The following is a 224,831-nucleotide window of genomic DNA, read 5'->3' on the forward strand; positions in this document are numbered from 1 at the left end:
AAGTTGACGTCGTCGCGCGTGGGGTAGTCGTCGCGCATGTGGGCGCCGCGCGACTCCTTGCGGTTGATCGCCGACACGACCACGACCTCGGCGAGGTCGAGCAGGAAGCCGAGCTCGACCGCCTCGAGCAGGTCGGTGTTGAAGCGGCGGCCGCGGTCGTGGATGCGCACGTTCGGGTAGCGGGAGCGGAGCTGCGCGATGTCGGCAAGTGCCGTCTGCAGCGTCTCCTCGGTGCGGAACACCTGGGCGTTCCGGTCCATCGTCTCCTGCAGCGCCTTGCGGATCTCGGCGACCGACTCGGTGCCCGTGCCCTCGCGCAGCTGCGCGAGCATCTTCACGACGCCGTCCGCGGCATCCGCCGGCAGGTCGACGAAGTCGGCCATCTTCGCGTACGCGACGGCGTTGTTGCCGGCGCGCTTGCCGAAGACGTTGATGTCGAGCAGCGAGTTCGTGCCGAGGCGGTTCGCGCCGTGCACCGAGACGCACGCGCACTCGCCGGCGGCGTAGAGGCCCGGGATGACGGTCTCGTTGTCGGCGAGCACCTCGGCGTCGTTGTTCGTCGGGATGCCGCCCATCGCGTAGTGCGCGGTCGGGTAGACGGGCACGCGCTCGACGACCGGGTCGACGCCGAGGTACGTGCGGGCGAACTCGGTGATGTCGGGCAGCTTCGTCTCGAGCACCTCGGCGCCCAGGTGGGTGCAGTCGAGGTAGACGTAGTCCTTGTTCGGGCCCGCGCCGCGGCCGTCGAGCACCTCCTGCACCATCGACCGGGCGACGATGTCGCGCGGCGCGAGGTCCTTGATCGTCGGCGCGTAGCGCTCCATGAAGCGCTCGCCCGAGGCGTTGCGGAGGATCGCGCCCTCGCCGCGCGCACCCTCGGTGAGGAGGATGCCGAGGCCCGCGAGGCCCGTCGGGTGGAACTGGTAGAACTCCATGTCTTCGAGCGGCAGGCCCTTGCGCCAGATGATGCCGACGCCGTCGCCCGTGAGAGTGTGGGCGTTCGAGGTGGTCTTGTAGATCTTGCCGAAGCCGCCGGTCGCGAAGACGACCGCCTTGCCCTGGAAGACGTGGATCTCGCCCGTCGCGAGCTCGTAGGCGACGACGCCCGCGACGCGCTTGCCCTGGGGCGTCTCGGTCATGATGAGGTCGAGCGCGTAGAACTCGTTGAAGAACTCGACGCCGTGCTTGACGCAGTTCTGGTAGAGCGTCTGCAGGATCATGTGGCCGGTGCGGTCGGCGGCGTAGCACGCGCGGCGCACGGGCGCCTTGCCGTGGTCGCGCGTGTGCCCGCCGAAGCGGCGCTGGTCGATCTTGCCGTCCGGCGTGCGGTTGAACGGCAGGCCCATGTTCTCGAGGTCGTAGACCGCGTCGATGGCCTCGCGCGTCAGGATCTCTGCCGAGTCCTGGTCGGTGAGGTAGTCACCGCCCTTGACGGTGTCGTACGTGTGCCACTCGTTGCTGTCCTCCTCGACGTTCGCGAGCGCGGCGGCCATGCCGCCCTGCGCCGCGCCCGTGTGGGAGCGGGTCGGGTAGAGCTTCGTGATGACGGCGGTCGACGCCTTCGGGGCGGCTTCGATCGCGGCGCGCATGCCCGCGCCGCCGCCGCCGATGATGAGCACGTCGTGCTGGTGGTAGTGGATGCCGTCGGTGACGGAACTCGTCTCAGCCATGTACCTGGGGATCTCCGGATCTCGTGCTTAGAGGTCTGCGCAGAACGACGGCAGCAGCGAGGGGTCTGCGGTCGGCGGGCAGGGGTTGAACGTGAACGTGATGAGCGTGCCGAGCAGGATGAGGATCACTGCGGCGATCGCGATCGCGCCGAGCGCGATCTGGCGGATGCGCGGCTTGTGCACGTAGTCGTTCACGATCGTGCGCATGCCGTTGGAGCCGTGCAGGATCGCGAGCCAGAGCATCGTGACGTCCCACCACTGCCAGAACGGGTCGGCGAGCTTGCCGCCCACGAAGCCGAAGTCGATGGCGTGGATGCCGCCCGGCGTCCAGATGAGGTTGTAGGCGAGGTGGCCGAAGATGAGCACGACCAGCACGACGCCGGAGGCGCGCATGAAGATCCAGCCGGCCTTCTCGAGGCTCGGGCCGCGCTTCGAGCGCGCGGGGTAGGCGTAGTTCGGGTTCTCGATCGTGGCGGTCATCAGTGGCCACCCTCCATCGGCGAGAAGACGTTGACGAGGTGGTTCGGCACGAAGTACGCCATGAGCACGACGACGAGCCCCATGACGATCCAGAACAGCGGGCGCTGGTTGCGCGTCGCCCACGGCCACACGTCGACCAGGATGACGCGCAGGCCGTTGAGGGCGTGGAGCACCACGGCGCCCACGAGCACGGTCTCGCCGAGCCCCATGATGGGGTTCTTGTAGGTGGCCATGACGGCGTTGTACGCCTCGGGGCTCACGCGGATGAGTGCCGTGTCGAGCACGTGCACCAGCAGGAAGAAGTAGATCGCCACACCGGTGATGCGGTGCAGCACCCACGACCACATGCCCTCGTTGCCGCGATACAGCGTGCCGCTGAACGAGGTCTTCTTGGGCGTGGGGTCGGGGAGGGTGAGGCTGCTCGATGTCTCAGACACGCGCGTTCCCTCCAAGGATTGACCGGGCTAGTGCATCCATCCTATGCCCGCGGGGGACGCTGCTCCGGTTCGACCGCCAACCGGGCTCCGCGGCGCGCACGCTCTCGGCGAACCGGGGCGGGCCCCGCGCGGCCTACGCGTCGACGAGGCCGTCGGCGCCGCGCAGCGCGCGTCGGGCTGCGGCTCCGTAGTGGCCCTGCAGCTGCTCGCACACCGCCGCCCACGACCGGCCGAGCACGCGCCGTCGACCGGCCTCGCCCATCCTCGAGCGCATCGCGGCGTCGCTCGCGAGCGCCTCGACGGCGCTGCGGAGCTCGGATGCGTCGTCGGGCTCGAAGAGGAAGCCCGTCGTGCCGTGGTCCACGAGGTCGATCGGGCCGCCCGCGCGCGGTGCGACGACCGGCAGGCCGCTCGCGGCGGCCTCCTGCAGGGTCTGCCCGAACGTCTCCTCCGCGCCCGTGTGGACGAACGCATCCATCGCCGCGTACGCGGCGCGCAGCGGCGCGCCCTGCAGCTGGCCGAGGAACACCGGCGAGAGCGGGGTGAGCTGCCGCCGGGTGTCGGCCATGCCCGGCCCGTCGCCGACGATGACGAGCCGGATGCCTCCGAGGCCCTCGAGCGCGCGCAGGCGGTCGAGCCCCTTCTCCGGGGCGACGCGGCCGACGTAGCCGACGATCGTCTCGCCGCCGGGCGCGAGCCGGCGGCGCAGGCTCGCCGCCGCGGGCCCCAGTCGGTTGTCGGGGTGGAATCCCGCGAGGTCGACGCCCCGCGCCCAGTGGTGGACGCGCTTGACGCCCGCGGCCTCGAGGTCGGCGATCGCCGCGCTCGAGGGGGCGAGCGTGCGGTCGGCGCCGTTGTGGATGAGGCGGATGACGTGCCACGCGAAGGCGGCGCCCGCGCCGAGCCGGTTGCGGCGCGCGAACCCCGCGACGTCGGTCTGGTAGATCGCGACGCTCGGCAGGCCGATGCGGGCTGCCTCGGCGATCGCCTGGCCGCCGAGCATGAAGGGGCTCGCGGCGTGCAGCACGTCGGGCTGGAAGCGCGCGAGCAGCGCCGCGACCTGCGGGCTCGGGAGCCCGACGGGGAACTCCCGGTACGCGACCGAGGGCACCTCGTGCACCGGCACGCCGCGGTAGTGGAGCGGCGCGCCGCAGCGCGGCGCGATGACGATCGCCTCGCGGCCGGTGTCGACGAGGTGGTCGAGGACCCGGCACACCGACGTCGTCACGCCGTTGACGGTGGGGAGGAAGCTCTCCGTCACGATGGCCACCCGCTCGATGCGCACGAGGCCAACGGTAGGGCGGATGCGTGGCGGCGTCACGAGGGCTCGGTGAACGGTGGGTGAAATGCTCGCCCGGCGCGGAGCGGCCTAGAGTCGTCGGCATGCCCGCCCTCGACGACTTCTGCAGCATCATCCCCGCCGGCGGCGTCGGTTCGCGGCTGTGGCCGCTCTCCCGCGCGGACGCCCCCAAGTTCCTGCACGACCTCACCGGCAGCGGCAAGACGCTCCTGCGCGCGACCTTCGACCGGCTGCAGCCGCTTGCGGGCCCCGGCCGCACGATCGTCGTGACCGGGCGCGCGCACCGCGCGGCGGTGGAGGCGCAGATCCCCGAGCTCGACGACGCGAGCATCGTGCTCGAGGCCGAGCCGCGCGACTCGACCGTCGCGATCGCGCTCGCCGCGGCGATCCTGCGCAAGCGCGAGCCCGACGTCATCGTCGGCTCGTTCGCCGCCGACCACGTCATCGACGACGAGCGCTCGTTCCGGCGCGCGGTCGCCGAGGGCGTCGCGGCGGCCCGATCGGGCCGGATCGCGACGATCGGCATCACGCCGACGGAGCCGGCGATCGGCTTCGGCTACATCCGCACGAACGGACCGGCCGAGATCGAGGGAGCCCCGAGCGCCGCGATCGTGCGCGAGTTCGTCGAGAAGCCCTCCGCCGAGCGCGCGCGGCGCTACGTCGAGAGCGGCGAGTACCTCTGGAACGCCGGCATGTTCATCGCGCGCGCCGACGTGCTGCTCGAGGAGCTCGCGCGCGAGGAGCCCGAGCTCGCTGCGCACATCGACGAGCTCGCCGAGGTGTGGGACGAGCCGGCGAAGCGCGGCCCCGCGGTCGATCGGCTGTGGCCGCAGCTCAAGAAGATCGCGATCGACTACTCGGTCGCCGAACCGGCCGCCGAGCGCGGCACCATGGTCGTCATCCCCGGCCACTTCGACTGGGACGACGTCGGCGACTTCTCCGCCGTCGCGAAGCTCCACAACGGCGGCCGCCGCGGCCGGCTCGCGATCCTCGGCACCGCCGGCACCGTGCTCGCCGACTCGGCGAGCGGCATCGTCGTGTCGCAGTCGAACCGCATCGTGTCGGTCGTCGGCATCAAGGACGTCGTGGTCGTCGACACCCCCGACGCGCTGCTCGTCACGACGACGGCGAACGCGCAGCGCGTGAAGAAGGTCGTCGACGCCGTGCGACTCTCGGGCAACACCGACGTGCTCTGAGCCGCCGCGGCGTCGTTCGCGCTCGACCGGGGCGGGGGCGCCCGATCGGGGCCGGCGCGCCCGGCCCGCTCGGGCGCATCCGCCCCGCTCGGCCTCGGCGAGCGAGCGCGCGCGACCGCGCGGCACCGAGCCGACCGCGCGCCGGTTACGATGGCGCCGACCCGCTCGAAGGAGACACCGTGGCCCGCTCGCTCGCCATCCCCGCGCTCGCCGCCCTGCTGCTGCTCGCCGGCTGCGCCGCACCGCCGCCCGCCGAGACCGAGGGGCCGGGCGCCTCTGGCGACGCGGAGCAGTCGCTCGAGTGCGCGCAGATGGTCACGAACTCCGGCGGCCTCAACGACCGCTCCTTCAACGAGACGAGCTGGGCGGGCATGGAGCGCGCCGAGGCCGAGCTCGGCGTCGAGGCCAACGTGCTCGTCTCGACGACCGAGAGCGACCTCGCGCCCAACGTGCAGGCGGCGGTCGAGACCGGCTGCGGCTTCGTGCTCACCGTCGGCTTCGAGCTCGCGGCCGCGACCGCCGAGCAGGCCGAGACCAATCCCGACGTGCAGTTCGCGATCGTCGACGAGATCGTCGAGGCGCCCAACGTGCGCTCGATCGTCTTCGACACCGCGCAGGCCGCGTTCCTCGCGGGCTACGCCGCCGCCTCGGTGAGCGAGACGGGCACCGTCGCGACCTTCGGCGGCGGCAACCAGCCGCCTGTCACGCTCTTCATGGACGGCTTCGCGGCCGGCATCGACGCCTACAACGAGGCGAAGGGCACCCAGGTGCAGCTGCTCGGCTGGGACCCCGAGGCGCAGGACGGCACCTTCACGGGCGACTTCGAGAACGTCGCGAACGGCCGTTCGCTCTCGGAGGCCTTCATCGCGCAGGGCGCGGACGTCATCCTGCCCGTGGCTGGCCAGGTCGGCGAGGGCGCGCTCACCGCATCCATCGACGCGGGCGGCGCGGCGCTCGTCATCTGGGTCGACAACGACGGCTTCGAGACGCTGCCGGAGGAGTACCGCGGCATCCTGCTCACGAGCATCATGAAGAACACCGAGGATGCGGTGGTCACCGCGGTCGGGGACGCCGCCGACGGCACGATCTCCGACGAGCCCATCATCGGCACGCTCGAGAACGGCGGCGTCGACATCGCCCCGTTCCACGACCTCGACGCGCGCGTGAGCGACGAGACGAAGGCCGAGCTCGAGGCGCTCCGCGAGCAGATCATCGCTGGCGAGATCGTCGTCGAGTCGCCCTCGAGCCCCTGACGCACCCTCAGGGTTTGCAACGATTGCGTTTCGGTGGCCCGCGGCGGCGGTTGTGGGCGTCGTCGCGGCCCTATGCTCGACCATCATGCGCTCCGCCGCGTCGCGGCGAGCATCCTTTGCACTGGAGGATCCCTTGAAGTTCACCCGTTCCGCCGCGCGCGGCGGCGCCATCGCCCTCGGCGCGGCGCTCCTGCTCGCCGGCTGCGCCGCAGCACCTGACGCCCCGTCGAGCACGACGGACGCGTCGGCCGACCCCGCCGCCACCACCGACATCCAGCCCTGCATCATCTCGGACGCGGGCGGCTTCGACGACCGCTCCTTCAACCAGCTCGGCGCCGAGGGCCTCCGCGCCGCGTCGGAGACGATCGGCGTCGAGCCGATCGAGGTCGAGTCGCAGTCGGACGCCGACTACGCCGCCAACCTCACGAGCGTCATCGACGAGGGCTGCAACATGATCGTGTCGGTCGGCTTCGCGCTCTCCGAGGCGACCGCCGCGGCCGCCGAGGCGAACCCCGACCTCAGCTTCACGATCATCGACGACAACGCGATCGACCTGCCGAACGTCAAGCCGATCATCTACGACACGGCGCAGGCGGCGTTCCTCGCCGGCTACGCGGCCGCGTCGTACTCGGAGTCGGGCGTCGTCGCCACGTGGGGCGGCATGCAGTTCCCGACCGTGACGATCTTCATGGACGGCTTCGCGGCCGGCGTGGAGTACTACAACGAGCAGAAGGGCGAGGACGTCCAGGTGCTCGGCTGGGACGTCGAGGCGCAGACCGGCTCGTTCACGGGTGGCTTCGAGGCCGGCCCGACGGCGCAGCAGATGGCCGACACCTTCATCCAGCAGGGCGCCGACGTGCTCCTGCCGGTCGGTGGCCCGATCTTCCTCTCGGCCGCCGAGGCGATCCGCGACGCGGGCGCCGACTCGGGCATCGCGATGATCGGCGTCGACGCCGACCTCTACGAGACCTCGCCCGACTACGCCGACCTCTTCCTGACGTCGATCATGAAGGGCATGTCGGAGGGCGTCCAGTCGGTGGTCGAGGAGGCCGCCGCGGGCAACTTCAGCAACGAGCCGTACGTCGGCACGCTCGAGAACGAGGGCGTGAGCATCGCTCCGTTCCACGACTTCGAGGGCTCGGTCGACCCCGAGCTGCAGGCAGAGCTCGACGAGATCGAGGCGGCGATCATCGCCGGCGAGATCGAGGTCGGCTCGCCCTCGAGCCCGGAGTAACCAGGTACAGCGCGCGTGGGGGTCGGCGCAAGCCGGCCCCCACGCGCGTGCGCGGCCCCGCGGACCGCGCGCCCCCGATACATTCATCAGTCGTCGCCGTCGTCGTCGAAGGAAGGCACATGACCGTCGAGCCAACTCCCCTCGGGGCACCCACCCTCGAGCTGCGCGGCATCACCAAGCGCTTCGGCGCGCTGACCGCGAACGACCACATCGACCTCGAGGTCCGGGCTGGCGAGATCCACTGCCTGCTCGGCGAGAACGGCGCCGGCAAGTCGACGCTCATGAACGTCCTCTACGGCCTCTACCGCGCCGAGGAGGGCGAGATCCTGCTCGACGGCGAGCCGCAGTCGTTCGCCGGCCCCGGCGACGCGATGCGCGCCGGCATCGGCATGGTGCACCAGCACTTCATGCTCATCCCCGTCTTCACCGTCGCCGAGAACGTGCTGCTCGGCCACGAGCGCGAGCTCGGCGGGCTGAGCGGCGCGCGCCAGAAGGTGCGCGAGATCTCGCAGCGCTTCGGCTTCCACGTCGACCCCGACGCGCGCATCGAGGACCTCCCCGTCGGCGTGCAGCAGCGGGTCGAGATCATCAAGGCGCTCTCGCAGGACGCGAAGGTGCTCGTGTTCGACGAGCCGACCGCCGTGCTGACGCCCCAGGAGACCGACGAGCTCATGGCGATCATGCAGCAGCTGCGCGACGAGGGCACCGCGATCGTCTTCATCACCCACAAGCTGCGCGAGGTGCGCGCGATCGCCGACCGCATCACCGTCATCCGGCTCGGCAAGGTCGTCGGCCAGGCGAGCCCCGAGTCGTCGACGACCGAGCTCGCGTCGATGATGGTCGGCCGCGCCGTCGAGCTGACGGTGCAGAAGAACCCGCCGGTGCTCACCGACAACGCGCTCGTCGTGTCGAACCTGACGGTGCTGGATGCGCTGGGCCAGAAGGTCGTCAACGACGTCTCGTTCACGGTGCGCGGCGGCGAGGTGCTCTGCATCGCCGGCGTCCAGGGCAACGGCCAGACCGAGCTCACCGAGGCCATCCTCGGCCTCCAGCACCGCGTGACCGGCTCGATCGACCTCAACGGCAACGAGCTCATCGGCGACTCCGTGCGCGAGGTGCTCGACGCGGGCGTCGGCTTCGTGCCCGAGGACCGCAAGGTCGACGGGCTCGTCGGCGACTTCTCGATCGCCGAGAACCTCATGCTCGACCGCTACAGCGGCGCTCCGTTCGTGCGCGCCGGCACCGTCGACCGCGAGGAGCGCGACCGCTTCGCGGCCGAGAAGCTCGAGTCCTTCGACATCCGCGCGCAGGGCATCGAGACGCCCGTCGGCACGCTCTCGGGCGGCAACCAGCAGAAGGTCGTGCTCGCGCGCGAGCTCGGCCGGCCGCTCGCCCTCTTCGTCGCCTCGCAGCCCACGCGCGGCCTCGACGTCGGCTCGATCGAGTTCGTGCACAGCCAGATCATCGCGACCCGCGACGCGGGCATCCCCGTCATCGTCGTCTCGACCGAGCTCGACGAGGTCGTCGGCCTCGCCGACCGCATCGCGGTCATGTACCGCGGCGGCATCGTCGGCATCGTGCCGGCCGACACGAGCCGCGACACGCTCGGCCTCATGATGGCCGGCGAGCGCGTCGCCGGCGCCCCGACCCCCGAGCCCTCGAAGGGAGCCGCAGCGTGAACGAGACGCCGCGCGACGCCGACGACCCGATCGAGCCCCACGCCCCGCAGCGACCGGGCGGCTCGCCCGACTCCGGCGCGGCCCCCACGGCCGTCCACGCGCCGGCCGAGGCGGAGGTGCAGGTCGCGGCACCCGTCGCCCCGACCGACGACCGCACCGCCGACGTCGACGACCCGTGGGGGAGCGCCTTCCGTCGCATCATGGGCGGCAACCTCGTGATGGCGGTGCTCGCGATCCTCACCTCGCTCGTCGTCGGCGGCATCCTCATCGCCGCGACCGACGAGCGCGTGCAGGAGACGGCGGGCTACTTCTTCGCCCGTCCCGGCGACATGCTCTCGGCGGTCTGGACCGCGGTCTCGGGCGCCTACCTCGCCCTCTTCCAGGGCGCGGTGCTCAACTTCGCTGCTGCCGACCGCGGCTTCATCTACCTCATCAAGCCGCTCACCGACACGCTGAACTTCGCGACCCCGCTCATCGCGGCGGGCCTCGGCGTCGCGCTCGCGTTCCGGGTCGGCCTGTTCAACATCGGCGGCCGCGGGCAGATGCTGTGGGCCGCCGCGGCCTCCGCGTGGGTCGGCTTCGCCTTCCAGATGCCGCCGATCCTGCACGTCATCGTCGCGATCCTCGTCGGCATCGCCGCCGGCGCGATCTGGGCGGGCATCGCCGGCGCGCTCAAGGCGTACACGGGCGCGCACGAGGTGATCTCGACGATCATGCTCAACTTCGTCGCGTTCTGGTTCATCACCTGGATGCTGCGGACGCCCGGCCTGCTGCAGAACCCCGGCGGCAACAACCCCATCTCGCCGCCCATGCCCGAGACGGCCATCCTGCCGTCGATCTTCGGCCCGCCGTTCGTGCTGCACTGGGGCTTCCTGCTCTCGGTGCTCGCGGTGATCGTCTGCGCGTGGCTCATCAACCGGTCGAACCTGGGCTTCCAGTTCCGCGCGGTCGGCTACAACGCATCCGCCGCCCTCAACGCCGGCATGAACGTCAAGCGCCTCACGGTCTACGCGATGCTCCTCTCGGGCGCCTTCATGGGCCTCGCGGGCGCGCAGCAGGTGACGGGCGCCGTCACGACCGGCTTCACCGCCGGCATCGACGCGGGCATCGGCTTCGACGCCATCACGGTCGCGCTGCTCGGCGGCTCGACGCCGTGGGGCACCTTCTTCGCCGGCCTGCTCTTCGGCGCCTTCAAGGCGGGCGGCTTCCGCATGCAGGCCGCCGAGGGCGTGCCCGTCGACATCATCCTCGTCGTCCAGTCCTTCATCGTGCTGTTCATCGCCGCGCCGCCGCTCGTGCGCGCGATGTTCGGCCTGCCGCAGCCCGGCAGGAAGTCGCGCCGCCAGCGCCGCGACGAGGCCGCGCTCGCCGCGATGACCCAGCAGAAGGGAGCGCAGTCGTGACGACGCAGCAGCCCACCGCCGCGCAGCCGCACGCCGAGACGATCGAGCTCGAGCGCGCGGTCGTCAAGCACTGGAAGGCACCGGTCTCGTACGCGGTGCTCACGCTCGTCGCGCTCGTGCTGTTCGTCGTCGCCGCGCGCGACGGCTCGACGACGCTGCGGCTCGCCTCCGTCGGCGACTTCGTCGCCCTCCCGGATGCGGTGCTCCCGGTGCGCGCGACCGGCATCGTCGTCGTCGTGCTCCTCGCCGCGCTCACGGCGGTCTCGACCTGGCTCGTCGCGACGGTGCGGAAGCAGGGCTTCTGGCTGCCGCTCGCGTTCGGCGTGCTCTTCGTCGTCGCGTTCCTCGTCTGGGCCGGCGCCGACAAGATGATCCCGATCCCCGGCCTGCTGTTCGCGACCGTGGGCCTCTCGGTGCCGCTCATCTTCGGCGCGATGGGCGGCGTCATCTCCGAGCGCGCGGGTGTCGTGAACATCGCGATCGAGGCGCAGCTGCTCTCCGGCGCGTTCAGCGGCGCGGTGATCGCCTCGTCGACCGGCAGCGCCGTGCTCGGCATCCTCGGCGCGATGCTCGCGGGCGTGCTCGTCTCGATGGTGCTCGCGGTCTTCGCGATCCGCTACTTCGTCGAGCAGGTCATCGTCGGTGTCGTCCTCAACGTGCTCGTCGTGGGCCTGACGAACTTCCTCTACTCCTCGGTGCTCACCGCGAACCCCGCGCTCAACTCGCCCGACCGGCTCCCGCGCATCCCCATCCCCGGCATCGAGACGATCCCGATCATCGGCCCGGCGCTGTTCGAGCACACGGTCATCGTCTACGCGATGTTCATCATCGTGCCGGTCATCGCGTGGGGCCTGTTCAAGACCACGTGGGGCCTGCGGCTGCGCGCGATCGGCGAGCACCCGCTCGCCGCCGACACCGTCGGCATCAAGGTCAACCGGCTGCGCTTCTGGAACGTCGCGCTCGCCGGCGCCGTCGCGGGCCTCGGCGGCGCCTACTTCACGCTCGACACGACCGGCGCCTTCAACCGCGAGATGACGGCGGGCCTCGGCTACATCGCGCTCGCGGCCGTCATCTTCGGCCAGTGGCACCCGCTCAAGGCGACGGCGGCGGCGCTGCTGTTCGGCTTCGCCTCGGCGCTGCAGCAGACGCTCGGCGCGATCGGCTCGCCGGTGCCGAGCGAGTTCATGCTCATGCTCCCGTACGTCATCACGCTGCTCGCGGTCGCCGGCTTCATCGGCCAGTCGCGAGCGCCGGCGGCGAGCGGCAAGCCCTACATCAAGCAGTAGGCGGCCATGGCTGAGATCGACTGGCAAGCGCTGCACGACGCGGCGGTCGCGGCGACGGAGCGGGCCTACGTGCCCTACTCGAGGTTCCCGGTGGGCGCCGCGGCGCTCGTCGACGACGGCCGCATCGTCGCGGGCGCGAACATCGAGAACGCCGCCTACGGCGTCACGCTGTGCGCCGAGTGCTCGCTCGTGAGCGCGATGGTCATGGGCGGCGGCGGGCGCATCGTCGCGTTCGCGTGCGTCAATGGTGCGGGCGAGCGGCTCATGCCGTGCGGCCGCTGCCGCCAGCTGCTCTTCGAGCACGCGGCGCCGGGCATGCTGCTCGACACCGTGAGCGGCATCCGCACGATGGCCGAGGTGCTGCCGGATGCGTTCGGCCCGGCACAGCTCGACGAGTACGCAGGGCACGAGGAGAGGGAGCACCGTGGCTGAGGCCTTCGACGCCGTCGACATCATCCGCACGAAGCGCGACGGGGGAGCGCTCTCGACCGCGCAGATCGACTGGCTCATCGACGCCTACACGCGCGGCTACGTCGACGACCCGCAGATGGCGGCGCTCACGATGGCGATCCTGCTCAACGGCATGGAGCGCCGCGAGATCCACGACCTCACGACCGCGATGATCGCCTCCGGCGAGCGCATGGACTTCTCGGCGCTCGACAAGCCGACGGTCGACAAGCACTCCACGGGCGGCGTCGGCGACAAGATCACGCTCCCGCTAATGCCGCTCGTCGCGGCGTTCGGCGTCGCGGTGCCGCAGCTGTCGGGCCGCGGCCTCGGGCACACGGGCGGCACGCTCGACAAGCTCGAGTCGATCCCCGGCTGGCGCGCCGACCTGTCGAACGACGAGATGCTCGATCAGCTCCGCACCGTCGGCGGCGTGATCTGCGCGGCCGGCTCGGGCCTCGCGCCCGCCGACAAGCGGCTCTACGCGCTCCGCGACACCACCGGCACCGTCGAGGCCATCCCGCTCATCGCATCCTCGATCATGTCGAAGAAGATCGCCGAGGGCACGGGCGCACTCGTGCTCGACGTGAAGTTCGGCTCCGGCGCGTTCATGCAGGAGTTCGAGCGCGCGAGGGAGCTCGCCGAGACGATGGTCGCGCTCGGCCGCGACGCGGGCGTCGAGACGCGCGCGCTGCTGACGACGATGGACGTGCCGCTCGGCCGCGCGATCGGCAACGCGAACGAGGTGCGCGAGTCGGTCGAGGTGCTCGCGGGCGGCGGGCCCGCCGACGTCGTCGAGCTCACGGTCGCGCTCGCGCGCGAGATGCTGGATGCGGTGGGGCAGCCCGACGCGGACGTCGAGGCCGCGCTCGCCGACGGCCGCGCGATGGACGTCTGGCGCCGCTTCGTGCTCGCGCAGGACGGCGACCCCGACGCGCCGCTCCCGGTCGCGAACGAGACGCACACGGTCGTCGCCGAGCGCGACGGCGTGCTCGCGCGGCAGGAGGCGCTGCCGTTCGGCATCGCCGCGTGGCGGCTCGGCGCGGGCCGCGCCCGCGCGAGCGACCCGGTCGTGCACGCCGCCGGCATCGACCTGCACGTCAAGCCGGGCGACGCGGTGCGCGCGGGCGACCCGCTCTGGACCATCTCCGCCGACGACGAGAGCCGCATCCCGCGTGCGCTCGAGGCGCTCGAGGGGGCGTGGGAGCTCGCGGCGCCCGGCACGGTCGTCGAGGTGCCCCCGATCGTGCGCGAGCGCATCGCCTGACGCGCGCTGCCGGGTCGCGGGTCTTGCGCAGCGTGGCGCGGGCGGCGAGACTGGCGCCGAGGCGGTACCCAGCCGTCGTCCAGGCCGCGCGCCGCGCGCCCTGCTTGGCTCGACGCATCCGCACCAGTCAGCCACCCCTGAGGAGCCAGCCGTGACCGATCCCCAGCTCAACCGCCCGAGCAGCGCGTACGTCGGCGACACCACGCAGCCCGCGGGCAGCACCTACGGCGCGTCGGAGCCGAAGACGCTCAGCGTCGTCGCGCTCGTGCTCGGGCTCGCCTCGATCTTCATCGGCGGCTCGATCCTCGTGCCGATCGCGGGCATCATCGTCGGCGTCATGGCCCGCAAGCGCGAGCCCGCGGGCCGCACGATGGCGCTGTGGGGCATCTGGCTGAGCGTCGCGATGCTCGTGCTGTGGGCGCTGCTGTGGATCGTCGCGGGCGGGCTCATCCTCGCGGCGATCGGGCTCGCCGCGTCGGGCGCCTGACGCTGCTGCGAGCGCCGATCGCGGCGGCATGCCGCGGCGCGGTCCCGGCCGATACGATCGAGGCTCAATGCACCCCGATGACGGAGGCGGAATGAGCCGGTACGAGGTCGACGGCGTCGACATCCAGACGCTGCCCAAGGTCAGCCTGCACGACCACCTCGACGGAGGGCTCCGGCCGCAGACGGTGCTCGAGCTCGCCGACGAGATCGGGCTCGAGCTGCCGGCGTCCGACGCGGACGCGCTCGGCGCGTGGTTCGCCGCGCAGTCGAACTCCGGCTCGCTGCCGGAGTACCTGAAGACCTTCGACATCACGACCGCGGTCATGCAGACCGAGCACGGGCTGCACCGGGTCGCGAAGGAGTTCGTGCTCGACCTCGCCGAGGACGGCGTCGTCTACGGCGAGATCCGCTGGGCACCCGAGCAGCACCTGCAGCGCGGACTCTCGCTCGACCAGGCGGTCGAGGCGGTGCAGGCCGGCATCGAGGAGGCGATCGACCTCGTCGAGTCGCACGGCCGCGGCATCCGCGTCGGCCAGCTCATCAGCGCGATGCGGCACCTCGACCGCGCCGACGAGATCGCCGAGCTCGCGCTGCGGCACCGCGACAAGGGCGCGGTCGGCTTCGACATCGCCGGTCCCGAGGCGGGCTTCCCGCCGTCGCGGCTCGCCTCGGCGTTCGACCGGCTCGCGAGGGCGCACTTCCCGGCGACCGTGCACGCGGGCGAGGGCGACGGCCTCGCGAGCATCGAGGATGCGCTCTTCGCCGGTCGCGCGCTGCGGCTGGGGCACGGCACGCGCATCGCGGAGGACATCGAGATCGAGCAGGAGCGTGACGACGCGATCGTCGTGCGCCTCGGCGAGCTCGCCGAGTGGGTGAAGGACCGGCAGATCCCCCTCGAGCTGAGCCCGAGCTCCAACCTGCAGACCGGCACGATCGCGCAGTGGGGCGACTCGCTCGAGGACCACCCGATCGACCTGCTGCTGCAGCTCGGCTTCGCGGTCACCGTCAACCCCGACAACCGCCTGCAGTCCGGCACGACGCTCACGCGCGAGCTGGGGCTCCTGGTCGAGGCGTTCGAGTGGGACCTCGACGACCTCGAGGAGGTCACGCAGAACGCGGTCGCCGGCGCCTTCTGCTCGCTCGAGGAGCGGGAGGAGCTCGCGGACGAGATCGCCGACGGCTTCGACGACCTCCGATGACGCTGCCGCTCGACGAGGCGACGTTCGCGCCCGGGGTGCACGCCGCCGACTGGCGCGCCGCCGTGCGCGCCGCAGGGGTCGACCTCGTGACCGCGCGCGCGGTCGGCCGCGCGTACGTCGAGGAGCTCGTGCAGCAGATCGAGCAGGCCGGGCCCTACTGCGTCGTCGCACCCGGCGTCGCCGTGCCGCACGCGCGGCCGAGCGCGGTCGTGCGCCGTGACGCGCTCGCGATCGTCGTGCTCGACGAGCCCGTCGCCTTCGGCCACCCGCACCACGACCCCGTGCGGGTCGTCATCGGGATGGCCGCGACGAGCCCGAAGGGCCACTTGCGGATGCTCGCGGAGCTCGCGAACGCGCTCGACGGCGAGGGTGTCGCCGATGCCATCGCGGCCGCCTCGACGCGCGACGACGCGATCGCGGCGCTGCGCCGGTAGGGAACCCCGGCCCGGGACGGGCCGGGGCGCTGGCGTCGCGCCGAAGACCCGAAGGGGTCTCCGGCTTCAGCTCTCGTGCGCCAGCAGCGGCCGCACCGCCTCGGCGATCGCCGCGACGCGCTCGCGCGCCGCGCGCACGCGAGCGGCCGGCGGCCCGTCGGTCGACGTCGCGTCGATGTAGACCTTGAGCTTCGGCTCGGTGCCGCTCGGCCGCACCATGACGCGCGAGCCGTCGTCGAGCGTGAAGCGCAGGATGTCGCCGATCTCGCCGTGCTCGGGCAGCGCGAGGTCGTCGGCGGCGACGACCGCCGCGCCCGCGAGCTCGGTCGGCGGCGCCTGCCGCAGCGCCCCCATGAGGGCGGGGATGCGCGCGAGGTCGGTGACGCGCACGCTCACCTGGCCCGACTCGAACGCGCCGAACTCGGCGGCGAGCGCGAGCAGCTCCTCGGCGAGCGACGAGCCGCGCTCGTGCAGCTCGCTCGCGAGCGTGAGGATGCGCACGAGCGCCGAGATGCCGTCCTTGTCGCGCACGGTGCCCGGGTTCACGAGGTAGCCGAGCGCCTCCTCGTAGCCGTAGACGAGGCCAGGCACGCGCGAGACCCACTTGAAGCCCGTGAGCGTCTGCACGAACTCGAGCCCGTGCGCCTCGGCGATGACGCCGAGGCCGGGGGAGGAGACGATCGAGGCGGCGAGCACGCCGTGCCCGCGCGCCGCGCGCGCGGCGTCCCAGCCGAGCAGCAGGCCGACCTCGTTGCCCGTGAGCATCCGCCAGCCGGCCGGCGCCGACGCATCCGGCACCGCGACCGCGAGCCGGTCGGCGTCGGGGTCGTTCGCGAGGATGAGCTCGGCGCCCTCCGCCGTGGCGAGCGCCATCGCGAGGTCGAGCGCGCCCGGCTCCTCCGGGTTCGGGAAGTCGACGGTCGGGAACGCGCCGTCGGGCTCGGCCTGCTCGGGCACGACCGTCACCGGCGGGAAGCCCGCGGCGTCGAGCACGGCGCGCACCGTCTCGAGGCCGACGCCGTGCAGCGGCGTGTACACGACGCGCGGGCCGCCGGCGCCCGGCATGCCCTGGTCGGGCTGGCCGATCGCAGCGGTCGCCGCGACGTACGACTCCCAGACGCCCTCGCCCGCGACCTCCGGCTCGCCGCGCGGGTACTCGGTCACGGGCACGGCGGCCGCCTCGACGATGCGGGCGGCGATCTCGGCGTCGGCGGGCGGCACGATCTGGCTGCCCTCGTCGGCGCCGCCGAGGTACACCTTGTAGCCGTTGTCGGCGGGCGGGTTGTGGCTCGCGGTCACCATGACGCCCGCGCTCGCGCCGAGGTGGCGCACGGCGAAGGCGGTGACGGGGGTCGGCAGCAGCCGCGGCAGCAGGATCGCCCGCACGCCAGCGCCAGCGAAGACCTCGGCGGCGTCCCGCGCGAAGCGCTCCGAGCCGCGCCGCCCGTCCCAGCCGATCACGACCGAGGGGTAGGGCTCCCGGTCGACGAGGTAGCGCGCGAGCCCCGCGGAGGCCTGCTGCACGACGACGGTGTTCATGCGGTTCGGCCCCGGGGCGATGCGGCCCCGCAGCCCCGCCGTGCCGAACTGCAGGCGGCCGCGGAACGCATCCGTCACCTCGGCCATCGCGGCCTCGTCGCCCGCCTCGGCGGCCGCGATCGTCGCCTCGAGCTCCGCGCGGGTCTCGGGGTCGGGGTCGGCCGCGGCCCAGGCGCGGGCGGCGTCGAGGCTCATGCTCGGGCGCCGATCGCGGCGACGACGTCGGCGAGCAGGCGCGAGATGCGGCCCTCGGCCTCGCGGCCGGCCTCGATGACCTCCTCGTGCGAGAGGGGCGTGGTCTGGATGCCCGCGGCGAGGTTCGTGATGAGGCTCAGGCCGAGCACCTCCATGCCCGCCTCGCGCGCGGCGATCGCCTCGAGCGCCGTCGACATGCCGCAGATGTGGCCGCCGATCGCCTTCGCCATCTGCACCTCGGCGGGCGTCTCGTAGTGAGGCCCGCGGAACTGCACGTAGACGCCCTCGTCGAGGCTGCCGTCGACCTCGCGCGCGATGTCGCGCAGCCGCGGCGAGTAGAGGTCGGTGAGGTCGACGAACGTCGCGCCCTCGAGCGGCGAGTCGGCGGTGAGGTTGATGTGGTCGCTGATGAGCACGGGCTGGCCGGGCGTCCAGTGCGGCTTGATGCCGCCCGCGCCGTTCGTGAGCACCATGACGGATGCGCCTGCCGCGGCCGCGGTGCGGACGGAGTGGACGACGCGGCGCACCCCGTGGCCCTCGTAGTAGTGGGTGCGGGCGCCGATGACGAGCGCGCGGCGACCGTCGTCGGTCAGCACCGAGCGGATGGTGCCGACGTGGCCCTCGAGCGCGGGCTTCGAGAAGCCCGTCACCTCGGTCGCGGCGATCTCGTGGGTCGTCTCGCCGATGAGGTCGGCGGCGCGCGCCCAGCCGGAGCCGAGCGTGAGGGCGATGTCGTGCGACTCGACGCCGGTGATGCGGCGGATGTCGTCGGCGGCCTGGCGCGCGACCTCGCGCGGGTCTGCGGGGGCATCGAGGGGGTGCGTCATGGCGCCCACTCTAAGGGCGCTGCGCCCGTAGGCTGGGTCACCATGGCCATCGGCGCGACCGTCCACACCTTCGAGGTGCAGCTCTCCGACGTCGACCGCGGCGTCTACGAGGAGCTCTCGCTCAAGGTCGCGCAGCACCCCTCCGAGACCGCGGCGTTCATGGTGACGCGCGTGCTCGCGCTGTGCCTCGAGCACGAGGAGGGCATCGCCTTCGGCGACGGGCTCTCGGGCGGCGACGAGCCCGCGGTGCTCGTGCGCGACCGCACGGGCGCGCTCGTCGCGTGGATCGAGATCGGCGCGCCCGAGGCCGAGCGCGTGCACCGCGGCAGCATGGCGGCGGATCGCTGCGCCGTCTACACGCACCGCGAGCCCGAGAGGGTCGCCGCGCGCTGGGCAGGGAAGCGCATCCACCGAGCCGAGGACGTGCGGCTCGTCTCGTTCGACCCCGGATTCGTCGACGCGGTCGCCGACGCCGTCGCGCGCCGCACGTCGATGACCGTCTCGGTGACCGAGGGTGTGCTGTACGCCGAGGTCAACGGCCGCGCGCTGTCGACGGCGATCCACGAGCGCCCGGCGGGCTGACGCGCGCTCAGCTCCATCGCGCGGATGCGGGATGATGGAGCACGTGAGTGCATTCGAGCGCAAGCAGCGCGTGGTGATCATCGGCGGCGGACCGGGCGGCTACGAGGCGGCGCTCGCGGGAGCCCAGCTCGGCGCGGAGGTGACGCTCATCGAGCGCGCCGGCGTGGGCGGCAGCGCCGTGCTCACCGACGTCGTGCCCTCCAAGACCCTCATCGCCTCCGCCGAGTCGGCCGCCGCGATCGAGCAGGCCGACGAGCTCGGCGTGCAGCTCTTCGCGCGCGGCGACCGCGACCGGCCGCTGCGCCCCGAGGTCGCGGTCAACTTCACGAAGCTCAACAAGCGCATCCGCCGGCTCGCGAACCGGCAGTCCGACGACATGCGGCAGACGCTCGAGAGCCTGGGCGTGCAGGTCGTCGAGGGCTACGGCCGCTTCACGAGCCCGACGACGGTGGCCGTCTCGACCGGCGGCGCGAACGCGAAGGACTTCGACTCGTTCGAGCTCGACACCGCGGTCGTCTCGGTCGGCGCGCGCCCGCGCGTGCTGCCGAGCGCGCAGCCCGACGGCGAGCGCATCCTCACCTGGACGCAGCTCTACGACCTCGAGGAGATGCCCTCGCACCTGATCGTGGTCGGCTCGGGCGTCACGGGCGCCGAGTTCGCCTCCGCCTACCGGCTGCTCGGCTCGGAGGTCACGCTCGTCTCGAGCCGCGAGCGCGTGCTGCCGGGCGAGGACACCGACGCGGCCGACGTGATCGAGGAGGTGTTCCGCCGCGGCGGGATGCACGTGCTCAACAAGCAGCGCGCGACGAGCGTCGTGCGCGACGGCGACGAGGTCGTCGTGACGCTCTCCGACGGCCGCGAGATCCGCGGGAGCCACTGCCTCATGGCGGTCGGCGCGGTGCCGAACACCGAGGGGATCGGCCTCGACGCCGCTGGCGTGCAGACCACCGACTCGGGCCACATCCGCGTCAACCGCGTCGCGCGCACCTCGGTGCCGCACATCTACGCCGCCGGCGACTGCACCGCGTTCTTCCCGCTCGCATCCGTCGCCTCGGTGCAGGGGCGCACGGCGATCTTCCACGCGCTCGGCGACGAGGTGCGCCCGATCACGCTCCGCAACGTCGCCTCCAACATCTTCACCTACCCCGAGATCGCGACGGTCGGCTGGCAGCAGGCGTCGATCGACGCCGGCGAGCGCGAGGCGCGCATCGTGAAGCTGCCGCTGCGGCACAACCCGCGCGCGAAGATGCAGGGAGTGCAGGACGGCTTCGTCAAGCTCATCGCGGGCACCGACCTCGGCACGATCGTGGGCGGCGTGGTCGTCGCACCACGCGCATCCGAGCTCATCCTGCCGCTCTCGCTCGCGATCGAGCAGCGCCTGACGGTCGACCAGTTCGCGCGCGCGTGGGCCGTCTACCCGTCGCTCTCGGGCTCGATCACCGACGTGGCCCGCTCGATGCACGTCGCGCAGGAGCAGCTCGAGCCCTGAGCCGAGCGCGCCGCCGGTCGCGGCGGGCGGCTCAGGCCTCGTCGGGCGTGATCGAGACGAGGCGGTGGCCCGACGGCACCGTCGCGCCCACCGGTGCGTCGACCGCCGTGACGACCCCGTCGACGGGGGAGGAGAGCGGCTGCTCCATCTTCATCGCCTCGAGCACGACGAGCAGGTCGCCCGCGACGACGCGGTCGCCCTCGGCGACGGCCGCCTTCACGACCGTCGCCTGCATGGGCGAGACGATCGTGCCGGAGCCCACGCCGCCCGCGAGCGCCGTGCGCATCCGCCGCGGAGCGGGCCCCTTGGCGTCCTTCGTGTCGGAGAACAGGCGCTTCGGCATCGACACCGCGATGCGCTTGCCGTCGGCCTCGACCACGACCGTGCGCCGCGGCTCGGGGCCCCCGAGCTCGGAGGGCTCGCCGCCCCACGCGGGGATGTCGTTCTCGAACTCCGACTCGATCCACGACGTGTAGATCGAGAAGGGCGCGTCGCCCTCGGGCGCGAACGCCGGGTGGTCGACGATGCGGCGGTGGAAGGGCAGCACGGTCGGGAGCCCCTCGACCTCGAACTCGGCGAGGGCGCGGCGCGCGCGGGCGAGGGCCTCGGCGCGGTCGCGGCCGGTGACGATGAGCTTCGCGAGCATCGAGTCGAAGTTGCCGCCGATGACGTCGCCGGCGACGACGCCGGAGTCGACGCGGATGCCGGGGCCGCTCGGGGCGCGGAACACGCGCACCGGGCCGGGCTGGGGGATGAAGCCGCTGCCCGCGTCCTCGCCGTTGATGCGGAACTCGATCGAGTGGCCGCGCACCTCGGGGTCGTCGTAGCCGAGCGCCTCGCCCTCGGCGATGCGGAACTGCTCGCGCACGAGGTCGATGCCGGTGACCTCCTCCGAGACCGGGTGCTCGACTTGCAGGCGCGTGTTGACCTCGAGGAACGAGATCGTGCCGTCGGCGCCGATGAGGAACTCGCACGTGCCCGCTCCGACGTAGCCGGCGGCGCGCAGGATCGCCTTCGACGCGCGGCGCAGCTCGGCGTCCTGCTCGGCGGTGATGAAGGGTGCGGGCGCCTCCTCGACGAGCTTCTGGTGGCGGCGCTGCAGCGAGCAGTCGCGCGTCGAGACGACGACGACGTCGCCGTGCGCGTCGGCGAGGCACTGCGTCTCGACGTGGCGCGGCTTGTCGAGGTACTTCTCGACGAAGCACTCGCCGCGGCCGAACGCCGCGACCGCCTCGCGGGTCGCGGAGTCGAACTGCTCCTCGACCTCCTCGCGCGTGCGGGCGACCTTGAGGCCGCGGCCGCCGCCGCCGAAGGCGGCCTTGATCGCGACCGGCAGCCCGTGCTCGTGGACGAACTCGAGCACCTCGGCCGCGCCCGCGACGGGGTTGATCGTGCCAGGCGCGAGCGGCGCGCCGACCGACTCGGCGATGTGCCGGGCCGAGACCTTGTCGCCGAGCTGCTCGATCGCGTCGGGGCTCGGGCCGATCCAGATGAGGCCCGCGTCGATGACGGCGCGCGCGAAGTCGGCGTTCTCGGCCAGGAAGCCGTAGCCCGGGTGCACGGCGTCGGCGCCCGAGCGGCGCGCGACCGAGAGCAGCTTGTCGATCACGAGGTAGCTCTCGGCGCTCGTCGAGCCGTGCAACGCGAAGGCCTCGTCGGCGAGCTGCGCGTGCTGCGCGTCGCGGTCGGGCTCGGCGTAGACGGCGACCGAGCCGATGCCGGCGTCGCGCGCCGCCCGGATGATGCGGACGGCGATCTCGCCGCGATTGGCGATGAGGACCTTGGTGATGCGGCGCATGGTTCTAGAGCCTAGGCGGCAGGACATGGCGGATGCGTGCGCACGCCACACAGGAATGCCCGGTTCGGTTGCGGATTCCCACAGTCGAGGCCGCGCAGCGCCCTGTGCGGGGCGGCCCGGCGCGCCTAGCATGGACGCGTGGACCCCGTCGTGCTGGCGCTCGTGGCCGAGTGGTGGTGGATCGCCCCCGCCGGCGCGGGAGCGGGCGCCCTCGGCGTCATCGGCGCGCGACGCGGCCGCCCGGCCGGGCGGCGGCTCGAGCTCGACGCCGCGATGCACGACGTGCGGCAGGCGACGGATGCCGTGACGCGATCGCGCGCGGACCTCAAGGTCGCGCGCGCCGAGCTGCTGCGGACGCAGGCCGAGCAGTCCGCCGGCCGCGTGGGCCTCGGCGCGGTGCTCGAGTCGAAGCGCCGCGTGCAGGCGGCGGAGCGCGCGGTCAAGGTCGCGGCCGCCGACCTCAAGGCCCGGCGCGCGTCGGTGCAGGCGGCGCGCGCGACCCTGCCCGCGAGCCGCGCCCCGCTCGAGGCGATGCCGCTCGCGCGGCTGCGCGACGAGCACGACCGCCTCACAGCGCGTTGGATCGCCTACGAGACCGACGCGGCGAAGGCCATCGACTACCCGGCGATGAGCGACGCGTCGAGCCCCGCGCTGCAGGAGTTCCTGCGCGAGCAGCGGCTCGCGCTCGAGCTGCGCCCCGCGAGCCTCGACACCCGCATGGCGCCCGCCGACTTCGCCGCCTACCGCGACGCCGTGCGGCGCGCGACCCACGCGTTCGACGCCGCCGAGCACGACGCGCGCCGCGGCGCGGGGGAGCGGGCGCCGAGTGCGTCGACGACCACCGACTGGAGCGCGCTCGCCCAGGAGCTGCTCGAGACCGCGCAAGGCGCGATCGCCCGCTCCGCCGAGGCGTGGCAGCGCGACCGGAGGCGCCGCCCCGGCATCTGAGGACCGCGCTTGTGAGTGAGTGCTCACTCATCTACGCTGGGCGCCGTGCCCCCGCCCCGCTTGAGCGCCGACGACCGGCGCGCGCAGATCCTCGACGCCGTGACGCCGGCCGTGCTCGAGCACGGCGCCGCGGTCACCTCGCGCCAGCTCGCCGACGCGGCGGGCGTCGCGGAGGGCACGCTCTTCAAGGCGTTCGGCGACAAGGAGTCGCTGCTCGCCGCGCTCGTCGAGCGCCACATGACCGACGCCGAGCCCGATCTCGAGCTGCGCGCCGAGTCGGTCGCCGAGCTCGTCGCGGCGCTCGTGCCGGTGCTCGTCGAGCGGATGCGGTTCATGTACGGGCTCGTGCTGGCGCTCGGTCCCATCGCCCAGCGCGTCGTCGCCGAGCGGCGTGACGACTTCGAGCGCTCGAAGCGCTGCATCGCCGCGCGCTTCGAGCCCTTCGAGCGGGAGCTGCGCGTCTCGCCGATCGTCGCGGCCGACGTCCTGCGCACGCTCGCGTGGGCCGCCGCCGCGAGCTGGGGCGACGACGAGCCCGTGTCATCGGTCGACGACATCATGCAGGTGCTCCTGCACGGCATCGTCGCCGCCCCCGGTGACGAGCCCCGTGCCGGTGCCGACCCCGAGCGCCGACCCGACGCATCCGCCCTCGAGCCCGTGGAGGCCTGACCCATGCTGTGGAAGCTCATCGTCCGCTACGTGCGGCCGTCGATGCTGTCGCTCCTGCTCGTCGTGCTGTTCCAGTTCGCGCAGTCGGTGCTCACGCTCATGCTGCCGACGATCAACGCCGACATCATCGACGAGGGCGTGCTGCGCGGTGACACCGGCACCGTCTGGCGGCTCGGCGTGCTCATGCTCGCGCTGAGCCTCGGGCAGGTGGCCGCGAACGTGCTCGCCATCCTCTTCGGCGCGCGCCTCGCGATGCGCGCCGGCCGCGACCTGCGCGCCGACCTCTTCGGCAAGGTCGGCGACTTCAGCGAGCAGGACGTGCAGCGCTTCGGCGCCGCGAGCCTCATCACCCGCAACACGAACGACGTGCAGCAGGTGCAGATGCTCATCCTCATGTCGTGCACGATGCTGCTCTCGGCGCCGATGATGGCGATCGGCGGCGTCATCATGGCGATCCGCGCGGATGCGACCCTCTCGTGGCTCATCGCGGTCTCGGTGCCGCTCATGCTCGTCGTGCTCGGCTTCCTCGTCTCTCGCCTCGTGCCGATCTTCCGGCAGCTGCAGGAGCGCATCGACCGCATCAACAAGGTGCTGCGCGAGCAGCTCACGGGCATCCGCGTCATCCGCGCCTTCGTGCAGGAGCGGCGCGAGAAGGCGCGCTTCGCCGTCGCGAACGACGACGTCACCGACGCGATGATCCGCACGGGCAACCTCTTCGTGCTGATGTTCCCGGTCATCATGCTCATCGTCGAGGTCTCGAGCGTCGCGGTCATCTGGTTCGGCGCCGGACTCGTCGATCAGGGCGAGCTCGAGATCGGCACGATGATGGCCTTCCTGCAGTACCTCATGCAGATCCTCATGGGCGTGCTCATGGCCACCTTCATGACGATCATGATCCCGAGAGCGGCGGTCTCCGCCCGCCGCATCGGCGAGGTGCTCGAGACCGAGCCGACGATCGCGCGCGTCGTCGACGGCCGCGAGCAGGCCTCGCCCGGCACGGTCGAGCTGCGCGACGTCGTCTTCCGCTACCCGGGCGCCGAGCACCCCGTCATCGACGGCGTGAGCCTGCGCGCCGAGCCCGGCGAGACGCTCGCGATCATCGGCGCGACCGGCTCGGGCAAGACGACGCTCGTGAACCTCATCCGGCGGCTCTTCGACGCGACGGCCGGCGCGGTGCTCGTCGGCGGCGTCGACGTGCGCGAGCTCGACGCCGAGGCGCTCTGGCGCGGCATCGCGCTCGTGCCGCAGCGCCCCTACCTCTTCGCCGGCACGGTCGCCTCGAACCTCCGCTACGGCAACGAGGACGCGACCGACGAGCAGCTGTGGCGAGCGCTCGAGATCGCGCAAGCGGCGGGCTTCGTGCAGCAGATGCCCAAGCAGCTCGATTCGCGCATCGCGCAAGGCGGCACCAACGTCTCGGGCGGCCAGCGCCAGCGGCTCTCGATCGCCCGCGCCCTCGTCGCCGAGCCCGCCGTGCTCGTCTTCGACGACTCGTTCTCGGCGCTCGACCTCACGACGGATGCGCGCCTGCGGTCGGCGCTGCGGGACGCGGTGGGCGAGACCACCCAGATCGTCGTCGCCCAGCGGGTCTCGACGATCGTCGACGCCGACCGGATCGTCGTGCTCGAGCGCGGCCGGGTCGTGGGCTCGGGCACGCACGAGGAGCTGCTCGCGGGCAACGACACGTACCGCGAGATCGTCGAGTCGCAGATGGCAGTGGAGGCCTGAGATGGCACGCGTGAAGAAGGAGCGACCGGCGAAGCCGGAGCCCGAGCTCACCGAGGAGGAGCGGCTCGAGGCCGAGCAGGCTGAGGCCGCGCGCATCGGCGCGGGTGACTGGGAGCCGCCGCCCGGCAAGGCGAAGTCGTTCGGCGCCTCGGCGCTGCGCCTGCTGCGCCTCATGCACCCCTACCGCTGGCTGCTCGCGCTCGTGTTCGCGCTCGGCTCGATCGGCGTCGTGCTCGTGGTGCTCGGCCCGCGCATCCTCGGCGAGGCGACGAACGTCATCGTGCAGGGGCTCGTGCAGCGGCAGATGCCGCCCGGCGCGACGCAGGCGCAGGTCGTCGAGGGGCTCCGCGCCGGCGGCCAGGACGACTTCGCCAACATGATCGAGCGCATGCCCGACCTCGTGCCCGGCGCGGGCATCGACTTCGAGCGGCTCGGCGGCATCCTGCTCGTCGTGCTCGCCGTCTACCTCGCCGGAAGCCTCTTCCAGTGGCTGCAGGGCTTCGTCGTCAACCGGGTCGTGCAGCGCACGGTGCAGGGGCTGCGGCGCGACGTCGAGGAGAAGGTGCACCGTCTCCCGCTCGCGTACTACGACCGCACGCAGCGCGGCGAGCTCCTCTCGCGCGTGACGAACGACCTCGACAACGTCTCGCAGACCGTCTCGCAGACGATGTCGCAGATCGTCACGGGGCTGCTGAGCGTCGTCGGCGTGCTCGTCATGATGCTGACGATCAACGTGTGGCTCGCGCTCATCGCGCTCATCGCGGTGCCGCTCACGGGCATCATCCTCGGCGCCGTGATGGGTCCGGCGCAGGGCCTGTTCAAGGAGCAGTGGCGCCGCACGGGCCGCATGAACGCGATCGTCGAGGAGGCCTTCACCGGCCACGCGCTCGTCAAGGTCTTCGGTCGCGAGCAGGCCGTGCGGGCACGCTTCAAGGAGGAGAACGACGGCGTCTTCGACGCGGCGTTCAAGGCGCAGTTCATCTCCGGGCTCGTCTTCCCGCTCATGACCTTCGTCGGCAACATCGGCTACGTGCTCGTCGCGGTCGCGGGCGGGCTCTTCGTCGCGGCAGGCCAGATCCTCGTCGGCGACGTGCAGGCCTTCATCCAGTACTCGCAGCAGTTCTCGCAGAACCTCGGCCAGATCGGCCAGACCGTCACGATGGTGCAGTCGGGCGTCGCGAGCGCCGAGCGCGTCTTCGAGCTGCTCGACGCCGAGGAGGAGGAGCCCGACGAGGGCGGCGCGACGCCCGCCCCCGGCTCGGGCCGCGTCTCGTTCGAGCGCGTGCGCTTCTCGTACTCGCCCGACAAGCCGCTCATCGACGACCTCTCGCTCGAGGTCGAGCCGGGCCAGACGGTCGCGATCGTCGGCCCGACCGGAGCGGGCAAGACGACCCTCGTCAACTTGCTCATGCGCTTCTACGAGGTCGACGGCGGCCGCATCCTGCTCGACGGCGTCGACACGCGCACGATGACGAGGGATGCGCTCCGCTCGCAGACGGGGATGGTGCTGCAGGACACGTGGCTCTTCGGCGGCACGATCCGCGACAACATCGCCTACGGTCGACCGGACGCGACGGAGGAGCAGATCCTCGCGGCCGCGCGCGCGACGTACGTCGACCGCTTCGTGCACGCGCTGCCCGAGGGCTACGACACCGTCATCGACGAGGACGCGACCAACCTCTCGGCGGGCGAGAAGCAGCTCGTCACGATCGCGCGCGCGTTCCTCGCGCAGCCGAGCGTGCTCATCCTCGACGAGGCCACGTCGTCGGTCGACACGCGCACCGAGCTGCTGCTGCAGCACGCGATGGCGGCGCTCCGCACCGATCGCACGTCGTTCGTCATCGCGCACCGGCTCTCGACCATCCGCGACGCCGACCTCATCCTCGTGATGGAGCAGGGCTCGATCGTCGAGCAGGGCACGCACGACGAGCTCGTCGCGGCGCGCGGCGCGTACTGGCGGCTGCTCAACGCGCAGTTCGAGCAAGCGGCGATCGATCTCGAGGCGGATGCCGGGCTCGCCGAGACGGGCGCGGTGCCGACCCAGCAGTCGACGTAGCCGGTCACGGCTGCAGCGCGCGCCAGGCCTCGAAGTCGTGGATCGCCACGCCCGCGAAGCGAGCATCGCCCGCGAGGCTCCCGGTCACGGCGGCGAGCTCGCGCTCGAGCACGGTGCGGCCGTCGTCGGCGAACGTCTGCCCCGCGCTCGGCTCCGGGTCGCCGACGGGACCCGTCTCGACGCCCACCCGGTAGGGCTTGCGGGCGCCGGCGATCGCACGCCGCGCGGCCGCGCTCGACGCGAGGATGTCGGCCGCGCGGTCGCGGTAGGCCATGAGCGTCACGGCGTCGGCGCGCGCGACGATGTCGCCGAACTGGCGCGGATGCGCTTCGGCGAGCCACGGCGAGAGGTCGACCTCGACCGGCAGGTCGGTGCGCGCCGCGACGTCCCGCACGGTGCGCGCGAGGCCGTCGAGCAGCTCGCGCTCGCGCCCGGCCCAATCGCGGCGGGTCCACGGCTCGACGTCGAGGTGCACGCCCTGGAAGAGGAACGCCGCGGTCGCCCGCTGCATCCACGTCACCGCGTCGGCGCCCGTGGTCCACGAGGGGTCGCCGCCGAGGGCCGAGACGCGCACGCCCGCGCCGCGCAGCGCCGCGACCTGGTCGTGCGTCGCGGGCGTCGGCCCGCCCCACGGCACGCTCACGAACGCCTCGGTCACGCGCTGCTGCACCGCGAGCGCCGCGACCGCGGCCGGGTCCGGCGGCGCGGCCTCGTGCATCCACACCCACATCGCTCGATCCACCACGCTCGTCCCTCCTCGATGCCGGATCCGCGACGCTAGGCGCTCAGCCTGCGAGATCGCAGAGTGCGGTCCGCGGATGCTCGCCGGCTCAGGCGGTGAGCGTCGGCCACGCGACGCCGAGCTCGCGCGCGAGGCGCCGGAGCGCCGGGATGCTCATGCCCACGACCGTCGACGGGTCGCCGTCGATGCGGTCGATGAACGCGGCCCCGCGGCCGTCGATCGTGAACGCGCCCGCGACCTCGAGCGGCTCGCCGGTCGCGACGTAGGCGTCGATCTCCGCCTCGTCGATGTCGCTGGCGAAGTCGATGCGCGTCGCCGTCGCCGTGCCCGTCGATCCGATCACCTCGCCGAAGCGCACGCGCAGCAGCCAGTGCCCCGAGTGCAGGGTCGCCGAGCGGCCGCGCTGCGCGAGCCAGCGCTCGCGCGCGCGCTCGGGGGTGTGCGGCTTGCCGAGCATCGCGCCGTCGAGCTTGAGCGAGGAGTCGCCGCCCAGCACGAGCCCGTCGAAGTCGTCGAGCGGATCCTCGTCGAGCAGCGCCTCGGCCTTCGCGCGGGCGAGCACGAGCACGTAGCGCTCGGGCGCGAGCGGCCCGTGATCGGCCTCGTGCGCCGCGATGAGCAGCTCCTCGTCGAGGTCGGTCGGGCGCACGATCGGCTCGATGCCCGCTTGGCGCAGGAGGGCGAGCCGGGCGGGGGAGGCGGAGGCGAGGATGAGCTGCACGGCTCGATCCTCGCATCGGCGGCTCGGCGGCCGCTGACGCCGCGGTGGCGGCTGCGCGCCGGCTCGCATAGCGTCGAGCCATGGAGCAGAGCCGACCCACGAAGCTGTCCATCATCGGCGCGGGCGGCGTGGGCGTCGCGATCGCCTACGCGGCGCTCATCCGCGGCTCGGCCGACGTCGTCGCGCTCCACGACGTCGCGTCGGCGAAGGTCGAGGCGGAGGTGCTCGACCTCGCCCACGCCATGCCGTTCCTCGCCGCGAAGCGCATCGAGGGCGGCACCGACCTCGGCGTCATCGCGGCCAGCGACGTGGTCGTCATCACCGCGGGTGCCAAGCAGCGCGCCGGCGAGCCGCGGCTCGCGCTCGCCGCCCGCAACGCCGACATCGTGCGCGCGCTCGTGCCGGGCATCCGCGAGCACGCGCCCGACGCCATCCTGCTCATCGTGACGAACCCGTGCGACGTGCTCACCGTCGTCGCCCAGCGCGAGAGCGGCCTCGACAGCGCGCGGGTGCTCTCGTCGGGGACGGTCCTCGACACGTCGCGGCTGCGCTGGCGCCTGTCGGAGCTCGTCGGGGTGCACCCGCGCAGCGTGCACGCGCTCATCGTCGGCGAGCACGGCGACAGCGAGTTCCCGCTCTGGTCGCGCGCGAAGATCGGCCCGGTGCTCGTGCGCGAGTGGCGCGAGGACGGCGAGCTGCGCTTCCCGCGAGCGGAGCTCGACCGCATCGCCGACGAGGTCATGCACGCCGCCTACCGCATCATCGAGGGCAAGGGCGCGACCTCGAGCGCGATCGGCGTCTCGACCGCCCGCATCGTCGAGGCCATCCTGCGCGACGAGCGGGCGGTGCTGCCCGTCTCGAGCGTGCTGCGGGGGGAGCTCGGGCTTCGCGATGTCGCGCTCTCGCTGCCGTCGGTGCTCGGCCGCGGCGGGGTCGAGCGCGTGCTCGAGGTGCCGATGGAGGATGCGGAGCGCGCGGCGCTCGAGCGCAGCGCCGAGGCGATCGCGAGCACGCTGCGCTCGCTCGACTGAGCCGTCCTGCCGCGAGGATGCGGGAGGATGGAGCCATGCCGCAGGACATCGCAGAGGGCCGGATCGTCGAGCTGACGATCGACAACGTCGCGCACGGAGGCCGATTCGTCGGCCGCCACCGCATCGACTCCGATGAGCGCGGGCGGGTCGTGTTCGTGCCCGACACGATGCCCGGTGAGACGGTGCGCGCGCAGGTCGTCGAGGTGAAGAAGTCGTTCGCGACCGCGGTGGCGCTCGAGGTCGTGTCGGCGTCGCCCGACCGCGTCCCGCACGTGTGGGACGAGGCATCCATCGACCGCGCTCCGCTCGAGCGGGCCGGCGGCGCCGAGTTCGGCCACATCGCGCTCCCGCGGCAGCGCGAGCTCAAGCAGCGCGTCATCGAGGACGCGCTCGAGCGCACCGGCGGCATGACGCGCGAAGTGCCGGTCGCGGCGGCGCCCGGCGACGACGAGCGCGGCGGCCTCGGCTGGCGCACGCGCGTGCGGCTCCACGTCGACGACCGCGGCCGCCAGGGCCCGTTCGCGCCCCGCAGCCACGAGGTCGTGCCGGTGGCCGACCTGCCGCTCGCGACCGAGGGCATCCGCCTCTCGGCCCAGCTCGACCAGCGACTGCCGGGCGTCACCGCCGTCGACTACGTGCAGCACGGCGACGAGGTCGACGTCATCGCGATGGAGGGCGCGCCCGAGCGAGGCCGCACCGACACGATCGTCGAGACGGTCGGCGGGCGCGAGTTCGAGCTCGACCGCTCGGGCTTCTGGCAGGTGCACCGCGAGGCGCCCGGCGTGCTGACGGATGCGGTGCGTCGCGCGATCGACGCCGACGCGGTCGACGCGGCGGGCTGGTCGCTCGACCTCTACGGCGGCGTCGGGCTGTTCGCGGCGACGATCGCCGAGGTGCTGGGCGAGCGGACGCGCGTCACGAGCGTCGAGGCCGACGAGGTCGCGACCGACCACGCGAGCGAGAACCTCGCGGAGTGGCTCGGCGCGAGTGCCGAGACGGGCCGCGTCGACCGCTGGCTGCGCGAGCTCGCGAAGCGCGCGAGCAAGGCGGAGCGCGAGCGGCTCTCGCGCGGCGTCGTCGTGCTCGACCCGCCGCGCGCGGGCGCGGGCCGCGAGGTCGTCGAGCAGCTCGTCGCGCTCGAGCCGGCGCAGATCGTCTACGTCGCGTGCGACCCGGTCGCGCTCGCGCGCGATGCGAAGCTGCTCGCCGAGCGCGGCTGGAGCCTCGACTCGCTCGAGGCGTTCGACCTGTTCCCGCACACCCACCACGTCGAGGCGGTGGCGTCCTTCCGCCGCTGAGCGATTCCCGACGCCCGGGCGGGCGTCGGCGTCCTTCCGCCGGTAGCCCCATCGCCGAGTGCCGACACTCTGCGATTCGCGGGCCGGGGAACAGCAGAGTGCCGACACTCTGCGCCGCCGGGCGCAGTAGCATCCGGCATGGCCTTCGACGACGTCCTCGCGAGCCGCTTCGAGCGCGCGAACCTGCTCTACCTCGAGCTCCTCGACGGGCTCTCGCCCGAGCAGCTCGGCTCACGCCTCCCGGGGCTCCCGTCGAGCACGATCGCGGGGCAGCTCTGGTGCGTGCTCGGCGCTCGCGAGAGCTACCCGCGCGCCGCCCGAGCCGGCTCGTGGCAGGGCTTCGGCGGCCCGCTCGAGGAGTGGGAGATGACGGATGCGCCGACGGTGCGCGCGGCCTTCGAGCAGACCGCCGCCGACGTCGCGGCCTGGCTCGGCGAGCTGCGCTCCGATGACGACCTGCGCTTCGCGCTCGCGCTGCTCGAGCACGAGACGCAGCACCACGGGCAGCTCATCCGCTACCTCTACGGGCTCGGCATCCCGCGGCCCGAGTCGTGGCAGCGGCAGTACGCGCTCGACCACGACGACGCGTAGTCAGCCGCCCTTCGCGACGCCGCCCGCTGCGCGCGCCACGACGTGCGCGACGCCGGGGATCGCCGTCGCGCGCCACATCGCGCGCTGCGCCTCGAGCTCGATGCGCGAATGCGGGGCGAAGGCGCCGGCCAGCCGCCGGCCGCGCGCCTGCTCGCGCTCGAGGACCGGTCGCCACTCGCGCTCGAAGGCGGCGAGCCCGCGCGAGACGTCCGTGGCGTGCCGCGCGAACGCAAGCTCCTCCGCGAGCCGCTCGGCGCCCGCGATCGCCATCGAGGCGCCCTGGCCGGCGAGCAGCGAGACGGCGCCCGCCGCGTCGCCGAGCAGCACGATGCGGCCCCGCACCCACGGCTCGACGACCGTCTGCGCGACCCGGTCGAGGTAGGGCTCGGTCGCGCTGCGCACGGCGCGCCGGCCGAGCACGCCCATGTCGACGACGGCCGCGCGCGCGTCGCGCTCGGCCACGCCGCGCAGCACCGCGAAGCCGGTCACGCCCGTCGTGCCGAGCGGCGCGACGACGAGCTGCCGGTCGAGCTCGACCTGCATCGCGACGCGGCCGCCGAGGTCGGCCGCGAGCTCGGGGTCGTCGCCCGTCCACGCGGCGGCGATGAGGTCGCCCACCGGCCGCACGAAGCGCTCGTGCGGCCCCCACGCGAGCTGCCGCACGCGCGAGCGGACGCCGTCCGCGCCGACGAGCACGTCGCCCTCGAGCCGCTCGCCACTCGAGAGCAGCGCGCTCACGCGACCGCCCTCGTCGTGCACCGTCTCGATCTGCGCGCCCCAGCGCATCCGCACGCCGTCGGGGAGCGCGGCGAGGAGGGCCTCGATGATCTGCGGCCGCAGGATGGTCAGGTAGCGGCCGCCCGCCGCCTGCTCGACGACGGAGATCGGCAGCCGCGAGCGCACGCGCCCCGTGGCGTCGACCGCGCGCACCTCGGGGTAGGACTCGGCGCGCTCGCGCAGCGCCGGCAGCACGCCGAGGCGATCGGCGGCGTCGAAGCCGAGGCCGAAGAAGTCGATGAGGTAGCCGGCGCGGCGCGGCGCGGGAGCCCGCTCGAGCACGTCGACGCTCCAGCCGTCGAGCGCGAGCCGGCCCGCGAGGGCGAGCCCGGCGACGCCGGCTCCGGAGACGATCGCGTGCATCTGCAGACGGTACCGCCTGGAGCGGTGAGCGGGCTCAGCGCAGCAGGTCGAGCAGCGCCCGCTCGCGCGAGCCCTTCAGCCCCATCGTCGCGCCCTGCTCGAAGCGCGCGAAGACCTCCGGGTCGATGTAGCTCGACTTCGCGACCGAGGGTGTGTTGCCGAGCGCCTCCGAGACGGCCTTGATCGCCTCCCGGATGGCCCGGTCGCGCGCGGTCTTCGTGGCGACGTCGCGCGCCTGCGCGAGCGACTCGGCCGCGACGAGGGTGCCGTGCAGGGTGCGGAAGTCCTTCGCCGTGAACTCCCCGCCGGTCGCCTCCCGCACCGCCGCGTTGAGGTCGGCGTCGCGCAGCGCGTGCGCGCCCTCGTCGTCGCGCCACGCGAGCAGCCGCGAGCGGCCCGAGCGCCGCGTCAGCAGCTCCTCGACGCAGCGCGCGAGCGCCGGGTCCTCGATCGTCACGTCGAAGCGCTGGCCGGACTTCGCGGGGAAGCGCAGCCGCACCGCGTCGCCCGTCACCTTCGCGTGCCGGCACAGCAGGGTCATGAGCCCGCGCGTGCCGCGCTCCTCGGCGTACGCGTCGCCGCCCGCGCGGATCGCGACGGCGTCGAGCATGCGGAGCGCCGCCGCGAGCACGCGCTCGCGCGGCAGGCCCTCGAGCGCAAGGTCGCGCGTGACCCGGCGTCGCATCGCGGGCAGCGACTCGGCGAGGTCGAGCGCCCGCTCGTGCTTGACCCGGTCGCGGCGCTCGCGCCACTCGGGGTGGTAGCGGTACTGCGTGCGGCCCGCGTCGTCGACGCCGATCGCCTGGATGTGCGCGCGGGGGTCGGCGGCGATCCACACGTCGGTCCAGGCCGGCGGCACGGCGAGCGACTCCGCCCGCTCGCGGTCCTCCGCCGAGACCCTCCGGCCGTTGTCGTGCACGTACGCCCAGCCGCGCCCCGATCGACGGCGCCGGATGCCCGCATCCGTGCCGGGCTTCGCCCTGCGCAGCCTCGCCATAGCGGGATGCTAGCGACGCGCAACCTGGGAATCCGCCCGCTGCCCGGGACGCACGCGGGGCGCGACGCTACGATGGCCGGTCGGATGCCGGGCGAGTGCCGCGGCGGATCGGCCCACGATGACAGCACCCACGACGCCCCGGCGCCACGACCTGCAGGGTCTGCGCGCGCTCGCGTCGCTGCTCGTGGCGACCTCGCACATCTGGTTCGGCAACGTCTCGGGCGGCGTCGACGTCTTCTTCGCGATCGGCGGCTTCCTGCTCGCGTCGAGCCTCATCGGCGAGATCGAGCGCAGCGGCCGGGTCGGCATCATCGCGGCGCTCTGGCGGCAGGCGAAGCGGCTCTTCCCGATGGCGGGCATCGTGCTCGTCGTGGCGGGCTCGATCGCGCTCGTCGCCTCGGGGCCGCTGCTGCTCAACCGCGTCGCGCACGACATCTCGGCGGCGGCGACGTACCGCATGAACGAGCGGCTCGCGTCGACGGCGACCGACTACCTCGGCGCGGGCCTCGCGAAGTCCGAGCTCCAGCACTTCTGGGCCATGAGCGTGCAGGGGCAGTGGACGGCGCTGTGCATCGTGCTCATCGGGCTCCTCGCCTTCGCGCTCGGCGACGGCGCTGCCCGGCGGGCGCGCTCGATCGCAGGCGCCCTGCTCGGCGTCGCCGCCGTCGCGTCGTTCGCCTACGCCAACCAGCAGATCGCGATCGATCCCGTGCCCGCCTACTACGACACGCTCGCCAGGTCCTGGGAGCTCGCGCTCGGCGGGTTCGCGGCCCTCGTGCTCACGCGCATCCCCCTCGCGCCCCTCGCGCGCGCGATCATGGCCGTCGTCGGCATCGCCCTCGTGCTCACCGCAGGCATGCTGCCGCAGCACTTCGCGCAGCCCGGTGCGGTGACGCTGTGGCCCGTGACCGGCGCGCTGCTCGTGCTGCTCGCCGGACACGGCGCGGACTCGGGGCCCGTGGGCCGCCTGCTCTCCTGGCGGCCGCTCGTATGGCTCGGCGGCATCTCCTACGGGCTCTACCTCTGGCACTGGCCGGTGCTGAAGGGGCTCGTCGCGCTCGACCCGGCGCAGGGCGACGGCGTCGGGCTCCTGCCGGGCGCCCTCGTGCTCGTGCTCTCGATCGCGCTCGCGTGGGGCTCGACGAGGCTCATCGCGCTCGCGAGCCGGCCGCGTCCGCGCGAGTCGCGATCGGTGCCGCGGCTCGTGCCGCTGCTGCCGGCGGTCGCGACCGCGGCGGCCGTGGCGATCGCGATCGCGCCGGGCATCCAGGAGCGGGCGATCGCGGCCCAGGCGGCTGCGGCGCCCCAGCCCGAGTCGCCCGCGCAGCTGCAGGAGTGGGTCGCGCAATCGGTGTCGAAGCCGACGGCACCGATGCGCGGGGCCGTCTCGGGGGAGGCGGGCCAGTCGTCGGAGTGGCTCGTCGACGAGTGCTCGACGGTCGACGAGCTCGAGCTCGACGCGTGCCGGTACCCCGCGCCGCCCGCGACGCACGGCCGGGAGGCGTGGCTCGTCGGCGACTCGCAAGCGGTCGCGCTCGCGCCCGGCGTGCGCGCGGCCCTCGCGGGCCACGCCGACGTGCAGCTGCTCGGCCGCGAGATGTGCCCGTTCTCGAGCGCGCCGGTCGTCGCGCGCGAGCTCGGCGACGAGGCCGCTGCGTGCAAGGCGCACATCGCGCTCGTGCTCGAGCTCGCCGCGGAGCGCAGGCCCGACCTCGTCGTGATCACCTACGGCGCGTGGTGGGTGGGCGACGGCTACCGCCACCTCGGCGTCGACGTCGGGCGGCGGCTCGCCGAGGGAACGCTCGACCTCATGCGGCAGCTCGACGCGCTCGGCGTGCGCTCCGTGTGGCTCGACAGCGCGCCGCCGTTCGCCGAGATGCAGGAGTGCCTCGACGCGGTCGCGACCGACGACGACCTCACGACGTGCATCGCGCCCCTCGGCGACGAGGAGCTGCGGCGCCACGAGCGCATGGTCGAGACGATCGCGGCCGGCGGCGGCGACCTCGTCGACACGCTCGGCTGGTACTGCGACGTCGAGCGCCTCGCGTGCCCGCTCATCGCGGGCGGCGTCTACACGTGGGCCGACCCGCACCACATCAGCGCGCCCGGCGCGGTGCAGCGCGTCGCGCTGCTCGAGGATGCGCTGCTGCCGCGCGTGCGCGCGACGCAGGAGGGAGCGACCGGGCTGCCCGAGTCGACGGTGCCGGGCAGCGCCTCGGGCGGCTGAGCGCCCGTCAGTCCTGCTGCCAGCGCCGGCCGTCGGGGAGCCGGGACTTCGACTGCCACTCGCTCTCGCGGTCGAGCACCCGCCGGTGCTTCGTCTCGGCCCACTCCGCCGCCATCCCGGTGAGCGCCGCCTCGACGGCGGCCTGCTCCTCGGGCGTCGGCGAGCCCGCGACGACGACCATGACCGGCTCGGATGCGTCGTTCACAGCGGGATGTTCCCGTGCTTCTTCTCGGGCCGGTGCACGCGCTTCGTGCGCAGCGCGCGGAAGGCGCGCGTCACCATGACGCGGGTCTCGGCGGGCTCGATGATGCCGTCGAGCTCACCGCGCTCGGCTGCGAGGAACGGCGAGGCCACGTTGTAGGTGTACTCGCTCGCGAGCCGCGACCGCACCTCCGCCACGTCGTGCCCGTCGGCCTCCGCCTGCTTGATCTCGTTGCGGTAGAGGATGTTGACGGCGCCCTGCCCTCCCATCACCGCGATCTCGGCCGAGGGCCACGCGATGTTGACGTCGGCGCCGAGCTGCTTCGACCCCATGACGATGTACGCGCCGCCGTACGCCTTGCGCGTGATGACCGTCACCATCGGCACGGTCGCCTCGGCGTAGGCGTAGAGCAGCTTCGCGCCACGGCGGATGACGCCCGACCACTCCTGGTCGGTGCCGGGCAGGTAGCCGGGCACGTCGACGACCGTGAGGATCGGGATGGAGAACGAGTCGCAGAAGCGCACGAAGCGCGCAGCCTTCTCGCCCGCCTCGATGTTGAGGGTGCCGGCCATCTGGTTCGGCTGGTTCGCGATCACGCCGATCGTGCGGCCCTCGAGCCGACCGAAGCCGATGACGATGTTGGGCGCGTAGAGCGGCTGCACCTCGAGGAACTCGCGGTCGTCCATGATCGTCTCGATGATCCCGAGCACGTCGTAGGGCTGGTTCGGGGAGTCGGGGATGATCGTGTCGAGGCGGCGGTCGGTGTCGTTGACGACCCGCTCGGCGGTGTGGTCGTAGGCGGGCACCTCCGACTGGTTGTTGTCGGGCAGGTAGGCGAGCAGCGCGCGCACGTAGTCGAGGGCGTCGTCCTCGTCGGCGGCGAGGTAGTGGCTCACGCCCGAGACGGTGTTGTGGGTGCGGCCGCCGCCGAGCTCCTCGAAGCCGACCTCCTCGCCCGTGACGGTCTTGATGACGTCGGGGCCTGTGACGAACATGTGGCTCGACTTGTCGACCATGACGACGAAGTCGGTGAGCGCGGGGGAGTAGACGGCGCCGCCGGCCGCAGGGCCCATCACGATCGAGATCTGCGGGATGACTCCGGATGCGGCGGTGTTGCGCTTGAAGATCTCGCCGTACTTGCCGAGGGCGACGACGCCCTCCTGGATGCGCGCGCCGCCCGAGTCGAGCATGCCGACGATCGGGACGCCCACCTTCATCGCGTAGTCCTGGATCTTGATGATCTTCTCGCCAGCGACCTCGCCGAGCGAGCCGCCGAAGGTCGTGAAGTCCTGCGAGTAGACCGCGACCCGGCGGCCGTGGACGGTGCCGATGCCGGTCACGACGGCATCGCCGTAGGGCCGGTTGCCGTCCATCCCGAACGCGGTCGTGCGGTGGCGCACGTAGGCGTCGAACTCGACGAACGAGCCCGGGTCGACGAACTGCTCGATGCGCTCGCGCGCGGTCTTCTTGCCCTTCGCGCCCTGGCGCTCCTTGGCCCTGGCCTCCTTGTCGACCACCGCCTCGCCGTGGCGGCGGCGGAGATCCTCGATCCGCGCGGCGGTCGTCGTGAGGTCGTTCGAAGCCGGCGTCTCGTGGGTCACGGATGCCACTCTAGACGGGCGCGCATGCCAGGCCTTTGTGGACTCCCACAGCGCGCCGGCGCACTTCGGTGGCGATCGTCTCCATGCGGAGCCGCTCGGCCGCATAGGCTGGGACCATGCTCTTCCCCGGTGCAGCGCGGGCCGCGAGCGTGATCGAGCTCGGCACGGTCGGCTCGACGTTCGACGCGGTCGACGAGCGCGCCGAGCACCTCACGACGTGGGCGACGCTCGACCAGCGCGCCGGCCGCGGTCGGCTCGGACGCGAGTGGGTCTCGCCGGCAGGCAAGTGCCTCGCCGCGACCGTGCTCGTGCGCACGAAGCGCCTGCGCGAGCAGCAGATCGGGTGGCTGCCGCTCGCGGCCGGCCTCGCGCTCGCCGACGCGCTCGACACGCTCGTCGCCGACCGCGCGTCGATCAAGTGGCCGAACGACGTGCTCATCGAGGGGCGCAAGGTCGCTGGCATCCTGTGCGAGCGGCGGCGGACGGGCGTCGCGGTCGGCTTCGGCGTCAACCTCACGCTCTCGCGCGATGAGCTGCCCACCGAGCACGCGACGTCGCTGACCCTCGAGGGAGCCGAGGGGACCGCGCCGGTGCTCGCCGACGCCGTCCTGTGCCACGTGCTGCGCTCGCTCGACGGCCTGCTGCCGGCGCTCGGCACCGAGCGGCTGCGCGTCGCGATCGCGGCGGAGCTCGCGACGATCGGCCGCGACGTGCGCGTGGCGCTGCCCTCCGGCGAGCTGCGCGGGCGCGCCGTGGGCCTCGGCGCGGACGGCGAGCTGCAGGTCGACACCGGCGACGGGATCGTCGACGTGCGGGCAGGCGACGTCGTGCACGTGCGGTGATGGGGGAGAATCGTCGCGTGCAAGCCGGCGACGAGCGAGTGATCGCGCGCATGCGACCGCATGGTCGCGTGCTCGTCGTGCCCGTGCTCGTGCTGTGGGCGTGCGTCGGGCTCTCGACCCTGCTCGTCGACCGCGTCGACTGGCCGCTCTGGAACGTCGCGGTGCTCACCGTCGCGGGCATCGTGGTCGCGCTGCTCACGATCGTGCCGACGCTCGCCTGGCTCTCGCGCGGCTTCGTGTTCACGACCGAGCGCGTCATCATCCGCAGCGGCTTCGGCGGCACGCGCCGCGAGACGATGCTCTCGCGCGTGCACGACGTGACCGTGCGGCGGCGCGGGCTGCAGGCGCTCTTCGGCGCCGGCGACGTGCTGCTCTCGACCGGGGGCGACCGCGCGGTCGTGCTCGCCGACGTGCCGAGCGCATCGCTCGTGCAGCGCACGCTGTCGGAGCTGCTGGGTGCGCGGGGCTTCGCGGAGCCCGACCGGGTCGACGCGGCGTGACCCGCCGCTGACGAGATGACGAGGAGCTCCATGAAGATCGCCGTGATCGGCTGCGGCTACCTGGGCGCGGTGCACGCCGCCGCGATGGCCTCGCTCGGCTTCGACACCGTGGGCGTCGACGTCGACGCGTCGAAGGTCGAGCGGCTCGGGCGCGGCGAGCCGCCGTTCTTCGAGCCGGGGCTCCCCGAGCTGCTGCGCGCGGGTGTCGGGGCCGGTCGCCTCCGCTTCACGACCGACGTCGCAGAGGCCGCCGGGAGCGACGTCGTCTTCATCGCCGTCGGCACGCCGCAGCTGCCCGGCTCCGACGCCGCCGACCTCGCCTTCGTCGACGCGGCGATCGCGTCGCTCGAGCCGCACCTCGGCGCCGGCATGCTCGTGGTCGGCAAGTCGACCGTGCCGGTCGGCACCGCGGCGCGGCTCGCCGAGGTCGTGCGGCCGACGGGGGCGCGCCTCGCCTGGAATCCCGAGTTCCTGCGCGAGGGCTTCGCCGTGCAGGACACGCTCGCGCCGGACCGGCTCGTCTACGGCGTCGAGCCGGGCGACGACGCGGCGGTCGAGCGCCTCGACGCGGTGTACGCCTCGGTGCTCGAGCGCGGCACCGAGCGGCTCGTGCTCGACTTCGCGACGGCCGAGCTCGTGAAGGTGAGCGCGAACGCGTTCCTCGCCACCAAGATCTCGTTCATCAACGCCATGGCCGAGCTCGCCGAGACGGTCGGCGCCGACGTGACGCTGCTCGCAGACGCGATCGGCCTCGACGCGCGCATCGGCCGACGCTTCCTCAACGCGGGCCTCGGTTTCGGCGGCGGCTGCCTGCCGAAGGACATCCGCGCGTTCCAGGCTCGCGCGAGCGAGCTCGGGCACGCCGACACGCTCGCGTTCCTCGGCGAGGTCGACCGCATCAACCTGCGCCGCCGCGACCGCATGGCAGCGCTCATCGAGCGCGAGCTCGACGCCGTCGGCGGCGACCGCGTCGCGATGCTCGGGCTCGCGTTCAAGCCCGACAGCGACGACGTCCGCGATTCTCCCGCGCTCGACGTCTGCCGCCACCTGCAGCGCGCGGGCCGATCCGTCATCGGCTTCGACCCGCAGGCGCGCGAGACCGCCGGCCGCGTCCTGCCCTCGCTCGAGATCGCCGGCTCCGTCGCCGACGCGGTGCGGGGCGCCGACGTGCTCGCGCTCGGCACCGAGTGGAGAGACTTCCGCGAGCTCGACCCCGTCGAGGTCGCCCAGTGGACCCAAGCGCGCGTCGTCGTCGACGGGCGCAACACGCTCGACGCCGCCCGGTGGTCCGCCGCCGGCTTCCGCGTCGTCGGGCTCGGCAAGCCGGAGGTGCAGCCAGCATGATCGTGGGCGTGGTGGGCGGCGGGCAGCTGGCCCGCATGATGATCCCGGCGGCGGTGGAGCTCGGCATCGAGCTGCGCGTGCTCGCCGAGGCCGATGGCATGTCGGCCGCGCTCGCGGCGAGCGCGGTCGGCGACTACCGCGACGCCGAGATCGTGCTCGCCTTCGCGGAGGGCGTCGACGTCGTGACGTTCGACCACGAGCACGTGCCGCAGGACGTGCTGCGCGCGCTCGTCGACGCGGGGCATCGCGTGCACCCCGGGCCCGACGCGCTGCGCTTCGCGCAGGACAAGCGCGCCATGCGCGAGCGCATGGCCGAGCTCGGCGCGCCGCAGCCCGACTGGGCCCCCGTCGACTCCCGCGCCGACCTCGAGCGCTTCCTCGCCGACCACGGTGGCGTCGGCGTCGTGAAGACCGCGACGGGCGGCTACGACGGCAAGGGCGTGCGCGTCGTGCGCGCCGCGGCCGAGGCCGACGACTGGCTCGACGGAGCGGCGGCGGGCGGCCCCCGGCTGCTCGTCGAGGAGCTCGTGCCCTTCTCGCGCGAGCTCGCGCAGCTCGTCGCGCGCCGTCCCTCGGGCGAGACGCTCGTGTGGCCGCTCGTGCAGACCGTGCAGCGCGACTCCATCTGCGCCGAGGTGCTCGCTCCCGCCCGGCACGCCGAGCGCATCCAGCCGCTCGTCGACGACATCGCGCGCGGCATCGCCGACGGGCTCGGCGTCACGGGCGTGCTCGCGGTCGAGCTGTTCGAGACGAGCGACGGGCGCGTGCTCGTCAACGAGCTCGCGATGCGGCCCCACAACTCGGGCCACTGGACGATCGACGGCTCGATCACGAGCCAGTTCGAGCAGCACCTCCGCGCGGTGCTCGACCTGCCGCTCGGCTCGACCGCCCTGCTCGCGCCCGCGAGCGTCATGATCAACGTCATCGGGGGGCCCGCGTCGGGCTCGATGACCGACCGCTACCGCACGGCGCTCCACGCGCATCCGGACGTCAAGGTGCACTCCTACGCGAAGGCGACGAGGCCGGGCCGCAAGGTCGGCCACGTCACCGCGATCGGCGACGACCTCGACGAGGTCGCCTACCGGGCGCGCGCGGCCGCCGCGCACTTCGACGCCTGAGGCTCGGCATCAAACGGGTCTCCGGCGGCGGATGCGTCGGGGCGGCGAGGCGATAGGCCGTCCATGGCGAGCGTGCGTACCCTGGAGCCCATGCGTTCGCAGGTCAGCATCATCATGGGATCGGACTCCGACTGGCGGGTCATGGAGGCGGCGAAGGCCGTGCTCGACGAGCTCGGCGTCCCCTCCGAGGTGGATGTCGTCTCGGCGCACCGCACGCCCGACAAGATGGTCGAGTTCGCGCGCGGCGCCGCGGACCGCGGCGTGCGCGTCATCATCGCGGGCGCGGGCGGCGCGGCGCACCTGCCCGGCATGGTCGCGTCGATGACGCGCTTGCCCGTCATCGGCGTGCCGGTGCCGCTCGAGCGGCTCGACGGCCTCGACAGCCTGCTCTCGATCGTGCAGATGCCCGCCGGCATCCCCGTCGCGACCGTCTCGATCGGCGGCGCCCGCAACGCGGGCATCCTCGCCGCGCGCATCCTCGGCACCACCGACGCCGCGCTCGCCGAGCGCCTCGACGCCTTCGCCGACGACCTCGAGCGACAGGTGGGCGAGAAGGCCGCGGCCCTCCGCGGCCGCGTGGACGCGAGCGCATGACGCTGCTGCAGGCAGCCACCTCGATCCGCGACCCCGACGCGCGTCGCCCGGAGGTCATGGAGCGGCGCGGCTGGTGGCTCGTGCTGCTCGGCTTCGTGCTCCCCGGCAGCGCCCAGGTGCTCGCCGGCAACCGGCGCCTCGGCCGCATCGGGATCGTCGCGACGCTCGCGCTCGTCGCCCTGCTCGCGCTCGGCGCGATCCTGTGGTTCGCGTGGCGCTCGGCGCTCCTGACGCTCATCGGCAACTCGATCGGCCTGCTCGTCGTCGAGGCGCTGCTCATCGCATATGCGGTGCTCTGGCTCGTGCTCGGCTTCGACACGCTGCGACTCGCCCGGCTCCGCAAGGTGCACGGGGGAGCGCGAGCCGCGATCGCGGCCGTCGCGGTGCTCGCGACCGTCGCGCCCGCTGCGCTCGCGGGCTACGGCGCGAGCGTCGTCGACGCGACGCGCGGCCTCGTCGGGACCGTGTTCGACTTCGCGCGCCCGAGCGTCGCGCCCATCGACGGCCGCTACACCTTCCTGCTGCTCGGCGGCGACGCGGGCGACGATCGCGTCGGGCTGCGCGCCGACTCGATGACCGTCGTGACGGTCAACGCGGAGACGGGTGCGGCGGCGATGATCGGCGTGCCTCGCAACCTGCGCAACGTGCCCTTCTCGGAAGGCTCGCCGATGTGGGGACCGTGGCCGGACGGCTTCGACTGCACCTCGAGCGACTGCTTGCTCAACGGCACGTACACCTACGGGGAGGCGCACCCGGAGCTCTACCCTGACGCCGCCGCACAGGGTTCGAGCCCCGGCATCGAGGCGACGCGCGACGCGGTCGAGGGTGTCACGGGGCTCGAGCTGCAGTTCTTCGTGCTCGTCGACATGCACGGCTTCGAGGATCTCGTCGACGCCCTCGGCGGGCTGCGGCTCGACGTGACCGAGCGCGTGCCGATCGCGATCGAGGGCGAGCCGGTGCGCGACTGGATCGAGGTCGGCGAGCAGACGCTCGACGGCCACGACACGCTCTGGTACGCGCGCAGCCGTGCGGGGTCGAGCGACTACGCGCGGATGGAGCGGCAGCGGCAGGTCCAGGAGGCGCTCATCCGGGAGTTCACGCCGCAGACGCTCCTGACGAAGTACACCGAGCTCGCGGGCGCAGGGCGCGACATGGTGCAGTCCGACATCCCGCAGGCGATGATCGGCTCGCTGTCGGAGCTCGCGCTCAAGACGCGGGACCTGCCGATCACGAACCTCGAGCTCGTGCCGCCGCAGGTGAACACCGGAGACCCGGACTTCGAGGCGATCCACGCGATGGTGCGGGATGCCCTCGCGCAAGCGGACGCCGTCGTACCGGCGACGGAGGGTCCGGTCGGCTCGACCGAGCCGTAGCGCCGTGCCGACGCGCTAGAGCTCGGCGTGCAGTCGCCACACCTCTCGGGCAGCGGCGGCCCACGTGAAGGCGTTCGCCCTGTCCTGCGCCGCGAGGCGGAGACGCGCGCGCTCATCGTCGTCCTCCAGGAGCGCGCCGAGGGCCGCTGCGAGCCCCGCCGCGCCGCCCGCCGCCGCGACGCTCGCGCCGCCGGAGATCTCGCTGAGCGAGCGCGAGGCGGGATGCACGGTCGGGGTGCCGAGCGCCGCGGCGTCGAGGAGGGTGAGCCCGAGGGCGTCCTGCTCCGCGACATGCAGGTGAGCGAGAGCGCGGCGATGCGCGATCGCGAGCCGCGCGTCGTCGAGCTCGCCGACCATCACGAGGCGACCTGCAGGGATGCCGGCCTCGACAGCGAGCCCGGCCAGCCGCGTCTCGCCCCACTCCACCGGTCCCGCGACGACGACCCGGACATCCGGCATCGCATCGCTCGCGACCGTCTCGACCAAGCGGAGCGCGTCGCCCCGTGAGCCGGGGCTCGTGATCGCGAGCACGTACTCGTCGGGCAGCGACAGCCGCGCGCGCGGCTCGACGCGCGCGGCGGCCTCCAGGAGCGATGCCGACGGCGCGGGGTGCACGACGCGGACGCGCTCGCCGACGTCGTGCAGCAGCGCGAGGTCCTCCGCGACGGCGGTCGTCGGAACGACGATGCCGTCGGCGAGCTGCAGGGCCCGCCGCAGCGCGCGCTCGAACCACTGCTGCTTGCGCTTCGAGCGATCGGAGAACGACTGCAGGCCGTGGACGGTGACGGTCACCTGATCGCCGCGGTCCGGGTCGCGGCGCAGCGGCGCCATGAGGCTCGTCGCGTGCACGAGGCCGCGCACCGGGATCGTCGTGAACGAGTGGAGCCACGCCTCGCGCAGCTCGCGGGAGGGCACGGCGGTGCGGCGCAGCTCGGCGAGCCCGGGCAGCCGCGCCTCCACGCGAGCGGCGCGTGCGTCGCTGAGCTTCGCGGCGATCGCCGCGACGTCCATGCCCTCCGGCGCCGTCTCGATCAGCGCTGCGGTCATCGCGCTCGAGTAGCGCCCGACGACCGTGGGCGAGCGCTCCCCGACCTCGTCGAGCACGACGGTCAGCCTGTCGGCCATGGGAACGCCCTCCTCGCTCAGCGCTGCTCCAGTCGGTGCGCTCGAACGCCCGAGTCTACCGACCGGGGCGGACCGCTCAGCGGGTGCCGAAGTCGAGCACGTAGTACCAGGAGCCGTTCGAGCCGTGGTCGACGCCGATGCCGATGTGCGTGAAGCTCGCGCGCAAGATGTTGTTGCGGTGCCCCTCGGAGGCCATCCAGGCACTCATGATGCGCGCCGCATCGGGGGCGGCACCGCCCGTGCGCCCGACGTTCTCGCCCCAGCCGCGGAGCGCGCACGCGCGTGCCTCGGCGGTGAGCGAGGGGTTGTGCGCGGATCCGGCGAGGCCGCCGCTCGCCATCGCGCCCGCCCAGCCCGTCGCCATCGTCGCGAGGCACCCGTCGGTCGCGAGCGGGCGGGCGCCGACGGCGGCGCGCTCCTCGTTGATGCGCCTCAGCAGCTCGGTCGCGGTCTCGCCGAGCGCCGAGCACGGCACGAGCGCCGCTGCGGGCTCGGAGATGGTGTCGGACCCGCCGAGCACGAGCGTCGAGCTCACTCCGAGCCGGCGGAACTCGGCCGCGACGTCGCCGCTCGGGGCGCATCGAGCGGGGGTGAGGTACATGGGTGCGCCGAGCGCGCCGGCGAGCACCGCGCCGGAGAGCCCGTCGGTGAACACCTCGCCGCTCGCGAGCAGCGCACGACCGCTCGTCGTGGTGCTCGTGAAGCGCTGGTTGATCTTCACCGCCACGTCGTACCGGTCGACGCCACCGATCCGGTCGACCGCGCGGCCGGTCGTGCCGAGCCAGTCCTGCACGGCGGGGGCCACCGACGCCGGGCCGCCCGCGATCGTGAGGTGCGACACGCCGCCGAGCCGCTCGGTGAGCATCCCCTCGAAGGCGGTGCCGACGCCCTGCGTGAGGACGAGCCCATGGCCGTGGCGCGCCGCCACGCTCGCCGCCGAGAGCGCATCGGCGAAGCCGTCCCCGCTCACGACCCAGATGCGCGACGGCGACGTGCCCTTCGACTGCTGGCGCTGGAGGAGCGCCATCGAGACCGTGACGCGGTCAGGGCCCGCGATGCGCGTGACCCGCGGCGCGAGCCCGCGCGCCTGCTCCTCGACCGCCGGCGTCAGGGTCGCGGGGCCTCCCACGATCACGATCTCGGTCGGTGCGAGTCGCCGGATCTCGTCCGCGATCGGCTGCGGGATCCCCTCGGCGTCGCTCAGCAGCAGGCGCGCTCCTTCGGCGGCGGCGACGGGGGCGGCGGCGAGCGCGTCGGAGAAGACGCGGCCGGAAGCGAGGAAGACCGTCGACGAGCCGGAGCGGTCAGCTCGCGAGATCGCGGCGCTCGTCTCCCAGCGGTCGCTGCCGGCGATGCGCTGGGTCGCCGCCTCGGCGGGGGCGGCGCCGGCGACGGTGGTCAAGCCGACCAGCGTCGCGGCAGCGAGCAGGAGGGCAAGCAGTCGGCTTCGCAAGAGATGGGCTCCTTCGTGACAGGGGGCGGCGAACACGGTATCTGACTTGTACCCCAAGCGGAACCCCTTGTCGGCGATCGGTACGATGGCCGAGTCCAGCCCGCCGGCTCATCGAGCCTCGGACGGGCATTCGTCGGTGGGGTGCGGAGGTCCTGTGGTCGGGATGCGCCTGGCGCTCGAGCGGACGGCTCGCGCGGCGAAGGATCGTGCCGCTGCCGTGCTGCGCGACAGGTGGGCGGCCGGTCGCTTCCGCGCATCGACCGTCGTCGGCGAGCCGGGCGACGACGGGCTGCCGGTCGTCATGTGCGCGTGGAAGCGCATCGACCGCCTCGGCGAGGTGCTCGCGGGGCTCGACGCGCAGCAGGGGAGCCCCCCGCTCGACCTCGGCATCTGGAACAACCGCCGCGGCGACCACGACCGGCTGCTCGAGGCGGTCCGGTCCATCGAGCGGCGTGGCGCGCTGCGATCCGTGACGGTCGTCCGCTCCGGCTTCAACGTCGGGTCGATCGGTCGCTTCTACCTCGCGCGTCGGCTCTGGCTGAGCGGGAGGCGCGGGCCCTTCGCCGTCATCGACGACGACCAGCGCCTGCCGCAAGACTTCTTCGCGGTCGCGGCGAGCAGCTACCGGCCGGGCACCGCGGCCGGCGTGTGGGCGTTCCGGGTCGGCGAGGAGTACTGGGAGCGGCGCCGCGCGGAGCCCGGCGACCGCGTCGACCACTTGGGCCCCGGCGGCATGATCGCCGATCTCGCGCTCGTGTCGGACCGCGCGTTCTTCGACGAGCTGCCGCTCGAGCACTGGCACCTCGACGACGTGTGGATGTCGCACTACGCGCCGGCGCACGGGATCGAGCTCGTCCGCCTCCCGACCGACGTGGAGTTCGTCGACGACGACCACAACATCTACCTCGGGCTCGCGGAGCAGAAGGTCGCCTTCCATCGCTGGCTGCGGGAGCGCTGAGCTACCAGAGCCCCAGTGCCAGCGCGAGCCGCAGCAGCCGCTGCTCGCGGGGGTGACGCCGCAGCTGCGGGGCGAGCGCGCATAGCCGCGCCCGCGACCGTCGATCTGCGCGGTCGAAGAGCGGCGCCGCTCGCTCGAGCATCGGCCGGTGCGCCGCGTCGGCGACCTGCAGCGCGACCCTCGCGACCGCCGCGCACTGGCGCCGGTAGGCGCCGGAGCGCAGCTTCGCGACCCGAGTCGCGGCATGGCGCAGCCCCGTGTTGGCGCCTGTCGCATTCGCGCCGTGCTGGCGATAGTCGAGCGTCGGCTCGGGATCGATGTGCCAGCGCCTCCCCGAGGCGCGGAGGATCGCGTACACGAGCCAGTCGTGCGGCACGCGGGAGTCGTCGTCGACGAGCGAGAGCGAGCGGCGCACCTCGCGCGCAGCGTCGGCCCGCAGCACGAACGTGCACCCCGGCCCGCCCGACTCCAGCAGGAAGTCGAGCCGCCGCTGCGGCTGCGCCTTGTCGACGAGCTCGGTGCGGACGGGTGCGTCGGAGGGACCCCAGAACGCCGTGACGTTCGACGAGACGCCGTCCACCCCGAGGCGCTCGAGCTGTGCGAGCTGGCGCTCGAGCTTGTCGAGGTGCCAGCGGTCGTCCTGATCCGCGAACGCGACGGCGTCCGCGCCGTCGACATCCGCCTCGCGCAGGAGGCGCAGGAAGTTCGCCTGCGGCGTGCCGAAGCGACCGGGCGGCAGCACGGTCACGCGATCGTCGGCGCTCGCGCGATGCAGGAGCTCGGGAGTGGCATCGGTGGAGGCGTCGTCGGACGCGATCACGCGCACCCTGACGCCGCGCTGCGCGAGGATGGAGTCGAGCTGCTCCTCGAGGTACGCGGCGCCCTCGTGGGTCGCGAGCAGCACCGCCACCGTCGGCATCCGAACCGCGTCGCTCACCCGCACCCCTCTCGAGCCCGACCTCCGAGGCTACCGGCCGACCGAGTCTGCGGCGTCCCGCGACTCCCGTGGTGGGCCGCATACACTGATCGCTGTCGAGCTCTCGGCCAATCGGAAGGCGGACTTCGGAACCATGCGCGGCATCATCCTCGCCGGCGGCAGCGGCACCCGGCTGTGGCCCATCACCAAGGGCATCTCGAAGCAGCTGATGCCGATCTATGACAAGCCGATGGTGTACTACCCGCTGTCGACGCTCATGATGGCCGGCATCCGCGAGGTGCTCGTGATCACGACGCCCGAGTACGACACGCAGTTCAGGGCCCTGCTGGGCGACGGCTCCGAGCTCGGCATGCGCATCGAGTACGCCGTGCAGCCTTCGCCCGACGGCCTCGCGCAGGCCTTCATCATCGGCGAGGAGTTCATCGGCGACGAGTCGGTCGCGCTCGTGCTGGGCGACAACATCTTCCACGGCACCGGGCTCGGCTCGAGCCTGCGGGCGCACACCGACATCGAGGGCGGCGTCATCTTCGCGTACCAGGTCGCAGACCCGACCGCGTACGGCGTCGTCGAGTTCGATGACGAGATGCGCGCGATCTCCATCGAGGAGAAGCCCGCCGAGCCCCGCAGCGCCTACGCCGTGCCCGGCCTCTACTTCTACGACAACGCCGTCGTCGAGATCGCCAAGACGATCGAGCCCTCGGCGCGCGGAGAGCTCGAGATCTCGACCGTGAACGAGCGCTACCTCGAGCGGGGGGCGCTCCACGTGCAGGTGCTCGACCGCGGCGTCGCGTGGCTCGACACCGGCACCTTCGAGTCGATGATGCAGGCGAGCGAGTACGTGCGCGTCATCGAGGATCGCCAGGGCTTCAAGATCGGCTGCATCGAGGAGATCGCCTGGCGTGCCGGATGGATCGACGACCAGCAGCTCGCGACCCTCGCGGCGCCGCTGGTGAAGAGCGGCTACGGCACCTACCTCGAGCGGCTGCTGGCGGATGAGCGCCGCTGAGGCGCGCTCCTCGAGCCTGGGGGACCGGGCGCGGGGCAGCGGGGACGTCGCGGTGATCGTGCGGACGAAGGACCGTCCGCTCCTGCTCGCGCGCGCGCTCGCGAGCATCGACGGGCAGTCGCTCCGACCGCGGCAGCTCGTCGTCGTGAACGACGGCGGCGAGCCGACCGCCGTCGAGGCGGCGCTCGACGCCGTCCGCACGACCGTGGCCGACGAGGTCGTCGTCGTGCACCACGACGCGCCGGTCGGACGGCCGCGCGGCATGAACGTGGGAGTGCGCGCCTCGAGCGCGAGCGCGTTCGTCTTCCACGACGACGACGACTCCTGGGCGCCGGCCTTCCTCGAGACGTCGCTCGCGCACCTCGACGGGAACCAGGCGGATGCCGCGGTCGCGACGCGCACGGCGGTCGTGTTCGAGCGCGTTGAGGGTGAGCGGATCGTCGAGCTCGCGCGCGAGGTCTATCAGGCCGACACCGCGTCGGTCACGCTCACCGAGACGCTCTACCGCAACGCCACCCCGCCGATCTGCCTCGTCTACCGGCGCAGCGCCTACGACGAGGTGGGCGGCTACGACGACGCGCTCACCGCGCTCGCCGACTGGGAGTTCTTGCTCCGGGTGCTCCGGATCGCGACCGTCGGCTTCGTCGACGGCGAACCGCTCGCGTTCTGGCACCACCGCAGGGACGACCTCTCCGCGACCGGCAACAGCGCGTACGCCGACGCCGGCGCACACGCCGCGTTCAACGCCGGCATCCGCGACGGCTACCTCCGACGCACGATGGCCGAGGTCGACGACCTCGGCGCGGCGCTCTTCGTCGCGGACGGGTTCCGTCGCATCGACGAGAAGGCCGACGCCGCGCGCGCGGAGGCGTCGCGCGTCGCCCAGTCGCGCGACGAGGCGCAGCGCGAGCACCTCGAGGCCGTGCACGCGGCCCTCGTGCACGAGCTCGTCGCGATCCACGCCTCCGTCGGCCGCCTCCAGGACGAGGTCGCCGAGCTCCGGCGACTGGCTTCGCGCAGCGCTGGCGCTCGGCTGCGGGAGGCGGGCGCGAGCCTGGGCGGACGCGTGCGCCGTCGACGCGCCACTCCGCCGTCGCCCTGAGCGCTCCGTTCGCTACCCTTGAGGGTCGACCTGCCGCCACTCTCCCTGCGAGGCTCCCGCATGCGCTCCGTGCTCTTCTATCTCGTCTACGACAAGGCGGGCTCCGTCGGCGAGTTCATCCCGCACCACTTGCGGGCAGTGCGCGACCACTTCGAGCACATCTTCGTCGTCTCGAACTCGCCGCTCGATGCTGAGGGTCGGCGCGTCCTCGAAGAGGTGGCGGACACCGTGTGGGAGCGCGAGAACGTCGGCTTCGACGTGCTGGCCTACCGCGACGCGATGCGCGAGTTCGGCTGGGACCGGCTCGCCGACTACGACGAGCTCACGCTCATGAACTACACGTTCTACGGGCCCGTCGGCTCGTACGCGCCCATGCTCGAGCGCATGGCGGCGACGGAGTGCGACTTCTGGGGCGTCACCGATCACGGGCCGGCCGTCAGCAGCCTCGCCGTGAGCGGCACCCTTCGCCGCCATTTGCAGACGCACTGGATCGCGGTGCGGCGGCGCATGCACCAGAGCCCCGAGTGGCGCGCCTACTGGGAGGGCATGCCGCCCATCGAGTCGTACGAGGACTCGATCGGCCACCACGAGGGCCGCTTCACCCATCACTTCGAGTCGAAGGGCTTCGTCTCGGCGGTCGCCTTCCCGGAGGCCGACTACCCCGTCGCGCACCCGATCTTCGACATGGTGACCGAGCTGCTCGACGACGGCCTGCCGATCGTGAAGCGCCGGCTGTTCTTCCACGACCCGCTCTACCACGACGAGCGCGCGATCCGCGCGGGCCGCGTCATCGAGCGGATGCGTCGGGCCGGCTACCCGATGCGGCTCGTGTGGGCGGACCAGGCCCGCACGGCGCAGCCGCGCGCGCTCCACGCGAACCTCGCGATGCTCGACATCCACCCGGACGTCGACCTCGGCGGCGCGGACGTGACCGGGCTCCGCGTCGGGGTGCTCGCGCACGTGTTCTACGTCGAGCTGCTCGACGAGCTGCTCGACCGCGCCGACACCATCCCCGGCGGCTACCGGCTCATCGCGACCACGACCGACGAGGCGAAGCGCTCGAGCATCCTCGCGCGGCTCGCCGAGCGCGGCCGCACCGGCGACGACGTGCGCGTGCTCGAGTCGAACCGCGGCCGCGACATCTCGGCGTTCCTGCTCGGCTGCCGCGACGTGCTGCTCGGGGACGAGTTCGACGTGGTCGTCAAGCTCCACTCGAAGCGCAGCCCACAGGACGGCTACACGAAGGGCACGTCGTTCAAGGAACACCTGCTCACGAACCTGCTCGGCGCCCCCGGCTACACCGCGAACGTGCTCCGGGGCTTCGCCGAGGACGACACGCTCGGCATGGTCTTCCCGCCGATGATCCACTCGGGGTACCCGACCATGGGCAACGGCTGGTTCTCGAACCGGGCGCCGGCGCAGCGGCTCGCGACGCGCCTCGGCATCGACGTGCCGTTCGACGACCTCAGCCCGCTCGCGCCCTACGGCTCGATGTTCATCGCGCGGCCCGAGGCGCTCCGTCCGCTGCTCGACGCCGACTTCGACTGGGACGACTTCCCGACCGAGGGCGGCTACTCGGACGGCAGCCTCACCCATGTCATCGAGCGCCTCTTCGGCTACTCCGCGATCAGCCGCGGCTTCCAGGTGCGCACGGTCATGGGCACGAGGCAAGCGGCGCAGTCGCACGCGATGCTCGAGTACAAGCTCGACTCCGTCGTCGCGGGGATCCCAGGGCTCCCCGAGGAGCAGGTCGCGCGCGTGCAGGCGAACAGCGGCATCGACGTCGTGGCAGCGATGAAGCTCTCGCTGCTCGGGCGCAGCCCGCGGATCGCGAAGGCGCTCGTGCCCGCCTACGCCGCGATGCGCGGCGGATACCGCAGCGTGCGCCGCATCCTGAGGCGGCGGTAGTGGCGAGACGCACCGCCGTCACGCTCGCGGAGGCCTTCGACCCGCGGGCGAACAGCATCGGCTTCCTGCGGTGGCTCATGGCGTTCCTCGTCATCTTCAGCCACGCCGGTCCGCTCGGCGGGTTCTACGGCGGTCAGGACCTCGGAGTGCAGATCTCGACCGAGCAGTCGATCGGGGGCGTCGCGGTCGCCGGGTTCTTCTTCTTCTCCGGCTTCCTCATCACCCAGTCGCGGATGGGCCGGTCGTCGATCTTCCGCTACTTCTGGCGACGCGCGCTGCGCATCATGCCCGCCTTCTGGCTCGCGCTCCTCACGACCGCGTTCGTGATCGCCCCTATCGCGTGGTGGCATGAGCACGGCACGATCGACGGATACTTCACGGCGCCCCGCGAGTCGCCATGGACCTACTTCCTCAACAACATGTGGCTCGAGCTGGGGCAGCGCAACATCGCTGAGATGGGCAGCAGCCTGCCGCTCGCCTCGCACGGCGGCTACGACTGGAACGGCTCGGCGTGGACGCTGCTCTACGAGTTCCGCGCCTACATCCTGGTCGGCGTCATGGGCCTGCTCGGCATCCTCGCGTACCGCTGGCTCACGACGGCGGTCGCCGCCGCGATCATCGTGCTCAACGCGATGCAGTGGATGGGCGCCGGCGGCGTGTTCAACGCCTGGCGCTGGTTCGACGACCCCTACATGCTGATGTTCTTCGCCCCCTTCGCGTTCGGCATGCTCTTCGCCGTCTGGAAGGACCGCATCCCGATCGACGACCGCCTCGCGATCGCCGCGGCGCTCGCGGCCGGCGCCACGTACGCGTTCGGCGGCTGGAACATCTGGGGCACCTACGCCTTCGCCTACGTGCTCATGTGGTTCGCCGTGCGAGCGACGCCGCTGCAGACCTGGGAGAAGCCGGGCGACTTCTCGTACGGGGTCTACATCTTCGCCTGGCCGATCATGCAGCTCGGCGCCTTCCTGGGCCTCCACCACGCCGGCTGGCTCGTCTACCACGTCGTGATCGTCGTCGCCGTGCACATCGCGGCGTTCGCGTCATGGCACCTCATCGAGAAGCCTGCGATGAGCCTCAAGAACTGGACGCCGCGGTGGCTCGAGCGGCTCTACGCCCGCGCGATCACGCCCGCGTGGGAGCGGCTCATGGGACGCGTCGTCGATCCGCGCTTCTCGTCCACGCCGCGCGCCGCCCGGATGCTCGCCCGCGAGGAGGCGGGCGCGTGACCGCCGTCGGTCCCGAGAGCCTGCGCGAGACGCCCGAGTCGAAGCCGTCGTGGCGGCGCAGCCACCGCTGGCGGCTGGTGCCGTTCGCGCTGCTCATCGTCGCCGTCATCGCCGCGACGATCGCCGGGCTCGTCTGGCGGAGCCAGCAGAACCCGCTCGGCGAGGGCGTCATCCAGCCGACCGCCGAACCGGCCGCCCCGCTCGATGCCGCCGCGTGCGCCCCGGCGTTCGACGGGCCGGCGGATGACCCGTGGGCCGACGACCCGGCTGCCGCGCGAGCCGCGTGGGACGCGCAGGCCGAGGGCCTGGGCGGCTACTTCGTCGAGGGCGACGACGGCCACGTGCTGCTCGGCGAGCCGCACTGGTCGAACCTCTCGCAAGCCGTCGGGCGCGAGCAGCTGACCCCCGCCCACGTCGAGGCGTGGGACGGCTACCTCTCGAACATGCGGGCCGACCTCGAGGCGCAGGGCAGGGAGCTGTTCGTCATGGTCGCGCCGGCGAAGTGGGAGATCGTGCCAGAGGCGCTGCCGGACGGTCTCGAGGAGCTGCGCGGCCCCGGGCACTTCGAGCAGCTGCAGCGCGAGCTGCCCCACGTGCCGTGGGTCGACGCGCGCGCCGCGCTCGCGGAGGCGCAGCGGGAGACGCCGCTGTACTCCCGGCTCAACAGCCACTGGTCGGACTACGGCGCATCCGTCGCCTTCGGTCAGCTCGCCGAGTGCCTCGGAGCGACCGACCCGGCGCTCGCGACGATGCCGCCGCTGCCGATCGACGGCGCGACGATGGCGCCCGACCGGAACGAGTTCACCGTCGCGGGACTGACGCGCGAGCCCGGTCTCGACTGGGCGGTGCCGAGCTGGACCGAGCCTGCCGCGCCGATGACGATCGTCGCGCCCGACGGAACCGAGCGCATCGAGGATGCTCGCACCGCGCTGCTCATGTCGGATCTGCCGGCGAGCACCTCGACGCCCGCGGCTCCTGTCGACCGCCACGTCCTGCTCGTGCGCGACTCGACGGGCGATCAGCTCGCACCCATGCTGCAATCGCAGTTCCAGCGGACGACCCAGATCCGGGCCTCGCTCGAGGAGCCGTCCGGGATGCCCGACGTGCCCGCGGAGGCGGCCAGCGCCGACGCCGACATCGTCGTGCTGCTCCTCGCGCAGCGCTATCTGCAGATCGTGCCGGGGGTCGAGCGTCCGTGAGGCGAGCCCGCCCGATGGTACGCTTCCCTCTGCCCGAGCGGCGGATGCGCCCGACGGGAGACGGAGGACGATGAGCAGGCTCGAGCGGACGCAGCGGCGTGCGGAGCGCACGACGACCCTCAACCTCCTCCGCAACCTGACGCTGCGGGAGATCCGCGCGCAGTACAAGCGCACGGCGCTCGGCCGCGTGTGGTCGCTCATCAACCCGCTCGCACAGATCGCGGTCTACTCGATCGTCTTCGGCCTGCTCATCCAGATCCCGGTCGCGCCCGGCTCCAACTCGGGACTCGAGCTCTTCCCGATCTGGATCGGCGTCGGCGTCATCGCGTGGGGCTACATCAGCGGCGCGATCTCCGCCGGCATGGGCAGCATGCTCGCGAACGCGGGCCTGCTGACGAAGGTCTACTTCCCGCGCTCGGTGCTGCCGGTCTCGGCGGTCCTCTCGAGCACGTTCACCTTCGGCACCGAGCTCCTCGTGCTGCTCGCGATCATGGTGCTCGTCGGCGGGCCGATGGTGCTGCTCTACGCGCCCCTCCTCGTGCCGCTGCTCGCGCTCACGCTCGCATTCGTCATGGGCATCGCGATGCTGCTGAGCGTCGCGAGCATCTACTTCCGCGACATCCAGCACCTCTGGTCGATCTTCAGCCAGATGTGGATGTACGCGTCGGGTGTCATGTTCTCGGTCGAGCTCGTGCGCGGAGCCGAGGAGCGACTCGCGAGCCAGTACGGCCTCGACCTGCCGCTCGTCACGCTCTTCCAGCTCAACCCCGCCGAGCGCTTCCTCGAGGCGTACCGGAACATCCTGTACGACTTCGCCGTCCCGAGCTGGGACATCTGGCTCACGCTGCTGTGCTGGTCGGTCGGGTCGCTCATCGTCGGCAAGCTCGTCTTCGACCGGCTCGCCCGCAACATCGTGGAGGAGATCTGATGGTCACCGCCGTCGATGTGCAGCACGTCTCGAAGTCGTTCCGCGTCTACCGGGACCGCAACCAGTCGCTCAAGGCGACCCTGCTGAGTGGCCGCCGAGCGGCGTTCGACCGCTTCCAGGCGCTCGACGACGTCTCGCTCGAAGTCCCCGAGGGCTCGACCTTCGGCTTGCTCGGCCGCAACGGCTCGGGCAAGTCGACGCTCCTCAAGTGCATGGCGCGCATCCTGAATCCCGACTCCGGCTCGATCACGACCCGCGGTCGCCTCGCGGCGATGCTCGAGGTCGGCTCGGGATTCCACCCAGAGCTGTCGGGGCGCGAGAACGTCTACCTCAACGGCTCGATCCTGGGCATGTCGCGCGCCGAGATCGACCGCAAGTTCGACCAGATCGTCGACTTCTCCGGCGTCGAGCGCTTCATCGACCAGCCCGTCAAGAACTACTCCTCCGGCATGTACGTCCGGCTCGGCTTCGCGGTCTCCATCCACGTCGAGCCCGACGTGCTCCTCGTCGACGAGGTCCTCGCCGTCGGAGACATGGAGTTCCAGGAGAAGTGCATGGAGAAGTTCGCCCAGTTCCGGCGCGAGGGGCGGACGGTCGTGGTCGTGAGCCACGGCATCGAGCAGATGCGCACCTTCTGCGACCACGCTGCGTGGCTCGACGGCGGCGTCGTGCAAGCGGTCGGCGCCGCGTCGTCGATCGTCGACCAGTACGCGGATGCAGGGCACGCGGTCACGGCGGGACCCGGCGGCGGCGTCCGGTTCGGCTCGGGGGAGGTGCGCTTCACGAAGCTGAGCCTCGTCGACGAGCACGGCGCGGACGCGACGAGCGTGCGCGCGGGCGCACCCGCGACGGTGCGCCTCTGGTACGAGGCCTCCGAGCGCATCGAGCGGCCGGTCTTCGGGGCGACGTTCCACACCGTGGACGGCGTGCACCTCTGGGGCCTGCACGGTCGCGACAGCGGCTACGTGCCCGAGGCGATCGAGGCCGGCACGGGCACCGTGGACGTGCGGGTGGAGCACCTGCCGCTCGCGCCCGGCGGCTACACCATCTCGGCGACAGTCCAGGATCAGAGCTGCACGCACGTCTTCGACTCGCTGCAGCGCGCCGGCAGGTTCACCGTCCTCGGCGGCGACTACCTCACGTCGGGCGGGATCCTCGCGCTCGACGCGAGCGTCGGAGGCCTGCGCGAGCACTGAGCGGCGCGCCCCCGCTATTGCTCGGCATCCGCCCTGGGGTACGATCGACCGACATCAACTCTCAACGATTGGTTGAAGCATGCGCCGGTGGCGGAGCAAGGTAGCGGTCGCGTCCGCGATAGCGCTGGTCGCGGGACTGCTCGTGGCGACGCCCGCGGTGCAGCACGCGCCGGCGGCAGAGGCCGCGGTCGCCTCCGACTTCGACCCCGGGATGATCGTCTCCGACGACGCGTTCTTCGACGGGGACGCGATGACCGCTGCGCAGGTGCAGTCGTTCCTCGACTCGAAGCACCCCGGGTGCCTCGCCGGCTACACCTGCCTCCCGGGCTACGCGCAAGCGACGCCGTCGATGCCCGCCGACGCGTACTGCTCGGCACTGCCCGGCCGCTCGTCGGAGTCGGCCGCGAGCATCATCGCCCGGGTGGGTGCGGCGTGCGACATCTCGCAGCGCTTCCTCATCGTGCTGCTCGAGAAGGAGCAGTCGCTCGTCACCCACCGCTCGCCGGCGACGAGCCGCTACGAGAAGGCGACCGGCTTCGGCTGCCCCGACACCGCACCGTGCGACGCGAGCGTCGGCGGCTTCTTCTACCAGATCTACTACGGCGCGCGGCAGTTCCAGCGCTACGCAGCGCACCCGAACAACTACAACCACCGCGCGGGCGTCGTCAACAACGTGCTCTACCACCCCAACGCCGCGTGCGGCTCGAGCCCCGTGCTCATCCGCAACGTCGCGACCGCGGGGCTCTACAACTACACGCCGTACCAGCCGAACGCCGCGGCGTTGCGCAACCTCTACGGCACTGGCGACGCGTGCTCCGCCTACGGCAACCGCAACACCTGGCGCATCTGGACCGACTGGTTCGGCGACCCGCGCGGCGCGAGCGACGGCATCCTCGCGCGGACGGCCGCGAACCCGAACGTGTGGCTGCTCTCGGGTGGTGACCGGTTCCTGATCCGCACCGAGCAGATGCTGGGCGAGTACTCGGCGCTCGGTCCGGTGAAGATCGTCGAGCCGGCGATCATCGACTCGAAGCGCCAGGGGCCCGACGTCGATCGCATCCTCCGCACCGAGGACGGCCGCATGTGGTTCAACGACGGCGGCACGCTGCACCACTGGCAGAGCTGCGGCGATCTCGCGAGCTTCGGCTACGGATGCGGGTCGTTCGTGAGCCTGCCGACGTCTCGGCTGTCGGCGTTCGCGATGGGCGCGCCCATGAGCGTCGTCGTGCGCACCGACGACGGCCACCACGTGCTCGTCCAGCAGGCGACGCGCCGGGAGGTCGCCGACCTCAGCGTGCTCGCGCTCTTCGCGCTGCCGACCACCGCGCTCCCGATGCGCACGACGTCGATCGCCCACCTGCCGATCGGCGAGCCGGTGCTCGGCTCCGGGGCCCTCGTCACCGACCCGCAGCGCTCGGTGCTGCTGGCCGCGACCGACGCCGGCGTGTACTCGATGCCGCGCGCGTTCGTGCGCGCGCCGATCGGCACGGGCGCCGTCGGGTTCTACGCCGAGTCGATCGCACGCATCGCGCCGCGCGGCGAGCTGCCTGCGCGCTTCCGCGACGGCTCGAAGTCGCTCGTCCTGACCGACCGCGGCGTGCTCGAGGTCGACGCGATGCACTACGGCGGCACGAGCGCCTTCACGGCGCTCGCCTCGCGCTCGTCGGTCGGCCTGCCGAGCGCCGGCCGGGAGCTCGCGCCGCACGTCGTGCGCGAGGACGGGCAGGCCCAGGCGTACCTCGTAAGCCACGGCTTCCGGCAGCCGATCGCCGACAGCGCCATCCCGCAGCTGCCCGCGCTCTACGGCGTCTCGAGCACTGTGCACCGCGTGCTGAGCGACGGCACGCGCGGCGTCCCCGAGCACTGGCGCCCCGCCTCCGGCACGCCCGTGCGCGCCGCCGACGCGCGCGAGGTCTACATCGTCGACGGCGACCGGCTGCTGCACCTGCGAGACTGGGCGTACGTGGCCCAGCTCGGCCTGCCACGCTCCGAGACCGTCACGTCGTCGAACCGCATCCTGAGCTTCCCGAACCGCACGGGCGCGATCGCGTCGCCTGCGCTGCGCTGCGGCTCGACGTCCATGCTCGGCATCGACGGCGTGCTGCACCCGATCGCGGACGCGGCGACCATCGCGGCCTACGGCATGCCCGTGGCCGACGCGACGGCCGCGCTCTGCGGCACGCTGCGCACGAGCACCGCGCCCGCGACCCGCTTCGTGCAGGGTCCCGACCGCGCGATCTACTACGTCGACGGCGGCACCCGCCGGCACGTGCCCGACATGGACACGCTCGCGGCGCTCGGCGGCGTCCGTGCCGGCTGGCGCAGCGCGTCGGCCTCGGCGCTCGTGCTGCTGCCGCTCGGGCAGCCGATGCGGCCGGCGATCGCTTCGGGCACGCTCATCCAGGGCAGCGGACCGGAGGTCTACGTCGTCGACGGCGACCGTCTCCTGCACCTCTCGTCCTTCGACATCTCGCGCGACCTCGGGCTCGGCACGAGCGTGCGGCGCGTGGAGCCCGCGGTGCTCGACTCGTTCAGGAGCCGCAGCGACCGCCTCGCGACCGTCGCCATCACGTGCGGCGGGCGCGCCTCGATCGCGATCGACGGCAGGCTCCACCCGTTCGCCTCCGACGCCGTGCGTCGCGCCTACGGTCTCGCGCCCGTGACGCTCTCGGAGGCGCTCTGCGCCGAGCTCCAGGTGGCGCAGCAGCCCATGACGCAGTTCGTCCGGGAGCTCAACGGCACCATCTGGTACATCGCCGACGGCAAGCGCCACCACCTCACGACCATGGCGGCCGTGCAGCGGCTCGGTGGCGTCGCCGCGGGCTGGCGGACCGCGGACGCGGTGCTGCTCGGACTGCTGCCGGTGGGCGCGCCGATCGCGTGAGCGGGGAGCGCGAGCGCCCTGACGCCGGCGCCGCGGCCCTGCTGTCGACCGTCGGCATGGCGGCGCAGGGCCTCGGCCGGTTCGCCTACCTCGCGGCGATCGGCCGCACGATGCCGGGCGACGTCTTCGCCGACGTGAGCGCGCTGCTCTCGGTCGCCGTGCTGCTCTCCCTCGCGTGGCCCGTGCCGCTCGGCAACGCCGCCTCGCGATGGATGAGCGTTGACGCCGACGCCGGCACGCAAGCGTCGCTGAACCGCTCCGGTGCGATGGGCAGCCTCGCGATCGGCGCGCTCAGCGTGCCCCTCGCGCTCGCGCTCGGCGTCGACCTCGCGACCGCGCTCGGTACCGGTGCCGTCGCGGTCGCCTACGGCGGCTACGTCTACGCGCGCGGTGCTCGGCTCGGCCTCGGGGGCGCGCGCCTCGTGTGCGCCATGGACCTCGCGAGCGCCGTCCTCTCGCTCACGCTGCTCGCGATCGTGCTCATCGGCGACGTGCGGTCAGCGCTGCTCCTGCCGATCGCGACGGGCTACCTGCTGTTCGCGCTCGTCGTCGCGCCGCATCGCTGGCGGCGCCCCGGGTCCTTCCCCGCGGGCCTCAGGTCGTTCGCCGCCTGGAACGTGCTGGGCGGCTTCGCGACGAACGGGCTGCTGCTCGTCGCGATGGTGGTCGCGAACGCCGCGACCGGTGCCGCGGAGGCCGCTGCGTACGCCGCCGCCTACTCGCTCGCGACGCCCGCATCGATGCTCGGCCAGGCGGTCAGCCAAGTGCTCATCGCGGCCGGCGCCTCGCGCGCCGACGATGCCGCCGGTCGGCGTCGCCTGCGCATCGAGGTCGCGGCGATCTGCGTCACGGTGAGCGTCGCGTTCGCGCTCGCCGCGGCACTCGCCCCGGTCTACATGCCGTGGTTCTACCCGGGGCTCGAAGGCGCGGTCGCGAGCCTGCAGCTGCTGCTCGTCGCCGTGTGGCTCTTCACCCTCGGTCTCATCCCCGCCGCGCTGCTCCTCGCCCAGCAGCGATCGCGAGCCGTCGCGCTCGGCAGCATCGCCGGCTGCGTCCTGGGCTTCGCGAGCATGGTCGCGCTCGCGGGGCCGCTCGGCACCGTCGGTGTGACCGCAGGCTTCGGCATCGGCTCGCTCGTCACGCTCGCGAGCCTCGTGGCGGTCGCCGTGCACGTGCGTCAGACGAGCCGGCGCCCGATCGCCCAGTAGCCGCGCGCGAGCGCGTTGAGCACACCGGTGACCCGGGGGAGCGGGATCATGGATGCGTCGAGGGTCGCGGTGAGGAGGGGCGCGAGCTCGCGATCGGAGCGCACGCGCCTGCCCTGCCAGTGCGCGCGTCGCGCGCGGATGTAGTCGCGGTGCTCGCGCACCCAGCGCTTCGCGCGCCGCTGCTCGTCCGCCCAGCCCTGCTTGCGCGCGAGCATGCCCATCGCGACGTCGAGCGCGGCGCACGGGAGCGCCTGCACCGCGCGCATCCGGCTGCCGAAGAGGGTCTGCTGCACGATCGCGCGATTGCGCTCGATGAGGTAGAGCTTGAGCGCGTTGCGCGAGAACTCGTAGTGGTGGAGGACGATCGCGGCGGGCTCGAGCACGACGCGCCGCCCGAGCATCCACGTGCGCCACGAGAGGTCGACGTCCTCGTGGTACGCGAAGAAGGTCGCGTCGAAGCCCTCGACCTCGCGCCACCACGACGTGCGCATCGTCGCTCCCGCTCCGGTGCAGCATGCGACGTCCCGCGAGACGGCGTGCGCCGCGGCCGGCTCGCCGTAGGCCCCGGCCCATGAGAGCGCCGTGTAGTGCAGCGGGTTGCCCGCGGAGTTGAGCGTGTCGGGAGCGTCCGCGAGCCGCAGGCTCGGCGTCGCGATGCCGACGCCCTCGCCGCCCGCTCGCGCGACGAGGTGCGAGAGGGCGTCGGGCGCGAGCTCCGCGTCGGAGTTGAGCAGGGTGAGGAACTCGGTCTCGGCGCCCTCGGCGCCGAGGTTCACCCCGCCGGCGAACCCGAGGTTCTCCGCGGGCGTCACGACCGTCACGCGCGGATCGGCCGGGAGCATCGCGACGGCATCGCTCGTGCAGCCGTTGTCGACGACGCGGACCGAGACGTCGACGCCCCGCGACGCGAGCGCCGAGCGCACGGCGTCCCCGAGGTAGGGCTCTTCGCCGTACGCGAGCACCACGACCCGCACGGTGGGCAGGGCTTCCATCGACCGCTCCAATCCTCGCTCCCGCTACTGCACCGTCACTGCGACGCACGAGAGCGCTACCGCGCCCGCGCCGATCGCCACGAGCAGCCACGAGCTCCACCTCGACCGGCCGAGCACGGCCGCGAAGCACAGCAGCGCGGCCGGCAGCATCGGCATGCCGTAGCGGCCGGCGAGCTGCACGTACTCACCCGTGCTCGCCCAGGTCGCGATCGCGAGCGCGGGCCCGACCACGAGCATCCCGACGATCGTGCCGCCGCCGAGCGCGGCGATCCGCGCGGCGCGGCGGCCGAGCATGACTGCGGCGAATGGCCCGGCGGTCGTCATGACCCCGACGACGCTCGCGAGCACGACGGCGTCCGCGCCGATCTGCCCGGGCGAGTACGATCCGCCGGCCGCGTTGTAGAAGAACATCGTCGCCTCGCGCGCGAGACCGACGAGCGAGAGCTCGCGGCCGAGGCCCTGCTCCGGCGCGTCGCCGACGGCGATCGCGCGGCGCACGACGAGCCAGGCTGCCTGCGCGACGACGGGGAGCACGAGCGCGAGACCGAGCGCGAGGCCCGTGCGGCTCACGACGACCGAGCGGAGCCGCGTCCATGGGCTCGTGCCGTCGTCCGCTCGCTCGAGCAGCAGGCCGATGAGGATCGCGACGACCGCGACGACCACCGCGCCGAGGTTCTGCACCTTGAGCAGCGTCATCGCGACGGCGGCGGCCACGAGGCCCACGAGCGCGGGACGGCCCGCGAGCACGCGCATCGCCAGCAGCGCCATGAGGGCGCCGGCGAGCAGCGACGACGAGTCGGTCGACACGAACGTGTGCGCGTGCAGCACCGGCATGGACCCGAGCAGCACGAGCGCGCTCCCGGCCGCGGCGACGCGGCGGATGCCGGCGGCGCGAGCGGCGGCGTAGAGCAGCACGAGCGCGGGCGCGAGCCAGATCGCGCCCGCGAGGCGCATGGCGTCGACGGGATCCTCGACGCCGAACACGGCCTCGATCGCTTCTGCGCCGGCCCACGTGATCGCCGCGTAGAAGGGCGGGTAGATGTCGGCGCTCGTCATGCCGCCCTGCGGCAGCACGTCATCCGGCAGCCCCTCCGCCTCGCCGCACACCGCTCCAGCGGGCGGACCGAACAGGATGATGCCGCGACACGAGATCGCCTCGAGGGCGAGCTCGCCGAGATCCTCGCCCTGGCGCACGACGAGCTGCGTCGGGACCTTGTCGACCGCGTCGATGTAGAGGTACTCGTCGATGTACGAGATCTTCGGCTGCCGCGCGACGTGCACGCCGACGATGATCGCGCTCAGGATGACCGCGAGCAGGGTCACCGCCGTCCACTCGACGAGCATGCGGAGGCGGGGCGATCTCATGGCGCGGCCATCCTCTCACGGCAACGAGCGTGCGCCGCGACGGGCTGGTGCCCACGGGGGCGCGCGGGCGTCGCCATAGAATGGGCGTGTGGAGGGACCGACGGACGCCGAGCTCGCGCGCGACACGTGGCTCGTCGTGCCGCTGTACAACGAGGCGACGGTCATCCGGGACGTCGTCCGGCAAGCGCGCGAGACCTTCCCCAACGTCGTGTGCGTCGATGACGGCTCCGCAGACGACTCGGCAGCCGAGGCCGAGCGCGGCGGCGCGAGCGTCGTGCGCCACCCCATCAACCTCGGCCAGGGCGCCGCGATCCAGACGGGACTGCGCTTCGCGGTCGAGCAGCCCGGCACCAGGTTCGTCGTCACGTTCGACGCCGACGGCCAGCACCGCACGGAGGACGCGCTCGCCATGGTGCGGCGGCTCCAGCGCGAGCGGCTCGACGTCGTGATCGGCTCGCGCTTCCTCGACGGGCGCACGCGCCCGGGGCTGCTCAAGCGCATCGTGCTCAAGGGCGCGGTCGTCCTCCAGCGGATGACGAGCGGGCTGCGGCTCACGGATGCCCACAACGGCCTGCGCGCGATGACGCGCGACACCGCGGCGCGGCTGCGCATCACGCAGAACCGCATGGCGCACGCCTCGGAGATCGTCGACCAGATCGGGAGCCTCGAGCTGCGCTACGCCGAGGAGCCCGTGCACGTCATCTACACCGACTACTCGCGCTCGAAGGGGCAGTCGCTGTGGAACTCGGTGAACATCCTCAGCGAGCTCATCTTCAAGTAGGTCGGACCATGCTGATCCAGATCATCCTCGTCACCGCGCTCGCGGTGCCGGCGCTCATCCTGCTGCTCCCCACGCGGGGCGCGCGGGGTCTCGCGATCCGCAGGCTGACGCTCCTCGCGGTGCTGCTCGTCGGCATCGTCGCGATCATCTGGCCGCAGATGACCGACACCGTCGCGCGCACCCTCGGGGTCGGACGGGGCGCCGACCTGCTGCTCTACGGCCTGATCGTCGTCTTCCTGAGCTACTCCCTCTCGACCTCTGCGCACATCCGTCGCGTCGACCGGCAGATCTCTGAGCTCGCGCGCGCCCAAGCGCTGCTCGAGGCGAGGACGCGCGGTGACGCGAGCGACGCGGCGGCGCGGACGACGCTGCCCGTGCGCGAGCGGCCCGTCGAGGAGCCGCAGCAGCCCCGGGCGCTCGGCGAGGATCCGCCGCCGCGCTGAAGCGCGCCGCTCGTCTCAGTCCGCGTCGCGCTGCGCCATGAGCGCGCGGATGTCCGTCGCGTCGCCCCACACGGCCTTGGAGTCGTACGGGCGGTCAGGGAACGCGCCGTACTCGAGCTCGATGCCCAGGTCGTTCTCGCGGATGAATCGCTCGACCTGGTCCGCGAGGGAGACGGGCGTGCCGGAGGAGACGTTGACGATGCCGCGCAGCTCGTCCTGCAGCGCGACCGCGGCGATCTGGCGGCCGAGCTCCTCGACGTGGATGAAGTCGAACTCGTTCTTGCCGCTCGTGAAGGGAAACGTCCGCTGCCCCGACTGCGCTGCCTGCAGCAGCTTCGTGAAGATCGACTGGTTGTTGAGGTCGTCGCCGTAGATGTAGTACGCGCGGAGCCACTGCACGATCGGGTCGCCCGGCAGGTGGTCGAGCGCCGCGCGGCGCAGCGCGTCCTTCGCGATGCCGTAGAGCGAGAGGGGGTTCGTCGGCGTCGAGGCGTCGATCGCACCTTCGTGGTACCCCACCTCGTGCATCGTGCCGAGCGCCGCGATCCGGCGCACGCCTGCCTCGGCGAAGTGGCTCAGCACCCGGAAGTGGTCGGAGAGGCGCAGCATGTGCACCGGCGCGTTGTGCTGGAAGCCCCGCTCCCAGGCGAGGTGGACGAGGGCGTCGGGCACCTCGCGCGTCAGGCTCGCGAGATCGGCGCCGTGCGCGAGCAGGTCGAGCTCGACGACCGAGGCTCGCTCGTCGACGCGGTACGCCCGCTCGGTCCGCACGACCGCGGTGACGCGGGCGCCCTCGTCGAGCAGTGCTCGGACGACGTGCCGGCCGATGTAGCCGCCGGCGCCGGTGACGACGATGTGTGGAGTGCTCATCGCCTCCGAGCCTAGCCCGCCGAGGGCCCGGCCCTCACAGCCTGAAGAGGAAGCGGACGGGGGTGCGCAGCTGCACGAGCCACGCGACCGCGGTGCCGACGACGAGCCCGAAGGCCACCATCGCCGCCCCGAGCGCCGTGGGGCCCTCGCGCATGAGCGGCTCGGCGAAGAGGTTGAGCCCCCAGTACATGGTGATCCAGTGCGAGACGTAGAAGACGATCGAGTGCTTGCCGACCCAGCGCAGCGCCCTGGCGAGCGGGTTCCGCCATGGGGCGCGCGAGAGCAGGCCGATGCCCGCGGCGATCGCCGCGATCACGAGCGGCGCGATGATCGCGTCGCCCGAGCCGGGCCCCTCCGGCGGCAGCACGATCGCGACGACGGCGACTGCGCTCGCTGCGCCGATGAGGATCGCGACCGGGTGGCGCAGCAGCGGCAACCACCGGGGGAGGTTCTGCATCAGGAGGTCGCCGGCGAAGAAGAACGAGAGCAGCACGAGCGTGCGCTGTGGCGAGAGCATCGAGATCGCCTCGGGCAGCTCGAACCTGCTCACGACGAGCGCGAGCGCGAGCGGCGCCAGCGTCCGCAGCCAGGCGGGGAGACGACGCATCGCGAGCGCGGCGAGGTAGGCGATCAGGAGCGTGTGCAGGTACCAGAGGTAGGTGTTGGGCGCGACGAGTCCGCGCACGACCGTCTCGATGCCGAGGCTCGGGAACACGGCGAGGAGCAGCAGCAGCCAGACGACGTACGGCCACGCGATGGCCCGCAGCTTGCCCACGAGGTAGCGGCCCGGCCCCTTCGAGAGGGAGGTGCCGAGGAGCATGCCCGAGAGCACCATCAGCAGCGGGATGCGGAACGGCGAGGCGATGGTGTTGAACATCGCGACGCCCTCGTCGGGCGGCATGCCGATCGAACGCAGCATCTCCGCGGCGTGCAGCACCATGATGAGCACGATCGCTGTGCCGCGCAGACCGTCCATCCAGTGCATCCGGCCGGTCTTCGGCGGCGCCACGGATGTCTCGGTCACAGTCTCTCCTCGATGCACGAACCATCCAGGCTACCGCGAACCGAGTCGTGAGAGCATGAGCAGTCGCTCGCCCCCGGACGGAGTCTCATGCAGCAGCCTCGCACCATCGTGCTCATGCCGACGTACGACGAGCGCGAGGCGCTGCCCGTCACAGCCGATCGGCTGCTGTCTGCGATCCCTGATGTGACGCTCCTCGTGATCGACGACGGCAGCCCCGACGGCACCGGCGACGTGGCGGATGCGATGGCGGCAGTCGACTCGCGGGTGCGCGTGCTGCACCGCTCGAGCAAGCAGGGCCTCGGCGCCGCCTACCTCGCAGGGATGCGGCTCGCGGTCGACGAGGGCTTCGACCTCGTCGTCGAGATGGATGCCGACGGCTCGCACCCCGCGGACGCGCTGCCCGCGATGCTCGCGGCCGCCGACCGCGCCGACCTCGTGATCGGCTCGCGCTGGGTGCCGGGCGGCGGGATCGTCGACTGGCCCCTGCACCGGCAGCTCATCAGCCGGGCCGGCACCCGCTACGCGCAGCTCGCGCTCGGCATCGACGTCGCCGACATGACGGCGGGCTACCGCGTCTACCGCGCCGAGCTGCTGCGCGAGATGCTCGCGTGCGAGATCTCGAGCCAGGGCTACTGCTTCCAGATCGACATGACGCGCCGCGCGGCCGACCTCGGCGCGCGCATCGAAGAGGTGCCCATCACGTTCCGCGAGCGCGAGCTCGGCCGCTCGAAGATGTCGAGCGGCATCATCGTCGAGGCGCTCGTCCGCACGACCGCGTGGGGCATCGGCCGGCGCTTCGGCCAGCTGCGCTCGAGCGCCGAGGCCGTCAGGCGAACGCCGACGCTCCGGTGATCGCCTTCCCGACGATGAGCGAGTTCATCTGCGCGGTGCCCTCGTAGGTGTAGAGCGCCTCGGCGTCGACGAAGAAGCGCGCGACGTCGAAGTCGGTCACGATGCCGTTGCCGCCGCACACCTCGCGGCACCACGCCACGACCTCGCGCATGCGCGCCGTCGTGTATGCCTTCGCGAGCGCCGAGTGCGCGTCGCCCTGGCGTCCCTCGTCGAGCATGCGCGAGACCTGCACGCACATCGCGATCGACGCGGTGATGTGCCCGAGCGACTTCGCGAGCAGGTCCTGCACGAGCTGGTGCGCCGCGATGGGCTTGCCGAACTGGGTGCGCTCGGTCGTGTAGCGCACCGCCGCCTCGTAGGCGCCGACCATGACGCCGACCGCACTCCAGGCGACCTCGGCGCGCGTGAGGCGCAGCACGCGCGCGGTGTCGCGGAAGCTCGAGGCGCCCTGCAGCCGCATCGACTCGGGCACGCGCACGCCGTCGAGCACGATGTGGCCGTTCTGCACCATCCGCAGCGCGATCTTGCGCTCGATCTTGGAGACCGAGTAGCCCTCGCTCGACGTGGGCACGATGAAGCCCTTCACCTCGCCGTCGGCGACGTCGCGCGCCCACACGACGACGACGTCGGCGTGGGTCGCGTTGCCGATCCAGCGCTTCTCGCCGTCGAGCACCCACTCGTCGCCCTCCCGCCGCGCGGTCGTCGCGAGGCCCTTCGACGCGTCCGAGCCCGAGCGCGGCTCGGTGAGCCCGAACGCGCCGATCACCGAGCAGTCGGCGAGCCGCGGGAGCCACTCGGCGCGCTGCTCGGGGGAGCCCGCGACGCCGATCGAGCCGCACACGAGGCCGTTCTGCACGGCCGCGAAGGTCGAGACGGATGCGTCGACGCGGCTCATCTCGAGCGCGATCCAGCCGCGGTAGACGGCCGAGCTCTCGAATCGCGCCGACTCGGCCCACGCGGGGCCGATGACGCCGAGCGCGGCGATGCCGGGGATGAGGTGCATCGGGAACGCGTCGGCGTGCCAGTGCTCGTCGATCTCGGGCCGCACGCGCGTCTCCATGAACTCGCGGATCTCGGCGAGCGAGGCCTGCTCGGCGGCGGTGAGGTCGTGCGCGAAGCCGTAGAAGTCGCTCTCGAGCGGCGTGAAGTCCATGGTGCTCCCGTCAGGATCAGCGGTCGCTCCGCACGCTAGGGGAGCGGGGGCCGTCCGGCCGCCCGTTGGTAGCCTCGACCCAACTGTGCCCGAAGGAGCCGCCCCCGTGCTTGTGCGCATCACCAACGAGCCCCGCGACTACGCGTGGGGCAGCGCGTCGGCGATCCCCGACTACCTCGGCGTGCCGACGACCGGGCGGCCGCAGGCCGAGCTGTGGCTCGGCGCCCACCCCGGGTGCCCGTCGCGCGTCGACGGCAGGCCGCTCGACGAGGTGCTCGACGACGCGGGCGTCGAGCAGCCCGGGATGCTGCTCAAGGTGCTCGCGGCCGCCGCGCCGCTCTCGCTCCAGGCGCACCCCGACGCGGCGCAGGCCGCGGAGGGCTTCGCGCGCGAGGAGGCCGCAGGGCTGCCGCGCGATGCGCCGACGCGCACGTACCGCGACCCGCACGCGAAGCCCGAGCTGCTCGTGGCCGTCACGCGGTTCGAGGCGCTCAGCGGCTTCCGCCCCCTCGACGCGTCGCTGCCGGTGCTCGACGCGCTCGCGGCGCTCGACGAGCGCGTCGCCCCGTTCGCCGAGCGCGTGCGGGCCTCCCTCGAGCGCGCGGTCGGGTGGATGCTCGCCGGCGGCGAGGAGGCGCGCTCGGTCGTGCGCGGCATCGTCGCGACCGCCGAGCGGCTGCCTGCGGGGCTCGAGGCCGAGCGCGACACCGTGCGCCGGCTCGAGGCCGCATCCCCCGGCGATCCCGCCATCGCGATCGCGCTGCTGCTGCACCGCCTCTCGCTCGAGCCGGGGGAGGCGCTCTTCCTCGGGGCGGGCAACCTGCACGCCTACCTCGAGGGCCTCGGCATCGAGCTCATGGGGCCGAGCGACAACGTGCTCCGCGGCGGGCTCACCCCGAAGCACGTCGACCGCGACGAGCTGCTGCGCATCCTCGACTTCACGCCCCTCGACGACCCGAGGCTCGCGCCCGTCGAGCTGCCCGGCGCGACCGGCTGGCGTCCCGATGCGCCGTTCGAGCTGCGACGCGTGCGCGGCCGGCACCGCGCATCGGCCGAGCAGGCGATCGTGCTCGCCGTCGCGCCGCTCTCGATCGCCGCGGGCGGCGAGCGGCTCGAGCTCGCGCGCGGCGAGGCCGCGTTCGTCGCGGGCGCGAGCGAGCTCGAGCTCGAGGGCGATGACGCGTGGGCGGCGCTCGCAGGCGCCTCGGCCCCGGACCGCGGGGTCGCGGCATGACCGCAGGCTGTCGTGCGCGCGCGGCTCGAACGGGCCGGGGAGCGCACCCTCGAGCGGGTCGCTCCGCGGCCGCGTCGGGCGCCGACGCGGCGTCCGTCGCGCCGCGACACGCCGCGGCGCGACGGCTATCCGCGACACGCCACGCCTATGATCGCCGACTTGACGCGGTGCGAACTACACCGATGTAATTGTCCTCAGCGGGCCCGGCCGGGGGCCGCAGAACCGGGGGACGCCATGCGAGAGGGACAGCAGCGCAACGACGCGCCGACGCACCGACAGCACTCGATCACGAACGGCGGTCTGCACCGCCCGATCCCGACCGACTGGTTCGTCGACCCCGTCGAGCTCGGCGTGCCCGGCGTGCGTCGCGCCGAGGTCGACAGCGCGCTCGCCTGGCAGGCCGACGCGCTGTGCGCCGAGACCGACCCGGAGGCCTTCTTCCCCGAGAAGGGCGGCTCGACGCGCGACGCGAAGCGCATCTGCGAGTCGTGCGAGGTGCGCGCGGAGTGCCTCGAGTACGCGCTCGAGAACGACGAGCGCTTCGGCATCTGGGGCGGGCTCTCCGAGCGCGAGCGCCGGAAGCTCCGCAAGCTCGCCTGATCGCGCCGCAGCACGCCATCGCGGGGAGGCCCGCGAGCCCCGCATGGCACGATGGGTCGGTGCTCCATCAGCGCCGCCGCGCCGTCCTCGCCACCTGGGTGGTGGTGCACGCGGCGGCCGGCGACGCGGTGCGGAACCTCATCGGCTACCCGGCGTGGGGCGCCCTCATCATCGCCACGATCGTGTGGGTCGTCGTCGAGCTCGTGCTCCTGCGGGTGCGGCTCTCGCGGCTGCCCAGGTCGATCGCGATGTTCACGGTGCTCGCCGTCGCCTCGGCCGCCTGGGCGATCTCGCCCGGTGCGAGCCTGCTCGGCTCGATCGGCCTCATCGGGATGGTCGCGAGCGCCATCTTCATCGCCGCGCTCCCGTACCGGCTCATCCTCGCGGTCTTCCACTGGAGCCTGCAGGGACTGCTCATCGGATCGCTCGCGTTCGAGCTGTTCGTCGCGCTCGTGCTGCGCGGGCCGCTCTTCCCGCTGTGGTCCGACTACCCGCCGGGCACGACGCTCGAATTCGCGTGGTCGGGCGGCCTGCTCCTGCGTGGCGAGCGCGTCCAGGGCCTCATGGGCAACGCCAACCTGCTCGCGATGGTCGCGCTCGTCGCGCTCATCGTGGCGGTGTGCCGAGCCGTCGCCCGGCTCGATCGCCTCTGGCCCGTCTGGGTGCTGCTGCCGGCGGTGACGCTCGTGCTCGCGCGCAGCGCGACCGTCACCTTCGCCCTGCTCGCGGTCGCGATCATCGGCGGCCTCATCGTCGCGTGGGTGCGCTGGCGAGGCGCCGCGTTCTACCGGATCTTCGCGATCGTCATCGCCGCTGGGCTCGTCGCGATCGGCCTCATCATCGCGAACTGGGCACACGTCGCCGAGTTCCTCAACCGCGACGCCGACCTCACCGGCCGCTTCGACATCTGGGGGCGCGTCGTCGACCTCGCCCTCTCGAGCCCCGTCGTCGGCGTCGGCTACCTCGGCTACTGGCAGCCGTGGATCGAGCCGTTCGGCGAGCTCGGCCGGATCGGGGGCGTCGTGTACCTGCAGGCGCACAACGTCTGGCTCGACGTGTTCATGCAGCTCGGCATCATCGGCGTCATCGTGTGGGCGGCGATGCAGTGGCGCGCGATGGTCAACTGCCTCGGCGCGATGTACCGCTCCCGACCCGAGGAGTACGCGGCGAACGCGGCGCCGCTGCTGCTGTGGGTGGCGTTCTTCGTGCAGGGCCTCGCGGAGTCGCGCCCGTGGATCGAGTACGGCATGATCCTGCTGCTCATCCTCACGATCGGCCGGCGGCGCAGGGAGATAGCGCCGCGGGCGCCGGAGACGGTCGCGATCGGCACCGTCGGCTGACCGATCGCGCGGCACACCGGCCCCAACCCGGTGGCTCCGAGACTGGCGCGCCTAGCCTTGCCGGGTGCATCCGAGGGTCTTCGTCGTGCTCGCGGCCAGCGATGGCGCCGAGTACCTGCCGGCGACCCTCGACGCGATCGCGGCGCAGCGCGTCGCGCCCCACGCGCTCGTCGCGGTCGACGGCGGGTCCAAGGACGCCTCGCGCGGGCTGCTCGAGGGGTCGGGCGCGCGGAGCGTCGTCATCGCGCCGAGGCTGCCGTTCGGGCAGCTCATCGCTCGCGGCGTGGCGGCGCTCCCGCCCGCCGAGGAGGGCGACTGGCTGTGGCTCCTCGCGCACGACGCGGCGCCGCACCCCCGGGCGCTGCAGGCGCTCCTGAGCCACGTCGACGTGCACGAGAGCGTCGCGCTCGTGGGCCCGAAGCTCATGCGCGCGGACTCGCCGGATCGCTTCGCCGAGTTCGGCCAGTCGATGACGCGCTTCGGCCGCAGCCTGCTGCTGCGCGAGGGCGAGCTCGACCAGGGGCAGCGCGACGACGACTCCGACACGCTCGGCGTGGCCGAGACCGGCATGCTCGTGCGACGCGACGTCTTCGACGCGCTCGGCGGCTTCGACCCAGTGCTGCGCTCGATCGACGCGGGTCTCGACCTCGGGGTGCGCGCGCGCCTCGCCGGCCATCGAGTCGCGCTCGAGCCCCGCGCGAGAGCGCGGCGCGCCGGGGGTCCCGAGCACTTCGCAGCGCGCGCGGTGAGCGACGCGCAGCGCGTCGGTATCGCGCGCCGCGCGCAGCTGCACCGGCGGCTCGCCTACGCGAACCCTGTCGCGCTCGTGCTGCACTGGCTGCTGCTCCTGCCGCTCGCCGCGCTCCGCACACTGGGCCACCTGCTCGCGAAGCGGCCCGCGGCCGTGCTCGCGGAGTGGCGCGCGACGCTCGCGGCGCTCGTCTCGATCGCGCCGGTCGCGCGGGCGAGGCGCCGCATCGCGCGCTCGCGCACCGAGCGCTGGAGCGCGCTGCGCGGCCTGCGCGTGCCGTGGCGCGCGATGCGGCTGCAGCGGAGGGCGGTCGGCGACCCGGCGCAGATGCGCGCGGTGCCGGTCGAGCGCGTCGGGTTCGTCGAGGGCGCGGGGCTCTGGGTCACGGCGCTCGCCGTCGTCATCGGCCTCGTGCTCTCGCCCCAGCTCATCACGGCGGGCGCCGCGACGGGCGGAGCGCTCCTGCCGCTGCCCGGCTCGCTCGGCAACCTGTGGGCGAGCGTCCTCGGCGGCCAGCGGGACGCGCTCGGCGCGGTCCACGGCGCCGCCGACCCGTTCGCGCTCGTGCTCGCGGTCCTCGGCTCGCTCACGCCGTGGCGCCCGTCGACCGCGATCGTGCTCCTGCTGCTGCTCGCCCCCGCGATCGCCTCGGTCGTCGCCTTCTTCGCCGCCCGCCGCCTGACGGGCTCGCGCTGGGCGCCCGCGGTCGCCGCCGCGGTGTGGGCCCTCTCGCCGACGCTGCTGCTCGCCATCACGGAGGGCAGGCTCGGGGCCGTCGTCGCGCACCTCGCGCTGCCGCTCGCGGTCGTCGGGATGCTCCGCGCGCACCGCTCGTGGCGTGCCGCTGGCGCGGCCGCGATCCCGCTCGCGCTCGTCGTCGCGAGCGCCCCGGTGCTCGTGCCCGCGATGGCGCTGCTGGTCGTGCTCGCGGCTTCGATCGGCTGGCGCTCGCCGCTCCGGCCCCTCCTCGCGGCGCTCCCCGCGGTCGCGCTCATGGCACCGATCGTCGTCGAGCGCTGGCGCGCCGGAGTCCCGCTCGCGGCGCTCGCCGACCCGGGCGTGCCGTTCCCGAGCGAGCCGCCGACGGCGCTCGAGGCGGCGCTCGCCGCCCCCGACGGCACGCTCGCGACGCTCGAGACGGCGGTCTCGGCGATGGCGCCCGGCGTCGCGGCGGGCTGGATCGCCCTCGGCCTGCTCGCGCCACTCGCGCTCGCGGCGCTCGCGGGCGTCGTGCTGCGGCCGGCGCGCGCGTGGCCGGCCGTGCTCCTGCTCGTCGCCGGCTACGGCACGGCCGTGCTCGCCTCGCGGCTCGCCGTCGCGACGCTCGAGGGCGAGAGCGTCGCCGTGTGGGCGGGGACCGGCGCCTCGCTCATGCTGCTCGCCCTCGTCGTGCTCGCCGCGCTCGCGGTCGACGTCGACGACCGAGTCGGCGCCGTGCCGGGCGGCATCGTGGCGCTCGCCGCCGTCGCGGGGGCGCTGCCGGTCGTCGCGAGCTCGTTCCTCGCGCCCGCGACGGTCGTGCCGGCCCCCGAGCGCCGCATGCCCGCGTTCGTCGAGGCGGCCGCCGCCGAGGACCCGGGGGTCGGCACGCTCGTGCTGCGACCGCTCGCGGAGGACGTCCTGCGCGTCGAGGTGGAGCGCGGGCTCGGCGAGACGCTCGATCGGGCCTCGACGGCCCGGCACGCGCGCGAGTCGCCCGACCCCGTCGAGGAGGAGCTCGCGCAAGCGGCGGTCGACCTCGCGTCGGGCGCCGACGTCGACGTGTCCGAGCTGCTCGACGGGCTCGGCGTGCGCTTCGTGCTCGTCGAGCAGGAGCGCGAGGGCGCCGCGGGGCTGCACGACCGCGCGCAGCGCTCGCTCGACGCGCGCGGCGACCTGCAGGCGATCGGCCAGACGCAGGCCGGTCTGCTGTGGCAGCGCATGGAGGCCGCGGCATCGACGCCGTCGCCCGCGCCCGCGTGGGCGGGCTGGCTGCTCGCCGCGCAGCTCACCGCGATCGTCGGCGCGATCGTCGCCGCGCTGCCGTCGCTGCGGCGCGGCGCGCGCGTGCGCACGAAGCGGCTCGAGGGAGCGGAGGCGTGGCAGTGACCGATCGAGACGGCCTCGGAGCGATCGACGACTCGCAGGAGTTCGACGACGACTCTCCCATCCGCGACGACGAGGGGCCCAGGCAGCGCACGCCGTCGGCCGAGGAGCTCGCGGTCGAGGCAGAGGCGCCCGTCGCGGACGGCGACATCGCGACGGACGTCGCGCTGACCGATCGGGAGGCCGCCGCGAACGACGCGGCCGACGGCGCCCGCCGCGTCGAGCGCCGCGACATGCTGCGCTGGGGCGGCAGGGCGGGGGCGGGGCTCGGCGCGGTGCTCCTCATGACCGGCGCCGTGCTCGGGGCGGGCGCGCTGCCCGTCGAGCCGCTCGAGCGCGTCGAGGCGCCCACCACGCAGGTGCTGCCCTCCTCGCCGCTCCAGTCGCGCGTGTGCGCGGGCCCGGCGCTGCGCGTGGGCACGAGCGACGGCAGCGACGCGCTCGCGCTCTCGACGGTCGCCGAGCCGCAGGTCGCGATCGGCAGCCTCGGCGGCGAGATCGCCGAGCAGCGGCTGCCGGTGCCGATGCGCGACGACATCTCGGGCGGCGCCGCGATCGCCCAGCGCGGCGAGGCGACGACGCTCTCGGCCGCGCAGTCGCTCCCCGTCGACGTCGACGACGCGCGCGGGCTCGCGGTGAGCGAGTGCGGCGAGACGCGGCTCGACCAGTGGCTCGTCGGCGGCTCGACGCGCACCGGCCGCCAGTCGACGCTCACGATCGCCAACGCATCCCAGGTGAGCGCGAGCGTCGACGTGACGGTCCACGGGCCCGAGGGTCCCGTCGAGACCGTCGGCTCGACCGGCATCAGCGTGCCGCCCGCCTCGCAGGCCGTGCTCGATCTCGCCGCGATCGCCCCGGGCGTCGACGATGTCGTGGTCCGCGTCGTCTCGACGGGCGCGCCCGTCTCGGCGCACCTCCAGCAGTCGACGACGCGCGGGCTCGAGCGGGGCGGCTTCGAGGTCGTCGACGCGGTCTCGGCGCTCACGACCGCGGTGCTCCCCGGGGTCGTCGTGACGGAGCCCACGGGCATCGAGACGCAGGAGGGCTTCGACGACGCCGCGCCGGCGCTGCGCCTCCTCTCGCTCGAGGGCGGACCCGTGCGGGTCGTGTTCGAGGCGGAGGACGGCTCCGTGATCGAGTCCGAGGGCGACCTCGAGGCCGGGCGCGTCACCGACTTCGAGCTCGAGGAGATCCCGGTCGGCGTCACCACGATCCGCATCTCCGCCGACTCGCCGATCGTGGCCGGCGCTCGCCAGGTCGCGATCGCCGCCGACGGCAACGACTTCGACTGGGTCGCGGGCGGTCAGCCCCGCTCGGGACGCTCGGCGATCGCCGTGCCGCCGGGGCCCGGCGCGACGCTCCACGTCGTGAGCGCCTCGGAGGAGCCGCAGGAGATCACCGTCGACGGCCGAGCCGTCGAGCTGGGTGCGCTCGGCGTGCACCGGCAGCCGGTCGAGGCGGGCTCCGTCGTCGTGGCGGGGGAGTCGCTCGTCGTGGGCGTGGGGTATCGCGACGCGAGCCGCGTCGCCGGGTTCACGGCGAGCCCGCAGGGGCCGACGGCCGGCGGCGTCACCGTCGTGCACTGAGCCCGGTGGGGGTCTCGGTACGCCGGCCCCTGGTCGGCTACTCGACCTTGAGCCCTCCGCGCGCAGCGCGGCTGCGCCGCATCGCGCGCTGCGGGCTCAATGCTGCCGCCAGCGGTCCGGCGCGACCTCCCACGGGTCACGGCCGATGAGCTCCGCCGCCGCGCGGAACACCGCGCCCTCGATCGCGATCTGCCGGTGCCACTCGTCCTCGATGTGCACGCGCGGCAGCCGCTGGAGCGGCAGCCGGTAGACCGTGATCGTCCGTCGCGTCGGGTCGACCGCCCACTCGGGGACCTCGTCGACGCGCTCGGTGAGCGCTCGCGGCGGCATGTCGGCCCACTGGAAGCGCACGTCGCCGAGCTCGGCCGGCCACAGCGACTGCACGTAGTCGGCGGCGTCCGCGGCGATGTCCTCGAAGCGCGTCTCCCGCGACGACAGGAACGGCAGCACCGGCCCCGCGAGCGACGATCGCGCCTCACGACCGTGGCGGGATCCGCGAGAATGCTGGCGCGCGGGCATGCCGCCATCCTACGTCGCCGACCCGCGGCACTACGCTGAGGCGGATGGACGAACGGATGTGCTCCAGGCCCGGCTGCCGCCGGTACGCCGACCGCACCGTCACCGTCGACTACGGCGCGCAGCTGCTCGTCGTCGGCCCGCTCCAGCCCGCGAGCCGCCGCGGCGCGATCGAGGGCAGCTACGACCTGTGCGAGCCGCACGCCGAGCGTGCGACCGGCCCCGCCGGGTGGCAGGTCGCTCGGCACGAGCCGGGCCGCGCGGCCTGGTAGCCCGCACCCACGAACGAAGGAGAACCATGGCGCTGTCCGAGATCGTCAAGGCGTACGACGTGCGCGGCCTCGTCGACGGTCAGCTGACCGAGGACGTCGTGCGCGCCCTCGGCGCCGCCTTCGCCGACGAGGTGGGCACCGACGCGCCCATCGCGATCGGTCACGACATGCGCCCCTCCTCGCCCGCGCTCGCGGCGGCCGCCGCCGACGGCGCCATGGCGCGCGGCGCCGACGTCGTCTCCCTCGGGCTGTGCTCGACCGACGGCTCCTACTTCGCCTCCGGGAGCCTCGACGCGCCCGCGATGATGTTCACGGCATCCCACAACCCCGCCGCCTACAACGGCATCAAGTTCTCGCGCGCCGGGGCGCGCGGTGTGAGCCTCGACACCGGCCTCGCCGCCATCCGCGACCGCGCGCAGCGCTACCTCGAGCACGGCATCCCGACAGTTCCGCGTCGCGGCTCGCGCAGCGAGCGCGACATCCTCGCCGACTACGCCGCGCACCTCCGCTCGCTCGTCGACCTCTCGCGCATCCGGCCGCTCAAGGTCGTGGTGGATGCGGCCAACGGCATGGGCGGCCTCACCGTGCCCGCGGTGCTCGGCGAGGCCGCGGGCCTCGGCGCCCTGCCGGTCGAGGTCGTGCCGATGTACTTCGAGCTCGACGGGACCTTCCCGAACCACGAGGCGAACCCGCTCGACCCGAAGAACCTCGTCGACCTGCAGGCGGCGGTGCGCGAGCACGGCGCCGATCTCGGCCTCGCCTTCGACGGCGACGCCGATCGCTGCTTCGTCATCGACGAGCGCGGGGGAGCGGTCTCGCCGTCCGCCGTGGCCGCGATCGTCGCGGAGCGCGAGATCGCGCGCGTGCGGGCGGAGGGCGAGCAGGATGTCGTCGTCATCCACAACCTCATCACGAGCCGCGTCGTGCCCGAGGTGATCGCCGCCGCGGGCGCGACCCCGGTGCGCACGCGCGTCGGCCACTCCCTCATCAAGGACCGCATGGCCGAGACGGGCGCGGTCTTCGGCGGCGAGCACTCCGCCCACTACTACTTCCGCGACTTCTGGGGCGCCGACAACGGCATGCTCGCGGCGATGCACGTGCTCGCGACGCTCGGGGCGCACCGCGAGCCGATGTCCGAGCTCGCCGCGCGCTACTCGCCCTACGCCGCTTCCGGCGAGATCAACTCGACCGTCGCCGACGTGCCGGCGGCGTACACGCGCATCGTCGAGGCGTTCGCCGGCCGCGGCGATTTCGACGAGCTCGACGGGCTCACCGTCACGGCACCCGACGGCACGTGGTGGTTCTCGGTACGGCCGTCGAACACCGAGCCGCTCCTGCGGCTCAACGCCGAGGCCGAGACCGAGGCCGACATGGTCGCGATCCGCGACGAGGTGCTCGCGCTCATCCGCGCGTGAGTCGGTGCGGGCCGAGCCGCCCGCCGACGGACAGTACGCTGGAGCCCATGAGCAAGCTCCTCGTGACCGGCGGCGCCGGCTTCATCGGCTCGAACTTCGTGCACCACGTCGTCGCCAACAGCGACCACGACGTCGTCGTGCTCGACAAGCTCACCTACGCGGGTGACCGGGCGACCCTCGAGGGGCTGCCTGAGGACCGCGTGCAGCTCGTCGTCGGCGACATCGCCGACCCCGAGGCCGTCGACCCGCTCGTCGCCGAGACCGACGCGGTCGTGCACTTCGCGGCCGAGTCGCACAACGACAACTCGCTCTCCGACCCCTCGCCGTTCGTGCAGACCAACCTGATCGGCACGTTCACGCTCCTGGAGGCCGCCCGCCGGCACAGCACGCGCTTCCACCACATCTCGACCGACGAGGTCTACGGCGACCTCGAGCTCGACGACCCCGCGAAGTTCACGCCCGAGACGCCCTACAACCCGTCGAGCCCCTACTCGTCGACGAAGGCCGGCTCCGACCTGCTCGTGCGCGCGTGGGTGCGCTCGTTCGGCCTCGAGGCGACGATCTCGAACTGCTCCAACAACTACGGCCCGCGCCAGCACGTCGAGAAGTTCATCCCGCGGCAGATCACGAACGTCATCGACGGCGTGCGGCCGCGCCTTTACGGCGCGGGAGAGAACGTGCGCGACTGGATCCACGCCGACGACCACTCGAGCGCGGTGCTGCGCATCCTCGAGCGCGGCCGCATCGGCGAGACCTACCTCATCGGCGCCGACGGCGAGCGCAACAACCTCGAGGTCGTGCAGGCGATCCTCCGCCTCATGGGCCAGGAGGCGGATGCGTTCGACCACGTGAAGGACCGCGCCGGCCACGACCTGCGGTACGCGATCGACGCGACGAAGCTGCGCGAGGAGCTCGGCTGGGAGCCCGCGTACACCGACTTCGAGGCGGGCCTCGCCGCGACGATCGAGTGGTACCGCGAGCACGAGTCGTGGTGGCGCCCGCAGAAGGCGGCCGCCGAGGCGAAGTACGCGGCGGCGGGCCACTGACGATGGCCGACGTCACGACGGGCAAGCAGCTGCGCGTGCGCGAGACGCCGATCCCCGGCTTCCTCGTCATCGAGCTGCCCGTGCACGGCGACAACCGCGGCTGGTTCAAGGAGAACTGGCAGCGCGAGAAGATGCTCGCGCTCGGCCTGCCCGACTTCTCGCCGGTGCAGAACAACATCTCGTTCAACGCATCCGTCGGCACCACTCGAGGCATCCACGCCGAGCCGTGGGACAAGTACATCTCGGTCGCGACCGGCCGCGTGTTCGGCGCGTGGGTCGACCTGCGCGAGGGCGACTCGTTCGGTGCCACCTTCACGATCGAGATCGACCCGTCGATCGCGGTGTTCGTGCCGCGCGGCGTCGGCAACTCCTTCCAGGCGCTCGAGCCGGGCACGGCGTACACCTACCTCGTCAACGAGCACTGGTCTGCCGAAGCGCAGAGCGAGTACACGTTCCTGAACCTCGCCGACCCCACCGCGGCGATCGAGTGGCCGATCCCGCTCGAGCAGGCGGAGCTGAGCGACAAGGACCGCGCGCACCCGCTGCTCGCCGACGTCGAGCCGATGCAGCCGCGGCGCACGCTCGTGCTCGGCGCGAACGGGCAGCTCGGCCGCGCGCTGCGGCAGCAGTGGGCCGGCCGCGCCGACGTCGAGTTCGCCGGTCGCGATCGCGTCGACCTCGCCGACCCCGCGTCGCTCGAGGACGTCCGCTGGTCGCGCTACGACTGCGTCGTCAATGCGGCCGGCTACACGTCGGTCGATGCCGCCGAGACCGACGAGGGCCGTCGCGACGCGTGGCAGGTCAACGCCGCCGGCCCCGCGAGGCTCGCGGCGATCGCGGCCGCGCACCGGCTGCTGCTCGTCCACGTCTCGAGCGACTACGTCTACGCCGACGTCGAGGGTGAGCACGACGAGACCGACGCGATCGCGCCGCTCGGCGTCTACGCCCAGTCGAAGGCCGCGGGCGACCTCGCAGTCGCGACCGCGCCGCGCCACTACCTCGTGCGCACGTCGTGGGTCGTCGGGGACGGCCGCAACTTCGTCACGACGATGGCGTCGCTCGCGGAGCGCGGCGTGGCGCCGAGCGTCGTCGACGACCAGGTCGGTCGGCTGACGTTCGCGAGCGAGCTCGCGCGCGCGATCGACCACCTCATCGCGGAGCGCGCGCCGTACGGGACGTACAACGTCTCGAACGGCGGCGACCCGGTGAGCTGGGCGACGATCGCGCAGCGGGTCTTCGCCCTGCGCGGCGCCGACGCGGCGAGTGTCGCGCCGGTCTCGAGCGACGAGTACGCGGCCGGCAAGCAGGGGCTCGCCGCACGGCCGCGGCACAGCGCGATGCGGCTCGCGAAGCTCGAGTCGACCGGCTTCGAGCCGCGCGACCAGCTGGCGATGCTCGAGGAGTACGTGGCGACGCTGCCGTGAGGCGCGTGGGACGATGGTGAGCATGACCGACACCGCCTCCCGCACCCTCGAGCACCAGGTGCGCGACCTCAGCCTCGCCGAGGCCGGCCGCCACCAGATCCGACTCGCCGAGCACGAGATGCCCGGGCTCATGGAGCTTCGCCGCCGCTATGCCGACGCGCAGCCGCTCGCCGGCCAGCGCATCGCCGGCAGCTTGCACATGACCGTGCAGACGGCGGTGCTCATCGAGACGCTCGTTGCGCTCGGCGCCGACGTGCGCTGGGCGAGCTGCAACATCTTCTCCACCCAGGACGAGGCAGCCGCGGCCATCGTCGTCGGCTCCGGCACCCCCGAGGCGCCCGCTGGCGTGCCGGTGTTCGCCTGGAAGGGCGAGACGCTCGAGGAGTACTGGGACTGCGCCAACCGCATCTTCGACTTCGAGGAAGGGCCGACGCTCATCCTCGATGACGGCGGCGACGCCACGATGCTCGTGCACCGGGGGCGGGATGCCGAGCTCGCGGGGGCTGCGCCCGTCACGCCCGAGGGTGCCTCGGACGAGCTGCGCGTCTTCGACGCGCTCATCGGCCGCACGCTCGCGGAGGATCCTCAGCGCTGGACGCGCATCGCCGAGCAGCTCCAGGGCGTCACGGAGGAGACGACGACTGGCGTGCACCGCCTCGAGCAGCTCTTCGTCGAGGGGCGGCTGCTCTTCCCGGCGATCAACGTCAACGACTCGGTGACGAAGTCGAAGTTCGACAACCGCTACGGCATCCGCCACTCGCTGCCCGATGGCCTCAACCGCGCGACCGACGTGCTCATCGGCGGCAAGACCGCGTTCGTGGTCGGCTACGGCGACGTCGGCAAGGGCGCGGCCGAGGCGCTCCGCGGCCAGGGCGCGCGCGTCATCGTGAGCGAGATCGACCCGATCTGCGCGCTGCAGGCGGCGATGGACGGCTTCCGCGTCGCGCGCGTCGAGGACGCGCTCTCCGAGGCCGACATCTGGATCACGACGACCGGCAACGAGCACGTCATCACGCTCGAGCACCTGCAAGGCATGAAGCACCTCGCGATCGTCGCGAACGTCGGGCACTTCGACAACGAGATCGACATCGCCTCCCTCGAGCGCTCCGGTGCCGAGCGCATCGAGATCAAGCCGCAGGTGCACGAGTGGCGCATGCCCTCGGGTCGATCGATCCTCGTGCTCTCCGAGGGGCGCCTCATGAACCTCGGCAACGCGACCGGCCACCCGTCGTTCGTGATGTCGAACTCGTTCTCGAACCAGGTGCTCGCGCAGATCGAGCTCGCGACGAAGCACTACGAGCTCGGCGTGCACCGCCTGCCGAAGGTGCTCGACGAGGAGGTCGCGCGCCTCCACCTCGAGGCGCTCGGCGCGAAGCTCACCACGCTGCGCCCCGAGCAGGCCGAGTACATCGGCGTGCCGATCGAGGGCCCCTTCAAGCCCGAGCACTACCGCTACTGACGCGGTGGCACGCCGCGGGATGCGCCTCGCTCGGCCCGACCTGGTCGTGCTCGCGGGGCTCCCGGGCGTCGGCAAGAGCGCGGTCGCGAACGCGACGGCCGGGCTGCTGGGCTGCACGCTCGTCTCGGTCGATCCGCTCGAGGCGGCGATGTGGCGAGCGGGCATCTCGCACGACGCGCCCACGGGTCTCGCCGCCTACGTGGTCGCTGAAGCGGTCGCCGAGGGACAGCTGCGCCTCGGCGCTCCGGTCGTCGTCGACGCGGTCAACGACCATCCGGCGGCACGGCAGCAATGGCAGGACCTCGCGACGCGGACGGGCGCGATGCTCACCTTCGTGGAGGTGCGGCTCGCGGACCGCTCGGAGCATCGCCGGCGGCTCGAGGGTCGCGTGCGCGACCTCGATGGATTCCCGGAGCCGAGGTGGTCGGAGGTCGAGTCGCGTCGTGCCGCCTTCGAGTCGTGGACCGAGGATCGTCTGCGCGTCGACGCCTCCGAGCCCGTCGGCCGCGTCGCGCGCCGCATCATCGACGCGCTCACGCCCAGGCAGCCCTAGACCATCGCGTCGCTGAGCACCCGCAGCAGCTCGGCGAGCCGCGCCTGGTCGTCGGCGGGGATCCCGCGCAGCAGCCGGCGCTCGGCGTCGAGCAGGGCGTCGAGGGCGACGTCGACCCGGTCGATGCCCTCGTCGGTGAGCGTCACGAGCCGCACGCGCCGGTCGCTCGCGCTCTCGACGCGCTCGACGAGACCGGATGCGACCAGGTTGTCGATGCGGTTCGTCATCGTGCCGCTCGTCACCATCGTCTGCGCGATGAGGTCCTTGGGGCTCAGCGGGCCGTCGGCGCGGCGGAGCGCCGCGAGCACGTCCCACTCCCACGGCTCGAGGCCCGCGAGCTGGAACGCCTCTGCGCGGATGCGCGCGAGCTGGCGCGAGATGCGCGTCATGCGGCTCAGCACGTCGAGCGGGGTGACGTCCGCATCGGGCCGCACGCGCATCCACTGCTCGATGATGCGATCGACGTCGTCGCCGCGGAGCTCGGTCATGCGGTCAGTCTCGCATGGCCGGGGCGACGAGCTTCGACGCGCTCGTCGCGCGGCGCGCGAGGAGCGGCTCAGCTGGCTCAGGGGCGGTCCGCTGTGGGCTCCGCTCTCGCTCGCTGACGCTCGCGACTGGTGGCGTCGCCGACGAGCCACTGGGTCGTCGGCTCCGCCACCAGGATTCGAACCTGGACAAACGGCTCCAAAGGCCGCTGTGCTGCCGTTACACCATGGCGGATCGCACCGAACAGGCTACCGGCGCTCCGAGCCGTCGCCTCCATCCGCCAGGATGGAGGCATGCCCTCGACCGCTGCCGATGTCGTTGCAGTCGCGGTCACGTTCAAGCCGGACGAGGCCGTGATCAGCGAGGTGCTGGAGCGCGCGGCCCCGCAAGTCGGGAATCTCGTCGTGCTCGACAACGCGACGCCCGCGACGGACGGCGCGCACTGGAGCGAGCGCGTCCGCCTGCCGGACGGCGTCGAGGTCGAGCTGAGGCCGACGAACGCCGGCCTCGGGGCCGCCTACAACCGTGCAGTCGCGATCGCGCGCGGTCGCGGGGCGCAGTTCGTGCTGCTGCTCGACCAGGACTCGCTCCTCGAGCCCGGTTGCGTCGACGCCCTCCTGCGGCACGCCGACCTGCGCGCCGCCCGAGGCCCCGTCGGCGCGGTCGGTCCCACGTTCGTGGATGCGCGAAGCGGCGAGCGAGCGCCCTTCGTGCGCTTCGGGTTCCCGCTCAACTCCAAGTCGCATGCGCCGAGCGGCGGCGACGTCGACGCCGACTTCCTCATCTCCTCCGGCTCGCTCATCCCCCTGAGCGCGCTCGACGCGGCCGGACCGTTCGATGAGGGCCTCTTCATCGACAGCGTCGACATGGAGTGGTGCTTCCGGGCCAGGGCAGCGGGGCTGCAGCTCGTCGGCGTCGCAGACGCCCGCATGCTGCACACGATCGGCGACGAGCTCATCGAGCTGCCCGGCGGCGCGACCATGTTCGTGCACTCGCCGCTGCGGCTGTACATGATGACCCGCAACCGCGTCGCGCTCTGGCGACGCCGCGGGACGCCGCGCGTCTGGACAGCGCAGGACGTGCCCCGGATGGTGCTCAAGCTCGCCCGCATGACCGCGTTCGCGCGGCCCCGCGCCGTGAACGCCCGGGCCATGCTCGCCGGTGCCCGCGACGGATGGCGCGGCATGCAGGGGCCGCCGCCCGGCGCGCGCCACTAGCCTGGGGTGCGACACCACCGCACACGATGGGAGACCGACGTGCCCTCGATCGCCGTCATCGTCCTGGCCGCAGGCGCCGGCACGCGCATGAAGAGCCGCACGCCGAAGCCGCTGCACCCGCTCGCGGGCAAGCCGCTCATCGCCCACGTGCTGAGCGCCGCGGGCGAGCTGCACCCCGACCGCATCGTCGCCGTCGTGCGCCACGAGCGCGACCGCATGGCGGAGGCGGTGCTCGAGTTCGCGCCGCACGTCGTCATCGCCGACCAGGACGAGGTGCCCGGCACGGGCCGTGCCGTCGAGCAGGGCCTCGACGCGCTCGCCGACTTCGACGGGCACGTCGTCGTGCTCTCGGGCGACGTGCCGCTCATCGACGCCGACACGCTCCGCGCCCTCATCGAGCGGCACGAGCGCGAGGGCAACCAACTGACGCTGCTCTCGGCCCACTTGCGCGACCCGAGCGGACTCGGCCGCATCGTCCGCGACGAGGCGGGCGCCTTCGTCCGCATCGTCGAGCAGAAGGACGCGAGCGACGCCGAGCGCGCCATCGACGAGGTGAACGGCGGCATCTACGTCTTCGACGCGACCGCGCTCCGCCAGGCGCTCCGCACGATCGACCGCGCGAACGCGCAGGGCGAGATGTACCTCACCGACGCGGCCGTGCGCATCCAGGCGACCGGCGGCCGCATCCAGGCGGTGCCCGCGCCCGACGAGTGGGCCATCTGGGGCATCAACGACCGCGTGCAGCTCGCCGCCGCCGCGCACGTGCTCAACGACCGCATCATCCGCCGCTGGCAGCGCGAGGGCGTCACGATCGTCGACCCCGCCTCGACCTGGATCGACGTCGACGTCACGCTCGCCGAGGACGTCACGATCCTCCCCGGCACGCAGCTGCACGGCGCGACCGCGATCGCGGCCGGCGCCACGATCGGCCCCGACACGACGCTCGTCGACACCGAGGTCGGCGAGGACGCGGTCGTGAAGCGCACCGACGCGACCCTCTCGGTGATCGGCGCCCGCGCATCCATCGGTCCCTGGGCCTACCTGCGCCCGAACTCGGTCGTGGGCGAGGACGGCAAGATCGGCACCTTCGTCGAGACGAAGAACACGCAGCTCGGCGCGGGCAGCAAGGTGCCGCACCTGTCGTACATCGGCGACGCGACGATCGGCGAGGGCTCGAACATCGGCGCCGGCACGATCACGGCGAACTACGACGGGGTCGAGAAGCACCGCACGACGGTCGGCTCGCACGTGCGCACCGGGAGCGACAACGTCTTCGTCGCCCCCGTGACGATCGGCGACGGCGCCTACACTGGAGCAGGCACGATCGTCCGGAAGGACGTCGAGCCGGGCGCGCTGGCGATCTCGGTCGCACCGCAGCGCACCGTGTCGGGCTGGGTCGAGTCGAATCGGCCGGGTTCGAAGGCAGCCGACGCGGCAGCAGCGGCGGGCACGCAATCACCGAACGCCTAGGAGGCACCCGAGTGGGATCGATCGTCGCGAAGAACCGCAAGCACCTCGTGCTCGCGACCGGCAGGTCGCACCCCGAGCTCGCGCGGGCGGTGGCTGCGGAGATCGGCACCGACCTCATGGAGGTCGACTCCCGCACCTTCGCGAACGGCGAGATCTACGCCCGCTACACGGGCTCGGTGCGCGGCTCCGACGCGTTCATCCTGCAGTCGTACGGCCGCCCGGTGAACGAGTGGCTCATGGAGCAGCTCATCATGGTGGATGCGCTCAAGCGGGCGAGCGCGAAGCGCATCACCGTGGTCATGCCGTACTACCCCTACTCCCGGCAGGACAAGAAGGGCCGCGGCCGCGAGCCGATCTCGGCGCGGCTCATCGCCGACCTCTTCAAGACCGCGGGCGCCGATCGCATCATGTCGATCGACATCCACGCCTCGCAGATCCAGGGCTTCTTCGACGGCCCCTTCGACCACCTGTTCGCGATGCCGGTGCTGCTCAAGCACTTCCAGGACACGATCGCCTCCGACAACCTCACGGTCGTCTCGCCCGACATGGGCCGCGTGCGCGTCGCCGACGTGTGGAGCGACAAGCTCGGCGCGCCGCTCGCGATCATCCACAAGCGCCGCGACCCGCTCGTGCCGAACCAGGTCTCGGTGCACGAGATCGTCGGCACGGTCGAGGGCCGCACGTGCCTGCTCGTCGACGACATGATCGACACCGGCCGCACGATCGTGAAGGCGGCGGAGGCGCTCAAGGCCAACGGGGCGACGAACGTCGTCGTCGCCGCGACGCACGCGATCTTCTCGGAGCCGGCCCCGAGCATCCTGAACTCCGACTTCATCGACGAGGTCGTCGTCACCGACACGCTGCCGCTGCGCGACGACCAGCGCTTCGACAAGCTGCGCGTGCTGTCGATCGCGCCGCTGCTCGCGCGCGCGATCACCGAGGTCTTCGAGGACGGCTCGGTCACGAGCCTGTTCGACGGCGCCGCCTGACGGAGCCGCGCGGGTGACGTGGCACCGCGCCGGAGGCGGCCAGCCGACCGACGACGGGCCCGGCGCCGCGCCGCGCGAGCCGGTCACCCCGAGCCCGATCGGCCCCGCGCGGGCGATCGTGGCCGGCGCCGCGGCCGTCACGCTCGCCGCCGGGGTCGCAGCGGCGATCCTCCTGGTCATCACGATCGTGGTGGCGATCCTCGTCGAGGAGCTCGCGCCCGACCACGGCGTCGACCTCGTGGCCCGCGGCGCGCTCGCGAGCCTCGGCATCCTCGTGCTGATCGGGGTGATCGGCGAGCCGCTCCGACGGGGCGTCGCACGGATGATGCTCGCGCGCGACGCCGCGCGCCTCCCGCGGGGAGCGACGCCGCCGACGGTCGAGCGCACGGGCCTGCACGCCGGTCCGCACGGCACCTTCATGGGCGCCGGGACGGCCGCGATCATCGTCGGGGCCATCCTGCTCCCGATCGGGCTCCTGCTCGCGACCGACGACCGCGAGGCGCTCGCGGCGCGCGTGCTCGTGCCGACCGTCGGAGCGGTGCTGCTCGCCGGCGGCATCGCGCTCGTCAACCTGCACCACCGCACGGGGCCCGCGCGACGGCGATGGTCGGCGCGCTACGAGGCGCTCTCGGCGCGGTGGGGACGCGCGACGCTGCCCGTGCCGCGCGCGCACGAGCAGCGCCGCCACCGCATCCTCAACCTCGCGAGCGGACTGACGGGCGTCGGCGGGATGATCTTCGTCGCTGGCATCCTCATGCGCCAGCCCGGCCGCTGGGCCGATCCGGTCTCGTGGGACGAGCGAGGGGAGCAGGCGATCGACGGGCTCCTGCTCACGGGCGCGACGGTCATGGGTGCCGCCCTTGCCGTCGTGCTGCTCATCCAGGCCGGGCTGCTCGTCTGGACAGGCGTGCGCGACGGCCGCACCGTGCGCGCGCTCGAGCGCGGCGATCGCGTGCGCCTCGAGCACGTCGACGCCGTGCTGCTCGACGCCGCCCCGCTCGAGCGCGTCGCGATGGTGCTCGGGGTCGTCGGCTGGCTCGTCGCGTCCTACGGCTGGGCGCCGACCTTCATCGGGGCGGTCGAGTCAGCCGAGGAGGTCGCCGACATCCAGCAGGTCACCGCGCTCGCCCTCCCGGGGCTCGCGACCGTCGCGGCCGGATGGCTGCTCGGCACGATCGGCGCCGCGCGTCTGCGCGCCCGTCGCGCGCGCATCCAGGCCGTGCTGCTGCGCGACCCGCGACCGTCGGCCCCGCCGCCCGCCGAGCGCACCGACCGAAGCGCGGATGCCGTGCGCGACGTCGCGCTCAACGCCGGCGGCACGATCCTCTGAGGTGCGCCCGGTAGGGTCTGCCGCACGGAGGTCCAGATGGCGACATGGCTCGGTCCCGCGCTCAGGTTCATCGGCGGGAACGCGGTGCGGTACGGCCCGCTCGCGCTCGCGTGGCTGCAGCAGAATCCCGATGTCGCCGACCGCATCCAGGAGCAGGTCGGCAAGCTCCGGCGCTCGGATGCACAGAGCCCCGAGGCGATGCGGAAGACGCTCGAGTCGATGCGCGAGCAGGTGGAGTACTTGCGCGACAGCGCCGACGACGGGCCGGAGCGGATGCGCGCGAAGGCGTGGGCGGCGTCGCTGACGAAGCTCGAGCACGCGGTGAAGATGCTGAGCGGCGGGGCCTCGAAGACCGACCTCAAGCGGCTGCGCGCGAGCATCGACCGGCTCCGCGGCGAGATCCTCGACGCCTTCCTCGCCGAGCAGATCGAGGACGCCGGGGGACCGGCACCGCTCGAGCGGGGCGCTCAGCCCGAGCGCTGACGCGCTGACCCCGCGTAGGCTGGCGGGATGCAGCCGCGCACGTCGATCGCGCTCGAGTGCGCCTACTTCGACGCCGATCGCTGCCGCTCGTGCACGCTGCTGCCGACGCCCTACGAGCGGCAGCTCGCCGACAAGCAGCGCGCGGTCGAGGCGGCGCTCCCGGCGATGGTGTGGGATGCGCCGCACGCCAGTGCCGTCGGCGGGTTCCGGAACAAGGCCAAGATGGCGGTCGCCGGCACCGTCGACGCGCCCACGATCGGCATCCTCGCTGCCGACGGCTCGGGGATCGACCTGCAGGCGTGCCCGCTGCACGAGGCGCCGATCGTCGCCGCGATGCCGGTGCTCGAGCGGCTCGTGCGCGAGGCGCGGCTCACCCCCTACGACGTGCCGAGCCGGCGGGGCGAGCTCAAGCTGCTCATCGTCACGGCCTCGCCCGACGGCGAGCTCGCGGTGCGCCTCGTGCTGCGCTCGACGGAGTCGCTGTCGCGCATCCGGAAGCACCTCGGCGTGCTCGACGCGCTGCCGATCGCGTCGCTCTCGGCCAACCTGCAGCCCGAGCACAAGGCGGTGCTCGAGGGCGAGGAGGAGCTGCTGCTCGCGGGCGAGGGCGTGCTCGTCATGCGCGTCGACGGCATCGGGCTGCGGCTGCGGCCGCGCAGCTTCTTCCAGACGAACACCGCCGTCGCGGCGGGGCTCTACCGGCAGGCGACCGCGTGGCTCGACGAGGCCGACCCCGAGAGCGTGCTCGACCTCTACTGCGGCGTGGGCGGCTTCGCGCTCCACGCCGCGCGCCCCGGCCGTCGGGTCGAGGGCGTCGAGGTGACCGCCGAGGCGATCGACGCGGCGCGCGAGAGCGCGGCCGAGCTCGGGGCGGATGCGTCGTTCTCGGTCGGCGACGCGACCGCGGTCGACCTCGAGGGCGCGAGGGCGCCGGAGCTCGTCGTCGTGAACCCGCCCCGCCGGGGCATCGGCGACCTCGCCGCGCGACTCGACGCATCCGCCGTCGACCGCGTGCTCTACTCGAGCTGCAACCCCGCCTCGCTCGCGCGCGACCTCGCCGCGATGCCGGGCTTCCGGCCGGTGCGCGGCCGCGTGTTCGACATGTTCCCGCACACGGGGCACGCCGAGGTGCTCGTCGAGCTCGAGCGCCGCTGAGCTGCTCGCGGGCGGAGGGCCGTCCCTGTCGATTGGCCATGCTCCGCCATTGCTGACATGGTGGAAGCACTGGCCACGGGCCAGCACCGGCGCTCGAACGCCATGACCGGGTCGCATGCTGCGCATCGCTGATCCGAACGCGGCGCCGGTGGCGCTCCGCGGGAGACGCTCGCGGGATCGAGCCGGGCTCGACGAGAGCCGTGCGCGCGGCATGCCCTTCGGCGTGCCCGCACGGCGGCCTCGAAGCGCTGAACGAGAGGAACCGGATGCCGCCTGCCCAGGAGATCGCCCAGCTGGGGATCGGACTCGTCATCGTGCTGCTGCTCGTCTTCTACGGCGGCACGATGCTGATGTCCCTCAGGATCGGCCGGAGGCGCGAGAACGCCGACGGCTACATGACCGCCGGCAACCGGATCGGGTTCGGCGTCTCCGCCGCGTCGATGACGGCCACCTGGATCTGGGCCTCGTCGATGTACGCCTCCGTGACGGCGGGCTACACCTACGGCGTCTCCGGGCCCATCCACTACGGGCTGTGGGGCGCGCTCATGATCCTGTTCATCTACCCGTTCGGCAAGCGCATCCGGGCTGTCGCGCCGCGCGCGCACACCCTCGCCGAGGTCATGTACGCGCGGCACGGCCGCTCGTCGCAGCTCATGCTCGCCGGCTCGAACGTGCTCGGCTCGCTCATCTCGCTCACCTCCAACTTCATCGCCGGCGGCGCGCTCATCGCGATGCTCTCGCCGCTGAGCTTCGGCACCGGCATCCTCATCGTCGCGGCCGGTGTGCTGCTCTACACGCTGTGGTCCGGCTTCCGCGCCTCGGTGCTGACCGACTTCGCGCAGGTGCTGTGCATGCTGGGCGCCGCGGTCGTGGTCATCCCCGTCATCTTCTTCGCCGCCGGCGGACCGGCGATGTTCGAGGCCGGCGTCGCTGCCGGCTCGGTGACTTCGCAGCAGCAGGACTTCCTGTCGTCGGATGCGTTCCTCAACCAGGGCGCTCCCTACATCGCCGCCGTGCTCGCCTACGCGATCGGCAACCAGACGATCGCCCAGCGCCTCTTCGCGGTGCGCGAGGACCTCATCAAGCCGACCTTCGTCACGGCGACCGTCGGCTACGGGGCGACCGTCATCGGCGTCGGGATGCTCGGCGTCATGGCGCTCTACCTCGGCATCACCCCGCTCGACGGCGACGTCAACAACCTGCTCCCGCAGATGGCGGCGACCTACTTGCCGTGGGCGCTGCTCGCGCTCGCCTTCCTGATGATCATCGGCGCGCTCTCCTCGACCGCCGACTCCGACCTCTCGGCGCTCTCGTCGATCGTGATGGCCGATGTCTACGGGCAGTCGGTCGGCAAGGAGAAGGCCAACCCGAAGACGATGCTGCTGATCGGCCGCATCACGATGGTCGTCGCCACCGGCGCCGCGCTGTACTTCGCGACGAGCCAGCTCAACATCCTCGACCTGCTCGTGTTCGTCGGCGCGCTGTGGGGCTGCCTCGTCTTCCCCGTCATCGCGTCCTTCTACTGGCAGAAGGTCACGAACATGGCCTTCACGGTGTCGGTCATCGCGGCGCTCGTCGTCTTCCTGCCCGTGCGCTTCGAGTGGGTGTCGCTCACCGGCGTCCTCGCGCTGCCGATCGAGCTGCTCGCGACCGTCGGCATCGGCGTGGTGCTCAGCATCATGGCCTTCGGCTTCTTCGGACTGCGGGTCGGGGTGGCGGTCGGCGTCGTCGCGACCCTCGCGGCCGCGCCCTTCACGCTCTTCTTCCTCCGCGACTACACCGTGCTCTCCGCGTCGCTCGTCGCCTACGCCGTCTCCTTCCTCGTCTGCTGGGCGATGTCGGTGCGGTCGAAGCAGCGCTTCGACTTCGCCACCATCCGCCGCGTGACGGGCGACTTCGACACGGCGGAGACGGCGACGGCCGACGCGCCGGCCGAGGTCGTCTCGGACCCCCGACCCGGCGGCGACGCCCCCGCCCACGCCCGCGACTGATCGGAGCACCACATGACCATCGCACTGACCGCCTACGTCCTCGTCTGGCCCGTGATCGTCGCGGGCGTGCTCGCCGTCATCTCGCGCGGCTTCTTCCGCGAGCTGCGCGCGGCCAAGAAGGAGGGCCGCCCGATGATCTGAGGCCCGGCCCGCACGACGCGAGCCGCGGGGCGACCGCCGGCTCGCGTCGCACGGGGCAGGGCGTCACCGACCGTTCACCGCGCAGCGCTACCGTCGCGTCGTGAGCACCCTCGAGCGGCGGATCGGCGTCCCCGGCGCGATCGCGATCGGCCTCGGCTCGATGATCGGCGCCGGGCTCTTCTTCGTCTGGGTGCCGGCCTCGCAGCTCGCGGGGGAGTGGCTGTGGCTCGCGCTGCTGCTCGCGGGCGGGGTGGCGACGCTCAACGCGATGTCGACGGCGCAGCTCGCGATGCGCCACCCCGTCTCCGGCGGCGCCTACGCCTACGGGCGCGCCGAGGTCTCGCGCGCGGTCGGCTTCGCCGCCGGCTGGATGTTCCTCACCGGCAAGACCGCCTCGGCGGGCGCGATCGCGCTCATCGCCGCGCGCCACATCTGGCCCGAGCAGGCGCAGTGGATCGCGGCAGCGCTCATCGCGGCGCTCGCGATCGTGAACATGGCCGGCATCCGCTCGACCGTGCGCGTCACGACCGTCGTCGTCGCGATCGTGCTCGCGCTCGTGGCCGCCGCGCTCGCGTGGTCCGCGCTCGGGCTGCCGACCGCATCCGACGCCGGTCTCGAGACCCTCGCGCCCGTGACCGCCAACCGCGTCGCGGGTGCGCCGGAGGGGCCGCTCGGCGTGCTGACCGCCGCGGGCGTGCTGTTCTTCGCGTTCGCGGGCTACGCGCGCATGGCGACCCTCGGCGAGGAGGTGCGCGATCCCGAGCGCACCCTGCCGCGCGCGATCGGCGCGGGGCTCGCGATCGTGCTCGTGCTCTACGGCCTCGTCGCGTGGGCGACGACGGCGACGCTCGGGGATGCGCTGCCGGCGTCGGCCGCGCCGGTGGCCGACCTCGTCGGCGCGGGATGGCTGCACGCCCTGCTGCTCGGGGCGGCGGCGCTCGCAAGCGTCGGCAGCCTCACCGGCATCCTCGCCGGGCTCTCGCGCACGGGCCTCGCGATGGCGCGCCACCGCGACCTGCCCGGACCGCTGTCGTTCGTGTCGGCGCGCTCGAAGGCGCCGGTCGTCGCCGAGGCCGTCACCGCAGCGGTCGCGATCGCGGGCGTGCTGCTGCTGCCCGTGGCGCAGCTCGTGGCGTTCTCGTCGACGTGCGTGCTGACCTACTACGCGGTCGCGCACCTGAGCGCGATCCGGGGCGCTCGACGGACGACGGATGCGTCCGCGCCGCGGGCGCGCTGGTGGCTGCCGCGCTGGGTGCCGGTCGCGGGCCTCGCGCTGTGCGCGCTGCTCGTCGGCACCCTGCCGTGGCCGGGCGTCGTCGCGGCCGCGGCGTGGCTCGCCCTCGGCCTCGCCGCCCGCGCTCTCCTGCGCCGCTGACTGCTCGCCCCGCCGCCCCGCAGTCGCAGAGTGTCGGGACTCTGCGCTTCCGAGGCTGCGGGCGAGCGGCCGGGCGGGGCGAGCGGGCGTCAGTGCGTGTCGACCGCGGCGATCTCCGAGCGGTCGCCCGACCACTGCGTGTGGAACGTGCCTTCGCGGTCGACGCGGCGGTACGTGTGCGCGCCGAAGAAGTCGCGCTGCCCCTGCACGAGCGCGGCGGGCAGCCGCTCGGCGCGCAGCCCGTCGTAGTAGGCGAGGCTCGACGAGAACGCGGGGGAGGGGATGCCGGCCTGCGCCGCCGCGACGACGACGCGGCGCCACGCCTCCTGCGTGCGCGCGATCGCGTCGCGGAAGTACGGCGCGACGACGAGCGCCGGCAGCGCCGGGTCGGCAGCGTACGCCTCGGTGATGTGGTTGAGGAACTGCGCCCGGATGATGCAGCCGGCGCGCCAGATGCGGGCGACCTCGCCCTTCTGGATGTCCCACCCGTACTGCTCGGCCGCCGCGACGATCTCGTCGAAGCCCTGCGAGTACGCGACGATCTTCGACGCGAACAGGGCCTGGCGCACGTCCTCGACGAACGCATCCGCGTCGTCCACGCGCCACGAGCCCGAGGGTCCCGGAAGGTCGCGCGCCGCCGCCCGCTGGTCGAGCCGCGACGAGAGCGAGCGCGCGAAGACCGCCTCGGCGATGCCCGAGACCGGCACGCCGAGGTCGAGCGCCGTCTGCACCGTCCACGCCCCGGTGCCCTTCGCGCCGGCCGCGTCGAGGATGACGTCGACGAGCGGCTGCCCCGTCGCGGCGTCGACCTGCCGCAGCACCTCGGCGGTGATCTCGATGAGGTACGACTCGAGCTCGCCCCGGTTCCACTCGTCGAAGACGTCGGCGATCTCGGCCGGGCTCTTGCCCGTGCCGCGGCGGATGAGGTCGTAGGCCTCGGCGATGAGCTGCATGTCGGCGTACTCGATGCCGTTGTGCACCATCTTGACGAAGTGGCCCGCGCCGTCGGCGCCGATGTGCGTCACGCACGGCTCGCCGTCGGCGACCGCCGCGATCGAGCGCAGGATCGGGCCGAGCGTCTCGTACGACTCGACCGTGCCGCCGGGCATGAGCGAGGGGCCGTTGAGGGCGCCCTCCTCGCCGCCCGAGATGCCGCAGCCGACGAAGTGGATGCCCGTCTCGCGCACCGCGGCCTCGCGCCGGATGGTGTCGGTGAACAGCGCGTTGCCGCCGTCGACGATGATGTCGCCCGGCTCGAAGACGCGCACGAGCTCGTCGATGACCGCGTCGGTCGGGCGGCCCGCCTTCACCATCACGATCGCGGTGCGCGGCCGCTGCAGCGAGGCGGCGAGCTCCTCCATCGTCGCCGCCTTCACGAAGCCCGCCTCGGGGTGCGCGGCGATGAGGTCGTCGGTCTTCGACGTCGTGCGGTTGTACACCGCGACGGTGTTGCCCTCGCGCGAGGCGAGGTTGCGGGCGAGGTTCGAGCCCATCACGGCGAGGCCGACGACGGCGATGTTGGCGGTGGTCACAGGGGGTCCTCCTGGAGGCTCGGGGATACCGCCAGGCTACCGAGGGGCGGATGCGCGGGGCACGCGAGCCGCGGAGCGCGCCCGGGCCGGCCGCGGCGAGCCCGGGCGGGCTCCCAGCAGGCGGGGCTACCGTGCCGCGCATGCAGATCGGGTACAAGCTCTTCGCCGAGGACGTCGCCCCGAAGGAGCTCATCCGCCGTGCGGTCGAGGCCGAGCGGGCGGGCTTCGACTTCGTCGAGATCAGCGACCACTTCCACCCCTGGCTCCCGGAGCACGAGCACTCGTCGTTCGCGTGGGCGATCCTCTCGGCGATCGCGGCGAAGACCGAGTCGCTGCGGCTCGCGACGGGCGTCACGTGCCCGTCGATCCGCTACCACCCGGCGATCATCGCGCAGGCGGCGGCGACGCTGCAGATCATCTCCGACGGCCGATTCACGCTCGGCATCGGCGCGGGCGAGCGGCTGAGCGAGCGCATCGTCGGCGAGGGCTGGCCCGAGGTCGGCGACCGCCACCGGCGGCTCCGCGAAGCGCTCGAGATCATCCGGATGCTGTGGTCGGGCGGGGTGCACTCGTACCGCGGCGAGTTCCTGCGGCTGACGGACGCGCGGGTCTACGACCTGCCCGAGGTGCTGCCCGAGATCGTCGTCGCGGCGGGCGGGCCGCAAGCGGCCGAGCTCGCGGCCGAGCTCGGCGACGGCATCTTCTCGACCGATCCGGATGCGTCCCTCGTCGAGGCGTGGACGGCCGCGGGCGGCGACGGCCCCCGGTACGCCGAGGCGCCGACCGCGTTCGCGCCCGACGTCCGCTCGGGCGCCGAGTCGGCGCACCGGGCCTTCCGCTTCGGCCCCCTCGGCTGGAAGGTGCTCGCCGAGCTGCCCGACCCGGCCGCCTTCGACGAAGCGACCGCGGCGATCGACGTCGACGCGATGGAGGAGGCCTTCGCGTGCGGGCCCGACGTCGAGCGGCACCTCGAGGTGATCGAGCCGTACCGCGAGGCGGGATTCGACCACATCGCCCTCATGGACGGTGGACCCGACCCCGACGCCTTCTTCGCGTTCTTCGCCGACGAGCTCGGGCCGCGCCTGCGGGCGTGATCGGCGAGCGCGGCGACGCGACTCAGCGCGCGGCGATCGCCCGGCGCGTGACCGACATGTCGCGGTCGCCGTACCCGCGCTCGACGATCTCGTCGAAGAAGGCGCGGAGCGCCGGCAGCAGCGCGGGGTCCGTGCCGGTCGCCTCGGCGACGTCGGCGGCGAAGCCGAGGTCCTTCACGAGGTAGCGCGCGATGCCCGACGGCGAGTCGTCGCCGCGCACGAGCCGGTCGCGTCGGCTCTCGAGCAGGTTCGAGCCCGCGTAGCCGCCGCCGAGGAGCGTCCAGAGCGCCTCGAGGTCGAGGCCGGAGCGCTCGGCGAGCACGGTCGCCTCGCCGAGCGCGCTGATCGTCGCGGCGACGACGAGCTGGTTGCACGCCTTCGCGACCTCGCCCGCGCCGAGCGGGCCGAGGTGCACCGCGCGCCCGCACGGCGCGAGCATCGCCGCGGCGCGGGCTGCGTCGGCTGGGTCGCCGCCGAGCATGATCGAGAGGGAGCCGGCCTCCGCGCCGTCGACGCCGCCCGAGACGGGGGAGTCGACGACCCGCGCCCTGCCGCCCGTGGCGTCGGCGAGCCGAGCCGCGAGCTCGCGCACGCCCGTGGGCGACGAGGTCGAGCCGATGAGCACGAGCAGCTCACGCTCGCCACCGAGTCCCGCGAGCAGCCCGTCGGGCCCCTCGAGGGCCGCCTCGAGCTCGGGCAGGTCGGGAAGCATCGACAGCACCGTCGCGGCGCGCTCCGCGAGCTCGCGCGGCGTGGCGGCCCACGTGGCGCCCGCCTCGACGAGCGCGGGCCGCGCCGATCGGCTCGAGATGACCGTCGAGCGGCCGGCGGCGAGCAGCCGGCGCACCATGGGCTCGCCCATCGCGCCGGTGCCGATGACGCCGAGGGTCTCGTCGCGCGAGGCGCGGGTCGATGCCGTGTCCATGCGTCGAGGCTACGGCCGCCCTCCGCGTCGACCAGCATGCCGAACGATGTCCACTCCGCTGGCGGGGGCCGTAGGGTGGCGGCGACGACTCGACCGCGAAGGAGCGGAAGCCATGCCCCAGCCCGACGGCCCGACCGAGCGCGACCCGGCACCCGCGGTCTCGCGCGCCCTGCGCATCCTGACCGCCCTCGCCGATGCGGACGGCGCGCCCATGACGCTCAGCGACATCGCGCGCGCGCTCGGGCTCGCGAAGTCGTCGACCGCCAACCTGTGCGCGGCGCTCGAGGACGGGCGCATGCTCGAGCGCGAGGCCGGGGGCTACCGGCTCGGGCGCCGCACGGCGGAGCTCGGCGGCGCGTTCGCGCAGCAGTTCAACCAGGTGCGCGAGTTCTACCGCGTCGTGGCCGCCTCGCCCGTGCTGCAGCGCGAGGTCGTGCAGATCGCGATGCTCGACGGCACCGACGCGCTCTACCTCGCGCGCCACGAGGGCCGCTCGCCCTACCGGCTCGGCACCCCGCTCGGCTCGAAGCTGCCGGCGGCGCTCAGCGCGACCGGCGTGGCGCTCCTCGCCGAGCTCGACGACGACGCGGTGCGCGCGCTGCTCGCGCCGACGGAACCGTTCCCGCGGCTGACGCCCGGCAGCATCACGACGGTCGACGAGCTGCTGCCGCAGCTGCTCGAGGTGCGCGAGCGCGGCTACGCGGTCGACCGCGGCGGCTCCTTCGGCGGCATCACGGGCGTCGCCGTCGCGCTCGAGCCGTGGGCGCCGGCGGATCCGCCGCTCGCGATGGGCGCCGCGCTCCCGGCCGAGCTCGCCGACGAGCAGCGCATCGCCGAGGTCGGGGCGGGGCTCCTCGCCGCCGTCGCCGTGCTCACCAACCCGCTGCGCGGTCCGCGCTCCTGACGCACCCTCGCTACTGTTCACAGTATTGAACAGCGTTCACTCCGCTGGTACAGTCGGCGGCAGCAACGACGCGATCGCACGACTGTCGAAGGAGATGGACCGTGTCCGACACCACCGCGCAGCACCCCGCGCACACCGACGACCCCGAGTACGCGGCGAACCTCCGCCGCGCGACGCTCGCCTCGAGCGTCGGGAGCGCGCTCGAGTACTTCGACTTCGCGCTCTACGGCCTCTTCTCGGCCCTCATCTTCGGCCAGCTGTTCTTCTCGAACCTGCCGCCGGAGTTCGCGGTCGTCGCCTCGCTCGCCTCCTTCGGCGTCGGCTTCCTCGCCCGCCCGCTCGGCGGGCTCTTCTTCGGCACGCTCGGCGACCGGCTCGGGCGCAAGTGGGTGCTCGTCGTCACGATCGGGCTCATGGGCGGCGCGACGACGCTCATCGGCGCGCTCCCGACCTACGACCAGATCGGCATCTGGGCGCCCATCCTGCTGACCGTCCTGCGGCTCGCGCAGGGCTTCGGCGCGGGCGCCGAGCAAGCGGGTGCGACGGTGCTCATGGCCGAGTACGCGCCGGTCAAGCGGCGCGGCTTCTTCTCCGCCCTGCCGTTCATCGGCATCCAGCTCGGCACGCTCCTCGCGGGCCTCGTGTTCTCGCTCATGTCGCTCCTGCCGGATGAGGTCTTCTTCGGCTGGGCCTGGCGCATCCCGTTCCTCGCGTCGTTCCTGCTCATCCTCGTCGCGCTCTTCATCCGCCTGCGGCTGCGCGAGACGCCGACGTTCGTCGAGCTCGAGAAGCACGACCAGATCTCGCAGCGCCCGATCCGCGAGATCTTCACGAAGGGCCTTCCCGGGGTCACCGTCGGCGTCGGGCTGCGGATGGCCGAGAACGGCGGCTCCTACATGTTCCAGACGCTCGCGCTCGCGTTCGTCGCGGGCAACTTCCTCGCGAGCCCCGTCGACCGCGGCATCGCGGCGTGGGGCGTCACGATCGGCGCGCTCATCGCGATCTTCGTGCTCCCGCTCACCGGGCACCTCTCCGACCGCTTCGGCCGCCGCATCGTGTACCGCACCGGCGCCGTGCTCATGCTCGTCTACGCCTTCCCCGCGTGGTGGCTGCTCTCGCTCGGCGACCCGGTGACCGTCGTGGCCGTCATCGCGCTCGGCGTCGGCATCGCCGTCAACACGATGCTCGGGCCGCAGTGCGCGATGCTGCCCGAGCTGTTCGGCAACCGCCACCGCTACCTCGGCGTCGCGATGGCGCGCGAGATCTCGGCGGTGCTCGCCGGCGGCCTCGCGGGCGTGCTCGGCGCCTACCTGCTCGCGGTCTCCGACGGCGACTGGCTGCTGCCGGCCATCTACATGGCCACGCTCGCCCTCATCACGACCGCCTCGACGTTCCTCGTGCCCGAGACGCGCGCCCGCGACCTGCTGCGGCTCGACGACGCCGTGCGGGTCTCGCGCGACGAGTCCCGCAGCGACGCCGAGATCGAGGCAGAGCTGCAGCGGGCCTGATGCGCATCGCGAGGATCGCCGCCGGCGGCGCCGTGCTCCACGCGCGCACCGTCGGCGGCGCGGCCGAGGTCGGCGCCTGGGTGCCGATCGAGGATCCCTACGCGGCGTTCGCCGATGGCCGGCCGGCGGCCGACATCGGCGAGCCGATCCCCGGCGCCGAGGCGCGGCTGCTGCCGCCGGCCGCGCCGACGGTGCTCGTCGGCATCGCCCAGAACCGCGGGGCGTCGGAGCGCCCGCTGCCCGTGCAGGCGTGGCTCAAGAGCCCGCGCTCCGTCGTCGCGCACGGCGAGCCCGTGCGCGCGCGGCGCGATGCGGGTCGGCTCGTCGTCGAGGCCGAGATCGCGATCGTCATCGGCCGCGACACGGGCGATCCCACCGCGCCCCTGCTCCACGAGCGGAACGCGCACGAGTTCGTGCTCGGGGTGACCGCCGTCGACGACATCTCGTACCCCGACCGCGCCGAGCTCGACGAGCGCAACTTCGAGTCGAAGGGCGGCGACGGGTCGACCCCGCTCGGCCCCTGGATCGACACCGACGCCTCCATCGACGACCTCGCGCTCGCCCTCGAGCTCGACGGCGAGCGCGTGCGCGACTCGAGCGCGAGCGCGATGCCCGTGCCGGTGCGCGAGTCGCTCGCCTACGTCGCGCGCTGGGTGCGGCTCGGACCGGGCGACGTCGTGATGGCCGGCGCCCCGCTCTCCAACCACGAGGCCCGGCCCGGCCAGACCGCTGCCGTCGTCGTCGGCGACATGCGGCTCGAGACGCCCCTGCGCTGAGCCCGCGCCATCACTAGCCTGAACCGAGAAGGAGTCGCCATGCCCGAGCCCACCCTGAAGGTCGCCGTCGCGGTCAGCCTCGACGACGCATCCGCCGATCGCATCCGCGAGCTCGAGCCCCGCGTCGAGCTGCTGCGCGACGCAGGGCTCACGCGGCCGTGGCGCTGGCAGGGCGACTGGGAGGGCGACCCCGACTGGGAGCGCAGCCCCGAGCAGCAGTCGCGCTTCGAGGCGATGCTCGACCAGGCGGATGCGCTCTTCGGCATCCCGGACGTCTCGCCCGCCGCGCTCGCCCGCACCGTGCGCGCGAACGAGCGGCTGCGCTGGGTGCACACGACCGCCGCGGGCGGCGGCGGGCAGGTGCGGGCCGCGCAGCTCACCGAGGCGGAGCTCGACCGCGTCGTCGTCACGACGAGTGCCGGCATGCACGCCTCGACGCTCGCCGAGTGGGCGCTCTTCGGCGTGCTCGCGGGCGCGAAGGGGCTGCGGCGGCTCGAGGCCGACCAGGCGTCGCGCACGTGGGGCGACGGCCGGCGCCTCATGCGGCACGTGAGCGAGATGACCGTGCTCGTCGTCGGCCTCGGCGGCATCGGCAAGGTCGTCGCGGAGCGCTTCGCCGCGCTCGGCGCGACCGTGTGGGGCACGACCCGCTCGGGCGAGCCCGTGCCGCACGTCGACCGGCTCGTGCCGATCGACGAGCTCGCCGACGCCGCCGCGCACGCCGACGCGATCGTGTCGACGCTGCCCGGCACCGAGCGCACGACGGGACTGCTCGGCGACGACGTCTTCGGCGCCCTCCGCGACGACACCGTCTTCGTCAACGTCGGCCGCGGCACGGTCGTCGACGAGGACGCGCTGCTCGACGCCCTCGACGGCGGCCGCGTCGGCTTCGCGGCCCTCGACGTCACCGCGGTCGAGCCGCTCCCGACCGAGTCGCGGCTGTGGGAGCACCCGGGCGTGCTGCTGAGCCCCCACACCGCGGCGCTCTCGGTGCAGGAGCCGCGCCGGATCGCCGAGCTCTTCGCCCGCAACGCGACGCGGCTGCTCGACGGCGAGCCGCTCGAGAACGTCATGAGCACGAGGGAGTTCTACTGATGGACGCGCCGCGCGGCACCGCGCTGTTCGACCTCTCGGGCCGCACCGCGCTCGTGACCGGCTCGAGCCAGGGGATCGGCCGAGCGCTCGCGCAGGGCCTCGCCGAGGCCGGCGCGACGGTCGTCGTGCACGGCCGCGACGCGGCGAAGGCCGAGCGAGCGGCTGCCGAGATCGCCGAGTCGACCGGTCGCGAGACGCACCTCGCGCTCTTCGAAGTGACGGATGCGTCGGCGGTCGACGCCGGGATCGCCGACGTCGAGGCGCGCCTCGGCACCCCCGACATCCTCGTGAACAACGCCGGCATCCAGCGCCGCAACCCGATCGCCGACTTCACCGACGAGGACTGGCACGACCTCGTGGCGACGAACCTCACGAGCGCGTTCCTGCTCTCGCGCCGCGTCGCGCGCGGCATGATCGCGCGCGGCTCGGGCCGCATCGTCTCGATCGGCAGCGTGCAGTCGCAGCTCGCGCGCCCGTCGATCGCGCCCTACAGCGCGACGAAGGGCGCGATCGTCATGCTGACGAAGGGGCTCTGCGCCGACCTCGCGCCGCACGGCATCAGCGTCAACGCGCTCGCTCCCGGCTACTTCGCGACCGAGCTCACGCAGCCGCTCGTCGACGACCCTGCGTTCTCGGCGTGGGTCGCTGGGCGCACGCCGGCAGGCCGCTGGGGCAGGGTCGACGACCTCGTCGGCACGCTCGTGTTCCTCTCGAGCGACGCGAGCGCCTTCGTGCACGGGCAGACGATCTTCGTCGACGGCGGCATGACCGCCGTCGTGTGACGACCGGGGGAGGAGCGGACGGATGAGCGACGACCGGATGGCGGACAACCTCGGCCTCGTGGCCCACGCGAAGGAGGACGTGCGCGTCGAGGCGCTGCCCGAGCCGGTGCCAGCGGCCGACGAGGCGGTCGTCGAGATCGCCTTCGGCGGCATCTGCGGCTCCGACCTCCACTACTGGCTGCACGGCGCCGCGGGGCAGTCGATCCTGCGCGAGCCGATGCTGCTCGGCCACGAGATCGTCGGCACGGTGCTCGAGCCGGCCGCCGACGGCACCGGCCCCGCGGCGGGCACGCGCGTGGCGGTGCACCCCGCGACGCCGATCGACGACGGCTCCGCGCCCTTCCCCGCCGATCGGCCCAACCTGAGCCCTGCGGGCACGTACCTCGGCTCGGCCGCGCGCATGCCCCACACCGCGGGCGCGTTCGCGCGCCGGGTCGCGCTGCCCGCGCGCATGCTCCGGCCGCTCCCGGCGGGCCTCGACCTCCGGCTCGCATCGCTCGCGGAGCCCGCGGCCGTCGCGTGGCACGGCGTCGGCCAGGCGGGCGACGTCGAGGGCCAGCGCGTGCTCGTGATCGGCACGGGCCCGATCGGCGCGCTCGCGATCGCGGTCGCGCGGCACCACGGCGCGGCCGAGGTCGTCGCGACCGACCTGCACGAGCACCCGCGCGCCCTCGCCGAGCGGCTCGGCGCGCGCGCGATGGACGCGCGCGACGCCGAGGGCATCGCCGCGCTCCACGCCGACGTCGTGATCGAGTCGTCCGGCACGGTGCCGGGGCTCGCCGCCGCGATCAGCGGCGCCCGCCGCGGCGGCACGGTCGTCATGCTCGGGCTCCAGCGGGCCGGCGAGATCGCCGTGCCGATGGCGAGCGCCATCACGCGCGAGCTCACGCTCGTCGGCTCGTTCCGCTTCAACGACGAGATCGACGACGTGCTCGAGGCGCTCGCCGACGGCTCGCTCGACGCGGCGCCCGTCATCAGCCACGAGCTGCCGATCGAGCGCGGCCTCGACGCGCTCGAGCTCGCCCGCGACGCATCCGTATCCTCGAAGGTGCTGCTGACGTTCGGCGAGCACGAGGGAGTGGATGCATGAGCGAGACGCGATACCCGTCCATGATCATCATGGGCGTGCAGGGCTCCGGCAAGACGACGATCGGGCGGGCGCTCGCCGACCGGCTCAACATCCAGTTCATCGACGGCGACGACCTGCACCCCGCGGCCAACAAGCAGAAGATGGCCGGCGGCACGCCGCTCACCGACGAGGACCGCGTGCCGTGGCTCAAGGCGATCGGCCACGCGATCGCGACGGGCCGCGCCGAGGGGCGCATCACGATCGTCGCGTGCTCGGCGCTCAAGCGCTGGTACCGCGAGCTGCTGCGCGCGAGCGATCCGCAGCTCGTCTTCGTGCACCTCGTGGGCGAGAAGGGCCTGCTCGCCGACCGCATCGCGCACCGCGACCACGAGTACATGCCCTCGACGCTGCTCGACAGCCAGATCGAGACGCTCGAGCCGCTCGCCGAGTGGGAGCACGGCATCGCGATCTCCGTCGACCAGACCCCCGCGGCGATCGTCGAGGAGGTCACCCGCATCCTCATCGGCCGCGCGGCAGGCCGCACGGTCGAGCCCGGCCCAGAGACCACCATCACCGGCACGATCCCCCTGCCCGGGCGCTGACCGGCCCCGGCCTACCGCCCGCGCACCGCGGCAGCGAACGAAGGAGACGCACGATGGACGACCTCGTCCTCAACTGGGACCTCGGCACGGGAGGACTGCTGCTGCTCGCAGCCGGCTCCATCGCGCTGCTGCTCGTCCTGATCATGGCGTTCAAGATCCACGCCTTCCTCGCCCTCATGATCACGAGCCTGCTGACGGCGTTCGCGGCGGGCATCCCGTTCGACCAGCTGCTGCCCGCGCTGCGCTTCGGCTTCGATCCGACGCTCGGCAGCGTCATGCTGCTCGTCGCCCTCGGCGCGATGCTCGGCCGCATGATCGAGACGTCGGGCGGCGCGAGGGTGCTCACCGACAAGCTCATCGGCTGGTTCGGCGAGCAGCGCGCGGCGATGGCCGTCGGCGTCGCGAGCCTGCTCATGGGCTTCCCGATCTTCTTCGACGCGGGCCTCGTCGTGATGATGCCGATCATCTACGCGGTCGCGCGCCGCCTGGGCGGCTCGCTCCTGACCGTCGCGTTCCCCGCGGCGCTCGCCTTCAGCTCCATGCACATCTTCGTGCCGCCGCACCCGGGCCCCGTGTCGGCATCCGCGATCCTCGGCGCCGACGTCGGCCTCGTGCTCATCCTCGGCCTCGTCGTCGCGATCCCCGTCTGGTACCTCGTCGGCGTGCTCTTCGGCGGCTGGGTCGGCCGCCGCTACGACGTGGGCGTGCCGGCGATCCTCGACGGCACGCAGGAGGAGCACGAGGCGATGGAGTCGAACCCCTCGTTCGGCAAGATCGTCTTCCTGCTCGTGCTGCCGCTCATCCTGATCCTGCTCAACACGGGCCTCAACATGTTCGCCTCGACGACCGACGACGCGGATGCGTTCAAGGCCGAGCCGGTCGTCGCGCTGCTGCGCACCCTCGGCGAGACGCCCGTCGCGCTGCTCATCACCGTGCTCGTCTCGATGTGGCTGCTCGGCTGGGGGATGGGCAAGGCCGGCTCGCTCATCGAGAAGGTCGCCGACAGCGCCCTCGGGCCGATCGCCTCGGTCGTGCTCGTCACGGGCGCGGGCGGCATGTTCGGCGGCGTGCTGCGCGTCACGGGCATCGGCGACGCGATCGCCGAGTCGCTCAACTCGATCGGCATGCCGGTCATCGTCGCGGCCTTCCTCATCTCGCTCATCGTGCGCATCGCGCAGGGCTCGGCGACCGTCGCCCTCACGACCGCGGCGTCGCTCATGGCGGGCGTCGTCGTCGACGGCGGCTTCAATCCCGTCGAGGTCGCGGCGATCGTGCTCGCGACCGCGGCCGGCTCGGTCGGCTTCAGCCACGTGAACGACTCGGGCTTCTGGCTCGTGAGCAAGTTCTTCGGCCTCGACGTCAAGACGACGCTGAAGACCTGGACCGTCGCCCAGGGCCTCATGGCGATCGTCGGCTTCGTGCTGAGCTACGCGATCTACCTCATCGCGGGCGCGTTCGGCTGATCCGCGAGCCCGGGTGCCGGCCCGCGCGGCCGGCACCCGGGCGATGCGGTAGGCTCGGGGGCTGAACTTCGGCGAGGGATGCGGACGCATCCGTGATCGACGCGGTGGCAGCAGCAGGCACAGTCCTCACGCTTGGCGCGTTCGAGTCGACCTACGACGGGCTGCGGCCCACCAAGGAGCACTTCCATGAGCGACGACAACAAGCTCGAGACCGAGCCCCGCACCTCCTTCGGCAAGGGCGCGGCGCGCAAGATCCGCGCCGCCGGCAAGGTGCCCGCGGTCCTCTACGGCCACGGCACCGAGCCCAAGCACCTCACGCTCGACGCGCACCAGGTCTTCCTGCTCGTGCGCCGCTCGAACGCCATCCTCGACCTGCAGATCGAGGGCCAGTCGCAGCTCGCGCTCGTGAAGGACGTGCAGCGCAACCCCGTCATGCAGGGCATCCAGTCGATCGAGCACCTCGACCTCCTCATCGTCCAGCGCGGCGAGAAGGTCATCGTCGACGTGCCTGTGCACCTCGAGGGCGAGTCGGCCCCCGGCACGATCAACAACCTCGAGGAGACCGCGATCTCGATCGAGGTCGACGCGCTCAGCATCCCCGACTCGATCGTCGTCTCGATCGAGGGCCTCGAGGAGGGCGCGCACGTGCTCGCCGGCGACATCCAGCTGCCCGCGGGCGCGACGCTCGTCACCGAGCCCGACACGCTCGTCGTCGGCATCATGGTGCCGGCCGCCCCGGCGCTCGACGACGAGGCGCCCGAGGGCGACGTCGTGCCGAGCGGCGAGGCCTCGCAGCAGACCGACGCCGAGTAGTCCACCGAGGCTCCGCGCTCGATGGCGCAGTCGTGGCTCGTGGTCGGGCTCGGGAACCCCGGGCCCGACTACGCGCGCACGCGCCACAACATCGGCCAGATGGCGCTCGCCGAGGTCGAGCGGCGAGCGGGCGCGACGCCCAAGCGGCACGGCCGCGCCGCCGCGCTCGTCGCCGAGTCGCGCATCGTGGGCGGGCCGAAGGTCGTCACGGCCTTCCCGACGACCTTCATGAACCGCTCGGGCGGCCCCGTCGCGCAGCTCATGGACTGGTACGGCATCGAGCCCGAGCACGTCATCGTGCTGCACGACGAGCTCGACCTCCCGCTCGGCGAGATCCGGCTCAAGCAGGGCGGCGGCCACGGCGGCCACAACGGCATGCGCGACATCATCGCCGCGCGCGGCGGCGACGTGCTGCGCGTGCGGCTCGGCATCGGCCGGCCGCCCGGGCGCCAGGATCCGGCCGACTTCGTGCTCAAGCCCTTCGCGAAGGCCGAGCAGGCCGAGGCCGAGCTGCTCGTCCAGCTCGGCGCCGACGCGGTCGAGCGCATCATCGCCGAGGGCTTCCTCGCGGCGCAGCAGCGCATTCACGCTCGCGGGAGCTGAGAGCGAAGGCCCTTTCGGGCCTTCGCCGCGACGCCAGCGCCGAGGCCCGTCTCGGGCCTCGGTCATCCGTCCCGACCCCGCAGGCACCGCCGCTAGCATGGGATGCCGATCGGAAGGAATCCCGCCAGTGCGCCGAACCGCCATGCTCGCGACCATCGTCGTCGCGGCGACCGTCGCGCTCGCCGGCTGCTCGAGCGGCGGCGGCGACGAGGAGCAGGTGCAGGGCCCGCACGGCTACACGCTCTCCGCCCGCAGCCCCGAGGGCTCGCTGCTGTGGTGGGACCGCTCGCCCGAGTCGGGACTCACCGACCTCATCCTCGAGGACCCCGACGGCCGCTTCCTCGCCTCGTGCCTCGGCGCGGGGCCGCTGCTGTGCGTCGCGGGTCCGGACGCGGCGAAGGGCGTGCTCGTCATCGCCCCCGCGGGCGCGGAGCGCGCCGTCATGACCTGGTACGGCCAGGAGATCGAGCTCACGCGCGGCGAGAACGTGCCCGACGACGCGCCGCCCGTCTTCGTCGGCGTCATGCCGCCCGCGCAGGCGGAGGGCGGCTACTCCCTGCAGGTCCTCGACGGCGCGGGCACCGTCGTCATGAGCCAGTGACAGCGGGCCAGTGAGCCTCGAGCCCCTCCTCGAGCTGCTCGAGCGCGGCGCGCTCGCCCCGGTCGTCGAGGCTCGGCGCGGCGGCGCGCTCAGCGGCATCGAGCCGATGCGCGCGCCGGTCGTCGCCTCGCTCGCGATCGCCTCCTCCCGCCCGCTGCTCGTCATCACAGCGACCCGCCGCGAGGCCGACGCGGTGCGCGACGACCTCGAGGCCTGGCTGCCGAGCGCGCAGGTGCTGACGCTCCCGGCATGGGAGACGCTGCCGCACGAGCGCTTGAGCCCCTCGGCCGAGACGGTCGGCCAGCGCGGCGCGGCGCTCCGGGCGGTCGCCGAGCGCGACCCCGCGACGCCGACGGTCGTCATCGCGTCCGTGCGCGCCGCGCTGCAGCCGGTCGCCGACAACCTGCTCGACATCGAGCCGGTCGAGCTCGTGGCGGGTGCGCGCGGCGTCGACCTCGCCGAGCTCTCGCGCCGGCTCGTCGACCTCGCCTACCTGCGCGTCGACATGGTCACCCGCCGCGGCGAGTTCGCGGTGCGCGGCGGCATCGTCGACGTCTTCAGCCCCGCCGCCGACCACCCGGTGCGCATCGAGCTCTTCGGCGACGAGGTCGAGCAGATGCGCTGGTTCCACGTCGCCGACCAGCGCAGCGACCCGACGCCGCTCGAGCGCGTCGTGCTGCCGCCGAGCCGCGAGCTGCTGCTGACGGATGCGGTGCGCGCGCGGGCGCGCGAGCTCGCGCCCGAGTTCCCCGGCATCCAGCAGATGCTCGAGAAGATCGCCGAGGGCATCCCCGTCGAGGGCATGGAGTCGCTCGCGCCCGCGCTCCTGCCCCGGCTCGTGCCCGTCACCCACTACCTGCCCGACGCGGGCGTCGTCGTGCTCGGGCCCGAGCGCATCCGGGATCGCGTCGCGAGCCTCAACGAGACCAACCAGGAGTTCCTGCAGGCCGCGTGGAGCGCGGCGACCGCCGGCGGCGACGCCCCGGTCGACCTCAGCAGCGGCTTCCTGAGCCTCGACGAGCTGCACGACGCGGTCGACGGCCCGTGGTGGACGCTCTCGACCCTGCAGGCCGACGAGTCGGTCGACGCGATCGACGCGCACGCCGTGCCGAGCTTCGCCGGGCGTGCCGACGGCGCCGTCGAGCACCTCCGGGAGCGCTCGCGCGAGGGCTGGCGCGTCGTCGTCACCGCGGCGGGCCACGGCATGGTCGAGCGCGCGGTGCAGGTGCTCGGCGAGCACGGCGTCGCCGCGCGCGAGGTCGAGGCGCTGCCCGCCGAGCTCGAGCCGGGCATCGTGCACGTCACGCGCGCCGCGATCGAGCACGGCTTCTCGCTGCCCGAGGAGCGCGTCGAGCTCGTGAGCGAGGCCGAGTTCTTCGGCCGCGCCGTCGGCGTCGACAGCCGCCAGCCGCACAAGCTCGCCGGCCGCCGGCGCTCGGTCGTCGACCCGCTGCAGCTCAAGGCGGGCGACTACGTCGTGCACGAGACGCACGGCGTCGGGCGCTTCGTCGAGCTCACCCAGCGCACGGTCTCGAGCGGCGGGCGGAACCCCGTGAAGACGACGCGCGAGTACCTCGTGATCGAGTACGCGCCCTCGAAGCGCGGCCAGCCGGGCGACCGGCTGTCGGTGCCGACCGACCAGCTCGACCAGCTCAACCGCTACGTCGGCGGCGAGGCGCCGCAGCTGTCGAAGATGGGTGGCAGCGACTGGCAGCAGGCGAAGTCGAAGGCGCGCCGAGCGGTGCGCGACATGGCGGTCGAGCTCGTGCAGCTCTACTCGAAGCGCATGGCGTCGAAGGGCCGCGCGTTCGGCCCCGACTCGCCGTGGCAGCGCGAGCTCGAGGACGCCTTCCCCTATGCCGAGACCCCCGATCAGCTCACGACGATCGAGGAGGTCAAGCGCGACATGGAGCGGCCGGTGCCGATGGACCGGCTGCTCTCGGGCGACGTCGGCTACGGCAAGACCGAGGTCGCCGTGCGGGCCGCCTTCAAGGCCGTGCAGGACGGCACGCAGGTCGCGGTGCTCGTGCCGACGACGCTGCTCGTGCGGCAGCACTTCGAGACCTTCGCGGCCCGCTTCGCCGGCTTCCCCGTGCAGGTGCGCGCGCTCAGCCGCTTCCAGACCGACAAGGAGGTGCGCGAGACGATGGCGGGGATCGCCGACGGCACCGTCGACGTCGTCATCGGCACCCACCGCATCCTGGGGGAGTCCGTCAGCTTCAAGGAGCTCGGACTCGTCATCATCGACGAGGAGCAGCGCTTCGGCGTCGAGCACAAGGAGAAGCTCAAGGCGCTCAAGGCCAACGTCGACGTGCTCGCGATGTCGGCGACGCCCATCCCGCGCACGCTCGAGATGGCCGTCACCGGCATCCGCGAGATGTCGACGCTCGCGACCCCGCCCGAGGCGCGCCACCCCGTGCTCACGTTCGTCGGCGCCTACAACGAGCAGCAGGTCGCCGCGGCGATCCGCCGCGAGCTGCTGCGCGAGGGCCAGGTCTTCTTCGTGCACAACCGCGTCTCGTCGATCAACCGCGTCGCGGCGCAGCTCGCCGAGCTCGTGCCCGAGGCGCGCATCGGCGTCGCGCACGGCAAGATGGCCGAGTCGCAGCTCGAGCGCGTCATCGTCGACTTCTGGGAGAAGGAGTACGACGTGCTCGTCTCGACCACGATCGTCGAGACGGGCCTCGACATCCCGAACGCCAACACGCTCATCGTCGACCGCGCCGAGCGCTACGGCCTCAGCCAGCTGCACCAGCTGCGCGGGCGCGTGGGCCGCGGCCGCGAGCGCGCCTACGCCTACTTCCTCTACGACGCCGACAAGCCGCTCTCCGAGACGGCGCACGATCGGCTCGAGACGATCGCGGTGCACAACGAGCTCGGCGCGGGCATGCAGGTCGCGATGAAGGACCTCGAGATCCGCGGCGCGGGCAACCTGCTCGGCGGCGAGCAGTCGGGGCACATCGCGGGCGTCGGCTTCGACCTCTACCTGCGGATGGTGGGGGAGGCGGTCGCGGTCTTCCGCGGCGAGGAGGACGAGGGGCCGCGCGAGCTGCGGCTCGAGCTGCCCGTCGACGCCGTGATCCCCGAGGACTACGTCGACTCGGAGCGGCTGCGGCTCGAGGCGTACCAGAAGATCTCCGCCGCGGCCTCGGCGCGCGACGACGGTGCGATCGACCAGGTGCTCGACGAGCTGCGCGACCGCTACGGCGAGCCGCCCGCGCAGGTGACGTCGCTCATCGCGATCGCGCGGCTGCGGCGCAAGGCGCAGCGCGCGAAGCTCTCGGAGGTCATCACCGTCGGCCCCAACCTGCGCGTCTCGCCCGCCGACCTCGCCGAGTCGACGCAGCTGCGGCTGCGGCGCATGTACCCGGGCGCGAAGCTCAACGCGCAGGCGGCCTCGCTCGTCGTGCCGATCCCGACCGCCGGCGGCGGCCGGCTCGCGGGCACGCAGGCCGAGCCGCTGCCCGACGCCGAGCTCATCGCGTGGGTCGACGGGCTGCTGACAGCGATCTTCCCGCCGCCGAAGGAGCCGGCCGACGCCGCGGCACGCGACGGGGAGCGGTCCGAGTGATCGCGCTCGACGAGCTCGTCGCCGTCATGGCGCGGCTGCGGGGCCCGGGCGGCTGCCCGTGGGACGGGGAGCAGACGCACGCGTCGCTCGCGCCCTACGTCATCGAGGAGGCGCACGAGCTCGTCGAGGCGATCGAGGCCGGCGATGACGAGCACCTCCGCGAGGAGCTCGGCGACGTGCTGCTGCAGGTCGTGTTCCACGCCGACATCGCGCGCGCCGAGGGCCGATTCGACCTCGAGGGCGTCGCGCGGGCGCTCACCGAGAAGCTGCGCCGCCGCCACCCGCACGTCTTCGCGGACGTCGCCGTCGACGGCGTGGGCGACGTCGTCGCCAACTGGGACGCGATCAAGCGCGCCGAGAAGCCCGAGCGCGACAGCGCCCTCGACGGCATCCCCGCGAGCCTGCCGGCGCTCGCGCGCGCCGAGAAGGTCATCCGTCGCGCGGGCAGAGCCGGGCTCGCGCTGCCCGAGGAGACGGCGACGGATGCGTCGGGGCCCGAGACCGAGGACGAGCTCGGCCGGGCGCTCCTCGCGCTCGCGCGCGGCGCGGCCGAGCGCGGACTCGACGCCGAGCGGGCGCTGCGCACCGCGACGCGCGAGCTCGAGCAGCGGCTGCGCGACGCCGAGGCCGCAGCGAGCGGCCCGGACGGCGCCGCTGCGCGATGATGGAGGGGTGACTCCCGCCCCGCGAGACGAGCGCCTCGACCGGCGCCGTCGCGCGATCCTGGCCGCGCTCGTCGTCACGGTCGTCACGACCGCGCTCACGGGCAGCGCCCACGCGATCGGCGGCGGCTCACCCCCTGACGCGCTGCTGCTCGGGGCGGCCGCGGTGCTCACGCTCGTCGTGCTCGCGCCCGTGCTCGGCGGTCGCGGCCTGACGGCGACGCTGCCCCGCCAGGCGCTCGCGGTCACCGCCGCGCAGCTGCTGCAGCACGCGCTCTACGCGCTGCCCGAGTCGAGCGCGCGGCTCGCCGCGGCCGCGGACGGGCACGCCGCTCACGCGCACGGTGCGCACTCGGGCGCGAGCCTCGCGGGCGCGGTGCTGCACGAGCACGCCGCGATGCCGCTCGCGCACCTCGTCGCGGGCGCGCTCGCGCTCGGCCTGCTGCGGCTCGTGCCGCGGCTCGTCGACGCCCTGCTCGAGGCCGTCTCGCTCCGCGTCGCCCTCGCGGTGCTCGCGTGGCCGGGCCCGCGCCCGGCGGGCACCGCATCCGTCGCTGCCGAGCGCCGCGCGAGCCGTCGCGCGCTCGACGTGCTGCGCTGCTCGCTCGAGCGGCGCGGGCCACCGCTCGCGATCGCCTGACGCGAGCCCGCCGCGCGCCCCTAGCGCGCCACCCCGCCGCGCGCCCTGGCGCGCGATCCCGCCGCGCGCCCCACGGCGCGCGGCCCCGGCGACCGCGACCGCGGTCGCTCGCAGTCGAGCGCGCCCCGAGCGCGCAGCAAGGAGCACCCATGACCACGTCCACCGATCGAGCCCGCCGACGCATCCGGCCCTTCCGTCCCCTGCCTGCGCTCGCGGGCGCCGCCGCTGCGGCCGCCCTCGTGCTCGCCGCACCCGTCGCGGCGAGCGCCCACGTGCACGCCGAGCCGACGAGCACCGAGCCGGGCGCGCGCGCCGACATCGCGTTCGCGATCGGCCACGGCTGCGACGGCTCGCCCACGACCGCGGTCGAGATCGAGGTGCCGGCCGAGATCGCGGCGGTCGGCCTCATCGCGAACCCCGGCTGGGACGTCGCGATCGACACCGCCGACGGCACCCGCACCGTCGTCTTCACGGCTGACGAGCCGCTGCCCGACGGCGTGCGCGACACGCTCGAGCTGAGCGCGACGCTGCCTGACGACGCCCCCGACGGCACGGCGCTCGCGTTCCCGACGCGGCAGGTGTGCGAGGTGGGCGAGTCGGCGTGGACCGATGCCGACCAGGCCTCCGACACCCCCGCGCCGATCGTGACGATCGGTGCGGCGGATGCGCACGGTCACGGTGCGGACGCGGGCCACGACGCCGCCGCGGGCGACGAGGGCGCCCAGGGCGACGCCTCCGCAGCGACCGCCGGGGATGACGGGGCAGCCGCGATGCCGATCGCGATCGCTGCGCTCGTGGTCGCGCTCGCGGCCGCGGCGCTCGCGGCCTTCGCCGCCGTCCGCCGCCGCGCCTGACCCGAGCAGAGTCCCGGCACTCTGCGCTCTCGCGGGCCCCGTCTCGCAGAGTGCCGGAACTCTGCGCTCTCGCGGGCCCCGTCGCGCAGAGTGCCGGAGCTCTGCGGGGGAGATCTGCTACGGAGCGGTGGACGCGGGGCCGGGCGGGTCGGCCGCGGCGGCGGCGCGAGACGACTCGCGATGCCGCAGCCGTCCGACGCCCGCGACGACGAAGATCCCGATCACGAACGCGATGAGCACCTGCCCCGTCGGCCACACGAGCCCGGCCCAACCGCCGTGCACGGCCGGGTCGAGGAACGGGTAGGGGAACCAGCCGTCGACGAGCCCGCCGCGCAGCCACGCGGCGACGAGGTACCCCACGGGGTAGGCCATCCACCACGCCGCCGCGGCGAGCGAGATCCGCCGCGCGGTCGGCACGAGCAGCCAGTCGAGCCCCACCATCCACGGGATGAAGCGGTGCTGCGCCGCGTTCGTGAACTCGATCGACCACGCCCACACCTCGTCGGGCTCCGCGAGCAGCACCGCGTAGACGAGCCCGGTGAGCACGATGTACGCCGTGATCGCGCCGCGCACGTGGTCGAACCACCGCGGCCTGCGCCACTCCGGCACGAGCAGCATCCACACCATGAGCGCGATGACGAAGAGGTTCGACTGCACCGTGAAGTAGGCGAAGTGCTCGGTGGGCGGCTCGCCCGACTGCAGCATGTTCTTGATGTTCCACGCCTCGGCGAACACCGCCGTGAGCAGGATGAGGATGCGCCACGCCACGACGGGCACGGCGCGATCGGTGAGGGGCCGGGGTCGTCGCACGCGGTCATCGTGCCATCGACGGATGCCCGGGCGGGCGAAGGGCGCGCCCGGGGTGCGGGAGAATGGTCGCCATGGCAACCCAGGTGCACCCGCCGCGCGGCATGCGCGACTTCCTGCCCGTCGAGAAGCGCCGCCGCGAGCGCGTGCTGCGCGTCATCCGGGACGCCTACGAGGACCACGGCTTCGAGGAGATCGAGACGCCCGTCGTCGAGGACGCCGAACGGCTCCACGCGGGCCTCGGCGGCGACAACGAGAAGCTCGCCTTCGCCGTCATGCGCCGCGGCCTCGGCGTCGAGGACCTCCGCGGTGCGAGCGCGCCGCTCGAGCTCGCCGACCTCGGCCTGCGCTTCGACCTCACCGTGCCGCTCGCGCGCTTCATCGCGACGAACCGCGCGGCGCTCCCGCCCGTCTTCCGCGCGATCCAGATCGCGCCCGTGTGGCGCGCCGAGCGGCCCCAGCGCGGCCGGTACCGCCAGTTCATGCAGTGCGACATCGACATCGCCGGCGAGCCGGGCGTCACGGCCGAGCTCGAGCTGCTCTCGGCGACGGCGGATGCGCTCACCCGGCTGGGCATCCCCGACGCGTTCGTGCGCATCAACGACCGGCGCATCCTCGCCGCCGCGCTCGAGCACGCGGGCGTCGAGGAGGCGCTCCGCGAGGGCGCGCTCATCACGGTCGACAAGCTCGACAAGATCGGCAGCGACGGCGTCGTCGCCGAGCTCGCCGAGCGCGGCATCGACGGCGAGCGGCTCATGGCGACGCTCGAGGCGATCCGTGGCGGCGACCTGCCGGAGGGCTTCGACGCCGCCGTGCTCGACGACGTGCGCTCCCTGCTCGACGCGAGCGTGGGCATCCGCCTGGAGTTCGACCCGACGCTCGTGCGCGGCATGGGCTACTACACCGGGCCGATCTTCGAGGTCGCGCACCCCGAGCTGCCCTTCTCGATCGGCGGCGGCGGCCGCTACGACGGCATGATCGGCCGCTTCCTCGGCCAGTCGATGCCGGCCGTCGGCATCTCGCTCGGCTTCGAGCGGCTCGTCGACCTCGTCGAGCTGCCCGGCGGGGCGGGCCGCGACGCGCTCGCGCTGCTCGTCGACAAGCAGGTCGAGCCGGCCGCCGCGATCGCGATCAAGCGCGACCTCGTCGCGGCGGGGGAGACGGTGCGCATGCAGCGGCGCCCCAAGAACGTGACGGGCTTGCTGACGCAGCTCGCCGCATCCGGTGCCGACCGCTTCGCCTTCGTGCGGCCGGGCGACTCGGCGGCGACCCTCGAGATCAAGCCCATCGGTCCCGCAGACCCCTCGGCTGAGTAGGCTCGGGGACGGCCGACCCGACGCGCCGACACCGACACCAAGGAGCACCCGTGGCACTCATCGACACCCTGCAGGCTCGCGAGATCCTCGACTCCCGCGGCAACCCGACCGTCGAGGTCGAGGTGCTGCTCTCGGACGGCACCGTCGGCCGCGCCGCCGTGCCGAGCGGCGCATCCACCGGCGCGTTCGAGGCCTACGAGCTGCGCGACGGCGACGCGGGCCGCTACGCGGGCAAGGGCGTCGAGCAGGCGGTCGACGCCGTGAACGAGGAGATCGCCGACGCGATCGAGGGCCTCTCGGCGGACGACCAGCGCATCATCGACACGACGCTCATCGAGCTCGACGGCTCGGGCAACAAGAAGAACCTCGGCGCGAACGCGATCCTCGGCGTCTCGCTCGCGGTCGCGAAGGCCGCCGCCGACTCGGCCGGCCTGCCGCTGTTCCGCTACCTCGGCGGACCGAACGCCTTCCTGCTGCCGGTGCCGATGATGAACGTCATCAACGGCGGCGCGCACGCCGATACGGGCGTCGACATCCAGGAGTTCATGATCCTGCCGATCGGCGCCGAGACGTTCCGCGAGGGGCTGCGCTGGGGCACCGAGACGTACCACGTGCTCAAGGGCATCCTCAAGGAGCAGGGCCTCTCGACCGGCCTCGGCGACGAGGGCGGCTTCGCGCCCGACCTGCCGAGCAACCGCACGGCGCTCGACCTGCTCGTGCAGGCGATCGAGAAGGCCGGCTTCACCCCGGGCACCGACATCGCGCTCGGGCTCGACGTCGCCGCCTCCGAGTTCTTCGAGAACGGCGTCTACCGCTTCGAGGGCCAGGACCGCTCGTCGGCCGACATGGCCGACTACTTCGCCGAGCTCGTCGACGCCTACCCGCTCGTCACGATCGAGGACCCGATGAACGAGGAGGACTGGGAGGGCTGGACCGCCATCACCGAGCGCCTCGACGACCGGGTGCAGCTCGTCGGCGACGACCTCTTCGTCACGAACCCGGAGCGCCTCATCGACGGCATCGAGCGCGGTGCCGCCAACGCGCTGCTCGTGAAGGTCAACCAGATCGGCACGCTCTCCGAGACGCTCGACGCGATCCGCATCGCGACGCAGGCCGGCTACGGCTCGGTGCTGTCGCACCGCTCGGGCGAGACCGAGGACACGACGATCGCCGACATCGCGGTCGCCGTCAACGCCGGCCAGATCAAGACCGGCGCGCCCGCCCGCAGCGAGCGCGTCGCGAAGTACAACCAGCTGCTGCGCATCGAGGAGGAGCTCGGCGAGGCGGCGGAGTACGCCGGCGCCGGCGCCTACCCGCGCTACGAGGGCTGACGCCGCTCGACCGGCCGCGGGCCTGACCGCAGCGGAGGGCACCCACCGATATCCTCGGCGGGTGCCCTCCGCTCGTCCCGCCCCGCAGCTGCGCGTCTCGTGGCTGCTGCTCGTGGTCGTCGGGCTCGTGGTCGCGGGCTTCGTCGTGCTCGCGCCCTCGGTCGGCCTGCTGATCGAGCAGCGCCGCGACATCGCCGCGCTCGAGGAGCAGGTGGCCGCGCAGCAGGCGAACGTCGAGTCGCTGCAGGAGCAGCAGGCGCGCTGGGACGACCCGGCCTACATCGAGGCGCAAGCGCGGGACCGGCTGTTCTTCGTCTACCCTGGCGAGACGAGCTTCGTCGTGCTCGACGACCGCACGACGCTCGAGACCGCGACCGCCGACGTGCCGTCCGCGACCCTCGAGGAGCCCGAGGGTGACTGGGCGGCCGCCGCGGCCTCGTCCTTCCTCATCGCGGGCCTCACGACCGCCGGCCCGTCGAGCTTCGGCGAGCCCGCCGAGATCGGCGAGCCGCAGTGACCGGCCGGCCCGCCATCGACCCCGCGAGCGAGCGCGACCTCGAGATCATGGCGGCGCAGCTCGGCCGCTCGATGCGCGGCGTGCTCGGCATCGGCGCCCGCTGCGCGTGCGGCGCGCCGACGGTCGTCGTGACGAGCCCGCGCCTGCCCGACGGCTCGCCCTTCCCGACCTTCTACTACCTCACCCACCCCGCGGCGACCGCCGCCGCGTCGCGGCTCGAGGCCGACGGCACGATGGCGCAGCTGCAGGAGCGCCTCGCCGAGCCGGCGATCGCCGAGGGCTACGCCGCCGCGCATCGCGCCTACCTCGCCGACCGCGAGGCGCACGGAGCCGTCGACGAGATCGCGGGCGTGAGCGCGGGCGGGATGCCGACCCGCGTCAAGTGCCTGCACGCCGTGCTCGCGCACTCGCTCGCCGCCGGGCCCGGCGTCAACCCGATCGGCGACCTCACGCTCGAGCTCGCCGACTGGTCGCCCGCGGTGTGCGCGTGCGCGCCGGACGCTCGAGGCTCCGCAGAGGAATAGCGGATTCCTAGGGGGCGTTAGAATGTCGTGACCCCTCATCTGATACCGGGAAGAAGTGTGTGTCCGTGAACAAGATCCTGATCGTCGGAGGCGGCTACGCCGGCCTGTACACCGCTCGGGGGCTCGAGCGACTGCTGGGCGAGTCCGAGGCTGAGATCACGATCGTCGACCCGCTGCCGTACATGCAATACCTGCCGTTCCTGCCGGAGGTCGCCGCGGGCTCGATCGAGCCCCGCCACGCGATCGTGCCGCTGCGCCGCCACCTCAGCCGCACGCGGGTCGTGCAGGCGAAGGTCACGGGCGTCGACCACGCGAGCAAGGTCGCCACGATCCAGCCCGAGGTCGGCGAGGCCTCGACGATCGAGTACGACGTGCTCGTCATGACGGCCGGCTCGGTCTCCCGCACCTTCCCCATCCCGGGCGTCGCCGACGAGGCGATCGGCATGAAGACGATCGAGGAGGCCGTCGCGGTGCGCGACCGCCTGATCTCGAACTTCGCGAAGGCCGCGCAGCTGCCCGCCGGCCCCGAGCGCGACCGGCTGCTCACGACCGTCGTCGTCGGCGGCGGCTTCGCCGGCATCGAGACGATCGCCGAGCTGCGCGACCTCGCCACCCACCTCCTCTCGCGCTTCCCCGAGATCGCGTTCGACGACGTGAAGTTCCACCTCGTCGAGGCGATGGGCCGGATCATGCCCGAGGTCTCCGAGCAGACCGCGCTCTGGGTCGTCGACGACCTGCGCAAGCGCGGCGTCGACGTGCACCTCGAGACGCAGCTGCAGAGCGCGCTCGAGGGCGTCGTCGAGCTGTCGACCGGCGAGCGCTTCGGCTCCGACCTGATCATCTGGACGGCCGGCGTCATGGCGAACCCCGTCGTGCGCACGACCGACCTGCCGCTCGACGACCGCGGCCGCATCACGGCGCTCCCGACGCTGCAGGTCGCGCGCGACGGCGTCGTGGTGCCGGATGCGTGGACGGCCGGCGACGTCTCGGCGGTGCCCGACATCTCCAAGACCCCCGGGCCCGGCGGCTTCTGCGTGCCCAACGCGCAGCACGCGGTCCGCCAGGCGAAGCTGCTCGCGAAGAACATCGCCGCGGTCATCCGCGGCGACGCTCCGCGCGAGTACATCCACGACAACCAGGGCGCCGTCGCGGGCCTCGGCCTCTGGAACGGCGTGTTCCAGAAGGGCAAGATCGCGATCAAGGGCCCGCTCGCGTGGCTCGCGCACCGCGGCTACCACGGCCTCGCGATGCCGATGTGGGAGCGCAAGCTGCGCGTCTTCGGCGACTGGATCGGCGGCTTCTTCCTCGGTCGCGACATCGCCGAGATCTCGCAGCGCGAGCAGCCGCGCGAGGCCTTCGAGACCTTCGCCTCCCGGCCGAAGCCCAAGGTCGACGCCTGACGATCGACTGAACCTTCCTCAGCGCCGCGCCCCACGGGGCGCGGCGCTGTCGTACACTCCATCTCGGACGGCTGTCCCAGACGGCAGAGATCGGAGCCCGAGTGACCCGCAAGCCTGCGAGCGTGCGCCGCCAGGACCTCGTCGAGGCGGGGCTGCGCGTCATCGCGCGAGAGGGGATGCACGGCGCCACCGTGCGCGCGATCGTCGCGGAGGCGGGCGTGCCGCTCGCGACGTTCCACTACATCTTCGCCTCGCGCGACGAGATGATCGGCGCCGCGTACGCCTACATCTCGGAGGTGCCGGGGACGGGCGCCGCGCTCCCCGAGGACGCGTCGGTCGAGGACGTCGTGCGCGCGTCGTTCCTGCGCTGGTTCGAGCGCTTCCTCGAGCACCCCGAGTACGAGCTCGCGATCATGGAGATCATGGCGTACTGCAGCCGCACGCCGTCGCTCGCGCACCTCCCCGGCAAGGTGCAGGAGCACTACCTCGAGGCGCTCGGCGAGCTCCTCGACCACGTCCGGGAGCAGCTCGGCGTCACGGCTCCCGCGATCCCGACGCGCGAGGTCGCGACGCTCGTGCTGCACGCGACGGATGGCCTCACCTACGCGTGGCTGCGCACGCGCGACAGCGAGGCATCACGGCGCTGGATCGAGGCCGTCGTCCCCATGCTCGCCGCGGCGCTCGGGGACGAGCGGTGAGCGAGCTGCGGCTCGCCGAGGCCCGACCCTGGGCCGCGGAGGGCCACTGGTCGCGCATGGACGCCGCGACCGCCCACCTCGACGGCCCCTTCGCGGCCCTCTCGCTCGACGCCCTCGCGCGCAACGCGAGCGACATGGTGCGGCGAGCAGGCGGCACCCCGCTGCGCATCGCGACGAAGTCGGTGCGCAGCCGCGCTGTGATCGAGGCGGTGCTCGCGACCCCCGGCTGGCACGGCGTGCTGTCGGCGACCCTGCCGGAGGCGCTGTGGCTCGCGGGTTCGATCGACGACGTCGTGGTGGGCTACCCGACGACCGACCGCGACGGACTCCGGGCGCTCGCGCGCGACGAGCGGGCGCTCGAGCGCGTGACGCTCATGGTCGACAGCGTCGACCACCTCGACCTCATCGACCGCGTCGTCCCCGGCCACCCCGAGCTGCGCATCGCGATCGAGCTCGACGCGTCGCTGCGCCTCGGGCTCATCTACGCGGGCGTGCGGCGGTCCCCGCAGCGCACTCCCGCCCAGCTCCTCGACCTCGCGCGCGCCGTCGTCGACCGGCCGGGCTTCCGGCTCGTCGGGATCATGGCGTACGAGGCGCAGATCTCCGGCGTGCAGAACACCGTGCCGCGGGGGCTCGTGCCGCCCGCCGCCCTGCGGCTCATGCAGCGGCTCTCGGCGCGCGAGCTGCTCGAGCGGCGCGGCGCGGCCGTCGCGGCCGTGCGCGAGATCGCCGAGCTCGAGTTCGTCAACGGCGGCGGCACGGGATCGATCGACACGACGGCGAACGAGACGGCGGTCACCGAGATCGCTGCGGGCAGCGGGCTCTTCGGCGCCCACCTCTTCGACGGCTACCGCGCCTTCACCGTCGCGCCCGCGCTCGCCTTCGCCCTGCCCGTCGTGCGACGGCCAGGGCCCGGCTGGGTGACGCTCCTCGGCGGCGGCTGGGTCGCCTCGGGGCCGGCCGGGCACGACAAGGAGCCCATCGCGGCCTGGCCGGAGGGGCTGCGCCTCGACCGCGAGGAGGGCGTCGGCGAGATCCACACGCCCGTCCACGGCCGCGCCGCCGACGGCCTCGCGATCGGCGACCGGGTCTGGATGCGGCACGCGAAGGCGGGCGAGCTGTGCGAGCGCACCGACGAGCTGCACGTCGTCGCGGGCGCTGAGGTCGTCGCCAGCGTGCCCACGTATCGTGGCGAGGGCAGGAAGCTGCTCTGAGCTGGGAGGCCGTGCGTGACGTGGAGGAACTGGGGCCGCTCGCAGCGGGCTGAGCCGAGCGAGGTGCACGTCGCGGAGGGGATCGACGACGTGCGCCGGGCGCTCGAGCGGGTCCGCGAGCGCGGGGGCACGGTCCGGCCCGTCGGGAGCGGCCACTCCTTCTCCGCCGTCGCTCGCCCCGACGACGCCCACGTGCGCATCGACGGGCTCCGCGGCCTCGAGTCGGTCGACGTCGAGGCTCGCCAGGCGACCGTGCTCGCCGGCACGACCGTGCGCGAGCTCTCGGCGCTGCTCGCCGAGCACGGCCTCGCGCTCGACTGCCTCGGTGACATCGACGCGCAGACGATCGCGGGCGCGATCTCGACCGGCACGCACGGCACCGGCCTCCGTCACCGCTCGATCGGCGCATCCGTGGTCGCCGCGACGCTCGTGACCGCCGATGGCGAGCTGCTGCGCGTGAGCGAGACGGAGCGCCCCGAGCTGCTGCCGGCCGTGCGGCTCGGCCTCGGCGTGCTCGGCGTGCTCGTCGACGTGACGGTGCAGGCTGTGCCGGCGTTCGCGCTCGAGGCGATCGAGTCGACCGTGCGGCTCGACGTCGTGCTCGACGAGTGGATGCACCTCAACGAGCGCACCGACCACTTCGAGCTCTACTGGTTCGCGGCGACGCGCCTCGCGGCGACGAAGTCGAACACGCGCGTCGCCGGCCCCCTCGCTCCGCGCCCGACGGTGGCGCGGTTCCTCGACGAGCGCGTGCTGACCGACTACGGGCACCGCGCGCTGCTCTCGATCGGCCACGCGGTGCCGGGTGCCGCGCCGGCGCTCAACGAGCTCGCCGCGCGCCTCATGCCGCGCGGCCGCTTCGTCGAGCCGAGCCACGACGTCTTCACGTCGCCCCGCCGCGTGCGATTCCGCGAGCTCGAGTACGGGGTGCCGGTCGAGGCGGTGCCCGACGCGCTGCGCGAGATCGACCGGGCGCTGCGCCGCGTCGACCTCGTGCCGACGTTCCCGTTCGAGGTGCGTGCCATCGCCGCGGACGATGCCCACCTGTCGACCGCGAACGGCAGGGCGACGGGCTACATCGCGGCGCACCGCTGGTGGCGCGAGGACCCGCGCCCGCTCTTCGACCTCGTCGAGCCCATCCTGCTCGCGCACGACGGGCGCCCCCACTGGGGCAAGCTCCACTCGCTGCGGGCGCCGCAGCTCGCCGAGCGCGTGCCGGGCTTCGCGGCGTTCCTCGCCGCGCGCGACGAGCTCGACCCCGAGCGGCTCTTCTCGAGCGCCTGGACGCGCCGCGTCCTCGGCGACTGACGCGCTTAAGGTGGATCGCATGGATCCCCAGCTCATCACCTGGATCGTCATCGGCGCGCTCGCCGTCCTCGCCGTCATCGCGATCGCCTGGATCGTCTCGGCCTCGGTCTCGATGCGCCGGCTCGGCGCGAGCGTCGACGAGCGCTGGGCGGCGCTCGCCGAGACGCTCGAGCGACGCCGCTCGGTCGCCGCGCCACTGCTCGAGGTGGCGAGCGAGCCGCAGCGAGCACAGGTGACGGATGCCTTCGCGGCGCTCGAGCGCGCGAGCGGGCCGGGGGAGAAGGCGGCCGCCGAGGCGGAGCTGCAGCGGTCGCTGCGCCCGCTCGTGCAAGCGGCGGCGTCGCAGCCGGTCGGTTCCACGGCCGCGGAGGCGCGCACGGCGCTCGCGGCGCTCGACGACGACGCGCAAGCGCGGCGGCGCGACTACAACACCGGTGCGCGCGAGCTCAACGCGAAGGCCCGTCGGTTCCCGACGTCGCTGTTCGCGGGCTCGGCGGGCGGCCGGCGCGACTTCTTCGAGGTCGACCAGTCCGGCGCGGTCGCGGAGCCGCCCCGCATCCAGTTCTGACGGCTCACACCGCCGCGGCCACCTCCCGAGCCCACGTCCCCGCGCCCGCGACCTCGACGCGCTCGAGCCCCTGCCACGCCGCCGCCTCCCGCAGCGACGGCGCGACGCGCTCCGCGAGCTCTCCCGCTCGCTCGGCGTGGGCCGGCTCGACGTGCGCGTGCTGCACGCGCAGCACGCCCGCCTTGCGGTCGCTCTTGAGGTCGACGCGGCCCACGAGGTGGTCGTCGACGAGCACGGGCAGCACGTAGTAGCCGTGCTCGCGCTGCGCCGCCGGGGTGTAGATCGAGATGCGGTAGGCGAAGCCGAAGAGCCGCTCCGCCCGCGGCCGGTGCCAGACGAGCGGGTCGAACGGCGACAGGAGCGCCGTCGACCGCACGGCGCGCGGGCTCCGAGCGCCGACGCTGCGGTAGGCGGGGCGACCCCAGCCCTCGACCTCGACCGGCTCGAGCGCGCCCGCGTCGACGAGCGCGGCGATCGCGACCTTCGTGTCGGCGATCGGGAGCCGGTGGTAGTCGGCGAGGTCGTCGACGGTCGCGATGCCGAGCGCGATCGCCGCTCGGCCGACGAGCGTGCGGTGGGCGTCGACGGCGCCGAGCTCCGCGCGCGCAGCCTCCGGGAGCACCGCGTCGGCGACGGCGTACCGGCGCTCGAAGCGCGAGCGGCCGACGGTGACGAGCTCGCCCCGACGGAACAGGATCGCGGTCGCCCAGTACGCATCCGACTTGTTCCACCACCCGCCGGGCAGCCGCTCGTGCGCGGGGTGCTCCATCTCGCTCGGCCGCATCGGTCCGCGCTCGGCGAACTCGGCGCGGACGTCGTCGATGAGGGTCGCGTGCTCAGCGGCCCACGCGTCGGTGCTGCCGCGCATCGGCTCGCGCCGCTTCCACGCCCACAGCGGCCAGTCGGCGACCGGGATGACCGCCGCCTCGTGCGCGGCGTACTCGGTGTAGGCGCCGAGCGAGCGCCCGTGGTCGTGGTGGAGGAGGCGGTCGAGCGCCGGTCGATCGTAGGGGCCGAGACGGGCGAGCAGCGGCAGGTAGTGGCTGCGCTCGAAGACGTTGACGGAGTCGAGCTGCAGCAGGCCGAGCCGCCCGATCGCGCGCTCGAGCGTGCGAGGGCCGACGCGGCCCCGTTCGCCGGGCACCGCGCCGTCGAGCCCGCTCGCGGCGACCGCGATGCGCCGCGCCTGCGCGGCGGAGATCCTCGTCGAGCGCGTCATGCGAGGCAACCTAGCAAGGGCCGCCGACGCATGCCGGTCGCGTGAGGCTCCCCGACCGTAGGATCGACCAATGATCTTCGGACGCGCGCGCGAGGCGCAGCCCCAGCCGATCGTGACACCCGCGCCGCTGGGGGTGCCGAACGGGATGCGCATCGCGGGCAGCTGGGCGTGGCGCGTCGTCGCGATCGCCGCCGCGACGGCGATCGTGCTGTGGCTCGTCGTCGTGTTCCGCATCGTCGTCATCCCGCTCGTGATCGCGGCGCTCCTCACGACCGCGCTCATGCCGATCGTCGACCGGCTGCACCGCGCGCGCTGGCCGAGGGGGCTCGCGGTCGCGGTCACGATCGTGGCCCTGCTCGTCGCCGTGACGGGCCTCGGCTGGCTCGCGGTGTCGCAGATCCGCGGCGAGTACCCCGAGCTGCAGGAGAAGGCCGTCGACTTCTGGGCCGACACGCAGGACTGGCTGCTCTCGCTCCCGTTCGGCATCACGCAGCAGGACCTCGCCGAGTTCGGCACGAACATCCTCGGCACGCTGCGCGAGGACCTCTCGTCGATCCTCTCGCAAGCGGTCTCGGTCGGCTCGACGGTCGGGCAGGTGCTCGCGGGCGCCATCCTGACGATCTTCGCGCTCATCTTCACGCTCAAGGACGGCCGGCCGATCTGGCGCTGGATCATCGGCGTGCTGCCGCGCGCCGCTCGCCCGGCGACCGACGGCGCCGGCCACGCGGGCTGGGTCACGCTCGGCAACTTCGTGCGCGTGCAGGTGCTCGTCGCGTTCATCGACGCGATCGGCATCGGCCTCGGCGCGTGGATCCTCGGCCTCTTCTTCGGCGGCATGCCGCTCGTCCTGCCGATCGCGATCCTCGTGTTCCTCGGCTCCTTCATCCCGATCATCGGCGCGGTCGTCACCGGCGCGATCGCCGTGCTCGTCGTGCTCATCTCGTTCGGCATCTGGCCGGCGGTGATCATGCTAGGCATCGTGCTGCTCGTGCAGCAGATCGAGGGCAACGTGCTGCAGCCGATCGTGATGGGCACGGCCGTCAAGGTGCACCCGCTCGCCGTCGTGCTCGCGGTCGCCGCCGGCTCGACGATCGCGGGCATCGCGGGCGCCTTCTTCGCGGTGCCGGTCGTCGCCTTCCTCAACGTCTTCATCGCCACGATCGCCTCGGGCTCGTGGCGCACGAACCCCCGCCCGAGCGTCGAGGACGTCGTCGATGAGCGGCGCTGAGCCGGCGCTCGCGCTCGCCGACTTCGAGGCGGCCCGCGAGCGGCTCGTCGGCATCGCGCAGGAGACGCCGATGGAGCGCTCCCGCTACCTGAGCGGCATGCACGGCGCCGAGGTCTTCCTCAAGTGCGAGAACCTGCAGCGCACGGGCGCGTACAAGATCCGCGGCGCCTACAACATGCTCGCGAAGCTGCCGCCCGAGGCGCGCGAGCCCGGCGTCGTCGCCGCCTCGGCCGGCAACCACGCGCAGGGCGTCGCCTTCGCCGCGACCGCGCTCGGCATGCCCGCGACGATCTTCATGCCGGTCGGGGTCGCGCTGCCGAAGCTGCAGGCGACGCGCGACTACGGCGCGGCCGTCGAGCTGCGCGGCCTCGACTTCCAGACCGCGCTCGCCGCGGCGCTCGAGCACGTCGAGCGCACGGGCGCGACCTTCGTGCCGCCCTACGACCACCGCGACGTCATCGAGGGGCAGGGCACGGTCGGTCTCGAGATCCTCGACCAGGTGCCGGATGCGTCCACGGTCGTCGTGCCGATCGGCGGCGGCGGGCTCGCGGCCGGGGTGGCGTCCGCCATCCGGCTGCGCGCGGCGGCCCAGGGCCGCGAGGTCCGCATCGTCGGCGTGCAGGCGGAGCGCGCGGCGAGCTACGTGCCGTCGCTCGCGGCGGGGGAGCCGACGACGATCGACGCGCTCCCGACGATCGCCGACGGCATCGCGGTCGCGCGGCCCGGCGCGCTGCCCTTCGCGATCATCCGCGATGCGGTCGACGAGGTCGTGACCGTGAGCGACGACGACATCGCCCGCGCGATGATCATGCTGCTCGAGCGGGCGAAGCTCGTCGTCGAGCCCTCCGGGGCGGTCGCGACGGCGGCGATCATGACGGGGCTCGTCGCCTCCGACGGTCCCACGGTCGCGGTGCTCTCGGGCGGCAACATCGACCCGCTGTTCATGGAGCGGGTGATCTCGCGCGGCCTCGCCGCGTCGCAGCGCTACCTCAAGGTGCGCATCGCGCTGCCCGACCGACCCGGCCAGCTCGCGATCATCGCGCAGATCGTCTCGGACGAGCAGGCGAACGTCGTCGAGGTGCTGCACTCGCAGCACAACGCCTGGACCTCGATCAGCGACGTGTCGATCGACATCTCGGTCACCACGCGCGGACCGGAGCACGCCGATCGCGTGCTCGAGGCGCTCCGGCGCGCGGGCTACGAGCCGCAGGTGCTCTGAGCCGCGCCGCCATGCGAGAGAGGCGCAGTCCCCGCGGGGGCTGCGCCTCTCTGCTCGAGCAGGTGCGGGTCTAGCCGCGGTAGGTCTGGACGTCCTTGATCTCGACCTCGATCGTCGCGCCCGTGGGCGTCTCGTAGCTCGCGCTCTCGCCGATGCGCTTGCCGATGATCGCGCGCCCGAGCGGGCTCGCCTCGCTGTAGACGTCGAGGTCGTCGCCGGCCTCGGCGATCTCGCGGTTGCCCACGAGGAAGGTCGCCTCGTCGCCCGCGATCGTCGCGGTCACGACGGTGCCGGGCTCGACGACGCCGTCGGCCTCGGGCGCCTCGCCGACCTTCGCGGTGCGGAGCAGCTGCACGACCTGCGCGATCCGGGCCTCGACCTGCGCCTGGTCGTCCTTCGCGGCGTGGTAGCCGCCGTTCTCCTTCAGGTCGCCCTCGTCGCGAGCCTCTTCGATGCGCTTGGCGATCTCGGCGCGCACGGGGCCCTGGAGGTGCTCGAGCTCAGCCTGCAGGCGGTCGTACGCCTCCTGCGAGAGCCAGGTCTCCGTGGTGCCGTTCATGTCGTCTCCTGATATGCACAGAACCGGCCCCGAGTGGGCCGGTCCGTCAGTCAGTCTATGACAGCCAGCACTGGGAGACCAATCCCGTGGTGGGACGCTCGGTCGTGCGCACCTCGAGCACGTGGGTGGAGGTGCGGGCCTCGACGGCCGGCAGGTCGGCCTCCCGCCAGCCGACGATCGTGTAGGAGCTGTTGAGCGCCTCGACCGCGCACGTCACCGGGGTGCCGGGGTCGACCGTCACCTCGAAGATCACCTCGATCGTCGAGTCGTCGGCGATCTCGAAGCCGATGTCGCGCGTCTGCAGGGCGGTCCGGGAGGGATCGGTGCCGACCCACCACACCCACAGCGTCGCCGTGACCAGCACCGCGAACCCCGCCGCGACGCCGAGCAGCCGCTCGCGGCGCGACCAGGCGCGCGTGCGCCCGTAGCGCGCTTCGAGATGGGTCATCGGAGCCTGTCGTGGGAGGATGGACGGTGGATCCAGCCTACTCGCCGCGCCGATCGGCGCCGCAGGGCTGCGGGAAGGGAGAGGCCGTGCGACGGCTGCTCGCGGTGCACGCGCACCCTGACGACGAGTCGAGCAAGGGCGCGGCCACGCTCGCCCGCTACGCGGCGGAGGGCGCCGAGGTCACGGTCGTCTCCTGCACCGGCGGCGAGAGCGGCAGCGTGCTCAACGAGCGCTTCGAGGACCGCGCCCGCGCCGCTCGCGACATGGCGGGCCTGCGCCGGCTCGAGATGCGCGCGGCACAGGAGGCGCTCGGCGTCGACCACGCGTGGCTCGGCTACGTCGACTCCGGGCTGCCCGACGAGGGGGAGCCGCTGCGCGCGCTCTCGTTCGCCACCATTCCGGTCGAGGTCTCCGGTCGCCCGCTCGTGCGGCTCATCCGCCGCCTCAAGCCCCAGGTCGTCGTGACCTACGACGAGACGGGCGGCTACCCGCACCCCGACCACATCCGCTGCCACGAGGTGACGATGTGGGCGGTCGAGCACGCGGCCGAGGGGCTGCCCGAGCTCGGCGAGCCGTGGGAGGTGCAGAAGGTCTACTTCGACCGCTCGATGACGGGCGTGCGCCTGCAGGCGCTGCTCGCGGCGCTCGAGGCAGCGACGCCCGACGATGAGCGGCTGCCGATGGTGCGCGAGTGGGCGGCGCGGCTCGCGGAGCGCCCCGCGACGATGACGACCCGCGTGCATGTCGGCGATCACTTCGAGGCGCGCGACACGGCCCTCCGCGCCCACGCGAGCCAGGTCGATCCCGAGTCGCGCTTCTTCTTCTGGCCCAACGAGCTGCTGCGCTCGACGTGGCCGACCGACGACTACCAGCTGGTGCGATCGCGCATCGCCGCGGCGGACGATGAGGACGACCTGTTCGCGGGCGTCGAGGAGGACTGATGCTGCTGCGCACGCCCGACGAGCTCGGCTTCGACCCCAACCAGGTGACGCCGGGCTGGATCGGCTTCACCGCGACCGCCCTCGTCGGTGCCGTCATCATCCTGCTGCTGTTCGACTTCAACCGCCGCGTGCGCCGCATCAACAACCGCGCCGAGGCGAAGGAGCGCATCGAGGCGGAGCTCGCGGCCCGCGACGCCGCGCTCGAGGGCGCCGAGCCTCCGCTCGACGAGCGAGCGGGAGGCGACGCCGAGCAGGACCGCGCCGCCGACGTCGGCCCGCCGCAGGGGGACTCCGGCCGCACGGGCGCCTGACGCGCATCAGAGGACGTTCACGGACGTCGCGCGCCACTTGCCGTCGAGCCCCTCGAGCCGGATCGCGACGGCGCGCGTGCGCCCGGCCGAGCGCACCACGGCGGCGCCCTCGACCACGCCGTCGGCAGGATGGCACGCGCGCACGCTGCTGACCTCGAACCCCGGCACGGTGCGGGTGAGCTGTCGGCCGCGCCGGCGGCGCGCGGCGAGCGCCCGCTCGGTGAGCTGGTCGTAGGTCGACTCGGTCACCCAGCGCGCGATCTGCTGCACGTCGCGCACCCCGAGCAGGATCTCGATCACGCGTGCGGTGAGGTTCTCGAGCAGCGGCACGGGGTCGGGGAGCTCTGCCGACGAGCAGGGCTGGAAGTCGAAGAACTCCTCCGCGTCGACCGATGTCATCCGTCGTCTGTGGGTCTCCACGCGCCGCCCCCTCGCATCCGCCGTGCCCCCGCGGCGGCCCGAGAAGGCACCGTCGTGGGGGCGAACATAGTCGTAACGGTGTTCTGCGCGTGATGGGCAGTTCTGCCCTGTGGAGAACCCGGTGGGCGCGAGAGGCCGCCGCGGTTAGATTCGCCCGCGTGCGGTTCGAGGACCTCTTCGACGATCTCGAGAGCCAGCTCGAGGCCGAGCTGGGCGCCGAGCGGCGCGATCTCGAGGCCGAGGAGGAGCGCTTCCGCATCGGCCGGCTAGAGCTGCGCGACCGCATCGCGGCGGCGCCGCGCACGCTCGACCTCGCCCTTCGCGCGGGCGGACGGCTGCGGCTGCGGCGCATGGCGCTCGGCCGCGACTGGCTCAACGGCATCGTGCTCGAGGGCGCGCCGGCAGAGAGCGGTGCGATCGTGCCGCTGCACGCGATCGTCGGCGTCGAGCTCGATCACGACGGCGCTGTGGCATCCGCTCGAGCGGTGCGAGAGCCCGGCGACCTGCAGGCGCGGCTGAGCTTCGGCTTCGCGCTGCGCGACCTCGCTCGGCGGCGCGCGACCGTCATCCTCGAGGGCCGAGCGCCGATCGCGGGGACGATCGACCGCGTCGGTCGCGACCACCTCGACCTCGCGGTGCACGAGCCGGGGGAGCGCCCGCGCCGCTCGAGCGTGCGCGCGTGGCGGCTCGTGCCCTTCTCGGCCATCGACTGGGTGCGGCTGCCCTGACCCCGCCTAGTGCTGGCCGAAGAGGTCGGCGACGCTCGCCGACTGCGCCTGCCGCCACAGGCCTCGGCGTCGCTCGAGCTCGAGCTCCCGGTCGATCCACGCCTGCACCTCGTCGTCGGCGATGCGCCACGCGCCGCGCACGCGCACCCCGACGAGGTCGCCGGCCTCGAGCAGCTCGACGACCGCGGTCGGCGAGGTGCCGAGCACCTCGGCGACATCGGCGACGGCGAGGAATCGCCGCGGTGGCATCGACATGGCCCCATTGTGGGCCAGTCCCGGTGGGAGTGCCCCGAGCCTGTGGAGAACTTCAGCGAAGCCGTGCGCGGCTCTGCGACGCTCGAACGATCCGGGAGGGGAGGACGCCGTGGCCGCTCGCCGCACGTGGATGGACCCGAGGCTCGTGATCGGCGTCGCCCTCGTGCTCGCCTCGCTCGCGGGCGTCTGGCTCGTGGTGCAGCAGTCGTCGAGCAGCGACCGCGCGTGGGCGGCGACGCGCACGCTCCTGCCGGGCGACACCATCGCGGCGGGCGACGTCGCGCCGGTCGACGTGCGGCTGCCGCAGTCGCAGGAGCGCTACCTCGACGCGAGCGCCTCGCCGATCGGGATGGTGGTCGCCTCGACGATCGGCGAGGGCGAGGTGCTCCCGGTGCGCGCCGTCGGCGGGGCGGCGTCCGCGTCGCGCTCGGCCGTCGTGATCGAGCTCGACGGCGCGCTCCCGACCGCCGTGCGCGCCGGTGCGCTCGTCGACGTGTGGACGGCCGCGCCGAGTGACGACGGCTTCGAGGCGCCCGGGGTGCTCGTCGACGAGGCGATCGTCGTCGGGCTCGTCGAGGACGACGGCATCCTGGCATCGGCGGCGGCGCAGCTCGAGCTGCTCGTGCCGACCGATGCCACGGCCGCGCTGCTCGAGGCGATCGCCGACGAGCACGCGCTCAGCGTCGTGCCGCTCGCGCAGCCGGTCGAGGCGGCGCCGTGAGCGTGCTCGCCGTCTCCGCGCCGCTCGAGCGGGAGGATGCGATCGTGCGCGAGGCCGCGCGGCACGGGCACCGCGTCGCGATCCGCGCCGCGACGGCCGCCGATCTCATCGACCGGCTCGCCGCGAGGTCGAGCGACGCCGCGCCGGCGCTCGACCTCGTGCTCGTCGTCGCCGACGAGCACCACGCGAGTCGGGCGCTCGTCGACGCGTGCGACGCCCGCGGCCTCCGACTCGTGGCGCTCGCCGACGATGCCGCCGAGCGCGCGAGGGCGCGCACGCTCGGGCTCGAGGCCGTCGCGTGGGCCGACGGGTTCGCGGCGATCGAGGCCGCGGCGGCACCCGCGGCCGCGGGGCTGCCCTCGCGCTCGCGACCCCGCAGGAGGGTCATCACCGTGTGGGGGCCTGCGGGAGCACCGGGTCGCACGACGACGGCGATCGCGCTCGCCGCGGAGCTCGCGCTGCTCGGCGGCTCGACCGCGCTCGTCGACGCCGACACGACGAGCGCCTCGATCGCGCCCGCGCTCGGCCTGCTCGACGAGTCGCCCGGCTTCGCGGCGGCCGCGAGGCTCGCCCGCGCGGGGAGCCTGACGGTCGACGAGCTCGACCGCATCGCGCAGCAGGTGCCCACGATGGGCGGCGTGCTGCGCGTGCTCACCGGCATCGGCCGCGCGAGCCGCTGGCCCGAGCTCGGCGCCGACCGCGTCGCTGAGGTGCTCGAGCGCTGCCGTGACTGGGCCGACGCGACGGTCGTCGACGTCGCGTCGAGCCTCGAGCAGGACGAGGAGATCTCGAGCGACATGTTCGCGCCGCGCCGGCACGCCGCGACGCTCGCGGCGCTCGAGGCGGCCGACGAGGTCGTGGTCGTCGCGAGTGGCGACGCCGTGGGCGTCGCGCGGCTCGTGCGGGCCCTGCCGGAGCTGCGGGCGATCGCTCCGAGCGCGCGCACGCGCGTCGTCGTCAACAAGCTGCGCCCGTCGGCGGTCGGCGTCGCGCCCGAGCGCGCCGTGCAGGAGACGCTGCGGCGGCTCGCGCAGGTGAGCCCCGCCGCGTGCTGGCCGTTCGATGGCCGGGCGGCCGACGCGGCGCTGCTCGAGGGACGACCGCTCGTCGACGTCGCGGGCCGCTCGCGGCTCCGGCGGCGCGTGCAGGAGCTCGCGCTCGCGCTCCAGCCGCGGGAGGCGCAGCCGAGCCGAGCGTCGCTGCGCGCGGCCGAGCGGCCGCGGCGCGCGTGGAGGGCCGCGCTACGCTGATCGGGTGACGAGCCTCACGTCGATCGCCCAGCGCTACGGGACCGTCGATGACGACGATCTGCGCTGGCTGCACCGGCTCGTCTCCGACTTCCAGCTGCTCGCCGACCTCGCCATCGGCGACATCGTGCTGTGGCTGCCGACCGGCGACGACGACGGCTTCATCGCCGCGCAGCACGCCCGCCCCGCAGGTGCCGCGACGCTCTTCTACCGCGACATCGTCGGTCAGCCGGTGCGGAACGCCTGGCGCGAGCAGGTCTCGCGCGCGTTCGCCGAGGGCGTCGCGCTCACGGGCGACTCGCCCGTGTGGGGGGCGGAGGGCGACGCGAAGGTGCGTGCGATCCCGGTGCGACGGCGCGAGGCGGAGCCCTCGACCCGAGTGGTCGAGCGGCCGATCGCCGTCATCACGCGGCACTCGAACTACGCCGACACGCGCAGCGCCGGTCGGCTCGAGCGCACCTTCAAGGAGTGCGCCGACGAGCTCTTCCGCATGATCGCGGGCGCCGACTTCCCCGACCAGGCCGCGCCCACCGAGCCCAGGCGCGGTGCCGTGCGCGCATCCGACGGGCTCATGCGGCTCGATCAGGCGGGCGTCGTGACGTTCGCGAGCCCGAACGCCCTCTCGGCGTTCACGCGGCTCGGCTTCGATGGCGAGCTCGAGGGCGAGTCGCTCGCCGAGATCACGACCGAGCTGCTCGACGACTCGCACGAGGTCGACGAGGCGCTGCCGCTCGTGGTCACCGGCCGCGCGCCGTGGCGCACCGACATCGAGACGCGACATGTGACGCTCTCGCTGCGCGCCGTGCCGCTGCGCGCGGGCGCCGAGCGGCTCGGGGCGATCGTGCTCGTGCGCGACGTGACCGACCTCCGGGTGCAGGAGCAGACGCTCATCACCAAGGACGCGACGATCCGCGAGATCCACCACCGGGTGAAGAACAACCTGCAGACCGTCGCCGCGCTGCTGCGCATCCAGTCGCGCCGCACGAAGAGCGACGAGGCGCGCACGTCGCTGCAGGATGCCGAGCGGCGCGTCTCGTCGATCGCGGTCGTGCACGACACCCTGTCGGAGGGGCTGAGCCAATCGGTCGACTTCGACGCCGTCTTCGATCGCGCCATGAAGCTCACGAGCGAGCTCGCGTCGCTGCACGCGGCCCGGGTGCGCACCGAGCGCATCGGCTCGTTCGGCGTGCTGCCGAGCGGCTACGCGACGCCGCTCGCGCTCGCGCTCACGGAGCTCGTGACGAACGCCGTCGAGCACGGCCTCTCCGGCAAGCAGGACGGCCTCGTGCGGATCACCGCGCGGCGCGAGGCCGGCTGGCTCACGGTGCAGGTGTGCGACAACGGCGTAGGGCTGCCCGCTGGCCGCGTCGGCTCCGGGCTCGGCACGCAGATCGTGAAGACGCTCGTCACGGGCGAGCTCTCCGGCACGATCGACTGGGGAGCCCGCGCGGTCGAGGGCACCGAGGTGACGGTGCGGGTGCCGCTCGCCTACATCCGCGAGCCCGACGAGGACTGAGCCCGACGCATCCGCCCACGAAGAAGCGGGGCCGCCCTCAGGCGACCCCGCTCTCGATGCTGCTGCTGAGCGTCAGCCGGCGCGACGGGCGCGCGCGGCGCGGCGCTTGAGCGCGCGGCGCTCGTCCTCGGAGAGGCCGCCCCACACGCCGGAGTCCTGGCTCGTCTCGAGCGCGTACTGCAGGCACATCTCGGTGACCGGGCACGTCGCGCACACGGCCTTCGCCTTCTCGATCTGCTCGAGCGCGGGGCCGGTGTTGCCCACCGGGAAGAACAGCTCGGGGTCTACCGTCAGGCAGGCAGCGTCATCACGCCAGTCCATACATGTGCTCCTTGTACATTGGAGGGGGAGAGCGCGCTCGCGGAACAGCCGCAGCGCAGAAGTCTTTGGGCGCTGCAGCACTGCCGCCCGACGTTCCATGCTTCCACAGGCACTCCGGAGAGGCAAGGGTTTTCTGCTGTGAGCGATGACGCGAGGGCGCGCCCGAGGACCGCGACGACGGTCGGGATCCTGCTGCTCCTGGAGGGTCTCGGCATGATCGCGGTGGCCGTGTGGCTCACGTTCGGAGCGCTCGGGAGCGCGGCCGAGCACATCGCCGGCGGGCTGTTCCTCGCGGTGCTCGCGGCGGGTGCCGCGCTCTTCCTCGCGCTCGCCGGCAAGGCGATGCTCGACGGCCGCGCGTGGTCGCGAGCGGCCGCCGTCGTGTGGTCGGTGCTGCAGCTCGGCGTCGCCCTCGGCACGTTCGACGGCGGCGAGGGTCCCGTGTGGCTCGCGCTCATCCTCGCGGGCCTCTCGGCCGCGATCTTCATCCCCGTGCTGCGGCGCAGCGTGACGGAGTGGCTGCGCCGCGAGGAGTGAGCCGGCGGCTCAGCCGCGGAAGGCGAGCCGCTTGTCGAGCATGTCGAGGTGGCCCTTCGCCTTGGTGTTGTAGAAGGCGTGCGTGATGACGCCCTCCTCGTCGAGCACGAAGGTCGAGCGGCGCACGCCCTCGACGATGCGGCCGTAGCTGTTCTTCTCGCCGAACGTGCCCCACGCGCGGTGCACCTCGAGGCTCTCATCGCTCAGCAGCGGGAACGTGATCCCGTCCTTGTCGCGGGCCCGCGCCAGCTTCTCGACCGGGTCCTTCGAGATGCCGACGACCGCGTAGCCGTGCTCGCCGAGGTCGGGAAGCGCGTCGCGGAAGTCGCACGCCTGCTGCTTGCACGCGACGGTGAGCGCCTCGGGGTAGAAGTAGACGATCACCTTCTGGCCGCGGAGGTCGGCGAGCGAGACGCTCGAGCCGTCCTGGTCGGGGAGCGTGAAGTCGGGTGCGGGCATGCCGGGAGCGAGGTGGGTCATCCCCTCCATCCAAGCAGAGCGGATGCGTCGGCCCGGCCCGGCGAAGACGGCAGGGTCGAGGTGCGCCCGCCGACTGTGCTATCGTTGTTCCTCGGTCGAGAGACCATGCACCTCTAGCTCAATTGGCAGAGCAGTTGACTCTTAATCAATTGGTTCCGGGTTCGAGTCCCGGGGGGTGTACAGCGAGAGGGCCCGGCGTGATGCCGGGCCCTTCGTCATGCGGCGAGCGCTACTGCCGGTACGACGCGAGGAAGTTGCCGATCCGCTCGACCGCGGTCTCGAGGTCGCGCTTCCACGGCAGCGTCACGATCCGGAAGTGGTCGGGCGCGGGCCAGTTGAAGCCCGTGCCGTGCGTCACGAGGATCTTCTCCTGCCGCAGCAGGTCGAGCGCGAGGCGCGCGTCGTCGTGGATCTCGTGCACCTCGGGGTCGAGCCGCGGGAACGCGTAGAGCGCGCCCTTCGGGTTCACGACGCTCACCCCGGGGATCGCGTTCAGGCCCTGCACCGCGGCGTCGCGCTGCTCGAGCAGACGCCCGCCGGGCAGGATGAGGTCTTCGATCGACTGGTGGCCGCCGAGCGCCACCTGGATGCCGTACTGCGCCGGCACGTTGGGGCACAGCCGCGTCGAGGCGAGCAGCGTGAGCCCCTCGAGGAAGCCCCGCGCGTGGTCCTTCGGGCCCGTGATCGCGAGCCACGCGGCGCGGAAGCCCGCTGCGCGGTAGGTCTTCGACAAGCCGTTGTAGGTGAGCGTCAGCAGGTCGGGCGCGAGCGTCGCGATCGAGACGTGCTCGGCGTCGTCGTAGAGGATCCGGTCGTAGATCTCGTCGGCGAGGATGAGCAGCGAGTGGCGCCGCGCGAGGTCGACGATGCCCTGCAGCACCTCGCGCGAATAGACCGCGCCCGTCGGGTTGTTGGGGTTGATGACGACGATCGCCTTCGTGCGCGGCGTGATCTTGGCCTCGACGTCCTCGAGGTCCGGCGCCCAGCCCGCCGACTCATCCGTCAGGTAGTGGATGGGCGTGCCGCCGCCGAGCGACGTCATCGCCGTCCAGAGCGGATAGTCGGGCGCCGGGATGAGCACCTCGTCGCCCGCGTCGAGCAGCGCCTGCATCGTCATCGTGATGAGCTCCGAGACGCCGTTGCCGAGGTAGACGTCGTCGACCGTGAGCTGCGGGAAGCCCGGCACGTCCTCGTAGCGCGCGACGACCGCACGGCGCGCGGGCAGCACGCCCTTCGAGTCGGAGTAGCCCTGCGCGGCGTGCAGGTTGGCGATCATGTCCTGCACGATCGTGTCGGGGGTCTCGAAGCCGAAGGGCGCGGGGTTGCCGATGTTGAGCTTCAGGATGCGGTGGCCCTCTGCCTCGAGCCGCGCCGCCTCGGCGGCCACCGGGCCGCGGATCTCGTAGAGCACGTGCTTGAGCTTCGACGACTGGTCGAGCGACTTGAGAGCCATTGCCCCATGCTAGGCGCGCGCCCGTGCCGCAACCGTCAGCCCGGCAGCTGCAGCAGCCCTCCCGGCGAGCGGGTCGTCGCGGCCGCGACCGCCATCGCGCGCTCGAGCGGACCGACCCAGCCGCCCCCGTGCTCGCGGGCGACGACGGATGCGGTGAGGGACGCGAGCACGCTGTCACCGGCCCCGATCGTGTCGACGATGGGCGCCGCGAGCGCGGGCACCGCCGCGTCGACCGCGCCGTCGGCGGTGAGGATGGTCGCGCCGCGGGGGCCGCGCGTGACGGCGACCGCCCGGGCGCCGCCCGCGATGAGCCGCGCGGCCGTGTCGTCGGCGTCCTCGCCGTAGACGAGCTCGGCGTCCTCGTCGGAGAGCTTCACGAGCAGCGCTCGGGCCGCGAGCGCGTCGAGGCCCGCGGCGAAGCGCTCGACGGCACCAGCCGCGCGCAAGTAGGCCGGTCGCGCGTTCGGGTCGATCAGCAGCCGCTCGCGGGAGCGGTCGAGCTCGAGGAGCGGCGCGATCTGCCGCTCATGTTCGAGCGCGAGGCACGAGACGACCACGAGCGGCGCCTCCTCGAGCACGTGCTCGAGTCCGCCGAGCTCGACGAAGCGTCCGACGCCCGCGGCGTTGAACTCGTAGCGCATCGTGTCGCCCTCGCGCACGGCGGTCGCGACCGCGGTGCCAAGCGGCGCGGCGGTCGCGACGAGCTCGACGCCGTGGCGCTCGCAGTGCTCGCGCAGCACGCTGCCCGGCTCGTCGTCGCCGACCATCGCGACGAGGCGCGCCGGCACGCCGAGCCGGGTCAGGCCGACCGCGACGTTGAGCGCGGCGCCGCCGGGATGGGCTGCCCCGTCGATCGCGTCGACGAGCGCATCGCCGATGACGACGACCGGTGCGGTCATCGGTGCTCCGGGCATCCGCTCAGCGGCGCTTCTTGGCGGCCTTCTCGAGCTCGCGCTCGAGCTCCTGCTGGCGCGTGCCCTCGTCGCGCTGGTTCACCGCGCCGATCGCGAGCGCGACGCCGATGCCCCAGCTGACCCACAGCAGGGCGAGCCGCCAGTCGCGCGGCCCCTTCTGGGTCGCCTTCGCGACACCGATGCCGCTGGCCACCGACGACAGCACGCCGGCGTTGAACAGGTACTTGCGCATCCCGCCTCCTCGTCGGGCCAAACCTAGCGCGCGTGCGTGCACGGATGCCTGGAGCACCCTCGCGAGCGCTCTCCACAGGTGCTCCTCGCGCCCGCTCGCGTGTGGGTGGTGCCGAGGAGAATCGGGGCATGACGACGAGGCCGGGTGACGGGGCGGAGGCGCTGGAGGCGCCCCCGCTCGAGCCGCGCTCGGCTGCCGAGATCGCGGCGGATGCGGAGCTCGATGCATTCTGGCTCGAGCTGTCGGCGCAGGTCGCGGCGATGTCGGCGGAGCAGGTGACGGCTGCGGCCGAGCACGGCGCGCCGATCCCGCCGCTGCCGCGCCCGCCGGAGTCGGCGGCCGAGCGGCGCTCGCGGCTCGACGCGGAGTTCGTGGAGCGGTTCGCGGCGCTCGAGGCCGAGACGTCGCGCATCGAGGGCGAGCGGCGGGCGCTCATGGCCGAGCACCTGCAGCGGATGATCGACCAGCGCGGCGACACGGGCGCGATGCTGCGCGAGCTCGCGTCGTGCGCGGCGGTCGAGGTCGGGCTCGCGTCGACGACGGTCGAGCGGCGCATGAGCGACGCGTGGGCGATCATCACGACGCTGCCGGCCGCGCACGAGGCGGCGGCCGAGGGCAGGATCACCGTCAGCCACCTGCGCGTGATCGAGGCGGAGACGCGGCCGCTGCGCGAGGACGAGCAGCTTGACGCCGCTGATCGTGAGCGCGTCGTGGCGGCGCTCGTCGATACGGCGGAGCGCTCGAGCGTGAGCCGGCTGCGATCGCGCGCGAAGCAGCTCGTCAACGACGCGCTCTCGACGCCGCTGCAGGTCCGGCACGATGCGGCGCGGCAGCGGCGGCGGGTGGAGGTGTCGGATGCGGGTGATGGGATGGCGCACCTGTACGCGTTCCTGCCTGCGCTGGAGGCGTACGCGGTGCACGATCGGCTGACGCAGGCGGCGCGCGGGAAGCCGAAGGAGGATCCTCGCTCGTTCGACCAGTTCCGGGCGGATGCGTTCCAGGAGCTGCTGCTGTCGGGTGTGGTGCCGGAGGACCCGCACGGCACGTCCGGCATCCGGGTCAAGCCGATGATCGCGATCCCCGCGGGCGGGCTGTGCTTCGACGGCACGGCGGCGGAGGCCGAGGCGGCCGGGCACCGGTTCCCGGCGATGCTCGACGGGAAGGTGATCGTCGATCTTGACACGGCGCGCCGGCTGGCGGGGGAGGCGTCCACGTGGCTGCGGCTGTTCACGCATCCGGTGACGGGCGTCGCGGTCACGGTCGACTCGTACACGCCGACCGCGGCGCAGCGGCACGCGCTGCTCGGCCGCGACGTGCGCTGCCGAGCACCCGGCTGCGACCGGCCGGCCCGCCGGGCCGATCTCGACCACACGCGGCCGTGGTCACAGGGCGGCGAGACGAGCCTGTCGAACCTCGCCCACATCTGCCGCCGCGACCACTGCCTCAAGCACGACTCGCGCTGGGCCGTCGAGCAGCTGCCCGGTGGCGTGCTGCGCTGGACCTCACCGCTCGGCCAGGTGATCGACGACCTGCCGGAGCCGGCCGGGCCGGTCTTCACCGACATGTCCCGCACGAGGCCGAGGCCGCCGAAGCGCACGGGCGCGCAGCGGCGAGCCGACCAGCGGGCAGCGCTCGAGCGGCTCGGCCGCTGGGATGATCCGACGACCTGGACCGCGCCCGATCCCGCGGTGCTGCGCGAGTGGCACGGGGCCCCGCTCGAACCAGCCGCGCACGGCGATCCGAACGCTCCGCCGCCGCCGTTCTGATCGGCCCGCGACATGCGCCGCATCGTGCGACTGACCGATCGGTCGAACTCTGACCGATCGGTCAGTACGATGGTCGATCGTGACCACTCGCGACACGATCCTGCAGGCGGCGCTCGAGCGCTTCGCCCGCACCGGGTACCTCGGCAGCTCGATCCAGCAGATCGCCGACGACGTCGGCACCTCGAAGTCGTCGGTGCTGTACCACTTCGAGTCCAAGGAAGCGCTCCTCGAAGCCGCGATGCAGCCCGCGATCGACGCGATGTCGGCGCTCGTCGCCGCGCTCCCGCGCGCAGGCGCCGACAAGCTCGAGGCGGTGTCGGCGCTCGCGACCGGCTTCGTCGACGTCCTCATGGCGCACAGCGCCGCCGTCTCCGTCTTCGTCACCCAGCGCGGCGCGCTCCGCGACGTGCCGGTCATCGGCCGCGCGAACGCGCTCGTCGACGCTATCGCGAGCACCCTCGTGCAGGAGGCGCCGAGCGCGCGCGTGCTCACGCGCGTCTCGATCGGGCTCGCGGGCGTCGCCTTCATCCTCGGCGACGCGCTCGACGACGACCGCGAGCACGTCGACCCCGCCGAGATGCGCGAGATCTTCATCGACACGCTCCTCGAGCTGTGCCTGACACAGCCCGAGTCCCTCGAGAGCGCCCGCTGATGGCGACGTGGCTCTCCCGCATCGGCGCCGGATCGATGCGCCGCGCCCGCCTCGTCATCGTCGCGTGGCTCCTCGCCGTCGCCGCGGTGCTCGGCGGCGCCTTCGCCCTCGGCCCCGACATGCAGGAATCGTTCGACATCCCGGGCACCGAGTCGCAAGAGGCCCTCGACCGCCTCGGCAGCGTCTTCCCGCAAGTCGCGGGTGCCGCGGTGCAGGTCGTCTACGAGGCGCCCGAGGGCGACTCGATCGAGCAGCACCGCGACGCGATCGAGCGGCAGGTCGACGAGATCACCGCGATCGACGGCATCGCGACCGCCGTCGCGCCGTGGGACGAGTTCGCCGCCGACCAGATCTCCGACGACGGCCGCATCGCCTACGCGCAGGTGCAGTTCGAGCCGCGCGAGACGGGCGGCACGCCCGCGGGCCTCGACGAGCTCGTGGCGACGGCCGATGCGCCGCGCGAGACGGGCCTCGCCGTCGAGTTCGGCGGGCAGGTCTTCCAAGCCTCGAGCGTGCCCATCTCCTGGGTCGAGGGCGTCGGCGTGCTCTTCGCCGGGATCGTGCTGTTCGTCACCTTCTGGTCGCTGCTGACCGCGGGGCTGCCGCTCATCACCGCGCTCGTCGGCGTCGGCATCACGATGGGCGGGGTGCTGGGCGCCTCGGCGCTCGTGACGGTCTCGAACTCCGCGCCGCTCATGGCGCTCATGATCGGCCTCGCCGTCGGCATCGACTACGCGCTCTTCATCCTCTCGAAGCACCGCTCGCAGCTCGCGCGCGGCATGGGCGTGATCGAGTCGGGCTCGCTCGCGGTCGGCACCGCCGGCACCGCCGTGCTCTTCGCGGGCCTCACGGTCGTCGTCGCCCTCGCGGGACTCCTGATCGTCGGCATCCCCTTCCTCTCGATCATGGGCATCGGTGCCGCGATCTCGGTCATGATCGCCGTCGCGGCCGCCGTGACGCTCCTGCCGGCGATCATGGCGCTCCTCGGCGAGCGGCTGCGCCCGAAGCCCGGCAGCCGCGCCGCGCGGCTCGCCGAGCGCGACGTCGACGAGCGGCCGACGCTCGGCATGCGCTGGGTCACGGGCATCACGAAGCGCCCGTGGCTCGCCGTCGTCGGCGTGCTCGCCGTCATGGGCGTCGCCGCCATCCCCGCCGCGAGCCTCGAGCTCGCGCTCCCCGACAACGGCCGCGAGGCGCAGGGCTCGACCCAGCGCATCGCCTACGACACCCTCCAGGAGGGCTTCGGCGAGGGCGTGACCGGCCCGCTCGTGGTGATGGCCGACATCACCCAGGTCACCGACGTGCTGCCCGTGCTCGAGGCGCTCGCCGACGACCTCGCAGAGATCCCGGGCGTCGAGCGCATCGGCAGCGCCTTCCCCGACGAGACCGTCGACACGGCGATCGTGCAGGTGATCGCCGAGACCGGCCCCGCCGACCCGGCGACCGCCGACGTCGTGCGCGCGATCCGCGACGCCGCGCCCGCGCTCGAGGAGGAGCACGGCACCGCCATCGCCGTCACGGGCGCGACGGCCGTGCAGATCGACGTCTCGCAGCGCCTGCAGGACGCGCTCCTGCCGTTCGGCATCGTCGTCGTCTCGCTCGCGATCGTGCTGCTCATGCTCGTGTTCCGCTCGATCCTCGTGCCCGTCACCGCCGCGCTCGGCTTCATCGGCTCGGTGCTCGCGGCCTTCGGCGTCGTGGTCGCGGTCATGCAGTGGGGCTGGGGCATCGAGCTCCTGCACGCCGAGCCCGGGCCGATCCTCTCGTTCATGCCCGTGCTGCTCATGGCGGTGCTCTTCGGGCTCGCGATGGACTACCAGATGTTCCTCGTCTCCGGCATGCGCGAGGCACACGCGCACGGCCACGACGCGGTCAGCGCCGTCCGCCACGGCTTCGCGGCGAACGCGCGCGTCGTCACCGCCGCCGCGCTCATCATGTTCTTCGTCTTCTTCGCCTTCGTCCCCGAGGGCATGGCGATGATCAAGGCGATCGCGCTCGGCCTCGCGGTCGGCGTCGCCGTCGACGCCTTCCTCGTGCGCATGACGCTCATCCCTGCGCTCATGACGCTCATGGGAGAGCGGGCGTGGTGGCTGCCGCGGTGGCTCGACCGCGCGATGCCCGAGATGGACGTCGAGGGCGAGACCCTCGGTCGGCACCGCGACGCACTCTCGTGGGCGGCGGATGCGGGCGGCCACCTCGCGCTCGAGCGCTTCCGTCCCGAGGTGGACTGGCGGCAGCCCGGCGACGCGTCGTGGACGCTCACCGCCCCGCGGGGCGCGGTCGTGCGCCTCGGCGGTGGCTTCGCCGACCGCCAGCGGCTCGCGCACGCCGTGATCGGCGACGTCGACGCAGCCGGTCGTGCGCAGCTCGGCGGCGCCGCGCTGCCCGGCGACGTCGCGACCCTCCGGAGCCGCGTCGCGATCGTCGACCTCGACGGCCACGTCGAGTCGGCGCACCAGGCGGCGCGTGCCGCGCTCGCGCTGCGGAGCCCCTTCGCGCCCGGCCCCGTGCTCGACCGCCGCGCCGACGCGCTCGTCGCCCGCGCCGGCGATGCGCTCGGCGCGCCCATCGACGCGGCCGCGCCGCTCTCGCGCCTCGCGCCGCTCGAGCGGGCCGCCGTGCTCATCGCGATCGCGGTGCTGCGCGCACCGAGCCTCGTCTGGATCGACGCCGCCGCGGGCGCCCCGACCGGCGCCGCTCGGCTCGCGGCGCGGCTCGCGGGCCCGGACGCCACGATCGTCACGAGCGAGGCTGCGCCCGAGGCGCACGGTCGCGCCGCGATCGACGCCGAGCCCGCCGACGCGGCCGAGGAGGACCGCCTCGCCGCCGAAGCCGCATCCGCCGCCGACGCCCAGCAGACCGACCCGCCCGCCGAGGCGCTCGCGACCACGGGAGCAGACCGATGACCAGCTCGCTCAAGAAGGCCGTCGCCCTCACGACGGCCGCCGTCACGCCCTTCGCCGTCGCCGCACTCGCGGCGTGGTCGATCGGGCCGGCGCTCGACGGCGACCGCGACGTGCCCGCCGCCGTCGTCAACAGCGATCGCATGCTCACGACGACCGCCGAGGACGGCACCGAGTCGGTCATGTTCGCCGGCCGGCAGGTCGTCACCGACCTCGTGGGCGACGAGGACGACGGCTTCGAGTTCCGCATCCTGAACGCGGAGGACGCTGCGGCCGCGCTCGCGGAGGGCGAGGTGCGCGCCGTCGTCACGATCCCCGCCGACTTCTCGGAGCGCGTGCTGAGCCTCCAGGGCGACGACCCGCAACAGGCCGGCATCGAGATCGTCACCGACGCCGCCTCGAGCGGGCTCGCGTCGAGCCTCGCGACCGAGACGGGGGAGTCGATCGTCGCCTCCTTCGGCGACGTCGTCACGACCGGCTTCATCTCGGGGCTCTACGGCGGCCTCGGCACGCTCGGCGAGCAGCTCGGCACCGCGGCCGACGGGGCGGATGCGCTCGGCGCGGGCGGCACGCAGCTCGAGTCGGGGCTCGGCGACCTCGCCGACGGCCTCGACCAGCTCGGCGCCGGGGCGGGCTCCGCCCAGGACGGCGCGAACCAGCTCGCCGACGGCGCGGGGCAGCTCGCGACCGGGCTCGGGGGCGCCGACGCCGGCATCGGCCAGCTCTCGAGCGGGGCGGCACAGCTGCGCGACGGACTCGACGCCTACACCGGCGGCGTCGACGCGCTCGCCGGCGGCGCGCGCTCGCTGAGCGACGGCGTCGACGCCTACACCGACGGCGCCGAGGCCTTCGCGCGAGGCGTGCAGCAAGCGGGGGACGAGCTGCGCACTGGCCTCGGCGGCGCCGCGGAAGCGGGTGGCATCGGCCAGCTCGAGGACGCGCTCGACGGCCAGGCGGCGCTCGCGGCATCGCTGCTCGCGGCGCTGGAGGCCGACCCCGCCACCGACCCCGCTGCGATCGTGCAAGCGCAGCAGCTCGCGGGCGCGCTCGCGCAGCTCTCGCAGCAGGACATCAGCGGTGCGCTCACCGCGGGCCTGCTCGCGGCGACCGCCGACCTCTCGGCGCTCGACACCGCAGCCGAGCAGCTCGTCGCGGGCGGTGCGCCGCTCCGCGACGGCGCCGCGCAGCTCGCCGACGGCGCGGCCCAAGCCTCGGCGGGGTCGCCCGCGCTCCGCTCGGGCGCCTCGCAGCTCGCGAGCGGGCTCGCGCAGCTCGACGGCGGCTTCGGCGCATCGGTTTCGGGCGCCTCGCAGCTCGCCGGCGGCGCCGACGAGCTCGCGGCCGGGCTCGGCGACCTCGGCTCGGGCGTCGGCCAGCTCGCCGCGGGTGCGCGCTCCGCGCAGTCCGGTGCCGGTGACCTCGGCGATGGCGCGCGCGAGCTCGGCGACGGGCTCCGCCAGGGCGTCGACGCCCTGCCGCAGCTGAGCGAGGGCGAGCTCGACGACCTCGCCGACGTGGCGACGAACCCCGTCGGCTTCGACCTCGAGGAGCGCCGCGCGCTCCCGAGCGGCGAGGCGCGCATCGGCGCGCTCGCCGTGCCCGTAGGCCTGTGGCTCGGCGCCCTCGCGCTCGTGCTCGTGCTCGCCCGCTCCGCTCGCCGGGTCGCGGCATCCGCCGAGACCGACGGCCGCGTGCTCGCCGCGCTGCTCGTGCGCTCCGCGTGGATCGTCGCCCTGCAAGCGGTGCTCGCGGCGCTCGTCGTGCACGCGATCGGCGGCGTCGCGTGGTCGGCGCTGCCCATCACGCTCACCGTCTCGCTGCTCTTCGGCGCGGTCGCGACGCTCGCGAACCTCGCGCTCACCGCGTGGCTCGGACCGGTCGGCGCGGTCGTCTCGCTCGTGCTGCTCGTGCTCCAGGCCGTCGCCGCGGGCGGCGTGCTGCCGCGCGACGTGCTCGGCTCGGCATTCGCGTCGATCGCGCCGGCGCTGCCGATGACGCACGCCGTCGACGCGCTCGTCGCGGCCGCGGCCGGCTCCGGGTGGTCGGGCGGATCGATCGGGATGCTCGTGCTCTTCGCCGCGATCGGGCTGCTCGCATCCCTGCTCGCCGTGCGGTCGATGCGCAGACGGGAGACCGCGGCGCGCATCCGGGCGCTCGATAGCCTGGCGCCCGCGACGGCATGAGGGAGGACGACGTGGATCGAGAGGGCGTCAGCGCGCGGCCGTGGCTGCGGCACTACGGCGAGGGCGTGCCGGCCGAGATCGAGGTGCCCGACGGTTCGCTCATCGACCTGCTCGGCGACGCGGTGCAGCGCTTCGGCGACCGCGTCGCGCTCGAGTTCTTCGGCGCCGAGACGACCTACGCCGAGCTCGGCCGCCGCGTCGCGCGGGCCGCGGAGGGCCTGCGGCGGCTCGGCGTCGGCGCCGGCGACCGCGTCGCGATCGTGCTGCCCAACTGCCCCGAGCACATCGTCGCCTTCTACGCCGTGCTCCGCCTCGGCGCGGTCGTCGTCGAGCACAACCCGCTCTACACGCGCGGCGAGCTCGAGCACCAGTTCCGCGACCACGGCGCGACCGTCGCGATCGCGTGGGACAAGGTGGCTCCGCTCGTGCGTGAGATGCTGGGCGTGCGGCACGTCGTCGCCGTCGACATGACCGCGAGCATGCCGCTCGGCAAGCGCCTCGCCCTGCGGCTGCCGATCGCCAAGGCGCGCGCCGCGCGCGCCCAGCTGACGGCGCGCGCGCCGGGCACGATGCCATGGCCGCGGCTGCTCGACCAGGGTGCGGTGTTCGAGTCGCACGCGCGCCCCGCCGCCGACGACCTCGCCGTCATCCAGTACACGAGCGGCACGACCGGCTCGCCGAAGGGGGCGATGCTCACGCACCGCAACCTGGGCGCGAACGCCGCCCAGGGCCGGGCGTGGGTGCCGGGCCTCGTCGCCGGGCGCGAGGTCGTGTACGCGGTGCTGCCGATGTTCCACGCCTACGGGCTCACGCTGTGCCTCACCTTCGCGATGAGCATCGGCGCGCGGCTCGTGCTCTTCCCGAAGCCCGACGTCGAGCTCGTGCTCGCGGCCGCCAGGAAGCATCCGCCCACCTTCCTGCCGGCGGTGCCGCCGATCTACGACCGGCTGGCGCGCGCCGCGGTCGAGCGCGGCATCGACCTCTCCTCGGCTCGCTTCGCGATCTCGGGCGCGATGCCGCTCACGACCGAGATCCTCGAGCGGTGGGAGGCCGCGACGGGCGGCCTGCTCGTCGAGGGCTACGGCATGACCGAGGCATCGCCCGTCGTGCTCGGCAACCCCGTCGGCCGCTCGCGCCGGCCCGGCGCGGTCGGCGTGCCCTTCCCGAGCACCGAGATCCGCGTCGTCGACCCCGAGGAACCGAGCCGCGACCGCGCGCCCGGCGAGGCCGGCGAGCTGCTCGTGCGCGGGCCGCAGGTGTTCGGCGGCTACTGGGGCAAGCCCGACGAGACCGCGGCGACGCTGCTGCCGGGCGGCTGGCTCCGCACGGGCGACATCGTCGAGGTCGACGCCGACGGCTTCGTGACGATCGTCGACCGCATCAAGGAGATCATCATCTCCGGCGGCTTCAACGTCATGCCCTCGGAGGTCGAGGCGACGCTCGTGCGGTTCGAGGGGGTGACGGATGCGGCGGTCGTCGGCCTGCCGCGCGACGACGGCTCCGAGCAGGTCGTCGCGGCGGTGACGGTCGACGGCGACGTCGACCTCGAGGCCCTCCGCGAGCACTGCCGCGGATCGCTCGCCGCCTACAAGGTGCCGCGGCGCATCGAGGTCGTCGACGAGCTGCCGCGCTCGCAGATCGGCAAGGTGCTGCGGCGCGAGGTGCGGGAGCGGCTGCTCGCGGACTGACGCGCGCGCTACGGCTGGGCGGGATCCGCGGCGGACCTGGCGTCGTCGGCGGCGTCCGCCGACGCATCGACCGCGAGGTGCTCGCGCGCGAACTCGAGCGTCTCGGTGAGCATCCGGAGCCGCTCGCGCTCGTTGCGGGCGTAGCGGGTCTTGATCTCGGCGACGACCTGCCCCGTCCATCGCCGCTCGGCGAGCATGCGCAGCACCTCCGCGACGGGCTCGTTGCCGCGGCCCGGCAGGAGGTGCTCGTCGAAGATGCGCCCGCCCTCGGCCGCGACGCCGTCGGTGAGGTGGAGGTGCCGCAAGCGGTCGCCGAGGTCGAGCGCGAGCTCCATCGAGTCGCGCTTCGCGAGCGCGCAGTGCGAGAAGTCGAGGGTCGCGTGCTCGACGTCCATCTCGCTCGGGTCGATGCCAGGCAGGTACGCCTGCCGGTCGATGCCGCCCGCGGCCCACGGGAACATGTTCTCGACCGCGACCTCGACGCCGTGCTTCCGCTCGGTCTGCCGCACCGCATCCTCGAACGTGCGCGCGTACTTGCCCTGCCAGCGGAACGGCGGATGCACGACGACCGTCGGCGCGCCGACGGCGACGGCGAGCTCGGCCGAGCGGTCGAGCTTCACGAACGGGTCGCGGCCCCACACGAACGTCGTCAGCAGCACGACGGGCGCGTGGATCGCCATGATCGGCTGCTCGTACTGCGCCGAGAGCTCGAGCAGCCGCTCGGGGCTGCGCGTCTTCGCGTCGGTCGTGACCATCACCTCGACGCCGTCGTAGCCGGCCTCGGCCGACAGGCGGAAGCCGTCCTCGACGCCCTTGGGGAAGACGGAGATCGTGCTCAGCCCCACCGTGATCATGGTCACGACGGTAGACCCTCCGGGTGAGTGCCGCGTTCCAGGCAGCGGCCGCGGCGCTGATCTGACATCCCTCGCGGCGTAGGATCGGGCCATGCCTGAGATCGACATCAAGCCGCGCTCGCGCGCCGTCACGGACGGCGTCGAGGCCACGACGAGCCGAGGGATGCTGCGGGCCGTCGGCATGGGCGACGGCGACTGGGAGAAGCCCCAGATCGGCATCGCGAGCTCGTGGAACGAGATCACGCCGTGCAACCTCTCGCTCGACCGCCTCGCGCGCTCGTCGAAGGAGGGCGTGCACGCCGGCGGGGGCTACCCGCTGCAGTTCGGCACCGTCTCGGTCTCGGACGGCATCTCGATGGGCCACGAGGGCATGCACTTCTCGCTCGTGAGCCGCGAGGTCATCGCCGACTCCGTCGAGGTCGTCGTGAACGCCGAGCGCCTCGACGGCACGGTGCTGCTCGCGGGCTGCGACAAGTCGCTCCCCGGCATGCTCATGGCCGCCGCGCGGCTCGACCTCGCGAGCGTCTTCGTCTACGCCGGCTCGATCGCGCCGGGCTTCGCGAAGCTCAGCGACGGCACCATCCCGCAGTCGATGACGATCATCGACTCCTTCGAGGCCGTCGGCGCATACAAGGCCGGCAAGATCTCGGCCGAGGACCTGCACCGCATCGAGTGCGGATTCGCGCCCGGCGAGGGCGCGTGCGGCGGCATGTACACGGCCAACACGATGGCGTGCATCGCCGAAGCGCTCGGCATGAGCCTCCCCGGCTCGTCGACGCCGCTCTCGGCCGACCGCCGCCGCGACTACTACGCCCGTCGCTCGGGCGAGGCGGTCGTCGAGCTCCTGCGCCGCGGCATCACCGCCCGCGACATCCTCACGAAGGAGGCGTTCGAGAACGCCATCACCGTCGCCATGGTGCTCGGCGGCTCGACCAACGCGGTGCTCCACCTGCTCGCGATCGCGCACGAGGCGCAGGTCGAGCTCGACCTCGAGGACTTCCGCCGCATCGGCGCGCGCTCGCCGCACCTCGCCGACGTCAAGCCCTTCGGCGCCTACGTCGCGCAGGACTTCGACCGCGTCGGCGGGATGCCGGTCGTGATGAAGGCGCTCCTCGACGCGGGCCTGCTGCACGGCGACGCGCTGACGGTCACGGGCCGCACACTCGCCGAGAACCTCGCCGAGCTCGACCCGGCGCCGATCGACGGCACCGTCGTGCGCGCGCTCGACGACCCCATCCACGCGACCGGCGGCCTCACGATCCTCGACGGCTCGCTCGCGCCCGAGGGCGCCGTCGTCAAGACGGCCGGCTTCGACGCCGAGGTCTTCGAGGGCCCCGCGCGCGTGTTCGACCGCGAGCGCGCCGCGATGGACGCGCTCACGAACGGCGAGATCCGCGCGGGAGACGTCGTCGTCATCCGCTACGAGGGCCCGAAGGGCGGCCCCGGCATGCGCGAGATGCTCGCGATCACCGCCGCCATCAAGGGCGCTGGGCTCGGCCGCGATGTACTACTGTTGACGGACGGCAGATTCTCAGGCGGCACAACCGGCCTGTGCATCGGCCACATCGCCCCTGAGGCGGTCGACTCCGGTCCGATCGCCTTCGTGCGCGACGGAGACCGCATCAGGGTCGACATCGCCGCTCGCTCGCTTGACCTGATCGTCGACGAGGCAGAGCTCGCCTCCCGGCGTGAGGGCTGGGAGCCGCTGCCCCCGCGCTACTCGCGCGGAGTCCTCGCCAAGTACGCCCGTCTCGTGCAGTCCGCCGCTCGCGGAGCCGTCACGGGCTGACGACACGTCCGTCAGCAGCCAGGAGAGCCATGCCCATCACCGCCAGGCCTGCGCCGCCGCGCAGCGCCGAGCCCCCGACCCTCACCGGCTCGGGAGCCGTCCTCAAGTCGCTCGAGCTGCTCGGCGTCACCGACGTCTTCGGCATCCCCGGCGGCGCGATCATCCCCTTCTACGACGAGCTCATGCAGCAGTCGGCCATCCGTCACATCCTCGTGCGCCACGAGCAGGGCGGCGGCCACGCCGCCGAGGGCTACGCGGCCGCGACCGGCCGGGTCGGCGTGTGCCTCGCGACGAGCGGTCCGGGCGCGACGAACCTCGTCACCGCGCTCGCCGACGCCTACATGGACTCGGTCCCGATGGTCGCGATCACCGGCCAGGTGTTCAGCCACCTCATCGGCACGGATGCGTTCCAGGAGGCCGACATCACCGGCATCGTGATGCCCATCACGAAGCACACCTTCCAGGTGACGCGCCCCGAGGACGTGCCGGGCGCGCTGCGCGCGGCGTTCCACATCGCATCCACGGGTCGTCCCGGCCCCGTGCTCGTCGACATCACGAAGGACGCGCAGCAGGACTCCGCGCCGTTCGTGTGGCCCGATCGCGTCGACCTGCCCGGCTACCGGCCGGTCGTCAAGGCGCACGGCAAGCAGATCACCGCCGCGGCGCAGCTGCTCGCGAGCTCCGAGCGCCCGCTGCTCTACGTCGGCGGCGGCGTCATCCGCGCGAAGGCGTCGGCGGAGCTGCTCGAGTTCGCCGAGTCGACCGGGGCGCCGGTCGTGACGACGCTCATGGCGCGCGGCGCCTTCCCCGACTCGCACCCGCAGCAGCTCGGCATGCCCGGGATGCACGGCACGGTCCCCGCGGTGCTCGCGTTCCAGGAGTGCGACCTCATCGTCGCGCTCGGCGCTCGCTTCGACGACCGGGTGACCGGCAAGGTCGCCGAGTTCGCGCCGAACGCGAAGGTCATCCACGTCGACGTCGACCCCGCCGAGATCTCGAAGATCCGCACCGCCGACGTGCCGATCGTGGGCGACGTGCGCGAGGTGCTGAGCGACCTCTCGATCGCGTTCCAGGAGCTCGCGGCGAACGAGCGCCCCGACCTCACCGACTGGTGGGAGCGGCTGCACGGACTGCAGGAGCGCTTCCCGCTCGGCTTCCCCGAGCCGAGCGACGGCAAGCTCTCGCCGCAGCACGTCATCCAGCGCATCGGCGAGCTCACCGGCCCCGAGGCGATCTACGCGTCGGGCGTCGGCCAGCACCAGATGTGGGCGGCGCAGTTCATCCAGTACGAGCGCCCGAACGCGTGGCTCAACTCCGGCGGCGCCGGCACGATGGGCTACGCCGTGCCGGCCGCGATGGGCGCGAAGGTCGCCGAGCCCGAGCGCGTCGTGTGGGCGATCGACGGCGACGGCTGCTTCCAGATGACCAACCAGGAGCTCGCGACCTGCACGCTCAACGACATCCCGATCAAGGTCGCGGTCATCAACAACTCGTCGCTCGGCATGGTGCGGCAGTGGCAGAGCCTCTTCTACGAGGGCCGGCACTCGTTCACCGACCTCGAGACCGGCGACGACGCGAAGATGATCCCCGACTTCGTCAAGCTCGGCGAGGCCTACGGCTGCCTCGCGATCCGCGTGACGAAGCCGGAGGAGATCGACCCGGCCATCAAGCTCGCGCTCGAGACGAACGACCGACCGGTCGTGATCGACTTCATCGTCTCGAAGGACGCGATGGTGTGGCCCATGGTGCCGCAGGGCGTCTCGAACTCCTTCGTGCAGTACGCCAAGGAGCACAGCCCGGTGTGGGAGGAGGAGTGATGAGCACGCACGTCCTGTCGCTCCTCGTCGAGGACAAGCCGGGCCTCCTGACCCGCGTCGCGGGCCTGTTCGCCCGCCGCGGCTTCAACATCGAGTCGCTCGCGGTCGGCAAGACCGAGGTGCCGGGCCTGTCCCGCATCACCGCGGTCGTCGACGTCGAGGACCTGCCGCTCGAGCAGGTCACGAAGCAGCTCAACAAGCTCATCAACGTCGTGAAGATCGTCGAGCTCGAGCCGGCCCAGTCGGTGCAGCGCGAGCACATGCTCATCAAGGTGCGCGTCGACAACTCGACGAGGTCGCAGATCCTCGAGGCCGCGACGCTCTTCCGCGCGCGCGTCGTCGACGTCACGACCGACGCGCTCGTGATCGAGGTCACGGGCGACTCCCCGAAGTGCCAGGCGCTGCTGCGGCTCCTCGAGCCGTACGGCATCAAGGAGATCGCGCAGTCGGGCCTGCTGGCCATCGGCCGCGGCGGCAAGTCCATCAGCGAGCGCGCGCTCAAGCAGAGCTCCTGATCCACAGAACCAGACGAAGGAGACAGCATGACTGAGGTCATCTATGACGACGGTGCCGACCTCGGCATCATCCAGGGCAAGAAGGTCGCCATCATCGGCTACGGCTCGCAGGGCCACGCGCACGCGCAGAACCTGCGCGACTCGGGCGTCGAGGTCCGCGTCGGGCTCCAGCTCGAGTCGAAGAGCCGCCAGAAGGCGACCGAGCAGGGCTTCGAGGTCGGCACGCCGGCCGAGGTCGCCGAGTGGGCCGACGTCGTCGTGCTGCTCGCCCCGGACCAGCACCAGCGCCACATCTACAGCGGCGAGGTCGCCCAGCACATGGGCGAGGGCAAGACGCTCCTGTTCAGCCACGGCTTCAACATCCGCTACGGCTACATCGAGGCGCCCGAGGGCGTCGACGTCGTGCTCGTCGCGCCGAAGGGCCCGGGCCACACGGTGCGCCGCGAGTTCCAGGCCGGCCGCGGCGTGCCCGTGATCGTCGCCGTCGAGAAGGATGCGTCGGGCTCGGCGTGGCAGACGGCGTGGTCGTACGCGAAGGCCATCGGCGGCCTCCGCGCCGGCGGCATCACGACGACCTTCACCGAGGAGACCGAGACCGACCTGTTCGGCGAGCAGGCCGTGCTGTGCGGCGGCACGTCGCAGCTCGTGCAGTACGGCTTCGAGACCCTCATCGAGGCCGGCTACCAGCCCGAGATCGCCTACTTCGAGGTGCTCCACGAGCTCAAGCTCATCGTCGACCTCATGTGGGAGGGCGGCATCGCGAAGCAGCGCTGGTCGATCTCCGACACCGCCGAGTACGGCGACTACGTCTCGGGCCCGCGCGTCATCAGCCCCGACGTGAAGCAGAACATGCAGGCCGTGCTCGCCGACATCCAGTCGGGCGCGTTCGCGAAGCGCTTCATCGAGGACCAGGACGCCGGCGCGCCGGAGTTCACGAAGCTCCGCGAGCAGCAGCAGGGCCACCCGATCGAGGAGACCGGCAAGAAGCTGCGCGCGCTCTTCGCCTGGGAGCAGCCCGACGCCGACTACACGGACGGCTCGGCCGCCCGCTGACGACCGGCTCTTGACGAGGAGGGGACCCCGAGCGGGTCCCCTCCTCGCGTCCCGCCCTCGCGGTGACCACCGGCCTCCCGCGAGATGCACGCTCTTGCGGTCCGGCGCGCGCAGAGGCCGCAGGAGCGTGCACACGGTCGGCCGATGGCGCTCGGTGCGGCTCGCTCACAGCCAAGCGCGCTTGGGTGGCCGCATGGCTTCGCTCTGGCTCGACTCCGCGCCCCCGATCGGCTTCGACGAGGCGGACCGGCACGACGCCGACGTCGCCGTCGTGGGCGCGGGCATCACCGGCCTCATGACCGCGGCGCTGCTCGCCGGCCGCGGCGCTCGCGTCGTCGTGCTCGAGGCGCGTGACCACGTCGGCGCCGTCGCGACCGGCAACACCACCGCGAAGGTGAGCCTGCTGCAGGGCGATCGGCTGCACCGGGCGCTCGGGCTCGCGCGGCGCGAGGCGGTCGAGGCCTTCGTCGAAGGCTCGATCGCGGGCCAGCTGCGGCTCCGCAGCCTGCTCGCCGCTCGCGACGCGCCCGCCGAGGAGCGCACGGCGATCTCGTTCGCGTTCACCCCCGAGGGCGTCGCGGCGCTCGAGCGCGAGGTCGAGGCCGCGCGCGGGCTCGGCATCCCGGTCGAGTCGAGCGGCGCGGAGGCGCTGCCGTTCCAGGTGGCCGGCGCGATCCAGCTCATCGAGCAGGCGCAGGTGCAGCCGGTCGCGATGCTCGCGGCGCTCGCCGCCGAGCTGCGGGAGCACGGCGGGCGCATCGTGCGCGCGGCGGTGCGCTCGGTGCGCACAGTCGGGCGCGGCGTCGAGCTCGAGACCGACAGCGGCGTCTGGCGCGCGGGCACGGCGGTGCTCGCGACCGGCTCGCCGGTGCCGGCGCGCGCGACATCGGCGCTGCTGACCGCGAGCCGCTCCTACGCCGCCGCCTACCGCACGAGCGCCCCGCTGCCCGAGCCGATGGCCATCAGCGTCGACTCGCCGAGCCGCTCGATCCGCACCGCCGCCGGCCCGGGCGGTGCGGTGCTCGTCGCCGGCGGCCCCGGCCACGCCGTCGGCCGGCACGCCGACCCGCGGCGGCTCGTCGACGAGCTCGACCGCTGGGTGCGGTCGCACTGGCCCGACGCCGAGCGCACGCACGTGTGGAGCGCGCAGGACTACGCGACGCCCGACCTGCTGCCGTGGATCGGTGCGCGACCGGGCTCGCGCGGGCGCGTGCTGCTCGCGACCGGCTTCGACAAGTGGGGCATGTCGAGCGGCGCGATGAGCGCGCTCGCGCTCGCGGGTCGCATCGCGGGGGAGGAGCCCGAGTGGGCGCGCACCCTGCGCCGGCGCGGCACGACGATCGCGGCGCTCGGCCAGGCCGCGGGAGCGTTCGGCGCCGTCGTCGCGGCCGATGCGCGCGCGACCGCGTCGGCGCTCAAGCCCGCGAGCACGCCCGCGGAGGGCGAGGGCGAGCTCGGCCGCGAGGGCCTCCGGCTCGTCGCGACCTCGACGGTCGACGGCGAGACCCGGCGGGTCTCCGCCCACTGCCCGCACGTCGGGGCGCTCGTCGCCTGGAACACGCAGGACCGCAGCTGGGACTGCGTCGCGCACGGCTCGCGCTTCGCGCCCGACGGGTCGCGCCTCGAGGGGCCCGCCGACTGCCCGTTGCGCGCGCTTCGGCGAGCGCCGCGCGAGAGCGAGCCCGTCGCGGGCTGAGGGCCGGCGCTCGCGACCGTGGCAGGGTGGTCGACGTGGACGACGTCACCCAGCCGGGATCCGTGGCCGCCTCGTACCGCCGCTGGGCGGAGGTCGAGGCGGAGGGGCGCTCGCCGCTCTACGCCGAGTGGGCGCGCGGCGTCGCCGACGACGAGCCGCTGTGCGCCGCGCTCGCGCAGCTCGAGCCCATCAAGCGGCAGCCCAACCTGCTCTTCGCGGCCGCGCGCTTCGAGGGCGTCCCGCTCGTGCCGTGGAGCGACGCGCGCGACCTGCTCGCCCGCGGGTGGGAGCGCATCCGCTCGACGATGCTCGCGCGCATGACGCAGACGAACGAGGCGAGGCGCATGGCGACCCTGCTGCCGGCGATCGCGCACCTCGAGGGGCCGATCGCCCTCGTCGAGGTGGGCGCCTCGGCTGGGCTGTGCCTCTACCCGGACCGCTGGCGCTACCGCTTCGGCGCGGGCCGGTACGTCGGCGACGCCGGCCTGCCGCTGCTCGAGACCGACGCCTCGCCGTCGACCCCGCTGCCCACGAGACCGCCCGTCGTCGCATGGCGCGGCGGCATCGACCTGCAGCCGCTCGATCCCGCCGACCCGGCGACGAGGGCGTGGCTCGAGGCGCTCGTGTGGCCGGATGCGTCGGGTGGGCTCGACGGCGCCCGCGTCGACCGGCTGCGCACCGCGCTCGCGATCGCGCGGCGGGAGCCCGCCCACGTGCGGCTCGGCGACCTGACGGTCGATGCGCGCGCGATCGTCGAGGAGGCCGCCCGGCACGCGCCGACGGTCGTCGTCTGGCACTCCGCGGTGCTCGCGTACGTCTCCGCGCTCGAGCGCGCGACGTTCGCGGATCTCATGGGCGAGCTGCCCGTCACGTGGGTCGCGAACGAGGGAGCGTCGCTCGAGATCGGCCCGCCCGCCCCGTGGGCCGACGCCGGCGACTTCGTGCTCCGGCGCGACGCCGAGCCGATCGCGGTCACCGATCCGCACGGCGCCTCGATCACCTGGCTCGCCGACCTCGCGACGTGACCCGACGGCTAGGCTGGATCGAGTGAGCCGCGACGACGACGCCCTCCGCTGGGAGGGGGACGAGGACCTCGACCTCGAGCCCTCCGCCGACGACGGCGATCGCGCGCGATCCGGCGCGGCGGCCCCCGCCGCGCGCGAGGCGCGGCCCCGCGGCCCGCTCGGTTGGCTCGCGCTCGTGCTCGCGCTCGCAGCCACCGTGGGCTGGATCGTCGTGATGTTCGCGAACCCCGTGCAGCAGCCGAGCCTGCTCGGCCTCGTGATGTACCAGCTCGGCGAGCTGCTCGCCGTGATCGCACCGCTGCTGTGGTGGTGGTGCGTCGACCGGCTCGCACCGCTCGAGCGCCGCGCGCCGTGGTGGATCGCCGGCCTCGTCGTGACCGCACCGTGGCCGCTCGTCGCGGGGGTGCTCGCGTGAGCGCGCGGCAGCCGCACGAGGAGCGCCCCGGCGACGCGTGGATCGTCGCGCTGCTGTTCGCGCTCGCATTCGGCTACGACACGGTCGAGGCGGTCACGAACCTGCAGCAGCTGCCGCTGCTCTACGCGAGCGCGGGCATCGAGGCGTCGACGCCGTGGTGGCTGCTCATCGCGAGCGTCGCGCTGCCCGCCGTGCTCTTCGCGCTGTCGCTCTGGATCGGGCGGCGGATGCGGCTGGTCGGCAAGGCGGGCGTCATGCTCGTCGCGCTCGCGGTGAGCGCGCAGGCGAGCCTGCTCGCCGAGCAGCTCGCGCGCCAGATCGCGATCGCGGCGCTCGGCGGCTGAGCCGGCGCGGGCTCCGGCTCAGATCACCGAGACGAGCACGAGCGCGCCGAGCACGACCTGCCCGACGGCGCGCGGTGCGATCGGCACCGCGGCGGCGCCGAAGCGCTCGGGCTCGCGCGCGGCCTGCACGTTGGCGGGGAAGACCGCGATGAGCAGCGCGATGAGCGCGATGCCGGCCGCGAAGCGCACACCCCACCACGGCGCGAGGAGCGCAGCACCGGCGACGATCTCGACGACGCCGGAGATCGCGACGAGCGCGGGCGCCCAGCGCCGCTCGGGGCCGGCGAACGCTGCCGGGATCATCGCCTGCATCGCCCGGCGCACGCGCGGCACGAAGTGGGTGATGCCCATGCCGACGAAGACGAGGGCGAGGATGATGCGCAGCACGAGCTGCGCGAGAGCGAAGGCGTCCATCGCCTCCATTCTCCCGCACCCGCAGGCCCGCCCGGTCCGCCACGGCCGCCACGCGCGCGCTGCGGCACGCGACGCTCAGTAGGCTGTGCTCAGCACGACGAGGTGCTGCCCGCGATCGCGATCCCTCCACCCGTGCAAGGAGCCCCGCATGACCAAGCCCGTCGTCCTGATCGCCGAGGAGCTCTCGGCCGCCACCGTCGACGCCCTCGGGCCCGACTTCGACGTGCGCCACGTCGACGGCACCGACCGCGAGGCGCTCTTCGCCGCCCTCGCCGACGCATCCGCCGTGCTCGTGCGCAGCGCGACGCGCATCGACGCCGAGGCGCTCTCGCACGCGCCGCGCCTCAAGGTCGTCGCCCGCGCGGGCGTCGGCCTCGACAACGTCGAGATCCCCGCCGCGACGAAGGCCGGCGTCATGGTCGTCAACGCGCCGACCTCCAACATCGTCTCGGCCGCCGAGCTCGCGATCGCCCACCTGCTGGGGCTCGCGCGCCACATCCCGGCAGCGGATGCGTCCCTCAAGCGAGGCGAGTGGAAGCGGTCGGCGTTCACGGGCGTCGAGCTCTACGAGAAGACGGTCGGCATCGTCGGCCTCGGCCGCATCGGCGTGCTTGTCGCCGAGCGGCTCGCGGCCTTCGGCACGAAGCTCATCGCCTTCGACCCGTTCGTGAGCCCCGCGCGCGCCGCGCAGCTCGGCGTCGAGCTGCGCTCGCTCGAGGAGCTCATGGCCGAGAGCGACTTCATCACGATCCACATCCCGCGCACGCCCGAGACGGTCGGCCTCATCGGCGCCGCGGAGCTCGCGCTCGCGAAGCCGACGCTCCGCATCGTCAACGCCTCGCGCGGCGGCATCATCGACGAGGCCGCGCTCGCCGAGGCGCTCCGCAGCGGCACGATCGCCGGCGCCGGCATCGACGTGTTCGTCTCCGAGCCGCCGACCGACGACGCGCTCACGAGCGCCCCCAACATCCAGGTCACCCCGCACCTCGGCGCCTCGACCGACGAGGCGCAGGAGAAGGCCGGCATCGCCGTCGCCCGCTCGGTGCGGCTCGCGCTCTCGGGCGATCTCGTGCCGGATGCGGTCAACGTCGCGGGCGGCGTGATCGACGAGTACGTGCGCCCCGGCATCGCGCTCGCCGAGCGGCTCGGGCAGTTCGCGGCCGGCCTCGCCGCCGGTCCCGTCGAGGCGGTCGACGTCGCGGTGCACGGCGAGCTCGCCGCCTACGACGTCAAGGTGCTGCGGCTCGCGGCGCTCAAGGGCTTCTTCTCGTCGATCGTGAGCGAGCAGGTGACGTTCGTCAACGCGCCCGTCATCGCCGAGTCGCGCGGCGTCACGAGCGAGCTCTCGGTCGACGAGCGCAGCGAGGAGTACCGCAACGTCGTCGAGGTCGTCGTCGCGCGCAGCGACGGCCGCCGCGTGAGCGTCGAGGGCACCCTCACGGGCCCGAAGCAGGTCGAGAAGATCGTCGGCGTCAACGGGCAGTCGGTCGAGGTGCCGATGGCCGATCACTTCGTCGTCATGGAGTACGAGGACCGGCCCGGCATCGTCGCGGCCTACGGCGCCGCGTTCGGCGAGGCGAGCATCAACATCGCCGGCATGCAGATCGCGCGCACGCGCGCGGGCGGCGAGGCGCTCTCGATCATCACGATCGACCAGGCGGCGCCCGACGCGCTCGTCGAGCAGCTCGGCGCGACCATCCAGGCGAAGACGATCCGGCAGATCTCGATCCGCGAGCTCTGAGCGGCCGCTCCGGCTCGCTCAAGCGCCGCGGATGAGGCCGTCGAGCCGCGCGATCACGCGGTCGACGGAGTCGGCAGGGATCGACTCGCTGCCGCCGAGCGCCGAGCGCAAGTAGATGCCGTCGCTCAAGCGCACGATCACGAGCGCGAGGTCGCGGTCGCCGATGCTCGACTCGAGCGCCGCGAGGTAGTGGTCGTCGAGCCGCGTGAGGGCGTCGCGCGCGGCCCCGTGCTCCTCGAGCTGGCCGAGCTGCAGGAGCGCGAGCAGCGTGCGGTCGACGGGCTGGTCGGCGATGACGGACTCGCGGAGGAAGACCGCGATGGCGTCGTCGGTGCCGCGCAACCGCGCCTCCTCCGCCTCGCCGAAGCGATCGAGGCGCTCGGCGAGCCCGGCCACGAGCGCGGCCTTCGAGCCGAAGTGGTAGAGCAGCCCGCCCTTCGAGACGCCGGCGGCCTCGGCCGTCGCGGCAAGCGTGCCGGCGCGCTCGCCGCGCTCGATCACGAGCGCCTCGAACGCGTCGAGGATGCGGTCGCGGGTGTCGGCTGCCTTGCTCACGCCCTCACCATACCTTGCCATCAAACCGTCCGGACGGTACAGTAATCGGGTGACTCGATCGAACCCCTCCGCCATCGCCGCGCCCGCTCGAGCGGGAGCGCGCGAGTGGGGCGCGCTCGCGGTGCTGATGCTCCCCGTGCTGCTCATCTCGATCGACACGACCGCGCTCTCGTTCGCGCTGCCCGAGATCGCGGTCGCGCTGCAGCCGACGGCCGCTCAGCAGCTGTGGATCGTCGACGCCTACTCGCTCGTGCTCGCGACCCTGCTCGTCGCGATGGGCAACCTCGGCGACCGCGTCGGCCGCCGCCGGCTGCTCCTCATCGGCGCGACCGGCTTCGCGATCGTCTCGGTGCTCGCCGCCTTCGCGCCGACGCCCGAGCTGCTCGTGGCGGCGCGCGCCGCGATGGGGCTCTTCGGCGCGACGCTCATGCCCGCGACGCTCGCGCTGCTGCGCACGACGTTCCTCGACCGCGGCCAGCGGCGGCTCGCGGTCGCGATCTGGGCGACCACGTTCTCGGTCGGCGCCGCGGCCGGCCCAGTCGTCGGCGGCCTGCTGCTCGCGCACTTCCCGTGGGGCTCGATCTTCCTCATCGCCGTGCCGTTCCTCGTGCCGCTCCTCGTGCTCGCGCCGCTGCTCATCACCGAGTCGCGCGATCCCGCGCCCGGCCCCATCGACCCGATCGGCATCGTCCTCTCGATGCTCGCGCTCGGCGGCCTAGCGGCGGGCGTCAAGGAGCTCGCGGTCGCGGGCCTCGACCCGATCGGCATCGCGCTCGTCGCCGTCGCCGCGCTCGCGGGCTGGCTCTTCGTGCGCCGCATGCGCCGCCGGGCGAACCCGATGCTCGACGTCGCGCTCTTCCGCGTGCCGCAGTTCTCCGGCGCGCTCGTCGTCAACCTCCTGAGCGTCGTCGCGCTCACGGGCTTCCTCTTCTTCGTCACCCAGCACCTGCAGCTCGTCGAGGGGCTCCCGGTGCTCGACGCCGCGCTCGTGCTCGTCCCGGGCGTCGTCGCGATGATCGTCTCGGGCCTCGCGGTCGTGCGCGTCGTCCGCGCCGTCGACCCCGGCATCGCGGTCGTCGTCGCGCTCGGCGGCTCGGCGGCGGCCTACGGCATCCTCGCGGTGCTCGGCGAGGACGTGAGCATCGCCGGCATCGTCGGCGCCTTCGCGCTGCTCGGGATCGGCATCGGCGCCGCCGAGACCGTCTCGAACGACCTCGTGCTCAGCGCCGTCCCGCCCGCGAAGGCGGGCGCCGCATCCGCCCTCTCCGAGACGGCGTACGAGTTCGGCGCCGTGCTCGGCACGACGCTGCTCGGCGGCCTCGTCACGGCGGTGTACCGCTCGACGCTCGCGCTGCCGGCCGGCATCGACGCCGACGTCGCGGCGGCCGCGCGCGAGACGCTCGGCGGGGCGATCGCGGCCGCGCCCGGGGCGGGCGGCGCGGCGGATGCGGTGGTGGAGGCCGCGCGGACGGCGTTCGACCACGGCGTGGTCGCCACGAGCGCGCTCGGCGCCGGCCTCATGCTCGTCGCGATGCTCGTCGCGTTCCGCACCCTGCGGCACCCCGCGCACTGAGCCGCCTGCCCCGGGCGCCTGGCGCACGTGGGCGGCGCGGGCTAGCGTCTCGCCATGGACACCACCGGAGGCGCCGTGCGCGCCCGCATCGTGCTCGTCCCCGGCTTCTGGCTGGGCGCTTGGGCGTGGGACGAGGTCGCGGCGCTGCTGCGCGAGCGCGGCCACGACGTCACCGCGCTGACGCTGCCGGGGCTCGAGCCCGACCACGCCGACCGCGGGAGCGTGCGGCTCGACGACCACGTCGCCGCGATCGAGGCGGCGCTCGAGGGGGAGGGGCCGGTCGTGCTCGTCGCCCACAGCGGCGCCGCCTCGCCCGCGACCGTCGCGATCGACCGCCACGTCGACCGCGTCTCGCGCTCGGTGTGGGTCGACACCGCGCCGGTCGTCGACGGCCACGCGATGGACCCCTCGTTCGAGGGCGACGAGATGCCGCTCGAGGCCGCGTGGGAGGACGAGCTCGAGCAGGGCTCGATGCAGGGGCTGACGGACGAGCAGCTCGACGAGTTCCGCGAGCGAGCCGTGCCCGAGCCCGCGGGAGCCGTGCGCGACGCCGTCGCGCTGCGCGACGACCGCCGGCTCGACGTGCCGGCGACCATCATCTGCACGGCATTCTCGGCGGCCGACTACCGCGCCTACGCCGAGCAGGGCGTGCCGTTCCTCGCGGGCGTGCTCGAGCACCGCGCGCTCGAGCTCGTCGACCTGCCGACGGGCCACTGGCCGATGTGGTCGAAGCCGCGCGAGCTCGCGGAGCGCATCGCCGAGGTCGCCGAACGCGCCTGACCGGCCACGGCGGTCGCGGGCTCAGTCCCCTGCGGGCAGCAGCACCCAGACGCTCGCGCCGCCGAGCGCCGAGTCGTCGATGCCGATCCGGCCGCCGTGCGCCTGCGCGATGCGACGGCACGTCGAGAGCCCGATGCCGAGCCCCTCGACGCCCGCCTCGACCTCGGCGCGGTCGCCGCGCTGCATGAGTCCGAACACGCGCTCGCGCTCCTCGGCCGGCACGCCAGGGCCGTCATCGTCGACCGTCAGGCGCCACCCGCCCGAGAGGCGCTCCGCGCGCACCGCGACGCGCGGCCGGGCGCCGTTGGCCGACGCGAACTTCACCGCGTTCGCGAGCAGGTTCTGCGCGAGCGCGCCCAAGAGCGTCGCGTCGCCCTGCACGACCGGCAGCTCGCCGACGTCGACGGCCGCGCCCGCCGCGTCGATCTGCGCGTCGAGGTCGGCGATCGCGGCACGCACGACGTCGCCGAGCGCCACGGGCCGCCGGCGGGCGCTGCCGCCGATGCGGGCGAAGTCGAGCAGGTCCTCGACGAGCGCGGCCATGCGCTCGGCCGCCGACTCCGCGCGCGAGAGCGCCTTCGTCGCATCCGGCGCGCCCGCGAGCTCGGGGCTGTCGGCCGCGAGCTCCAGGTAGCCCGTGAGCGCCGCGAGCGGATTGCGCAGGTCGTGGCTCACCTGGCCCGCGAACTGCGCGAGCTGCTCGTTGGAGCGGCGCAGCTCGCGCGTGAGGCGGCGCAGCTCGAGCACGTCGACGACCTGCTCGGCGAGCAGGCCGAGGCTGCGAGCGCCGTGCTCGTCGAGCTCGCGCACCTCGTCGTCGAAGACGCACAGGCTCCCGATCGGCAGGCCGCCGGGCGTTCGGAGTGGACTGGATGCGTAGAAGCGCACGTCGGCGATCTCACCCGTCACGAAGGGGTTCTGCGCGAACCGCGCGTCGGCGCGCGCATCGGCGACGATCGTCTGGTCGGGGCCCTCGAAGACGCGGCTGCACATCGAGTCCTCGCGCGAGCACACCGACGCCTCGAAGCCGACCGCGGCGATCTGGTGCTGCTGCCGCTCGTCGATGATGTTGATGACCGCGTTCGGCACGCCCGCGACCGCGGCGGCGAGCTCGGTGAGCCCCCGCAGGTCGGCACCTCCCGCGTCGGCGGCAGGCGCTTCGGCGAGCACGCCGTAGTCGGCGATCGCCGCCGCGCGGACGACATCCTGGGCGTTCGGCACGCGGGCTCCCTCCGTCCGAGCCTCCGCTCGGTCGGCTCCATCCTGGCCGATGCCGGGGCGCGGGCGCGCCCGGGACGCGGCCGGAGCCGGTCCCGGGTCGCCGTCGCGCGTCAGATGACGTCGTCGCGGCGCTCCGTGCGCTCGACCCGCATGCCCGTGTCCGGGTCGACGCGCGAGCGCGAGACCTGGCTCGAGCGGCCCGAGCGCGCCGCCATGATGATGCCGAAGAGGGTCACGAGGGCGCCCGCGCCCAGCAGGATGTAGCCGATGAGGGTCCAGTTGGCGCCCTCGACCTGCCACAGACCCGGCAGCGCCCACGCGACGATCGCGCCGACGGCCATGAGGAAGATGCCGAAGCCGATGCTCAAGGTGCTCTCCATTCGTCCGGGCGCCCCGGGACCAGCGCGCCTGCCGCGGAACATACCGACCGAACCTGCGAGCGTCGTGGGGGATCCGAGGCCGCCAGTAGGCTGGGGAGCACGGCTCCGCGCGGGTGCGGCGCCGGTCGACGCGCACCTCGCGTGCGCCTGGGAGGAACTGTGCAGCAGCTGCGGCTCGCGGTGATCGGTGGGGACGGCATCGGGCAGGAGGTCACGCTCGAGGCCCGGAAGGCGATGCGCGCCGCGCTCGACGGCGTCGAGCTCGTCGAGACCGAGTACGACCTCGGGGCGGCGCACTACCTCGCGACGGGCGAGATCCTCGACGACGCGACCCTCGCGTCGCTCGCCGAGCACGACGCGATCCTCCTCGGCGCCGTCGGCGGCGACCCGGCCGACCCGCGGCTCGCGGGCGGCATCATCGAGCGCGGACTGCTGCTGCGCCTGCGCTTCGCCTTCGACCACCACGTCAACCTCCGCCCGACGCGCCTGCACCCCAAGATCGGCAGCCCGCTCCGCGAGCCGGGCGACATCGACTTCGTCGTCGTGCGCGAGGGCACCGAGGGCCCCTACGTCGGCAACGGCGGCGCCCTGCGGGTCGGCACCGAGCACGAGATCGCGAACGAGACGAGCGTCAACACCGCCTTCGGCGTCGAGCGGGTCGTGCGCTTCGCGTTCGAGCTCGCCGAGCAGCGCCGTCGCCGCCTCACGCTCGTGCACAAGAAGAACGTGCTCGTGCACGCCGGCGCGCTCTGGCAGCGGATCGTCGACGAGGTCGCGGTCGACCACCCGGAGGTGTCGGTCGACTACCTCCACGTCGACGCCGCGACGATCTTCCTCGTCGACGACCCCAGCCGGTTCGACGTCATCGTGACCGACAACCTCTTCGGCGACATCCTCACCGACCTCGCGGGCGCCGTCGGCGGCGGCATCGGGCTCGCGGCCTCCGGCAACCTCAACCCGTCCGGCGCCTTCCCGAGCATGTTCGAGCCCGTGCACGGCTCCGCGCCCGACATCGCGGGGCGCGGCATCGCCGATCCCACCGCGGCGATCCTCTCGGCCGGCCTGCTGCTCGAGCACTCGGGCCTGCGCGACGCGGCCCAGCGCATCCGCGACGCCGTCGACGCCGACATCGACGCGCGCGACGGGAGCCGCCGCACCACGAGCGAGGTCGGCGACGCCATCGCCGACCGCATCCGCGCCACCGCGAAGGAGCACGCATGACCCTCGAGTTCACCCTCACGCGCAACCCGAGCCCCGCCTCCGCCGAGGCGCGCGCGGCGGTGCTCGCCGAGCCCGGCTTCGGCCGCCACTTCACCGACCACATGGTCTCGATCGACTGGACGCTCGAGGGCGGCTGGAGCGACGCGCGCGTCGAGCCGTACGGCCCCCTGCAGCTCGACCCCGCCTCGGCGGTGCTGCACTACGGCCAGGAGATCTTCGAGGGGATGAAGGCCTACCGCCGCGCCGACGGCTCGGTGTGGGCGTTCCGGCCGGAGGAGAACGCGAAGCGCATGCAGCGCTCGGCGGCGCGGCTCGCGCTGCCGCAGCTGCCGGTCGAGCTCTTCGTCGAGGCGGTCCGCCAGCTCGTCGAGGTCGATGAGGCGTGGGTGCCCGCGGGCGGCGAGGACTCGCTCTACCTGCGGCCCTTCATGATCGCGAACGAGGTGTTCCTCGGCGTCCGCGCCGCGCAGACCGTGCGGTTCATGGTCATCGCGAGCCCCGCGGGCCCCTACTTCGCGAGCGGCGTCAAGCCGGTCTCGATCTGGCTCTCGACCGAGTACAACCGCGCCGGCAAGGGCGGCACGGGGGCCGCGAAGTGCGGCGGCAACTACGCCGCGAGCCTGCTGCCGACGCAGCAGGCGGCCGAGCACGGCTGCGCCCAGGTGCTGTTCCTCGACGAGTCGGGCAGCGACCTCGAGGAGCTCGGCGGCATGAACGTCGTGCTCGTGAAGGCCGACGGCACGCTCGTGACGCCGGAGTCGGACTCGATCCTCGACGGCATCACGCGCAACTCGCTGCTGCAGCTCGCCGCCGACGCGGGGCACGCCGTCGAGCGCCGCGCCGTGACGCTCGCGGAGTGGCGCGAGGGCATCGCCGACGGCTCGATCACCGAGGCGTTCGCGTGCGGCACCGCCGCGGTGCTCACGCCGATCGCCGCGCTCAAGAGCCCGACCGAGACGATCGGCGACCCGGACGCGCCCGCGGGGCCCGTCGCGCTCGCGCTCCGCAAGCAGCTCACCGACATCCAGTACGGCCGCGCCGAGGACCCGCACGGCTGGATGGTGCAGATGGTGGAGGCCCGCTGATGCGCGTCGCCCGCTTCGCCCACGGGGAGCGCATCGGCTACGGCGTCGTCGACGACGACGCGCTCGTCGTGCTCGTCGGCGACCCGATCGTCGCCGGCTTCGACACGACCGGCGAGCGCGTGCCGCTCGCCGAGGCGCGGCTGCTCGCGCCGGTCATCCCGCGCTCGAAGGTCGTCGCCGTCGGCCGCAACTACGCGAAGCACGCCGCCGAGCTCGGCAACGAGGTGCCGAGCGAGCCGCTCGTCTTCCTCAAGCCCAACACCTCCGTCATCGGGCCGAACGACGCGATCGTGCTGCCGCCCGAGTCGACCGACGTGCACTTCGAGGGCGAGATCGCGCTCGTGATCGGCCGGGTCGCGCGCCGCCTCACGCGCGCGAACGCGATGCACGCCGTCTTCGGCGTCACGGTCGCGAACGACGTCACCGCGCGCGACCTCCAGCAGCGCGAGCCGCAGTGGGCGCGCGCGAAGGGCTTCGACACCTTCTGCCCGCTCGGCCCGGCGATCGAGACGGAGCCCGACTACGACGCGCTGCGGCTCATCACGCGCGTCGACGGCGACGTGAAGCAGGACGGCGTCTCGAGCGACTGGATCTTCGACGCGCCGACGGTGCTCGAGTGGATCACCGCGTCGATGACGCTGCTGCCCGGCGACGTCGTGCTCATGGGCACGCCCGAGGGCGTCGGGCCGCTACGCGCCGGCGAGACCGTCGAGGTCGAGGTGCCGGGCGTCGGCACGCTGCGGAACCCCGTCGTCGCGCAGGCCGTCGCCGGCTGACCCGCTGCAGGCTGTCTCCATATGCAGGCAGCCCACGGCTAGACTGCCCGCATGGCTTCCCCTGATGCCCTCCGCGGCCACGTCGACGCGATGCTGCTGTCGGTGCTCGCCGACGGGCCCGTGCACGGCTACGGTGCGATCGAGCGCATCCGCGAGCGCTCCGACGGCGCGCTCGACTTCCCGAGCGGCACGGTCTACCCCGCGCTCAAGCGGCTCGAGGGCCGCGGGCTCATCGAGGGGGAGTGGGCCTCGAGCGGCCGCTCGAAGCGCGTCTACCGGCTGACGCCGGCAGGCACGCGCGCCCTCGCCGACGAGCGCAGCGACTGGGCCGCGACGTCGACGGTGATCAGCCGAGTGCTCGGCGCGGCGCGAGCCTGACGGCGCCCCACCGCACGAGCAGCGCCGCCGCGGCGGCCGCGAGCGCGCCGCCGAGCGTCAGCGTGAGCGCCACGAGCGCGACGAGCAGGCCGACCCCAGCGGGCGGTACCGCGACGGCGCCGACCATCGCGATCGCGCCCGCGACGAGCGCGACCGCGAAGGCGAGCTGGAGCGCCGCGACCGCGACGAGCGCCGCGAGCGAATCGGCGCGGCGCAGCGCGACCCAGCCGGCGAGCGCGGCAGCCGCCACGAACGGCCCCGCGACGTCGAGCGCGCGCGAGACCCGCAGCATCCACCCCGCCTCGACGGGCACGCCGAAGCCCGGCACCGCGGCGAGCGATGTCATGCCCGCGAACCACGCGGCGAGCAGCGCGACCGCGGCGAGGGCGGCGAGCGGGGCGAAGCGGCGGCCGTGCGCCGCGAGCAGCTCCCGCGAGAGCTCCGCGGCGATCGCGCGCGGGTCGCCGAACTCCGCGACGACGGCGGCGGCTGCCGCTGGCTCCGCCGCGCCGGCGACGACGCGATCGGCGACGGCCTCGCGCAGGTCGCCCTCGACCTCTCGAGCGAGCTCGGCGCGCCGGCGCGGCGACGCGACGACGGCGCGCTCGAGGCGGTCGACGAGCTCGCCGACGGGGTCGGCCGCGGCGCGGGAGACCGGGCGGGAGCGGGGCACCGATCGATCCTCCCACGCCTAGGATGGGAGGCATCATGAGCGTCCCCTTCTCGACCGCCACGGGCGGCGACGTCGTCGTCCGCTTCTGCCCCTCGCCCACCGGCACGCCGCACGTCGGACTCATCCGCACGGCGCTGTTCAACTGGGCGTACGCGCGCCACCACGGCGGGAAGATGGTCTTCCGCATCGAGGACACCGACACGGCGCGCGACAGCCAGGAGTCGTACGAGCAGCTGCTCGAGGCGATGCGCTGGCTCGGCATCGACTGGGACGAGGGCGTCGAGACGGGCGGCCCGCACGAGCCCTACCGGCAGTCGCAGCGCGGCGAGATCTACGCCGAGCTCATCCAGCGGCTGCAGGACGCCGGTCACCTCTACGAGTCGTTCGCGACCGCGGAGGAGATCGAGGCGCGCAACGTCGAGCGCGGCCGTGACCCGCGCCAGGGCTACGACAACTTCGAGCGCGACCTCTCCGACGCCGAGCGCGCGGCGCTCCGCGCCGAGGGGCGCCAGCCGAGCCTGCGCTTGCGGGTGCCCGACGAGGACCTCTCGTTCGACGACCTCGTGCGCGGCGAGATCACCTTCCCCGCGGGCTCGTTCTCCGACTTCGTCGTCGTGCGACCGAACGGCGCGCCGCTCTACACGTTCGTGAACCCCGTCGACGACGCGCTCATGGGGGTCACGCACGTCCTCCGCGGCGAGGACCTCCTCTCGTCGACGCCGCGCCAGATCGCGCTCTACCGCGCGCTCGCCGACATCGGCGTCGCGACCGCGATCCCGCGCTTCGGCCACCTGCCGTACGTCATGGGGGAGGGCAACAAGAAGCTCTCGAAGCGCGACCCGCAGTCGAACCTCTTCCTGCTGCGCGAGGCGGGCTTCATCCCCGAGGGGCTGCTGAACTACCTCGCGCTGCTCGGCTGGTCGATCGCGCCCGACCGCGACGTCTTCTCGCGCGACGAGCTCATCGCCGCCTTCGACGTCGCCGACGTCAACCCGAACCCCTCGCGCTTCGACCCGAAGAAGGCCGAGTCGATCAACGGCGACCACGTGCGCATGCTCGCGCCCGACGACTTCGCCGCCCGCCTCGAGCCCTACCTCGGCCGCGTCTTCGACGGCGCACCGAGCGACGAGCAGCGCGCCCTGCTCGCGAAGGCCGCGCCGCTCGTGCAGGAGCGCATGCAGCTCATCGGCCAGGCCGAGGACATGCTCGGCTTCCTCTTCCTCGACGACGAGGACATCCGCCACGACGCCGACGCGGTCGCGAGCCTCGGCGACGACGCGCTCGCGGTGCTCGAGGCGTCGCGCCGCGCGCTCGCGGAGCTCGAGTCGTTCGACACCGCGTCGATCGAGGCGGTCCTCCGCGAGGTGCTGATCGACGGCCTCGGCATCAAGCCCCGCTTCGCCTTCACGCCGCTGCGCGTCGCGGTCACCGGCCGGCGCATCTCGCCGCCGCTGTTCGAGTCGATCGAGCTGCTCGGCCGCGAGTCGACGCTGCGCCGCATCGAGCGGCTGGCCGCGAGCGCCTGATGCAGCCCGACGTCGACGTCGTCGTCATCGGCGCTGGCCCCGCGGGCCTCGCCGCGACGCTCAACCTCGCGCGCGCGCAGCGCTCGGTGGCGCTGCTCGACTCGAACCGGCCGCGGCACGCGGCGACGCTCCAGTCGCACGGCTTCATCACGCGCGACGGCATCTCGCCGCTCGAGCTGCGCGGCATGGGCCGCGAGGAGGTGCTGCGCTACCCGACCGTGTCGTTCGAGCGCACGACGGTGCGCCAGGTCGTGCGCGTCGACGGCGGCTTCGCCGTGCAGGCCGAGCAGCGCGGCGCGAGCGCCGAGAGCGAGACCCGGGCGTCGGCCGTGCTCATCGCGACGGGGCTGTCGGAGACGCTGCCCGCGTCGCAGCACGTGCGCCCCTGGTACGGCACGAGCCTGCACTCGTGCATGGACTGCGACGCGTACGACAAGCGCGGCCAGGCGCTCGCGCTCATCGGCGAGACGCCCGACCTCGTCGACCGCGCCATGGTCATCCGCCGCCACACCGACGACCTCGCGGTGTTCACGAACGGGTCGGATGCGGTGAGCGAGGCGGGCGCGGAGCGGCTCGCCGCGCACGGGGTCGCGCTCGAGCGCACGCCCATCGCCGCGATCGAGGGCGACCGCGACGGCATGCGCGCGATCGTGCTCGAGGACGGCCGGCGGAGCGAGCGCACCGGCGGCTTCGTGCGCCCGTGGTGGCACCCGCAGCTCGAGTTCGCCGAGCCGCTCGGCCTCGACACCGACGACGACGGGCTCGTCGTCGTCGACCGGGCCCAGCGGGCCTCCGTCGAGGGCATCTACGCGGCCGGCGACATCACGCCGGGCTTCCGGCAGCTCTCGGTCGCCGCGGGCGCGGGCACGATCGCCGCGTCGGTCATCAACCGCGACCTCATCGCGCGCGAGCTCTAGCCTCCTCGCTCCTCCTCCGCTCATCGAGTAGGCCCGAAGGGCCGTATCGAGATGACGGGCCCCGGTTGTACCCTGGTGAGCGCGCGGCCACCGCCGCTGAGGAGGCCACCGATGACGATCACCGAGGAGCGACCCTCGTCGGCGACGAAGCTCTCGCCGCCCGAGCGGAAGGCGCGCCGCAAGCGCATCCTGTCGTGGGTGCTGCCCGCGATCGGCGTCGCCCTCATCGCCGGCCTCTTCCTCCTCACGCAGCACCTGCTCGCGAACGGCCTCGGCCAGCCCCGCGAGGCGCTGCCCGAGGAGGTCTCGGCGAACAACACGACCCAGTTCGGCGAGGCGGGAACCTCGTACGCCGTGCAGTACCAGGTCGTGACCCTCAACCTGAGCGAGCGGCCCATCGCCGCCGCCGACCTGTCGATGGCGGACGACGCCCAAGCGGTCATCGCGCCGGGCTACGGCTTCCTCGACACGACGATGTACGTCGGCGAGGGCGGCGGCATCAACGGCCAGGGCTACTTCTCGGAGATGATGTCGTCGGTCGCGGCGACCACCGAGCGCGGCACCGTGACCCGCATCGACATGCAGCGAGCGCCCGTGGGCTGGGCGGAGTTCCCGAGCGCGATGAACGCCGTCGAGCTCGGCGCGGTCGCCTTCGGCTGGGACGTCGACCAGGACGACATCGACGCCTTCACGACGCGCACGGCGGAGTCGGTGCGGCAGGGCGAGCCCATCTCGTGGGAGATCGGCGCGGCCGGCGCCATGGGCGTCCCCGTCAGCGGCGCGGTCAGCTGCTCGGGCGAGGGGCTCTGCGTCGTGAGCTACTCGGTCGACGTCTCGGGGCAGTCCGTCGGCGACTGACGCCGGCGCGCCGACCGCGGTCGCGGCCGACCGGGATTCGCGCTCGGCGGCGGGAGTTGCTATGCTCGACTCTTGGTTCGCAGTGCCTCGGCGCGCGACCATTGGGGTATGGTGTAATTGGCAACACGGAGGTTTCTGGTACCTTTGTTCTTGGTTCGAGTCCAGGTACCCCAGCGTTCGGAGCCCCGCGGAAGCGGGGCTTCTTCCGTTTTCCCGGCACGGTTCCTCAGGCGCGGTAGAGGTCCCCGGCCAGGTACTTCAGCCCCGAGTCGGTCGCGACCGTCACGACGGTGCCGCCCTCGCCGATCCGCTCGGCGAGGCGCAGCGCTCCCGCCACGTTGACCGCGCTCGACGTGCCGGCGAAGACGCCCTCCTCGCGCGCGAGCCGACGTGCCAGCGCGCGCGCCTCGGCCTCGTCGACCGTCGCCGCCTCGTCATAGGTACCGGGCGCGAGCAGCGGCGGGACGATGCCCGTCGCGATGCCCTCGACGCGGTGCGGCCCCGCTCTGCCCTCGGTGAGCATCGGCGAGGTCGTCGGTTCGAGCGCGACGACCCGCACGGGCGCGGACTGCCGCCGCAGCGCGCCGGCGGCGCCGACGAGCATGCCCGCGGTGCCGACGCCCGCGCAGAACGCGTCGACGCGACCGCCGCTCGCGCCCACCGCCTCGAGGATCTCCCGGCCGAGCGCCGCGTAGCCCGTGAGCGCATCCGCGTTGTGGAACTGGTCGACCCACCACGCGTCCTCGCCCTCGACGATGCGCTCGACCTCCTCGCGCATCCGCACGAACAGGTCGGGCGTGATGCGCCCGCCGTCGCTGGCGACGAGGGTGACCTCGGCGCCGAGCGCGCGCATGGTGTCGAGCTTCTCCTTCGCGAAGGCGTCGGACGAGACGATCGAGAGCGCGTAGCCCTTGACCGCGCACACGAAGGCGAGCGACGAACCGGTGCTGCCGCCCGAGTACTCGACGACTCGCCTGCCCGGCCGCAGGTCGCCGCGCCCCTCGGCCGCCTCGACGATCGCCCTCGCCATCCGGTCCTTGTAGCTGCCGGTCGGGTTGCCGCCCTCGAGCTTCACGAGCACGCGCGCCGCCCGCGGCGGCACGAGGCGGCGCAGCTGCACGAGCGGCGTGCCGCCGATCGCATCGAGCGGCGAGGAGAGGATGCCGTGCTCGCCCATGCGCCCTGCTTCCCGCGAGTGTGCGCCACTCGAGCGCGGCGCTCGCTCCAGTCATGCCACACGAGCGCGTCCGCGGCAAGCCCGCGCTTCGCTCGGCCACGATCCGAGCCCGACTGCCTAGACTGCGGCGCATGGACCTCGCCGTCATCGCGTGCATCGCGGCCGCGCTCGCCGCAGCCGTGCACGGCTACATCTTCGTGCTCGAGACGCTCCGCTGGGAGGAGCCGGGCACGCGCCGCGTCTTCGGCACGACGCCCGAGCAGGCGGCGCTCTCGAAGCAGCTCGCCGCCAACCAGGGCGTCTACAACCTGCTGCTCGGCATCGCCGCGGTCGCGAGCGTCATCCTCATCGTCACTGGCCTCCGCGGCCCGGGACTCACGCTGCTGCTGACGATCACGGGCATCATGCTCGCCGCGGCGCTCTACCTCGTCGTGAGCGATCGCTCGAAGGGGAGGGCGGCCGTCGTCCAGGGCTTCTTCCCGCTCGTCGCGGTCGTCACCGGCCTCGTCGCCCTCGGCCAGAGCGTCTGATGGCCGGCATCCGCACCGCCGCTCGCGTGCTGCTCGGCGCCTCGCTCGTCTTCGCCGGCGTCAGCCACCTCACGTTCGCGCGAGACGAGTTCCGCGCCCAGGTACCAGAGCTCGTCACCGAGCTCGCGCCCGTGAGCGAGGACGCGGTCGTGCTCGGCTCCGGCGTCGCCGAGGTCGCGCTCGGCGGCGCGCTGCTGCTCGCCCCGCACGGGCGGCGCCGCGCCGTCGGCCGCGTCGCGGCGGCGTTCTTCGCCGCCGTCTTCCCCGGCAACATCTCCCAGTGGCTGCACCGGCGGGATGCGTTCGGGCTCGACACCGACGACAAGCGCTTCACGCGACTGCTCTTCCAGCCCGTGCTCATCGCGTGGGCGCTGTGGTCGACGCGGCCTCCGCGCCGCTGACCGGTCAGTCCTTCCGGGGGAAGATCCCGAGGAACTTGCGCTTGGCGGGACGCGCCTCGCTCGAGGCGCGGACGCCGGCGCGATCGCCGCGACCGCCGTCGTCGTCGCGACCCCGCGCATCCGCCCGATCGTCGTCCTCGGTGTCGTCGCTGTGCTCCTCGCGGATCTCGCGGCCCTCGGCCTCGAGCTTGTCGCGCGCCTCGGCCTTCTTCTCGACCTTCTTCGTCGAGCGGGGCGGCAGCTGGATGGTCGCCTCCGCCTCGATGCCGGTCTGCAGCTGCCGCGCGCGCTCGGTCTCGGCGTCGACCTCGGCGCCGAGGATCAGCACGATGTTGAAGATCCAGAGCGCGAACAGCAGCGCCATGACCGTGCCGATCGTGCCGTAGGCGCTGTAGCCGGTGAGGAGCGTGAAGTAGAGGTAGAGGCCCACTGCAGCGATCGCGATGCCGACGATCGCGAAGATCGAGCCGAGGCTCACCCACGTGAACTTCGGCTGCTGCACGTTCGGGGCGAGGTAGTAGAGCAGCGCGATCATCGCGATCACGATCGCGAGCATCACGGGCCACTTCACCCATGCCCAGATCGGCAGGAAGGTCTGCAGCATGAAGGCGAGCAGCCCGCCGAGGCCGAGCGGCTCGGCGATCGGCCCGAGCACGCCCTCGACGAGCGACTCGTTGAGGGCGAGCGAGACGAGCAGCAGCACGACGCCCACGAGCAGCGCGATCGTGATGAGGAGCATCGTCGCGGTCTGCTTGATGAGGCCGCGACCCTCCTCCATGCCGTAGATGATGTTCATCGAGCGCGAGAACGCCTTGACGTAGGCGGAGGCCGACCACACGGCCGTCGCGATGCCGATGATGAGCGCGATCACGCCGCCGGTGGCCGAGCTCGTCATCGTCTCGACGAGGTCGACGACGAGCGATCGGTAGTCCTCCGGCACGCGCTGAGCGAGGTCGTCGACGAGGCTCGTGACGGTGCTCGCGTTGTTGGCGAGCACGAGCGCGATGATCGAGAAGACGGCGAGCAGTCCCGGCGCGAGCGAGAGCACCATGTAGTAGGTGAGCATCGCGGCGAGGTCGGTGCCGCCGTCGGTGCCGAACTCCTTGATGGCCCGCTTGAGCGCGTACTTCCAGCTCGCGCCCTCGAGCTTGGGCGGGGAGTCGGGCTTCGCGTCGTGATCCGGCGCCGGCGCGTCTGCGGCATCGAGTGTCGCGTCGAGGCGGTCGCTGCTGTCCGACATGCGGTTCTCCCATCGTCCTCCGGGAGCCCCCGGTGCGGGCGACTGTACCCCAGCGAACCGGCCCGAACTTGGGAGTCGACAGGACGTCGGGCGAGAGGCGTCAGGGCGCCACGAGGCGGTCGACGAGGCGGTCGAAGGATGCGTCGACGTCGGTCGCGAGACCGAAGCCGCCCGCGGCCTCGAGCGTCGCGAAGCCGTGCGCGGCCGCGCGGAGCGCCCGGAGCGCGTGGATCGCGTCGTCGCCCGAGAGGTCGTCGACGGCGCGCGCGGCGATCCCGAGCACGCGCTCGCCCGCCGCCTCGAGCAGCGGATGGCCGAGGGGATGCACCGGCAGGGCCCGGTAGCGCTCCGGGTGCCGCACGGCGAAGGCGCGGTACGCGTGCAGGAACGCCCGCGCGGCATCCGCCCGCTCGAGCCCTGCCGTCGCCGCCTCGAGCTCGTGGCCGAGGTCGTCGTAGATGCGCGCGCCGACGAGCGCCTCGAGCTCGGCGAGGCCCGCGACGTGCTTGTAGATCGAGGGCGGCTTGACCCCCGCGCGCGCGGCGATCGCGCCGATCGACAGCGGACCGCCGCCCGCGTCGAGCTCCTCGAGCGCGACGTCGACGAGCGCGGCGGGGGAGAGGCCCGCCCTAGGCACGCGCCGAGCCCACGGCCCACCCGACGCGGCGCGCGAGGGCGAGCACCGCATCCGCCGTCTCGACCGGTCGCTCCGCGTGCGGGTAGTGCCCCGCGCCGGCGACCGTGCGCACCTCGGCGACGCCCGCGGGCATGGCCTCGGCGTACGCATTCGCCTCGGCCGCGGGGTCGCGGAAGTCGGGGTCGCGCTCGCCCATCACGACCGCGACGGGGGCGGTCTGCGTCGCTCGGGCGCCGATCGCGTCCTTCCCGCTGCCCTCGCCCATCGCCCGGAGCGCGGCGGTGCCGTGGGGACGCCGCATCGAGGCGACGATGTGGCGGCGGTGGTCGCCGAGGTCGACGGGCGGCGTGCGGTGCAGCGAGCGGTAGAAGAGCGACCACAGCAGGGCGCTGCTCGTCACGGCGCGCGTCGCGACGCGCATGGCGGGCGAGGGCGGCGCGGTGCTCGCCCAGGGGGCGATCGCGACGGCGCCGACGATCGCGTCGGGCGCGAGCTGCGTCGCGAGCAGCGCGCTGTCGGGCGTGTAGGAGTGCCCGACGACGATCGCGGGGCCGCCGAGGTGCCGGGCGAGCGCGACGGCCGCGCGAGCGATGTCGCGCTGGCCGACGAGCGGCTCGGCCGTCGCGTCGGAGTCGCCGTGCCCGGGCAGGTCGAGCGTCGCGACGCGCATGCCGTGCGCCACGAGCTCGGGCACGAGGTGGCGGTAGGCGCTGCGGAGGTCGCCCATGCCGGGGAGGCACACGACGAGCGGGCCGGCGCCCGCGACGTCGAAGGCGAGCGAGTGGCCCTCGAAGGCGAGCCGGGCGGTCGTGGCAGTGGTCATGCGATCAGGCTAATGGCATTAGCCATCGCTGCGCAAGGGGCGCCAAGCATGCAGCGGGGCCCGCGCCGAGCCGGTCGTGACGGCGGCGCGGGCCCCGAGCCCGAGGAGCTCAGGCCTCGGCCGAGACCTTCGCGCGGGCTTGCTGCAGCGCGCCGGGGCGCGGCTCGATCTCGACGGCCGGGTCGTGCTGCGGGTCGGCCGGCAGCAGCACGCCGTCGAAGAACTCGGCCAGCAGCTCCGGGCGGTCGAGCGGCAGCACGGTCGCGACGAACATGTCGGGCCGGACGACCACGACGCATCCGTCGCGGCTCACGCCTCGGCGCTCGAAGATGTCGTCCTTCGGGTCGGCCGCGTACACGAGCTCGTCGTCGCGCAGCTGGAACGGGCCGAAGCGCGGCCGGAAGACGTCGTCGACGTCGTGCGGCTCGATCGCGTCGTGGTCCTGCTGCCAGACGACCTTGACGTCGAAGACGCTGCCGGCGTCGTCGCCCTCGCGGCGCGTCCGCACGTACGGCGACTCGGGCGAGGTGCGCACCCACTGCGCCCACGCCTCGATCGCGCCCCCCTGCCCGGGCGCCTCGCGGCCCGCGAAGGCGTAGAGGCGCCAGCGGCCGTCGGCGCGCATGTGGTGGCCGAGCTCCATCGGCACCGCATCGCACACGCGCACGACGGGCGCCGACCAGAAGCGCTTGCCGATCGGGTAGCCGGTCGCGAGGTGCTGGTGCTCGCCCGATTCGGTGATCATCGAGGGCTCGTAGTGGGTGCCGAAGCCCGAGGCCTGCACCTCGCTCTTGAGGTAGTGCGCCGTGACCTCCTTGGGGTCGACGCCGCCGAGCTCGGGGTGCTCGGGGTCGAGCACCTTCGCGCCCATGAGCGTCGACCACTCGCGGTCGAAGTCGATGAGCTTCTGCGCGACGACCTGGCGCTCGACCGAGTAGGTGTCGAGCAGCGACTCGGGCGAGCGCCCCGTGAGCACCGAGCCGAGCTTCCAGCCGAGGTTGAAGGTGTCCTGCATCGAGACGTTCATGCCCTGCCCGGCCTTCGCCGAGTGGGTGTGGCACGCGTCGCCCGCGATGAACACCCGGGGCTCGACCGTGCCGCGCTCCTCGGGCTTCACGTCGTCGAAGGTGTCGGTCAGGCGCTGGCCAACCTCGTAGATGCTCCACCACGCGACGTCGCGCACCTCGAGCCGGTAGGGGCGGAAGATCGACTGCGCGATCTCGACGATGCGCTCGAGCGGCGTCTCGCGCACCTTGCCGTGGTCCTCGGGCAAGATGTCGCCCATGTCGACGTAGATGCGGCACAGCGCGTTGCCCTCCCGGGGGATGAGCAGGATGCTGCCGGCCTCCGACTGGATCGCGCACTTCGTGCGGATGTCGGGGAAGTCGGTGTCGACGAGCACATCCATGACGCCCCACGCGTGGTTGCGCGAGTCGCCGAGCAGCTGCCCGCCGATCGACTTGCGCACGACCGAGCGGGCCCCGTCGCAGCCGACGGCGTACTTCGCGCGCACGACGCGCTCGGTGCCCGCGTCGGGGCCGGCCGTGCGGCGGAGCGTCGCCCTCACGGGGTGGGTCTCGCCGTCCTCGACCTCGAGCCCGAGCAGCTCCCAGCCGAAGTCGGGGCTCATGCGGCTCGGCGAGTTGGCCATGTACTCGCAGAAGTAGTCCTGCACGCGCGCCTGGTTGCAGATGACGTGCGGGAACTCGCTGAGCGTCGAGCCCTCGACGCCCGCGGAGTCGAGCGTCGCCTCCGCGCGGTAGATGCGCGAGCGGTCGGCGGGGTCGGGGCGCCAGAACTGCATCTCGGTGATGCGGTAGGCCTCCTGCAGCAGCCGCTCGGCGAAGCCGAACGCCTGGAAGGTCTCGATCGAGCGCGCCTGCAGGCCGTCGGCCTGGCCGAGCTCGAGGCGGCCCTCGCGGCGCTCGATGATGCGCGTGTGCACCTCCGGGTACATCGACAGCTGCGCGCCGAGCAGCACGCCCGCCGGACCGGTGCCGACGATGAGCACGTCCATCTCGTCGGGGAGCTCCGCGGGCCGGTCGAGGCCGATGCCCGCGGCGGGCAGGATGCGCGGGTCGCCCTTGACGTAGCCGTGGTGGTGGAACTGCATGGCTTCTCCTTCGAAGGCTCTCTAGTAGCTGTCTGCGGCGGCGCGCGTGTCGCGGATGCGGGCGACGGCCGCCTCCGAGCCGCGCGCCATGAGCGTGACGTCGGCCGAGACGAAGACGAACGCGGCGCCGCGCGCGAGCACGCGATCCTGGTCGGCCTCCGCGAACGCGTTGACGCCGACCGGCTTGCCCGCGCCGCGCACGGCGTCGATCGCCGCGTCGACCGCGGCGACGACCTCCGGCGCTCCGGGCGAGCCGGGGAAGCCCATCGAGCCGGCGAGGTCGGCGGGGCCGATGAAGACGGCGTCGACGCCGTCGACCGCCGCGATCTCGGCGGCGTTCGCCACCGCATCCGCCGTCTCGATCTGCACGACGACCGACACGTGCCGGTCGGCGTCGCCGACGTAGCCGGCCGCGCGGCCCCAGCGGGCCGAGCGGGCGAGTGCCGAGCCGATGCCGCGCGAGCCGGCGCGCTCGCCTGCCGCGCCCGGGTAGCGGGCCGCGCGCACGGCGGCCTCGGCGTCGGCGGCGCTCGAGACCATCGGCACGACGATGTTCTGCGCGCCGAGGTCGAGCACCTGCTTGATGCGCACGGGGTCGTTCCAGGGGATGCGCACGATCGTCGTGACCGGGTAGGCCTCGGCCGCCTGCAGGATCTGCAGGATGTCGCGCAGCTCGATCGGCCCGTGCTCGCCGTCGACGAGCAGCAGGTCGGCGCCCGAGCCCGCCATGAGCTCGGCGGCGATCGGGCTGCCGGATGCGTTCCACAGGCCCACGAGGGCGCGGTCGGCTCCCGCGAGCGCGTCGCGCAGGGTCGGCTTGAGCGCCGTCATCGGAACGCCACCTCGACCATCCCCGCGTCCTGGAACTCGACCCGCACGCGGTCGCCCGGGTGCACCCACACGGGGCGGGTGAACGAGCCGGCGAGGATGAGCTCGCCCGCCTCGAGCCGGTCGCCGTGCTGCGCGAGCTTGCCCGCGAGCCACGCGACGCCGTGCGCGGGGTGGCCGAGCACGCCGCCCGAGACGCCCGTCTCGATCACCTCGTCGTTGACGAAGCACTGCGCGCCGATCCAGGCGAGGTTGCGGTCGCGCGGGCCGAGCTCGACGTCGCCGACGACGACGGCGCCGAGCGCCGCGTTGTCGCTGATGGTGTCGACGATCGTGCGGCCCGCGAGCTCGATGTGCGAGTCGAGGATCTCGAGCGCCGGCACGACGACCTCGGTCGCGTCGAGCACCTGCTCGATCGTGAGCCCCTCACCCTCGAGCGGCGAGCGCAGCACGAAGGCGAGCTCGACCTCGACGCGCACGTTCGACCACTGCGCGTGCTCGACCGTGTCGCCCGAGCGGTAGGCCTGGTCGGCGAAGATCACGCCGTAGTCGGGCTCCGTGATGCCCGTCGCATCCTGCATCGCCTTGCTCGTGAGGCCGATCTTGCGGCCCACGAGCCGCGCCCCGGCCTCCTCGCGGCGAGCGCGCCAGATGCGCTGCACCGCGTAGGAGTCCTCGATCGTCGCCTCGGGGTAGCGCGTCGAGATGCGCTCGATCGTGCCGCGCGAGCGCGTGGCCTCGGCGAGCTCGTCGGCGATCGCGGTGACCGTCGCGTCGTCGAGGCCCCGGCCAGGGCGCAGGTGGTCCGTCGTCACAGCTGGTTGCCGATCTTGAAGCCCTTCGCGGCCTCGCCCTTGTAGGTGCCGTCCTCGTCGCCCTTGCGCGTGTACGAGAAGCCGTCGGCGCCGACGGTCACCTCCATCTCGCTCGAGTCGGTGCGCTCGACGATCTCGACGACGTTGCCGTCGAGGTCGAGCACCGGCGAGGCCTCGGTGTACCAGGAGGGCACGACCGGGTTGCCCCACCAGTCGCGGCGCTGGTTGTCGTGCACGTCCCACGTGATGACGGGGTTGTCGGGGTCGCCGGTCCAGTAGTCCTGCGTGTAGATCTCGACGCGGTGGCCGTCGGGGTCGGTGATGTAGAGGTAGAACGCGTTCGAGACGCCGTGTCGGCCGGGGCCGCGCTCGATGTGGTCCGACATCCGCAGCGCGCCGAGCTTGTCGCAGATCTGGATGATGTTGTGCTTCTCGTGGGTCGAGAACGCGATGTGGTGCATGCGCGGGCCGTTCCCGCCCGTGAGCGCGGTGTCGTGCACGGTGCCCTTGCGGTGCATCCACGCGGCGTAGGTGACGCCCTGGTCGTCCTGGATGTCCTCCGTGACGCGGAAGCCGAGGTCCTCGAGGTACTTGCGACCGCGCGGCACGTCGGGCGTGACCTGGTTGAAGTGGTCGAGGCGCACGAGCTCGCCCGCCGAGTAGAGGTCGTAGCGCTGGTGCAGCCGCTCGGCGTGCTCGGTCGCGTAGAAGAACTCGTAGGGGAAGCCCAGCGGGTCCTCGACGCGCACGCTGTCGCCGAAGCCCTTCTGGAAGCCGTCCGCGCGACGCTCCGTGCGGCATCCGAGCTCGCGGTAGTAGGCCTCGGCGCGGTCGACGTCCTCGGGCGTGCGCACGCGGTACGCGAACGCGGCGACCGCGGCGACGGGGCCCTTGCGGAGGACGAGGTTGTGGTGGATGAACTCCTCGAACGACCGCAGGTAGATCGCCTCGTCGTCCTCCTCCGTCACGTGCAGGCCGAGGATGTCGACGTAGAACTCGCGGCTCTTGGCCAGGTCGGTGACCACGAGGTCCATCGCGGCGCAGCGGATGATGTCGGGCGCGGGGACGGAGGGCTTGGGGATCTCGTTCATGGTGCTGCTCCTTGGCAGGGGTCAGGCGGATGCGCCGAAGCGGGTGGTGTGGACGTCGCCGAGCGTGATGTGCACGGCCTGCTGGTCGCTGTAGAAGTCGAGCGAGCGGTAGCCGCCCTCGTGGCCGAGGCCCGAGGCCTTGACGCCGCCGAAGGGGCTGCGGAGGTCGCGCACGTTGTGGCTGTTGAGCCACACCATGCCCGCCTCGACGTCCTGCGCGAACAGGTGCGCGCGCTTGAGGTCGTTCGTCCAGATGTAGGCGGCGAGGCCGTACTTCGTGTTGTTGGCGAGCGCGAGCGCCTCCTCGTCGGAGTCGAACGGCGTGATGCACACCACCGGCCCGAAGATCTCCTCCTGGAAGATGCGTGCCTCGGGGGCGACGTCGACGAAGACGGTCGGGGCGACGAAGTTGCCCTCGGGGAACGCCTCGGGGCGGCCGCCGCCGGCGACGAGGCGGCCCTCCTCCTTGCCGATCTCGACGTACGACATGACCTTGTCGAAGTGCTCGGGGTGCACGAGCGCGCCGACCTCGGTCTTCGGGTCGCCGGGGTCGCCCACGACGATGCTCTTCGCTCGCGCCGCGTAGCGCTCGACGAACTCGTCGTAGACGCTGCGCTCGACGAGGATGCGGCTGCCGGCGGTGCAGCGCTCGCCGTTGAGCGAGAAGACGCCGAAGAGCGTCGAGTCGATCGCGGCATCGAGGTCGGCGTCGGCGAAGACGACGGCGGGGCTCTTGCCGCCGAGCTCCATCGAGAGCGCCTTGAGGTGCGGCGCCGAGTTGCCGAAGATGAGCTGGCCCGTGCGGCTCTCGCCCGTGAACGAGATGAGCGGCACGTCGGGGTGCTTCACGAGCGCGTCGCCCGCGGTCTCGCCGAAGCCGTTGACGAGGTTGAAGACGCCGCGCGGCAGCTCGGCCTCCTCGAAGATGCCCGCCCACAGCGACGCCGAGAGCGGCGTGAACTCGGCGGGCTTCAGCACGACGGTGCAGCCGGAGGCGAGCGCGGGGCCGAGCTTCCACGACTCGAGCATGAAGGGGGTGTTCCACGGCGTGATGAGGCCCGCCACGCCCTTGGGCTTGCGGTTGACGTAGTTCACCTGCGTGCCGGGCACCTTGTAGGTGTCGTCGCGGCCGGCGACGATGAGGTCGGCGAAGAAGCGGAAGTTCTCTGCGGCGCGCTGCGCCTGGCCTTTGGCCTGCGTGATCGGCAGGCCCGAGTCCCACGACTCGAACTGCGCGAGCTCCTGGTCGCGCGACTCGACGATGTCGGCGATGCGGGAGAGGATGCGCGCGCGCTCGCGGTTCTTCATGCGCGGCCACGGGCCCTCATGGAAGGCGCGGCTCGCGGCGGCGACGGCGAGGTCGATGTCGGCCTGCTTGCCGGAGGCGGCGACGGTGTAGTCCTCGTTCGTGACCGGGTTGAGCACGCCGAACGTGTCGCCGTCGACCGACGCGACGCGCTCGCCGTCGATGTAGTGGGGGATGAGGTCGGGGATGCCTGCGGGCTGGTCGGCCATGGTGGCTCCTTGTCTGTTCGGGTCGTCGTCGCCGGTGTCGGCGGTTCAGGGCTGTCGGCAGCTGAGGGCTGTGCGGGGCTCAGGGCTTGGGCTGCGTGCGGTGCAGGTAGGCATCGGGCGTCGCGAGGCGGTGCGCGCGCACGGCGAGCTCGATGCGGCGCGGGTCGGCGCCCTCCTCGATGAGCGCGAGGATCGCGTCGTGCTCGTCGACCGACGGCACGGCGCGGCTCGGCACGAACGAGAAGGTCGATTGGCGCAGCCGCGCGAGGCGCTTCCAGCAGGTGTCGATGACGTCGCCGAGCACGCCGTTGGGGCAGACGTCGGTGAGCTGCCGGTGGAACGCCTCGTTGAGGGCGGTGAACCGCACGGGGTCGAAGTCGGCGAGCGACTGCCGCATCTCGTCGTTGATCGCGCGCGCGGCGGCGACGTCCGACGCCGAGTAGAGGCCGGCGGCGAGCGAGATCGCGGCGCCCTCGACGTACGAGAGCGTCTCCATCGTGTCGTGGTACTCGAGCTCGTCGATCTCGGCGACGCGCGCCCCGATGTTGCGCTCGAACGTGACGAGGCCCTCCGCCTCGAGCCGGCGGATCGCCTCCCGCACCGGCACGACGCTCATGTCGAGCTCGCGACCGATCGCGTCGAGCACGAGCCGGAAGCCGGGGGAGTAGGTGCCGTCGACGATGCGGTCGTGCAGCAGCCGGTAGGCGCGCTGCGACTTCGAGGGCGCGATCGTGCCGCCCGACTCGGCGACGGCGGCCATGCGCTGCCGCCGGCCGCTCACGACCCCTCCGTCGCGCCGGTCTCGGCCTCGTACTTCGCGCGCCACTCGGCGTTCATCGGGAACAGCCCGTCGACGGGGTGGCCCGCCTCGACCTGCGCGGCGATCCACTCCTCCTCGGCCTCCTGCTGCAGGCACTCGTCGACGAGCTCGCGCGCGAGCGCCGGCGGGATGACGAGCACGCCGTCGTTGTCGCCGACGATGATGTCGCCGGGCTGCACCGTCGCGCCGCCGCACGCGATCGTCTCGTCGAACGACCACGGCACGTGCAGCCGGCCGAGCACGGCGGGGTGGCCGCCGCCGTGGTAGGTCGGCACGCCGATCTCGGTCACGACGTCGAGGTCGCGCACGCCGCCGTCGGTGACGAGGCCCGCGGCGCCGAGGTGGCGGGCGCGGAGCGCGAGGATGTCGCCGAGCGTGCCCGAGCGGTTGTCGCCGCGCGCCTCGATCACGACGACCTCGCCGGGCTGCAGCGAGTCGAACAGCCGCTTCTGCGCGTTGTAGCCGCCGCCGTGGGTCTTGAAGAGGTCCTCGCGATTGGGCACGTAGCGCAGCGTGCGCGCGGTGCCGACCATCCGCTTGCCGGGCTGCGTCGAGCGCAGGCCGTCGATCGAGACGTTGTTGAGGCCGCGCTTCCGCAGTCCGGAGGAGAGCGTCGCGAGCGCGACGCGCGAGAGCTTGTCGCGCAGCTCGTCGTCGAGCACGGGCGCGGCCTGCGGCTCGAACTCGGCGATCGGGCGGCCGGATGCGTCGGCCCACTGGTCGGGCGTCGGCTTCGGCTGGGCGGAGTAGGCGGGCAGCCGCTGCTCGCCGACCCGCACGGTCGACGCGAGCCTCCCGGTCGAGAGGCGCTCGCCGTCGAGCGCGGTCGCCGTCACCTCGACCTCGACCGACTGGCCGGGGGAGAGGGTCGATGCGTTGGCGGGCGTGCCCGTGAGGATCACGTCGCCGGGCTCGAGCGTGATGAGCTGCGAGAGGTCGCTCACGATCTGCGGGAGCGAGAAGAGGAGCGTCGAGGTCGAGTCCTCCTGCACGAGCTCGCCGTCGAGCCACGTCCGCACCTCGATCGCGTGCGGGTCGAGCCGCGTCGCGTCGAGCAGCGCCGGGCCGATCGGCGTCATGCCGTCGCCGCCCTTCGAGCGGATGTTGGCGCCCTTGTCGACCCAGCGGAGGTCGAAGACGCCGAGGTCGTTCGACGCCGTGACCGACGCGACGTGCGCCCACGCATCCGCCTCGTCCACCGCTCGCGCGTGCGAGCCGATGACGATCGCGATCTCGCCCTCGAAGCCGAAGATCTCGGTGCCCGCCGGCATGACGACCTCGCCGCCGGTCGAGAGCGAGGTCGCGGGCTTGAGGAAGAAGCCCGGCGCCTCGGGCGTGCGGCCCTTCTGCGCGGCGCGGCCGCGGTAGCCGATGTGCATCGCGAAGACCTTGCCGGGGCGGGAGCCGAGCAGGCCCCAAGCCGCTTCGGCGGAGGCGAGGGAGTCGGTCGGGAGCTGCGACGATGCATGCATGTCGGCATCGTATACGATTCCGAATCTGGTCTGCAAGGCCGTCGTGCGCTGGCCGATTCGGGGCAGCCTCAGGGTCCGCCCAAGGCGCTTGTCGTCGTGCACGAAATCGTATATCTTCCACTCAGTCCCGGCACCGAGCCCTCGGCGCCCTTCCCCTGACAAAGGAGTCAGCGTGTCTCACAGCACGACGCCTCACACCTCCGCGCGAGAGCGCAACAAGGTCCTCGCGGCCGTCGTCGTCGGCACCACGATCGAGTGGTACGACTTCTTCATCTACGCCTTCATGGCGAACCTGGTCTTCGCGCAGCTCTTCTTCGAGCCGGCCGGACCGGGCGTCGGCCAGATCATCTCGCTCGTGACGATCGGCATCTCGTTCCTGTTCCGCCCGCTCGGCGCCTTCCTCGCCGGCCACTTCGGCGACCGGATCGGCCGTCGCCCGATGCTCGTCCTCACGCTCCTCCTGATGGGCGCCGCGACCACGCTCGTCGGCGCGCTGCCCACCTACGAGCAGGTCGGGATCCTCGCGCCGATCATGCTCATGGTGCTGCGCATCCTGCAGGGCCTCTCGGCCGGCGGCGAGTGGGGCGGCGCCGTGCTCATGGCCATCGAGCACGCGCCGGCCAACCGCCGCGGCCTCTACGGCTCGTTCGTGCAGGCCGGCGTGCCGATCGGCATGCTGCTCGCGACCGGCATCCTCGCGGCCATCCGCGCCATGTTCCCGGGCGACGCGTTCCTCGAGGTCGGCTGGCGCATCCCGTTCTTCATCTCGATCATCCTCGTGCTCGTGGGCTACCTCGTGCGCCGCTCGGTCGACGAGTCGCCGGTGTTCCAGGAGATCAAGGAGACGGCGCAGGAGCAGTCGGCGCCCATCGTGCAGGTCTTCAAGAAGTACGGCCTCGTCGTGCTCTTCGCCGCGCTCGTCTTCATGGCGAACAACGCCACGGGCTACATGACGACCGGCGGCTACGTGCAGGGCCTCGCGTCCCGACCCGTCGACGCGCCGGTGCCCGGCCTCGGCTTCGACCCCGTCGGCGTGCAGCTGGCGACCTTCGCGGGCTCGCTCTCGTGGCTCGTGTTCACGTTCGTCGCCGGCTGGGCGTCCGACCGCATCGGCCGCAAGCCGCTCTACCTCATCGGCTGGACGGCGCTCGCCGCGGGCATCGTGCCGCTGTTCCTGCTCGTCGAGACGGGCGTCGCGGGCGTCGCGTGGGCGACGATCCTGCTCGGCGTGGGCCTCGGCCTCACCTACGGCGCGCAGGCGGCGTGGTACGCGGAGTCGTTCCCCGCCTCGGTGCGCTTCTCGGGTGTCTCGATCGCCTACGCGATCGGCGCGGTCATCGGCGGCGCGTTCGCGCCCACCATCGCGCAGGCGCTGCTGCAGGCGACCGGCTCGACGTGGGCGATCGTCGGCTACCTGCTCGCGACGGTGGTGCTCTCGCTCATCGGCACGCTGCTGCTGAAGGACCGCACGGGCATCCCGCTCTCGATCGAGTTCGAGAAGTCGGGCAAGTGGGACGGCTGGAAGAAGGGCGACGAGTTCGTCGCGCTCTCCGAGGTCGACCGCGAGGCAGCCGTCGAGCGCTGACCCTCGAAGACCGGAACGGCCCCGCCACTGTGGCGGGGCCGTTCCGCGTCTGCGTCGGATCAGGGCTCGACGCGCGGGTCGTCGAGCGGAGTGCCCGCCTCGTAGGGCCCGAAGAAGAGGTCGGCGCCGTCCTGCGTGAGCGCGGTGCCCGAGGCGCGCTCGCCGTCGAACGCCGCGATGGTCGCGAAGGCGAGGCGCTCGCCCGGCTCGTGCGGGTCGGCGATCTCGAGCAGCCAGCCCTCGGGCGAGCGCACGATCGCGGGATCGGCGATGACGAGGCGCAGCATGCCGCTGTGCGCGGTGAGCGTCACGGAGCCGAGGAACGCGCCGTCGCCGGCCGCGGGGAAGCGGAAGCGGTCGCCCTCGGCCGTCGCCCCGCCGCCGGCCTCGACCGTGCCCGCCCCGCGGCCGCGCACGTAGTCGAGCAGCGACGCCTTGATGCCCCAGTCGAGCGCGGTCACGGGCGGCCGGGCCAGGGGAGCGAGCGCGCGAACTCGATGAGCGCGCGCGTGCGAGCGGTCGGCTCGGGCGACGCGGGCCAGATCACGTCGATGCCGACCGGCGGCACGCGCGGCGCGATCTCGAGCATGGCGACAGGGTAGCCCTCGTAGCTCGCGGGGTTCGCGGGCCGCTGCACGAGGATGCCGTAGCCCAGGCCGCGGCCGACGAGCGCGCGCACGGCCTCTGAGCTCTGCGCCCGGTGGCGCACGCGCGGCGTGACGCCCGCCGCCGCGAAGAGCGAGAGGGTGTGCTCGCTCGAGGGCGGCGCGTCGAGCAGGATGAGGTCGCGCTCGGCGAGCTCGGCGAGGCGCACCGAGCCGCGCGCGGCGAGCGGGTCGTCGCCCGCGACGACGACGTGCGCGGGCAGGGCGAAGAGCTTGGCCCGGCGCGGCTCGCCCGGCACGAGCGTGTCGTAGACGAAGGCGACGTCGATGCGGCCCGACTCGAGCCGGCCCTCGAGCCGGTCGTGCGTCGCCTCGACGATGTCGAGCTCGACCCGCGGATGCGCGCGGCCGAACCCGGCGAGGAGGGGAGGGAGGATCGTCGGCGCGAGGGTCGGGTAGCAGCCGATCGTGACCGGCCCGACGAGCTCGCCGGGGGCTCCCCGCAGCGAGGTCTCGAGCTCGCGGGACGACGCGAGCAGGTCGCGGGCGCGAGCGACGACATCCGCACCCGCGCTCGTGAGCGTCAGGCCGCGCGCTCGCCGGCGCACCGTCAGCTGCGAGCCGAGCTCGCGCTCGAGCTCGCTGATCGCCTCCGAGATCGCCGACGCCGACACGTGCAATCGCGCGGCGGCAGCGGCGATCGTGCCTTCGTCGGCAGCGCATACGAGGTACGAGAGCTGCCGCAGGGTGAAGCCAGGGGCGTCGAGGGCATCCATTCTTCAACTCCTCCGAGGTAGAACGTGCGATGCATCCGCTTTCGCCAACGTAGCGGGTGGCGGATGATCGAGGCAGGACCGATCACGAGGATGTGCTCCATGCCCGAAGCTCCCGTCGCCGACTGGGTGACGATCCCAGACCTCCACCGCGACCCGTTCCCGATCTACGAGCGCCTGCGCGCCGAGGGCGGCGTGCACTGGGTGCCCGCCGTCGGGCGCTACCTCGTCACCTCCTACGAGGCGGTGCACGAGACCGAGCTCGACCAGGAGGTGTTCTCGGCGAACGAGCGCGGCTCGCTGCAGATCCGCGCGATGGGCCACTCGATGCTGCGCCGCGACGACCCCGAGCACTACCTCGAGCGCAAGGCGTGGCAGCCCGCGCTGCGGCCCGGCGTCGTGCAGCGCGTGTGGCGCTCGACGTTCGAGCGGAACGCCGAGCGCTACCTCGACGAGCTCGTCGAGAAGGGGCCGGGCGCCGACCTCATCTGGGACTTCGCCGCCCCCTACGCCGCCGAGAGCCTGCGCGAGATCATCGGCCTCCACAGCGCTCGGCAGGAGGACCTGCAGCGCTGGTCGCAGACGCTCATCGACGCGACCGGCAACTACGCCGACGACCCCGAGGTGTGGGCGAAGGGGCTGCGCTCGTTCGACGAGGTCGACGCGGCGCTCGACGAGGTGCTGCCGTGGCACGCGGCCAACCCGAACGAGTCGCTGCTGTCGCAGCTCCTGCGCATCCCCGACTACGAGATGCCGATCGAGCGCATCCGCGCCAACGTGAAGATGACGATCGGGGGCGGCCTCAACGAGCCGCGCGACGCGCTCGGGGTCGCCGCGTGGGCGCTCCTGACGCACCCCGAGCAGCGGCGCGCCGTCGAGGCCGACCCGTCGCTGTGGAACGCGGCGTTCGACGAGACGCTCCGCTGGGTCGCGCCGATCGGGCTCTACTCGCGGCAGGTCACGCGCGACACCGAGCTCGCAGGCGTGCGGCTGCCGGCCGGCGCGCGCCTGGGCATCTGCATCCTCTCCGCCAACCGCGACGAGCGCGTGTGGGAGGACGCCGCGCGCTTCGATGTGCGCCGCGAGGTCAAGCCGCACCTCGCCTTCGGGAAGGGCGTGCACGTGTGCCTCGGCGCGTGGGTCGCGCGCTCGGAGGTCGCCGATGTCGCGCTGCCCATGCTCTTCGAGCGGCTGCGCGGGCTCGACGTCGTGCCCGACGCGCCCCCGACGATCGCCGGCTGGGTCTTCCGCGGCATGACGAGCCTCCCCGTGCGGTGGCGCTCGGTCGCCGAGCCCGCGACGGTCGTCGCCGCGCCGGCAGCCGCCGAGCAGGCCGCGCCGTGCATCGCGATCGTCGGCGCCGGGCCCGCAGGCTGCTTCACCGCTCAGGCGCTCCGCCGCCGCTTCCCGGCGGCGGAGCTCGAGGTGCTCGACGGGCTGCCGGTGCCGTACGGGCTCGTGCGGTCGGGCGTCGCCGCCGACCACCCGGGCACGAAGTCGGTCGCGCGGCAGTTCGACCGGCTCTTCCAGCACGAGCGCGTGCGGTTCCGCGGCAACCTGCGCGTCGGCGACGACGTGCCGCTCGACGCGCTCCGAGGCGCCTACGACGCCGTCGTGCTCGCGACCGGCATGCGCGCAGACCGGCCGCTCGACGTGCCGGGCGACGCGCTCGAGGGCGTCCACGGCGCCGGCCGCATCACGCGGCTGCTCAACGCGCACGCCGACGAGGGCGAGGCGCCGTCGCTCGGCGAGCGCGTCGTGGTCGTCGGCCACGGCAACGTCGCGATGGACGTCGTGCGCCTGCTCGCGCGCGACGCCGAGGGACTCGGCGGCACCGACGTCGACGACGAGGCGCACGAGCGCCTCGCCGGTGCCGTGCGCACGATCCACGTCGTCGGCCGCAGCGCCCCGAGCGCCGCGCGCTTCGACCCGGTCATGGTGCGCGAGCTCGCGGGCCTGCCGGGCGTCGCGCATCGCGTGCACGGCGCCGGGCTCGAGGGCATCGAGCCGGGCAAGGACGCGCGGGCGGATGCGGTGCGGGGCCTGGTCGCGGAGCCCTCCTCCCAGCCGCGCGTCGAGGTGCACTGGTGGTTCGGGCTCTCGCCCGCGCGCATCGAGGGCGACGGCCGGGTCGAGCGGGCCGTCTTCCGCGGTGCCGACGGCGAGGTCGAGCTCGCGGCCGACGCGGTCGTGACGGCCGTCGGCTTCGCCGGCGACGACGAGTGCCTCGTCGAACCGGGCGCGCACGCGAGCGGCCGGGTCGAGCCGGGCCTCTACACCGCCGGCTGGCTGCGGCGCGGGCCGCGCGGCACGATCCCCGACCAGCGCACCGACGCGCGAGAGCTCGCGCGCCTCATCGCCGACGACCTCGAGGCCGGCGCGATCGGGGTGGGCCGCGAGGGGCTGCCGCCGGTCGAGGGGGAGACCGACTTCGAGGGCTGGCGGCGCATCGACGTGCGCGAGCAGCTCGGCGCGGCGCCCGGGCGCTCGCGGTCGAAGCTGCGCTCGCGCGCCGCGCTGCTCGAGGCTGCGCGCGACGCGACGATCCCCCTGCCGGAGGTCGAGCGCCTCGAGACCGCGAGCGAGGGGGCGGGGCTGCCGGTGACGGTGCTGTTCGGCACCGAGTCGGGCGGCGCCGAGCTCGTCGCCGACGAGCTGCGGCGCGGCCTCGCGGGCCGGGCGGCAGTCGAGGTCGTCGACATCGCCGACGCCGCGCCGGGCGACCTCGATGCGAGCCGCCTCCACCTGCTCGTCTGCTCGACGTACGGCGACGGCGAGGTGCCGACGAGCGCCCGGTCGTTCCTCCGCGCGCTCGTCGAGGAGCGTCCCGATCTCCGCGGCGTGCGCTTCGCGGCCTTCGGGATGGGCGATCGCAGCTACACGAGGACGTACTCGCGCGGCAGCGAGCTCGTCGCCGAGGCGCTCGCGGCGAGCGGCGCCGAGCGGGTCGGCGAGTACGGCAGGCACGACGCCGGCGGGCCCGTGCCCGCGACCGAGGCTGCGCTCGAGTGGGCCGAGGGGGTGCTCGCCGAGGCGACCGCGCCGGTCGCCTGACGCGCCGGCCGAGCCGCCGTCAGTCCTCCTGCGGCGGCAGCGGCACCTTCGGCAGCTTCTTGACCCGCGCGCGGCGCTTCGGCCGCGCCGGGATCATCGAGCGCATCTCCTCGAGACGGCCGAAGCACAGCAGCCGGTCCTCGGCATGCAGCACCTCGGTGCCCTTCGGGTTCGGGATGACGGTCGTGCCGCGATGCAGCGTCAGCACCGTGATGTCGCGCTCGCGGAGCCCCGACGCGTCGAGCGGCTTGCCGACGAGGTCGGCGTCGCCGTGCACCACGAGCTCGGCGACGCCGAAGCCCGTCGAGACGGCGAGCCGCTCGCGCACGTCGATCTGCGGGAACGCGACCTGGTTGTCGATGTAGTCGATGATCGCGCCCGCGACGTCGAGCCGCGTCGCGCGCTCGATGCCCTCGAGCCCGGGGGAGGAGTTGACCTCCATCACCTGCGGGCCGTCGTTGCCCTCGAGCATGTCGACGCCCGCGACCTTGAGGCCCATGATCTGCGCGGCGCGCACCGCGACGCGCTCGAAGTCGGGGTCGAGCGTCACCGGCTCGACGCTGCCGCCGCGGTGCACGTTCGAGCGGAACTCGTCGCCCTGGGCGCTGCGCCGCATCGCGGCGACGACGCGGTCGCCGACGACGAGCGCGCGGATGTCGCGGCCCTTGCTCTCGGCGACGAAGCGCTGGATGAGCACTTGCTGCTTGGTGCTCTGCAGCGTCTCGATGATCGCCTCGGCGACCTTGATCGTGGGCGCGAGGATGACGCCGATGCCCTGCGTGCCCTCGAGGAGCTTCAGCACGACCGGTGCGCCGCCGACGCGCTCGATCGCGGGGATCACGTCGGCGCGATCGCGCACGAACGTCGTGGGAGGCATCCCGATGTCGTGCCTCGCGAGGATCTGCGTCGCCCGCAGCTTGTCGCGCGAGTTGGCGATGCCGTTCGCGGTGTTGGGCGTGTAGACGTCCATCTGCTCGAACTGCCGCACGACCGCGGTGCCGAAGTAGGTGATCGAGTTGCCGATGCGCGGCAGGATCGCGTCGTAGTCGGTCAGCTGCCGGCCGCGGAACTGCAGGTCGGGCGCCTCGCCCGAGAGGTCGATCGCGAAGCGCAGGGTGTTGAGCACCTTCACGTCGTGGCCGCGCTCGGCGGCCGCGGCGCGGAGCCTGCGGGTGCTGTAGGCGCGCGGAGCGCGCGAGAGGATGGCGAGCCTCATGCGAGGTCGACCTGCCTTCCTGCTTGGATGGGGGCCTATGGGCGATGACCATCCTCGCAGGCCTGCGATCGCCGGTTGGCGCGAATGGGTCGGCCTGCCGCACCTCGGCGTGCCGCACGTGAAGGCCAAGCTCGACACCGGCGCGCGCACGAGCGCCCTGCACGCGTTCGACATCGTCGAGTCGACGCGCGACGGCGCCGACTGGGTGCGCTTCTCGGTGCACCCGTGGCAGCGCTCGGCTGCCGATGCCGTCGTCGTCGAGGTGCCCGTGCACGACCGCCGGCTCGTCCGCTCCTCGACGGGTCACGAGCAGGAGCGCATCGTCATCCGCACGGCGCTCGCGCTGCTCGGGCGCGAGGTGCTCACCGAGGTGACGCTCGCGCGCCGCGACGAGATGGGCTTCCGGCTGCTCGTCGGGCGCGAGGCGCTCCGGCAGGGGTTCGCGGTCGACTCGGCGCGCTCGTACCTCGGCGGCCGCCCCGCGCGCACCGTGCGGCTCAAGAACCGGGGTCGCGCCGGTGCGTGAGTCGTTCGCGATCGGCGGCGTGCGCGTGCGCGCCGGCCAGGCGAAGGGTGTCGAGCTGCCGATCGCCCGGCTCGTGACCGGCGGCGACGTCTCGCTCCCCGTGCGCGTGCTGCACGGCCGCGAGGAGGGGCCGGTCGTCTGGATCGACGCGGCCATCCACGGCGACGAGGTCGTGGGCGTCGAGGTCATCCGGCAGGTGCTCGCGCAGGTGTCGCCCAAGCGGCTCCGCGGCACGCTCATCGCCGTGCCGGTCGTCAACGTGCTCGGGTTCCTCAACGGCGACCGCTACCTGCCCGATCGCCGCGACCTCAACCGATCGTTCCCCGGCTCGGCGCGCGGCTCGCTCGCGAGCCGCATCGCCCACCTGCTCATGACCGAGGTCGTCGCGCGCTGCGACGTCGGCATCGACCTCCACACGGGCTCCGACCGGCGCGACAACCTGCCGCAGATCCGCGCCGACCTCGACGACCCCGAGACGCGCCGGCTCGCGGCCGCGTTCGGCGCGCCCGTCATGCTGCACGCGAAGCTGCGCGACGGCTCGCTCCGCCAGGCCGCTCGCGAGGCGGGCGCGATCGCGCTGCTCTACGAGGCGGGCGAGGCCCTGCGGCTCGAGCAGGAGCCGATCGAGGTGGGCGTCGCGGGCGTGCTGCGCGTGCTCGCCGCGCTCGGGATGCTCGACGACGACGAGGCGGCGGATGCGTCGATCGAGTGCCGCGCGAGCGGCTGGGTGCGCGCTCGCGGCACCGGGATCCTGCACCTCGAGGTCGAGCTCGGCGACCGGGTCGAGTCGGGCGCGCGGCTCGGCCGGGTGGCGGATGCGCTCGGCACGGGCGGCCGGATCGTGCGCGCCGACCGCGCCGGCATCGTCATCGGCCTCACCCGCGCGCCGATCGTGCACGCGGGCGACGCGGTCGCGCACCTCGCGGAGCCTGAAGGATCTTCAACCGGATAGTCGGGCGGGCGAGCCGAATGCTGTCGCGCCCTGTCGGCTGTCCGGTTGAGTCGGGCTCAGCTGGTGGCCCAGCGTCGGCGGTTCGCGCCAACGGCAGCGCGGCGCCGGTCGGGCGGCGCTAGGCGAGCAGGGCGGTCGTGCCCGTCACGATGAGCGCGAGGCCGCCCGCGAGCGAGAGGGCGATGATCGACCACTTGACGACGGTGCGATTCACGAGGTGCGCGAGCCGGTTGCCGAGCAGCACGCCCGCGACGACCGGGACCACGATGAGCGCCCATCCCCACCAGGGCCACTCGGGAGCGCCCTCGGGGGCGACGAACGGGCGGATCGCGACGATCACGCCGCTCACGATCACCCAGAACGGCTGCATCGTCGCGACGAACGTGCGGTCCTGCCAGCCGGAGAGCAGCGTGTAGATGCCGAGCGCGGGCGCGCCCATGCCGACGCTCGCGTTGAGGACGCCGATCGTCGCCCCCGCGGCGACGCGCAGCGGCGGGCCGTCGAGCGCCCGCGCGCTGCTCGTGAAGGCGACCGAGACGACCACCCCGACGACCGCGATGACGCCGACGACGACGCGCAGCGCATCCGTGTCCGCACCCTTCGCCAGCAGGAGGCCCGGCACCATCATCGCGACCGCGGGGACGGCGAGCCACGCGAGCCGCCGCCAGTCGATGTCGCGCCAGACGCTCGGGAGGATCACGAGGCACGCGAGCGCGCCGTAGAGGTTGACGACGAGCACCGCCGCGAGCGGGCCCGCCACGAGCGCGACCGCCGGGGTGACGACGAGCCCCCAGCCCATCCCGATCATGCGCTGCCCCGCCGCGCCGATGAAGACGGCGACGGCCGCGACGGCGAGGGAGAGGAGGTCCACGGCCGTCAGCGTAGGTGCTCAGGGGGATGCGCGTCGGTGCAGGCGCGCCGAGTGCGCGATCGGCTGCGGCTCGGCGGTGATGAGGTCGCGGAAGCCCGGGCACTGCGCGAAGTCGCTGTGGGTGCACGACTGGAGGTGGCGGATGACGGCGAGCGCCGCCTCGAGCTCCGCCTGCTGGCGCTCGAGCCGGGTGACGTGGTCGGCGAGCAGCGCGTGCCGCTCGGCAGCGCTCTCGGTCGCGAGCACCGAGCGGATGGTGGCGAGCGACATGCCCGCGTCCTGGCCGCGCAGGATCGTGCCGATGCGCATGCGCGCGCTCTCGTCGTAGCGGCGCTTGCCGCCCACGCGCGTCGTGGGCTCGAGCACGCCCTCGGCCTCCCAGTGGCGCAGCACGTGCGGGGCGAGGGAGAACTCGGCGGCGAGCTCGCCGATCGACAGCAGACTTGACCTCATGTCGACATGAAGTCACATGCTGGTGCGCATGGCAACGCTCGACCTCGTCCAGGACCCTTCGCGAGCCGGCTCCGAGCCGCTCGACTGCATCGTCGTCGGCGGCGGCCCCGCCGGGCTGCAGGCCGCGCTCACCCTCGCGCGCGTGCACCGCTCCGTCGCGCTCGTCGACGCCGGTCCGGGTCGCAACGCATCCGCCGCGCACATGCACAACGTCGTCTCGCGCGACGGGACGCCGCCCGCGGAGTTCCGCACCGCCGCGCGCGAGCAGCTCGCCGGCTACGCGACCGTGCGGCTCGTCGACGACCGGGTCGCCGCCGCCGAGGCGGGGGAGCGCGCCGTCGCGGTCGAGCTCGCCAGCGGGGAGCGGCTCGAGGCGCGCTTCCTGCTGCTCGCGACGGGCGTCGCCGACGTGCCGCTGCCGCTCGGCCTCGCGCGGCACTGGGGCGGCCAGGTCGCCCACTGCCCGTTCTGCCACGGCCATGAGCTCGGCGACCGGGTCGTCGTGCTCGGCGGCGAGCCGCAGCGCGAGCACGTCGCGCGCATCATGGCGGGCGTGGCCGAGCACGTGACGTGGCTCACCGACGGGTTGCCTGTCGACCAGGAGGCGCGAGCGGCGCTCGCGGCCCGCGGCATCGAGGTCGACGAGCGGCGCGCGACCGGTGTCGTCGAGGACGGCGGCCGGCTGACGGCGATCGAGCTCGAGGACGGCACGGCGCTGCCGTGCACCGGCGTGCTCGCGGGCGGCGACTTCCGGCAGGGCTCGACGCTGCCCGAGGCGCTCGCTTGTGCCATGCGGCCCGACGGCACGATCGAGGTCGACATGCTCGGCCGCACGAGCGTGCCGCGCGTGCTCGCCGCGGGTGACGCGGCGCTCTCCGGCGGGCACTCGGTCATCGCGGCCGCGGCGGCCGGCCAGCTCGCTGCCGCGGGGATCGTGCGGGAGCTCATCGCGTGAGCCCCGCCGCCGGCGGGGCCGCGGGGTTCACGCCGTCGCGAGGAATCCCGCGATGCCCGTGCCGATGACGGCGACGCCACCGACGATGGAGAGCACGATGACTGCCGCGCGCGCGACGCCCGCGGGCACCCGGTGAGCGATGCGGTGGGCGAGCAGCGTGCCGAGCGCCGCTGCCGCCGAGGCGCCCGCCCACGCCCACCACGGCCACTCGGGGAAGCCCTCGGGCACGAGCGCCGCCCGCTGACCGAGCGTCACGAGGTTGAGCACGACCCAGAACGGCTGCATCGTGGCCGCGAGCACGAGCGGGTCCCAGCGGCTCACGAGCGCGTAGATGCCGACGAGCGGGGCGCCGACGCCGACCGCGGCGTTGAAGCCGCCGATCGCGAGGCCGGAGCCGATGCGCGTGCCCGGGCCGTCGAGCGTGTGGCGCGAGCGCGTGAAGACGACGGAGATCAGCACGCCCGCGATCGCGAGGATCCCGACCGCGATGCGGAGCGCATCCGCCGACACGACGCGCGCCAGTAGCAGCCCCGCGACGCTCGCGGGCACCGCGGGCAGCAGCAGCCATGTCAGTCGTCGCCAGTCGACGTCGCGCCACACGCCCGGCAGCATGAGCGAGCACGCGACGACGGCGAAGATGCAGTTGAGCGGCACCGCCGCGATCGGGCCGGCGACGATCGTCGACACCGGGCCCATCACGAGCCCGAAGCCGAGCCCGACGACGCGCTGGGCGACCGTCGCGACGAAGATCGCCGCCGCGTAGAGCAGCAGCGTGAGCGGATCGATCACGACGGCGCGCCCGGGCGGCGCGCGGTCATCAGTGCTCGCCGATGCGGAGCGAGTCGCCGTTCTCGAGCCGGTGGTGCGTGCCGCCGTGCTCGGCGGCCGCCGCCTCGATGCGCGCGTGCGCCATGCCGAGGCCCATGGGCGAGAGGGGCGCGTCGTGCACCGCGAAGGTCGCGCGCGGCGCGACCGCGGTCACGAAGTCCATCACGTCGCCGATCTTGAGCCACGGAGCGCCGGCGGGCGCCGCGAGCACCTCGACCTTGACGTCGGGCGTCGCGTAGGAGTCGCCCGGGTAGTAGAAGCGCTCGTTCACGAGCACGCCGAGGTTGTCGACGAGCGGGATCGAGCGGTGGATCTCGGCGTGCGTGCCGCCGAAGAAGCGGAGCCGGAAGGGGCCGGCGGTGACGCGCTCGCCCGCCTCCACGACCGTGACGTCGAACTCCTCCGCGGCGGCCGCGACGCCCGCGGGCGCGTAGATGGGCGTGCCCGGGTTGGCCGCGAGCAGCTCGCGCAGCCGGCCGGCGTCCCAGTGGTCGGCGTGCTCGTGCGTGATGACGATCGCGACGAGGTCGGGGGCCGAGACGGGGCCGGTCTGGTTGCCCGGGTCGATGACGAGCTGGCGTCCGTCCTCGTCGAGGATCATGCAGGCGTGCTCTCGCTTGGTCACTCGCATGGCATCCACGATAGGCGGTGCGGCGGGCCGGCGCAGGTGCACCGGTCGCGCCTGCGGCTCGCCTAGGCTCGCTCGCGTGCGCATCGTCGTGGCGTCGAAGCCGACCAGCGCCGGCCGCGCGGGCGCTGTCGGCGAGCGCGTCGCTGCGCGCCTCGCCGCGCTCGGGCACGACGTGCGGCACATCGCGGCCGCCGACTACCGCGGCCAGCTCGAGCAGTCGCGCTTCGCGATGACGACGGCGGATGCGCTCGTCGTCGTGGGCGGGGACGGCATGGTGCACCTCGGCGTCAACATCGTCGGCGGCACCTCGAAGCGGCTCGTGATCGTGCCGGCGGGCAGCGGCAACGACTTCGCGGCCTCGCTCGGGATCCGCAGCGCGGAGCAGGCGATGGATGGGCTCGAAGCGGCGCTCGCGGCCTCGCCCGAGCGCTTCGACCTCGTGCGCATCGAGCACCCCGACGGGGTCGAGCTCGCGGCGGGCGTCGTCTCGGTCGGCTTCGACGCCGACGTCACGGTGCGCTCGAACCGGTTCACGCGCGTGCCGCGCGCGTTGCGCTACCGCGCCGCGATCGCCGCGACGCTCCTGCGGCCGCGGCACCGCACGTTCCGGATGCGCTTCGACGGCGGCGAGGAGCGGTCGTGGCGCACGCTCATCGCGGCGATCGCCAACAACGGCACGTTCGGCGGCGGGGTGCCGATCGCGCCGAGCGCGTCGCTGCACGACGGCCGGCTCACGGCGGTGCTCGCCGACGAGGTGTCGTACCCGCGGTTCTTGCTCACGCTCGCGAAGGTGCTGCGCGGTCGCCACGAGGCCGATCGCCGCCTGCACGTCCGCGACTGCGAGTCGGTCGAGATCGCGAGCGACGACCCGGTGACGGTGTGCGCAGACGGGGAGATGGTGGGGAGGCTGCCGGTGCGCTGCACCGCGATGCCGGGCGCGCTGCAGGTGCTCCGAGCTCCGTGACGGGCCGCCGCCGGCGCCGATTTGGCGCACGCCCGATTCGTGTGGCACACTATCCAGGTTGCTTTCGCGAGCGAGAGCAGTACGGCCCCATCGTATAGCGGCCTAGTACGCCGCCCTCTCACGGCGGTAACGCGGGTTCGAATCCCGCTGGGGTCACACCAGGAGCGCCCCGGTCTCACGACCGGGGCGCTTCGCCGTTCCCGGCCCGACCTCGCAGCCCGCTCACCCCGCGAGCCGGACGGGCGCCGGTCGTCCCTGCGCCATCACGAGCTCGATGACCGACATCGTGCGCGGCCGCTCGTGCATGACATCGGCGTAGCCGAAGCGCAGCCAGCGGCCACCGGCTGCCGTGATCGCGGTGCCCCGTCTCCGGTCCTTCGCCGCCTGCTTCTCGTTGTCGTGCCACTCGTCGCCGTCGGTCTCCACCCACAGCCAGCCATCGATCAGCAGGTCACCGCGACCGCCGCCCGGTGCGGGCATCTGCGTCTCGACGCGCCATCCGCGGTCGCGGCACGGCACGCGCAGCAGCGACTCGAGCCCCGACTCCGCGCTCGCGTCGAGCTCGCGCCGCCATGGCCGGCACCGGAGCGGCAGCATCCCGAAGAGCCGGTCGAGCCCATCCTCACCGAGGAGCCCCTTGTGCAGCGCGCTGTCGATCGAGGCGATCGCGTCGTCCCGCTCCACCCGCCGGGCATGCTGCGCGAGCGCATCGACGAGGCTCACGCGCCACAGCTTGTCGTCGACCGTGAAGTCGCTCCAGATGCGTTCGCCTTCGAGCACGTTCGGCGGACTCGAGTGCGGGCGGGTGGCGATCTGCACCACGCGCAGCTCCGTCACCCAGACGCCGTAGGAGCGCAGAGCGCTGGCTCCGCCGAGGACCCCGCCGCTCCGAAGCGCTGCTCCGATCGCCGGATTCGCGTCAGGCGTGACGACCCACCACCTGCCGATGGCGACGAGCCGTCCGCTCGCGACCTCAGCTCGGATCGACCGGTACGGATGGCCGAGGGCGTGCAGCGCGGCGCGCGTCGTCGCGCCCTGCGCCGCGAGGACGTCGGCCATGATGCTGCGCATCGACGAAGCGTGCCTGCTCCGACGCCACGGCATGCCGACGCGGCGTCGCGCTGTGGAGAGCGGCGGACGCCGCGGTCGATCCGATGCGACCGTGCATCGCGCAGGGAGTCGATGTCACGGAGGGAGTCGACGATCGACTCCCTCCGTGACGGATCTCGAATCGCGACTCCCTGCGTGACGCCTCGCCCGCCTCAGCCCAGGTAGCCGAGCGCCCGCACCTGCTCGCGCTCCTGCTCGAGCTCCGCCACCGAGGCGCGCAGCTGCTCCGTGACCTCCGGCTCGAGCTCGAGGTCGTCGACGATCGTCCACTCGCCCTCGGCGGTCGTCACCGGGAACGACGAGACGAGCCCCTCGGGCACGTCGTACTCGCCGCGCGAGATGACCGACATCGACGTCCAGTCATCGGGCGCCGTGCCGAGCATCCACGAGCGCACGTGGTCGATCGTCGCCGACGCGGCCGACGCGGCCGACGAGGCGCCGCGCGCCGCGATGACCGCCGCGCCGCGGTTCGCGACCGTCGGCGCGAACTCGTCGCGCACCCACTCGCGCTCGACGAGGTCGGTCGCGAGCGACTCGCCCACGATCGCGTGCGTCAGGTCCGGTACTTGTGTCGTCGAATGGTTGCCCCACACGATCATGCGCCGGATGCCGGCGACCGGCTCGCCCGTCCGCGCCGCGAGCTGCGCGATCGCGCGGTTGTGGTCGAGCCGCGTGAGCGCCGAGAAGCGCTCGCGCGGGATGTCGGGCGCGGCGGCGGCCGCGATGAGCGCGTTCGTGTTCGCGGGGTTCCCCGTCACGGTGATGCGGATGTCCTGGCTCGCGTGCTCCTGGATCGCGCGCCCCTGCGCGCTGAAGATCGCGCCGTTCGCGGCGAGCAGGTCGGATCGCTCCATGCCCGGGCCGCGCGGCCGCGCGCCCACGAGCAGCGCGTGGTCGGCGCCCTCGAAGGCGACCGACGCATCCGCCGTCGTGTCGACCGAGTGCAGCAGCGGGAAGGCCGAGTCGTGCAGCTCCATGACGACGCCCTCGAGCGCCGGCAGCGCATCCGGGATCTCGAGGATCCGCAGCCGCACCGGCTGGTCTGGCCCGAGCATGTCGCCCGCGGCGATGCGGAACAGCAGCTGGTAGCCGATCTGGCCTGCGCCGCCCGTGACGGCGACGGTGATGGGAGCGCGCATGCGCCCATCGTGCCGTGCGCTCCCTGGACGTCGCTAGAGCCAGCCCCGCCGCCGGAACGCGAGGTAGAGGCCGCCCGCGAGCAGCACCATGAGCAGCAGCGCGAAGGGGTAGCCGAGACCCCAGTGCAGCTCGGGCAGCGTGCGGAAGTTCATGCCGTAGATGCCGGCGATGAGGGTCGGGGCGAAGAGGATCGCGGCCCACGACGTGACCTTCTTCGTCTGCTCGTTCTGCTCGACCTGCAGCGCCGTGAGCGCGCGCATCTCGTCGTTCTGCCGCTCGGCGACGCGAGCGGACGCGAGCTGCAGCAGCGAGGTGAGCAGCCGTTGCGCGGCCTCGAGCCTGGCAGCCGTCTGCTGCGCGTGGTCGTCGACGTCGCGGAGGTGCCTGCGCAGCTCGTCGGCCTCGCGCTCGGGCTCTCGCGCGAGGCGCGCCGCGAACCGCTCGACGATGCCGCTCACCGGCTCCGCGGCGCGCTCGATCGCCACCACCCGGCGGAGCGCGCGGTACACGTCGACGGTGCCCGGATCGCCCTCCCCGAAGAAGGACTCCTCGATCTCGGCGATGCGCTCCCGCATCGCGTCGGCGAGAGCCGCGTGCTGGTCCGCCGTCTCGTCGAGCAGCGCGTAGAGCACCGTCGCCGGCGAGACCTCGAGCCCGTCGCGGCCCGACCCGAGCCGCTCGCGCACATCGGCGAGCCCCTCGCGGCGATCCCACGAGATCGTCACGACGCAGCGCGGCGCGACGATCGCGTGCACCTCGTGGGCGACGAGCCGCTCGCCGAGCTGTTCGAGCCGATGCAGCACGCAGTAGCTCACGCCGTCGTAGGGCTCGAGCTTCGGGCGCTGCCCGCGCTGCAGCACGTCCTCGATGACGAGCCGGTGCAGCTCGAGCTCCGCCGTCACGGCGAGCAGCTCGGGCTCGTCGGGGTCGACGAGGTCGACCCACGCGAAGCCTCCGCGCTCGGCGGCCGTCTCGAGCACTCGATCGAACGGCACCGCGCCGTCGACGCGCGTGCCCTCGGCCCAGACGGATGCGTCGGCGATGGCCATGCGAGCAATGTACGGCCGCGGCGTGTTCGCCGACAGAGGAGCGGCACCGGCCCCCGCGTAGACTGATCGGATGGCCGATCGCGGTCGCGCAAGTGCTGGGAGGGCAGATGGGCAAGACGCTCGCTGAGAAGGTGTGGGACGACCACGTCGTGGTGAAGGGCGAGGACGGCGCCCCCGACCTCATCTACATCGACCTCCACCTCGTGCACGAGGTGACGAGCCCGCAGGCCTTCGACGGCCTCCGCCAGGCCGGCCGCTGCCTCCGTCGCACCGACCTCACGGTCGCGACCGAGGACCACAACACGCCGACGCTCGATATCGACAAGCCCATCCAGGACCCGACGAGCCGGAAGCAGATCGAGACGCTGCGGCAGAACGCGGCCGAGTTCGGCGTGCGCATCCACTCGCTCGGCGACAAGGAGCAGGGCATCGTGCACCTCGTCGGCCCGCAGCTCGGCCTCACGCTCCCGGGCGTCACCGTCGTCTGCGGTGACTCGCACACCTCGACGCACGGCGCGTTCGGCGCGATGGCCTTCGGCATCGGCACGAGCGAGGTCGAGCACGTCATGGCGACGCAGACGCTCCCGCTCAAGCCCTTCAAGACCATGGCGATCAACGTCGAGGGCGAGCTGCGCCCCGGCGTGACGGCGAAGGACATCATCCTCGCGGTCATCGCCAAGATCGGCACCGGCGGTGGCGCCGGCTACGTCTTCGAGTACCGCGGCAGCGCGATCCGCTCCCTCTCGATCGAGGGCCGCATGACGATCTGCAACATGTCGATCGAGGCCGGCGCCCGCGCGGGCATGGTCGCGCCCGATGAGACGACCTTCGCCTACGTGAAGGACAAGCCGCACGCGCCCAAGGGCGCCGACTGGGATGCGGCGCTCGAGTACTGGAAGACGCTCCCGACCGACGACGACGCCGTCTTCGACGCCGAGATCTTCATCGACGCATCCGAGCTCGAGCCCTTCGTCACGTGGGGCACGAACCCCGGCCAGGGCGTCTCGCTCTCGGGCGAGGTGCCGGCGCCCGAGTCGTTCGACGACCCGACCGACCGCGCCGCCGCCGAGCGGGCGCTCGAGTACATGGACCTCAAGCCCGGCACGCGGCTCAAGGACATCGCCGTCGACACCGTCTTCATCGGCTCGTGCACGAACTCGCGCATGGAGGACCTCACGGCAGCGGCCGAGATCATCCGCGGTCGGAAGAAGGCGGATGGGGTGCGCGTGCTGGTCGTGCCGGGCTCGGCACGGGTGCGGCTCGAGGCCGAGGCCGCCGGGCTCGACAAGGTCTTCACGGACTTCGGCGCCGAGTGGCGCTTCGCCGGCTGCTCGATGTGCCTCGGCATGAACCCCGACCAGCTCGCGCCGGGGGAGCGCTGCGCGTCGACCTCGAACCGCAACTTCGAGGGCCGGCAGGGCAAGGGCGGTCGCACGCACCTCGTCTCGCCGCTCGTCGCCGCGGCGACCGCGATCCGCGGCACGCTCTCGAGCCCGTGGGACCTGGAGGCCGCTGAGGCCGAGCTCGTGAAGGACGGAGTCGCCTGATGGAGAAGATCAGCACGCTGACGGGCCCGATCGTGCCGCTCGAGCGCTCGAACGTCGACACCGACCAGATCATCCCCGCTGTGTTCCTCAAGCGGGTCACGAAGACCGGCTACGACGACGCGCTCTTCCACTCGTGGCGGCAGGATCCCGCGTTCGTGCTCAACCAGGAGCCGTACCGGCACGGCGGCATCCTCGTCGTCGGCAACGACTTCGGCACCGGCTCGAGCCGCGAGCACGCCGTGTGGGCGCTCCGCGACTTCGGCATCACCGCCGTGCTCGGGCCGCGCTTCGGCGAGATCTTCCGCGGCAACGCCGGCAAGCAGGGCCTGCTCGTCGGCAAGATCACGGAGGAGGCGACGGAGGCCCTGTGGGCCGTCGCGCGCGCGAACCCGGGCGAGCCCGTGACGGTCGACCTGGAGGCTCGCACCGCGACCGCAGCCGGTGTCAGCCATCCCTTCGAGATCGATGACTACACTCGCTGGCGCCTGCTCGAGGGCCTCGACGACATCGCGCTCACCCTGCGCGACGAAGCCGCGATCTCCGCGTTCGAGGCCAAGCGTCCGTCGTGGATGCCCACGACGCAGGATCGGACGCCCCAGGCACGAACGCAAGGAGCCTCGTGAACCTCACCGAGTTCAGCAAGAGCGCCGGAGCCGCGGTCGGCATGAACGTCGACCGCATCACCGTGCGGGGCGGCAAGCCGCTCCAGGGCCGCATCCAGATGAAGGGCGCGAAGAACCTCGTCACGAAGGCGATGGTCGCGGCGCTGCTCGGCGAGTCGCCGAGCGAGCTGCGCAGCGTGCCCGAGATCAGCGACGTGCGCGTCGTGCAGGGCCTGCTCGAGCTCCACGGCGTGACGGTCGAGCGCGACGGCGACACGCTGCGGCTCGACCCGGCGAACGTGCGCACGGCGCACGAGACGTCGATCAACGCGCACGCGGGCTCCTCGCGCATCCCGATCCTGTTCTGCGGCCCGCTGCTGCACCAGCTCGGCGAGGCGTTCATCCCCGACCTCGGCGGCTGCCACATCGGCGACCGGCCGATCGACTACCACCTCGAGGTGCTCCGCAACTTCGGCGCCGTCGTCGAGAAGTTGCCGAGCGGCATCCGCATGTCGGCGCCCAACGGACTGCACGGCGCGAAGATCCACCTGCCCTACCCCTCGGTCGGCGCGACCGAGCAGGTGCTGCTCGGCGCCGTGCGCGCGAAGGGCCGCACCGAGCTCACGGGCGCCGCGGTCGAGCCCGAGATCATGGACCTCATCGCGATCCTGCAGAAGATGGGCGCCGAGATCCAGGTCGACACCGACCGCACGATCCGCATCGAGGGCGTCGACAAGCTCGTCGGCTACCGCCACACGGCGCTCTTCGACCGCAACGAGGCAGCCTCGTGGGCGTGCGCGGCGCTCGCGACCGGCGGCGACGTCTTCCTCGAGGGCGCGCGCCAGCCCGAGATGACGACCTTCCTCAACGTCTTCCGCAAGGCGGGCGGCGCCTTCGAGATCGAGGACGACGGCATCCGCTTCTGGCACCCTGGCGGCGACCTCAAGCCCGTCGTCGTCGAGACCGACGTGCACCCCGGCTTCATGACCGATTGGCAGCAGCCGCTCGTCGTGGCGCTCGCGAAGGCCAACGGCATCTCGATCGTGCACGAGACCGTCTACGAGCAGCGCTTCGGCTTCACCGAGGCGCTCGTCGAGATGGGTGCGCGCATCCAGATCCACACCGATTGCCTCGGCAGCCACGCGTGCCGCTTCGGGCAGCGCAACTACGAGCACTCCGCCGTCATCGCGGGCCCCGTCGAGCTGCACGGCGCGGATGTCGTGGTGCCCGACCTGCGCGGCGGCTTCAGCCACCTCGTGGCGGCGCTGACCGCCGAGGGCACGAGCCGCATCTCGAACGTCGGGATCATCGCCCGGGGCTACGAGCGCTTCATCGAGAAGCTCGAGACCCTCGGCGCGGACTTCGACGTGGAGGGCTGATGGCGCTGCCCGGCCGCCCGCCGAAGCCGGAGCGCACATCCGTCTACGTCGGGATCGCCGCCGCGGTCATCCCGGCGATGACCGCGATGGCGAAGCTCCGCATCCGCGGGCACGAGCACCTGCCCGCGCGCGGCGCGTTCGTGCTCTCGCCCAACCACTACAGCGAGATCGACCCGATCGTCATGGCGATGGCGGTGTGGAAGGCCGGCCGCGTGCCGCGCTTCATGGCGAAGGCGAGCCTGTTCAGGATCCCCGTCGTCGGCGCGATCCTGCGCGCCGCGGGCCAGATCCCGGTCGAGCGCGCGGGCCGCTCCGCGCAGTCGGCGCCGATGGAGGCCGCCCGCACGCTCGTGCGCGACGAGCTCGGCGTCATCATCTACCCCGAGGGCTCGCTCACGCGCGAGCCCGACCTGTGGCCCATGCGCGGCAAGACCGGCGCCGTGCGCATGGCGCTCGAGGCGGGCGTGCCGCTCATCCCCGCCGCGCACTGGGGCACGCAGCACCTCATGCCGCGCTACGGCAAGGTGATCCGCCCGTTCCCGCGGAAGACGATCGACATCCTCTTCGGCCCGCCCGTCGACCTCTCCGACTTCGAGGGCAAGACCGACCAGGCCTCGATGACCGCCGCGACCGACCGCGTCATGGGCGCGATCGCCGGTCTGCTCGGCGAGCTGCGCGGCGAGGAGCCCCCCGCCGTGCGCTACGACCCCGCCCACTACGGGCAGGCCGAGACGGGCCGCTTCGAGCCGGGCACGCAGGGGCCGGATGCGTCGGCCGGCGACGCGCGGGACGACGACGGGCGCGCGGATGGCTGACGTCGCGGTCCTCGGCGCGGGGAGCTGGGGCACGACGTTCGCGAAGGCGCTCGCCGACGGCGGCACCGACACGGTGCTGTGGGCGAGGCGGCCCGAGGCGGCGCGCGAGATCGACGAGTCGCGCCGCAACACGCGCTACCTGCCGGGCATCACGCTCCCGGCGACCCTGCACGCGACGAGCGACATCCGCGCGGCACTCGAGGGCGCATCCCAGGTCTACCTCGCCGTGCCGAGCCAGCAGCTGCGCGAGCTGCTGCGCGAGCACGGCGGCGCGATCGGGCCCGACGCGCCCATCGTGAGCCTCATCAAGGGGGTCGAGGCGGGCTCGCGGCTGCGCATGAGCGAGGTGATCGCCGAGGAGCTCGCGATCGACGCCGGCCGCATCGCGGTCGTGTCGGGCCCGAACCTCGCGCTCGAGATCGCCCAGGAGCACCCGACTGCCGCGGTCGTCTCGTCCTCGAGCCCCGAGACGGCGCGCGAGGTCGCCAAGCGCGCCCGCAACGACTACTTCCACTCCTTCATCAACACCGACGTCGTCGGCACCGAGTTCGGCGGCGTGCTGAAGAACCTCGTCGCGCTCGCGATCGGCATCGTCGACGGCGTCGGGTACGGCGAGAACACGAAGGCGTCGATCATCACGCGCGGCCTCGCCGAGGTGACCGACTTCGCGGTCGCCCACGGCGCCGAGCGCGAGACGATGAGCGGGCTCGCGGGCCTCGGCGACCTCATCGCGACGTGCGGATCGCCGCTCTCGCGCAACTTCACAGCCGGCCGGCTGCTCGGCATGGGCTACTCGCGCACCGACGTCGTCGCCCGCATGGAGCAGGTCGCCGAGGGCCTCGCCTCGGTCGAGCCGGTCGCGCAGCTCGCGGCCGCGGCGGGCGTGCGCATGCCGATCCTCGAGCAGGTGCGGCTCGTGCTCGACGGCGAGATGGACCCGCGCGACATCGCACCGCATCTGACGACCGACGACGAGCCGATCCAGGAGTGACCGTGGCCGAGGGGAAGACGCGCGTCGCGCTGCTGTTCGGAGGTCGCTCGAGCGAGCACCTCATCTCGTGCGCGACCGCCGGGAGCGTGCTCGCGCACATCGACCGCGACCGCTACGACGTCGTGCCGATCGGCATCGCGCGCGACGGCCGCTTCGTGCTGCAGGCCGACGACCCGGCGCCGCTCGCGCTCGAGCGCTCGCCCGAGGTCGTCGGCGGCGACGCCGTGCTCATGCCGACCACGAGCGACTCGCGCACGCTCACCGCGGTCGACGCAGCGGGCGCGATCCGCGAGCTCGGCGACGTCGACGTCGTCTTCCCCATCCTGCACGGGCGCTTCGGCGAGGACGGCACCGTGCAGGGCATGCTCGACCTCATCGACATCCCCTACGTGGGCAACGGCGTGCTCTCGAGCGCCGTCGCGATGGACAAGCACTTCGCCAAGACGGTGCTCGAGCACGTCGGCATCGCCGTCGCGCCGTGGATGACCGTCTCGCGCGGCGAGTGGCGACGCGACGCGGAGGGCGTGCGCGCGCGCCTCGCCGACTTCCCGCTCCCGGTGTTCGTCAAGCCGGCCCGCGCCGGCTCGTCGGTCGGCGTCACGCGCGTCGACGCGCCCGCCGATCTCGATCGCGCGATGGAGCTCGCGCTCGCCGAGGACTCGCGCGCGCTCGTCGAGGTCGGGATCGCGGGCCGCGAGATCGAGGTCGGCGTGCTCGGCGGCCGCGACGGCGCGCGGCCGCGCGCCTCGCTGCCCGGCGAGATCGTGCTCGACGAGGGCACGTACTACGACTTCGACGCGAAGTACCGCGGCACCCCGACCGCGCGCACCGAGTGCCCGGCCGACCTCGATGAGGCGACGGTGCGCGAGCTGCAGGAGACGGCGGTCCGCGCCTTCGAGGCGATCGAGGGCGCGGGCCTCGCGCGCGTCGACTTCTTCCTCTCGCCCGAGCACGGCATCGTCGTGAACGAGATCAACACGATGCCCGGCTTCACCTCCATCTCGATGTTCCCCGTCGTGTGGCAGGCGAGCGGCATCGCCTACACCGACCTCATCACCGAGCTCATCGAGCTCGGGCTCGGGGAGGAGCGGTAGCCGGCCCGCTGCTCACGGTCGGCCACGGCCGGCTCGACGGCGACGGCCTGCGCTCGCTCCTGACGGGCGCGGGCGTCGAGCTCGTCGTCGACATCCGGCGCTTCCCCGGCAGCCGCACGAACCCCGCCGCCGCTCGCGACGCCATCGAGGGCGAGCTCGCCGCGGGCGGCATCGCGTGGCGCTGGGAGGAGCGGCTCGGCGGCCGGCGCCGGCTGACGGCCGAGCAGGACGCCGCCTCGCCCGACGGCTGGTGGCGCGTCGACGCGTTCCGCGCCTACGCCGCCTGGACGCGGACGCCGGAGTTCGAGGCCGGCATGGCGTCGGTGCTCGAGGATGCGTCGGCGCGGCGCACGGCGGTCATGTGCTCGGAGGCGGTGTGGTGGCGATGCCATCGGCGGGTGGTCGCCGACGTCGCGGCGCGGCTGCACGGCGTGCCGGTCGAGCACCTCATGCACGACGGCTCGCTGCGGCCGCACGAGCCGAGCGAGACCGCGACCGTCAGCGGCGGGGCGCTGCAGTGGCCGCCGGTGCCGGGCGCCGGCTGAGAGCGCGATCGGGCAGCCGCGTGAGCGCGACGCCGACGAGGCACACGAGCCCGCCGATGAGCGCGAGCGGCGGCGGCACCTCGCCCAGCAGCGGCCACGCCGCGGCGGTCGCGAGCACGGGCACGAGGTAGGTCGTCGTGATGAGCCTGCCCGCGGGCATCCGGCCCAGCGCGTACGCCCACGCGAGGAACGCGATCGCGGTCGGCACGACGCCGAGGTAGACGACGCCCGCGATCTCGGCCGCCGACGCGGCGCCGACCTGGGCGACGAGCGGCCCGGCCCACGGCAGGCTGCCGACCGTGCCGATCGCGACGCCGATGAACGTCATCTGCAGGCCGGGCAGGCGGCGCAGCAGCGGCTTCTGCAGCAGCACCGCGATCGCGTAGGTCACGGCGGCGAGCGCGAGCAGCACGCCGGTGACGCTCAGCGCACCGGTCGCGGTCGCGGCGCCGATGAGCGCGACGCCGCCGAACGCGACGAGCGCGCCGACCATGAGCCAGCGCGGGAAGCCCTCGCCGAGCAGCGTGCCCGCGACGAGCGCGACGATGAGCGGTGCGACGTTCACGAGCAGCGCCGCGGTGCCGGCGTCGAGCTCGTGCTCCGCGGCGTTGAGGGCGAGGTTGTAGATGAGAAACCACGAGAGGCCGAAGGCCGCCAGCAGCAGCCACTCGCGCCGCGTGGGGCGCACCCAGCCGCCGCGCGCGAGCTGCACGCCGCCGAGCACGACCGCGGCGACCGCGAGCCGTCCGAGCGTGAGCGCGCCCGGGTCGAAGGCGCCCGCGAGCGCGCGGATGACGAAGGCCCACGCGAGCAGCGGCACGACGACCGCGCCGATGACGAGCAGCCGGTCGCGCGCGGGGAGGGTCATGCGGCGAGCCTAGGCGCGGCCGCCCGCACCGACGAGCGGCGACCCTGCCGAGCTCCGTCGAGATCCCGCCAGCGCTTCAGAGCAGCACGTGCGTCGGCTCGAGCAGCCAGTGGTCGACCCCGCCGCGCAGCCAGTCCCGCAGCATCGCGTTGAAGCGCTTCGCGTGGTCGAGGTTCCAGATGTGGCGCATGCCCGGCGCGGTGCGCGTCTCAGCGTGCGGCGCGACCTCGAGCAGGGCGTCGAGAGACTGGGCCATCACGGGAGGGTCGAACTCTCCCGCGACCAGCAGCATCCGCCCCCGGTAGCCCTCGAGCCCCTCCGGCATCGCGCCGGCCCAGATCTCGTCGAGCATCGCGCGCGCGGTCGCGCGGCGCACCGAGAGCCCGTGCTCGACGAAGCGGCCGACGCCCTCGGGCGAGAGGCCGAGGCTGCTCGCCTGCGCGCGCCAGAGCGCGCGGCGGTTCCACAGCAGCAGCTGCAGCGCCGAGGCGGTGCGCGCGACGCCGATGACGGGCAGCACCGCGGTGCCGCTCGTGAGCACCGACGCGGCGAGCTGCGGGTGCCGCGCCGCGAGGTGCAGCGCGAGCACGCCCCCGAGCGAGACGCCGACGACGTCGACCGCGCCCTCCGCGCCGAGATCGCGGATGCGTCGGGCGACGTCGTCCGCCGCGGCCGCGAGCCCCGGCCACTCCTCGTCGACGCGCGGCCCGAACCCGGGGAGGTGCGGCGTGAGGGCGAGGCGATCGCGCACCGCCGGCAGCTGCGGCTCCCACATCCAGTTCCCGGCGCTCCCGGCGTGCAGGAGCACGACCGGCCGGTGGGCGCTCGCGACCGACGGCCGGTGGGCTTCGGGGAAGGCGGTCATTGCCAGGGTGCTCCGGGTGCCGAGCCGGCGGCGCCCGGTGGGGCGGAGCGGATCGGGGTTCGCGCGCCGAGACGTCGCGCGGATCGGGGGACAGGGTGGGTCAAGACCGAGTCGACCACCCCGGCCCCCGCGATGTCAACTCGGGCGCCCCGCCGCACCGCGGGCGCGAGCGGATCGACCCCCGGTCAGGTGCCGCTGGGCGCGTCGGCGTCGAAGCCCTCCGCGGGGCTCTCCTCGATGCTCTCGCCGATCGCCGGGTCGGGCTCGCTCGTGTGCGTCTGCCCGGTGTCGATGCCCTCGTCGACGACCGCCTCGTCGGGCGAGTGGCTCGAGCGCTGCGCCGGGTCGACCTGCTCGCCGGGGGCGTCGGGCTGCTGCTCGTCGTGCATGGTGCTCTCCTCATCCGCGGCGTCGCTGGCCGCTCGCGGCCGACGCTACGCGCCGAGGCTGGGGGAGCGCCGAGCCGGGCGGGTGGGCACAGCCCGGCTCGGCGAGCCATCAGACCGCGACGGCGGTGCGGGCCGTCGCGGCGCGCGAGCCGCGGGCGGCCTCGATGCGCGCCGCGGCGAGCGCCTCAGCGGCGGCGAGCGGCGTGGTGCCGCGCTCGCGCGCGCTCGCCATGACGCCGCGCACGGTGTCGGCGATGCCCGTCAGCCGCTCGGCGATCGCGGGCCACTCCTGGCCGTGGGCCATGCCCTCGAGGTGGATGACACCGCCAGCGTTCACGACGAAGTCGGGCGCGTAGACGATGCCGCGCTCCTGCAGCCGCTCGGCGCCCGAGCGGTCGGCGAGCGGGTTGTTGGCGGGGCCGACGACCGCCCGCACGGGCAGCGCGTCGATCGCCTCGTCGGTGAGGATGCCCCCGAGCCCCGCGGGAACGAGCACGTCGGCGGGGGTGGAAAGCGCCATCTCCGGCGCGATCCAGCGGGCGCCGAGCTCGTCGGCGAGCTCGCGCTTGCGCTCGTCGATGTCGGTGACGATGAGCTCCGCGCCGTGGCCCGCGAGCATGCGCGCGAGGCGGCCGCCGACCTGGCCGAGGCCCGAGATGACGAACGAGCGGCCCTCGATCTGCTCGGAGCCGAACGCCTCGCCGAGCGTGGGCGCGATCGCCGAGAAGACGCCGAGCGCGGTCGCCCCCGCGGGCTCTCCGGCGCCGCCGCTCTCGGCGGGCAGGCCGACGACGTGCTCCGTGCGCTCGCGCACGACGAGCATGTCGTGCTCGGTCGTGCCGACGTCCTCGGCGGTGCGGTAGCGGCCCTCGAGCGCCTCCACGAGGTCGCCGAGGTCGAGCAGCGCGGCGCGGCGGCGGTCGGGGTCGAGCGCCTCGCCCATCGGCAGGGCGATGACCGACTTGCCGCCGCCCGCGTCGAGGCCGGCTGCGGCGTTCTTGAGCGTCATCGCCGCCGAGAGTCGGAGGGCGTCGGCCTGGCCGTCGGCCCAGGTCGGGTAGCTCCACATGCGGCACCCGCCGAGGGCGGGTCCGAGTGCGCTCGAGTGGAGTGCGACGGTGATGACGAGTCCGCTGCGGGCGCCCATGGAGGTCAGGACGCGCTCGTGCGAGAACTCAGGGATTGCGCTCATGGCGGCTCTCCTCATTGAGTGCCGGCGCCGGCTTCGGCGCCGTGGGTCGGGGCCGCGGATCGCGCGGCTTGCCACCATGGTGGTGCGGATGCGCGGTGCGCGCAAGCGCGTCGGTCGCGGTTGCGCGCCATGCGCAGCGGGGCACCCCGGGAGGCGTCTGGACTGCGCAGCCTGCCCTCAGCGGCGGTCGTCGCCGTCCGGCTCGATGCCGTCCCCCTCGACGACGATCTCCTCGCGCTGCACCGGCACCTGGATCGTCTGCATCTCGGTCACGATGCGGCGCCGCAAGCGCGGCCCGCCGGCCGAGGGCTGCGCGTCGTCGGAGCCGCGGCCGCGCACGCCGCGCTCGTCGTCGGAGCCGCTGCCGCTCGAGTGGGCGCTCCCGGCGTCGTGCCCGCCGCCGTAGGGCGTGCGATCCGCGTGCGCCGTCGAGGGTCCGGAGTCGTCGGCGTCGCCGGGGTGGCGCTCATCCGTGTGCTGCAAGTGGCCGCCGACACCGCGATCGCGGTCCTCGTCGTGGCGGTCCCGCGCGTCGCGCTCGTGCTCGCCGATGACGGCCCGCTGCTGCATCGGCGGCTCGACCCCGTAGTAGCGGTAGAGCTCGGCCTCCTGCTCGACGGAGAGCTCGCTCGCGTCGTCGATGCGCGGCGCATCCTTCACGAACGACTTCTCGAAGGGCACGACGAGCCCGTCGCCGCGCTCGGTCGCGCCGGCGACCGGGATGAACGACTCGTGCATGCCGAACAGCCCGGTCCTGACGGTGATCCAGGTCGGCTCGTCCGTGCCCTCGAGCACGAAGACCTGCCCCACGTCGCCGATGCGCTCGCCGTCGCTGCCGACCACCTCGCGGCCGACCAGCTGGTCGATGTTGCCCTGGAACGTCACGATGCCTCCAACGGTTCGGGTCCGCGCCGAGCTGCGCCGGCGAGGGCGGCTGTCGCCTGGCCGCGACGCTACGCGCGCATCCTGAGCAGCCCGTGACAGCTGGCTCCCGATCCGCGCCGCCCGTCAGCGCACGGCGAAGCCCGCTTCGCCGCGCGCCTCGATCGAGGTGGCGTCGACGCGATCGACGCGCGCCGTGTCGGGCCCGTGCGCGAGCCACGCGCCTAACGCCGCCACCGCATCCGTCGCACCCTCGGCCTCCGCCTCGACGGTGCCGTCGAAGCGGTTGCGCACCGAGCCCGCGAGCCCGAGCCGCTCCGCCTCGCGGCGCGCGGCCATGCGGAAGCCGACGCCCTGCACGGTGCCGTGCACGACGAAGCGGCGTCGGATGCGCTCGGTCAGCGCCCGTCGCCCTCGAGGCTCGGGGCGTCCTGGCGGCGTGCGGCGTCCTCGAGGTCGCGCTGGTCGCTGCCGTCGAGCTCCTCGGGCTGCTCGGCGTCGCGGCCGCCGGAGAAGTCGTCGTTCGGCGCCTCCTTGGCCTGGCCGTCGCCGTGCACCGTCTCGCCCGTGCGAGCGTCGACGCCCGCGCCGGACTGGCCCTCCTCCGGCACGAACTCGTTGTGGCGCGCGTCGAACGAGCTCGCCGTGCCGCTGCCGGGAGGCGGCCCCTCGTGGTAGACCGGGTCGCCGTCGCGCGAGTCGTAGGTCGGGTCGTTCCAGTTCGCCATGATCGCTCTCCTCCGCGGTCGCTGCGGCAGCCGTCGGCTGCGCTGTGGGCACGACGCTACGCGGGGAGCCTGGGAGCCGGAAGAGTCGCGCTCGTGCGCCTACGCGCGGCGGCCCGTGCGGGCGCGCAGGTCCTCGACGACGGGCACGCTCGCGAAGACCAGCAGGAGCACGGCGGTCGGCACGACGGTGAGGAAGCCGATCGCCTGGTAGGCGAGCGCCCCGGTGACGCCGCCGACGAAGAAGGCGCTCACGAGCAGCACGTGCAGGCCGAGCCGGCCGAGGCGCGGCCGCACGGGATCGGGGTCGCCCGCGCGCTTCGGGTAGACGAGCTTGCCGAGCTCGATGCCGATGTCGGTCACCATGCCCGTGACGTGCGTCGTGCGGATCTGCGCGTCGGAGATCTTCGTGATGACCGCGTTCTGCAGCCCCATCGTGAAGCCGAGGAGCGCGATGAGCACCCACTCGCGCCCGGCGTCGGCGGTGAGCTCGTGCGCGACGAGACCGATGAAGAGCGCGAGCACCGCCTCGAGCAGCAGCACGATCGCGAAGCGGCTGTGCAGGCCGCGCCGCCTCGCCCAGTTGAAGAGCAGCGCGCACACCGCGGCGCCGACGACGAACGACGTGAGCCCCGTCAGGCACAGCAGCGCGATGTCGAGCGAGCCGAGCACGAGGCTGTCGGCGAGCATCGCCGTGAGGCCCGTCATGTGCGAGGTGTAGAGCGCGATCGCCATGAAGCCGACGGAGTTGAGGATGCCCGCGGTGAGCGCGAGCAGCACCGCGAGGTCGCGGTTCCAGCGCGGCGAGCGCTCGTGCCCGGCGATGCCGCGGAGGTACCGGGCGAGCGGCGCGGCCCGTCCACCCGGGCCCCGCGACGCATCCATGGTCCTGAGGCTAGTGCGGGCGGCAGGCGGGTCGGGCGGCGGATGCGCGCCGGTAGGCTGGTCTGTCGTGGCACTCTCGATCGGCATCGTCGGACTCCCCAACGTGGGCAAGTCGACCCTCTTCAACGCTCTCACCAAGAACACCGTGCTCGCGGCGAACTACCCGTTCGCGACGATCGAGCCGAACATCGGGGTGGTCGAGCTGCCGGACGAGCGCCTCACGCGCCTCGCCGAGATCTTCGGCTCGGCCAAGATCCTGCCCGCGACCGTCTCGTTCGTCGACATCGCCGGCATCGTGAAGGGCGCGAGCGAGGGCGAGGGGCTCGGCAACCAGTTCCTCGCGAACATCCGCGAGGCCGACGCGATCGCGCAGGTCGTGCGCGGCTTCAGCGACTCGGATGTCGTGCACGTCGACGGCAAGGTCGACCCGGCCTCCGACATGGAGACGATCAACACCGAGCTCATCCTCGCCGACCTGCAGACGCTCGAGAAGGCGGTGCCGCGCCTCGAGAAGGAAGTGCGGGGCAAGAAGGCCGACCCGGCCGTGCTCGCCGCCGCGGTCGAGGCGCAGTCGATCCTGAACGCCGGCACGACGCTGTCGCAGGCGGGCTTCGACGTCGCGCCCATCAAGGAGCTCGGCCTGCTGACCGCGAAGCCGCAGCTCTTCGTCTTCAACGTCGACGAGGCGGTGCTCTCGGACGAGGTGAAGAAGGCCGAGCTCGCGGCGCTCGTCGCGCCCGCGAAGGCCGTCTTCCTCGACGCGCAGGTCGAGTCGGAGCTCATCGACCTCGACCAGGACGAGGCGCTCGAGCTGCTGCAGTCGCTCGGCCAGGAGGAGTCGGGCCTCGACCAGCTCGCGCGCATCGGCTTCGACACCCTCGGCCTGCAGACCTACCTCACGGCGGGCCCGAAGGAGTCGCGCGCCTGGACCATCCGCAAGGGCTGGACCGCGCCGCAAGCGGCGGGCGTCATCCACACCGACTTCGAGCGCGGCTTCATCAAGGCGGAGGTCGTCTCGTTCGCCGACCTCGACCAGTACGGCTCGATGGCCGAGGCGAAGGCCGCCGGCCGCGTGCGCATCGAGGGCAAGGACTACGTGATGGCCGACGGCGACGTGGTGGAGTTCCGCTCCAACGTGTAGCGGACCCTCCGCGGCTCAGCGGGCGCATTCCTCGCTCTGCGCGGTGATCAGCCATCCCGCGCCGATCGAGGCGAGGTGGATGGTCCCGCACTTCCCGCTCTCGACGTAGGTGGCGAAGAGCGTCGCCTCCGCCGCCGACTGCGACACGACGTCGACCTCGACGTCGGCACTCGCTCCGGTGGCGGCGTACATCGCCGCGGTCGCCGTGATCATCGCCTCGCAGTCCGAGAAGTCGGTGCCGAGACCCGTGGAGAGCTCGGCGAGCATGCGAGCCTGCAGCGCCTCGGTCATCAGCGAGCACGCGCGCGGCGCATCAGGCTCCCGCGACGCCGCGAGCCAGTCGAGATAGGCCTCGACCGGACCGGCGGCGCCGGCATCGTCGACGACGGGAGCGGCGTCGACCGAGGGCGCCGGTGTCGCGTCGGTAGCGTCGGCAGCGCTCGGCGCCGTCGCGGCGACCGGCGGCTCGGGAGCGCTCGCGCACCCGGCGAGCGCGAGCGTCGCCGCTGCGCAGAGGATCGAGAGCATCGCCGATGTCCGCATCGTGGTTCTAGGTCCTTTCGCATGGCGCCCCGGCGCGGGCACTACCCGCTTGGGGGCGATGAGTCACGAGGTGGCGGTGGCCGCCCGCTCCGCTCCGAGCGACGTGACTCGAAAGGGGGCCGAGCAGATCGTATTCGATCGAAGGCGTCCCCTCGGTCGCCTGCGCACGTGTCGAGGGTCAGTCGCCCGTCCGGCACTGCGCCGCGCTGGGCATTTCGACGTGATCGTCGCCGAAGGGCATGTATGTGACCGAGTGCAGTCGGCCATCCACGACCCAGAGTTCCAGTATCCCGACTGCAGCGTCGCCGGCGAAGACCTCCGCCGTCGAGAATGGACCCCCGTCGTGCGGGATGCGGAGCAGGCTCGCCTCGCACCGGACGAGGAAGCATCCGCACGTGCCGTGCTCGTAGCCGCCCCACCGCGCGCTCGCGAGCTGCGCGCGAGCGACCGCAGCCGCGGGACCGCCTCCCGCGCACAGCAGGTCGAGGAGCTCTCGCTCCTCGCGGCGCAGCGCTTCGCCGACCGCTCGGCCTTCCATCACCGGCATGCGACGAGCGTACGGCGGATGCCGATCCCATCCAGGTCGGCACGGCAGGCTGGAGGCATGACGAACCCGACTGCCGCGATGCTCGTGATCGGCGATGAGATCCTCTCTGGACGCACGCGCGAGGCGAACGCCTACCACTTGGCCGGGCGGCTCGGGCAGGTCGGCATCGACCTGCGCGAGATCCGGGTCGTCCCCGACGACCACGGCGTGATCGTGGGTGCGGTGCGCGCGCTGAGCGCGGCGCACACCCACGTATTCACCTCCGGCGGCATCGGGCCGACGCACGACGACATCACCGCCGACGCGGTGGCGGATGCGTTCGGCGTGGGCGTCGAGGTGCGCGACGACGCCCGCGCGGCACTGCAGGCGGCCGTCGGGCCGGCGCGCACGCTCACCGATGCGCACTTGCGGATGGCGCGCATCCCGCACGGCGCGGAGCTCATCGACAACCGCATCAGCGGAGCGCCCGGCTTCCGCATCGGCAACGTGCACGTCATGGCCGGCGTGCCCTCGATCTTCGTCGCGATGCTCGACGCGGTCCTCCCTGGCCTCGAGTCGGGGCTGCCGGTCGTCTCGGACGAGCTGCGCTTCGACGTCGGGGAGGGCCGCATCGCCGAGCCGCTGCGCGACCTCGCCGCCGCGATGCCTGACCTCAGCATCGGCTGCTACCCGTTCCACGACGCCGGCGTCTACGGCACCAACATCGTCGTGCGCGGCACCGATCCGGGCCGCGTGCGCGTCGCGATCGAGCGCTTGCGCGTGATCCGCGACGCGGTCGGCTGAGCACCGGCCCGCCTTCCTCAGGGCGCTCGCATCGGCCGCACGAGAGGCTGGCGGGATGGATGCACAAGGGAGCGCGATGCGGGACGGCCTCGATCGGGTGCGGGTGCGCGGCGCTCGCGAGCACAACCTGCGCAGCGTCGACCTCGACATCCCGCGCGACGCGCTCGTCGCCTTCACCGGGATCTCGGGTTCCGGCAAGAGCTCGCTCGCCTTCGGCACGATCTACGCCGAATCGCAACGCCGCTACTTCGAGTCGGTCGCGCCCTATGCGCGCCGGCTCATGAGCCAGGTCGGGGTGCCCGACGTCGACGCGATCGACGGCCTTCCGCCCGCGGTCGCGCTGCCGCAGCAGCGCTCCGGCGGCTCGGCGCGCTCGACGGTCGGCAGCGCCACCTCGATCTCGAACGTCGTGCGCATGCTCTACTCGCGCGTCGGCACCTATCCGCCGGGTGCGCCGATGCTCTACGCGGAGGACTTCTCGACCAACACCGTGCAGGGCGCGTGCCCCACGTGCCACGGCCTCGGGCAGGTGCACGACGTGCCGGAGTCGCTCATGGTGCCCGACGCATCCCTCACCATCCGCGAGGGCGCGCTCGCCGCCTGGCCGACCGCGTGGCACGGCAAGCAGCTGCGCGACAGCCTCATCTCGCTCGGCTACGACATCGACGTGCCGTGGCGCGAGCTGCCGCGCGAGCAGCGCGACTGGGCGCTCTACACCGACGAGTCGCCGCAGGTGCCGATCTACACCGACCGCGGCCCCGCCGAGGTGCGGCAGGCGATCGCCGACGGCACCCCGCCGCGCTACATGAGCACCTTCACGGGCGTGCGCCGCTATGTGCTCAACACCTTCGCGGGCTCGAAGAGCGCCCGGATGCGCGAGCGCGCCGCGTCGTTCATGGTGAGCGTCGCGTGCCCCGAGTGCGGCGGACGACGGCTGAAGGGCGAGGCACTCGCGGTCACGTTCGAGGGGCTCGCGATCACCGAGCTCGCGGCGATGCCGCTCGACGACGTCGCGGCGCTGCTGCGGGGCGTGCTCGCACCCGACTGGCGGCCGAGAGGCGGCGACGACCACCCCGAGCAGCTGCTCGCGGCTCGGCGCCTCGTGAGCGATCTGCTCGCGCGCCTCGCGCCGATCATCGACCTCGGGCTCGGCTCGCTCTCGCTCGACCGCACCACCGCATCCCTCTCCTCCGGAGAGCTCCAGCGCATGCGCCTCGCCACGCAGGTGCTCTCGCAGCTCTTCGGCGTCGTCTTCGTGCTCGACGAGCCCTCCGCCGGCCTGCACCCCGCCGACACGGAGTCGCTGCTGGGCATCCTGCGGCGGCTGCGCGACTCGGGCAACTCCGTCTTCTTCGTCGAGCACTCGCTCGACGTCATCCGCGAGGCCGACTGGATCGTCGACATCGGGCCCGGCGCCGGCGCCGAGGGCGGCACCGTCGTCTACTCGGGCCCGCTCGAGGGCCTCCGCGACGCGGAGGAGTCGGTCACCCGCCGCTACCTCTTCGACGCGCCGCGGCCGAGCCGCGAGCGGCGAGCGCGGCGCGAGGGCGACGGCGCGCTCGAGCTGAGCGGCGTCTCGCGGCACAACGTGCGCGACCTCTCGGTCTCGTTCCCGCTCGGCGCGCTCACCGCGGTGACCGGCGTCTCCGGCTCCGGCAAGTCGACGCTCGTGGTGCAGGCCCTCCCGGAGCTGCTGCGGGCGAGCCTCGCGAGCGAGGTCGACGACGCCTCCGCGGCCGACGACGGCGCGGCGCCCGGCGACCCGCTGACGCAGCGCGTCGAGGCCGAGACCGCCGGTCGCGCCCACGGGCCGGCGGGGCGGCTGCGCCGCGTCGTGCAGGTGAGCCAGCGGCCCATCGGCCGCACCTCCCGCTCGAACGTCGCGACCTACACCGGCCTGTTCGACCGCGTGCGGGCGCTGTTCGCCGCGACGCCCGAGGCGAGGCGGCGCCGCTACGCCGCGAGCCGCTTCTCGTTCAACCTGCCCGCCGGCCGCTGCCCGACGTGCAAGGGCGAGGGCACGATGGAGGTCGAGCTGCTCTTCCTCCCGACCGTGCACGCGCCGTGCACGACGTGCGGCGGCACCCGCTACAACGCCGAGACGCTCGAGATCGAGCTCGACGGCCGCTCGATCGCCGACGTGCTCGCCATGAGCGTGCGCGACGCCCGCGCATCCCTCAGCGACGACGCCGAGGTCAACCGGCACCTCGACGCGCTCCTCGACGTCGGGCTCGGCTACGTCGCGCTCGGCCAGCCGGCGACCGAGCTCTCGGGCGGTGAGGCGCAGCGCGTCAAGCTCGCCGCCGAGCTGCAGCGGGGCCAGCGCGGCGACACCCTCTACCTGCTCGACGAGCCGACCTCGGGGCTCCACGCCGCCGACGCCGACCGCCTGCTCGCGCACCTCCACCGCCTCGTCGACGGCGGCAGCACCGTCATCATGGTCGAGCACGACATGCGCATCGTCGCCGAGGCGGATTGGGTCATCGACCTGGGCCCGGGGTCGGGGGATGCGGGCGGTCGCGTCGTCGCGGAGGGCACGCCCGAGCACGTGGCGTCGAGCGACGCGAGCGTGACCGCGCCCTACCTCGCGGCGGCGCTCGCGGCGCGCGGCTCGGCGGCGTAGACCATCTCCCCGGGCAGCGGACTCAGCCGACCTTCGGATGACTCCCAGCCAGGCGCGACATCATCGATCTCGGAACTCCTGGGGCGCCCGATGCCTTGGATGAAGGCCACGCGAATGCCCCTCCGCATCGATCTGCGAGAGGGGCTCTCGCGTCCCCGGGGCGCGGCGTCAGCCGCCGCCGCCGCCGGTGCCGAACGGCGGGTGCAGCGCCGCCGAGAGCACGACGACGGCGACGGCCGCGGCCGCGAGGACGATGCTCGGCGCGACGGGTGCGCGCGGCGTGAGCCGCGACCGCCGGGTCATGACGAGGGCGACTGCGGCCGCGATGGTCGCCCACGTCAGCAGCACCCAGCCGAGCAGCCAAGAGAGCTCCATCGGCGCCTGCGGCACGACGCTCAGCAGCGCGCTGAGCTGGAGCGAGACGGCGCCGAGCGCGGCGAGCCCAGCGGCGATCACCGCCGGGACCCACGCGTCGTGGGCCGCTCCCGCCCGCAGCATGGCGCGAGCGTAGCGGCGCTCACGAGCGCTGCGCCAGACCGCCGGCGTCAGCGCTCGGGAGGCGCCTCGCCCTCCTCGGTCGGCTCGGCGACAGGGGTGACGAACAGCTCGGCGATCCGGTGGCGGTCGAGGGCATCGACCCTGAGCAGCGCGCCGTCGACGGCGACGACGTCGCCGACCTTCGCGAGGCGGCCGAGGCGCTCGAGCACGAAGCCCGCGACCGTGTCGGCCGAGCTGCTCGGCAGCCGCACGCCGGTCGCCTCCTCGAAGTCCTGGAAGTTCAGTCGGCCGTCGACCGTGCCGCCCTCCGTCGAGAGCTCGCTCGGCCCGGTCTCGGTGTCGTACTCGTCGAAGATCTCGCCGACGACCTCCTCGAGCAGGTCCTCGAGCGTGACGATGCCGTCGGTGCCGCCGTACTCGTCGATGATGACCGCGATGTGGTGGCCCTCCGCCCGCATGGTCGCGAGCGTCGGCAGCACGCGCGCCGTCGCGGGGAAGTAGGGGATGGGACGGCCGATCTCGTCGAGGGTCGCGGCCGAGCGATCCTGCACCGCGTCGAAGAGGTCGCGCACGTGCACGAAGGCGGTGATGTCGTCGATGCCGCGATCGATGAGGGGGTAGCGCGAGTAGGGCTGCTCGCGCACGATCGCCGCCGCCTCCTCGACCGTCGCGGTGCCGTCGAGCGCCGCGACCTCGGGCCGAGGCCGCATGACCTCGCTCAGCTGGCGGTCGCGGAGCGAGAGCACGTCGTCGAGGATGCGCCGCTCCTCGTCGGGGAAGCCCGCGTGGCTCGAGACCATGTCGCGCAGCTCCTCCTCCGTCATCTCCTCGCCTGTCTTGTGCGGATCGCCGCCCAGGAGTCTCACGACGAGGTTCGTCGAGACCGACAGGAACCAGATGACGGGCTTCATCACGATCGCGAAGCCGTTCAGGATCGGCGCGACGGCGTAGGCGAAGGCCGTGTTGCGCTGGATCGCGAGCCGCTTGGGCGCGAGCTCGCCGAGCACGAGGGAGAGGTAGGCGATCGCGAGCGTCAGCACGACGGTCGCGACGGTGCCGGCGACCTGCTCGCTCAAGCCCAGCTGCGTCAGCAGCGGCGTCACGTACGGCGCGATCGAGGAGGCGCCGAACGCCGCAGAGGCGAAGCCGGCGACGGTGACGCCGATCTGCACGGCGGAGAGGAAGGTGTTGGGATTCCGGGCGAGCCCCGCCACCTTCTCGCCGCGCTTGCCTCGCGCGGCGAGCGCGTTGATCTGACCCTCGCGGAGGGTGACGAGCGCCATCTCCGTCGCCGCGAACACGCCGCCGATCAGGACGAACGCTACGACGAGGGCGATGTTCGTCGCGAGATCCGCGCTCATCGGCGGGCCTGTGCGTGCTGGGGCGCGCCCAGGGTCACCTGGGCGTTCGGACTATGACCGTCGGGGGCTTCCCGGCTCGCGTTGCGTCGCATGGAGGCAGGCTACAGCCGGACGCTCTGCGGAGAACTGGCGGAGCGCCGGTCGCGCGCTCAGCTCTCGAGGCGGCGAGCGCAGTCGATGCAGGTCGTGGCCTGGGGCCGCGCCTCGAGCCGCTCGGGAGCGATCGGCTGACCGCACACGCTGCAGAGCGAGTCCTCGCCTCGCTCGTGCCGGGCGCTCGCCTCGTCGATCGCGGCCAGCGCCTCGAGCTGCGTCTGCCGGAGCCCTTCGAGTCGCGACCACTCGGAGGAGAGGGAGACGCCGTCGGGATCGTGCTCGTCGTCGTCGTTGAGGCCCTCGCGCATCCGTCGCAGCTCGACGAGCTCTCGCTCGACCTCGTCGAGGCGAGCGAGCACCTCGCGGCGGCGCTCCGCGATGCTGTCGGCGCGCGATGGCATGGGGCCAGGCTAGCCGTGGCCGCTGACGCCGCGGCTCGTCACTCGGGGCGCGGAGGCCGGCGGTTCTGCTTGGTCGCGGAGCGCCGGAGCTTCGCCTCGACCCGCCGACGCTGCGAGCCGCGCGTCGGGCGGGTCGCGCGGCGCGTCAGCCGCGGCACGACGGCCTCGCGGAGCAGGGCCGCGAGCCGGCGCCGCGCGGCGACGCGGTTGTCGAGCTGCGAGCGATGCTCGGAGGCGCTGATGGTGAGCACCGTGCCGGCGAGGCGCGGCGCGAGTCGGTCGAGCGCGCGCCGCCGCTGCTCGTCGTCGAGCGCCGTCGTCGAGCCGAGGTCGAGGCTCAGCTGCACACGGGAGTCGGCGGTGTTGACGCCCTGACCGCCGGGGCCGGACGACCGGGAGAACTGCTCGACGAGCTCGGTCGCCGGCACGCGCAGGCCACGCGGCGCCCCGGGGCCGGGCGGCACGAGCAGATCGTCCATGCCTCGAGTGTGCCCGTTCGCTCGCCGTAGTGGCTGCGCGACTACTGTCGCGAGCGACGATCGAGCCCGGCACGGATCATCGGGTGCGCCGACGGGCTCGCGACGACGATGGAGTGCGGAAGGAGGACCATGATCGGCACGCTGAACGCCCTCGTCGAGCTCGTCGAGCGCGACCCGGCCGCGCCGATCGACGCCGCCCGCTTCGCTCGAGAGCACGCGACGACCGAGTACCACGTGCGCCGGATGTTCTCGGCGGTCGCTGGCATGCCGCTGTCGGAGTACGTGCGACGGCGGCGGATGACGCTCGCAGCCGCGGACCTCGTGCGCGGCGCTCCGAGCCTGCTCGACGTCGCCGTGCGCTAGGGGTACGGCTCGGTCGAGGCGTTCGGTCGCGCGTTCCGCGCCGTGCACGGCACCGGGCCGGCGGAAGCGCGTCGCAGCGGTGGTCCGCTCAGCACACAACCCATGCTCCGGTTCCGCCTGAGCGTCGAAGGAGGCACCCCCATGGACGTCACGATCACCGATCGACCCGCGCTCGCCCTCGTCGGCCACGCCGCCGAGGTGCCGCTCATCCACCGCGGCGTCAACCCGCACATCCAGGCGCACATCGCCTCGCTCCCGTCCGAGGAGCACGCGCGGCTCAAGGGCCTGAACGACACCGACCCCGCCGGCATCCTCGCGGTGATGGCCGACATCCAGCCGGATGCGCCGGAGGGCTCGCCGCTGACCTACCTGCACGGTGTCGCGATGCACGCCGGCTCCGCGGTGCCCGACGATCTCGATGTCGTGCGCGCGGAGGCCGGCACGTGGGCGGTCTTCCGATCGAGCGGGCCGTTCCCCGAGGCGCTGCAGTCGATGATGGCCGCGACCGCGACCGACTGGTTCCCGTCGAACCCGTGGCGGCTGCGCCCCGGCCCGTCGATCCTGCGGTACCTGGAGCTCACCCAGTCGCACGCGACGTGCGAGTACTGGCTGCCGATCGAAGCGGCGTAGCGCACGTCGGTGGACGCGCCGTCCGTCGCTGGCTCTCCACAAGCGCGCTGATCACGACCTCGGTTCGGACTGCCGAACCGGCACGATCCCTCGCATGGGAATCCGGTACTACGCCTACGCATTCGACGCCGACTCGACCGAGGCCGCCCTCGCGCACCCGCGACGCTTCCTCTCGGCGGACCCACTCGCCGACGCTTGGGGGATGGAGCCCGGAGCGGTGGTGGGCATCGCCACCGTCCAGCAGACCGTTCCCAAGCGCGACATGCTCTATCTCGACAAGGCATGGCATGAGCTGCAGACCGTCACCGCACCTGCCGGTGGGGCAACCGCTCGACCCGCGCACCGCATGTTCGAGGGCCAGGTGACGCACACGTACGACGGCTGGCACAGCTGGGTGGAGGGGGTCGCACCCGACGAGCTGCCCGCGATCGCCGACGATCTCGCGTCGATCGATGAGCAAGACGTGCGGGTCGCACTCCAGGGCCGCATGCCGCACCGCGACCACTCCCTCGCCTACGCACTGCAGTACCTCGCAGCTGCGCGCGACTTCGCCGCCGCACTCGTCGAGGACGGGCGAGGCATGGTCTACATGATCGGCTAAGACACGAGCGATCGATGGGAACCGCGTGGCGGCTGGGAGGATGGCGGGATGACCGCAACCCTCGTCGCGCAAGGGCTGGCCGGCGGCCACGGCCACCGCACGCTCTTCGACTCCCTCGACCTCACCGTCGCGCCCGGCGACGTCGTCGGCGTGGTCGGGGCGAACGGCGCGGGCAAGTCGACGCTGCTCCGCATCCTCGCCGGCGTCGACGAGCCGCAGGCCGGGACGGTGTCGCTCGCGCCGGCCGACGCCTTCGTCGGCTGGCTGCCGCAGGAGCACGAGCGCGTCGCGGGCGAGACCGTCGTCGACTACATCGCGCGCCGCACGGGCTGCGCGGCCGCGACCCGTGAGATGGACGCCGCCGCGGCGGCGCTCGGCGACCCCGCGCTCGCACCGGCCGGCACCGATCCCGCCGACACCTACGCATCCGCACTCGAACGCTGGCTCGCGAGCGGCGCCGCCGATCTGGAGGAGCGCACGCCGATCGTGCTCGCCGAGCTCGGGCTCGAGCTCGACGGCGAGCCGATCGAGCAGGCCCTCATGACGTCGCTCTCGGGCGGGCAGGCGGCGCGCGTCGGGCTCGCGGCGCTGCTGCTGAGCCGCTTCGACATCGTGCTGCTCGACGAGCCGACGAACGACCTCGACCTCGACGGGCTCGAGCGGCTCGAGGCCTTCGTGCAAGGGCTGCGCGGCGGCGTCGTGCTCGTGAGCCACGACCGCGAGTTCCTCGCCCGCTGCGTCACGCGCGTGCTCGAGCTCGACCTCGCGCAGTCGTCGAACCGCGTCTACGGCGGCGGCTACGACTCGTACCTCGAGGAGCGCGCGACGCTCCGCCGGCACGCCCGCGAGCAGTACGAGGAGTTCGCCGAGCAGAAGGCCGACCTCGTCGCGCGCGCCCGCCGCACACGAGAGTGGTCGAGCCAGGGCGTGCGCAACGCGATGAAGAAGGCGCCCGACAACGACAAGAACCGCCGCCGCGCGATGACCGAGTCGAGCGAGAAGCAAGCGCAGAAGGTGCGGCAGATGGAGAGCCGCATCGCCCGGCTCGAGGAGGTCGAGGAGCCGCGCAAGGAATGGCAGCTGCAGTTCGAGATCGGCGCGGCGCCGCGCTCGAGCACGGTCGTCGCGACGCTCAACGGCGCGGTCGTGCGGCAGGGCGCGTTCACGCTCGGGCCGGTCTCGCTGCAGGTGAACGCGGGGGAGCGGATCGGCATCACCGGGCCCAACGGCGCCGGCAAGTCGACGCTGCTGCGCGCGCTGCTCGGTCGCCGGGAGCCAGACGAGGGGTCTGCGAGCCTCGGCTCGAGCGTGCAGGTGGGCGAGATCGACCAGGCGCGCTCGCTGCTGACCGGCGATCGTGCGCTCGCGGATGCGTTCGAGGCGCTCGTCCCGGAGCTCGCGTCGGGCGAGGTGCGCACCCTGCTCGCGAAGTTCGGGCTGCGCGCCGACCACGTCGGCCGACCCGTCGACGAGCTCTCGCCCGGCGAGCGCACGCGCGCGGCGATGGCGCTGCTCCAGTCGCGCGGCGTCAACCTGCTCGTGCTCGACGAGCCGACGAACCACCTCGACCTGCCCGCGATCGAGCAGCTCGAGCAGGCGCTCGAGACCTACAGCGGCACCCTCTTGCTCGTGAC

General features: G+C 73.3%; 213 protein-coding genes, 4 tRNA genes and 2 pseudogenes (2 of these 219 only partly in view). 141 read left to right on the forward strand and 78 right to left on the reverse strand.

Annotation, left to right across the window (positions count from 1 at the left end):
* The 4 genes from sdhA to JQT67_RS10725 form a co-directional block, all read right to left on the reverse strand.
* Positions 1–1,670 carry the 5' portion of a succinate dehydrogenase flavoprotein subunit gene (sdhA, locus tag JQT67_RS10710; protein ID WP_208064653.1) on the reverse strand. It extends 118 nt beyond the left edge of the window, so only the first 1,670 of its 1,788 coding nucleotides appear in the window; the start codon lies at positions 1,668–1,670; its stop codon lies off the left edge, out of view.
* A gap of 27 nt (positions 1,671–1,697) precedes the next feature.
* Positions 1,698–2,150, reverse strand: coding sequence for a succinate dehydrogenase hydrophobic membrane anchor subunit (locus JQT67_RS10715; RefSeq protein WP_208064654.1), 453 nt, complete (start codon positions 2,148–2,150; stop codon positions 1,698–1,700).
* Positions 2,150–2,587, reverse strand: a complete 438-nt coding sequence (gene sdhC / locus JQT67_RS10720; protein ID WP_374222132.1) for a succinate dehydrogenase, cytochrome b556 subunit — start codon at positions 2,585–2,587, stop codon at positions 2,150–2,152. The genes JQT67_RS10715 and sdhC overlap by 1 nt, the downstream gene beginning before the upstream one ends.
* Positions 2,588–2,720: 133 nt before the next feature.
* The gene (locus JQT67_RS10725) at positions 2,721–3,872 is read right to left on the reverse strand and encodes a glycosyltransferase family 1 protein (protein ID WP_307864306.1); all 1,152 of its coding nucleotides are present in this window, start codon (positions 3,870–3,872) and stop codon (positions 2,721–2,723) included.
* Between the two features lie 98 nt (positions 3,873–3,970).
* Here JQT67_RS10725 and JQT67_RS10730 point away from each other — a divergent pair, with 98 nt between their 5' ends.
* From JQT67_RS10730 to JQT67_RS10780, 11 genes are all read left to right on the forward strand, one after another.
* Complete coding sequence (locus JQT67_RS10730; protein WP_208064655.1) at positions 3,971–5,083, forward strand: mannose-1-phosphate guanylyltransferase; 1,113 nt, start codon at positions 3,971–3,973, stop codon at positions 5,081–5,083.
* Between the two features lie 179 nt (positions 5,084–5,262).
* Positions 5,263–6,336, forward strand: a complete 1,074-nt coding sequence (locus tag JQT67_RS10735) for a BMP family protein (protein WP_021009898.1) — start codon at positions 5,263–5,265, stop codon at positions 6,334–6,336.
* Between the two features lie 85 nt (positions 6,337–6,421).
* Positions 6,422–7,570 (forward strand): BMP family ABC transporter substrate-binding protein, encoded by a 1,149-nt coding sequence (locus JQT67_RS10740; protein WP_208064656.1) that lies wholly within the window; start codon positions 6,422–6,424, stop codon positions 7,568–7,570.
* Positions 7,571–7,689: 119 nt separating this feature from the next.
* Positions 7,690–9,249: an ABC transporter ATP-binding protein gene (locus tag JQT67_RS10745; protein WP_208064657.1), complete on the forward strand. Its 1,560-nt coding sequence runs from the start codon at positions 7,690–7,692 to the stop codon at positions 9,247–9,249.
* A complete protein-coding gene (locus JQT67_RS10750; RefSeq protein WP_021009901.1) occupies positions 9,246–10,652 on the forward strand; it encodes an ABC transporter permease in 1,407 nt (468 codons plus the stop codon). Before JQT67_RS10745 ends, JQT67_RS10750 begins: the two co-directional genes overlap by 4 nt.
* The gene (locus JQT67_RS10755) at positions 10,649–11,938 is read left to right on the forward strand and encodes an ABC transporter permease (protein WP_208064658.1); all 1,290 of its coding nucleotides are present in this window, start codon (positions 10,649–10,651) and stop codon (positions 11,936–11,938) included. The genes JQT67_RS10750 and JQT67_RS10755 overlap by 4 nt, the downstream gene beginning before the upstream one ends.
* Before the next feature lie 6 nt (positions 11,939–11,944).
* Complete coding sequence (locus tag JQT67_RS10760; protein WP_208064659.1) at positions 11,945–12,370, forward strand: cytidine deaminase; 426 nt, start codon at positions 11,945–11,947, stop codon at positions 12,368–12,370.
* Positions 12,363–13,652, forward strand: a complete 1,290-nt coding sequence (locus JQT67_RS10765) for a thymidine phosphorylase (protein WP_307864307.1) — start codon at positions 12,363–12,365, stop codon at positions 13,650–13,652. The genes JQT67_RS10760 and JQT67_RS10765 overlap by 8 nt, the downstream gene beginning before the upstream one ends.
* 151 nt (positions 13,653–13,803) lie before the next feature.
* Positions 13,804–14,139, forward strand: a complete 336-nt coding sequence (locus JQT67_RS10770; RefSeq protein WP_208064661.1) for a DUF4190 domain-containing protein — start codon at positions 13,804–13,806, stop codon at positions 14,137–14,139.
* A 91-nt stretch (positions 14,140–14,230) separates the two neighbouring features.
* Positions 14,231–15,337: an adenosine deaminase gene (locus tag JQT67_RS10775; protein WP_208064662.1), complete on the forward strand. Its 1,107-nt coding sequence runs from the start codon at positions 14,231–14,233 to the stop codon at positions 15,335–15,337.
* Complete coding sequence (locus JQT67_RS10780; protein WP_021009907.1) at positions 15,334–15,771, forward strand: PTS sugar transporter subunit IIA; 438 nt, start codon at positions 15,334–15,336, stop codon at positions 15,769–15,771. The genes JQT67_RS10775 and JQT67_RS10780 overlap by 4 nt, the downstream gene beginning before the upstream one ends.
* Before the next feature lie 66 nt (positions 15,772–15,837).
* Here JQT67_RS10780 and JQT67_RS10785 read toward each other — a convergent pair whose 3' ends face one another.
* Positions 15,838–17,505: a phospho-sugar mutase gene (locus tag JQT67_RS10785; RefSeq protein WP_208064663.1), complete on the reverse strand. Its 1,668-nt coding sequence runs from the start codon at positions 17,503–17,505 to the stop codon at positions 15,838–15,840.
* On the reverse strand, positions 17,502–18,332 hold the full coding sequence (locus JQT67_RS10790) for a purine-nucleoside phosphorylase (RefSeq protein ID WP_021009909.1): 831 nt from the start codon (positions 18,330–18,332) through the stop codon (positions 17,502–17,504). The genes JQT67_RS10785 and JQT67_RS10790 overlap by 4 nt, the downstream gene beginning before the upstream one ends.
* Before the next feature lie 42 nt (positions 18,333–18,374).
* Here JQT67_RS10790 and JQT67_RS10795 point away from each other — a divergent pair, with 42 nt between their 5' ends.
* Complete coding sequence (locus JQT67_RS10795; RefSeq protein ID WP_208064664.1) at positions 18,375–18,914, forward strand: YaeQ family protein; 540 nt, start codon at positions 18,375–18,377, stop codon at positions 18,912–18,914.
* Positions 18,915–18,948: 34 nt separating this feature from the next.
* Positions 18,949–20,403, forward strand: coding sequence for an NAD(P)H-quinone dehydrogenase (locus tag JQT67_RS10800; RefSeq protein WP_031223360.1), 1,455 nt, complete (start codon positions 18,949–18,951; stop codon positions 20,401–20,403).
* 31 nt (positions 20,404–20,434) lie between these two features.
* On the opposite strand, the gene JQT67_RS10805 is transcribed toward JQT67_RS10800, so the two are convergent.
* Positions 20,435–22,201 (reverse strand): biotin carboxylase N-terminal domain-containing protein, encoded by a 1,767-nt coding sequence (locus JQT67_RS10805; RefSeq protein ID WP_208064665.1) that lies wholly within the window; start codon positions 22,199–22,201, stop codon positions 20,435–20,437.
* Positions 22,202–22,339: 138 nt separating this feature from the next.
* On the opposite strand from JQT67_RS10805, the gene JQT67_RS10810 reads away from it, so the two are divergent.
* The 4 genes from JQT67_RS10810 to JQT67_RS10825 are packed head-to-tail and all read left to right on the forward strand — an operon-like array spanning position 22,340 to position 27,602.
* The gene (locus JQT67_RS10810; protein WP_208064666.1) at positions 22,340–23,149 is read left to right on the forward strand and encodes a hypothetical protein; all 810 of its coding nucleotides are present in this window, start codon (positions 22,340–22,342) and stop codon (positions 23,147–23,149) included.
* Between the two features lie 45 nt (positions 23,150–23,194).
* Positions 23,195–23,818 carry a TetR/AcrR family transcriptional regulator gene (locus JQT67_RS10815; RefSeq protein ID WP_307864308.1) on the forward strand — a complete coding sequence of 208 codons (624 nt, stop codon included), beginning with the start codon at positions 23,195–23,197 and terminating at the stop codon, positions 23,816–23,818.
* 3 nt (positions 23,819–23,821) lie between these two features.
* Positions 23,822–25,546 (forward strand): ABC transporter ATP-binding protein, encoded by a 1,725-nt coding sequence (locus JQT67_RS10820; RefSeq protein WP_208064667.1) that lies wholly within the window; start codon positions 23,822–23,824, stop codon positions 25,544–25,546.
* A 1-nt stretch (position 25,547) separates the two neighbouring features.
* Positions 25,548–27,602, forward strand: a complete 2,055-nt coding sequence (locus JQT67_RS10825; protein WP_208064668.1) for an ABC transporter ATP-binding protein — start codon at positions 25,548–25,550, stop codon at positions 27,600–27,602.
* 4 nt (positions 27,603–27,606) lie between these two features.
* On the opposite strand, the gene JQT67_RS10830 is transcribed toward JQT67_RS10825, so the two are convergent.
* Positions 27,607–28,347: a hypothetical protein gene (locus JQT67_RS10830; RefSeq protein ID WP_144061017.1), complete on the reverse strand. Its 741-nt coding sequence runs from the start codon at positions 28,345–28,347 to the stop codon at positions 27,607–27,609.
* Positions 28,348–28,432: 85 nt separating this feature from the next.
* Positions 28,433–29,065, reverse strand: coding sequence for a nucleoside triphosphate pyrophosphatase (locus tag JQT67_RS10835; protein ID WP_307864309.1), 633 nt, complete (start codon positions 29,063–29,065; stop codon positions 28,433–28,435).
* An 80-nt stretch (positions 29,066–29,145) separates the two neighbouring features.
* Here JQT67_RS10835 and JQT67_RS10840 point away from each other — a divergent pair, with 80 nt between their 5' ends.
* The 3 genes from JQT67_RS10840 to JQT67_RS10850 all read left to right on the forward strand — a co-directional run bounded on the left by JQT67_RS10840 (position 29,146) and on the right by JQT67_RS10850 (position 31,985).
* A complete protein-coding gene (locus JQT67_RS10840; protein WP_208064670.1) occupies positions 29,146–30,096 on the forward strand; it encodes an L-lactate dehydrogenase in 951 nt (316 codons plus the stop codon).
* A 35-nt stretch (positions 30,097–30,131) separates the two neighbouring features.
* A complete protein-coding gene (locus tag JQT67_RS10845) occupies positions 30,132–31,394 on the forward strand; it encodes a class I SAM-dependent RNA methyltransferase (RefSeq protein WP_208064671.1) in 1,263 nt (420 codons plus the stop codon).
* A 138-nt stretch (positions 31,395–31,532) separates the two neighbouring features.
* Positions 31,533–31,985, forward strand: coding sequence for a hypothetical protein (locus JQT67_RS10850; protein ID WP_208064672.1), 453 nt, complete (start codon positions 31,533–31,535; stop codon positions 31,983–31,985).
* Here the strand turns inward: JQT67_RS10850 and JQT67_RS10855 are convergent, their stop codons facing one another.
* Together JQT67_RS10855 and JQT67_RS10860 are read right to left on the reverse strand one after the other, a co-directional pair.
* Positions 31,986–33,125, reverse strand: a complete 1,140-nt coding sequence (locus JQT67_RS10855; RefSeq protein ID WP_208064673.1) for an FAD-dependent monooxygenase — start codon at positions 33,123–33,125, stop codon at positions 31,986–31,988.
* A gap of 34 nt (positions 33,126–33,159) precedes the next feature.
* Positions 33,160–34,122: a DNA topoisomerase IB gene (locus tag JQT67_RS10860; protein ID WP_021009923.1), complete on the reverse strand. Its 963-nt coding sequence runs from the start codon at positions 34,120–34,122 to the stop codon at positions 33,160–33,162.
* Between the two features lie 118 nt (positions 34,123–34,240).
* Between JQT67_RS10860 and JQT67_RS10865 the strand changes: the two genes are divergently transcribed.
* The gene (locus JQT67_RS10865) at positions 34,241–36,349 is read left to right on the forward strand and encodes an acyltransferase family protein (RefSeq protein ID WP_208064674.1); all 2,109 of its coding nucleotides are present in this window, start codon (positions 34,241–34,243) and stop codon (positions 36,347–36,349) included.
* Between the two features lie 7 nt (positions 36,350–36,356).
* Here JQT67_RS10865 and JQT67_RS10870 read toward each other — a convergent pair whose 3' ends face one another.
* Both JQT67_RS10870 and JQT67_RS10875 read right to left on the reverse strand, forming a co-directional pair.
* Positions 36,357–36,554: an acyl-CoA carboxylase subunit epsilon gene (locus JQT67_RS10870; protein ID WP_021009925.1), complete on the reverse strand. Its 198-nt coding sequence runs from the start codon at positions 36,552–36,554 to the stop codon at positions 36,357–36,359.
* Entirely contained in the window at positions 36,551–38,152 is a 1,602-nt protein-coding gene (locus JQT67_RS10875) for an acyl-CoA carboxylase subunit beta (RefSeq protein WP_021064923.1), read from the reverse strand. Before JQT67_RS10875 ends, JQT67_RS10870 begins: the two co-directional genes overlap by 4 nt.
* Before the next feature lie 116 nt (positions 38,153–38,268).
* Between JQT67_RS10875 and JQT67_RS10880 the strand changes: the two genes are divergently transcribed.
* From JQT67_RS10880 to JQT67_RS10905, 6 genes are all read left to right on the forward strand, one after another.
* Positions 38,269–38,994 carry a biotin--[acetyl-CoA-carboxylase] ligase gene (locus JQT67_RS10880; RefSeq protein WP_208064675.1) on the forward strand — a complete coding sequence of 242 codons (726 nt, stop codon included), beginning with the start codon at positions 38,269–38,271 and terminating at the stop codon, positions 38,992–38,994.
* A 50-nt stretch (positions 38,995–39,044) separates the two neighbouring features.
* Entirely contained in the window at positions 39,045–39,494 is a 450-nt protein-coding gene (locus JQT67_RS10885) for a PH domain-containing protein (protein ID WP_158316696.1), read from the forward strand.
* Between the two features lie 30 nt (positions 39,495–39,524).
* Positions 39,525–40,838, forward strand: coding sequence for a UDP-glucose/GDP-mannose dehydrogenase family protein (locus JQT67_RS10890; RefSeq protein WP_208064676.1), 1,314 nt, complete (start codon positions 39,525–39,527; stop codon positions 40,836–40,838).
* On the forward strand, positions 40,835–41,956 hold the full coding sequence (locus JQT67_RS10895; RefSeq protein ID WP_208064677.1) for a 5-(carboxyamino)imidazole ribonucleotide synthase: 1,122 nt from the start codon (positions 40,835–40,837) through the stop codon (positions 41,954–41,956). The genes JQT67_RS10890 and JQT67_RS10895 overlap by 4 nt, the downstream gene beginning before the upstream one ends.
* A 90-nt stretch (positions 41,957–42,046) precedes the next feature.
* Positions 42,047–42,550 (forward strand): 5-(carboxyamino)imidazole ribonucleotide mutase, encoded by a 504-nt coding sequence (purE, locus tag JQT67_RS10900; protein WP_208064678.1) that lies wholly within the window; start codon positions 42,047–42,049, stop codon positions 42,548–42,550.
* Entirely contained in the window at positions 42,547–43,923 is a 1,377-nt protein-coding gene (locus tag JQT67_RS10905) for an LCP family protein (RefSeq protein ID WP_208064679.1), read from the forward strand. The genes purE and JQT67_RS10905 overlap by 4 nt, the downstream gene beginning before the upstream one ends.
* 15 nt (positions 43,924–43,938) lie before the next feature.
* Here JQT67_RS10905 and JQT67_RS10910 read toward each other — a convergent pair whose 3' ends face one another.
* Entirely contained in the window at positions 43,939–45,048 is a 1,110-nt protein-coding gene (locus JQT67_RS10910) for a glycosyltransferase (RefSeq protein ID WP_208064680.1), read from the reverse strand.
* 76 nt (positions 45,049–45,124) lie between these two features.
* Positions 45,125–46,450: a cell wall-binding repeat-containing protein gene (locus tag JQT67_RS10915; RefSeq protein WP_208064681.1), complete on the reverse strand. Its 1,326-nt coding sequence runs from the start codon at positions 46,448–46,450 to the stop codon at positions 45,125–45,127.
* A 214-nt stretch (positions 46,451–46,664) separates the two neighbouring features.
* Between JQT67_RS10915 and JQT67_RS10920 the strand changes: the two genes are divergently transcribed.
* Positions 46,665–47,459, forward strand: a complete 795-nt coding sequence (locus JQT67_RS10920; protein WP_208064682.1) for a hypothetical protein — start codon at positions 46,665–46,667, stop codon at positions 47,457–47,459.
* A 1-nt stretch (position 47,460) separates the two neighbouring features.
* Here JQT67_RS10920 and JQT67_RS10925 read toward each other — a convergent pair whose 3' ends face one another.
* Complete coding sequence (locus tag JQT67_RS10925; protein ID WP_208064683.1) at positions 47,461–48,378, reverse strand: glycosyltransferase; 918 nt, start codon at positions 48,376–48,378, stop codon at positions 47,461–47,463.
* A 151-nt stretch (positions 48,379–48,529) separates the two neighbouring features.
* Here JQT67_RS10925 and rfbA point away from each other — a divergent pair, with 151 nt between their 5' ends.
* From rfbA to JQT67_RS10970, 9 genes are all read left to right on the forward strand, one after another.
* A complete protein-coding gene (rfbA, locus tag JQT67_RS10930; protein ID WP_208064684.1) occupies positions 48,530–49,402 on the forward strand; it encodes a glucose-1-phosphate thymidylyltransferase RfbA in 873 nt (290 codons plus the stop codon).
* Positions 49,389–50,504 (forward strand): glycosyltransferase family A protein, encoded by a 1,116-nt coding sequence (locus JQT67_RS10935; RefSeq protein WP_208064685.1) that lies wholly within the window; start codon positions 49,389–49,391, stop codon positions 50,502–50,504. The genes rfbA and JQT67_RS10935 overlap by 14 nt, the downstream gene beginning before the upstream one ends.
* Before the next feature lie 60 nt (positions 50,505–50,564).
* On the forward strand, positions 50,565–52,412 hold the full coding sequence (locus JQT67_RS10940) for a rhamnan synthesis F family protein (RefSeq protein ID WP_208064686.1): 1,848 nt from the start codon (positions 50,565–50,567) through the stop codon (positions 52,410–52,412).
* Complete coding sequence (locus JQT67_RS10945; protein ID WP_208064687.1) at positions 52,412–53,641, forward strand: acyltransferase; 1,230 nt, start codon at positions 52,412–52,414, stop codon at positions 53,639–53,641. Before JQT67_RS10940 ends, JQT67_RS10945 begins: the two co-directional genes overlap by 1 nt.
* Positions 53,638–54,840, forward strand: coding sequence for a hypothetical protein (locus JQT67_RS10950; protein WP_208064688.1), 1,203 nt, complete (start codon positions 53,638–53,640; stop codon positions 54,838–54,840). Before JQT67_RS10945 ends, JQT67_RS10950 begins: the two co-directional genes overlap by 4 nt.
* Before the next feature lie 70 nt (positions 54,841–54,910).
* Positions 54,911–55,768: an ABC transporter permease gene (locus JQT67_RS10955; protein ID WP_208064689.1), complete on the forward strand. Its 858-nt coding sequence runs from the start codon at positions 54,911–54,913 to the stop codon at positions 55,766–55,768.
* Positions 55,768–56,964, forward strand: coding sequence for an ABC transporter ATP-binding protein (locus JQT67_RS10960; RefSeq protein WP_208064690.1), 1,197 nt, complete (start codon positions 55,768–55,770; stop codon positions 56,962–56,964). Before JQT67_RS10955 ends, JQT67_RS10960 begins: the two co-directional genes overlap by 1 nt.
* A 142-nt stretch (positions 56,965–57,106) precedes the next feature.
* Positions 57,107–59,848: a hypothetical protein gene (locus JQT67_RS10965; protein WP_208064691.1), complete on the forward strand. Its 2,742-nt coding sequence runs from the start codon at positions 57,107–57,109 to the stop codon at positions 59,846–59,848.
* Complete coding sequence (locus tag JQT67_RS10970; protein ID WP_208064692.1) at positions 59,845–61,056, forward strand: hypothetical protein; 1,212 nt, start codon at positions 59,845–59,847, stop codon at positions 61,054–61,056. Before JQT67_RS10965 ends, JQT67_RS10970 begins: the two co-directional genes overlap by 4 nt.
* Here the strand turns inward: JQT67_RS10970 and JQT67_RS10975 are convergent.
* On the reverse strand, positions 61,026–62,048 hold the full coding sequence (locus JQT67_RS10975; protein ID WP_208064693.1) for a glycosyltransferase family 2 protein: 1,023 nt from the start codon (positions 62,046–62,048) through the stop codon (positions 61,026–61,028). The two genes, JQT67_RS10970 and JQT67_RS10975, sit on opposite strands and share 31 nt — an antisense overlap.
* 24 nt (positions 62,049–62,072) lie before the next feature.
* A complete protein-coding gene (locus JQT67_RS10980; protein ID WP_208064694.1) occupies positions 62,073–63,413 on the reverse strand; it encodes a hypothetical protein in 1,341 nt (446 codons plus the stop codon).
* Between the two features lie 88 nt (positions 63,414–63,501).
* Between JQT67_RS10980 and JQT67_RS10985 the strand changes: the two genes are divergently transcribed.
* Positions 63,502–64,194, forward strand: a complete 693-nt coding sequence (locus JQT67_RS10985) for a glycosyltransferase family 2 protein (RefSeq protein ID WP_208064695.1) — start codon at positions 63,502–63,504, stop codon at positions 64,192–64,194.
* Between the two features lie 8 nt (positions 64,195–64,202).
* The gene (locus JQT67_RS10990; protein ID WP_208064696.1) at positions 64,203–64,637 is read left to right on the forward strand and encodes a DUF2304 domain-containing protein; all 435 of its coding nucleotides are present in this window, start codon (positions 64,203–64,205) and stop codon (positions 64,635–64,637) included.
* 15 nt (positions 64,638–64,652) lie between these two features.
* On the opposite strand, the gene JQT67_RS10995 is transcribed toward JQT67_RS10990, so the two are convergent.
* Together JQT67_RS10995 and JQT67_RS11000 are read right to left on the reverse strand one after the other, a co-directional pair.
* On the reverse strand, positions 64,653–65,507 hold the full coding sequence (locus tag JQT67_RS10995; RefSeq protein WP_208064697.1) for an NAD(P)-dependent oxidoreductase: 855 nt from the start codon (positions 65,505–65,507) through the stop codon (positions 64,653–64,655).
* A 34-nt stretch (positions 65,508–65,541) separates the two neighbouring features.
* Positions 65,542–66,531 carry an acyltransferase gene (locus JQT67_RS11000; protein WP_208064698.1) on the reverse strand — a complete coding sequence of 330 codons (990 nt, stop codon included), beginning with the start codon at positions 66,529–66,531 and terminating at the stop codon, positions 65,542–65,544.
* Between the two features lie 87 nt (positions 66,532–66,618).
* Between JQT67_RS11000 and JQT67_RS11005 the strand changes: the two genes are divergently transcribed.
* A complete protein-coding gene (locus JQT67_RS11005; RefSeq protein ID WP_208064699.1) occupies positions 66,619–67,383 on the forward strand; it encodes a polyprenol monophosphomannose synthase in 765 nt (254 codons plus the stop codon).
* On the opposite strand, the gene JQT67_RS11010 is transcribed toward JQT67_RS11005, so the two are convergent.
* Positions 67,358–68,536, reverse strand: a complete 1,179-nt coding sequence (locus JQT67_RS11010; RefSeq protein ID WP_208064700.1) for an acyl-CoA dehydrogenase family protein — start codon at positions 68,534–68,536, stop codon at positions 67,358–67,360. The genes JQT67_RS11005 and JQT67_RS11010 overlap by 26 nt on opposite strands.
* A 106-nt stretch (positions 68,537–68,642) precedes the next feature.
* Between JQT67_RS11010 and manA the strand changes: the two genes are divergently transcribed.
* The 5 genes from manA (at position 68,643) to JQT67_RS11035 (ending at position 76,132) form a co-directional block, all read left to right on the forward strand.
* Positions 68,643–69,770 (forward strand): mannose-6-phosphate isomerase, class I, encoded by a 1,128-nt coding sequence (gene manA, locus JQT67_RS11015; RefSeq protein WP_307864310.1) that lies wholly within the window; start codon positions 68,643–68,645, stop codon positions 69,768–69,770.
* Between the two features lie 234 nt (positions 69,771–70,004).
* Positions 70,005–70,370, forward strand: coding sequence for a WhiB family transcriptional regulator (locus JQT67_RS11020; protein ID WP_208064701.1), 366 nt, complete (start codon positions 70,005–70,007; stop codon positions 70,368–70,370).
* Positions 70,371–70,429: 59 nt separating this feature from the next.
* Positions 70,430–71,710, forward strand: a complete 1,281-nt coding sequence (locus tag JQT67_RS13800) for an O-antigen ligase (protein WP_208064702.1) — start codon at positions 70,430–70,432, stop codon at positions 71,708–71,710.
* A gap of 64 nt (positions 71,711–71,774) precedes the next feature.
* On the forward strand, positions 71,775–74,549 hold the full coding sequence (locus JQT67_RS11030; protein ID WP_208064703.1) for a glycosyltransferase: 2,775 nt from the start codon (positions 71,775–71,777) through the stop codon (positions 74,547–74,549).
* The gene (locus JQT67_RS11035; protein ID WP_208064704.1) at positions 74,546–76,132 is read left to right on the forward strand and encodes a DUF5719 family protein; all 1,587 of its coding nucleotides are present in this window, start codon (positions 74,546–74,548) and stop codon (positions 76,130–76,132) included. The genes JQT67_RS11030 and JQT67_RS11035 overlap by 4 nt, the downstream gene beginning before the upstream one ends.
* A 96-nt stretch (positions 76,133–76,228) precedes the next feature.
* Here JQT67_RS11035 and JQT67_RS11040 read toward each other — a convergent pair whose 3' ends face one another.
* The gene (locus JQT67_RS11040) at positions 76,229–76,651 is read right to left on the reverse strand and encodes a hypothetical protein (protein WP_208064705.1); all 423 of its coding nucleotides are present in this window, start codon (positions 76,649–76,651) and stop codon (positions 76,229–76,231) included.
* A gap of 44 nt (positions 76,652–76,695) precedes the next feature.
* On the opposite strand from JQT67_RS11040, the gene JQT67_RS11045 reads away from it, so the two are divergent.
* From JQT67_RS11045 to JQT67_RS11070, 6 genes are read left to right on the forward strand one after another with little or no spacing between them, the layout of a single operon-like run.
* Positions 76,696–76,920, forward strand: a complete 225-nt coding sequence (locus JQT67_RS11045) for a DUF3499 family protein (protein ID WP_021064928.1) — start codon at positions 76,696–76,698, stop codon at positions 76,918–76,920.
* Between the two features lie 26 nt (positions 76,921–76,946).
* A complete protein-coding gene (locus JQT67_RS11050; protein ID WP_208064706.1) occupies positions 76,947–78,335 on the forward strand; it encodes a phosphomannomutase/phosphoglucomutase in 1,389 nt (462 codons plus the stop codon).
* A 47-nt stretch (positions 78,336–78,382) separates the two neighbouring features.
* The gene (rfbB, locus tag JQT67_RS11055) at positions 78,383–79,381 is read left to right on the forward strand and encodes a dTDP-glucose 4,6-dehydratase (protein WP_208064707.1); all 999 of its coding nucleotides are present in this window, start codon (positions 78,383–78,385) and stop codon (positions 79,379–79,381) included.
* Between the two features lie 2 nt (positions 79,382–79,383).
* Entirely contained in the window at positions 79,384–80,805 is a 1,422-nt protein-coding gene (locus JQT67_RS11060; RefSeq protein ID WP_208064708.1) for a bifunctional dTDP-4-dehydrorhamnose 3,5-epimerase family protein/NAD(P)-dependent oxidoreductase, read from the forward strand.
* A gap of 13 nt (positions 80,806–80,818) precedes the next feature.
* Positions 80,819–82,264 carry an adenosylhomocysteinase gene (gene ahcY, locus JQT67_RS11065; protein ID WP_374222133.1) on the forward strand — a complete coding sequence of 482 codons (1,446 nt, stop codon included), beginning with the start codon at positions 80,819–80,821 and terminating at the stop codon, positions 82,262–82,264.
* A 4-nt stretch (positions 82,265–82,268) separates the two neighbouring features.
* The gene (locus JQT67_RS11070) at positions 82,269–82,817 is read left to right on the forward strand and encodes an AAA family ATPase (protein ID WP_235045064.1); all 549 of its coding nucleotides are present in this window, start codon (positions 82,269–82,271) and stop codon (positions 82,815–82,817) included.
* On the opposite strand, the gene JQT67_RS11075 is transcribed toward JQT67_RS11070, so the two are convergent.
* Positions 82,814–83,305, reverse strand: coding sequence for a MarR family winged helix-turn-helix transcriptional regulator (locus JQT67_RS11075; protein WP_026373583.1), 492 nt, complete (start codon positions 83,303–83,305; stop codon positions 82,814–82,816). The genes JQT67_RS11070 and JQT67_RS11075 overlap by 4 nt on opposite strands.
* A gap of 161 nt (positions 83,306–83,466) precedes the next feature.
* A tRNA-Gln gene (locus tag JQT67_RS11080) sits at positions 83,467–83,537 on the reverse strand.
* A 59-nt stretch (positions 83,538–83,596) separates the two neighbouring features.
* Here JQT67_RS11080 and JQT67_RS11085 point away from each other — a divergent pair.
* The 9 genes from JQT67_RS11085 (at position 83,597) to JQT67_RS11120 (ending at position 93,454) form a co-directional block, all read left to right on the forward strand.
* Positions 83,597–84,520, forward strand: coding sequence for a glycosyltransferase family 2 protein (locus JQT67_RS11085; RefSeq protein WP_208064710.1), 924 nt, complete (start codon positions 83,597–83,599; stop codon positions 84,518–84,520).
* Between the two features lie 6 nt (positions 84,521–84,526).
* Positions 84,527–85,990 (forward strand): bifunctional UDP-N-acetylglucosamine diphosphorylase/glucosamine-1-phosphate N-acetyltransferase GlmU, encoded by a 1,464-nt coding sequence (gene glmU / locus JQT67_RS11090; RefSeq protein WP_307864311.1) that lies wholly within the window; start codon positions 84,527–84,529, stop codon positions 85,988–85,990.
* 11 nt (positions 85,991–86,001) lie between these two features.
* Positions 86,002–86,979, forward strand: a complete 978-nt coding sequence (locus JQT67_RS11095) for a ribose-phosphate diphosphokinase (RefSeq protein ID WP_208064711.1) — start codon at positions 86,002–86,004, stop codon at positions 86,977–86,979.
* A gap of 13 nt (positions 86,980–86,992) precedes the next feature.
* The gene (locus JQT67_RS11100; protein ID WP_208064712.1) at positions 86,993–88,309 is read left to right on the forward strand and encodes a hypothetical protein; all 1,317 of its coding nucleotides are present in this window, start codon (positions 86,993–86,995) and stop codon (positions 88,307–88,309) included.
* 36 nt (positions 88,310–88,345) lie between these two features.
* Positions 88,346–88,792, forward strand: a complete 447-nt coding sequence (locus JQT67_RS11105) for a hypothetical protein (RefSeq protein ID WP_208064713.1) — start codon at positions 88,346–88,348, stop codon at positions 88,790–88,792.
* A 27-nt stretch (positions 88,793–88,819) separates the two neighbouring features.
* Positions 88,820–89,947, forward strand: coding sequence for a methyltransferase domain-containing protein (locus JQT67_RS11110; protein ID WP_208064714.1), 1,128 nt, complete (start codon positions 88,820–88,822; stop codon positions 89,945–89,947).
* 266 nt (positions 89,948–90,213) lie between these two features.
* Positions 90,214–91,938, forward strand: a complete 1,725-nt coding sequence (locus tag JQT67_RS11115) for a sodium:solute symporter family protein (RefSeq protein ID WP_208064715.1) — start codon at positions 90,214–90,216, stop codon at positions 91,936–91,938.
* Between the two features lie 12 nt (positions 91,939–91,950).
* Positions 91,951–92,079, forward strand: a complete 129-nt coding sequence (locus tag JQT67_RS13555; protein WP_243755934.1) for a putative transporter small subunit — start codon at positions 91,951–91,953, stop codon at positions 92,077–92,079.
* A gap of 100 nt (positions 92,080–92,179) precedes the next feature.
* A complete protein-coding gene (locus tag JQT67_RS11120; RefSeq protein WP_307864312.1) occupies positions 92,180–93,454 on the forward strand; it encodes an APC family permease in 1,275 nt (424 codons plus the stop codon).
* Positions 93,455–93,543: 89 nt separating this feature from the next.
* Here the strand turns inward: JQT67_RS11120 and gndA are convergent, their stop codons facing one another.
* A complete protein-coding gene (gene gndA / locus JQT67_RS11125; protein WP_307864313.1) occupies positions 93,544–94,986 on the reverse strand; it encodes an NADP-dependent phosphogluconate dehydrogenase in 1,443 nt (480 codons plus the stop codon).
* A 140-nt stretch (positions 94,987–95,126) separates the two neighbouring features.
* On the opposite strand from gndA, the gene JQT67_RS11130 reads away from it, so the two are divergent.
* A complete protein-coding gene (locus tag JQT67_RS11130) occupies positions 95,127–96,080 on the forward strand; it encodes a TIGR03557 family F420-dependent LLM class oxidoreductase (protein WP_021064929.1) in 954 nt (317 codons plus the stop codon).
* A 22-nt stretch (positions 96,081–96,102) separates the two neighbouring features.
* Here the strand turns inward: JQT67_RS11130 and JQT67_RS11135 are convergent, their stop codons facing one another.
* Positions 96,103–97,005, reverse strand: coding sequence for an NAD(P)-dependent oxidoreductase (locus JQT67_RS11135; RefSeq protein WP_208064716.1), 903 nt, complete (start codon positions 97,003–97,005; stop codon positions 96,103–96,105).
* Positions 97,006–97,117: 112 nt separating this feature from the next.
* Between JQT67_RS11135 and JQT67_RS11140 the strand changes: the two genes are divergently transcribed.
* The 15 genes from JQT67_RS11140 (at position 97,118) to JQT67_RS11210 (ending at position 112,948) form a co-directional block, all read left to right on the forward strand.
* Positions 97,118–97,909 (forward strand): IclR family transcriptional regulator, encoded by a 792-nt coding sequence (locus JQT67_RS11140; RefSeq protein ID WP_208064717.1) that lies wholly within the window; start codon positions 97,118–97,120, stop codon positions 97,907–97,909.
* A 101-nt stretch (positions 97,910–98,010) separates the two neighbouring features.
* Positions 98,011–99,417: an MFS transporter gene (locus tag JQT67_RS11145; RefSeq protein ID WP_021009977.1), complete on the forward strand. Its 1,407-nt coding sequence runs from the start codon at positions 98,011–98,013 to the stop codon at positions 99,415–99,417.
* Positions 99,417–100,193 carry a fumarylacetoacetate hydrolase family protein gene (locus JQT67_RS11150; protein WP_208064718.1) on the forward strand — a complete coding sequence of 259 codons (777 nt, stop codon included), beginning with the start codon at positions 99,417–99,419 and terminating at the stop codon, positions 100,191–100,193. The genes JQT67_RS11145 and JQT67_RS11150 overlap by 1 nt, the downstream gene beginning before the upstream one ends.
* 39 nt (positions 100,194–100,232) lie before the next feature.
* A complete protein-coding gene (locus JQT67_RS11155; RefSeq protein ID WP_208064719.1) occupies positions 100,233–101,288 on the forward strand; it encodes a D-2-hydroxyacid dehydrogenase in 1,056 nt (351 codons plus the stop codon).
* Positions 101,288–102,070, forward strand: a complete 783-nt coding sequence (locus tag JQT67_RS11160; protein ID WP_208064720.1) for an SDR family oxidoreductase — start codon at positions 101,288–101,290, stop codon at positions 102,068–102,070. Before JQT67_RS11155 ends, JQT67_RS11160 begins: the two co-directional genes overlap by 1 nt.
* Positions 102,071–102,092: 22 nt before the next feature.
* Positions 102,093–103,160: an L-idonate 5-dehydrogenase gene (locus JQT67_RS11165; RefSeq protein WP_208064721.1), complete on the forward strand. Its 1,068-nt coding sequence runs from the start codon at positions 102,093–102,095 to the stop codon at positions 103,158–103,160.
* Positions 103,157–103,741 (forward strand): gluconokinase, encoded by a 585-nt coding sequence (locus tag JQT67_RS11170; protein WP_052588614.1) that lies wholly within the window; start codon positions 103,157–103,159, stop codon positions 103,739–103,741. Before JQT67_RS11165 ends, JQT67_RS11170 begins: the two co-directional genes overlap by 4 nt.
* Positions 103,742–103,794: 53 nt before the next feature.
* Positions 103,795–105,204 carry a GntP family permease gene (locus JQT67_RS11175; RefSeq protein WP_208064722.1) on the forward strand — a complete coding sequence of 470 codons (1,410 nt, stop codon included), beginning with the start codon at positions 103,795–103,797 and terminating at the stop codon, positions 105,202–105,204.
* A 186-nt stretch (positions 105,205–105,390) separates the two neighbouring features.
* A complete protein-coding gene (locus JQT67_RS11180; RefSeq protein WP_208064723.1) occupies positions 105,391–106,017 on the forward strand; it encodes a 50S ribosomal protein L25/general stress protein Ctc in 627 nt (208 codons plus the stop codon).
* Positions 106,018–106,038: 21 nt separating this feature from the next.
* The gene (pth, locus tag JQT67_RS11185; protein ID WP_021009985.1) at positions 106,039–106,620 is read left to right on the forward strand and encodes an aminoacyl-tRNA hydrolase; all 582 of its coding nucleotides are present in this window, start codon (positions 106,039–106,041) and stop codon (positions 106,618–106,620) included.
* Between the two features lie 127 nt (positions 106,621–106,747).
* On the forward strand, positions 106,748–107,221 hold the full coding sequence (locus JQT67_RS11190) for a hypothetical protein (RefSeq protein ID WP_208064724.1): 474 nt from the start codon (positions 106,748–106,750) through the stop codon (positions 107,219–107,221).
* A 10-nt stretch (positions 107,222–107,231) separates the two neighbouring features.
* The gene (gene mfd, locus JQT67_RS11195; RefSeq protein WP_374222134.1) at positions 107,232–110,792 is read left to right on the forward strand and encodes a transcription-repair coupling factor; all 3,561 of its coding nucleotides are present in this window, start codon (positions 107,232–107,234) and stop codon (positions 110,790–110,792) included.
* The gene (locus JQT67_RS11200) at positions 110,789–111,457 is read left to right on the forward strand and encodes a MazG family protein (RefSeq protein ID WP_307864314.1); all 669 of its coding nucleotides are present in this window, start codon (positions 110,789–110,791) and stop codon (positions 111,455–111,457) included. Before mfd ends, JQT67_RS11200 begins: the two co-directional genes overlap by 4 nt.
* Positions 111,458–111,464: 7 nt before the next feature.
* Complete coding sequence (locus tag JQT67_RS11205) at positions 111,465–112,094, forward strand: hypothetical protein (RefSeq protein WP_208064725.1); 630 nt, start codon at positions 111,465–111,467, stop codon at positions 112,092–112,094.
* Between the two features lie 149 nt (positions 112,095–112,243).
* Positions 112,244–112,948, forward strand: a complete 705-nt coding sequence (locus tag JQT67_RS11210) for a YcnI family protein (protein WP_208064726.1) — start codon at positions 112,244–112,246, stop codon at positions 112,946–112,948.
* Between the two features lie 117 nt (positions 112,949–113,065).
* Here the strand turns inward: JQT67_RS11210 and JQT67_RS11215 are convergent, their stop codons facing one another.
* Positions 113,066–113,758 (reverse strand): Pr6Pr family membrane protein, encoded by a 693-nt coding sequence (locus JQT67_RS11215; protein WP_208064727.1) that lies wholly within the window; start codon positions 113,756–113,758, stop codon positions 113,066–113,068.
* A gap of 71 nt (positions 113,759–113,829) precedes the next feature.
* On the opposite strand from JQT67_RS11215, the gene hisS reads away from it, so the two are divergent.
* The 9 genes from hisS to JQT67_RS11260 all read left to right on the forward strand — a co-directional run bounded on the left by hisS (position 113,830) and on the right by JQT67_RS11260 (position 122,631).
* On the forward strand, positions 113,830–115,071 hold the full coding sequence (gene hisS, locus JQT67_RS11220; RefSeq protein WP_208064728.1) for a histidine--tRNA ligase: 1,242 nt from the start codon (positions 113,830–113,832) through the stop codon (positions 115,069–115,071).
* Between the two features lie 50 nt (positions 115,072–115,121).
* Complete coding sequence (gene eno / locus JQT67_RS11225; RefSeq protein WP_208064729.1) at positions 115,122–116,402, forward strand: phosphopyruvate hydratase; 1,281 nt, start codon at positions 115,122–115,124, stop codon at positions 116,400–116,402.
* Between the two features lie 61 nt (positions 116,403–116,463).
* Positions 116,464–116,919, forward strand: coding sequence for a septum formation initiator family protein (locus JQT67_RS11230; protein ID WP_208064730.1), 456 nt, complete (start codon positions 116,464–116,466; stop codon positions 116,917–116,919).
* Between the two features lie 47 nt (positions 116,920–116,966).
* Complete coding sequence (locus JQT67_RS11235; protein ID WP_208064879.1) at positions 116,967–117,443, forward strand: DUF501 domain-containing protein; 477 nt, start codon at positions 116,967–116,969, stop codon at positions 117,441–117,443.
* Between the two features lie 65 nt (positions 117,444–117,508).
* Entirely contained in the window at positions 117,509–118,843 is a 1,335-nt protein-coding gene (locus JQT67_RS11240) for an NAD(P)/FAD-dependent oxidoreductase (RefSeq protein WP_021009995.1), read from the forward strand.
* Positions 118,844–118,944: 101 nt separating this feature from the next.
* Complete coding sequence (locus JQT67_RS11245) at positions 118,945–119,541, forward strand: TetR/AcrR family transcriptional regulator (RefSeq protein WP_208064731.1); 597 nt, start codon at positions 118,945–118,947, stop codon at positions 119,539–119,541.
* Positions 119,538–120,755, forward strand: a complete 1,218-nt coding sequence (locus JQT67_RS11250; protein WP_307864315.1) for an amino acid deaminase/aldolase — start codon at positions 119,538–119,540, stop codon at positions 120,753–120,755. Before JQT67_RS11245 ends, JQT67_RS11250 begins: the two co-directional genes overlap by 4 nt.
* A 15-nt stretch (positions 120,756–120,770) precedes the next feature.
* Positions 120,771–122,063, forward strand: a complete 1,293-nt coding sequence (locus JQT67_RS11255; RefSeq protein WP_208064732.1) for a D-arabinono-1,4-lactone oxidase — start codon at positions 120,771–120,773, stop codon at positions 122,061–122,063.
* Between the two features lie 19 nt (positions 122,064–122,082).
* Positions 122,083–122,631, forward strand: coding sequence for a LemA family protein (locus JQT67_RS11260; RefSeq protein WP_021009999.1), 549 nt, complete (start codon positions 122,083–122,085; stop codon positions 122,629–122,631).
* 4 nt (positions 122,632–122,635) lie between these two features.
* On the opposite strand, the gene JQT67_RS11265 is transcribed toward JQT67_RS11260, so the two are convergent.
* Positions 122,636–123,850 (reverse strand): winged helix-turn-helix domain-containing protein, encoded by a 1,215-nt coding sequence (locus tag JQT67_RS11265; protein WP_208064733.1) that lies wholly within the window; start codon positions 123,848–123,850, stop codon positions 122,636–122,638.
* A gap of 70 nt (positions 123,851–123,920) precedes the next feature.
* Here JQT67_RS11265 and JQT67_RS11270 point away from each other — a divergent pair, with 70 nt between their 5' ends.
* Both JQT67_RS11270 and ilvA read left to right on the forward strand, forming a co-directional pair.
* Positions 123,921–125,078, forward strand: a complete 1,158-nt coding sequence (locus JQT67_RS11270; protein ID WP_243755935.1) for an AI-2E family transporter — start codon at positions 123,921–123,923, stop codon at positions 125,076–125,078.
* The gene (gene ilvA, locus JQT67_RS11275) at positions 125,065–126,297 is read left to right on the forward strand and encodes a threonine ammonia-lyase (RefSeq protein WP_208064734.1); all 1,233 of its coding nucleotides are present in this window, start codon (positions 125,065–125,067) and stop codon (positions 126,295–126,297) included. The genes JQT67_RS11270 and ilvA overlap by 14 nt, the downstream gene beginning before the upstream one ends.
* A gap of 70 nt (positions 126,298–126,367) precedes the next feature.
* Here ilvA and greA read toward each other — a convergent pair whose 3' ends face one another.
* Positions 126,368–126,856 (reverse strand): transcription elongation factor GreA, encoded by a 489-nt coding sequence (greA, locus tag JQT67_RS11280; protein ID WP_208064735.1) that lies wholly within the window; start codon positions 126,854–126,856, stop codon positions 126,368–126,370.
* A gap of 55 nt (positions 126,857–126,911) precedes the next feature.
* On the reverse strand, positions 126,912–127,304 hold the full coding sequence (locus JQT67_RS11285) for a DUF4307 domain-containing protein (RefSeq protein WP_208064736.1): 393 nt from the start codon (positions 127,302–127,304) through the stop codon (positions 126,912–126,914).
* A gap of 86 nt (positions 127,305–127,390) precedes the next feature.
* Here JQT67_RS11285 and mca point away from each other — a divergent pair, with 86 nt between their 5' ends.
* Positions 127,391–128,245, forward strand: a complete 855-nt coding sequence (gene mca, locus JQT67_RS11290; protein ID WP_307864316.1) for a mycothiol conjugate amidase Mca — start codon at positions 127,391–127,393, stop codon at positions 128,243–128,245.
* Complete coding sequence (locus JQT67_RS11295) at positions 128,245–128,556, forward strand: hypothetical protein (RefSeq protein WP_021010005.1); 312 nt, start codon at positions 128,245–128,247, stop codon at positions 128,554–128,556. Before mca ends, JQT67_RS11295 begins: the two co-directional genes overlap by 1 nt.
* Before the next feature lie 6 nt (positions 128,557–128,562).
* On the opposite strand, the gene JQT67_RS11300 is transcribed toward JQT67_RS11295, so the two are convergent.
* The gene (locus JQT67_RS11300) at positions 128,563–128,955 is read right to left on the reverse strand and encodes an Rv3235 family protein (RefSeq protein ID WP_021010006.1); all 393 of its coding nucleotides are present in this window, start codon (positions 128,953–128,955) and stop codon (positions 128,563–128,565) included.
* 179 nt (positions 128,956–129,134) lie between these two features.
* Between JQT67_RS11300 and JQT67_RS11305 the strand changes: the two genes are divergently transcribed.
* Complete coding sequence (locus JQT67_RS11305) at positions 129,135–129,704, forward strand: hypothetical protein (protein ID WP_208064737.1); 570 nt, start codon at positions 129,135–129,137, stop codon at positions 129,702–129,704.
* Between the two features lie 6 nt (positions 129,705–129,710).
* Here the strand turns inward: JQT67_RS11305 and JQT67_RS11310 are convergent, their stop codons facing one another.
* The gene (locus JQT67_RS11310) at positions 129,711–129,959 is read right to left on the reverse strand and encodes a helix-turn-helix domain-containing protein (protein WP_208064738.1); all 249 of its coding nucleotides are present in this window, start codon (positions 129,957–129,959) and stop codon (positions 129,711–129,713) included.
* 109 nt (positions 129,960–130,068) lie between these two features.
* Here JQT67_RS11310 and JQT67_RS11315 point away from each other — a divergent pair, with 109 nt between their 5' ends.
* Genes JQT67_RS11315 through JQT67_RS11320 form a run of 3 tightly spaced genes read left to right on the forward strand, consistent with a single transcriptional unit; the run spans position 130,069 to position 133,443 of the window.
* The gene (locus JQT67_RS11315) at positions 130,069–130,680 is read left to right on the forward strand and encodes a membrane protein (protein ID WP_021010009.1); all 612 of its coding nucleotides are present in this window, start codon (positions 130,069–130,071) and stop codon (positions 130,678–130,680) included.
* Positions 130,677–131,930, forward strand: coding sequence for a regulator (locus JQT67_RS13560; protein ID WP_243755936.1), 1,254 nt, complete (start codon positions 130,677–130,679; stop codon positions 131,928–131,930). The genes JQT67_RS11315 and JQT67_RS13560 overlap by 4 nt, the downstream gene beginning before the upstream one ends.
* A 4-nt stretch (positions 131,931–131,934) precedes the next feature.
* Positions 131,935–133,443 carry a sensor histidine kinase gene (locus tag JQT67_RS11320; protein ID WP_021010011.1) on the forward strand — a complete coding sequence of 503 codons (1,509 nt, stop codon included), beginning with the start codon at positions 131,935–131,937 and terminating at the stop codon, positions 133,441–133,443.
* Between the two features lie 72 nt (positions 133,444–133,515).
* On the opposite strand, the gene JQT67_RS11325 is transcribed toward JQT67_RS11320, so the two are convergent.
* Positions 133,516–133,764 carry a WhiB family transcriptional regulator gene (locus JQT67_RS11325; protein WP_021010012.1) on the reverse strand — a complete coding sequence of 83 codons (249 nt, stop codon included), beginning with the start codon at positions 133,762–133,764 and terminating at the stop codon, positions 133,516–133,518.
* A 138-nt stretch (positions 133,765–133,902) separates the two neighbouring features.
* On the opposite strand from JQT67_RS11325, the gene JQT67_RS11330 reads away from it, so the two are divergent.
* Positions 133,903–134,301 carry a hypothetical protein gene (locus JQT67_RS11330; protein WP_208064739.1) on the forward strand — a complete coding sequence of 133 codons (399 nt, stop codon included), beginning with the start codon at positions 133,903–133,905 and terminating at the stop codon, positions 134,299–134,301.
* A gap of 9 nt (positions 134,302–134,310) precedes the next feature.
* Here JQT67_RS11330 and bcp read toward each other — a convergent pair whose 3' ends face one another.
* The gene (gene bcp / locus JQT67_RS11335) at positions 134,311–134,781 is read right to left on the reverse strand and encodes a thioredoxin-dependent thiol peroxidase (RefSeq protein ID WP_208064740.1); all 471 of its coding nucleotides are present in this window, start codon (positions 134,779–134,781) and stop codon (positions 134,311–134,313) included.
* Positions 134,782–134,888: 107 nt separating this feature from the next.
* On the opposite strand from bcp, the gene JQT67_RS11340 reads away from it, so the two are divergent.
* Positions 134,889–134,961: transfer RNA gene (locus tag JQT67_RS11340), tRNA-Lys, on the forward strand.
* Positions 134,962–135,010: 49 nt separating this feature from the next.
* Here JQT67_RS11340 and JQT67_RS11345 read toward each other — a convergent pair.
* The 3 genes from JQT67_RS11345 to JQT67_RS11355 are packed head-to-tail and all read right to left on the reverse strand — an operon-like array spanning position 135,011 to position 137,380.
* A complete protein-coding gene (locus tag JQT67_RS11345; protein WP_021010015.1) occupies positions 135,011–136,234 on the reverse strand; it encodes a pyridoxal phosphate-dependent aminotransferase in 1,224 nt (407 codons plus the stop codon).
* 35 nt (positions 136,235–136,269) lie between these two features.
* Positions 136,270–137,133 carry a PfkB family carbohydrate kinase gene (locus JQT67_RS11350; protein ID WP_208064741.1) on the reverse strand — a complete coding sequence of 288 codons (864 nt, stop codon included), beginning with the start codon at positions 137,131–137,133 and terminating at the stop codon, positions 136,270–136,272.
* A gap of 19 nt (positions 137,134–137,152) precedes the next feature.
* The gene (locus tag JQT67_RS11355) at positions 137,153–137,380 is read right to left on the reverse strand and encodes a hypothetical protein (protein WP_021010017.1); all 228 of its coding nucleotides are present in this window, start codon (positions 137,378–137,380) and stop codon (positions 137,153–137,155) included.
* 128 nt (positions 137,381–137,508) lie between these two features.
* Between JQT67_RS11355 and JQT67_RS11360 the strand changes: the two genes are divergently transcribed.
* The 5 genes from JQT67_RS11360 to JQT67_RS11380 all read left to right on the forward strand — a co-directional run bounded on the left by JQT67_RS11360 (position 137,509) and on the right by JQT67_RS11380 (position 146,572).
* On the forward strand, positions 137,509–139,146 hold the full coding sequence (locus tag JQT67_RS11360; RefSeq protein ID WP_208064742.1) for an HNH endonuclease signature motif containing protein: 1,638 nt from the start codon (positions 137,509–137,511) through the stop codon (positions 139,144–139,146).
* A gap of 79 nt (positions 139,147–139,225) precedes the next feature.
* On the forward strand, positions 139,226–139,798 hold the full coding sequence (locus tag JQT67_RS11365; RefSeq protein ID WP_208064743.1) for a TetR/AcrR family transcriptional regulator: 573 nt from the start codon (positions 139,226–139,228) through the stop codon (positions 139,796–139,798).
* Positions 139,798–142,704 (forward strand): MMPL family transporter, encoded by a 2,907-nt coding sequence (locus JQT67_RS11370; RefSeq protein WP_208064744.1) that lies wholly within the window; start codon positions 139,798–139,800, stop codon positions 142,702–142,704. The genes JQT67_RS11365 and JQT67_RS11370 overlap by 1 nt, the downstream gene beginning before the upstream one ends.
* Positions 142,701–144,884 carry a hypothetical protein gene (locus JQT67_RS11375; protein WP_208064745.1) on the forward strand — a complete coding sequence of 728 codons (2,184 nt, stop codon included), beginning with the start codon at positions 142,701–142,703 and terminating at the stop codon, positions 144,882–144,884. The genes JQT67_RS11370 and JQT67_RS11375 overlap by 4 nt, the downstream gene beginning before the upstream one ends.
* Before the next feature lie 11 nt (positions 144,885–144,895).
* Positions 144,896–146,572 (forward strand): long-chain-fatty-acid--CoA ligase, encoded by a 1,677-nt coding sequence (locus JQT67_RS11380; RefSeq protein ID WP_307864317.1) that lies wholly within the window; start codon positions 144,896–144,898, stop codon positions 146,570–146,572.
* A gap of 8 nt (positions 146,573–146,580) precedes the next feature.
* Here JQT67_RS11380 and JQT67_RS11385 read toward each other — a convergent pair whose 3' ends face one another.
* Positions 146,581–147,426, reverse strand: coding sequence for a sugar phosphate isomerase/epimerase (locus JQT67_RS11385; protein ID WP_021010023.1), 846 nt, complete (start codon positions 147,424–147,426; stop codon positions 146,581–146,583).
* Positions 147,427–147,517: 91 nt separating this feature from the next.
* On the opposite strand from JQT67_RS11385, the gene ilvD reads away from it, so the two are divergent.
* The 8 genes from ilvD (at position 147,518) to JQT67_RS11425 (ending at position 156,080) form a co-directional block, all read left to right on the forward strand.
* Positions 147,518–149,215, forward strand: coding sequence for a dihydroxy-acid dehydratase (gene ilvD, locus JQT67_RS11390; RefSeq protein ID WP_021010024.1), 1,698 nt, complete (start codon positions 147,518–147,520; stop codon positions 149,213–149,215).
* 29 nt (positions 149,216–149,244) lie between these two features.
* Positions 149,245–151,032 carry an acetolactate synthase large subunit gene (locus JQT67_RS11395; protein WP_208064747.1) on the forward strand — a complete coding sequence of 596 codons (1,788 nt, stop codon included), beginning with the start codon at positions 149,245–149,247 and terminating at the stop codon, positions 151,030–151,032.
* Positions 151,032–151,547, forward strand: coding sequence for an acetolactate synthase small subunit (ilvN, locus tag JQT67_RS11400; RefSeq protein ID WP_021010026.1), 516 nt, complete (start codon positions 151,032–151,034; stop codon positions 151,545–151,547). Before JQT67_RS11395 ends, ilvN begins: the two co-directional genes overlap by 1 nt.
* Positions 151,548–151,574: 27 nt before the next feature.
* Positions 151,575–152,600: a ketol-acid reductoisomerase gene (gene ilvC / locus JQT67_RS11405; protein ID WP_208064748.1), complete on the forward strand. Its 1,026-nt coding sequence runs from the start codon at positions 151,575–151,577 to the stop codon at positions 152,598–152,600.
* 193 nt (positions 152,601–152,793) lie between these two features.
* Positions 152,794–154,296, forward strand: a complete 1,503-nt coding sequence (locus JQT67_RS11410) for an FAD-dependent oxidoreductase (protein WP_208064749.1) — start codon at positions 152,794–152,796, stop codon at positions 154,294–154,296.
* Positions 154,297–154,331: 35 nt separating this feature from the next.
* On the forward strand, positions 154,332–155,321 hold the full coding sequence (locus JQT67_RS11415) for a DUF2332 domain-containing protein (protein WP_208064750.1): 990 nt from the start codon (positions 154,332–154,334) through the stop codon (positions 155,319–155,321).
* 22 nt (positions 155,322–155,343) lie between these two features.
* Positions 155,344–155,736: a hypothetical protein gene (locus JQT67_RS11420; RefSeq protein ID WP_021010030.1), complete on the forward strand. Its 393-nt coding sequence runs from the start codon at positions 155,344–155,346 to the stop codon at positions 155,734–155,736.
* A complete protein-coding gene (locus JQT67_RS11425; RefSeq protein WP_051222918.1) occupies positions 155,733–156,080 on the forward strand; it encodes a hypothetical protein in 348 nt (115 codons plus the stop codon). Before JQT67_RS11420 ends, JQT67_RS11425 begins: the two co-directional genes overlap by 4 nt.
* Positions 156,081–156,098: 18 nt before the next feature.
* Here the strand turns inward: JQT67_RS11425 and JQT67_RS11430 are convergent, their stop codons facing one another.
* A complete protein-coding gene (locus JQT67_RS11430; protein WP_021010032.1) occupies positions 156,099–156,494 on the reverse strand; it encodes a hypothetical protein in 396 nt (131 codons plus the stop codon).
* A 148-nt stretch (positions 156,495–156,642) separates the two neighbouring features.
* Here JQT67_RS11430 and serA point away from each other — a divergent pair, with 148 nt between their 5' ends.
* Entirely contained in the window at positions 156,643–158,235 is a 1,593-nt protein-coding gene (serA, locus tag JQT67_RS11435) for a phosphoglycerate dehydrogenase (protein ID WP_208064751.1), read from the forward strand.
* A gap of 18 nt (positions 158,236–158,253) precedes the next feature.
* On the opposite strand, the gene JQT67_RS13660 is transcribed toward serA, so the two are convergent.
* Positions 158,254–158,790 carry a helix-turn-helix domain-containing protein gene (locus tag JQT67_RS13660; protein WP_307864318.1) on the reverse strand — a complete coding sequence of 179 codons (537 nt, stop codon included), beginning with the start codon at positions 158,788–158,790 and terminating at the stop codon, positions 158,254–158,256.
* 49 nt (positions 158,791–158,839) lie between these two features.
* Between JQT67_RS13660 and JQT67_RS11445 the strand changes: the two genes are divergently transcribed.
* Both JQT67_RS11445 and JQT67_RS11450 read left to right on the forward strand, forming a co-directional pair.
* Positions 158,840–160,363, forward strand: coding sequence for an MFS transporter (locus JQT67_RS11445; RefSeq protein WP_307864319.1), 1,524 nt, complete (start codon positions 158,840–158,842; stop codon positions 160,361–160,363).
* Positions 160,364–160,417: 54 nt separating this feature from the next.
* Entirely contained in the window at positions 160,418–161,143 is a 726-nt protein-coding gene (locus JQT67_RS11450) for an alpha/beta fold hydrolase (RefSeq protein WP_208064754.1), read from the forward strand.
* Positions 161,144–161,164: 21 nt separating this feature from the next.
* Here JQT67_RS11450 and JQT67_RS11455 read toward each other — a convergent pair whose 3' ends face one another.
* Together JQT67_RS11455 and JQT67_RS11460 are read right to left on the reverse strand one after the other, a co-directional pair.
* Positions 161,165–162,364, reverse strand: coding sequence for an ATP-binding protein (locus tag JQT67_RS11455; RefSeq protein WP_208064755.1), 1,200 nt, complete (start codon positions 162,362–162,364; stop codon positions 161,165–161,167).
* 110 nt (positions 162,365–162,474) lie between these two features.
* Positions 162,475–162,732, reverse strand: a complete 258-nt coding sequence (locus tag JQT67_RS11460) for a DUF6458 family protein (RefSeq protein WP_021010038.1) — start codon at positions 162,730–162,732, stop codon at positions 162,475–162,477.
* A gap of 171 nt (positions 162,733–162,903) precedes the next feature.
* Between JQT67_RS11460 and JQT67_RS11465 the strand changes: the two genes are divergently transcribed.
* The 4 genes from JQT67_RS11465 to JQT67_RS11480 are packed head-to-tail and all read left to right on the forward strand — an operon-like array spanning position 162,904 to position 166,204.
* Positions 162,904–163,965, forward strand: a complete 1,062-nt coding sequence (locus tag JQT67_RS11465; RefSeq protein WP_035254222.1) for a 3-isopropylmalate dehydrogenase — start codon at positions 162,904–162,906, stop codon at positions 163,963–163,965.
* Positions 163,962–165,050: a branched-chain amino acid aminotransferase gene (locus tag JQT67_RS11470; protein WP_208064756.1), complete on the forward strand. Its 1,089-nt coding sequence runs from the start codon at positions 163,962–163,964 to the stop codon at positions 165,048–165,050. The genes JQT67_RS11465 and JQT67_RS11470 overlap by 4 nt, the downstream gene beginning before the upstream one ends.
* Positions 165,050–165,826 carry a fumarylacetoacetate hydrolase family protein gene (locus JQT67_RS11475; RefSeq protein WP_021010041.1) on the forward strand — a complete coding sequence of 259 codons (777 nt, stop codon included), beginning with the start codon at positions 165,050–165,052 and terminating at the stop codon, positions 165,824–165,826. Before JQT67_RS11470 ends, JQT67_RS11475 begins: the two co-directional genes overlap by 1 nt.
* A 51-nt stretch (positions 165,827–165,877) precedes the next feature.
* Positions 165,878–166,204 carry a helix-turn-helix transcriptional regulator gene (locus tag JQT67_RS11480; RefSeq protein WP_021010042.1) on the forward strand — a complete coding sequence of 109 codons (327 nt, stop codon included), beginning with the start codon at positions 165,878–165,880 and terminating at the stop codon, positions 166,202–166,204.
* Here JQT67_RS11480 and JQT67_RS11485 read toward each other — a convergent pair.
* A complete protein-coding gene (locus JQT67_RS11485; protein ID WP_208064757.1) occupies positions 166,173–166,877 on the reverse strand; it encodes a permease prefix domain 1-containing protein in 705 nt (234 codons plus the stop codon). The two genes, JQT67_RS11480 and JQT67_RS11485, sit on opposite strands and share 32 nt — an antisense overlap.
* A 35-nt stretch (positions 166,878–166,912) precedes the next feature.
* Between JQT67_RS11485 and gltX the strand changes: the two genes are divergently transcribed.
* The 4 genes from gltX to JQT67_RS11505 all read left to right on the forward strand — a co-directional run bounded on the left by gltX (position 166,913) and on the right by JQT67_RS11505 (position 170,352).
* Positions 166,913–168,403 carry a glutamate--tRNA ligase gene (gene gltX / locus JQT67_RS11490; RefSeq protein ID WP_243755937.1) on the forward strand — a complete coding sequence of 497 codons (1,491 nt, stop codon included), beginning with the start codon at positions 166,913–166,915 and terminating at the stop codon, positions 168,401–168,403.
* Positions 168,403–169,320 carry an NAD(P)/FAD-dependent oxidoreductase gene (locus JQT67_RS11495; protein WP_026373523.1) on the forward strand — a complete coding sequence of 306 codons (918 nt, stop codon included), beginning with the start codon at positions 168,403–168,405 and terminating at the stop codon, positions 169,318–169,320. Before gltX ends, JQT67_RS11495 begins: the two co-directional genes overlap by 1 nt.
* Positions 169,321–169,431: 111 nt before the next feature.
* Positions 169,432–170,178, forward strand: a complete 747-nt coding sequence (locus tag JQT67_RS11500) for a hypothetical protein (RefSeq protein WP_208064759.1) — start codon at positions 169,432–169,434, stop codon at positions 170,176–170,178.
* A gap of 102 nt (positions 170,179–170,280) precedes the next feature.
* Positions 170,281–170,352 (forward strand) — tRNA-Gln (locus tag JQT67_RS11505).
* Between the two features lie 52 nt (positions 170,353–170,404).
* On the opposite strand, the gene JQT67_RS11510 is transcribed toward JQT67_RS11505, so the two are convergent.
* Entirely contained in the window at positions 170,405–171,355 is a 951-nt protein-coding gene (locus JQT67_RS11510; RefSeq protein WP_208064760.1) for a PLP-dependent cysteine synthase family protein, read from the reverse strand.
* A gap of 131 nt (positions 171,356–171,486) precedes the next feature.
* Between JQT67_RS11510 and JQT67_RS11515 the strand changes: the two genes are divergently transcribed.
* Both JQT67_RS11515 and JQT67_RS11520 read left to right on the forward strand, forming a co-directional pair.
* Positions 171,487–171,885 (forward strand): DUF1304 domain-containing protein, encoded by a 399-nt coding sequence (locus JQT67_RS11515; RefSeq protein ID WP_035254220.1) that lies wholly within the window; start codon positions 171,487–171,489, stop codon positions 171,883–171,885.
* Positions 171,885–172,286, forward strand: a complete 402-nt coding sequence (locus tag JQT67_RS11520; RefSeq protein WP_021010049.1) for a membrane protein — start codon at positions 171,885–171,887, stop codon at positions 172,284–172,286. The genes JQT67_RS11515 and JQT67_RS11520 overlap by 1 nt, the downstream gene beginning before the upstream one ends.
* Before the next feature lie 4 nt (positions 172,287–172,290).
* Here JQT67_RS11520 and JQT67_RS11525 read toward each other — a convergent pair whose 3' ends face one another.
* The 10 genes from JQT67_RS11525 to JQT67_RS11570 form a co-directional block, all read right to left on the reverse strand.
* Entirely contained in the window at positions 172,291–173,526 is a 1,236-nt protein-coding gene (locus JQT67_RS11525; RefSeq protein WP_021010050.1) for a YihY/virulence factor BrkB family protein, read from the reverse strand.
* Between the two features lie 100 nt (positions 173,527–173,626).
* The gene (locus JQT67_RS11530) at positions 173,627–174,163 is read right to left on the reverse strand and encodes a TetR/AcrR family transcriptional regulator (RefSeq protein ID WP_208064761.1); all 537 of its coding nucleotides are present in this window, start codon (positions 174,161–174,163) and stop codon (positions 173,627–173,629) included.
* On the reverse strand, positions 174,156–174,986 hold the full coding sequence (locus tag JQT67_RS11535) for an alpha/beta fold hydrolase (protein ID WP_208064763.1): 831 nt from the start codon (positions 174,984–174,986) through the stop codon (positions 174,156–174,158). Before JQT67_RS11535 ends, JQT67_RS11530 begins: the two co-directional genes overlap by 8 nt.
* 109 nt (positions 174,987–175,095) lie before the next feature.
* Positions 175,096–177,099, reverse strand: a complete 2,004-nt coding sequence (locus JQT67_RS11540) for an FAD-dependent monooxygenase (RefSeq protein WP_208064764.1) — start codon at positions 177,097–177,099, stop codon at positions 175,096–175,098.
* 21 nt (positions 177,100–177,120) lie between these two features.
* Positions 177,121–177,930, reverse strand: a complete 810-nt coding sequence (locus JQT67_RS11545; RefSeq protein ID WP_208064766.1) for an HpcH/HpaI aldolase/citrate lyase family protein — start codon at positions 177,928–177,930, stop codon at positions 177,121–177,123.
* Positions 177,927–178,742, reverse strand: a complete 816-nt coding sequence (locus tag JQT67_RS11550; RefSeq protein WP_021010055.1) for a 2-keto-4-pentenoate hydratase — start codon at positions 178,740–178,742, stop codon at positions 177,927–177,929. Before JQT67_RS11550 ends, JQT67_RS11545 begins: the two co-directional genes overlap by 4 nt.
* Positions 178,739–179,833, reverse strand: a complete 1,095-nt coding sequence (gene hpaD / locus JQT67_RS11555) for a 3,4-dihydroxyphenylacetate 2,3-dioxygenase (protein ID WP_208064768.1) — start codon at positions 179,831–179,833, stop codon at positions 178,739–178,741. The genes JQT67_RS11550 and hpaD overlap by 4 nt, the downstream gene beginning before the upstream one ends.
* A gap of 21 nt (positions 179,834–179,854) precedes the next feature.
* A complete protein-coding gene (gene hpaE, locus JQT67_RS11560) occupies positions 179,855–181,348 on the reverse strand; it encodes a 5-carboxymethyl-2-hydroxymuconate semialdehyde dehydrogenase (RefSeq protein WP_021010057.1) in 1,494 nt (497 codons plus the stop codon).
* A 79-nt stretch (positions 181,349–181,427) separates the two neighbouring features.
* Positions 181,428–182,108 carry a GntR family transcriptional regulator gene (locus JQT67_RS11565; RefSeq protein WP_208064886.1) on the reverse strand — a complete coding sequence of 227 codons (681 nt, stop codon included), beginning with the start codon at positions 182,106–182,108 and terminating at the stop codon, positions 181,428–181,430.
* Positions 182,109–182,125: 17 nt separating this feature from the next.
* On the reverse strand, positions 182,126–183,640 hold the full coding sequence (locus JQT67_RS11570) for a fumarylacetoacetate hydrolase family protein (RefSeq protein WP_208064770.1): 1,515 nt from the start codon (positions 183,638–183,640) through the stop codon (positions 182,126–182,128).
* 172 nt (positions 183,641–183,812) lie between these two features.
* Here JQT67_RS11570 and JQT67_RS11575 point away from each other — a divergent pair, with 172 nt between their 5' ends.
* Positions 183,813–185,225 carry an MFS transporter gene (locus JQT67_RS11575; RefSeq protein WP_307864320.1) on the forward strand — a complete coding sequence of 471 codons (1,413 nt, stop codon included), beginning with the start codon at positions 183,813–183,815 and terminating at the stop codon, positions 185,223–185,225.
* A gap of 59 nt (positions 185,226–185,284) precedes the next feature.
* On the opposite strand, the gene JQT67_RS11580 is transcribed toward JQT67_RS11575, so the two are convergent.
* Both JQT67_RS11580 and JQT67_RS11585 read right to left on the reverse strand, forming a co-directional pair.
* On the reverse strand, positions 185,285–185,686 hold the full coding sequence (locus JQT67_RS11580) for an HtaA domain-containing protein (RefSeq protein WP_208064774.1): 402 nt from the start codon (positions 185,684–185,686) through the stop codon (positions 185,285–185,287).
* Positions 185,683–186,606, reverse strand: a complete 924-nt coding sequence (locus JQT67_RS11585) for a LysR family transcriptional regulator (protein WP_208064777.1) — start codon at positions 186,604–186,606, stop codon at positions 185,683–185,685. Before JQT67_RS11585 ends, JQT67_RS11580 begins: the two co-directional genes overlap by 4 nt.
* Positions 186,607–186,705: 99 nt before the next feature.
* Here JQT67_RS11585 and JQT67_RS11590 point away from each other — a divergent pair, with 99 nt between their 5' ends.
* Entirely contained in the window at positions 186,706–189,657 is a 2,952-nt protein-coding gene (locus tag JQT67_RS11590; protein ID WP_208064779.1) for a cytochrome P450, read from the forward strand.
* Between the two features lie 19 nt (positions 189,658–189,676).
* On the opposite strand, the gene JQT67_RS11595 is transcribed toward JQT67_RS11590, so the two are convergent.
* Positions 189,677–190,873 (reverse strand): RimK family alpha-L-glutamate ligase, encoded by a 1,197-nt coding sequence (locus tag JQT67_RS11595; RefSeq protein ID WP_021010063.1) that lies wholly within the window; start codon positions 190,871–190,873, stop codon positions 189,677–189,679.
* 37 nt (positions 190,874–190,910) lie between these two features.
* On the opposite strand from JQT67_RS11595, the gene JQT67_RS11600 reads away from it, so the two are divergent.
* Both JQT67_RS11600 and JQT67_RS11605 read left to right on the forward strand, forming a co-directional pair.
* Positions 190,911–191,399 (forward strand): RimK/LysX family protein, encoded by a 489-nt coding sequence (locus JQT67_RS11600; RefSeq protein ID WP_021010064.1) that lies wholly within the window; start codon positions 190,911–190,913, stop codon positions 191,397–191,399.
* Entirely contained in the window at positions 191,392–192,351 is a 960-nt protein-coding gene (locus JQT67_RS11605; protein ID WP_307864321.1) for a succinylglutamate desuccinylase/aspartoacylase family protein, read from the forward strand. Before JQT67_RS11600 ends, JQT67_RS11605 begins: the two co-directional genes overlap by 8 nt.
* A gap of 118 nt (positions 192,352–192,469) precedes the next feature.
* On the opposite strand, the gene JQT67_RS11610 is transcribed toward JQT67_RS11605, so the two are convergent.
* Positions 192,470–193,222 (reverse strand): sulfite exporter TauE/SafE family protein, encoded by a 753-nt coding sequence (locus JQT67_RS11610; RefSeq protein WP_208064781.1) that lies wholly within the window; start codon positions 193,220–193,222, stop codon positions 192,470–192,472.
* Positions 193,223–193,240: 18 nt separating this feature from the next.
* A complete protein-coding gene (locus JQT67_RS11615) occupies positions 193,241–193,675 on the reverse strand; it encodes a MerR family transcriptional regulator (protein WP_208064783.1) in 435 nt (144 codons plus the stop codon).
* A 28-nt stretch (positions 193,676–193,703) separates the two neighbouring features.
* Here JQT67_RS11615 and JQT67_RS11620 point away from each other — a divergent pair, with 28 nt between their 5' ends.
* Positions 193,704–194,630 carry an NAD(P)/FAD-dependent oxidoreductase gene (locus tag JQT67_RS11620; RefSeq protein ID WP_208064784.1) on the forward strand — a complete coding sequence of 309 codons (927 nt, stop codon included), beginning with the start codon at positions 193,704–193,706 and terminating at the stop codon, positions 194,628–194,630.
* Between the two features lie 27 nt (positions 194,631–194,657).
* Here the strand turns inward: JQT67_RS11620 and JQT67_RS11625 are convergent, their stop codons facing one another.
* Together JQT67_RS11625 and JQT67_RS11630 are read right to left on the reverse strand one after the other, a co-directional pair.
* The gene (locus JQT67_RS11625; protein WP_208064786.1) at positions 194,658–195,419 is read right to left on the reverse strand and encodes a sulfite exporter TauE/SafE family protein; all 762 of its coding nucleotides are present in this window, start codon (positions 195,417–195,419) and stop codon (positions 194,658–194,660) included.
* Between the two features lie 28 nt (positions 195,420–195,447).
* Entirely contained in the window at positions 195,448–196,089 is a 642-nt protein-coding gene (locus JQT67_RS11630; protein ID WP_208064788.1) for an MBL fold metallo-hydrolase, read from the reverse strand.
* 76 nt (positions 196,090–196,165) lie between these two features.
* Here JQT67_RS11630 and JQT67_RS11635 point away from each other — a divergent pair, with 76 nt between their 5' ends.
* Positions 196,166–197,053: a diacylglycerol kinase family protein gene (locus JQT67_RS11635; protein ID WP_208064790.1), complete on the forward strand. Its 888-nt coding sequence runs from the start codon at positions 196,166–196,168 to the stop codon at positions 197,051–197,053.
* An 83-nt stretch (positions 197,054–197,136) separates the two neighbouring features.
* Positions 197,137–197,209, forward strand: a tRNA-Glu gene (locus JQT67_RS11640).
* A gap of 66 nt (positions 197,210–197,275) precedes the next feature.
* Here JQT67_RS11640 and JQT67_RS11645 read toward each other — a convergent pair.
* The 3 genes from JQT67_RS11645 to JQT67_RS11655 all read right to left on the reverse strand — a co-directional run bounded on the left by JQT67_RS11645 (position 197,276) and on the right by JQT67_RS11655 (position 200,352).
* Positions 197,276–198,124 carry an endonuclease domain-containing protein gene (locus JQT67_RS11645; RefSeq protein WP_021010072.1) on the reverse strand — a complete coding sequence of 283 codons (849 nt, stop codon included), beginning with the start codon at positions 198,122–198,124 and terminating at the stop codon, positions 197,276–197,278.
* Positions 198,125–198,315: 191 nt separating this feature from the next.
* Positions 198,316–199,302 carry a malate dehydrogenase gene (locus JQT67_RS11650; protein WP_208064792.1) on the reverse strand — a complete coding sequence of 329 codons (987 nt, stop codon included), beginning with the start codon at positions 199,300–199,302 and terminating at the stop codon, positions 198,316–198,318.
* Positions 199,303–199,335: 33 nt separating this feature from the next.
* On the reverse strand, positions 199,336–200,352 hold the full coding sequence (locus JQT67_RS11655) for a magnesium and cobalt transport protein CorA (RefSeq protein ID WP_021010074.1): 1,017 nt from the start codon (positions 200,350–200,352) through the stop codon (positions 199,336–199,338).
* Positions 200,353–200,459: 107 nt separating this feature from the next.
* Here JQT67_RS11655 and leuC point away from each other — a divergent pair, with 107 nt between their 5' ends.
* The 7 genes and pseudogenes from leuC (at position 200,460) to JQT67_RS11690 (ending at position 207,325) form a co-directional block, all read left to right on the forward strand.
* Complete coding sequence (gene leuC / locus JQT67_RS11660; RefSeq protein WP_208064794.1) at positions 200,460–201,899, forward strand: 3-isopropylmalate dehydratase large subunit; 1,440 nt, start codon at positions 200,460–200,462, stop codon at positions 201,897–201,899.
* A complete protein-coding gene (gene leuD, locus JQT67_RS11665; protein WP_021010076.1) occupies positions 201,899–202,522 on the forward strand; it encodes a 3-isopropylmalate dehydratase small subunit in 624 nt (207 codons plus the stop codon). The genes leuC and leuD overlap by 1 nt, the downstream gene beginning before the upstream one ends.
* Before the next feature lie 41 nt (positions 202,523–202,563).
* Entirely contained in the window at positions 202,564–203,880 is a 1,317-nt protein-coding gene (gene murA / locus JQT67_RS11670; protein WP_026373503.1) for a UDP-N-acetylglucosamine 1-carboxyvinyltransferase, read from the forward strand.
* Complete coding sequence (locus JQT67_RS11675) at positions 203,880–204,695, forward strand: 1-acyl-sn-glycerol-3-phosphate acyltransferase (protein ID WP_208064796.1); 816 nt, start codon at positions 203,880–203,882, stop codon at positions 204,693–204,695. The genes murA and JQT67_RS11675 overlap by 1 nt, the downstream gene beginning before the upstream one ends.
* Positions 204,646–205,792: pseudogene (locus JQT67_RS11680) on the forward strand (NAD(P)H-dependent glycerol-3-phosphate dehydrogenase); the annotation flags it as partial. The gene JQT67_RS11675 and the pseudogene JQT67_RS11680, both read left to right, overlap by 50 nt.
* Positions 205,689–206,780: a D-alanine--D-alanine ligase family protein gene (locus JQT67_RS11685; protein ID WP_208064798.1), complete on the forward strand. Its 1,092-nt coding sequence runs from the start codon at positions 205,689–205,691 to the stop codon at positions 206,778–206,780. The pseudogene JQT67_RS11680 and the gene JQT67_RS11685, both read left to right, overlap by 104 nt.
* Complete coding sequence (locus JQT67_RS11690; protein WP_021010080.1) at positions 206,705–207,325, forward strand: DUF488 family protein; 621 nt, start codon at positions 206,705–206,707, stop codon at positions 207,323–207,325. The genes JQT67_RS11685 and JQT67_RS11690 overlap by 76 nt, the downstream gene beginning before the upstream one ends.
* On the opposite strand, the gene JQT67_RS11695 is transcribed toward JQT67_RS11690, so the two are convergent.
* The 8 genes from JQT67_RS11695 to JQT67_RS11730 all read right to left on the reverse strand — a co-directional run bounded on the left by JQT67_RS11695 (position 207,279) and on the right by JQT67_RS11730 (position 213,131).
* A complete protein-coding gene (locus JQT67_RS11695; protein ID WP_208064800.1) occupies positions 207,279–208,193 on the reverse strand; it encodes a DMT family transporter in 915 nt (304 codons plus the stop codon). The genes JQT67_RS11690 and JQT67_RS11695 overlap by 47 nt on opposite strands.
* Positions 208,194–208,269: 76 nt before the next feature.
* Positions 208,270–209,058, reverse strand: coding sequence for an alpha/beta fold hydrolase (locus JQT67_RS11700; protein WP_208064802.1), 789 nt, complete (start codon positions 209,056–209,058; stop codon positions 208,270–208,272).
* A 185-nt stretch (positions 209,059–209,243) separates the two neighbouring features.
* Positions 209,244–209,447 carry a hypothetical protein gene (locus JQT67_RS11705; protein WP_208064803.1) on the reverse strand — a complete coding sequence of 68 codons (204 nt, stop codon included), beginning with the start codon at positions 209,445–209,447 and terminating at the stop codon, positions 209,244–209,246.
* 109 nt (positions 209,448–209,556) lie between these two features.
* Positions 209,557–210,639, reverse strand: coding sequence for a Glu/Leu/Phe/Val dehydrogenase dimerization domain-containing protein (locus JQT67_RS11710; RefSeq protein ID WP_208064805.1), 1,083 nt, complete (start codon positions 210,637–210,639; stop codon positions 209,557–209,559).
* A 177-nt stretch (positions 210,640–210,816) separates the two neighbouring features.
* Entirely contained in the window at positions 210,817–211,524 is a 708-nt protein-coding gene (locus tag JQT67_RS11715; protein ID WP_208064807.1) for a PRC-barrel domain-containing protein, read from the reverse strand.
* A gap of 123 nt (positions 211,525–211,647) precedes the next feature.
* Entirely contained in the window at positions 211,648–211,893 is a 246-nt protein-coding gene (locus JQT67_RS11720; RefSeq protein WP_307864322.1) for an acylphosphatase, read from the reverse strand.
* Positions 211,894–211,919: 26 nt separating this feature from the next.
* Positions 211,920–212,249: a hypothetical protein gene (locus tag JQT67_RS11725; protein WP_208064900.1), complete on the reverse strand. Its 330-nt coding sequence runs from the start codon at positions 212,247–212,249 to the stop codon at positions 211,920–211,922.
* Positions 212,250–212,348: 99 nt separating this feature from the next.
* Positions 212,349–213,131, reverse strand: a complete 783-nt coding sequence (locus tag JQT67_RS11730) for a YoaK family protein (RefSeq protein WP_208064809.1) — start codon at positions 213,129–213,131, stop codon at positions 212,349–212,351.
* A gap of 67 nt (positions 213,132–213,198) precedes the next feature.
* Here JQT67_RS11730 and ychF point away from each other — a divergent pair, with 67 nt between their 5' ends.
* The gene (gene ychF, locus JQT67_RS11735) at positions 213,199–214,272 is read left to right on the forward strand and encodes a redox-regulated ATPase YchF (protein WP_208064811.1); all 1,074 of its coding nucleotides are present in this window, start codon (positions 213,199–213,201) and stop codon (positions 214,270–214,272) included.
* A gap of 15 nt (positions 214,273–214,287) precedes the next feature.
* Here ychF and JQT67_RS11740 read toward each other — a convergent pair whose 3' ends face one another.
* Positions 214,288–214,815 carry a hypothetical protein gene (locus JQT67_RS11740; protein ID WP_208064813.1) on the reverse strand — a complete coding sequence of 176 codons (528 nt, stop codon included), beginning with the start codon at positions 214,813–214,815 and terminating at the stop codon, positions 214,288–214,290.
* Between the two features lie 178 nt (positions 214,816–214,993).
* The gene (locus JQT67_RS11745; RefSeq protein WP_208064815.1) at positions 214,994–215,362 is read right to left on the reverse strand and encodes a hypothetical protein; all 369 of its coding nucleotides are present in this window, start codon (positions 215,360–215,362) and stop codon (positions 214,994–214,996) included.
* A gap of 57 nt (positions 215,363–215,419) precedes the next feature.
* Here JQT67_RS11745 and JQT67_RS11750 point away from each other — a divergent pair, with 57 nt between their 5' ends.
* Together JQT67_RS11750 and JQT67_RS11755 are read left to right on the forward strand one after the other, a co-directional pair.
* Positions 215,420–216,145: a molybdopterin-binding protein gene (locus JQT67_RS11750; RefSeq protein ID WP_208064817.1), complete on the forward strand. Its 726-nt coding sequence runs from the start codon at positions 215,420–215,422 to the stop codon at positions 216,143–216,145.
* Between the two features lie 55 nt (positions 216,146–216,200).
* The gene (locus JQT67_RS11755; protein WP_208064819.1) at positions 216,201–218,768 is read left to right on the forward strand and encodes an excinuclease ABC subunit UvrA; all 2,568 of its coding nucleotides are present in this window, start codon (positions 216,201–216,203) and stop codon (positions 218,766–218,768) included.
* A 168-nt stretch (positions 218,769–218,936) separates the two neighbouring features.
* Here JQT67_RS11755 and JQT67_RS11760 read toward each other — a convergent pair whose 3' ends face one another.
* The 4 genes from JQT67_RS11760 to arfB all read right to left on the reverse strand — a co-directional run bounded on the left by JQT67_RS11760 (position 218,937) and on the right by arfB (position 221,603).
* On the reverse strand, positions 218,937–219,266 hold the full coding sequence (locus JQT67_RS11760) for a hypothetical protein (RefSeq protein WP_208064820.1): 330 nt from the start codon (positions 219,264–219,266) through the stop codon (positions 218,937–218,939).
* A gap of 47 nt (positions 219,267–219,313) precedes the next feature.
* Entirely contained in the window at positions 219,314–220,627 is a 1,314-nt protein-coding gene (locus JQT67_RS11765) for a hemolysin family protein (RefSeq protein WP_208064822.1), read from the reverse strand.
* Positions 220,628–220,776: 149 nt separating this feature from the next.
* The gene (locus JQT67_RS11770) at positions 220,777–221,124 is read right to left on the reverse strand and encodes a TraR/DksA C4-type zinc finger protein (RefSeq protein ID WP_021010096.1); all 348 of its coding nucleotides are present in this window, start codon (positions 221,122–221,124) and stop codon (positions 220,777–220,779) included.
* A 38-nt stretch (positions 221,125–221,162) separates the two neighbouring features.
* Positions 221,163–221,603, reverse strand: coding sequence for an alternative ribosome rescue aminoacyl-tRNA hydrolase ArfB (gene arfB / locus JQT67_RS11775; protein WP_021010097.1), 441 nt, complete (start codon positions 221,601–221,603; stop codon positions 221,163–221,165).
* Between the two features lie 129 nt (positions 221,604–221,732).
* Here arfB and JQT67_RS11780 point away from each other — a divergent pair.
* From JQT67_RS11780 to JQT67_RS11790, 3 genes and pseudogenes are all read left to right on the forward strand, one after another.
* Positions 221,733–222,596, forward strand: a pseudogene (locus JQT67_RS11780) (GyrI-like domain-containing protein).
* Between the two features lie 202 nt (positions 222,597–222,798).
* Complete coding sequence (locus tag JQT67_RS11785; RefSeq protein ID WP_208064824.1) at positions 222,799–223,197, forward strand: DUF1877 family protein; 399 nt, start codon at positions 222,799–222,801, stop codon at positions 223,195–223,197.
* Positions 223,198–223,245: 48 nt separating this feature from the next.
* Positions 223,246–224,831, forward strand: partial view of an ABC-F family ATP-binding cassette domain-containing protein gene (locus JQT67_RS11790; RefSeq protein WP_208064825.1) — the 5' portion only. 79 nt of this gene lie beyond the right edge of the window; 1,586 of the gene's 1,665 nt are visible here — the first part of the coding sequence; its start codon is at positions 223,246–223,248; the stop codon falls past the right edge of the window.

This window comes from Agrococcus sp. TF02-05, assembly GCF_017565345.1.
Classification (GTDB): domain Bacteria; phylum Actinomycetota; class Actinomycetes; order Actinomycetales; family Microbacteriaceae; genus Agrococcus; species Agrococcus pavilionensis.

Bases quoted from the DNA above. Each gene is read 5' to 3' on its own strand.
- JQT67_RS10715 (WP_208064654.1), bottom strand. From the start codon at position 2,150: ATGACCGCCACGATCGAGAACCCGAACTACGCCTACCCCGCGCGCTCG.
- JQT67_RS10730 (WP_208064655.1), top strand. From the start codon at position 3,971: ATGCCCGCCCTCGACGACTTCTGCAGCATCATCCCCGCCGGCGGCGTC.
- JQT67_RS10740 (WP_208064656.1), top strand. From the start codon at position 6,422: ATGCGCTCCGCCGCGTCGCGGCGAGCATCCTTTGCACTGGAGGATCCC.
- JQT67_RS10745 (WP_208064657.1), top strand. From the start codon at position 7,690: ATGACCGTCGAGCCAACTCCCCTCGGGGCACCCACCCTCGAGCTGCGC.
- JQT67_RS10760 (WP_208064659.1), top strand. From the start codon at position 11,945: ATGGCTGAGATCGACTGGCAAGCGCTGCACGACGCGGCGGTCGCGGCG.
- JQT67_RS10775 (WP_208064662.1), top strand. From the start codon at position 14,231: ATGAGCCGGTACGAGGTCGACGGCGTCGACATCCAGACGCTGCCCAAG.
- JQT67_RS10780 (WP_021009907.1), top strand. From the start codon at position 15,334: ATGACGCTGCCGCTCGACGAGGCGACGTTCGCGCCCGGGGTGCACGCC.
- JQT67_RS10785 (WP_208064663.1), bottom strand. From the start codon at position 17,505: ATGAGCCTCGACGCCGCCCGCGCCTGGGCCGCGGCCGACCCCGACCCC.
- JQT67_RS10790 (WP_021009909.1), bottom strand. From the start codon at position 18,332: ATGACGCACCCCCTCGATGCCCCCGCAGACCCGCGCGAGGTCGCGCGC.
- JQT67_RS10795 (WP_208064664.1), top strand. From the start codon at position 18,375: ATGGCCATCGGCGCGACCGTCCACACCTTCGAGGTGCAGCTCTCCGAC.
- JQT67_RS10800 (WP_031223360.1), top strand. From the start codon at position 18,949: ATGGAGCACGTGAGTGCATTCGAGCGCAAGCAGCGCGTGGTGATCATC.
- JQT67_RS10805 (WP_208064665.1), bottom strand. From the start codon at position 22,201: ATGCGCCGCATCACCAAGGTCCTCATCGCCAATCGCGGCGAGATCGCC.
- JQT67_RS10820 (WP_208064667.1), top strand. From the start codon at position 23,822: ATGCTGTGGAAGCTCATCGTCCGCTACGTGCGGCCGTCGATGCTGTCG.
- JQT67_RS10825 (WP_208064668.1), top strand. From the start codon at position 25,548: ATGGCACGCGTGAAGAAGGAGCGACCGGCGAAGCCGGAGCCCGAGCTC.
- JQT67_RS10840 (WP_208064670.1), top strand. From the start codon at position 29,146: ATGGAGCAGAGCCGACCCACGAAGCTGTCCATCATCGGCGCGGGCGGC.
- JQT67_RS10845 (WP_208064671.1), top strand. From the start codon at position 30,132: ATGCCGCAGGACATCGCAGAGGGCCGGATCGTCGAGCTGACGATCGAC.
- JQT67_RS10850 (WP_208064672.1), top strand. From the start codon at position 31,533: ATGGCCTTCGACGACGTCCTCGCGAGCCGCTTCGAGCGCGCGAACCTG.
- JQT67_RS10855 (WP_208064673.1), bottom strand. From the start codon at position 33,125: ATGCACGCGATCGTCTCCGGAGCCGGCGTCGCCGGGCTCGCCCTCGCG.
- JQT67_RS10860 (WP_021009923.1), bottom strand. From the start codon at position 34,122: ATGGCGAGGCTGCGCAGGGCGAAGCCCGGCACGGATGCGGGCATCCGG.
- JQT67_RS10865 (WP_208064674.1), top strand. From the start codon at position 34,241: ATGACAGCACCCACGACGCCCCGGCGCCACGACCTGCAGGGTCTGCGC.
- JQT67_RS10880 (WP_208064675.1), top strand. From the start codon at position 38,269: ATGCTCTTCCCCGGTGCAGCGCGGGCCGCGAGCGTGATCGAGCTCGGC.
- JQT67_RS10885 (WP_158316696.1), top strand. From the start codon at position 39,045: ATGCGACCGCATGGTCGCGTGCTCGTCGTGCCCGTGCTCGTGCTGTGG.
- JQT67_RS10890 (WP_208064676.1), top strand. From the start codon at position 39,525: ATGAAGATCGCCGTGATCGGCTGCGGCTACCTGGGCGCGGTGCACGCC.
- JQT67_RS10895 (WP_208064677.1), top strand. From the start codon at position 40,835: ATGATCGTGGGCGTGGTGGGCGGCGGGCAGCTGGCCCGCATGATGATC.
- purE (WP_208064678.1), top strand. From the start codon at position 42,047: ATGCGTTCGCAGGTCAGCATCATCATGGGATCGGACTCCGACTGGCGG.
- JQT67_RS10905 (WP_208064679.1), top strand. From the start codon at position 42,547: ATGACGCTGCTGCAGGCAGCCACCTCGATCCGCGACCCCGACGCGCGT.
- JQT67_RS10910 (WP_208064680.1), bottom strand. From the start codon at position 45,048: ATGGCCGACAGGCTGACCGTCGTGCTCGACGAGGTCGGGGAGCGCTCG.
- JQT67_RS10920 (WP_208064682.1), top strand. From the start codon at position 46,665: ATGCGCCTGGCGCTCGAGCGGACGGCTCGCGCGGCGAAGGATCGTGCC.
- JQT67_RS10925 (WP_208064683.1), bottom strand. From the start codon at position 48,378: ATGCCGACGGTGGCGGTGCTGCTCGCGACCCACGAGGGCGCCGCGTAC.
- rfbA (WP_208064684.1), top strand. From the start codon at position 48,530: ATGCGCGGCATCATCCTCGCCGGCGGCAGCGGCACCCGGCTGTGGCCC.
- JQT67_RS10935 (WP_208064685.1), top strand. From the start codon at position 49,389: ATGAGCGCCGCTGAGGCGCGCTCCTCGAGCCTGGGGGACCGGGCGCGG.
- JQT67_RS10940 (WP_208064686.1), top strand. From the start codon at position 50,565: ATGCGCTCCGTGCTCTTCTATCTCGTCTACGACAAGGCGGGCTCCGTC.
- JQT67_RS10955 (WP_208064689.1), top strand. From the start codon at position 54,911: ATGAGCAGGCTCGAGCGGACGCAGCGGCGTGCGGAGCGCACGACGACC.
- JQT67_RS10960 (WP_208064690.1), top strand. From the start codon at position 55,768: ATGGTCACCGCCGTCGATGTGCAGCACGTCTCGAAGTCGTTCCGCGTC.
- JQT67_RS10975 (WP_208064693.1), bottom strand. From the start codon at position 62,048: ATGGAAGCCCTGCCCACCGTGCGGGTCGTGGTGCTCGCGTACGGCGAA.
- JQT67_RS10980 (WP_208064694.1), bottom strand. From the start codon at position 63,413: ATGAGATCGCCCCGCCTCCGCATGCTCGTCGAGTGGACGGCGGTGACC.
- JQT67_RS10990 (WP_208064696.1), top strand. From the start codon at position 64,203: ATGCTGATCCAGATCATCCTCGTCACCGCGCTCGCGGTGCCGGCGCTC.
- JQT67_RS10995 (WP_208064697.1), bottom strand. From the start codon at position 65,507: ATGAGCACTCCACACATCGTCGTCACCGGCGCCGGCGGCTACATCGGC.
- JQT67_RS11005 (WP_208064699.1), top strand. From the start codon at position 66,619: ATGCAGCAGCCTCGCACCATCGTGCTCATGCCGACGTACGACGAGCGC.
- JQT67_RS11010 (WP_208064700.1), bottom strand. From the start codon at position 68,536: ATGGACTTCACGCCGCTCGAGAGCGACTTCTACGGCTTCGCGCACGAC.
- JQT67_RS11020 (WP_208064701.1), top strand. From the start codon at position 70,005: ATGCGAGAGGGACAGCAGCGCAACGACGCGCCGACGCACCGACAGCAC.
- JQT67_RS11040 (WP_208064705.1), bottom strand. From the start codon at position 76,651: ATGCCCGCGCGCCAGCATTCTCGCGGATCCCGCCACGGTCGTGAGGCG.
- JQT67_RS11045 (WP_021064928.1), top strand. From the start codon at position 76,696: ATGGACGAACGGATGTGCTCCAGGCCCGGCTGCCGCCGGTACGCCGAC.
- JQT67_RS11050 (WP_208064706.1), top strand. From the start codon at position 76,947: ATGGCGCTGTCCGAGATCGTCAAGGCGTACGACGTGCGCGGCCTCGTC.
- rfbB (WP_208064707.1), top strand. From the start codon at position 78,383: ATGAGCAAGCTCCTCGTGACCGGCGGCGCCGGCTTCATCGGCTCGAAC.
- JQT67_RS11060 (WP_208064708.1), top strand. From the start codon at position 79,384: ATGGCCGACGTCACGACGGGCAAGCAGCTGCGCGTGCGCGAGACGCCG.
- ahcY (WP_374222133.1), top strand. From the start codon at position 80,819: ATGGTGAGCATGACCGACACCGCCTCCCGCACCCTCGAGCACCAGGTG.
- JQT67_RS11075 (WP_026373583.1), bottom strand. From the start codon at position 83,305: ATGACCGAGCTCCGCGGCGACGACGTCGATCGCATCATCGAGCAGTGG.
- JQT67_RS11085 (WP_208064710.1), top strand. From the start codon at position 83,597: ATGCCCTCGACCGCTGCCGATGTCGTTGCAGTCGCGGTCACGTTCAAG.
- JQT67_RS11105 (WP_208064713.1), top strand. From the start codon at position 88,346: ATGGCGACATGGCTCGGTCCCGCGCTCAGGTTCATCGGCGGGAACGCG.
- JQT67_RS11110 (WP_208064714.1), top strand. From the start codon at position 88,820: ATGCAGCCGCGCACGTCGATCGCGCTCGAGTGCGCCTACTTCGACGCC.
- JQT67_RS11115 (WP_208064715.1), top strand. From the start codon at position 90,214: ATGCCGCCTGCCCAGGAGATCGCCCAGCTGGGGATCGGACTCGTCATC.
- JQT67_RS13555 (WP_243755934.1), top strand. From the start codon at position 91,951: ATGACCATCGCACTGACCGCCTACGTCCTCGTCTGGCCCGTGATCGTC.
- JQT67_RS11130 (WP_021064929.1), top strand. From the start codon at position 95,127: ATGCAGATCGGGTACAAGCTCTTCGCCGAGGACGTCGCCCCGAAGGAG.
- JQT67_RS11135 (WP_208064716.1), bottom strand. From the start codon at position 97,005: ATGGACACGGCATCGACCCGCGCCTCGCGCGACGAGACCCTCGGCGTC.
- JQT67_RS11140 (WP_208064717.1), top strand. From the start codon at position 97,118: ATGCCCCAGCCCGACGGCCCGACCGAGCGCGACCCGGCACCCGCGGTC.
- JQT67_RS11150 (WP_208064718.1), top strand. From the start codon at position 99,417: ATGCGCATCGCGAGGATCGCCGCCGGCGGCGCCGTGCTCCACGCGCGC.
- JQT67_RS11155 (WP_208064719.1), top strand. From the start codon at position 100,233: ATGCCCGAGCCCACCCTGAAGGTCGCCGTCGCGGTCAGCCTCGACGAC.
- JQT67_RS11160 (WP_208064720.1), top strand. From the start codon at position 101,288: ATGGACGCGCCGCGCGGCACCGCGCTGTTCGACCTCTCGGGCCGCACC.
- JQT67_RS11165 (WP_208064721.1), top strand. From the start codon at position 102,093: ATGAGCGACGACCGGATGGCGGACAACCTCGGCCTCGTGGCCCACGCG.
- JQT67_RS11170 (WP_052588614.1), top strand. From the start codon at position 103,157: ATGAGCGAGACGCGATACCCGTCCATGATCATCATGGGCGTGCAGGGC.
- JQT67_RS11175 (WP_208064722.1), top strand. From the start codon at position 103,795: ATGGACGACCTCGTCCTCAACTGGGACCTCGGCACGGGAGGACTGCTG.
- JQT67_RS11180 (WP_208064723.1), top strand. From the start codon at position 105,391: ATGAGCGACGACAACAAGCTCGAGACCGAGCCCCGCACCTCCTTCGGC.
- pth (WP_021009985.1), top strand. From the start codon at position 106,039: ATGGCGCAGTCGTGGCTCGTGGTCGGGCTCGGGAACCCCGGGCCCGAC.
- JQT67_RS11210 (WP_208064726.1), top strand. From the start codon at position 112,244: ATGACCACGTCCACCGATCGAGCCCGCCGACGCATCCGGCCCTTCCGT.
- hisS (WP_208064728.1), top strand. From the start codon at position 113,830: ATGGCAACCCAGGTGCACCCGCCGCGCGGCATGCGCGACTTCCTGCCC.
- JQT67_RS11235 (WP_208064879.1), top strand. From the start codon at position 116,967: ATGGCGGCGCAGCTCGGCCGCTCGATGCGCGGCGTGCTCGGCATCGGC.
- JQT67_RS11260 (WP_021009999.1), top strand. From the start codon at position 122,083: ATGGATCCCCAGCTCATCACCTGGATCGTCATCGGCGCGCTCGCCGTC.
- JQT67_RS11265 (WP_208064733.1), bottom strand. From the start codon at position 123,850: ATGACGCGCTCGACGAGGATCTCCGCCGCGCAGGCGCGGCGCATCGCG.
- JQT67_RS11270 (WP_243755935.1), top strand. From the start codon at position 123,921: ATGATCTTCGGACGCGCGCGCGAGGCGCAGCCCCAGCCGATCGTGACA.
- ilvA (WP_208064734.1), top strand. From the start codon at position 125,065: ATGAGCGGCGCTGAGCCGGCGCTCGCGCTCGCCGACTTCGAGGCGGCC.
- greA (WP_208064735.1), bottom strand. From the start codon at position 126,856: ATGAACGGCACCACGGAGACCTGGCTCTCGCAGGAGGCGTACGACCGC.
- JQT67_RS11285 (WP_208064736.1), bottom strand. From the start codon at position 127,304: ATGACCCATCTCGAAGCGCGCTACGGGCGCACGCGCGCCTGGTCGCGC.
- JQT67_RS11295 (WP_021010005.1), top strand. From the start codon at position 128,245: ATGCTGCTGCGCACGCCCGACGAGCTCGGCTTCGACCCCAACCAGGTG.
- JQT67_RS11300 (WP_021010006.1), bottom strand. From the start codon at position 128,955: ATGACATCGGTCGACGCGGAGGAGTTCTTCGACTTCCAGCCCTGCTCG.
- JQT67_RS11310 (WP_208064738.1), bottom strand. From the start codon at position 129,959: ATGTCGATGCCACCGCGGCGATTCCTCGCCGTCGCCGATGTCGCCGAG.
- JQT67_RS11325 (WP_021010012.1), bottom strand. From the start codon at position 133,764: ATGGACTGGCGTGATGACGCTGCCTGCCTGACGGTAGACCCCGAGCTG.
- bcp (WP_208064740.1), bottom strand. From the start codon at position 134,781: ATGACCCACCTCGCTCCCGGCATGCCCGCACCCGACTTCACGCTCCCC.
- JQT67_RS11345 (WP_021010015.1), bottom strand. From the start codon at position 136,234: ATGGCTCTCAAGTCGCTCGACCAGTCGTCGAAGCTCAAGCACGTGCTC.
- JQT67_RS11350 (WP_208064741.1), bottom strand. From the start codon at position 137,133: ATGACCGCACCGGTCGTCGTCATCGGCGATGCGCTCGTCGACGCGATC.
- JQT67_RS11355 (WP_021010017.1), bottom strand. From the start codon at position 137,380: ATGCGCAAGTACCTGTTCAACGCCGGCGTGCTGTCGTCGGTGGCCAGC.
- JQT67_RS11360 (WP_208064742.1), top strand. From the start codon at position 137,509: ATGACGACGAGGCCGGGTGACGGGGCGGAGGCGCTGGAGGCGCCCCCG.
- JQT67_RS11370 (WP_208064744.1), top strand. From the start codon at position 139,798: ATGGCGACGTGGCTCTCCCGCATCGGCGCCGGATCGATGCGCCGCGCC.
- JQT67_RS11375 (WP_208064745.1), top strand. From the start codon at position 142,701: ATGACCAGCTCGCTCAAGAAGGCCGTCGCCCTCACGACGGCCGCCGTC.
- JQT67_RS11385 (WP_021010023.1), bottom strand. From the start codon at position 147,426: ATGATCACGGTGGGGCTGAGCACGATCTCCGTCTTCCCCAAGGGCGTC.
- ilvD (WP_021010024.1), top strand. From the start codon at position 147,518: ATGCCTGAGATCGACATCAAGCCGCGCTCGCGCGCCGTCACGGACGGC.
- JQT67_RS11395 (WP_208064747.1), top strand. From the start codon at position 149,245: ATGCCCATCACCGCCAGGCCTGCGCCGCCGCGCAGCGCCGAGCCCCCG.
- ilvN (WP_021010026.1), top strand. From the start codon at position 151,032: ATGAGCACGCACGTCCTGTCGCTCCTCGTCGAGGACAAGCCGGGCCTC.
- ilvC (WP_208064748.1), top strand. From the start codon at position 151,575: ATGACTGAGGTCATCTATGACGACGGTGCCGACCTCGGCATCATCCAG.
- JQT67_RS11410 (WP_208064749.1), top strand. From the start codon at position 152,794: ATGGCTTCGCTCTGGCTCGACTCCGCGCCCCCGATCGGCTTCGACGAG.
- JQT67_RS11430 (WP_021010032.1), bottom strand. From the start codon at position 156,494: ATGGACGCCTTCGCTCTCGCGCAGCTCGTGCTGCGCATCATCCTCGCC.
- serA (WP_208064751.1), top strand. From the start codon at position 156,643: ATGACCAAGCCCGTCGTCCTGATCGCCGAGGAGCTCTCGGCCGCCACC.
- JQT67_RS11450 (WP_208064754.1), top strand. From the start codon at position 160,418: ATGGACACCACCGGAGGCGCCGTGCGCGCCCGCATCGTGCTCGTCCCC.
- JQT67_RS11470 (WP_208064756.1), top strand. From the start codon at position 163,962: ATGACCCTCGAGTTCACCCTCACGCGCAACCCGAGCCCCGCCTCCGCC.
- JQT67_RS11475 (WP_021010041.1), top strand. From the start codon at position 165,050: ATGCGCGTCGCCCGCTTCGCCCACGGGGAGCGCATCGGCTACGGCGTC.
- JQT67_RS11480 (WP_021010042.1), top strand. From the start codon at position 165,878: ATGGCTTCCCCTGATGCCCTCCGCGGCCACGTCGACGCGATGCTGCTG.
- gltX (WP_243755937.1), top strand. From the start codon at position 166,913: ATGAGCGTCCCCTTCTCGACCGCCACGGGCGGCGACGTCGTCGTCCGC.
- JQT67_RS11495 (WP_026373523.1), top strand. From the start codon at position 168,403: ATGCAGCCCGACGTCGACGTCGTCGTCATCGGCGCTGGCCCCGCGGGC.
- JQT67_RS11500 (WP_208064759.1), top strand. From the start codon at position 169,432: ATGACGATCACCGAGGAGCGACCCTCGTCGGCGACGAAGCTCTCGCCG.
- JQT67_RS11510 (WP_208064760.1), bottom strand. From the start codon at position 171,355: ATGGGCGAGCACGGCATCCTCTCCTCGCCGCTCGATGCGATCGGCGGC.
- JQT67_RS11515 (WP_035254220.1), top strand. From the start codon at position 171,487: ATGGACCTCGCCGTCATCGCGTGCATCGCGGCCGCGCTCGCCGCAGCC.
- JQT67_RS11520 (WP_021010049.1), top strand. From the start codon at position 171,885: ATGGCCGGCATCCGCACCGCCGCTCGCGTGCTGCTCGGCGCCTCGCTC.
- JQT67_RS11525 (WP_021010050.1), bottom strand. From the start codon at position 173,526: ATGTCGGACAGCAGCGACCGCCTCGACGCGACACTCGATGCCGCAGAC.
- JQT67_RS11535 (WP_208064763.1), bottom strand. From the start codon at position 174,986: ATGACCACTGCCACGACCGCCCGGCTCGCCTTCGAGGGCCACTCGCTC.
- JQT67_RS11540 (WP_208064764.1), bottom strand. From the start codon at position 177,099: ATGCAGTTCCACCACCACGGCTACGTCAAGGGCGACCCGCGCATCCTG.
- JQT67_RS11545 (WP_208064766.1), bottom strand. From the start codon at position 177,930: ATGACGGCGCTCAAGCCGACCCTGCGCGACGCGCTCGCGGGAGCCGAC.
- hpaD (WP_208064768.1), bottom strand. From the start codon at position 179,833: ATGAACGAGATCCCCAAGCCCTCCGTCCCCGCGCCCGACATCATCCGC.
- hpaE (WP_021010057.1), bottom strand. From the start codon at position 181,348: ATGGCCGACCAGCCCGCAGGCATCCCCGACCTCATCCCCCACTACATC.
- JQT67_RS11565 (WP_208064886.1), bottom strand. From the start codon at position 182,108: ATGGCCGCCGTCGCCGAGTCGGGCGGCACGATCGCGCCCTCGAAGTCG.
- JQT67_RS11570 (WP_208064770.1), bottom strand. From the start codon at position 183,640: ATGCATGCATCGTCGCAGCTCCCGACCGACTCCCTCGCCTCCGCCGAA.
- JQT67_RS11585 (WP_208064777.1), bottom strand. From the start codon at position 186,606: ATGGATGCCCTCGACGCCCCTGGCTTCACCCTGCGGCAGCTCTCGTAC.
- JQT67_RS11590 (WP_208064779.1), top strand. From the start codon at position 186,706: ATGCCCGAAGCTCCCGTCGCCGACTGGGTGACGATCCCAGACCTCCAC.
- JQT67_RS11595 (WP_021010063.1), bottom strand. From the start codon at position 190,873: ATGAGGCTCGCCATCCTCTCGCGCGCTCCGCGCGCCTACAGCACCCGC.
- JQT67_RS11600 (WP_021010064.1), top strand. From the start codon at position 190,911: ATGGGCGATGACCATCCTCGCAGGCCTGCGATCGCCGGTTGGCGCGAA.
- JQT67_RS11615 (WP_208064783.1), bottom strand. From the start codon at position 193,675: ATGAGGTCAAGTCTGCTGTCGATCGGCGAGCTCGCCGCCGAGTTCTCC.
- JQT67_RS11620 (WP_208064784.1), top strand. From the start codon at position 193,704: ATGGCAACGCTCGACCTCGTCCAGGACCCTTCGCGAGCCGGCTCCGAG.
- JQT67_RS11630 (WP_208064788.1), bottom strand. From the start codon at position 196,089: ATGCGAGTGACCAAGCGAGAGCACGCCTGCATGATCCTCGACGAGGAC.
- JQT67_RS11645 (WP_021010072.1), bottom strand. From the start codon at position 198,124: ATGCGCAGCATCATGGCCGACGTCCTCGCGGCGCAGGGCGCGACGACG.
- JQT67_RS11650 (WP_208064792.1), bottom strand. From the start codon at position 199,302: ATGCGCGCTCCCATCACCGTCGCCGTCACGGGCGGCGCAGGCCAGATC.
- JQT67_RS11655 (WP_021010074.1), bottom strand. From the start codon at position 200,352: ATGGCCATCGCCGACGCATCCGTCTGGGCCGAGGGCACGCGCGTCGAC.
- leuC (WP_208064794.1), top strand. From the start codon at position 200,460: ATGGGCAAGACGCTCGCTGAGAAGGTGTGGGACGACCACGTCGTGGTG.
- leuD (WP_021010076.1), top strand. From the start codon at position 201,899: ATGGAGAAGATCAGCACGCTGACGGGCCCGATCGTGCCGCTCGAGCGC.
- murA (WP_026373503.1), top strand. From the start codon at position 202,564: ATGAACGTCGACCGCATCACCGTGCGGGGCGGCAAGCCGCTCCAGGGC.
- JQT67_RS11675 (WP_208064796.1), top strand. From the start codon at position 203,880: ATGGCGCTGCCCGGCCGCCCGCCGAAGCCGGAGCGCACATCCGTCTAC.
- JQT67_RS11695 (WP_208064800.1), bottom strand. From the start codon at position 208,193: ATGACCCTCCCCGCGCGCGACCGGCTGCTCGTCATCGGCGCGGTCGTC.
- JQT67_RS11700 (WP_208064802.1), bottom strand. From the start codon at position 209,058: ATGACCGCCTTCCCCGAAGCCCACCGGCCGTCGGTCGCGAGCGCCCAC.
- JQT67_RS11705 (WP_208064803.1), bottom strand. From the start codon at position 209,447: ATGCACGACGAGCAGCAGCCCGACGCCCCCGGCGAGCAGGTCGACCCG.
- JQT67_RS11710 (WP_208064805.1), bottom strand. From the start codon at position 210,639: ATGAGCGCAATCCCTGAGTTCTCGCACGAGCGCGTCCTGACCTCCATG.
- JQT67_RS11725 (WP_208064900.1), bottom strand. From the start codon at position 212,249: ATGGCGAACTGGAACGACCCGACCTACGACTCGCGCGACGGCGACCCG.
- JQT67_RS11730 (WP_208064809.1), bottom strand. From the start codon at position 213,131: ATGGATGCGTCGCGGGGCCCGGGTGGACGGGCCGCGCCGCTCGCCCGG.
- JQT67_RS11740 (WP_208064813.1), bottom strand. From the start codon at position 214,815: ATGCGGACATCGGCGATGCTCTCGATCCTCTGCGCAGCGGCGACGCTC.
- JQT67_RS11745 (WP_208064815.1), bottom strand. From the start codon at position 215,362: ATGCCGGTGATGGAAGGCCGAGCGGTCGGCGAAGCGCTGCGCCGCGAG.
- JQT67_RS11750 (WP_208064817.1), top strand. From the start codon at position 215,420: ATGACGAACCCGACTGCCGCGATGCTCGTGATCGGCGATGAGATCCTC.
- JQT67_RS11755 (WP_208064819.1), top strand. From the start codon at position 216,201: ATGGATGCACAAGGGAGCGCGATGCGGGACGGCCTCGATCGGGTGCGG.
- JQT67_RS11760 (WP_208064820.1), bottom strand. From the start codon at position 219,266: ATGCTGCGGGCGGGAGCGGCCCACGACGCGTGGGTCCCGGCGGTGATC.
- JQT67_RS11765 (WP_208064822.1), bottom strand. From the start codon at position 220,627: ATGAGCGCGGATCTCGCGACGAACATCGCCCTCGTCGTAGCGTTCGTC.
- JQT67_RS11770 (WP_021010096.1), bottom strand. From the start codon at position 221,124: ATGCCATCGCGCGCCGACAGCATCGCGGAGCGCCGCCGCGAGGTGCTC.
- arfB (WP_021010097.1), bottom strand. From the start codon at position 221,603: ATGGACGATCTGCTCGTGCCGCCCGGCCCCGGGGCGCCGCGTGGCCTG.
- JQT67_RS11785 (WP_208064824.1), top strand. From the start codon at position 222,799: ATGGAGCCCGGAGCGGTGGTGGGCATCGCCACCGTCCAGCAGACCGTT.